The sequence below is a fragment of the Bacteroides sp. BFG-637 genome (assembly GCF_024793605.1).
Lineage (GTDB): Bacteria > Bacteroidota > Bacteroidia > Bacteroidales > Bacteroidaceae > Bacteroides > Bacteroides vicugnae.
In genome coordinates this window covers 5,709,475-5,940,160 of the sequence record NZ_JANUPD010000002.1, presented here as the reverse complement: position 1 = coordinate 5,940,160, position 230,686 = coordinate 5,709,475, and the positions used below count along the sequence as shown (strand labels likewise).

At 42.0% G+C, this 230,686-nt stretch carries 165 protein-coding genes, 2 tRNA genes, 24 pseudogenes and 1 riboswitch (2 of these 192 running past the window's edge); of the genes and pseudogenes, 124 read left to right on the top strand and 67 right to left on the bottom strand.

Annotated elements, in window-relative coordinates; translation table 11 throughout:
• A protein-coding gene (rho, locus tag NXX38_RS23510; protein WP_148364748.1) for a transcription termination factor Rho crosses the window boundary here: on the bottom strand, positions 1-815 show its 5' portion. It extends 1,483 nt beyond the left edge of the window; the window shows 815 of its 2,298 coding nt (coding positions 1-815); the start codon lies at positions 813-815; the stop codon falls past the left edge of the window.
• A gap of 236 nt (positions 816-1,051) precedes the next feature.
• On the opposite strand from rho, the gene NXX38_RS23505 reads away from it, so the two are divergent.
• A complete protein-coding gene (locus NXX38_RS23505) occupies positions 1,052-1,888 on the top strand; it encodes a 4Fe-4S binding protein (protein ID WP_167511759.1) in 837 nt (278 codons plus the stop codon).
• On the opposite strand, the gene tilS is transcribed toward NXX38_RS23505, so the two are convergent.
• The gene (gene tilS, locus NXX38_RS23500) at positions 1,873-3,153 is read right to left on the bottom strand and encodes a tRNA lysidine(34) synthetase TilS (RefSeq protein ID WP_195649501.1); all 1,281 of its coding nucleotides are present in this window, start codon (positions 3,151-3,153) and stop codon (positions 1,873-1,875) included. The two genes, NXX38_RS23505 and tilS, sit on opposite strands and share 16 nt — an antisense overlap.
• Before the next feature lie 145 nt (positions 3,154-3,298).
• On the opposite strand from tilS, the pseudogene feoB reads away from it, so the two are divergent.
• From feoB to NXX38_RS23485, 3 genes and pseudogenes are all read left to right on the top strand, one after another.
• Positions 3,299-5,786, top strand: a pseudogene (feoB, locus tag NXX38_RS23495) (ferrous iron transport protein B).
• On the top strand, positions 5,783-5,998 hold the full coding sequence (locus NXX38_RS23490; protein WP_148364751.1) for a hypothetical protein: 216 nt from the start codon (positions 5,783-5,785) through the stop codon (positions 5,996-5,998). Before feoB ends, NXX38_RS23490 begins: the two are co-directional and overlap by 4 nt.
• Positions 5,999-6,049: 51 nt before the next feature.
• Positions 6,050-6,121, top strand: a tRNA-Cys gene (locus NXX38_RS23485).
• Positions 6,122-6,337: 216 nt separating this feature from the next.
• Here the strand turns inward: NXX38_RS23485 and NXX38_RS23480 are convergent.
• Positions 6,338-6,411: transfer RNA gene (locus NXX38_RS23480), tRNA-Thr, on the bottom strand.
• A gap of 94 nt (positions 6,412-6,505) precedes the next feature.
• Between NXX38_RS23480 and NXX38_RS23475 the strand changes: the two genes are divergently transcribed.
• Positions 6,506-7,108: a TlpA disulfide reductase family protein gene (locus tag NXX38_RS23475; RefSeq protein ID WP_258981351.1), complete on the top strand. Its 603-nt coding sequence runs from the start codon at positions 6,506-6,508 to the stop codon at positions 7,106-7,108.
• 144 nt (positions 7,109-7,252) lie between these two features.
• Here NXX38_RS23475 and NXX38_RS23470 read toward each other — a convergent pair whose 3' ends face one another.
• On the bottom strand, positions 7,253-7,984 hold the full coding sequence (locus NXX38_RS23470; RefSeq protein WP_195649488.1) for a bifunctional 2-polyprenyl-6-hydroxyphenol methylase/3-demethylubiquinol 3-O-methyltransferase UbiG: 732 nt from the start codon (positions 7,982-7,984) through the stop codon (positions 7,253-7,255).
• Between the two features lie 95 nt (positions 7,985-8,079).
• On the opposite strand from NXX38_RS23470, the gene NXX38_RS23465 reads away from it, so the two are divergent.
• Positions 8,080-8,265 carry a hypothetical protein gene (locus tag NXX38_RS23465; RefSeq protein ID WP_004300779.1) on the top strand — a complete coding sequence of 62 codons (186 nt, stop codon included), beginning with the start codon at positions 8,080-8,082 and terminating at the stop codon, positions 8,263-8,265.
• A 4-nt stretch (positions 8,266-8,269) separates the two neighbouring features.
• Positions 8,270-8,734 (top strand): DUF3592 domain-containing protein, encoded by a 465-nt coding sequence (locus tag NXX38_RS23460; RefSeq protein ID WP_258981349.1) that lies wholly within the window; start codon positions 8,270-8,272, stop codon positions 8,732-8,734.
• Between the two features lie 66 nt (positions 8,735-8,800).
• Here the strand turns inward: NXX38_RS23460 and NXX38_RS23455 are convergent, their stop codons facing one another.
• The 6 genes from NXX38_RS23455 to NXX38_RS23430 form a co-directional block, all read right to left on the bottom strand.
• Positions 8,801-9,178, bottom strand: a complete 378-nt coding sequence (locus tag NXX38_RS23455; RefSeq protein WP_217721152.1) for a VOC family protein — start codon at positions 9,176-9,178, stop codon at positions 8,801-8,803.
• 14 nt (positions 9,179-9,192) lie between these two features.
• Positions 9,193-10,323: a DUF4468 domain-containing protein gene (locus tag NXX38_RS23450; protein ID WP_148364801.1), complete on the bottom strand. Its 1,131-nt coding sequence runs from the start codon at positions 10,321-10,323 to the stop codon at positions 9,193-9,195.
• Positions 10,324-10,336: 13 nt separating this feature from the next.
• Entirely contained in the window at positions 10,337-11,068 is a 732-nt protein-coding gene (locus NXX38_RS23445) for an MBL fold metallo-hydrolase (protein ID WP_217721151.1), read from the bottom strand.
• A gap of 67 nt (positions 11,069-11,135) precedes the next feature.
• Positions 11,136-11,783, bottom strand: a complete 648-nt coding sequence (gene pdxH / locus NXX38_RS23440) for a pyridoxamine 5'-phosphate oxidase (RefSeq protein WP_195649409.1) — start codon at positions 11,781-11,783, stop codon at positions 11,136-11,138.
• Positions 11,784-11,827: 44 nt separating this feature from the next.
• A complete protein-coding gene (locus tag NXX38_RS23435) occupies positions 11,828-12,532 on the bottom strand; it encodes a pirin family protein (protein ID WP_148364804.1) in 705 nt (234 codons plus the stop codon).
• Positions 12,533-12,595: 63 nt separating this feature from the next.
• Positions 12,596-13,597 carry a 2-hydroxyacid dehydrogenase gene (locus NXX38_RS23430; protein WP_195649410.1) on the bottom strand — a complete coding sequence of 334 codons (1,002 nt, stop codon included), beginning with the start codon at positions 13,595-13,597 and terminating at the stop codon, positions 12,596-12,598.
• Between the two features lie 209 nt (positions 13,598-13,806).
• Between NXX38_RS23430 and NXX38_RS23425 the strand changes: the two genes are divergently transcribed.
• Positions 13,807-15,216 carry an OmpP1/FadL family transporter gene (locus NXX38_RS23425; protein ID WP_258981344.1) on the top strand — a complete coding sequence of 470 codons (1,410 nt, stop codon included), beginning with the start codon at positions 13,807-13,809 and terminating at the stop codon, positions 15,214-15,216.
• An 83-nt stretch (positions 15,217-15,299) separates the two neighbouring features.
• On the opposite strand, the gene NXX38_RS23420 is transcribed toward NXX38_RS23425, so the two are convergent.
• Positions 15,300-16,589, bottom strand: coding sequence for a DcaP family trimeric outer membrane transporter (locus NXX38_RS23420; protein ID WP_234132801.1), 1,290 nt, complete (start codon positions 16,587-16,589; stop codon positions 15,300-15,302).
• Between the two features lie 163 nt (positions 16,590-16,752).
• Here NXX38_RS23420 and NXX38_RS23415 point away from each other — a divergent pair, with 163 nt between their 5' ends.
• On the top strand, positions 16,753-17,259 hold the full coding sequence (locus NXX38_RS23415) for an RNA polymerase sigma factor (protein WP_074559099.1): 507 nt from the start codon (positions 16,753-16,755) through the stop codon (positions 17,257-17,259).
• A 400-nt stretch (positions 17,260-17,659) separates the two neighbouring features.
• Here the strand turns inward: NXX38_RS23415 and NXX38_RS23410 are convergent, their stop codons facing one another.
• Positions 17,660-18,502: a DNA-directed RNA polymerase subunit alpha C-terminal domain-containing protein gene (locus NXX38_RS23410; RefSeq protein ID WP_217721148.1), complete on the bottom strand. Its 843-nt coding sequence runs from the start codon at positions 18,500-18,502 to the stop codon at positions 17,660-17,662.
• A 730-nt stretch (positions 18,503-19,232) separates the two neighbouring features.
• Between NXX38_RS23410 and NXX38_RS23405 the strand changes: the two genes are divergently transcribed.
• The 6 genes and pseudogenes from NXX38_RS23405 (at position 19,233) to NXX38_RS23380 (ending at position 23,224) form a co-directional block, all read left to right on the top strand.
• Positions 19,233-19,913 (top strand): queuosine precursor transporter, encoded by a 681-nt coding sequence (locus NXX38_RS23405; protein ID WP_148364806.1) that lies wholly within the window; start codon positions 19,233-19,235, stop codon positions 19,911-19,913.
• A gap of 8 nt (positions 19,914-19,921) precedes the next feature.
• Positions 19,922-20,581, top strand: a complete 660-nt coding sequence (queC, locus tag NXX38_RS23400) for a 7-cyano-7-deazaguanine synthase QueC (RefSeq protein WP_004300765.1) — start codon at positions 19,922-19,924, stop codon at positions 20,579-20,581.
• A gap of 579 nt (positions 20,582-21,160) precedes the next feature.
• Complete coding sequence (queF, locus tag NXX38_RS23395; protein ID WP_004304260.1) at positions 21,161-21,616, top strand: preQ(1) synthase; 456 nt, start codon at positions 21,161-21,163, stop codon at positions 21,614-21,616.
• A gap of 37 nt (positions 21,617-21,653) precedes the next feature.
• A pseudogene (locus NXX38_RS23390) lies at positions 21,654-22,294 on the top strand (HD domain-containing protein).
• 77 nt (positions 22,295-22,371) lie between these two features.
• A complete protein-coding gene (locus NXX38_RS23385; protein WP_004311349.1) occupies positions 22,372-22,671 on the top strand; it encodes a DUF6922 domain-containing protein in 300 nt (99 codons plus the stop codon).
• Positions 22,626-23,224: pseudogene (locus NXX38_RS23380) on the top strand (nucleotidyl transferase AbiEii/AbiGii toxin family protein). The gene NXX38_RS23385 and the pseudogene NXX38_RS23380 overlap by 46 nt, the downstream one beginning before the upstream one ends.
• Before the next feature lie 19 nt (positions 23,225-23,243).
• On the opposite strand, the gene rlmH reads toward NXX38_RS23380, so the two are convergent.
• Positions 23,244-23,717: a 23S rRNA (pseudouridine(1915)-N(3))-methyltransferase RlmH gene (gene rlmH / locus NXX38_RS23375; protein ID WP_074559125.1), complete on the bottom strand. Its 474-nt coding sequence runs from the start codon at positions 23,715-23,717 to the stop codon at positions 23,244-23,246.
• A 127-nt stretch (positions 23,718-23,844) separates the two neighbouring features.
• On the opposite strand from rlmH, the gene NXX38_RS23370 reads away from it, so the two are divergent.
• The 7 genes and pseudogenes from NXX38_RS23370 (at position 23,845) to NXX38_RS23340 (ending at position 29,341) form a co-directional block, all read left to right on the top strand.
• A complete protein-coding gene (locus NXX38_RS23370) occupies positions 23,845-24,237 on the top strand; it encodes a DUF4783 domain-containing protein (RefSeq protein WP_148364809.1) in 393 nt (130 codons plus the stop codon).
• The gene (gene nadC, locus NXX38_RS23365; protein WP_004314515.1) at positions 24,230-25,078 is read left to right on the top strand and encodes a carboxylating nicotinate-nucleotide diphosphorylase; all 849 of its coding nucleotides are present in this window, start codon (positions 24,230-24,232) and stop codon (positions 25,076-25,078) included. The genes NXX38_RS23370 and nadC overlap by 8 nt, the downstream gene beginning before the upstream one ends.
• Positions 25,079-25,297: 219 nt before the next feature.
• Complete coding sequence (locus NXX38_RS23360; protein ID WP_004300758.1) at positions 25,298-25,849, top strand: RNA polymerase sigma factor; 552 nt, start codon at positions 25,298-25,300, stop codon at positions 25,847-25,849.
• Positions 25,833-26,883: pseudogene (locus NXX38_RS23355) on the top strand (PorT family protein). Before NXX38_RS23360 ends, NXX38_RS23355 begins: the two are co-directional and overlap by 17 nt.
• 11 nt (positions 26,884-26,894) lie before the next feature.
• Entirely contained in the window at positions 26,895-27,419 is a 525-nt protein-coding gene (locus NXX38_RS23350; protein WP_074559124.1) for a DUF4943 family protein, read from the top strand.
• Positions 27,420-27,597: 178 nt separating this feature from the next.
• Positions 27,598-28,323, top strand: a complete 726-nt coding sequence (locus NXX38_RS23345; protein ID WP_008648769.1) for a DUF4858 domain-containing protein — start codon at positions 27,598-27,600, stop codon at positions 28,321-28,323.
• 73 nt (positions 28,324-28,396) lie between these two features.
• Entirely contained in the window at positions 28,397-29,341 is a 945-nt protein-coding gene (locus NXX38_RS23340) for a nitronate monooxygenase family protein (protein WP_148364812.1), read from the top strand.
• 160 nt (positions 29,342-29,501) lie between these two features.
• Here the strand turns inward: NXX38_RS23340 and ald are convergent, their stop codons facing one another.
• The 5 genes and pseudogenes from ald to NXX38_RS23315 form a co-directional block, all read right to left on the bottom strand.
• Positions 29,502-30,608: an alanine dehydrogenase gene (gene ald, locus NXX38_RS23335; protein ID WP_099147204.1), complete on the bottom strand. Its 1,107-nt coding sequence runs from the start codon at positions 30,606-30,608 to the stop codon at positions 29,502-29,504.
• Between the two features lie 129 nt (positions 30,609-30,737).
• Complete coding sequence (locus NXX38_RS23330) at positions 30,738-31,421, bottom strand: WG repeat-containing protein (protein ID WP_258981341.1); 684 nt, start codon at positions 31,419-31,421, stop codon at positions 30,738-30,740.
• A 434-nt stretch (positions 31,422-31,855) separates the two neighbouring features.
• Positions 31,856-33,194, bottom strand: a pseudogene (locus tag NXX38_RS23325) (RagB/SusD family nutrient uptake outer membrane protein).
• Positions 33,195-33,206: 12 nt separating this feature from the next.
• Positions 33,207-36,555 (bottom strand): annotated as a pseudogene (locus tag NXX38_RS23320) (SusC/RagA family TonB-linked outer membrane protein).
• Between the two features lie 32 nt (positions 36,556-36,587).
• Positions 36,588-39,222 (bottom strand): annotated as a pseudogene (locus NXX38_RS23315) (zinc-dependent metalloprotease).
• Positions 39,223-39,420: 198 nt separating this feature from the next.
• On the opposite strand from NXX38_RS23315, the gene NXX38_RS23310 reads away from it, so the two are divergent.
• The 3 genes from NXX38_RS23310 to NXX38_RS23300 all read left to right on the top strand — a co-directional run bounded on the left by NXX38_RS23310 (position 39,421) and on the right by NXX38_RS23300 (position 44,579).
• Positions 39,421-41,073: a M23 family metallopeptidase gene (locus NXX38_RS23310; RefSeq protein ID WP_234132934.1), complete on the top strand. Its 1,653-nt coding sequence runs from the start codon at positions 39,421-39,423 to the stop codon at positions 41,071-41,073.
• Positions 41,074-41,098: 25 nt separating this feature from the next.
• On the top strand, positions 41,099-42,736 hold the full coding sequence (locus NXX38_RS23305) for a C69 family dipeptidase (RefSeq protein ID WP_148364816.1): 1,638 nt from the start codon (positions 41,099-41,101) through the stop codon (positions 42,734-42,736).
• 97 nt (positions 42,737-42,833) lie between these two features.
• Positions 42,834-44,579, top strand: coding sequence for a phospho-sugar mutase (locus NXX38_RS23300; protein ID WP_195649418.1), 1,746 nt, complete (start codon positions 42,834-42,836; stop codon positions 44,577-44,579).
• 362 nt (positions 44,580-44,941) lie between these two features.
• On the opposite strand, the gene nudC is transcribed toward NXX38_RS23300, so the two are convergent.
• The 6 genes from nudC to cdd all read right to left on the bottom strand — a co-directional run bounded on the left by nudC (position 44,942) and on the right by cdd (position 51,370).
• On the bottom strand, positions 44,942-45,778 hold the full coding sequence (gene nudC, locus NXX38_RS23295; protein WP_258982028.1) for an NAD(+) diphosphatase: 837 nt from the start codon (positions 45,776-45,778) through the stop codon (positions 44,942-44,944).
• Between the two features lie 47 nt (positions 45,779-45,825).
• Positions 45,826-47,526, bottom strand: coding sequence for an ABC-F family ATP-binding cassette domain-containing protein (locus NXX38_RS23290; RefSeq protein WP_258981339.1), 1,701 nt, complete (start codon positions 47,524-47,526; stop codon positions 45,826-45,828).
• A 376-nt stretch (positions 47,527-47,902) separates the two neighbouring features.
• Complete coding sequence (locus NXX38_RS23285) at positions 47,903-49,276, bottom strand: FAD-dependent oxidoreductase (RefSeq protein ID WP_195649421.1); 1,374 nt, start codon at positions 49,274-49,276, stop codon at positions 47,903-47,905.
• Between the two features lie 99 nt (positions 49,277-49,375).
• Positions 49,376-49,957 (bottom strand): YkgB family protein, encoded by a 582-nt coding sequence (locus NXX38_RS23280; RefSeq protein WP_258981335.1) that lies wholly within the window; start codon positions 49,955-49,957, stop codon positions 49,376-49,378.
• A gap of 88 nt (positions 49,958-50,045) precedes the next feature.
• A complete protein-coding gene (locus tag NXX38_RS23275; protein WP_004300715.1) occupies positions 50,046-50,885 on the bottom strand; it encodes an AraC family transcriptional regulator in 840 nt (279 codons plus the stop codon).
• Positions 50,886-50,887: 2 nt separating this feature from the next.
• Positions 50,888-51,370, bottom strand: coding sequence for a cytidine deaminase (gene cdd / locus NXX38_RS23270; protein ID WP_148364822.1), 483 nt, complete (start codon positions 51,368-51,370; stop codon positions 50,888-50,890).
• A gap of 110 nt (positions 51,371-51,480) precedes the next feature.
• On the opposite strand from cdd, the pseudogene NXX38_RS23265 reads away from it, so the two are divergent.
• The 22 genes and pseudogenes from NXX38_RS23265 to NXX38_RS23160 all read left to right on the top strand — a co-directional run bounded on the left by NXX38_RS23265 (position 51,481) and on the right by NXX38_RS23160 (position 79,795).
• Positions 51,481-52,387, top strand: a pseudogene (locus NXX38_RS23265) (glucosaminidase domain-containing protein).
• Between the two features lie 137 nt (positions 52,388-52,524).
• Positions 52,525-53,901, top strand: a complete 1,377-nt coding sequence (locus NXX38_RS23260; RefSeq protein WP_148364824.1) for an NAD(P)/FAD-dependent oxidoreductase — start codon at positions 52,525-52,527, stop codon at positions 53,899-53,901.
• 181 nt (positions 53,902-54,082) lie between these two features.
• Positions 54,083-55,330: an efflux RND transporter periplasmic adaptor subunit gene (locus tag NXX38_RS23255; protein WP_122135840.1), complete on the top strand. Its 1,248-nt coding sequence runs from the start codon at positions 54,083-54,085 to the stop codon at positions 55,328-55,330.
• A 17-nt stretch (positions 55,331-55,347) separates the two neighbouring features.
• The gene (locus NXX38_RS23250) at positions 55,348-56,013 is read left to right on the top strand and encodes an ABC transporter ATP-binding protein (protein ID WP_008999908.1); all 666 of its coding nucleotides are present in this window, start codon (positions 55,348-55,350) and stop codon (positions 56,011-56,013) included.
• 68 nt (positions 56,014-56,081) lie between these two features.
• Positions 56,082-56,708 carry a GIN domain-containing protein gene (locus NXX38_RS23245; RefSeq protein ID WP_148364826.1) on the top strand — a complete coding sequence of 209 codons (627 nt, stop codon included), beginning with the start codon at positions 56,082-56,084 and terminating at the stop codon, positions 56,706-56,708.
• Positions 56,709-56,764: 56 nt separating this feature from the next.
• Positions 56,765-58,042 (top strand): ABC transporter permease, encoded by a 1,278-nt coding sequence (locus NXX38_RS23240; RefSeq protein ID WP_234132816.1) that lies wholly within the window; start codon positions 56,765-56,767, stop codon positions 58,040-58,042.
• A gap of 1 nt (position 58,043) precedes the next feature.
• Positions 58,044-59,312 (top strand): ABC transporter permease, encoded by a 1,269-nt coding sequence (locus NXX38_RS23235; RefSeq protein WP_258981331.1) that lies wholly within the window; start codon positions 58,044-58,046, stop codon positions 59,310-59,312.
• A gap of 31 nt (positions 59,313-59,343) precedes the next feature.
• On the top strand, positions 59,344-60,633 hold the full coding sequence (locus NXX38_RS23230; protein WP_258982025.1) for an ABC transporter permease: 1,290 nt from the start codon (positions 59,344-59,346) through the stop codon (positions 60,631-60,633).
• 34 nt (positions 60,634-60,667) lie between these two features.
• Positions 60,668-61,921 (top strand): ABC transporter permease, encoded by a 1,254-nt coding sequence (locus NXX38_RS23225; RefSeq protein WP_258981328.1) that lies wholly within the window; start codon positions 60,668-60,670, stop codon positions 61,919-61,921.
• An 84-nt stretch (positions 61,922-62,005) separates the two neighbouring features.
• A pseudogene (locus NXX38_RS23220) lies at positions 62,006-64,616 on the top strand (ATP-binding protein).
• 129 nt (positions 64,617-64,745) lie between these two features.
• Positions 64,746-66,224, top strand: a complete 1,479-nt coding sequence (locus NXX38_RS23215) for a TolC family protein (RefSeq protein ID WP_195649428.1) — start codon at positions 64,746-64,748, stop codon at positions 66,222-66,224.
• A 92-nt stretch (positions 66,225-66,316) separates the two neighbouring features.
• Positions 66,317-67,666, top strand: a complete 1,350-nt coding sequence (locus NXX38_RS23210; RefSeq protein WP_148364832.1) for a sigma-54 dependent transcriptional regulator — start codon at positions 66,317-66,319, stop codon at positions 67,664-67,666.
• Between the two features lie 26 nt (positions 67,667-67,692).
• A pseudogene (locus tag NXX38_RS23205) lies at positions 67,693-68,986 on the top strand (sensor histidine kinase).
• A gap of 122 nt (positions 68,987-69,108) precedes the next feature.
• Positions 69,109-71,637 (top strand): DUF5686 and carboxypeptidase-like regulatory domain-containing protein, encoded by a 2,529-nt coding sequence (locus NXX38_RS23200; protein ID WP_258981326.1) that lies wholly within the window; start codon positions 69,109-69,111, stop codon positions 71,635-71,637.
• A gap of 108 nt (positions 71,638-71,745) precedes the next feature.
• The gene (locus NXX38_RS23195; protein ID WP_148364834.1) at positions 71,746-73,035 is read left to right on the top strand and encodes an inositol-3-phosphate synthase; all 1,290 of its coding nucleotides are present in this window, start codon (positions 71,746-71,748) and stop codon (positions 73,033-73,035) included.
• Between the two features lie 162 nt (positions 73,036-73,197).
• A complete protein-coding gene (locus tag NXX38_RS23190) occupies positions 73,198-73,677 on the top strand; it encodes a phosphatidylglycerophosphatase A (protein ID WP_148364835.1) in 480 nt (159 codons plus the stop codon).
• 14 nt (positions 73,678-73,691) lie between these two features.
• A complete protein-coding gene (locus NXX38_RS23185) occupies positions 73,692-74,159 on the top strand; it encodes a GtrA family protein (protein ID WP_148364836.1) in 468 nt (155 codons plus the stop codon).
• An 86-nt stretch (positions 74,160-74,245) separates the two neighbouring features.
• Complete coding sequence (locus tag NXX38_RS23180) at positions 74,246-74,896, top strand: CDP-alcohol phosphatidyltransferase family protein (RefSeq protein WP_148364837.1); 651 nt, start codon at positions 74,246-74,248, stop codon at positions 74,894-74,896.
• A 123-nt stretch (positions 74,897-75,019) separates the two neighbouring features.
• Positions 75,020-75,938 (top strand): annotated as a pseudogene (locus NXX38_RS23175) (phosphatase PAP2 family protein).
• Between the two features lie 47 nt (positions 75,939-75,985).
• Positions 75,986-76,996, top strand: a complete 1,011-nt coding sequence (locus NXX38_RS23170) for a lysylphosphatidylglycerol synthase transmembrane domain-containing protein (RefSeq protein ID WP_195649431.1) — start codon at positions 75,986-75,988, stop codon at positions 76,994-76,996.
• A gap of 61 nt (positions 76,997-77,057) precedes the next feature.
• Entirely contained in the window at positions 77,058-78,230 is a 1,173-nt protein-coding gene (locus NXX38_RS23165) for an iron-containing alcohol dehydrogenase (protein ID WP_148364839.1), read from the top strand.
• A gap of 230 nt (positions 78,231-78,460) precedes the next feature.
• Positions 78,461-79,795 carry an ATP-binding protein gene (locus NXX38_RS23160; RefSeq protein ID WP_258981325.1) on the top strand — a complete coding sequence of 445 codons (1,335 nt, stop codon included), beginning with the start codon at positions 78,461-78,463 and terminating at the stop codon, positions 79,793-79,795.
• A gap of 149 nt (positions 79,796-79,944) precedes the next feature.
• Here the strand turns inward: NXX38_RS23160 and NXX38_RS23155 are convergent, their stop codons facing one another.
• From NXX38_RS23155 to NXX38_RS23130, 6 genes are all read right to left on the bottom strand, one after another.
• Positions 79,945-80,394 (bottom strand): N-acetylmuramoyl-L-alanine amidase, encoded by a 450-nt coding sequence (locus NXX38_RS23155; protein ID WP_258981324.1) that lies wholly within the window; start codon positions 80,392-80,394, stop codon positions 79,945-79,947.
• 18 nt (positions 80,395-80,412) lie between these two features.
• Entirely contained in the window at positions 80,413-80,706 is a 294-nt protein-coding gene (locus NXX38_RS23150) for a hypothetical protein (RefSeq protein ID WP_099147015.1), read from the bottom strand.
• Between the two features lie 114 nt (positions 80,707-80,820).
• The gene (locus NXX38_RS23145; protein ID WP_258981323.1) at positions 80,821-81,327 is read right to left on the bottom strand and encodes an HU family DNA-binding protein; all 507 of its coding nucleotides are present in this window, start codon (positions 81,325-81,327) and stop codon (positions 80,821-80,823) included.
• A gap of 188 nt (positions 81,328-81,515) precedes the next feature.
• A complete protein-coding gene (dnaB, locus tag NXX38_RS23140; RefSeq protein WP_258981322.1) occupies positions 81,516-82,895 on the bottom strand; it encodes a replicative DNA helicase in 1,380 nt (459 codons plus the stop codon).
• Positions 82,896-82,899: 4 nt separating this feature from the next.
• Positions 82,900-83,523 (bottom strand): hypothetical protein, encoded by a 624-nt coding sequence (locus tag NXX38_RS23135; protein ID WP_258981321.1) that lies wholly within the window; start codon positions 83,521-83,523, stop codon positions 82,900-82,902.
• 461 nt (positions 83,524-83,984) lie between these two features.
• Positions 83,985-84,254 (bottom strand): DUF4248 domain-containing protein, encoded by a 270-nt coding sequence (locus NXX38_RS23130; RefSeq protein ID WP_099147019.1) that lies wholly within the window; start codon positions 84,252-84,254, stop codon positions 83,985-83,987.
• 202 nt (positions 84,255-84,456) lie between these two features.
• Between NXX38_RS23130 and NXX38_RS23125 the strand changes: the two genes are divergently transcribed.
• From NXX38_RS23125 to NXX38_RS23110, 4 genes are all read left to right on the top strand, one after another.
• Positions 84,457-85,401, top strand: a complete 945-nt coding sequence (locus NXX38_RS23125; RefSeq protein ID WP_217721128.1) for a site-specific integrase — start codon at positions 84,457-84,459, stop codon at positions 85,399-85,401.
• 372 nt (positions 85,402-85,773) lie between these two features.
• Complete coding sequence (locus NXX38_RS23120) at positions 85,774-86,223, top strand: hypothetical protein (protein WP_258981317.1); 450 nt, start codon at positions 85,774-85,776, stop codon at positions 86,221-86,223.
• Positions 86,211-88,754 carry a hypothetical protein gene (locus NXX38_RS23115; RefSeq protein ID WP_258981316.1) on the top strand — a complete coding sequence of 848 codons (2,544 nt, stop codon included), beginning with the start codon at positions 86,211-86,213 and terminating at the stop codon, positions 88,752-88,754. The genes NXX38_RS23120 and NXX38_RS23115 overlap by 13 nt, the downstream gene beginning before the upstream one ends.
• A 771-nt stretch (positions 88,755-89,525) precedes the next feature.
• Complete coding sequence (locus tag NXX38_RS23110; RefSeq protein WP_217721126.1) at positions 89,526-90,026, top strand: GNAT family N-acetyltransferase; 501 nt, start codon at positions 89,526-89,528, stop codon at positions 90,024-90,026.
• Positions 90,027-90,104: 78 nt separating this feature from the next.
• Here the strand turns inward: NXX38_RS23110 and NXX38_RS23105 are convergent, their stop codons facing one another.
• The 3 genes and pseudogenes from NXX38_RS23105 to NXX38_RS23095 form a co-directional block, all read right to left on the bottom strand.
• Entirely contained in the window at positions 90,105-91,853 is a 1,749-nt protein-coding gene (locus tag NXX38_RS23105; RefSeq protein WP_217721125.1) for an ATP-binding protein, read from the bottom strand.
• Between the two features lie 178 nt (positions 91,854-92,031).
• Positions 92,032-93,607: pseudogene (locus NXX38_RS23100) on the bottom strand (ribonuclease E/G).
• Positions 93,608-93,888: 281 nt separating this feature from the next.
• Positions 93,889-94,164, bottom strand: coding sequence for an HU family DNA-binding protein (locus NXX38_RS23095; protein WP_004300646.1), 276 nt, complete (start codon positions 94,162-94,164; stop codon positions 93,889-93,891).
• Between the two features lie 210 nt (positions 94,165-94,374).
• On the opposite strand from NXX38_RS23095, the pseudogene mutY reads away from it, so the two are divergent.
• The 4 genes and pseudogenes from mutY (at position 94,375) to NXX38_RS23075 (ending at position 98,079) form a co-directional block, all read left to right on the top strand.
• A pseudogene (gene mutY / locus NXX38_RS23090) lies at positions 94,375-95,410 on the top strand (A/G-specific adenine glycosylase).
• A gap of 145 nt (positions 95,411-95,555) precedes the next feature.
• Positions 95,556-96,035, top strand: coding sequence for a single-stranded DNA-binding protein (locus NXX38_RS23085; protein ID WP_195649436.1), 480 nt, complete (start codon positions 95,556-95,558; stop codon positions 96,033-96,035).
• Positions 96,036-96,112: 77 nt separating this feature from the next.
• Positions 96,113-97,469: pseudogene (locus NXX38_RS23080) on the top strand (gliding motility-associated protein GldE).
• Positions 97,447-98,079 carry a 4'-phosphopantetheinyl transferase family protein gene (locus tag NXX38_RS23075; RefSeq protein WP_195649438.1) on the top strand — a complete coding sequence of 211 codons (633 nt, stop codon included), beginning with the start codon at positions 97,447-97,449 and terminating at the stop codon, positions 98,077-98,079. Before NXX38_RS23080 ends, NXX38_RS23075 begins: the two are co-directional and overlap by 23 nt.
• A gap of 38 nt (positions 98,080-98,117) precedes the next feature.
• Here the strand turns inward: NXX38_RS23075 and NXX38_RS23070 are convergent, their stop codons facing one another.
• The 6 genes from NXX38_RS23070 to NXX38_RS23045 all read right to left on the bottom strand — a co-directional run bounded on the left by NXX38_RS23070 (position 98,118) and on the right by NXX38_RS23045 (position 105,234).
• Positions 98,118-98,342 carry a (4Fe-4S)-binding protein gene (locus NXX38_RS23070; protein WP_004300640.1) on the bottom strand — a complete coding sequence of 75 codons (225 nt, stop codon included), beginning with the start codon at positions 98,340-98,342 and terminating at the stop codon, positions 98,118-98,120.
• Between the two features lie 8 nt (positions 98,343-98,350).
• Positions 98,351-98,653 carry a GNAT family N-acetyltransferase gene (locus tag NXX38_RS23065; protein ID WP_148364849.1) on the bottom strand — a complete coding sequence of 101 codons (303 nt, stop codon included), beginning with the start codon at positions 98,651-98,653 and terminating at the stop codon, positions 98,351-98,353.
• Between the two features lie 80 nt (positions 98,654-98,733).
• Positions 98,734-100,107 (bottom strand): tryptophanase, encoded by a 1,374-nt coding sequence (locus tag NXX38_RS23060; protein WP_258981314.1) that lies wholly within the window; start codon positions 100,105-100,107, stop codon positions 98,734-98,736.
• Positions 100,108-100,396: 289 nt separating this feature from the next.
• A complete protein-coding gene (locus tag NXX38_RS23055) occupies positions 100,397-101,158 on the bottom strand; it encodes a DUF4465 domain-containing protein (RefSeq protein WP_234132835.1) in 762 nt (253 codons plus the stop codon).
• A gap of 36 nt (positions 101,159-101,194) precedes the next feature.
• Positions 101,195-103,174, bottom strand: coding sequence for a YncE family protein (locus NXX38_RS23050; RefSeq protein ID WP_258981313.1), 1,980 nt, complete (start codon positions 103,172-103,174; stop codon positions 101,195-101,197).
• A 17-nt stretch (positions 103,175-103,191) separates the two neighbouring features.
• Positions 103,192-105,234: a TonB-dependent siderophore receptor gene (locus tag NXX38_RS23045; RefSeq protein WP_258981312.1), complete on the bottom strand. Its 2,043-nt coding sequence runs from the start codon at positions 105,232-105,234 to the stop codon at positions 103,192-103,194.
• A 182-nt stretch (positions 105,235-105,416) separates the two neighbouring features.
• Positions 105,417-105,617, bottom strand: a riboswitch (cobalamin riboswitch).
• On the opposite strand from NXX38_RS23045, the gene NXX38_RS23040 reads away from it, so the two are divergent.
• Positions 105,601-105,774 (top strand): hypothetical protein, encoded by a 174-nt coding sequence (locus tag NXX38_RS23040; protein ID WP_258981309.1) that lies wholly within the window; start codon positions 105,601-105,603, stop codon positions 105,772-105,774. It overlaps the preceding riboswitch by 17 nt.
• Before the next feature lie 149 nt (positions 105,775-105,923).
• On the opposite strand, the gene NXX38_RS23035 is transcribed toward NXX38_RS23040, so the two are convergent.
• On the bottom strand, positions 105,924-106,868 hold the full coding sequence (locus NXX38_RS23035; RefSeq protein WP_148364853.1) for a DUF5106 domain-containing protein: 945 nt from the start codon (positions 106,866-106,868) through the stop codon (positions 105,924-105,926).
• A 51-nt stretch (positions 106,869-106,919) separates the two neighbouring features.
• Here NXX38_RS23035 and NXX38_RS23030 point away from each other — a divergent pair, with 51 nt between their 5' ends.
• The gene (locus NXX38_RS23030; RefSeq protein WP_148364854.1) at positions 106,920-107,207 is read left to right on the top strand and encodes a hypothetical protein; all 288 of its coding nucleotides are present in this window, start codon (positions 106,920-106,922) and stop codon (positions 107,205-107,207) included.
• A 350-nt stretch (positions 107,208-107,557) separates the two neighbouring features.
• Here the strand turns inward: NXX38_RS23030 and NXX38_RS23025 are convergent.
• Positions 107,558-109,262 (bottom strand): annotated as a pseudogene (locus tag NXX38_RS23025) (DUF6377 domain-containing protein).
• A gap of 300 nt (positions 109,263-109,562) precedes the next feature.
• On the opposite strand from NXX38_RS23025, the gene NXX38_RS23015 reads away from it, so the two are divergent.
• The 5 genes and pseudogenes from NXX38_RS23015 (at position 109,563) to NXX38_RS22995 (ending at position 120,244) form a co-directional block, all read left to right on the top strand.
• Positions 109,563-112,736 carry a TonB-dependent receptor gene (locus tag NXX38_RS23015; protein WP_258981303.1) on the top strand — a complete coding sequence of 1,058 codons (3,174 nt, stop codon included), beginning with the start codon at positions 109,563-109,565 and terminating at the stop codon, positions 112,734-112,736.
• A 20-nt stretch (positions 112,737-112,756) separates the two neighbouring features.
• A complete protein-coding gene (locus tag NXX38_RS23010) occupies positions 112,757-114,382 on the top strand; it encodes a RagB/SusD family nutrient uptake outer membrane protein (protein WP_258981302.1) in 1,626 nt (541 codons plus the stop codon).
• A gap of 93 nt (positions 114,383-114,475) precedes the next feature.
• Positions 114,476-116,724 (top strand): annotated as a pseudogene (locus NXX38_RS23005) (glycoside hydrolase family 3 N-terminal domain-containing protein).
• A gap of 15 nt (positions 116,725-116,739) precedes the next feature.
• Complete coding sequence (locus tag NXX38_RS23000) at positions 116,740-117,996, top strand: glycoside hydrolase family 5 protein (protein WP_258981300.1); 1,257 nt, start codon at positions 116,740-116,742, stop codon at positions 117,994-117,996.
• A gap of 22 nt (positions 117,997-118,018) precedes the next feature.
• On the top strand, positions 118,019-120,244 hold the full coding sequence (locus NXX38_RS22995; protein ID WP_371826265.1) for a glycoside hydrolase family 3 C-terminal domain-containing protein: 2,226 nt from the start codon (positions 118,019-118,021) through the stop codon (positions 120,242-120,244).
• Positions 120,245-120,365: 121 nt separating this feature from the next.
• Here the strand turns inward: NXX38_RS22995 and NXX38_RS22990 are convergent, their stop codons facing one another.
• Both NXX38_RS22990 and NXX38_RS22985 read right to left on the bottom strand, forming a co-directional pair.
• Entirely contained in the window at positions 120,366-122,147 is a 1,782-nt protein-coding gene (locus NXX38_RS22990; RefSeq protein WP_195649448.1) for a cell wall metabolism sensor histidine kinase WalK, read from the bottom strand.
• 27 nt (positions 122,148-122,174) lie between these two features.
• Positions 122,175-122,864: a response regulator transcription factor gene (locus NXX38_RS22985; RefSeq protein WP_148364856.1), complete on the bottom strand. Its 690-nt coding sequence runs from the start codon at positions 122,862-122,864 to the stop codon at positions 122,175-122,177.
• 241 nt (positions 122,865-123,105) lie between these two features.
• Between NXX38_RS22985 and NXX38_RS22980 the strand changes: the two genes are divergently transcribed.
• From NXX38_RS22980 to NXX38_RS22965, 4 genes are all read left to right on the top strand, one after another.
• Positions 123,106-124,299, top strand: a complete 1,194-nt coding sequence (locus NXX38_RS22980) for a hypothetical protein (RefSeq protein ID WP_148364857.1) — start codon at positions 123,106-123,108, stop codon at positions 124,297-124,299.
• Positions 124,300-124,440: 141 nt separating this feature from the next.
• Positions 124,441-125,247 carry a DUF3805 domain-containing protein gene (locus NXX38_RS22975; RefSeq protein ID WP_148364858.1) on the top strand — a complete coding sequence of 269 codons (807 nt, stop codon included), beginning with the start codon at positions 124,441-124,443 and terminating at the stop codon, positions 125,245-125,247.
• A gap of 26 nt (positions 125,248-125,273) precedes the next feature.
• On the top strand, positions 125,274-127,142 hold the full coding sequence (locus NXX38_RS22970) for an ABC-F family ATP-binding cassette domain-containing protein (protein WP_148364859.1): 1,869 nt from the start codon (positions 125,274-125,276) through the stop codon (positions 127,140-127,142).
• 153 nt (positions 127,143-127,295) lie between these two features.
• Positions 127,296-128,150 carry a histidinol-phosphatase gene (locus tag NXX38_RS22965; protein WP_148364860.1) on the top strand — a complete coding sequence of 285 codons (855 nt, stop codon included), beginning with the start codon at positions 127,296-127,298 and terminating at the stop codon, positions 128,148-128,150.
• Between the two features lie 90 nt (positions 128,151-128,240).
• Here the strand turns inward: NXX38_RS22965 and NXX38_RS22960 are convergent, their stop codons facing one another.
• The 6 genes and pseudogenes from NXX38_RS22960 to NXX38_RS22935 all read right to left on the bottom strand — a co-directional run bounded on the left by NXX38_RS22960 (position 128,241) and on the right by NXX38_RS22935 (position 138,375).
• Entirely contained in the window at positions 128,241-128,834 is a 594-nt protein-coding gene (locus tag NXX38_RS22960; protein ID WP_258981292.1) for a hypothetical protein, read from the bottom strand.
• 62 nt (positions 128,835-128,896) lie between these two features.
• A complete protein-coding gene (locus NXX38_RS22955) occupies positions 128,897-130,279 on the bottom strand; it encodes a DUF4988 domain-containing protein (protein WP_258981290.1) in 1,383 nt (460 codons plus the stop codon).
• Between the two features lie 23 nt (positions 130,280-130,302).
• Entirely contained in the window at positions 130,303-130,746 is a 444-nt protein-coding gene (locus NXX38_RS27020) for a DUF4955 domain-containing protein (protein ID WP_409012876.1), read from the bottom strand.
• A gap of 435 nt (positions 130,747-131,181) precedes the next feature.
• Positions 131,182-132,819 carry a PL29 family lyase N-terminal domain-containing protein gene (locus tag NXX38_RS22945; protein WP_258981287.1) on the bottom strand — a complete coding sequence of 546 codons (1,638 nt, stop codon included), beginning with the start codon at positions 132,817-132,819 and terminating at the stop codon, positions 131,182-131,184.
• A gap of 285 nt (positions 132,820-133,104) precedes the next feature.
• A pseudogene (locus tag NXX38_RS22940) lies at positions 133,105-134,233 on the bottom strand (glycoside hydrolase family protein).
• Positions 134,234-134,340: 107 nt separating this feature from the next.
• Positions 134,341-138,375 carry a two-component regulator propeller domain-containing protein gene (locus tag NXX38_RS22935; protein WP_217721108.1) on the bottom strand — a complete coding sequence of 1,345 codons (4,035 nt, stop codon included), beginning with the start codon at positions 138,373-138,375 and terminating at the stop codon, positions 134,341-134,343.
• A 213-nt stretch (positions 138,376-138,588) separates the two neighbouring features.
• Here NXX38_RS22935 and NXX38_RS22930 point away from each other — a divergent pair, with 213 nt between their 5' ends.
• The 9 genes from NXX38_RS22930 to NXX38_RS22890 are packed head-to-tail and all read left to right on the top strand — an operon-like array spanning position 138,589 to position 150,553.
• Entirely contained in the window at positions 138,589-139,812 is a 1,224-nt protein-coding gene (locus tag NXX38_RS22930) for a glycoside hydrolase family 88 protein (RefSeq protein ID WP_148364865.1), read from the top strand.
• 54 nt (positions 139,813-139,866) lie between these two features.
• Entirely contained in the window at positions 139,867-140,757 is an 891-nt protein-coding gene (locus NXX38_RS22925) for a carboxypeptidase-like regulatory domain-containing protein (RefSeq protein WP_258981284.1), read from the top strand.
• Positions 140,758-140,770: 13 nt separating this feature from the next.
• Positions 140,771-141,334, top strand: coding sequence for a hypothetical protein (locus tag NXX38_RS22920; protein ID WP_258981282.1), 564 nt, complete (start codon positions 140,771-140,773; stop codon positions 141,332-141,334).
• Positions 141,216-143,075, top strand: coding sequence for a SusC/RagA family TonB-linked outer membrane protein (locus NXX38_RS22915; protein ID WP_258981280.1), 1,860 nt, complete (start codon positions 141,216-141,218; stop codon positions 143,073-143,075). The genes NXX38_RS22920 and NXX38_RS22915 overlap by 119 nt, the downstream gene beginning before the upstream one ends.
• A 23-nt stretch (positions 143,076-143,098) precedes the next feature.
• A complete protein-coding gene (locus tag NXX38_RS22910; RefSeq protein WP_229126990.1) occupies positions 143,099-144,724 on the top strand; it encodes a RagB/SusD family nutrient uptake outer membrane protein in 1,626 nt (541 codons plus the stop codon).
• 25 nt (positions 144,725-144,749) lie between these two features.
• A complete protein-coding gene (locus NXX38_RS22905; RefSeq protein ID WP_195649452.1) occupies positions 144,750-145,703 on the top strand; it encodes a DUF5017 domain-containing protein in 954 nt (317 codons plus the stop codon).
• A 21-nt stretch (positions 145,704-145,724) separates the two neighbouring features.
• A complete protein-coding gene (locus NXX38_RS22900; RefSeq protein ID WP_258981277.1) occupies positions 145,725-148,175 on the top strand; it encodes a polysaccharide lyase family 8 super-sandwich domain-containing protein in 2,451 nt (816 codons plus the stop codon).
• A 38-nt stretch (positions 148,176-148,213) separates the two neighbouring features.
• The gene (locus tag NXX38_RS22895) at positions 148,214-149,725 is read left to right on the top strand and encodes a fimbrillin family protein (protein WP_258981276.1); all 1,512 of its coding nucleotides are present in this window, start codon (positions 148,214-148,216) and stop codon (positions 149,723-149,725) included.
• Positions 149,726-149,737: 12 nt separating this feature from the next.
• On the top strand, positions 149,738-150,553 hold the full coding sequence (locus NXX38_RS22890) for a fimbrillin family protein (RefSeq protein WP_258981274.1): 816 nt from the start codon (positions 149,738-149,740) through the stop codon (positions 150,551-150,553).
• 99 nt (positions 150,554-150,652) lie between these two features.
• Here NXX38_RS22890 and NXX38_RS22885 read toward each other — a convergent pair whose 3' ends face one another.
• A complete protein-coding gene (locus tag NXX38_RS22885) occupies positions 150,653-152,713 on the bottom strand; it encodes a M48 family metallopeptidase (RefSeq protein WP_258981272.1) in 2,061 nt (686 codons plus the stop codon).
• Positions 152,714-152,906: 193 nt separating this feature from the next.
• Positions 152,907-154,142, bottom strand: a complete 1,236-nt coding sequence (locus tag NXX38_RS22880) for a fucose isomerase (protein ID WP_143259547.1) — start codon at positions 154,140-154,142, stop codon at positions 152,907-152,909.
• A 180-nt stretch (positions 154,143-154,322) separates the two neighbouring features.
• On the opposite strand from NXX38_RS22880, the gene NXX38_RS22875 reads away from it, so the two are divergent.
• The 4 genes from NXX38_RS22875 (at position 154,323) to rimI (ending at position 158,859) form a co-directional block, all read left to right on the top strand.
• On the top strand, positions 154,323-155,522 hold the full coding sequence (locus tag NXX38_RS22875) for a pyridoxal phosphate-dependent aminotransferase (protein ID WP_148364872.1): 1,200 nt from the start codon (positions 154,323-154,325) through the stop codon (positions 155,520-155,522).
• 40 nt (positions 155,523-155,562) lie between these two features.
• On the top strand, positions 155,563-156,807 hold the full coding sequence (locus NXX38_RS22870) for an ABC transporter permease (protein WP_167511764.1): 1,245 nt from the start codon (positions 155,563-155,565) through the stop codon (positions 156,805-156,807).
• A gap of 130 nt (positions 156,808-156,937) precedes the next feature.
• Entirely contained in the window at positions 156,938-158,404 is a 1,467-nt protein-coding gene (locus NXX38_RS22865; RefSeq protein ID WP_148364873.1) for a RimK family protein, read from the top strand.
• Between the two features lie 2 nt (positions 158,405-158,406).
• Positions 158,407-158,859 (top strand): ribosomal protein S18-alanine N-acetyltransferase, encoded by a 453-nt coding sequence (gene rimI, locus NXX38_RS22860; protein ID WP_167511765.1) that lies wholly within the window; start codon positions 158,407-158,409, stop codon positions 158,857-158,859.
• A gap of 27 nt (positions 158,860-158,886) precedes the next feature.
• On the opposite strand, the gene NXX38_RS22855 is transcribed toward rimI, so the two are convergent.
• From NXX38_RS22855 to NXX38_RS22845, 3 genes and pseudogenes are all read right to left on the bottom strand, one after another.
• Complete coding sequence (locus tag NXX38_RS22855) at positions 158,887-160,059, bottom strand: glycosyltransferase (RefSeq protein ID WP_217721103.1); 1,173 nt, start codon at positions 160,057-160,059, stop codon at positions 158,887-158,889.
• Between the two features lie 56 nt (positions 160,060-160,115).
• Positions 160,116-161,141, bottom strand: a complete 1,026-nt coding sequence (locus tag NXX38_RS22850; RefSeq protein WP_004300618.1) for an AI-2E family transporter — start codon at positions 161,139-161,141, stop codon at positions 160,116-160,118.
• A 57-nt stretch (positions 161,142-161,198) separates the two neighbouring features.
• Positions 161,199-161,360 (bottom strand): annotated as a pseudogene (locus tag NXX38_RS22845) (ATP-binding protein); the annotation flags it as partial.
• Positions 161,361-162,209: 849 nt separating this feature from the next.
• Between NXX38_RS22845 and NXX38_RS22840 the strand changes: the two are divergent.
• From NXX38_RS22840 to NXX38_RS22770, 15 genes and pseudogenes are all read left to right on the top strand, one after another.
• On the top strand, positions 162,210-162,341 hold the full coding sequence (locus NXX38_RS22840; RefSeq protein WP_255299422.1) for a hypothetical protein: 132 nt from the start codon (positions 162,210-162,212) through the stop codon (positions 162,339-162,341).
• On the top strand, positions 162,341-163,372 hold the full coding sequence (locus tag NXX38_RS22835) for a pesticidal protein Cry7Aa (RefSeq protein ID WP_148364874.1): 1,032 nt from the start codon (positions 162,341-162,343) through the stop codon (positions 163,370-163,372). The genes NXX38_RS22840 and NXX38_RS22835 overlap by 1 nt, the downstream gene beginning before the upstream one ends.
• Positions 163,369-164,097: a hypothetical protein gene (locus NXX38_RS22830; protein ID WP_258981263.1), complete on the top strand. Its 729-nt coding sequence runs from the start codon at positions 163,369-163,371 to the stop codon at positions 164,095-164,097. Before NXX38_RS22835 ends, NXX38_RS22830 begins: the two co-directional genes overlap by 4 nt.
• 4 nt (positions 164,098-164,101) lie before the next feature.
• On the top strand, positions 164,102-165,562 hold the full coding sequence (locus NXX38_RS22825) for a glycosyltransferase (protein WP_258981261.1): 1,461 nt from the start codon (positions 164,102-164,104) through the stop codon (positions 165,560-165,562).
• Between the two features lie 33 nt (positions 165,563-165,595).
• Positions 165,596-166,138, top strand: coding sequence for a DUF2500 family protein (locus NXX38_RS22820; protein ID WP_148364876.1), 543 nt, complete (start codon positions 165,596-165,598; stop codon positions 166,136-166,138).
• Between the two features lie 507 nt (positions 166,139-166,645).
• Complete coding sequence (locus NXX38_RS22815; RefSeq protein WP_258981259.1) at positions 166,646-169,123, top strand: carboxypeptidase-like regulatory domain-containing protein; 2,478 nt, start codon at positions 166,646-166,648, stop codon at positions 169,121-169,123.
• A gap of 39 nt (positions 169,124-169,162) precedes the next feature.
• Entirely contained in the window at positions 169,163-170,239 is a 1,077-nt protein-coding gene (locus tag NXX38_RS22810; RefSeq protein ID WP_258981257.1) for a sensor histidine kinase, read from the top strand.
• Positions 170,236-171,345, top strand: coding sequence for a sensor histidine kinase (locus NXX38_RS22805; RefSeq protein ID WP_370540820.1), 1,110 nt, complete (start codon positions 170,236-170,238; stop codon positions 171,343-171,345). Before NXX38_RS22810 ends, NXX38_RS22805 begins: the two co-directional genes overlap by 4 nt.
• Entirely contained in the window at positions 171,342-172,058 is a 717-nt protein-coding gene (locus NXX38_RS22800; protein WP_258981256.1) for a LytTR family DNA-binding domain-containing protein, read from the top strand. The genes NXX38_RS22805 and NXX38_RS22800 overlap by 4 nt, the downstream gene beginning before the upstream one ends.
• A 64-nt stretch (positions 172,059-172,122) precedes the next feature.
• Entirely contained in the window at positions 172,123-172,671 is a 549-nt protein-coding gene (locus NXX38_RS22795; RefSeq protein WP_148364879.1) for an RNA polymerase sigma-70 factor, read from the top strand.
• An 85-nt stretch (positions 172,672-172,756) separates the two neighbouring features.
• Positions 172,757-173,926, top strand: a complete 1,170-nt coding sequence (locus NXX38_RS22790) for a FecR family protein (RefSeq protein WP_258981254.1) — start codon at positions 172,757-172,759, stop codon at positions 173,924-173,926.
• Positions 173,927-173,936: 10 nt separating this feature from the next.
• A pseudogene (locus tag NXX38_RS22785) lies at positions 173,937-177,315 on the top strand (TonB-dependent receptor).
• A 26-nt stretch (positions 177,316-177,341) separates the two neighbouring features.
• Positions 177,342-178,799, top strand: coding sequence for a RagB/SusD family nutrient uptake outer membrane protein (locus tag NXX38_RS22780; RefSeq protein ID WP_258981252.1), 1,458 nt, complete (start codon positions 177,342-177,344; stop codon positions 178,797-178,799).
• Positions 178,800-178,823: 24 nt separating this feature from the next.
• Positions 178,824-179,990 (top strand): metallophosphoesterase, encoded by a 1,167-nt coding sequence (locus tag NXX38_RS22775; protein WP_217721084.1) that lies wholly within the window; start codon positions 178,824-178,826, stop codon positions 179,988-179,990.
• 20 nt (positions 179,991-180,010) lie between these two features.
• On the top strand, positions 180,011-181,159 hold the full coding sequence (locus tag NXX38_RS22770) for a metallophosphoesterase (protein WP_258981250.1): 1,149 nt from the start codon (positions 180,011-180,013) through the stop codon (positions 181,157-181,159).
• An 85-nt stretch (positions 181,160-181,244) separates the two neighbouring features.
• Here the strand turns inward: NXX38_RS22770 and trxA are convergent, their stop codons facing one another.
• The gene (trxA, locus tag NXX38_RS22765; RefSeq protein WP_217721082.1) at positions 181,245-181,739 is read right to left on the bottom strand and encodes a thioredoxin; all 495 of its coding nucleotides are present in this window, start codon (positions 181,737-181,739) and stop codon (positions 181,245-181,247) included.
• A 512-nt stretch (positions 181,740-182,251) separates the two neighbouring features.
• On the opposite strand from trxA, the gene NXX38_RS22760 reads away from it, so the two are divergent.
• The 3 genes and pseudogenes from NXX38_RS22760 (at position 182,252) to NXX38_RS22750 (ending at position 185,511) form a co-directional block, all read left to right on the top strand.
• Positions 182,252-183,649 (top strand): RtcB family protein, encoded by a 1,398-nt coding sequence (locus tag NXX38_RS22760; protein ID WP_217721081.1) that lies wholly within the window; start codon positions 182,252-182,254, stop codon positions 183,647-183,649.
• Between the two features lie 41 nt (positions 183,650-183,690).
• Positions 183,691-184,398 (top strand): RNA ligase family protein, encoded by a 708-nt coding sequence (locus NXX38_RS22755; RefSeq protein WP_004304139.1) that lies wholly within the window; start codon positions 183,691-183,693, stop codon positions 184,396-184,398.
• Positions 184,399-184,400: 2 nt separating this feature from the next.
• Positions 184,401-185,511 (top strand): annotated as a pseudogene (locus tag NXX38_RS22750) (AAA family ATPase).
• Between the two features lie 938 nt (positions 185,512-186,449).
• Here the strand turns inward: NXX38_RS22750 and NXX38_RS22745 are convergent.
• The 3 genes from NXX38_RS22745 to NXX38_RS22735 all read right to left on the bottom strand — a co-directional run bounded on the left by NXX38_RS22745 (position 186,450) and on the right by NXX38_RS22735 (position 190,105).
• Entirely contained in the window at positions 186,450-187,949 is a 1,500-nt protein-coding gene (locus NXX38_RS22745; RefSeq protein ID WP_074637674.1) for an L-lactate permease, read from the bottom strand.
• A 92-nt stretch (positions 187,950-188,041) separates the two neighbouring features.
• Positions 188,042-189,493: a DUF3868 domain-containing protein gene (locus tag NXX38_RS22740; protein WP_148364886.1), complete on the bottom strand. Its 1,452-nt coding sequence runs from the start codon at positions 189,491-189,493 to the stop codon at positions 188,042-188,044.
• A 24-nt stretch (positions 189,494-189,517) separates the two neighbouring features.
• Entirely contained in the window at positions 189,518-190,105 is a 588-nt protein-coding gene (locus NXX38_RS22735; protein WP_195649469.1) for a DUF3575 domain-containing protein, read from the bottom strand.
• A 248-nt stretch (positions 190,106-190,353) separates the two neighbouring features.
• Between NXX38_RS22735 and NXX38_RS22730 the strand changes: the two genes are divergently transcribed.
• The 4 genes from NXX38_RS22730 to NXX38_RS22715 all read left to right on the top strand — a co-directional run bounded on the left by NXX38_RS22730 (position 190,354) and on the right by NXX38_RS22715 (position 196,580).
• Positions 190,354-191,898: an acyl-CoA carboxylase subunit beta gene (locus tag NXX38_RS22730; protein ID WP_099147610.1), complete on the top strand. Its 1,545-nt coding sequence runs from the start codon at positions 190,354-190,356 to the stop codon at positions 191,896-191,898.
• Positions 191,899-192,053: 155 nt separating this feature from the next.
• On the top strand, positions 192,054-193,565 hold the full coding sequence (accC, locus tag NXX38_RS22725) for an acetyl-CoA carboxylase biotin carboxylase subunit (RefSeq protein WP_148364887.1): 1,512 nt from the start codon (positions 192,054-192,056) through the stop codon (positions 193,563-193,565).
• Positions 193,566-193,609: 44 nt separating this feature from the next.
• Positions 193,610-194,134, top strand: coding sequence for a biotin/lipoyl-containing protein (locus tag NXX38_RS22720; protein ID WP_004297139.1), 525 nt, complete (start codon positions 193,610-193,612; stop codon positions 194,132-194,134).
• An 88-nt stretch (positions 194,135-194,222) separates the two neighbouring features.
• The gene (locus tag NXX38_RS22715) at positions 194,223-196,580 is read left to right on the top strand and encodes a PAS domain-containing protein (protein ID WP_258981245.1); all 2,358 of its coding nucleotides are present in this window, start codon (positions 194,223-194,225) and stop codon (positions 196,578-196,580) included.
• 108 nt (positions 196,581-196,688) lie between these two features.
• Here the strand turns inward: NXX38_RS22715 and bioD are convergent, their stop codons facing one another.
• The 6 genes and pseudogenes from bioD to NXX38_RS22685 form a co-directional block, all read right to left on the bottom strand.
• Positions 196,689-197,342: a dethiobiotin synthase gene (gene bioD, locus NXX38_RS22710; protein ID WP_195649472.1), complete on the bottom strand. Its 654-nt coding sequence runs from the start codon at positions 197,340-197,342 to the stop codon at positions 196,689-196,691.
• Complete coding sequence (gene bioC, locus NXX38_RS22705; protein ID WP_234132876.1) at positions 197,339-198,181, bottom strand: malonyl-ACP O-methyltransferase BioC; 843 nt, start codon at positions 198,179-198,181, stop codon at positions 197,339-197,341. The genes bioD and bioC overlap by 4 nt, the downstream gene beginning before the upstream one ends.
• Positions 198,182-198,376: 195 nt before the next feature.
• Positions 198,377-199,027 carry a DUF452 family protein gene (locus NXX38_RS22700; protein ID WP_258981242.1) on the bottom strand — a complete coding sequence of 217 codons (651 nt, stop codon included), beginning with the start codon at positions 199,025-199,027 and terminating at the stop codon, positions 198,377-198,379.
• Complete coding sequence (locus NXX38_RS22695) at positions 199,024-200,178, bottom strand: 8-amino-7-oxononanoate synthase (protein ID WP_258981240.1); 1,155 nt, start codon at positions 200,176-200,178, stop codon at positions 199,024-199,026. The genes NXX38_RS22700 and NXX38_RS22695 overlap by 4 nt, the downstream gene beginning before the upstream one ends.
• 221 nt (positions 200,179-200,399) lie before the next feature.
• A pseudogene (bioA, locus tag NXX38_RS22690) lies at positions 200,400-202,815 on the bottom strand (adenosylmethionine--8-amino-7-oxononanoate transaminase).
• Positions 202,816-202,906: 91 nt separating this feature from the next.
• Complete coding sequence (locus NXX38_RS22685) at positions 202,907-204,016, bottom strand: DUF4421 domain-containing protein (RefSeq protein WP_148365016.1); 1,110 nt, start codon at positions 204,014-204,016, stop codon at positions 202,907-202,909.
• Positions 204,017-204,173: 157 nt separating this feature from the next.
• Between NXX38_RS22685 and NXX38_RS22680 the strand changes: the two genes are divergently transcribed.
• From NXX38_RS22680 to NXX38_RS22660, 5 genes and pseudogenes are all read left to right on the top strand, one after another.
• Positions 204,174-207,302, top strand: coding sequence for a TonB-dependent receptor (locus NXX38_RS22680; RefSeq protein WP_258981238.1), 3,129 nt, complete (start codon positions 204,174-204,176; stop codon positions 207,300-207,302).
• Between the two features lie 14 nt (positions 207,303-207,316).
• Positions 207,317-208,799: pseudogene (locus tag NXX38_RS22675) on the top strand (RagB/SusD family nutrient uptake outer membrane protein).
• A gap of 181 nt (positions 208,800-208,980) precedes the next feature.
• The gene (locus tag NXX38_RS22670) at positions 208,981-209,238 is read left to right on the top strand and encodes a hypothetical protein (RefSeq protein ID WP_122135901.1); all 258 of its coding nucleotides are present in this window, start codon (positions 208,981-208,983) and stop codon (positions 209,236-209,238) included.
• Positions 209,229-209,555 (top strand): type II toxin-antitoxin system RelE/ParE family toxin, encoded by a 327-nt coding sequence (locus NXX38_RS22665; RefSeq protein ID WP_148364897.1) that lies wholly within the window; start codon positions 209,229-209,231, stop codon positions 209,553-209,555. Before NXX38_RS22670 ends, NXX38_RS22665 begins: the two co-directional genes overlap by 10 nt.
• Before the next feature lie 105 nt (positions 209,556-209,660).
• A complete protein-coding gene (locus tag NXX38_RS22660) occupies positions 209,661-210,458 on the top strand; it encodes a hypothetical protein (RefSeq protein ID WP_258981236.1) in 798 nt (265 codons plus the stop codon).
• 92 nt (positions 210,459-210,550) lie between these two features.
• On the opposite strand, the gene NXX38_RS22655 is transcribed toward NXX38_RS22660, so the two are convergent.
• Positions 210,551-211,756 (bottom strand): MFS transporter, encoded by a 1,206-nt coding sequence (locus NXX38_RS22655; protein WP_148364899.1) that lies wholly within the window; start codon positions 211,754-211,756, stop codon positions 210,551-210,553.
• Between the two features lie 161 nt (positions 211,757-211,917).
• Here NXX38_RS22655 and NXX38_RS22650 point away from each other — a divergent pair, with 161 nt between their 5' ends.
• The 5 genes from NXX38_RS22650 (at position 211,918) to uxuA (ending at position 216,054) form a co-directional block, all read left to right on the top strand.
• Positions 211,918-212,163, top strand: a complete 246-nt coding sequence (locus tag NXX38_RS22650; RefSeq protein ID WP_005678015.1) for a GlsB/YeaQ/YmgE family stress response membrane protein — start codon at positions 211,918-211,920, stop codon at positions 212,161-212,163.
• A 40-nt stretch (positions 212,164-212,203) separates the two neighbouring features.
• Positions 212,204-212,491: a YtxH domain-containing protein gene (locus NXX38_RS22645; protein WP_148364900.1), complete on the top strand. Its 288-nt coding sequence runs from the start codon at positions 212,204-212,206 to the stop codon at positions 212,489-212,491.
• A 390-nt stretch (positions 212,492-212,881) separates the two neighbouring features.
• On the top strand, positions 212,882-213,955 hold the full coding sequence (locus NXX38_RS22640) for a substrate-binding domain-containing protein (RefSeq protein ID WP_258981233.1): 1,074 nt from the start codon (positions 212,882-212,884) through the stop codon (positions 213,953-213,955).
• A 21-nt stretch (positions 213,956-213,976) separates the two neighbouring features.
• Complete coding sequence (locus tag NXX38_RS22635; RefSeq protein WP_195649477.1) at positions 213,977-214,789, top strand: SDR family oxidoreductase; 813 nt, start codon at positions 213,977-213,979, stop codon at positions 214,787-214,789.
• Between the two features lie 95 nt (positions 214,790-214,884).
• On the top strand, positions 214,885-216,054 hold the full coding sequence (gene uxuA, locus NXX38_RS22630) for a mannonate dehydratase (protein ID WP_148364903.1): 1,170 nt from the start codon (positions 214,885-214,887) through the stop codon (positions 216,052-216,054).
• A 75-nt stretch (positions 216,055-216,129) separates the two neighbouring features.
• Here the strand turns inward: uxuA and NXX38_RS22625 are convergent, their stop codons facing one another.
• Positions 216,130-216,726, bottom strand: a complete 597-nt coding sequence (locus NXX38_RS22625; RefSeq protein ID WP_148364904.1) for a 3'-5' exonuclease — start codon at positions 216,724-216,726, stop codon at positions 216,130-216,132.
• Positions 216,727-216,801: 75 nt separating this feature from the next.
• Between NXX38_RS22625 and NXX38_RS22620 the strand changes: the two genes are divergently transcribed.
• Positions 216,802-217,626, top strand: a complete 825-nt coding sequence (locus NXX38_RS22620; RefSeq protein ID WP_258981231.1) for a helix-turn-helix domain-containing protein — start codon at positions 216,802-216,804, stop codon at positions 217,624-217,626.
• 80 nt (positions 217,627-217,706) lie between these two features.
• A pseudogene (locus NXX38_RS22615) lies at positions 217,707-218,124 on the top strand (pyridoxamine 5'-phosphate oxidase family protein).
• 179 nt (positions 218,125-218,303) lie between these two features.
• On the opposite strand, the gene NXX38_RS22610 reads toward NXX38_RS22615, so the two are convergent.
• A complete protein-coding gene (locus NXX38_RS22610) occupies positions 218,304-218,579 on the bottom strand; it encodes a putative quinol monooxygenase (RefSeq protein ID WP_148364907.1) in 276 nt (91 codons plus the stop codon).
• Between the two features lie 393 nt (positions 218,580-218,972).
• Here NXX38_RS22610 and NXX38_RS22605 point away from each other — a divergent pair, with 393 nt between their 5' ends.
• The 11 genes and pseudogenes from NXX38_RS22605 to NXX38_RS22555 form a co-directional block, all read left to right on the top strand.
• Complete coding sequence (locus NXX38_RS22605) at positions 218,973-219,812, top strand: RteC domain-containing protein (protein ID WP_258981230.1); 840 nt, start codon at positions 218,973-218,975, stop codon at positions 219,810-219,812.
• Between the two features lie 108 nt (positions 219,813-219,920).
• Positions 219,921-220,523 carry a DUF1062 domain-containing protein gene (locus tag NXX38_RS22600; protein ID WP_148364909.1) on the top strand — a complete coding sequence of 201 codons (603 nt, stop codon included), beginning with the start codon at positions 219,921-219,923 and terminating at the stop codon, positions 220,521-220,523.
• 85 nt (positions 220,524-220,608) lie between these two features.
• Positions 220,609-221,309 (top strand): annotated as a pseudogene (locus NXX38_RS22595) (SIMPL domain-containing protein).
• A 217-nt stretch (positions 221,310-221,526) separates the two neighbouring features.
• Positions 221,527-222,615 (top strand): ribosome small subunit-dependent GTPase A, encoded by a 1,089-nt coding sequence (rsgA, locus tag NXX38_RS22590; protein ID WP_258981229.1) that lies wholly within the window; start codon positions 221,527-221,529, stop codon positions 222,613-222,615.
• Between the two features lie 534 nt (positions 222,616-223,149).
• Positions 223,150-225,396 (top strand): hypothetical protein, encoded by a 2,247-nt coding sequence (locus NXX38_RS22585; protein ID WP_258981228.1) that lies wholly within the window; start codon positions 223,150-223,152, stop codon positions 225,394-225,396.
• 269 nt (positions 225,397-225,665) lie between these two features.
• Positions 225,666-226,286, top strand: a complete 621-nt coding sequence (locus NXX38_RS22580; protein WP_258981226.1) for a DNA-binding protein — start codon at positions 225,666-225,668, stop codon at positions 226,284-226,286.
• A gap of 78 nt (positions 226,287-226,364) precedes the next feature.
• Complete coding sequence (locus NXX38_RS22575) at positions 226,365-228,077, top strand: ATP-binding protein (RefSeq protein ID WP_258981225.1); 1,713 nt, start codon at positions 226,365-226,367, stop codon at positions 228,075-228,077.
• Between the two features lie 34 nt (positions 228,078-228,111).
• Positions 228,112-228,687 carry an RNA polymerase sigma-70 factor gene (locus NXX38_RS22570; RefSeq protein WP_258981224.1) on the top strand — a complete coding sequence of 192 codons (576 nt, stop codon included), beginning with the start codon at positions 228,112-228,114 and terminating at the stop codon, positions 228,685-228,687.
• Between the two features lie 145 nt (positions 228,688-228,832).
• Positions 228,833-229,831: a FecR family protein gene (locus NXX38_RS22565; protein WP_148364916.1), complete on the top strand. Its 999-nt coding sequence runs from the start codon at positions 228,833-228,835 to the stop codon at positions 229,829-229,831.
• A gap of 145 nt (positions 229,832-229,976) precedes the next feature.
• On the top strand, positions 229,977-230,213 hold the full coding sequence (locus NXX38_RS22560) for a hypothetical protein (RefSeq protein ID WP_258981223.1): 237 nt from the start codon (positions 229,977-229,979) through the stop codon (positions 230,211-230,213).
• 149 nt (positions 230,214-230,362) lie between these two features.
• Positions 230,363-230,686, top strand: the 5' end (the start) of a protein-coding gene (locus NXX38_RS22555; protein WP_258981222.1) for a TonB-dependent receptor. Its footprint extends 2,544 nt past the window's final position; 324 of the gene's 2,868 nt are visible here — the first part of the coding sequence; the start codon lies at positions 230,363-230,365; its stop codon lies off the right edge, out of view.

The following is a 230,686-nucleotide window of genomic DNA, read 5'->3' as shown; positions in this document are numbered from 1 at the left end:
GCTTCGAATTTTCCGAATAGTTCGGTAGGAAGCTCTATTTTTTCAGAAGGCAGATCTTCGATTGGAATAAAATCATCGTCGTCAACGTTGGACAGGATATTACTTTCCTCGTCGATAACGGGGGCAGCTTTCTTTTGTGGTTTATCTATAACCTTTTTCTCTACAACAGGATTGTTAGGTTCTGCAGCCGGTTTATTTGTTTCTGCAACAGGCTTATTCGCTTCTGATGCAGGTTTGTTTTTTGCTTTCTTCTCGGCTGTTTGCTGTTGTACCGGAGCCGTTTTTTCCTCAGTACCAGTAGCTTTCTCTGCAACAACAGGCTTAGACTCCACTACTTTGGGTGCTGCCGGTTTTGCATTTTCTACTTCTTTTTTCTCTTCTGCGTCAGAGTTCTTACGAGGACGGCCTACTTTACGCTTGGGAGTAGCTGTGTTTTCTGCTTTAGCTTCTACAACAACAGTTTCTTTTTCTTTGTTTGTACTCTCTTCTTTTTGGGAAGGTTGTGGTGCCGCTTTTACAGGAGTGGGCTCTTTTGTCTTGTTAGCCTCTCCACTCTTTGTTGCGGAAACCACCTTGTCTTCTTTTTTGGTAGGAGCTACCCGTGAACGCTTTTTCTTTTGTTCTTCATTTTTGCGTTCTTCTTTTAGTTTATCTGCGGCAACTTTTTTTGTAGCTCCTACAATGGCCTGTTCATCGAGTATTTTATAAACAAGGTCTTCTTTTTTGTATGAGTCTGCTTTTTTTATGCCTAACTCTTTGGCAATAACTTGAAGTTCCGACAGATTTTTGTCGTTTAATTGGATAATGTTATACATATAGTATGGTAAGTTATTAATATTTCTTTTTTTGCTGAATTATGGACAGCATTACTACAGCTCATGGCTACAGATATGCGAGCATACGTTTTGTTTTTTATTCTGAATTAGGGATGTATATGTTGAATCGTAGAATGTTTCAACGGGGCAAAGATAATAATTTTTTTTGGTTTCATGAACAATCAAACATTTTTTTCCACGTAAAAGTGTATCTTTGCTACATAAAAGAAAATAGTATGACAGTAAATGAAGCTCATTTAATTTATTTTTCGCCTACACACACATCTAAACAAGTTGCGGAGGCGATTGTTCACGGAGCGGGCATAAAAAATATTTTTCCTATCAATGTGACACAGCAGATTGCAGATGAAATTGTGATTCCTACATCTTCTTTGGCTATTATTGTAGTGCCTGTGTATGGAGGACATGTCGCTCCTCTGGCAATGGAGCGTTTGCAGTATATCCGTGGAGTGGATACTCCTACCGTTTTGGTAGTGGTTTATGGAAATCGTGCTTATGAAAAAGCTTTAATGGAACTGGATGCTTTTGCTATTCCTCATGGATTTAAAGTAATAGCCGGGGCAACTTTTATTGGAGAACATTCATATAGTACCGACAAATATCCGATTGCAATGGGACGTCCTGATGAAACGGATTTAGCCTTTGCGGTGGAGTTTGGGAAGAAAATCATGGAAAAAATACAGACAGCTGATAGCATGGATACCCTTTATCCGGTGGATGTACGTGCTATCAAGCGTCCGAGTCAGCCATTTTTTCCTTTGTTCCGTTTTTTGAGGAAAGTCATCAAGTTACGTAAAAGTGGGACACCGCTTCCCCGGGCTCCTTGGGTGGAAGATGAGAATTTGTGTACCCATTGCGGGTTGTGTGTGGTCCGTTGTCCGGCAGGGGCTATAACGAAAGGGGACGAGCTACATACGGATGAGGCTAAATGTATTAAATGTTGCGCCTGTGTAAAAGCTTGCGTTAGGAAAGCAAGGGTATATGATACCCCTTTTGCAGTTTTGTTGTCAGATTGCTTCAAGAAACAGAAGTTGCCTCAAACTATTTTGTAGATCACGACGCGCTTGGTCGTTTCATCAATACGAAAGCGGTTGTCTGTTCGTTCGCCTATCAGCCATGCGATGTGTTCTCCACAGCAGAGTACCCATTGGCGTTCTTTTTGGCTGATAGAAAATTTGCGGTCGGTCAGATAATCGCTTATTTTTTTCTTTCCTTTCATTCCAAAAGGGATAAAAGTGTCTCCCGGTTGCCATTTCCGGTAATGAATTTCTCCATTCAGTTTGTCGGCATCAAAACAGGCTATTTCCTTTTCACGTGGAATGAGAAAATCCGGGGTGTACTCTCTTTCCTCTTTGATGATTTGAAAAGGAGGAAGAACCTCATTTTCAGATTCAATGGTTTCTATTAATAAGAATTCTCTGTCTTTTATCACTCTCCATTCTTTGCTGCAGAATTGCTTGCCCGGTTGGCTATGAAGCGAATGGGCGATATCTTTGATTTGTGCGGAATTGAATCCTAGAGGATGCAGGACTTCGAATAAGATAGCTTCGGGTGCCGGTTCCTTAACCAAATCACTGATTCGGACACCTTCTGCTGTAATGATTTTCTTTTTAGTCGCCTCTATACATTTATTATATATAGTGGCTACATCATTCAGATAATTACTCGTATCTATCAGAGTGTTTTTGACTGACGGATTAATTTCCTGCATGAGGGGAAGGAGGTTGAGCCGGATTTTATTACGGGTATATTCGTCTTCCAGATTGGTGCTGTCTGTCACATAATCTTGTCCGATGTTTTGCAGGTAACGAATTATTTCTTCCCGGTTGATGCAAAGCAGAGGGCGTACGATGGCTCCATTACGGGGGCGGATTCCTAACAGACCGGTAATTCCTGTTCCCCGAATCAGGTTAAGTAGTATAGTTTCTATGCTATCATCTTGGTGATGGGCCACAGCGATAACATCTGCCTGACATTCTTTTCTAATTTTCTCGAACCATTGGTAGCGGAGTTCCCGTGCGGCCATTTCAATCGAAATATGTTTTTCCGTTGCATATTGGGTCGTGTTGAAATCAATGGTATGTAAATGGATTTCCATTCTTTCGCAAAGTTGGCGGACAAATAACTCGTCCCGGTCTGACTCTTTGCCTCGCAAGTGGAAATTACAATGTGCGGCTTCGCAATGATAACCTGCTGTATGCAGAATATATAGCAATGCTACCGAGTCGGCACCACCACTCAATGCGATCAGGATTTTATCATCCGGTGAGAACAAATGTTCCTTTTCTATATATTTTGTAACGCGTTGTTGTATCATGCCTGCAAAGATACGAGTTTATCAATAAGTTTTTTTATTTTTTCTGAATCTTTTAGAGGATGAAAAAGGCTGCTATTTAAAAACATTCTAAATAATTTGCATGCTCCGAAGTTATGAATTATCTTTGCCAAAAATTTTGAGAGTTATGCGTTTGTCCGAATTAAAAACAGGAGAAAAAGGTGTTATTGTAAAGGTATTGGGGCACGGTGGTTTTCGTAAACGTATTGTGGAGATGGGCTTTATTAAAGGTAAAACGGTTGAAGTGCTGTTGAATGCCCCGCTAAAAGATCCCATAAAATATAAAGTTTTAGGTTATGAAATTTCTCTTCGTCGTCAGGAAGCTGAAATGATCGAAGTGATCAGCGAGGAGGAAGCAAAGAAGCTGGCCGAAAAGACCGTTTATCATGAAGGATTGCCTGAAGACCTTTCAGTAAAAGAAGAAGATATGAAACGGTTGGCGTTAGGTAAACGCCGTACCATCAATGTTGCTTTGGTCGGAAACCCGAACAGTGGCAAGACTTCTCTGTTTAATCTTGCATCCGGTGCTCATGAGCATGTCGGAAACTACAGCGGTGTAACCGTGGATGCCAAAGAAGGTTATTTTGATTTCGAAGGCTATCATTTCCGTATTGTCGATTTGCCGGGAACTTATTCTTTGTCTGCTTATACGCCGGAAGAAATCTATGTCCGTCGTCATATTATCGATGAAACTCCGGACGTGATTATTAATGTGGTCGATTCCTCCAATCTGGAGCGAAACTTATATCTGACTACCCAATTGATAGATATGAATGTCCGCATGGTAGTAGCTCTGAATATTTATGATGAGTTGGAAGCCAGTGGAAATACCTTGGATTATCATCTGTTGAGCAAGTTGTTCGGGGTGCCGATGTTGCCTACTGTCAGTAAGAAAAATCGTGGATTGGACACCTTGTTTCATGTTGTTATCAATCTGTATGAAGGAGTAGACTTCTTCGACAAACAGGGAAATATGAATCCGGAAGTTCTTAAGGATTTGACTGAATGGCATGACTCCTTGGTGGATCGCAAGAAACATGAGGAAGAGCATTTGGAAGATTATGTGCGTGAACACAAAAAGACGGGACGTGTCTTCCGACATATTCATATTAATCATGGACCTGATATCGAAAAAGCGATTGAGGCTGTAAAAAGTGAAGTGTCTAAGAACGAATTTATCCGGCATAAATATTCTACCCGTTTCCTTTCCATTAAATTGTTGGAGAATGATCCTGATATTGAACGTATTGTGCGCACATTGCCAAATGCGGATGAGATATTCCATGTCCGTGACAAGATGTCGAAGCGTGTTCAGGACACAATGAATGAGGATTGTGAATCGGCTATTACGGATGCTAAATATGGATTTATCAGCGGTGCACTGAAAGAGACATTCACAGATAATCACTTGGAGCAGGCGCAGACAACGAAAGTGCTGGATTCGATCGTAACTCATCGTGTTTGGGGATTTCCCTATTTTTTTCCTTTTTATGTATCTGATGTTTGAAGGTACGTTTGTCATTGGAGAATATCCGATGATGGGGATTGAATGGGTTGTTGAGCAGATTGGTGACTTGTTGCGCAATAATATGGTAGAAGGTCCATTTAAAGATTTGCTGATTGATGGAATTATTGGTGGGGTAGGAGCGGTTATTGTCTTTTTGCCGAATATCTTGATTTTGTATTTCTGCATTTCTCTTATGGAAGATTCGGGTTATATGGCTCGTGCGGCTTTTATCATGGATAAGATCATGCATAAAATGGGATTGCACGGAAAATCATTCATACCTTTGATTATGGGATTTGGGTGCAATGTGCCTGCTATTATAGCTTCCCGTACTATTGAGAACCGGAAGAGCCGCCTTATTACAATGTTGGTGAATCCTTTGATGTCTTGTAGTGCGCGTCTGCCGATTTATTTATTGTTGGTGGGTGCTTTCTTCCCGAACAATGCAAGTCTGGTGTTGTTAAGTATTTATGTGATTGGTATTGTATTGGCTGTGGTAATGGCCCGCTTATTTAGCAAGTTTTTGGTGAAAGGTGATGATACTCCATTTGTGATGGAGCTTCCACCTTACCGGATGCCGACAGCGAAATCGATCTTCCGTCACACATGGGAAAAGGGAGCGCAGTATTTGAAAAAGATGGGAGGAATTATTATGATTGCTTCTATTATAATCTGGTTCCTGGGATATTATCCGAATCATGATGCTTATGAAACGGCTGCTGAACAGCAGGAAAATTCTTATATCGGCCAGTTGGGGCGTGGCATAGAGCCGGTTATAAAACCACTGGGATTTGATTGGAAACTAGGTATTGGCTTGCTTTCCGGTGTGGGAGCGAAAGAGTTGGTAGTAAGTACATTAGGTGTCTTATATGCAGATGATCCGGATGCTGATTCGGTAAGTTTGGCAGAACGAATTCCGATTACTCCATTGGTTGCTTTCTGTTATATGTTGTTTGTATTGATTTACTTTCCGTGTATTGCGGCGATAGCGGCTATAAAACAGGAATCGGGTAGTTGGAAATGGGCGCTCTTTGCTGCTTGTTACACAACGGGCTTGGCTTGGCTTGTATCATTTGCTGTTTATCAGATTGGAGGACTGTTTGTATGAATAATTGGCAAGATTGGGTAGTCGGAGTACTGGTTGTACTCTGTATTGCCCGCGTTATATATGGAATATTTCTTTTTTTTCGTCGTACGCGAGAAAATCAGAATCCTTGCGATAGCTGTGTAAGTGGCTGTGAACTAAAGGATATGATGGACAAGAAACGCGGAGAGTGTGATGTAAAGAAAAAAAGTACAAAGAAAAATTGCTGCGGATAGTTGGTAGTTTCAAAATTTGTACTACCTTTGCAACCGCAAACGAGAAATAATGGTTCCTTGGATGAGTGGCTTAGTCAGCGGTCTGCAAAACCGTGTACGGCGGTTCGAATCCGCCAGGAACCTCAAGCAAAGCTCCGAAACTACTTATAATAAAGGGTTTCGGAGTTTTTTGTTTTTGAAGAGGACGCAAATAGGGGCGCAAGCTTTGGATAAGTTTATTTACGATGCACCGATAAACGCTTTTTTTCAACGTGTACCCGGACTTGCTACTTGAAATGTAACGGTAATTAATAAAAAAATGCTGCTTATCTGATGTGATAAACAGCATTCATTCTGGAGAGCCTCTTGTCGGATTCGAACCAACGACCCCGAGATTACAAATCACGTGCTCTGGCCAACTGAGCTAAAGAGGCGTTTTTCTTTTGCGGGTGCAAAGGTATGAATTTCTTTTAAAAATGCAAATACATCGCATACTTTTTTTATATTTGCAAAGTTACCAATGATTAGATGAAAATGAAAATTATGAATGTATGTAGTATGGCGCTTTTAGCCATAGGTATGTGGGCTTGTTCCGGACAGAAGAAAGGAACGGCGAATGTTGAAGTTGCAACAGATAGTGTAGAAGTAGCTACGGATGCAAAATCTGTTCAGGCAGATAGTACAGGATATATTGTCCGGGTAGGAGAGATGGCTCCGGATTTCACGATTACCTTGACAGATGGGAAACAAGTGAGTTTATCTTCCCTTCGTGGTAAAGTAGTCATGTTGCAGTTCACAGCAAGCTGGTGTGGAGTTTGCCGTAAAGAAATGCCGTTTATCGAGAAGGATATTTGGTTGAAGCATAAAAATAATGCAGACTTTGCTCTGATTGGCATTGACCGTGACGAACCGCTTGACAAAGTACTGGCTTTTGCTAAATCTACCGGAGTCACTTATCCGTTAGGACTGGATCCGGGAGCTGATATTTTTGCGAAATATGCATTACGTGAATCCGGAATAACGAGAAACGTGTTGATTGATAAGGAAGGGAAAATTGTAAAGCTGACTCGTTTATATAATGAGGAAGAGTTTGCTTCTCTTGTGCAGGCAATTAATGAAATGCTGAAATAAAAGAAAACCCTCATCAGATGTTCCTAACGGAACAGGTATGAGTATATAAAAATAGTAACGCTATCCTGATGTGATGGCGTTACTATTTTGGTTATATAGTGACGCTATCCGGAGTGCATACCGTCACTATATGATGATGTATTTTCAAGCAATGCTAAGTTTGACCAGATAATCGTAATGCTTTCCTTCTTTTATCAATTCTGCCTTAAAACCACATTCGGAAGCATATAAGCTAAGAGTCTGGAAATCTACATATAACCAGTCGAATGTGTCTCCTTCTACATCTTTATACTGCATTTGGAAGTCAATCTCTCCGTAATAATCTCCGGCAAGGTCGATGACTATGCTACCGTCTTCCTCTTCAAAAAGATAACGCAAATCACTGGAATCCATAAGTATGCATCCACCAGGGCGGAGAATACGTTTCATCCGTTGGAAAAAAACGGGCATATTATTCAGCCGTCCGATAATTCCGGAACCATTCATGAGCATTAGGATCGTATCGAATGTTTCGGAAAATGTTTCATCAAAAAGGTTGATGAGGCGGGGATCGTTCACTCCGCGTTGTTTCATTACTTCGACAGATAAGGGAGAAATGTCAATGGCGCATACGTTTTTTTCCATTTCCTGAAGTGCCAGCGCATGGCAACCACTTCCGGCACCTACATCCAAAATCCGTCCGGTAGCCATTTGCAGGGCGGTACGCTCTAGTATAGGCATAGACTGTATATTACGAAACAGTTCTTTGACGGGAATTTCATCTTCTTCGAATTGAGAAGAAAATACCCGCAAACGATCAGCTCTGTGATGGTTGAAATAGTCAGAAATAGCGGCTCCCATCGGGTCCTTTTCTGCAGAAAGAATTGTTGTTGCCATTGGTGGTTACGATTGTTAACTTTGCAAAGATAAATAAATCCGCAGAAAAGGGTTATCTTTGCCATCGGAAATATTGAATACTAATAAATGATTATATGAGTATAGAAGAAGCAATCATGGGTGGCATCGTTTTTAAAGGTAAGAAAGATAAGCCCAAAGAAGAGGAAAAGGTGAAAACGAAAGCGAAAAAAGCGACGTATATTCGTGGTCAGCATGGTTCGGGTGCAGCGAAGATGAAAGCAGATATCCGGAAGAAAAGAGCTAGTCGACATAAAAAATAAAAATATGTTTATAAATATAATAGTTTGTATAGTTGCTGTTATACTTCTATTGCGAGGTGCTTTTCTTGTTCTGCAAATGGGAATCTTGTGGATAATTCATTGCAAGATAATAAAAGCGTATAGCAAGAAAACATATGGGAAGGTAGTGGATATAGAGATACTAAAGTCTGATGGTGTGAATATTACTGATGTATGTATACCAAAAATAAAATATAAATTGGAGGGAGAAAAAGAGGTATGTTGCCAATTTCTTCCTTCTGCTCCAAAGAGTGAAAGGGAAAGTCATGTTTATCTTTATCCAAAACAGTATCATGTAGGTGATAAGGTTGTCATATTGTATGATAAAAATAAGAAAGATGATATGTTTGTGTTGCCAAGCATGCAAATAATGAGGCTGTTTATTAGCCATTTTGTTCTTGGTAGTTTTTTTATAATGTCGGCAATTTTAGGGCTATCCTTTGTTTTTTAGAAACAGCGTTCTCTATATAAAAAGGTGGGGCAGGATAATTATCCTGCCCCACCTTTTTATATAAAATCACTTCTGTGGAAGTATTTCAATCCAGTAATCATCCGGGTCGTTAATAAAATAAAGCCCCATGGCAGTATTCTCAAAACATACACAATTCATTTCTTTGTGATAGGCCCTGATTGCATCGTAATCACCGGCTACACGAAAACAGAGGTGACTTTCGTTTTCCCCCAGTTCGTATGGAGCAGTATGATCTTTGAGCCATGTCAATTCCAATAGGAAACCTGTTTCATTATCTGTCAGGTAAACCAGTGTGAATGAACCGTCGGATGCTTCTTTCCGATGATGTTCTTTTAAGCCGAGTGCTTTCTCATAAAAAGCGATACTCCGCTTCAGATTTGTAACGTTGATATTAAAATGGTCAAATTTACTTTTTATTTCCATTGTTGCAATTTTCCTTATTTTTTCATTAAGAGTTTCACAATTTCTCCAACATAGGTACGGGGTTGTCCGGCTTGCGGAGTTGTCTGTGAAGGCATCTTCTTACATTCGATAACAGCTGAAGGAGTTGTTTGGTTCGGAGCATACAATTTTAGTGTATAGCTGTCTGCCTTTTCTATTGCGTCATAAGGTTGATCGGGTGAAAGTGTGCAATATGCAACAGCTTTTCCTGATTGATAACCCAATGCACCACCTGCATTTGCAGTCATATTGGTCATGTTGAACTCATCTTTTCCGATGCTGATCACTAATTTGCCACTTCCCATTAAAGCATATACTTCGCCCGGAATTTGTTTCAAATCAATTTCTGTATAACCGGATGCGTCGGATGCAACTTTGGTAGCCGGAGTGGCAGGAGTCAAAGTAGCCGCAGGAATGGTGGTTTGAGCAGATTCGGTAGTGGTAACTTTACCTCCCTGACCGATAATGATCGGACCGGCAGCGGCCACAACAGATGTTTTTTGTTGCTCTTCTTCTTTTTTCTTTTTCTCTGTCTTCGGACGAGTATCAGGTGCTCCGAAAGCTACTGCTACATCCATAAACATATCATCTGCGAAATCTACAGTTTTTCTACGCCATTTAGCTAAGCCGCGCACTAATTTGGTCTTTGCTTTATTGAGCGCATATTTATCAGTGATCCATTCTTCTGCTTTGTATTTTTCTGTTTCACGGTAAGTGAAACGGATTTTCTCAAGCTCTACCAAGCAGTTGCCGGGTTTACAGGTAACGGTAATCTGATAGTTGACCAGTGTACGGTCTAATGAAAGGGCGCTTGAACTGAAAACAATCCATTCTTCTCCAACACCGGCAATTGTCCCCTTTGCTTCGTCAGAGAAAACAATGCGGCTATCAATATTTTTATTTTCTTTCAGACGTTCGTCCATCCACTTTGTCATTGTGTCGTAGATTTGTGCCTGACTCATTCCGGGAATCTGGAATTCTTTGGAAAATACTACTTTACCATCTACTTCAGGAACAGCTCCTACAAGGTACCTGGTGTCGTCTTTCTTCTCTTTTGCAGAATCTGCCTTCATCGCCATCGGCAATGCAAGGAACAGGGTAAGAAACAGAATCGTAAATTTATTCATAATTATCATGTGTTTATTTGGTAATCTCAAAACTTTCGCCCCGATGGGTGATGCTGATAAAACGGCATCCGGCATTTTCAGCAAAACTACGAAGCGCATTTCCCCCCTCATAATCTTCACTGAAGTGCATGGGCACAAATATAGTAGTTTTTATTTGTTCGATGAACTGTTTTGCCCCTTTCATGTAATCTTTTCCCATTCTCCGATCCACCGGGAATAGTACTAAATCGATGTTTGGCGCTTTTTCTTTTAAATATTTAACTTCTGCAAGGAAATCACCATTGGCTTTTCGGATCTCTTCTTCAGTAGATTCCTCACTCCAATGCCAGTTGTTCAAGTCGCCGGCATGGAAAATACTCCAATCTTGCAGGTGAAGCAGGAACGAACTGCCGACATCCGTTGAGCCGAAAGCATCGATACGAATTGTCTCGTCTTCGTATGTTTCTCCTTTTTTAATATAGAAAGCATCTTCGGCTTTGGCACGATGGGATTTCAAGATATCTTTGGAGAAAATATATTGAATGTCGGGGCGTTGTTCTTTCCAGGTCAATATCTCACGGTTAAAGTGGTCGGGATGGAAATGGGTGGCCAATACATATAGCTTACCCGGCCTTTTCAGGAGATAATCATGTACGATTCCCCGGTTATGTTCCGTTTCGGAAGAATCTTTGTAGTAATCGATGATAACGGTTACACCTTCCATTTCGATGGCGAAACCGCTGTGATAAATATAATCCAGTGTCATAAGCTGACTATTTTATAGTTGCAATATTACGTATTCTAGTTGGAGTTGCCAAGAAAAATCGACGAAATCAAGGAGCAAGACGACTGATTTTCCATTCCCTGTCCGGTTGCAGGGTATATAGAAAACGGTCGTGCAGGCGGTTGGGACGTCCTTGCCAGAATTCAATCCTTGTGGGGGTAACGGCGTATCCGCCCCAATTATCAGGTCTTTCCACTTCTTTACCGATCCACCGGGCTGCCTCCCTGACAAAAGACCGTATTAATTGCATTCTGCTTATTATAGGTTGACTTTGGGGAGAAATTCGTGCACCGACCCGGCTTTTATAAGGACGTTTCCGGAAATATTCATCCGATTCTTCCGGAGGAACTTTCGTCGCTATTCCCTCTATATGTATTTGTCTTTCGAGGGCGTGCCACACAAAAGAGAGGGAGATATACGGATTTTGTGCCAATTGCCTGCCTTTACGGCTTTCGTAATTGGTATAAAAGACAAATTTTCCATCATGGAGCCCTTTTAATAATACGGTACGGGTAGACGGTCTCCCTTCGGGAGATACGGTTCCTACAATGACTGCAGTCGGTTCGTCCACCTCTGCCTCAATTGCTTCTTGTAGCCAACGATTGAAAAGCGAAAGCGGGTCGCCGGGAAGTTCACTTTCCCGCAACCCGCCTTTCGTATATTCCTGTCGGATATCTGCTATGTTTAATTTCGCCATAAGATTATCTGGCTGTTTTTAGTTCTTAATTTCTAATGATGGAATCACATAGGTACTTCTATTAATAGGATATGTGAATCTTTCAGTGTCTCCAGTTCGAAACTGTTGGTATCGTAAACACCCATACCATCGCGGCGTTTCAACACTTCGCCGTCTACTACAATTTCTCCCTCAATGAGGAAAATATAGACGCCTGCATGACTTTGATGCATATGATAACCTAGTTTCTTTCCGGCTTCAACTTTACCGATTGAGAACCAGGTGTCTTGTAAAAGGGAAGCAGGTGTACTGCCGTCGGGAGATACGATGACTGCCAGTTCATTCGGACGTTCCAGCTCTGCAATGCTGAAATCCTGGTAAACGGGACGGGTGTTCCGTTCTCTCGGCATAATCCAGATCTGCAGGAATTCTACCGGTTCTACAGGGCTTGCATTCACTTCACTGTGGAAGATTCCCGTTCCGGCACTCATTGTCTGAATTTCTCCAACAGTAATGATGCGGCTGTTCTTCTTGCTGTCTCCATGTTGCAGATGTCCTTTCAGAGGGATGGAGATGATTTCCATATTCTTATGCGGGTGAGTCTGAAAACCTTCTCCGGGTGCAACCTTATCATCATTCAATACGCGAAGGGCACCGAAGTTGATACGATTGGAGTCGAAGTATTCGTCAAAACTAAAAGTATGGTAACTATCCAACCAGTCATACTGGGAATGTCCTCTTGTATCTGCTTTATGTATTACTTTTTTCATAAAATCTGTCCTTTCTCTTATTTGTTTATATGTTTTGTAAACAAAGAAAGGAGCTTAAAAGTTTTATTTCTTCACTTCATTTAGCAAAGGCTTATGTTTGATAAAATCTTTTATGTTTTGCAGGGTAGTCGCAGCAATATTCTCCATCGCTTCATGTGTGAAAAAAGCTTGATGAGAAGTGACGATTACATTGTTGAATGAAAGCAAACGGGCAAGTACATCATCGTCGATAATACGGTCGGATTGATCTTCGTAGAAGTATTCACTTTCTTCCTCATATACGTCCAGTCCTGCAGAACCTATTTTTTTGTTCTTCAATCCTTCGATCAGTGCGTTGGTATGAATCAGCTGTCCACGGCCGGTATTGATAATCATTACTCCGTCTTTCATTTTGCTGATAGAGTAGTCATTAATCAGGTATTTGGTCGCTTCGGTGAGCGGGCAATGTAAGGAGATGATATCCGAATTGTGATATAGTTCGTCCAATGAAGTATAAACTATTTGTTCTTCACGGGCGAAGTTATGGTCCGGATAGAGGTCGTAAGCCAATACGTTCATTCCAAACCCTTTTAAGATGTGAATCAGTATTTTCGCTATTTTTCCTGTGCCGATGATGCCTGCTGTTTTTCCATGCATGTCGAATCCCATCAGGCCGTGCAGGGAGAAATTGCCGTCCTTGGTACGCCAGGAAGCACGGGGAATTTTCCGGTTTAGCGATAACATAAGAGCTACGGTGTACTCTGCAACGGCATAAGGAGAGTAGGCAGGAACCCGTACTACGGTAATTCCGGCAGCGGCGGCAGCATCTAAATCTACATTATTAAATCCGGCACAGCGTAGTGCCAATAGTTTTACTCCGTTGGCTGCCATCACACGGATTACTTCTGCGTCGGCAACGTCGTTCACAAAGATACAGACAGCATCCACTCCTTGTGTCAGTAGTACGTTGTTTTTATTCAGATGCCCTTTGTAGTAGCGTATCTCAAACCCGAACTCTTTGTTTTTGTCATTGAAAGAGGACTCATCATAAGGCTTTGTGCCGAAAAATGCAATTGTATAGGCCATAATATTATTCTATAAATTATATAATATTTAAACGTTGGAACAGGTGAATTTGTTTAATCAATCCATCATTCGAAAAACAGATTGTTTCATTAGAAACAGTTTAATTTTTCAATTAAAATGGTGGGTAAATGAAAATAAATGCACAAATATATGCTCCCTGTGCAATATTGTTATATCTTTGCGCCGAAATAATTTTAAAAAAGATTTAGATGAGAAAAATTTCGTTGATTGGTCTTGCAATGTTGATCGTTTCAATTCCAACTTTTGCCGGAGATTATCTAACCAATACGAATCAGAATGCTGCTTTCTTACGTATGTTAGCCCGCGGCGCTTCCATCGATGTTGATGGAGTTTATAGTAATCCTGCCGGACTGGCATTTCTTCCCAAAGATGGTCTTCAAGTAGCACTTACAATTCAAAGTGCATATCAAACCCGTGATATTGCTGCAACAAGTCCTTTATGGACCTTGGATGGACAAACTACCGTGCGTAAGTATGAAGGAAAGGCTTCTGCTCCCGTTATTCCTTCCATACATGCTGTATATAAGAAAGGTGACTGGGCGTTTTCCGGTAGCTTTGCCATTGTAGGTGGTGGCGGAAAAGCTTCATTTGATAAAGGCTTACCTATGTTTGATGCGGCTGCTATTAGTCTGGTAAATACAATAGGTCAGGGGATGTTGACTCCTAATCAATATACTATCAATTCAGCTATGGAAGGTCGTCAGTATATTTATGGTTTTCAATTAGGAGCAAGCTATAAAATTAATGAGCACTTCGCTGTTTTTGCTGGTGCACGTATGAATTATTTTACGGGTGGCTATAAAGGTTTCCTTGATATCAATTTGAAAGAGGGTGTAGCAGAACAGTTGGGTGCTGAGATCGTAAAACAACTTATGCTTGGCGGTATGTCTTTAGATGAGGCAAAACAGGCAGCATTGCAAAAATCGCAGCAGCTGAATGATGCGAAACTTAAACTGGACTGTGATCAGACAGGTTGGGGATTGACACCGATTATTGGTATTGATGCTAAGTTCGGTAAGTTGAATCTGGCTGCAAAGTATGAGTTCAAAGCCAATATGAATATTGAGAATGATACACATGAAATAATTGCTCCAGCTGCTGCCGCAGATTTTATGGCACCTTATCAGAATGGTGTGAACACTCCGAGTGATCTTCCTGCTATGCTTTCTTTAGCTGCAAGTTATGAGATCTTGCCATCATTGAGGGCTTCGGTAGAATATCACTTCTTTGATGATAAGAATGCCGGTATGGCGGATGGTAAGCAGAAAACACTGAGACATGGTACACACGAGTACTTGGCGGGTGTCGAATGGGATATCAATAAACTGTTCACAGTCAGTGGAGGTTATCAGAAAACAGACTACGGATTGAGCGATGCTTTCCAATCAGATACAAGTTTTTCTTGTGATTCTTATTCAGTTGGTTTCGGAGGCCGTATTAATTTCACGCAGGCATTGAGCCTTGATGTTGCTTATTTCTGGACTACGTATAGTGATTACACTAAAGAAAATGTACGTGGATTAGGTGCATCTATTGATAAAGACGTTTATAGCCGTACCAATAAAGTATTTGGTGTGAGTGTGAACTATAAGTTCTAGATTTCTAATCCTTTATATGTATAGAAAAGCCGTCTCGACACCATGTTCGAGACGGCTTTTTTGTTTTACTGTTCTATGTTAGTTTAGAAAGAATACTGTACCAGCATATTCAACCGGTTGGCGTGGCGGGTTGAAGAACTGAAATCAGTACGCCATCCTCTTAAATATTCTACGCCCACTTGCAGGTTATTGCTTACATTCCAGAAAGCATTAGCCACTAAATACTGTCCTTTGCGATAGGATTCCGGATTTTCACTTGGATATCCGTTTTCAGAATAAAGTCTGGATAAACTATATGTGCCGGATATAAAGATGCTCGGACAAAGGTTATATTGCAACCCTGCATACCATCCCAGCATCGGGAGAACCTGCATTTTTCCCTCATTATCAGGATCGGGAACGATATCTACGTTCAGATTACTTAAATCGTTCAGGTAAGATCCGATACCTTTTCCATAATTAAACTGTCCGAATGCCTGTAATTTCTTGGTAATATTGAATGTTGTAGATGCTTGCAACCCGAATCCGGTGGCGGAATAGGCTTTCTCATGTACGTTACTTGAGTAAGTCATACTACGGACTATAGCACCTAATTTAACGTGACTGCTACTATTCCAGTTATACTGTACGGAAGTGGCGAAGTCCGGCATCCGTTGGGTGTTGATAGACAAGTCATTGTTGGTTGTACCGTCTACTGAAGGCATTTCCATTGAAACACCGAATTTCCAGTTTTTCAACTTATCGTACATATAACTCAATTGCGTGGTGCGGTAAAATGCCGACCCGTTAGGACCTGCAAAGTCGATGGTAGGAGGCAGTGCGGAGAGGTCCATGAACGAACCGTAGCTGTATCCGATCGTGAAACCGAGGAATTGCGCATAAGCGTTCTGCAATTCAAAGGTTTTTCCGTCACCCCGGAAGTTTCCGGCTGTGTAGACAACGAAGTCTCCCAGATGTTTCGTACGTCCTACCAGTTTGAGGAATAGGGTAGAAGTGGTGATGTCCATCTGGAATTGATTCTTGGCAAAATTGCCGCTTCCGCGTTGTGGAATCAATGCCGGATAGAAATCGACATCATTTACGATACCGTTAAAGTCATACTCTGCCGTTGCACGGACATATCCTCCGATGCCCAGGGCAAATTTCCCTTTCTGGTCGGTGAGCAGGAAGCGGGGAGCATTCGGGTCGTGGAAACGCATCTGCGAACGGTCGTTCATGATTCGGATGATTTCATCTCCTGCTTTGTTCTTCGAAACAAACATGATGGAATTGGGTTCTTCATCTTCGATGATTACTTTCTTTTGTGCATGAGCACAGAGGGGAAAAATTCCTATCCCCAGTAGCATGGCTACCATTTTAAAGCTTGTTCTCATTATCAGTTAAGTTTTAGGTGAATGCCCAATGAACAACTAAAAAAAGAAATGGTTGAGAGGGGCAAAGGAAAAATAGCCAAACTAATCGGAAGAATTGCTATTTATAATGATTCTAAAAAAGCGGATCTTTGTATCGTACTAATTAGATAAAAGAAATACGATGATGGAAAAAGTGGATTTTACTAAAGGAATATTGGCGATACAACCGGATTTGCATCGCTTCGCATATAAATTGACGGCAGATCGTGACTCTGCCAATGATTTGGTTCAGGACTGTGTGTTGCAGGCACTGGATAATCGTGAAAAGTTTACATATAGTAAGAATCTGAAAGGATGGATGTATACGCTTATGCGTAATATTTTTGTCAATAACTATCGTCGTACAGTTCGCGAAATGAATCTGATTGATGACAGTTATTCTATCAATCAGCAACATTTGATCGAGGATGAAGATGCCGACAGGTTTGAGTTTACGTATGATATGAAACAACTGTATCGGGTGATACATTCCATACCGGAAGAAATGAAAGTTCCTTTTCAGATGTTTGTTGCCGGATTTAAGTATCGAGAAATTGCCGAAAAATTAGGATTGCCGATGGGAACGGTAAAGAGCCGTTTGTTTTTCATCCGTAAGCGGTTGAAAGAGGAACTGAAAGATTTTTCCTCCTGATGCAGGTGCCTGATTGAGTGATGTGTTTTAAGGTCAAAGTGATGAGCCTTCCTGTCAGAATACGACGACTGATGGGAAGGCTTGTTTATTTTCTGCTGAATGCCGTCCATCAACGTTTTAATACTATCTTCAACATAGGGATAAATCCACGGCAGTAGCATAGATATCGCCTTAGTTGTTCGGAAACTCCGAACAACTGGAGCTTGTTGAAGTTTTCTTTTTTCAGAGATAAAACAATTTTATATTTTCGCTCTCCGAAATAGTTAAAAAAACAGTCTTCCCACCGTAGTAACCGATAAGAAGACTTGATGTTCCATGATATATTTTTTGATTAAACATCCACTTAGAACAACAGAGCGACTAAAAGGATTTCGATGTTAGGGAAATTTCATGATTGTTTTCATTCATCCAAATATTTATAGAGATAGCACCCTTCTTCATCATCAAGGATATTCAACTGTTTCAGTCGGTTGATTAACTTATTTAGTGAGGTCGGACCAATGTTCGGTAGTTTATTTATTCTATTCCATCCGTATTTATAGGTGATTTTTAATAAATCCCGAAGTGTCTGTACACCGTTTTCGCCTAGCACCCGACTTGACCTTGGGTCAAACTCAAAGTCACGAATAGGAGTATTGAGCAGGTGGATGGCATTTTTCTTTTCCCGGGCTGCCGGACTTTCCTTTTCTAAACTATTCTTGCTGAATAGATTTCTGCCGAAGTTCATTTCGTATAGTCGCAGTGCCGCTTTGAGATACGTCATTTCGTCTTTGTATGTCTTTAGAAATCCGATTCGGGATTGAATATCCCGAATAAGTATCTGAAACTCTCTTCGAATATAAAAGAAATCTTGGCAGGATTCTTCTGCATATTTTTTGAAATTACCTTCCAGTGTGACAAACAGGAACATGCGTCTTCTGTTTTCATTTTGAATCATTCCGGCAAGTTCTTTTATTATCAGACGCATCATTGGGGTTAGTGGCGCTAATGATTGGAGAATAAATAGATTTTCTTCGTTTTCTCTTATGAGTTTTTCTTTGCGTCGTTCAAACTCTTCATTTGTAAGGGCAAGCTGTGTGTTTCGTTCGATACATTCCAGCAAACTGTTTTCATCCAGCATCAGGTAATGGTCAATTTCTGTGAAAGTAATTTCCTGTCTTTTGCACCACGTATTGATACGTCTGATAGATACTTGATACTTCTCTGCGGCTTCTTCAATGCCAATCCATTGTTTTGTTGTCATACCTCAATTTGTTTTTTTAGTGTATGCGCCGCCGCCGGATTATAATAAAATAAGAGGCACGGACGATACATATATTCCTTACTAGAGGCAGTCGCGCGAGCCCACAGAAATCGAATATAGTATGCCCGCACCTGTACTTATATGTCTTAATTTGGATATAAGTTCAGTGCGGACATCTAATTTTGATTTCTGTTTCGAAAACGCGACTTTTCTAATAAGATAAATTAAATGTCCTAAAACATGAAGATTGGCTGTCAATAATGGTCCAATCCTCGCTGCAAATATAAATATTTTTTCGAGAAGAAAGGATATGAAAAGGTCGTTTTTTGTCAATCTCATAGAAAATAAGTAATCGCTAAAAAATAAGTTGGGACACTTTTATATACTGTTGCAGATGAACAAGCCGGACAACTGCACCAAAAATTACTTTAAATGGTACGATAAGGAATATATTTTAGGCACGGATTACGCGGATTAACACGGTTTTTAATAGTCTATCCAATCTCTTAAAACCGTGAAATCCGTGTAATCCGTGCCTGTTTTTTTATGACTTGACTTATTTCAAAACGATTATAGTATGAGTAGAAAAAGATAGGTGTTTAAAATGTTGTTCTTTTCTTTTTGCCCTCTCGCTTTTTTCTTATACCTTTGCCCCCGAAAGATAAAAATAAAGTATGATGCCGTGAATAGCGGTCGTGTATTCTAGAACACCACGTAAAAAACAGGAATAATGAAAGAGAAAGTATCTGTACCCTTTATGCTGCTGGGCATTCTGTTTAATGTCTGTCTCATTGCAGCCAATCTTCTTGAAACAAAAGTAATCCAGGTGGGTAGTCTGACCGTGACAGCCGGATTATTAGTTTTTCCTATTTCTTATATTATTAATGATTGTATCGCCGAAGTTTGGGGATTCAAGAAAGCGCGGCTCATCATTTGGAGCGGTTTTGCCATGAACTTCTTCGTGGTTGCTCTTGGGTTGATAGCTGTTGCCATTCCGGCTGCTCCTTTCTGGGAGGGTGAAGAACATTTTGATTTTGTATTCGGCATGGCGCCTCGTATCGTGGCTGCCAGTCTGATGGCTTTTCTGGTAGGCTCATTTCTCAATGCGTATGTGATGAGTAAGATGAAAGTAGCCAGTCAGGGGCGTAACTTTTCGGCCCGTGCCATCTGGTCTACTGTAGTAGGTGAGACTGCCGATTCACTGATTTTCTTCCCGGTAGCTTTTGGCGGAATCATTGCTTGGAAAGAACTGCTTATCATGATGGGGATTCAGATTGTGCTGAAATCCATGTATGAAGTTATGATCCTTCCGGTGACAATCCGTGTAGTGAAAGCCATTAAGAAGGTAGACGGTAGTGATGTGTATGATACCGATATCTCCTATAATGTGTTGAAAATCAAAGATATTTAAGATAGAATATGAATAGAGAAGCAGCATTGGTTGTGTTTAGCGGTGGACAGGACTCTACTACTTGTTTGTTTTGGGCAAAACGCAACTTTAAGAAAGTATATGCCTTGAGCTTCCTGTATGGTCAGAAGCATCAGAAAGAGGTGGAGCTTGCACGGGAGATAGCCCGGAAAGCAGAAGTGGAATTTGATGTGATGGATGTTTCCTTTATCGGACAGTTAGGTCACAATTCATTGACCGATACTACGATGGTGATGGATCAGGAAAAACCAGCAGATAGCGTTCCCAATACCTTTGTTCCGGGACGTAATCTGTTTTTTCTAAGTATCGCGGCGGTATATGCCCGTGAACGTGGTATTAATCATTTGGTAACGGGAGTTTCTCAAACGGATTTCAGCGGTTATCCCGACTGCCGTGATGCCTTTATTAAGTCTCTTAATGTAACTCTCAATCTGGCTATGGATGAACAATTTGTGATTCATACCCCTTTGATGTGGATTGATAAGGCAGAAACATGGGCATTGGCCGACGAACTGGGAGTGCTGGAACTGATTCGCACCGAGACTCTGACTTGCTATAATGGCGTTCAGGGAGATGGTTGTGGACACTGTCCGGCTTGTACACTACGTCGGGAGGGATTGGAGAAATATTTAAAAAGTAAGAATCAATAATATCTCTACATAGAGATTAAAATGCATTTTTTGTTGTCATCTGTCACATTGTTGTAGGTAAGTACTTTATTATGAAATGTCTAGTCTGTGACGGCAAGTAGTGACAGCAGCTAATTTTGATATTTTGCTGTCACTACTTGCTGTCACCGGTACGTTCTAATTAATAAATGGTAGTAGCTTCTATCCGGAACGTATAGGCTTAGATTAGTTTCAACAGCATGAAACTGTTGTTTCATCGGTGAGAAACTAGAGTTTCAACGGTAGGAAACTAAAGTTTCTAACGCTTGAAACTATAGTTTCAAGGCTTGAAACAGTTTGTTCCAAGTAATGAAACACTTTGTTTCAGCACGGGAAACACATTGTTTCAGGCAATGAAACTCACCGTAACAAGTAAGATGAGGAGAAAGCAAACGTGGGTTAAGAGTTGATGGTGATAGGTGATAGATGCGGTGATAGGTTGTAAAATGAATCTTTCACCACTGAAACCTCGATGAATAAAGCGTTTGAGGCTGAACGGTGATAGGTGAAAGAGGAAATGCATTTTTTTGTTTAGGGTAGAGGTTGTAGTTAACGAGTGCAATGACTGAATTAAAAGACCAACTTTCCTTGTTAGGAAGAAAAACCGAGTATAAGCAAGATTATGCTCCTGAAGTACTGGAAGCCTTTGATAATAAGCATCCTGAAAATGATTACTGGGTACGTTTCAACTGCCCGGAGTTCACAAGTCTGTGTCCTATTACCGGACAGCCGGACTTTGCCGAAATACGTATCAGCTACATTCCTGATATAAAAATGGTGGAAAGCAAGAGTTTGAAACTCTATCTTTTCAGTTTCCGCAGTCATGGAGCCTTTCATGAAGATTGTGTGAATATCATCATGAAAGATCTTATCCGGTTGATGAATCCCAAATACATAGAAGTAACCGGGATATTTACTCCTCGCGGTGGTATTTCCATTTATCCGTATGCCAATTATGGTCGTCCGGGAACAAAGTTCGAACAGATGGCAGAACATCGTTTGATGAATCGGGAATAATAAAAATAAAGGAATTCACTTGCTAAAAATATCGAATATGACTCATCATGTGCCTGTTGAATTGCAAAACTATGTTCGGCAAAGTATTATCCCTCAATACGCTAACTTTGATAAAGCGCATCAAATAGACCATGTAGAAAAGGTTATGGAGGAAAGTCTGAAATTAGCGGCACATTATGAAGTCGATTATTCGATGGTTTATGTCATTGCTGCTTATCATGACCTGGGATTATACGAAGGACGTGAATTTCATCATATAACCTCCGGCAAAGTGTTGCTAGCGGACGAAACTTTGCGGCGTTGGTTTACGGATGAGCAGCTGTTGCAGATGAAAGAGGCGATAGAAGATCATCGGGCTTCTAATAAACAGGCTCCCAGAACAATCTATGGAATGATTGTTGCCGAGGCTGACCGAATTATTGATCCCGAAGTCACTTTACGTCGTACCGTACAATATGGGCTGTCTCATTATCCGGAGATGGATAAAGAAGAGCAATACGCCCGTTTTCGGAAACATCTTACTGATAAATATGCAGAAGGAGGGTATCTGAAGTTGTGGATATCCCAATCGGATAATGCCGGACGGTTGGCAGAACTTCGTCAACTAATTGCGGATGAAAAAAACTTTGTAGAGTTTTTAATAAAATCTATGAAGAAGAGAATAATACAGTTTTGTGAAATATAGCTATTAGCTTGCGTTCGATTCATTTTTTATTTTTATCTTTGTCATATTAAGGATTGCAATACGATAGATAATGGAAGAATATATTACTCGATTTTCAACATATCTTTTTTGGGATGTCAATAAAGATGATTTGGATATGGAGAAGCATTCACAATATATAATAAAGAGAGTGCTTGAATATGGTATGTTGCAAGATTGGAATATTGTAAAACAATATTATGGACTTGGGAGAATCGTCGAAATAGCTAAAGGGTTTCGTGAATTGGAGCCTCGGGCTTTAGCTTATCTTTCTGCCATTTCACAAACTCCTAAAGAACAATTTAGATGTTACACTTATCAACGGTCGAATCCACAACACTGGAACTTTTAAAACAGTTGCAACAGTTACCTGTACTTTGTAATACTCGTCTAGTCGGTGGTACTGCATTAGCTTTGCAATTAGGACATCGAAAGTCGGTCGATTTGGATTTTTTTGGTCAGATTAATGTAGATTCTCAAGATTTGAAGGAAGCTTTGCGAACACTTGGGACACTGACTATCTTAAATGATTCTAAGAATATACACATTTACGTATTGAATGAGGTTAAAATAGATATCGTGAACTATACTTATCCTTGGCTTGATGATGTCGTATATAAAGATGGGATACGTTTGGCAAGTCCTAGAGATATTGCGGCAATGAAAATTACTGCTATTGAAGGGAGAGGTACTAAAACAGATTTTTCAATGAATACTTTTTGTTGAAAAAGTATTCATTGAAAAATCTGTTGGATTTCTATTCTCAAAAATATCCTGACTCATCTTCTTTTATGGCTATGAAAAGTTTAGCTTATTTTGAAGATGCGGAGGAGGAGCCAATGCCTTATATGTTTGTGGATGTATCTTGGGACGAAATTAAAAAGTCTATTTTGTCTCGTTTATAATAGTATATGAGATAAGTTACTATTCATGATGATACGGCCCTCCATTCAATATAGTCATCGCCCGATAAATCTGCTCAACGAATATCAGCCGGATCATCTGATGTGAGAAAGTCATCTTGGACATTGAAATCTTTTCGTGTGCCACTTGATAAACTTTTTCAGAAAAGCCATAAGGCCCTCCGATAATGAATACCAGTCGTTTGTTGACCGTGTTCATTTTCCGCTTCATATATTCGGCGAACTCCAGAGAACGCATTTCTTTTCCGTGCTCATCGAGCAATACCACCACGTCGCCCGGTTGAAGAGCTTTCAGTATCAGTTCCCCTTCCTTTTCTTTCTGCACTTCCATTGAAAGGCTCTTGGTGTTTTTCAGTTCGGGGATCACTTCCATATCGAAAGTGATATAGCGTTTAGTACGCTGGATATAGTCGTTGATCGCAGTTATATAGTGTTGTTCTACGGTTCGTCCTACGACGAGCAGGGTTGTTTTCATACGTTTACAATTCTGATTATTGCACAAAAATAGGCATTTTTTATGTTATTCTGCAATTAATGCTTACCTTTGCCTATCATTAGTTGAAAGTTTAAAGCTTTAAACTTCAACTTAAAAGCTTGTATTTATGAAAAAACGAGTGCTTGCAGGAATGACCGCTTTGCTTCTTTCTCTCTCGTTGCTGATGGCGCAGGAGATACCGGCAGGAGTGATAACGGCATTTAAAAGAGGAAGCTCGCAAGAGCTGAGTAAGTATATGGGGGACAAGGTAAACTTGGTGCTCCAAGGTCGCTCGACAAACGTTGACAAACAGAAAGCAACAGCTACCATGCAGGAATTCTTTACGAAGAATAAAGTCAGCGGATTTAACGTGAACCATCAGGGAAAACGGGATGAATCAAGTTTCGTTATCGGTACGTTGGCTACTACTAATGGGAACTTTCGTGTGAACTGTTTCCTGAAGAAAGTGCAGAATCAATATTTAATACATCAAATAAGAATTGACAAGATCAATGAATAAGGAAAAAGAACTGATCGACAAGTTGATCGATCTTGCTTTTGCAGAAGATATAGGTGATGGTGATCATACCACCCTTTCATGTATTCCCGCTACGGCAATGGGAAAATCAAAATTGCTTATCAAAGAAGCCGGTGTGTTGGCTGGCATCGAAGTTGCTAAAGAAATCTTCAACCGTTTCGATCCTACCATGAAAGTGGAAGTGTTTATCAATGACGGAACAGAAGTGAAACCGGGTGACGTAGCAATGGTAGTGGAAGGAAAAGTGCAATCTTTGCTTCAAACCGAACGCCTGATGTTGAACGTGATGCAGCGTATGAGCGGTATTGCAACAATGACCCGTAAATATGCAAAGGTGTTGGAAGGTACAAATACCCGTGTGCTTGACACCCGCAAGACAACTCCCGGTATGCGTATCCTCGAAAAAATGGCTGTGAAAATCGGTGGCGGAGTAAACCATCGTATTGGTTTGTTCGACATGATTCTTCTGAAAGACAATCATGTGGACTTTGCCGGAGGTATCGACAAAGCCATCACCCGTGCCAAAGAATATTGCAAGGAAAAAGGCAAAGACCTGAAAATAGAAATAGAAGTCCGCAGCTTCGACGAACTGCAGCAAGTTCTTGATCTCGGTGGAGTAGACCGTATCATGTTTGATAACTTCACTCCCGAAATGACGAAGAAAGCAGTAGAGATGGTGGCAGGTAAATACGAAACTGAATCTTCGGGTGGTATCACCTTTGATACGCTCCGCGACTATGCCGAATGTGGCGTAGACTTCATCTCTGTAGGAGCTTTGACTCATTCAGTGAAAGGACTGGATATGAGTTTCAAAGCGTGCTGATTTTTTTTCACCACAGAGGACACAGAGTACACAGAGGATTTAAACTTATTTTATAGGAAGAATTTCCTATCATTGTTCCTCTGTGTACTCTGTGTCCTCTGTGGTGAATCGTATTCTTTAACTTCTTTTAGCAATATTCCTTGCAGCATTCCTCAAACTCTCGCGTCTAATAAGCAAACGACGCAGACATACGTTCGATTTTAAAAAAAGTAATTGACTTTGGAAAACGAGATAGAACTGATAAAGGGCTGTCGGGCAGGAAAGGATTCAGCCCGAAAGGAACTTTACACCCTCTATTCCAAACAGATGCTGGCGGTATGTTTCCGCTATACGGGCGATATGGATGCGGCGCACGATGTACTGCATGACGGTTTCATCAAGATTTTTACCAACTTCTCGTTCCGGGGTGAGTCTTCACTTTGTACATGGATCACCCGGGTGATGGTCACTCAATCACTCGATTTCCTGCGACGGGAGAAACGAGTCAGCCAGTTGGTAGTGCATGAAGAGCAGCTTCCCGATATACCGGATATATCGGATTCGGGAGGAGGGGCTGGAATATCCGAAGAGCAGTTGATGGCTTTTATTGCCGAATTGCCGGATGGTTGCCGAACCGTTTTCAACCTTTATGTGTTTGAAGAGAAATCGCACAAGGAGATAGCCAAGATGCTTCACATTAAAGAGCATTCATCTACTTCGCAGTTGCACCGGGCCAAATATTTGTTAGCAAAAAGAATTAAAGAGTATAGGAATCATGAAGAAAGAAAATGATGAAATAACCGATCTGTTTCGCACACGTCTCGCTGATGCCGGGATGAGTGTACGGGATGGCTTTTGGGAAGAGCTCTCGCAGGAAATTCCTGTGGCTTGCCAGCATCGTCGCCGGATTCTGCTCTTCCGTGTGGCGGCTGCGGCGTCTGTATTGCTCGTTTTGGCAGCCTCGTCGGCTACTTTCTTGTATTTCTCTCCAAAGGAAGATATGGAAGAAGCATTTACAAAGATAGCCGTGACGAATGGAGGACAGATGGATGGAGATGGAATACGCGTCAATCAGTTACCGCTGCCGGTAGAACCGGTGTTGCCGAAACCGGCTCCGAAATCTTACGGTATGCTGTCGCAATATACAGAGGAAGAAGATTCTCTTTCCTATCACTTTCTCCATGTCGTTTTCTTTTTCTTCCACTACTTCTACGGGAAATGGCAACCAATATGGTAATCAGGGGCATAATGGTTATTGGCAGGCAACAAACGGTAATACAGAGTCATCTGTCGCTCCGGAAGAACAGTCGAATGTCAATACGGTTCAACCCAAAGCGGTGAAAAAGCATCGCTGGGCGATGAAAGTTCAAGTGGGTACAGCACTTCCGGCAGATAATGGTACTTATAAAATGCCGGTTTCCGCAGGGGTGACGGTAGAACGTAAGTTGAACGATTTTCTCGGCATAGAAACCGGACTGCTCTATTCGAACCTCCGTTCTGCAGGGCAGCACTTGCACTATCTGGGGATCCCCGTTAAAGTGAACGTGACGTTGGTAGATACGAAGAAAATCGACTTTTATGCTACTGTGGGAGGAATAGCCGATAAATGTATTGCCGGTGCACCGGACAACAGTTTTAAAGAAGAACCTATCCAGCTGGCAGTGACTGCCGGTATTGGAATCAACTATAAGATTAATGACCGACTTGCTGTTTTTGCCGAACCCGGAGTTTCGCATCATTTCAAGACAGATTCGAAATTGGCTACGGTACGAACGAAACGGCCGACTAATTTTAATTTACTTTGCGGACTTCGCATGACGTATTAATCCTTATGAAAATGAAAAAAACACTACTAATGCTGTGGATGGCTGTTTGCCTGATTGTATCTTTTACAGGATGCACCAGCGAAGAAATGGATTATAACAATCCGGACGTTGCCCTTTTTGTGAAACAATTGAAGGCGGGTACGTATAAGATGAAGAATGATAAAGGAGTAGTGGAAGTTCCTCATTTCACGGAAGAGGACATTCCCGAACTTTTAAAATATGCGGAAGATCTGACTATTATCCCTTCTTTTCCGTCGGTTTACAATATGAACAACGGTAAGATTCGGTTGGGTGAGTGTATGCTTTGGGTGATTGAATCTATCCGTCAGGGCACACCTCCGTCATTAGGTTGCAAAATGGTATTGGCGAATGCTGAAAATTATGAAGCAATCTATTTCCTGACCGATGAGGAAGTACTCGATGCAGCCGCTTGTTATCGTAGTTGGTGGGAAGAACGCCAATATCCGAAAACGAGATGGACAATTGATCCGTGCTACGATGAGCCGCTTTGTGGATCGGGTTATCGTTGGTGGTAATAAAGGGGGAGGAGCCTTCGGAAAGTAAAAAATAGGAAACATTCATGTGGGAACATTTGTTTGTATCAGTAGTCTTTTGCTGCTGACAGGGGGATTATTACGCTCAAAAGATAGCTTCTCATACGTGCAAAATGTATATGAAGTGCTCCGAAATATAGGTAATGAAAGAGTAAAAAGGATGGATGGATTAAAACGGGTTATAACAACGATGGCACTGTGCCTGACCGCTGTATTTGCATATTCGCAAGTATGGACGGCGCAAGATTCTTTGCATTTGAAGAAATTGCTGGAGAGTGACCAGGAGTTGCATTTAAATATGGATGCTGTGAAGTCGATTGATTTCGGAAGCGCAGTGGGTACTCCCCGGATGTCGGAGGAGAAAAGCTGGATGATGCCTGACGAATCGCTTCCTGAAGCGTTGCCTAAACCGAAAGTGATGTTGACTCTGATGCCATATAAAGCAAATACCCGCTATAACTGGGATCCCATCTATCAGAAGAAGATAAAGATCGATAAAAATACCTGGCGGGGTGATCCTTTCTACGAGATACGCCATCAAAGATCTTATTCAAACTGGGCACGCAATCCGATGGCAAAGGGAATGCGTAAGTCGTTGGATGAGATACAGGCGAGTGGGGTACGTTTCCGCCAGTTGGGTGAACGTGCTAACGGAATGATGGTGAACACGGTAGTGATGGATGCACCTATTCCCTTGTTTGGTGGGAGTGGAGTGTATATCAATGGTGGAACTATTGGCGGACTTGACCTGATGGCTGTCTTTACAAAAGATTTTTGGAATAAGACGGGACGGGATAACCGTGCCCGCACATTGGAAGTGTTGAGAACTTATGGAGACTCTACCACTGTGTTGATAAATAAACCAATTGAACAGATTGCCCGTTGAAGGCGTTATAATGATGTGTTGATGTAGCAATGCGCTCATGTCAACCTATTAACACATAGATAAATTATTGGTTATGAATAGAATTACTTCTCTTCTGGGTATTCAATATCCTATTATTCAAGGTGGCATGGTGTGGTGCAGCGGTTGGCGTCTTGCTTCTGCTGTGAGCAATGCCGGTGGACTGGGATTGATCGGTGCCGGTTCCATGCATCCGGAGACTTTACGCGAGCATATCCGTAAATGTAATGCGGCCACGAAATTGCCTTTTGGTGTAAACATTCCTTTGATGTATCCTCAGATAGAAGAGATTATGAATATTGTGGTGGAAGAGGGAGTGAAGATTGTTTTTACCTCTGCCGGAAACCCGAAAACGTGGACTGGGTGGTTGAAAGAGCGTGGAATAACGGTTGTTCATGTTGTTTCTTCTTCCCGTTTTGCTGTAAAATGTGAGGAGGCCGGAGTAGATGCGGTAGTGGCAGAAGGGTTCGAAGCCGGAGGGCATAATGGACGCGAAGAGACAACGACTTTCTGTTTGATTCCCGCTGTACGTGAGGCTACAACATTGCCTTTGATAGCTGCAGGAGGTGTCGGCACAGGAGAAGGAATACTGGCTGCTATGGTATTGGGAGCCGAAGGTGTGCAGATAGGAACCCGTTTTGCTCTGACTGACGAGAGTTCAGCGAGTCCGGTATTTAAGGATTATTGCTTGAGTCTCGGTGAAGGAGATACTAAGTTGTTATTGAAAAAGCTGGCTCCGACGCGTTTGGTAAAGAATGCTTTCCGCGAAGCGGTGGAGAAGGCTGAAGATAGTGGTGCTTCTGCTGAAGAATTACGAAGCTTGCTAGGAAAAGGACGTGCAAAGAAAGGTATGTTTGAAGGAGACTTGGAAGAAGGTGAACTGGAGATAGGTCAGGTTTCGGCAATAATATCCCGTCGACAGTCGGTGGCAGAGGTGATGAACGAATTGGTTGAGTCTTATTGGCAGGCGGTGGAGAAGAAATATTTGTTTGAAAGATAAATGATAATTTCTATTTCACCACAGAGGACACGGAGGACACAGAGGTTTAATCTTTTTAGTAACACAGAGTCTCACGTATTGAGAATCGTATTTATCGCTCTGTTTTACTTACGGAAAGAGAGAGAAGAACTCTGTGTCCTCTGTGTCCTCTGTGGTGAAATTATAGGCTGACAGGTTCGTACTTCAAACCAAATACGTCGGCTACGGCCTTATAAACGATTTTTCCTTCTACGATATTTAATCCGAGTGCTAATGCTGGATTCTCTTTGCAGGCTTTTTTCCATCCCTTATTTGCTAAAGCCATTACGTAGGGGAGGGTAGCATTAGTCAGTGCAAGAGTGGAAGTGTAAGGTACAGCTCCCGGAATATTAGCCACTGCATAATGAACAATTCCATCTACAATATAAGTCGGTGCGCTGTGAGTAGTCGGGTGAGACGTTTCGAAACATCCTCCCTGATCGATTGCCACATCCACTAATACTGTGCCGGGCTGCATCATTGAAAGCATCTCTTTGGTAATCAAATGTGGTGCTTTATCACCGGGAATCAGTACAGAACCGACAACTAAATCAACATCCGGTAATTCTTTTCTGATTCTTAGTTCGGATGCGTACAATGTCTTTACATTCTTCGGCAGTGTTTCGCTCAAATAGCGCAGACGTGCCAGATTTATATCTGTAATAGTGACATCTGCCCCCATTCCTGCAGCTATTTGTGCGGCATTGCTACCTACAACTCCACCTCCTAAAATTAATACTTTAGCAGGTTTAACACCTGGCACGCCTCCCAAAAGAATACCTTTTCCACCTTGCGGTTTTTCCAGAAAACGGGCGCCTTCCTGGATAGACATACGTCCGGCAACTTCACTCATAGGAATTAATAAAGGCAATGAGTGATCTGCTTCTTCTACAGTTTCATAAGCCAGGCATATTGATTTGTTGGAGAGCATGGCAAGAGTTAACTCCCGGTCGGAAGCAAAATGGAAATAAGTGAATAGTAACTGTCCTTTTCTAATTAAGTTATATTCGGTGACTATCGGTTCTTTCACCTTTACGATCATCTCGGCAGTGGCGTAAATGTCTTCTATTGTTGGCAGGATATGCGCGCCGACAGCTTGATATGCTTCATCCGGAAAACCGCTATTTATTCCCGCTGTATGTTGGATAAATACCCGATGCCCTTGTTTTACCACTTCGGCCACCCCCGAAGGTGTCATGCCAACACGGTTCTCATTGTTTTTGATTTCCTTTGGTACTCCGATAATCATAATGTTACGTATTAAAGATTTAACATGTTCGAATGTACGAAAAATCCCCTTACGTTGTTATTCGTAAGGGGATGTTTTAGAACAGAATGCCTCGCGTGTTGAGATGAATAAATGCGTAGAGTGGTTATTTTATAGACATTCACTGCCCTGCTTGTTGATTTTCATGCTTTTTCCATAGAGACCCACTCGAGCTATGTTGTTATAAAAGGGTTCTGCAATATCGTACTTAAAAGGAAGTACTTCTTGGTTGTCTTTGTTTATATACCCCCACTTGGACGACTGACTTTCAATACAGACAGCAGCCAATCCTTCAGAGAAAGAGCATCCATTATCATATTCCAGGGGAATGACGACTTCTCCTTTCTTATTAATGAATCCTATCTTGTTGTGTAGCGAGACGAGAGCTAATCCTTCCGCGAATTGTTCTATTTGACTGTAAGTCGGTGGAAGAATGTAGTTTCCTTGTCTGTCAATCAGTCCCCATAATCCATCATGGCATACACGTGCGCATTCTTGCTCAAACGAGTGAGCGGCTGCGTACTTAAACGGAATCTGTACCTGTCCGGTATGGTCGATGAATCCGTATTGGGAATTGAGTACTACCATTCCTAATCCTTCTTTAAAAGAGAAAGCCCGTTCATACATTAGAGGGATGACAACGTCATATCCTTTATTGATGTATCCCCATTGGATTTTTCCTTTAACGGGAGCCAATCCTTCGGAGAAACGGCCAATTGCCGAAAAACGCTTTTTCTTATTAGCTACCCCATAAGCTAAAAAAGAAGCAAAGAACTTTGTAATAGTGTTGCTCATTTTTCTTATTGTTTGTGTGGTAAGCGTCCGGATACCATTATATACAAGAGAAGCGTGGACGTCGTTAGTTCATTCTATTCAAGGTTCTGGTAAACCTATTGGGAAATGAACAACAGAGTCCACGCCCTTGTATATAACAAAGACGTGAACGCTTAGTTGCCATTATCTCCCCAATTAAAGAATTTACCAGATTCTGAATAGAGATAATATTCTAAACGCTTCTACGTTATTAATCGTAATAAGTCGCTACAAAGATATGGATTTCTTGTTAAAGAACAATATATTTGAGGGATAAAGATTTTGCGATGAATGAGATATGTAGATAGAATGTGAAGTGGTTAGTAGATAGACTAAAAAAAACTCCCCTTACGTTTTAGGTAAGGAGAGCTTCTTTTAGTCTATTGTCAGACAGTTTATATGAAGGATGCCTGTTATTAGTTTAAAAGTCCTGGATTAGCATCAATTGCATCTTGTGGAATACGCAATGTGTAACGGGAATCATCTTGTACAAGTGTGTAGGTTACGTCTTCAATTACTTTTTTGATTTCCGGCCGGGTAGTTCGGCGTAAATCAAACCAGCGATGTCCTTCAAAAGCAAGCTCACGAGCACGTTCTTTCAGAATTTCTGTGATTAGCTTTTCTTGGCTCATCGCATTTATTTCATTTTTTTTCTGCTCATAGCCTTCTGATGTATAACGATTCTCCTATTAGTTTCAAGAGCCGGGTACGTGCTTCTGGTAATTTGTTTAAATGTGCAGCAGCTTCGGCTGAATTTAGATAAAGTTCTCCGGTACGGAAAGTACATTTGAATTTAGATTCACCACTTTTGCTGGAAGTATAATTCCCATTTTGATTTACTTTATAGTACTTGTTTGGGCGTAGATCTTTTCCTTCCTCATATTCTTGCAAAAATGAAGGGTAAAGTAGGAGTGATCCGGCATAATCGCTATTCGGGAAAACCTCATAGGCAGTGATCATTTCTATGGATGTAAATTCATTAGGAAGTTTGTCTCCTTCATCATTCAAGTTCACTAATGTCGATTTTCCAGCTAATACACGTTCCGAAGCTTCATAAGATTTGGCCCATTCACCCATATATAAATATACCCGTGACTCCATTGCGTCTACTGACAATGTTGAAAAACGGTATGAATATTGAACTTCCCATTCTTTTTTGTTAATCAGCTTCCGTGCTGTTTCTATATCAGACAATATAGAGGTATATATTTCCTTTACAGTGTTTCGTGATGGTATTTCTTCTAAATCAGTATTGAGTTTTAGAGGAATCGCCTTGGTTTCTAATGCTCCGGCAGCTGTATAGGGCTGTCCATAAAGATTAACCAATATAAAATGCATATATGCTCTCATAAGGTAAGCTTCTCCAACTAATTGATTAATATCTTCTTGGCTTCCTTCTGATATTTCATCTCTTTTATCAATGATTGCGTTAGCATAATAGATATTGGTATAATAGGCCGCCCAGCCAAATTGTCTCGTACTTGCATTCGGATTAACATCATTCCATTTCTCAACATCTCCTAAAGCATTTTTTGAAGTGGCGTCAGACTGTAATATGGTTGCGATATCTGTCCTGATTTCGCATATTCCTCTGTCATTGAGTACAGTATTGTAAGCTGTTGTGAATAAAGCTCTGTATTCAGCCAATGTATTAGGAATTACTTGGCCTACTGGTTGTATGTCCAAATAACTATCACAGGAAGATAATAGTAGGCTTCCTATTAATGTGAATATATAATATATTTTCTTTGTCATAATCTATTTTTTTTAAAAGTTAAGACTCAGGTTGAATGTAATAGATTTAGGAACTGGAGTAGAGTATAGGTTACCCATTGATTCCGGATCCATATAATTATCGTAGTTTGAACTGATAACAAATAGGTTACGAGCTTCTAAGCCTACAGTTGCTCCTCCGATACTTAGTTTATGTAGCCATTCGGATGGAACCCGGTAAGCAAGACGTATATTTTGTAAACGTACGAAACTTAACTTCTTCACCCAGATATCCAATGACCTGTAAATATCATTTCGAGTACTGAACAAGTAGTAGTCAGCCGGATTGTAGTTGTATGTTGCTAATGCAGGGAATTTTCCTGTTTTATTTTCCGGTGTCCATCTATCCAGTATGTCTCTATTCATATTGCGTCCTGGATCTAAGTCAGATACATTATAACTTGGAGTTGTTTTTACGTGTGCTCCAAAATTATAAGAAAAATTCAAATTCAGTTCCCAATTGCGGTAATTGAACGTATTTAGAAAACCGCCCGTATAGGGAGCATCTGACGTTCCGATATAACTGTAGAAATCTCTTTGTTCTTCACTATTCGGCCCTATTTGGTAAGTGCCAAGTCCGTCTTCATTCGATGTCATTCTGAATAATTCTTCTACAGTGACAGCTTTCCCCTCTTTATTCTCAAGATAGATTTGTCCAGTCTCGGGGTTTATACCTTTGGTTTTCAATGCAAAGATTGCACCTACGGGGTATCCTTCCAAGCTAGGAGTCACTTGGTTTTTATCTGTAAGTACTTTTAGTACTTTATTTTGGTTATATGCGAAGTTGAAAGTTGTGTACCAAGAGAAGTCTTTAGTGGTGATATTACGGGTTTGCAGGTTTATTTCGACACCTTTGTTTTCCATACTAGCCCAGTTTATAGACATATTAGTGAATCCATTTTCCAAAGCTAATGCTTTAGAACCAATTAAGTCTGTTCCTTTTCTATAGTAGTAATCTACACTAAGATTGATGGCTTGATTGAGTACAGAAAAATCTATTCCTAGATTGTAAGATGCTGTTTTTTCCCAGCGTAATTTACTGTTGGGAGCACTATTGATAATAATGTTTTCTTCACTGTAGCCAGGTAAAATGCTCACATTATCATATTTTCCGACTAGGAATGGAGAGGTTCCCTTATCAATATTTCCTTGTAAGCCATAAGAAAGACGAAGGGCTAAATTATCGATCCATTTGTATTGTCTAATGAACGATTCATTAGATAAACGCCATAAGCCACTTACCGAATAGATTGGCAAGAAACGATATTTCTTATCTACTCCGAATAAATCAGAACCATCCATGCGTACACTTCCTCCCAATGTATAACGATTCATTAAAGTATATGAACCATTGGCAAAGAAAGAAGCAAAAGCGTTTTCCTTGTATGACTTGGTTTTTAGATTCCAATCATTAGCCTGTGTTTCATCTTTAAATATGAGATTTTGGAATGTCAGTTTCTTGGGATCATATCCGTATCCGGTTGAGGCTTGATTGTCTACCCAGTTTTTACGGATTTCCGAGCCGGCCATTATTTGTATATCATGTATATCACCGAATGTATTTTTGTATTCTCCCTGGATTTTCCATGTGAGTTGTGAGGTTGTGCTATTAGTTGTTTTAAGCATACCTCCTTCCGGTATAAGATAGGTTTGTACGCCATTTTTCCAATATTTATTGTTTTCACGTATATTCCTGATATTATATGAGTTTATCCCGGCATATTCTTCTTGAGACAATTGATCCCATTGCACACCAATCTGTGAATAAACTTTCCACTGATCGTTAAAACGTAGTTGAACGTCAAAGATAGAATTGATGGCTGTGGTGACAGATTCTTTATTTGTGTTTGCTCGTTCTTCGAATATATTAAAGCCTTGCTTTTCATCTGTTTCACTACTTTTGACTACGTCGTAATCGTAAAGGTAGTTTCCTTGTTCGTCAAATGGATCAAAGTAAGGATTAGCGATACGTGAATAATATACTGGGTTGATGAGTCCGTAAGTGTCAGTCATAAATGTGTTATTCTTGCGTCTGTTGGCAAAAATAGACATTCCAATTTTTAACATTTTGTTGACTTGATAAGAGGTTTTACTGGTCAGGTTAAAACGACTCATGCTTACGCCAGGTACATTTCCGTTTTCTTTTACATAACCGAGGGAATTGTAATAAGTAACCTTTTCGCTACCACCGGAAATACTAAAGTTATATTCTTGTGTGAAAGCATCTCTGAATAATATATCATTCCAGTCTGTATTGATTGTTTTCAGTTTGTTTATAGCATTTTGGGCTTCAGGTGTCAGTCCGTTCCAGCCCTGTTCTTTATAGATGTCTATTAAGTTATATTGCTTCATGATCGCGGCAACTTTTCCTTTTTCAGGAAATACTGCTATCGGATCTGTTAACCCCCATAATATGTCAAATCGTGCTTCTTTCAATAATTGAAGTTCCAAATCGACTTTCTCTTCCGAGTTTAGTAAGTTGAGTCGTGAAGTGTTGAGGTTAGGGGTATAAGTCAATTTAGTATTGAAGTTAATAACAGGTTTTCCAGTTTTTCCTCTTTTGGTTGTTACCACAATTACGCCATTTGCAGCACGTGCGCCATAGATGGCAGTAGCAGCTGCATCTTTTAATATCGTAATGCTTTCAATGTCGTTTGGACTCAACCCTGCGATAGAAGATTGCGACATATTTACGATGTCATTATCGTTGTCTTTGTTGATTTCAGGAATATCAGTCCCCTCCAAAGGTATTCCATCCAATACCCATAACGGGTCTTGTGTTCCATTCAATGAAGCTGTACCACGAATACGAATACGTGCAGGAGCTCCCGGTGCGCCGGAAGTTGTCGTAACGGCTACCCCCGCAACTTGTCCGGCTAATGCCTGGTCGATACTTTTTGCTGCGCCTACCATTCCGTCTGTAACGTCTACTTTAGCAATAGCAGCAGTCAGTTTACGACGTTCCAGTTCTTGATAACCAGTTACTACTACGTCTCCTAGTGTGTGTGATGGAAGCTTGAAGGACAATACGATAAGTATCTTTTCCAGCTTGCAACACGATATTTTGTTCTTCAAAACCTATATAACTACAATGTAGTCTGGTCACCTTTTCCGGAATGGAAATGGAGAATTTGCCATCCATATCAGTGATAGTACCTAGAGAAGTCTGTGATACTCCAGCTTTTTTCAAATCGTCTGCATTAACATATACAGAAGCACCGATTAGAGGTTCATTGTCTTCACCGGATATAACGACTCCGGTGATTGTGCGGTTAACAGCGTTGGCTGTAGCCAACGTGCTAACAAGAAAACATATAAGAACGTATAAGTATTTTTTTCTCATCAATATAGATAATTAAAGTGATTGATTTTGTTTTATTTGATTCCCAAAGCTGTATTAATACGTAGGATCATGTCTTCATAATGATAGCGTGCAGCAGTATCAGAAGTGCCGAGGCGGTTTTGCAACAATTTCTTGATACGTAATAACTCTCCGCGTTTCACCGAGATAGCATCAGAAATACGGTTGAGCTGACTGCCGTAGAAGTTGAGCACACGTGGAGCACCCATTCGGTCTTCCTGACGAAGTGCCCGTTGTTCGGCGGCATAACAACTACAGAAAGGAGTAGCATGGTCAAGCAGGAAATGCTCGCTTGCAATCTTCTTGTTGATTTTTACAGCTTCGGGTTCTGCGGCTGCTGTAAGTAATGCATCGAGGAAGTTTTTCTGCAAAGAACGTTCCATAACATTGGGGATGCCACCACGTTCGGTAATACCGAAAATGTTTTTATGAAGTCCGTCCATAAGCTCCACTACTGTAAATGCTTTCTTTCCGTTGACAGATTCATTCTCTATCATACGCATCAAACGAGTGTTGCCTAGTAAATCCCAAAGGATATAGGCTTGGGCGTTCTTTAAGATTTGCGTAGGAGCATTCTCCTGTTTTCCGATTGGAGTGTTGCGGAGCAGATAGGTATATTGTCCTACTTCCGTGTCAAACAGCCATTTAGGATAGGTCAATACTTCATCCATCAAGAATTTCAATGGAAGCTTCTTGTTTCTCTTTCTCAACGAATGTATAAGTCTTGACACCGTCTCCTACAATTGTATTTTCAATATATATACCGCCGATGTTGGCAAGTACATGATATAAGTAGTTGTTCCACTGGTTGATAACTGCATAGTAGAGACGCGACGCTTCTTCGTAAGTTTGTCCTTTTTCTCCGGTGGTAGTCCATTGAAGAATTTGTGGAACGATACGTTTCAGGTTTTCGATGCCATATAAAGAAGAACGGACCGGATCATCACCTAGGTCTTCGTTCTGTGCGCGTGGATCTACTGCGTCACGTACATCCTGCGCTTCACTATACTTATAAAGACGATCGGTATGCTTACTCAAGAAATCGAATAAAATATCCTTTTCTTCTTCCGGAGTATTCTTTCCGTACCAACGATAACCATATTCGATAGCAAACATATCATAAGGACCGATATGCGGAGAAAGAACTTTTACCCCATCTCCAGGCTGTGCAATATAATTGAATCGTGCATAATCCATGATAGATGGAAGCGGTAGAATTCATTCTGGAAGTAAATGCTTCGGAACGTAACGAATCCGTCGGGAAAGCCCATGAACCCATCATATTGTGACGGAGTCCCAATGAGTGGCCTACCTCATGGCAAGCAACGAACCGGATGGCATCTCCCATTAAAGCATCGGGTAATTGCACATTGCGTGCTTCCGGACACACAGTTCCAGTCTGCACAGTGATCCATTCGCGTACCATAGAAAGCACATTGTGCCACCACATAATATCAGCTTCCAGAATTTCTCCGGAACGTGGGTCTAACAGGGAAGGTCCCATTGCATTTTTCTTTTCTGAAGCAGCGTAAGTCAGTACGGAGTAATTGACATCGTCCATGTCTATATGCATACTGTCTGTGATTTCCTTGGCGATAATCGCGTTCTTGAAACCTGCTTTTTCGAAAGCAATCTGCCAGTCCTCGATACCTTTTTTAATGTACGTACGCCATTGGTAAGGTGTTGAATTATCAATGTAGAATACGATTGGTTTGGCAGGCTCCACAAGCTGTCCTTTCAGATAAGCCTCCCGGTCTTCCGGTTTGGGTTCCATGCGCCAGCGAGTGATATATTGTGTTTTATCCGTACCTTGTTGTGCATCACTAAAACTTAATAACGGATTAGTGAAATAACCGACTTTCTGATTGTCGAATCGTCCCATCATCGGCTTTTCAGGCAACAAGAGAATAGAAGAACTGACTTCCACCGTCACATAAACAGTGGTAGTTCCTTCTGTAACTCTGGTAGTCAATTCGGAAGTTGCCACGACATTGTTTGAAAAGGATTTGATGGATAAAATACGTGATAAGTTCTTGATAGCCGAAGTACCCAGATTGATATTAGTAAATACATTATTAATACTGGTTTCAGTACCGTCATAAATATCATTCACCTTGATTACTAATGCAGTAGAATCTGCATTAATTGCTTCAATTTTGAATGCGGCAATCAATGGAGAGATAAAATTATCCTTTACCGAACGGAAGATGGCATCCGTTTGGGGGCCAGAGGTAATGGGCGTTGTTGTCGTAGCATTAATTTGCCCGTAGCTTTATCCCATTCCATGCAAACCATCTGATTCTCGTAGTTTACTCCACGGTTTACACCTGCATCATTAAGTTCGGCAGGAACTCGTTGCAGTTTGTTGACAACTAATAAATCACGTCCCAAAAGTGAGGTGGGAATTTCAAAATAATAGTCATTCTTTTTTTGGTGTACAGCAAACATTCCTTTCGTTGTTTTACTGTCTTCCACTAATTTTTCGTAGTCGCTTTTACTCTTCTCTTCTTTCTCTTCTGGTTTCTTCTTTTTCTTTTTAAACCAACTCAGATTTTCTGTAGCGGGGGTAGTTGCAAATGCCGAGAGCGTTTCTCCACTCAGCAATATACATGCAATGACCGCTGCCATTACTTTTACATACATTCTCATTGAGTTTCTAACTTTTAATTATAATTAAAAAACAGCCACAAAAGTACTAATATTAATAACATAATAACTACTGATTTGCAATGAATATAACATTTAAAAGAAATATTAACTAGAATCTAAGACCATCATTCCTCCCAGATATTTCATAGTTTAGTGGGAATAGTGTACATTTGCGGGAGTAAAAAAGTGAATGGAATGATGAGACGATATATCACTGCTTTGATGCTGGCTTGCTGCATCGGAGGGTATGGACAAGAGAAAAAGCAAGCAACCTTTGTGCCTCCTTTTGACTTTCCTCTTACATTGAGTGGAAACTTTGGAGAAATCCGCTCCAATCACTTCCATGGCGGGCTGGATTTTAAAACAGGCGGAGTGATCGGTAAACCCGTTCTTGCTCTCGCTGATGGTTATATTTCGCGTATTCGCGTAACGAATGGATCGGGGTATGTACTTGATGTCTGCTACCATAATGGTTATTCAACTATCAACCGCCATTTGAGCGGTTTTGTTTCTCCCATTGCCGAAAGGGTGGAGAAACTTCAATATGAAGAAGAGAACTGGGAAGTGGAGATTGTGCCTGAACCGGGAGAATATCCGGTAAAAGGAGGGCAACAGATTGCATGGAGCGGCAATACCGGATATTCGTTCGGCCCACATCTTCATCTGGATGTGTTTGAAACGGAATCGGGGGATTATATTGACCCTATGCCTTTCTTCCAGTCGAAAATAAAAGATACACGTGCTCCGAAAGCTGATGGCATCCTCTTTTTCCCGCAACCGGGCAAAGGAGTGGTGGATGGAAAACAGGAGAATAAAACGATTCTTCCCAATAGCGAACGCCCTGTGGAAGCATGGGGAGTGATAGGGCTGGGTATCAAGGCATACGATTACATGGATGGCGTAAGTAACCATTACGGAGTTTATTCTGTTGTGCTCACGGTAGATGGGAATGAAATATTTCGCAGTACCGTAGATCGTTTCTCGCAAGAAGAGAACCGGATGATTAACTCTTGGACGTATGGACAATATATGAAATCTTTTATTGATCCGGGAAATACGTTGCGTCTGCTGAAAGCGTCGAATGATCATCGTGGTCTGGTGACGATTGACGAGGAACGGGATTATCAGTTCTTATATACATTGAAAGATGCTTTCGGAAACACTTCCAACTATCGTTTTACCGTGCGGGGCCGGAAGCAGCCGATTGAACCGTTGAATCATCGGGAGAAATATTATTTCATCTGGAATAAGACTAATTATTTGCAAGAGCCGGGATTGAGCCTGGTTATTCCGAAAGGAATGTTGTATGACGATGTCCCCCTCAATTATCAGATGAAGGCGGATAGTGGTGCCGTTGCTTTTACTTATCAACTGAATGATAAGACGGTTCCATTGCATGCAGCTTGCGAACTTCGTATCGGATTGCGTAGAAAGCCGGTTGCCGATACGACCAAATATTATGTGGCCCGCATCACTCCGAAGGGAGGAAAGTACAGCGTAGGCGGAAAGTATGAAGACGGATATATGAAAGCTGCCATCAAGGAGTTAGGAACTTATACTGTTGCCATCGACACCATTCCGCCGGAGATTATTCCTGTTAATAAGAACCAGTGGGGAAGAAACGGAAAGATTGTCTATCGGCTGAAAGATCAGGGGACGGGAATTGCTTCCTATCGCGGGACGATTGACGGTAAGTATGCACTTTTCGGACGCCCCAATATGGTGAAATCGTACTGGGAATGTGTACTTGATCCGAAACACGTGAAGAAGGGCGGAAAGCATACGGTCGAGTTTACAGTGACCGATGGTTGCGGAAATGAAACGGTAGCTCGTGAAAGTTTTGTTTGGTAAATTATTAAAAGTGAATCATATATTTATGAAGAAAAGAATTATTTTTTGTGCTGCTGTATTTATGGCGGCTGTGGCGAACACTTTCGCTTGCACTAACCTGATTGTCGGAAAGAATGCGTCTGCCGATGGCTCGACAATCGTTTCCTATTCTGCCGACTCGTATGGCCTGTTCGGAGAACTTTATCATTATCCGGCTGCTACCTACCCGAAGGGAACGATGTTGAAAGTATATGAATGGGATACCGGCAAGTATCTGGGGGAAATAGAGCAGGCACGTCAGACTTACAATGTAGTCGGTAATATGAATGAATATCAGGTTACGATTGGTGAGACTACTTTCGGTGGACGTCCGGAACTGGCGGATTCTACAGGGATTATTGATTACGGAAGTTTGATTTATATTGGTTTGCAACGTTCGCGTACTGCCCGTGAAGCAATTAAAATCATGACCGATTTAGTGCAGCAATACGGTTATTATAGCGAAGGAGAGTCTTTTACTATTGCCGATCCCAATGAAATCTGGATCATGGAAATGATTGGTAAAGGTCCCGGAATCCGTGGAGCTGTTTGGGTAGCTGTACGTGTACCCGACGACTGCATCTCGGCTCATGCCAATCAGTCACGTATTCACCAGTTTGATATGAATGACAAGGAGAACTGTATGTACTCTCCGGATGTTGTTTCTTTTGCCCGCGAGAAGGGATATTTTAATGGAGTAAACAAAGATTTTAGCTTTTCGCTAGCCTACGCACCTCTTGATTTTGGTGCCCGCCGTTTCTGTGAGGCACGTGTGTGGAGCTATTTTAATAAGTTCACGGATAACGGAAAAGATTATCTTCCTTATATTGAGGGAAAGACCGATACTCCGATGCCTCTTTTTGTGAAACCGAAACAAAAACTGTCTGTACAGGATGTGAAAGATATGATGCGTGACCACTATGAAGGTACGCCTCTTGATATTTCCAATGATTTCGGAGCAGGTCCTTATAAGACGCCATATCGCCTCTCTCCTCTGAACTTCAAGGTAGACGACAAGGAATATTTCAACGAACGTCCCATTTCCACTCAACAAAGCGGATTTGTATTTGTTGCACAAATGCGTGCTCATAAGCCGGACCCGATAGGTGGTGTACTTTGGTTTGGCGTGGATGATGCCAACATGGCGGTATTTACTCCGGTCTATTGCTGTGCAACGAAAGCTCCGGTATGCTATACCCGTGTGGGCGGAGCCGATTATATTACATTCTCCTGGAATTCAGCTTTCTGGATTTTTAACTGGGTATCTAATATGGTCTATCCGCGTTATGATTTGATGATCGGTGATGTACGGGAAGCGCAGAAAGAAATGGAAACGACTTTCAACAATGCTCAGGAAGGCATTGAAGAGATGGCTGCCAAACTGTTGGCTAAAGATAAGAACGCAGCAGTTGATTTTTTGACAAATTATACAAACATGACTGCACAGAGCACTTTCGATACTTGGAAACAATTAGGTACATTCTTGATTGTGAAGTATAATGATGGAGTAGTGAAGCGTGTTAAAGATGGTAAGTTTGAGCGTAATTCTATCGGACAACCTGCCGGTGTGATCCGTCCCGGATATCCGAAAGAATTCTTGCAAGAATATGTCAAACAGACCGGTGATAGATATTTGGTGAAATAAGAATTGAATAACTAGGATTTGTAAACTTATTATTTTATATTTGTGTGCTCAAGAAATTGATAATAAATAATTCATTAACCAATAAATAACAATCGAAATGGAAAATCAGGAACTTATTAAACAGGTCACTGAAAAAGCCGAAAAATGGCTGACCCCGGCTTATGATGCTGAAACCCAAGCTGAAGTGAAACGCATGTTGGAAAACGATGATAAAACCGAACTTATTGAAGCTTTCTACAAAGACCTTGAATTTGGTACTGGTGGTCTGCGTGGTATCATGGGAGTTGGTAGTAATCGTATGAATATCTATACGGTAGGTGCTGCCACTCAAGGACTTTCCAACTATCTGAAGAAGAACTTCAAGGATCTGCCGCAGATTTCTGTAGTAGTAGGTCACGACTGCCGTAACAACAGCCGTTTGTTTGCAGAGACTTCCGCTAATATTTTCTCTGCCAACGGCATTAAAGTATATCTGTTTGATGATATGCGTCCGACTCCGGAAATGTCTTTTGCTATCCGTCACCTCGGTTGCCAGAGCGGTATCATTCTGACTGCTTCTCACAATCCGAAAGAATACAACGGTTACAAGGCATATTGGGATGACGGTGCACAAGTGTTGGCCCCGCATGATAAAGGTATCATTGACGAAGTGAACGCCATTGCTTCTGCTGCTGACATTAAATTCCAGGGAAATCCTGATTTGATTCAGATTATCGGTGAGGACATTGATAAGATTTATCTGGATATGGTGAAAACAGTTTCTATTGATCCGGCAGCTATCGCCCGTCACAAAGATATGAAGATTGTCTATACTCCGATTCACGGTACAGGTATGATGTTGATTCCGCGTGCATTGAAGATGTGGGGATTCGAAAACGTATTTACTGTGCCCGAACAGATGATTAAGGATGGTAATTTCCCGACTGTCGTATCTCCGAACCCGGAAAATGCGGAAGCTCTTTCCATGGCTGTAAACCTTGCCAAAGAAATTGATGCTGACCTCGTTATGGCTTCCGATCCGGATGCCGACCGTGTGGGTATCGCTTGTAAGGATGACAAGGGCGAATGGGTACTGATTAATGGTAACCAGACTTGTATGATGTACCTTTATTATATTCTGACACAGTACAAACAACTGGGTAAGATTAAAGGGGGCGAGTTCTGTGTGAAGACAATCGTTACTACCGAACTTATCAAGAAAATCGCTGATAAGAACAACATCGAAATGCTTGACTGCTACACCGGATTTAAGTGGATTGCCCGTGAAATCCGTCTGCGTGAAGGTAAACAGAAATATATCGGTGGTGGTGAAGAAAGCTACGGATTCCTTGCTGAAGACTTCGTGCGCGATAAAGATGCTGTATCCGCTTGCTGTCTGATTGCTGAAGTTGCTGCATGGGCAAAAGATAATGGCAAATCTTTGTATCAGTTGTTGCTTGATATCTACGTAGAATATGGATTCTCTAAAGAGTTTACTGTAAACGTAGTGAAACCGGGTAAGAGCGGTGCTGAAGAAATCAAAGCAATGATGGAAAACTTCCGTGCTAATCCTCCGAAAGAATTGGGTGGCTCTAAAGTGATTTTGAGCAAAGATTATAAGACTCTGAAACAGACAGACGATAAAGGTAACGTAACTGTAATTGATATGCCGGAACCCTCTAACGTTCTTCAATATTTCACAGAAGACGGTAGCAAAGTTTCCGTTCGTCCTTCAGGTACAGAACCGAAGATTAAGTTCTATATGGAAGTTCAGGGTGAAATGGGATGCCGCAACTGTTATGCTTCTGCCGAGTCTGCCGCCATGGAAAAGATTGAAGCAGTGAAGAAATCATTGGGTATCTGATTTTGTCTCTTCTGAAATTGCAGACATAGATCATAAAAAGATAAAGATTAAAATAGCGCCTCCATCGTCTTTTGAAGATTGTGGAGGCGCTTCTTTTTCTCTGTACATAGCCCTGATTCTGCCTATTTTCGGGCATTTTCCCTCATTTGGCACAGTTCTTTCATTTCCTTTGCATTCTTTAAGCTCACTTGCTAATCCTTCTTGCGAGAATCTTGTTGTATTGGCATCATCTCAATTTCAACAGGCAGGCTGCGGATATACACATGTTTTGTTGATGCTTTAGAGTGATACGTTCAGTTTCATATTCGTAAGTTGTTCGTTTGTAGTTGTGTGTATTTCGTAGCCTGCTTTTCTACTCGCTATTAGTTTAGTATATCTTCATTTGGATGTTCAATCCACCAATCGATCATCTTTCGTGCAAGGCTAAGTTTTCTGGGAAGTTCGGGTAGATTATCTCTTGTGTAAAAGTCTCCCGAACTCAATTCTTCATCTTGGAGTGTGATTTCCCCTCCGGCATAATCCGCAATAAATCCGACCATTAGACCGCTGGGATAAGGCCAGGGCTGGTTGCCGAAATAAGTGATATTCTTTACGTCCAGTCCGGTTTCTTCTTTCACTTCACGTGCTACACATTCTTCTAATGTTTCTCCGGTTTCCAGGAATCCGGCAACGAGGCTATTGAATGTTCCTTTAAAATTGCGGGCATGCACTAAGAGTAGTGAGTCTTTTTTTCTCACTAATACCAGAATCGCTGTGGATATGGAAGGATATACTTCCCGACCGCATTTCGGGCAACGTTTCATAATAGATTCTTTCTGTTCCGTCAGCGTGCCGCAGGCGGAACAGAAGCGGCTGTTTCTATCCCAATGCAGAATCTCATGCGCTTTTCCTGCAGTCTGATAATGAGACAAAGGGAGATATTCATAAGAGGCGCGAAGTCCTATCATTGTCCATTGCTCCGATTCTTCAATGGGAGAGGAGAGGGAGAAAGCTTTGCAGTTTCTACCTTCCAATGTGGTGATATTATGTACTGTTGTTTTTTCTTTCATAATGATAGGAGAACTTTCTCCATATGGGACGGCATACTTACCATCCCCTTTTTTCTCAAGAAGCAGTTGATCTTTATAAAAGATAAACCACCATGATTGTGCTGTCTGAACCATTTTATTCCAATTCTTTTCTTTGCGCTGCGAAGTTATAAAAAACTAGGTTGATATGTAGACTTACCGGATAAAATATCAATAGACTAGCTTAATAAAATACGTTGCTCGATACCGATTTCCTGAATGAAATAATCGTCGTGTGAGATTACAATTACAGTACCCGTATAGTTCTTGATGGTAGCAGTAATGATTTCAATACTCTGTATATCCAGATTGTTGGTCGGTTCATCCAGAATAAACATATCGGGAGTATTATTGCTAATCATCAGGCAGCAGAAAGCAAGACGCATTTTCTCACCGCCGCTAAGTTTCCGGCAGGATTTATCCCATTCGGAAGCAGGGAATAAATAACGGTTCAGAATGGTCTTTATTTCATGCTCCGGCAGGTTCCGGTTATTGAAAGCGTAAGCCTGTTCCAGAATACTGTTCCGGTTGTCGATGATAGAATATTCCTGATTCAGATAAACATAGGTAAATTCCATTCGCGTCAGGTTTCCTTCCTGTGCCCGGAGTTGTCCGGTGATTAGCTTCAAAAGAGTTGTTTTCCCACTGCCGTTGGCCCCTTCTATACGGAGGCGGTCCCCACTCTTTAGTTGGAAGCTGATAGGGGTTTGCCAGAGTTGCTGTTTGAAGTCGCTATTATCTTGAATATCATTACTGTCCGGACTGGGATGATTACCTGTATCAGCAAGATTTGCTTCATTATTCATCTGAATATGACTGTTGATTGAATTGGGATGATAACCGAAGTTAACCTCTTTTGCTGTCACCAATATTTTTCCGGTGTGGAACGAGGAACTATTAAAATCGGTTTTTAATGTAGCGGTTGGGGAGAGCGAACTTCGAAGCTGGTTGCGTTCGTCTGTTAACTTCTCGGCTTTCTCCTGATGGGTACTGTTAAGTTTGCTGGTACTCTTTTCTGATTTTCCTTGAAGCGCATTGAGCACAATACGAGGAACTCCTTTTTTAATATGATTTTTTTCTCCACGTACATTTTGTTTGTCCCTGCGTTCGGCCGTTTCGCGTGCCACTTTGCGGGCAATGCGCAGTGCCTTCTCTTTTTCTTCGATACGTTGCTGCAATGCTTCCTGCATCAGCGTTTTTTGTTCTTTATAGAATTCATAATTTCCTCCATAGTAATTGATTTGATGCTTTTCCAGTTCGCATATTTCGGGGAGAAGATTAAGCAGAGTGCGGTCATGACTTACAACTAACAGTGTGGAGCGGCATTTCTCTACCCAGTCGTATAAACGTTGTCTGCCGGAAGAATCGAGGTGATTGGTCGGTTCATCCATAAGTATGACAGGTGGGTGATGGATGTCCATACCTGCCAGAAATACACGGGTCTTTTCACCTCCGCTAAGCAAATTCATCGGGTAAGATAGAGTAAACTGTCCTAGCCCCCATAAATCGAGAGCGGCAATGGAACGTTCTTCAATATTCCAGTCATCATCCAGGACGACGAAATTTTCGTTTGAGGCATCTCCTGACAAGATAGCATGTAGGGCTTGTTGCTTACGCTCTATCCGGAGTGCCTGGGCGATGGTTAATGAATCATATTGCCCGAAATGTTGCGGGATATAATATAGCTCATCCGGGCGGACAATGACACCGGAAGAGGGTGAAAGTTGACCGGCAATAATTTGCAGCAAAGTAGATTTGCCGCAGCCATTGTTACCGACTAATCCCAGTTTTTGGCCTTTGCTGATGGCGAAATTGAGATCACTGAATAATACTTCTTTATCCGGATGGATATAGCTGATTTGTTGAATACTTATAGACATAATGATCTATTGGGTTTGAGGTTGGAAATAGCGTGAAGGAAAATCACAGGATAGGGGAACGACAAACACAATACTGGCTAAACAACACGGATTTCGTGATGCTTAACAAAATAGAAAAAGCATATAAGAAAAGTGATGTTTACTTAGAAGTGTTGTCTTACTTACTAATTCTCATTGCGGTAGGTATATAGTTTAACTTGGTTGCAAAGATAACACTTTCTGTTAGATTTCACTCTGTTGAGGTGGAAAAAGAATAAGATTCATTTATTTGAGGCTCTGTTTGCCTCATTCAGAGCCTCTGATTACTCCAAATACAGTCTCTGTTTGTCTTGTTCAGAGGCTGTATTTTAGGAGTGATTTATATTCTGCCTTATTCTTATACATCAAATAGTTGATTTAATCCCTCACTCATACTGGGATGTGTGAAGATAAAATCACGTAAGAATGTAGACGGTTGTCCCGTTTTCATAGCCATAGCTACGGTATTGATGATTTCCGAAGCATCGGCACAAAATAGTGTGCAGCCCATAATTTTCCCGTTATGATTATTGATGATGGCTTTTAACATACCATCTGTCTGCTGTAGTGTACGGGTACGGACGATGGAAGTAGCCGGTAGCCGGGAAACCTTAAATGAGTATCCTCTTTTTAACGCCTCTTCTTCACTGATTCCGATATGTGCCAACGGTGGATCAATAAATACTGCATACTGAACTGGATCACGGTCTCCGATATCACGTTTCTTATCACCGAAGAGCTGGTCACGGATAATCCGGAAATCATCCAGTGAGACATAAGTAAATTGCGACCCGCCTTTCACATCTCCCATTGCCCATATATGAGGAACAGTGGTACGCAACTGATCGTTTACTATAATAGCTCCGTGCGCATCGACTCCTACGCCTGCTGCTTGCAAATTTAATCCTTCAATCATCGGTTTACGTCCCGTTGCGATGAGAATGGCATCTCCGTCCACATAATAAGGAGTACCGTCGGATACGTCCGAGTAAGTCAGTGTCACTCCGTCACTGGTATCATGGACGGACTGTGCGCGGGTGTTCAGGTGGATTTCAATACCTTTTTTATCCATAACTTCTTTGACGCTGTTTGCAATGTCCCGATCTTCACGAGGCATAAATTTGTTTCCTCCTTCGAGTATCGTCACTTTGCTACCGAATCCGGCATACATAGAAGCAAATTCCAGTCCGATATATCCTCCGCCTATGATAATCAAGTGATGGGGAAGGACGTTTAAATCCAGAAGCGTACTACTGGTATATACATGCTGGCTGTGCTGAATACCGTCTATTGCCGGAATGATAGGAGTAGAGCCAGTATTGATAAATATCTCTTTACCTTGCAGTTCGATGTCCCCTTCCGGAAGCGCTACTTTTATGGTATTGGAAGATACGAAAGAGCCCGTTCCGGTGTAAATAGTTACATTGGGACGCTTGTTTAGTCTTTCGTAATTATCATTTCTAAGAAAAGAGGTGAGACGGTTCTTCCGGCCGATGGCTTGTTTGTACATATTCGCCTGTTTGGGAAAATCGTCATGGTAGAGCAAGGCGGAAACCTCGGCTTCATGCACCAGCATTTTGGTTGGAATACAGGCTATGTTCGGACAGGTTCCTCCATACATCATGTTGGAACGTTCCACGATGGCAACTTGCCATCCGCGGTTGGAAAGTTCGGCAGCCAGGGTCTTTCCTGCCTTGCCGAATCCTATTATTATTGCATCATATTGTTTCATAACTTCTTTTTATTAACGATTCGTATGAGACTATATAACAGTCTGAAAATACGATTTGTTCCGTAATCTCAAGAAGTTAGCACTTTCTGCAAAAGGGGATTAGCTCTTTTTAAGTGTTTTGAGTACGCGTTGTGACGAGTCGGATAATAACACTACGGCACTGGCTAAAATCACAATGTCTTTAATCACCAATCGCCCTGCGCCGGATAGTAATGGGAAGCCGAATTCTCCGCTTCCCAGATCGGGAACCCAGACTTCCGGGGTGGTGACGAGAAAAGAAAGTGTTCCCAGCGTCATGATAATAGCAAGAGCGTCACCTACCAGTCCCACTTTCGGGAAAAAGATGCCTAGGAATATCAGTATGCCGATGCTCATAATAAGAGCTCCCAGTCCGTAGGAGAAAGTATAAGTACGGTTTGCTTCGTGCCATGCACGATTCTCCGGGACGAAAGCGCCTTCCGCATTTTTATGTTCTTTGTATTCAGGCGCATCTTTAGCATAGAAGAAGCTCATGAAAGGGCTGTTGGCTACGAACGGAACAATCCCGTCGGCTTCATAATGGAAATACTTCAATCCGCCTATCCATACAAATACTACCAGAATGGCCACGCGGATAAATTGGATACCGAAACCTTTTAGACTTGAAGTGAAGGTCAGTAAAGCGATAAATTTCTCTTTCATTTTGTTGGGGTTTTAATGAGTTTATCTAACGTTGCAAAGATCGTTCATTCCCCATACTCCTCAAATAGCAATACTTCCGTATGCCTTATCAATTTTTCCCTTCCTGTGTATTTCTGAATTGTACGGCGCTCTGTCCGGTCATATTTTTGAAGAAACGGCTGAAAGAAGCCTGGTCTTCAAATCCCAGAATATCGGCAATTTCTTTGGCACTTTTGTTGCTGTAAAGCAAAAGGCGTTTGGCTTCCGCTTCCACCCGTTCGTGGATTACCCGGAGCGGTGATGGCAGTTTGCAGGTTGAAAAGATGTTCGATAGTGTCTTGGGAGATTTGTGCAGCATATCGGCATAATCCTGTACTTGCTTCTTCGTCCGGTAATGCTCGTCAACCAAGTTATAGTATTGGCGGACAATCTCGAAACCGGATTCTTTTTCACGGGTGATATTCATGCGATGACGTGCAATGCGGGTACATTGAATGATGAAGCGTTTCAGCAGAATGCGTAGCATCTCTTCCTGCAGGCTGTCGGAAACGGTAAATTCGTTTTCCAGTGCTTCGGTAATGGTGTCGAGCTCTTTGCGTTCTTTTTCATTCAGGGTAAAACGGATCAGGTGAGAAGAACCGTTGAACAGGAAACCGCTGCACGACACTTCATGGTCGTTGCCATAGATGCAATAGAAGTTACTGTTGAACAGCAAAGTCAGATATTCACCGTCAATCGATTTAAATTCGAGGTGTTGCAGATGAGTGAGTGAAATCACTTCATCTTTGGTAAGCATCATTTCCTGATGGTCGATTTCTACTGTGATGCTTCCGCTGCGTACCCATATAAATTTATAAAGCCCCTTTTCTTTTTGCAGTGCTTTTTCTGTCAGATAAGAGTCTGTAAGTGCGAGTGTCCCTTTTAGTTTCGTGTGATATTGTTGTAACATAGTTAGTCCTCCATTGCTGATGCGTCAAATGATAGCGGTAGTAGGTCGCTTATACTTTTTACTTCGTAGATACATTCTTTGCCATACAATAGGATACGGATGGGTTGTTTGTAACGCTTTTCCGTTTCCAGAATCACTTGCCGGCAAGCGCCGCAGGGGGGAATCGGTTGGTCGATGAAATCTTTTTCCGTTCGTGCCGCAATGGCAAGAGTGACAACCGGCTGGTCGGGATATTGGGAATTGGCATAGAATAAGGTAGTGCGTTCCGCACAAAGTCCCGATGGATAGGCGGCATTCTCCTGATTGGTTCCTGTCACAACAGTTCCGTTGCCCAATAGCGCAGCGGCACCTACGGAGAAATGGGAATACGGAGAATAACTACGAGCTGTTGCCTCCATGGCAGTCTGCATAAGTGCCCGATCGGCCTCATTCAACTCATCATATTGATATACTTTAATAATAGCGGTAATTGTGAGGTCTCTCATATACGTCAGGGTATTGGTTTCTACAATTAATGTTACAAAGTTAGGAAAGAGATTGATAATCCCAATTATTTTTCGGATTTTTGTGCCATCTAATCCACATCTGAACTAAAATGGAGAATAAACTGTATAGACTTATCTTTTTAACTGTTGTTTTCTTCTTTGCCGTAGGAGTGCAGGCACAGAAACGGAATGCCCGTTACATCGAATATATAAATAAGTATAGTGATCTGGCTGTTGAACAGATGGAAGCTTCATAAAATTCCGGCCAGTATCACGTTGGCGCAGGGATTGCTGGAAAGCGGTGCCGGATACAGTCAGTTGGCACGAAAGAGCAACAATCATTTTGGTATTAAGTGTGGAAGTAGTTGGCGGGGGCGTACCGTTCGTCACGATGATGATGCACGCAACGAATGTTTCCGTGCCTATAGCCATCCTCGTGATTCTTACGAAGATCATTCTGACTTCCTTAGAAGAGGTGCCCGTTATGCCTTTCTTTTCAAACTGGATATCACAGACTATAAAGGATGGGCCCGTGGACTGAAAAAAGCTGGATACGCCACAGATCCGTCCTATGCTAACCGTCTGATTACGATTATCGAAGATTATGATCTGTATAAATATGACCGTAAAGGTGTATACTCGGAACGGAAACTGAGAAAGAATCCTTGGTTGATGAGTCCGCATCAGGTATATATTGCTAATGATATAGCCTATGTTGTAGCCCGCAACGGTGATACCTTTAAAGATTTAGGTAACGAATTTGACATTAGTTGGAAGAAACTGGTGAAGTATAACGATCTGCAGCGCGATTATACGTTAGTAGAGGGAGATATCATCTATCTGAAGAGCAAGAAGAAAAAGGCTTCCAAACCTTATACCGTATACATTGTGAAAGATGGAGATTCTATGCATGGTATCTCTCAAAAATATGGTATCCGCCTCAAAAATCTTTATAAGATGAATCGTAAGGACGGCGAATATGTTCCTGAAATCGGAGATAGATTGCGCCTGCGGTAGGGACACATATAGAGTGTTTTTTTGTTCGCCACCGATGAATAAATCCGGCTTTTTTTCTTTCTTCGTAAAAGTTTTGCCTTTCGAAAACTTAATGGTTCATTCATGTGTTATTATTCTTGATAAAACATGATTGTAATATGAGTCTTAACATTGCAAAAAATAATAAGAAACGTGTCGTTATAGTAGGCGGTGGTTTCGGTGGCTTGAAATTGGCTAACAAGCTGAAAAAGTCAGGCTTCCAAGTTGTATTGATAGATAAGAACAACTATCATCAGTTTCCCCCTTTGATTTATCAGGTGGCTTCGGCCGGTATGGAACCAACTTCCATATCTTTCCCTTTTCGTAAAATATTCCAGCGCCGGAAAGATTTCTATTTCCGTATGGCAGAAGTACGTGCCATTTTCCCGGAAAAGAATATGATACAGACTTCCATCGGAAAAGCAGAATATGATTATCTGGTGTTGGCTGCAGGAACTACAACCAACTTTTTCGGTAATAAACATATTGAAGAAGAAGCCATGCCGATGAAAAACGTTTCGGAAGCAATGGGGTTGAGAAATGCTCTTCTTGCGAATCTGGAACGTGCCTTAACTTGCTCAACCAAACAGGAGCAACAGGAGTTGATGAATATCGTTATTGTAGGAGGTGGAGCAACCGGAATAGAGGTAGCCGGAATACTTTCCGAAATGAAGAAATTTGTCCTGCCAAAAGATTATCCTGATATGCCGAGTAGCTTGATGCATATATATCTGATTGAGGCCGGGCCGCGACTGCTTGCCGGAATGTCGGAAGAATCTTCCGCTCATGCCGAACAGTTTCTCCGTGAAATGGGGGTAAATATCCTGTTGAATAAACGTGTTGTGGACTATCGTGACCATAAAGTGGTACTCGAAGATGGTACGGAGATTGCTACGCGCACTTTTATTTGGGTAAGTGGTGTTACCGGAGTGACTATCGGCAACATGGATCCTTCGTTGATAGGACGTGGCGGACGTATTAAAGTTGATTCGTTCAACCGTGTGGAGGGAATGAGCAATGTGTTTGCTATTGGTGACCAATGTATTCAGGTTGCTGATGAAGATTATCCGAACGGACATCCTCAATTGGCGCAAGTCGCTATTCAGCAAGGAGAACTGCTGGCAAAGAATCTGATTCGTATGGAGAAAGGACGGGAAATGAAACCTTTCCATTATCGTAATCTGGGGTCGATGGCGACTGTAGGACGTAATCGTGCCGTGGCAGAGTTTAGTAAAGTAAAAATGCAGGGATGGTTTGCCTGGGTGATGTGGCTGGTTGTTCATCTGCGCTCTATTCTTGGGGTACGTAATAAGGTTATTGTACTCTTGAATTGGGTATGGAATTATTTCACTTACGATCAGTCTATGCGTATGATTGTCTACGCCCGTAAAGCAAAAGAAATTCGTGATCGTGAAAAGCTGGAAGAGACTACGCATTGGGGAAAAGAACAAGTACAAGAGGAAAAGAACCCTTCTATTACATCATCATCCAAGTAGACAGACCTCCTGTCGGCAGGATGATAGATTTTATTCTGAACGGTAAATTCGTACAGGGTGTCCGATATCGGACACCCTTTGTTTTTTGTTATCTTCTATTTATCAATCATTTACGGTTTTGGCACAGATTTGGTATATAAAGTACCGAATTGATACATCATAAAATAGTAAATGATCAGATATGGACAGAGAAATTCCTAAAGAAGTACGTCAAAAAGAACGTAATAAGAAGATAATTCGTTATTCATCCATTGGAGTGGCAAGTATGATTGCCATCGGTGTACTTATATCTGTACTAAGGGCAGGAGTGGAAGCAAAGGATCTTGTCTTTTCCACAGTCGATAAAGGAGTGATCGAGGTAAGTGTCAGTGCTTCCGGTAAGGTTGTCCCTGCCTTTGAGGAAATTATCAATTCTCCGATCAACAGTCGTATTATTGAAGTCTATAAAAAAGGGGGAGATAGCGTAGACGTAGGTACTCCGATTCTGAAACTGGACCTTCAGAGTACGGAAATTGAATATAAAAAGTTGCTGGACGAGGAACAGATGCGTCAGTATAAGCTCGATCAGCTTCGCGTCAATAATCAGACGAAACTTTCCGATATGGCAATGCAGATAAAAGTTTCGGCAATGAAATTGAGCCGGATGAAAGTGGAGTTGAGAAATGAACACTATCTGGACAGTCTCGGTGCAGGAACAACAGACAAGGTACGTCAAGCTGAATTGAGCTATAATGTAGCTCAATTAGAGTACGAACAACTTCAGCAACAATATAAAAATGAGAAGGAAGTAGCTGCTGCCGAACTGAAAGTTCAGGAGCTTGACTTTAATATCTTCCGCAAGAGCCTTTCCGAAAAGAAACGTACGTTGGATGATGCACAAATCCGTTCCCCGCGTAAAGCTATTCTTACTTATATTAATAACCAGATCGGTGCACAGATTTCCGAAGGCGGACAGGTGGCTATCATTTCTGATTTGAGCCATTTTAAAGTGGAAGGTGAGATTGCGGATACGTACGGTGACCGTGTAGCAGCCGGAGGAAAAGCAATTGTTAAGATAGGGAGTGACAAACTGGAAGGGACGGTTAGCAGTGTTACACCACTATCCAAGAATGGTGTGATATCATTTACCGTTCAGTTGAAAGAGGACAATCACCGCCGCTTGCGTTCCGGATTGAAGACAGATGTTTATGTGATGAATGCAGTGAAGGAAGATGTGATGCGTGTAGCTAATGGCTCTTTCTATGTAGGACGCGGTGAATATGAACTTTTTGTTTGTAATTCTGATAATGAACTGGTAAAACGTAAAATACAGTTAGGCGATTCTAATTTTGAATATGTAGAAGTGTTGAGCGGATTGCAGCCGGGTGATAAGGTAGTGGTAAGCGATATGAGTGCTTATAAGAACAAGAATAAGTTGAAAATTAAATAAACTAAATACTAGAAGTTATGATAACATTGAACTCTCTTTCTAAGATTTATCGTACGGACGAGATTGAAACGGTAGCATTGGAGAATGTGAATCTGACGGTAGAACGTGGAGAATTTCTAAGTATAATGGGACCTTCCGGATGTGGAAAATCCACCTTACTGAACATTATGGGGTTGCTTGATGCACCTACAATGGGGATGGTGGAAATCAACGGAATACGTACTGAAGGAATGAAAGACAAGGAACTGGCGGTTTTTCGTAATAAAACGCTCGGTTTTGTATTTCAGTCTTTTCACTTGATTAATTCGTTGAACGTGATGGATAATGTAGAACTTCCTTTGCTTTATCGACGTATGGCTGGCAGTGAACGAAAACGGTTGGCACAAGAAGTATTAGAGAAGGTTGGATTGAGCCATCGCATGAATCATTTTCCTACACAACTTTCCGGTGGGCAATGCCAGCGTGTAGCCATTGCCCGTGCTATTATCGGTAATCCCGAAATAATCCTTGCCGATGAGCCGACTGGTAATCTGGATTCAAAGATGGGAGCTGAAGTAATGGAACTGCTTCACCGGTTGAATAAGGAAGACGGACGCACCATCGTGATGGTCACCCATAATGAAGAACAGGCGAAGCAGACTTCACGCACTATTCGTTTTTTCGATGGACGCCAGGTGCAATAGAAATGGCCTCTTACAATTAGAACTAAATAGGAAAAATAGATTAATGTATCTCTAAATTAAAAATCATCATGACAAAGAATATTTTTATCGTTGCAATAGCTGCCCTGTTAAGTGTTGCTTTTTGTTCACTATCGGCACAAAATGTGAGTAAAGATTATAATGTGGACGAGTTTTCTGCCATAAACCTGCAATCTGTCGGGAATATTATTTTTACTCAATCGTCAGGATGTGCCTGCCGTCTGGAAGGTCCTTCTGAATTTGTAGAGAAGACAAAGGTAACAGTGAAAAATGGAACTCTGGTTATCTCTTATAAAGATAAAAATGCCAAGAATGTCAAGAATCTGACTTTCTATATCACTGCTCCCGATTTGAGCAAAGTGAAAATAGACGGAGTAGGAAACTTCGATGCAAAAGAAGAACTAAAACTTAAAAATATAGCTTTCGAACTTGATGGAGTAGGTAACTGCAACGTGAAAAGTCTTTATTGCGATGAATTGAAACTTGATGTTGACGGAGTAGGCAATATGAAGCTGAATGTTGATTGCACCACTATCAAGGCCAAAGTGGATGGAGTAGGAAATATCACCGTGTCCGGTAAAGCGGATGCAGCTTTCTTTAAACGGGATGGCGTTGGCAAAATCAATTCCAAAAACCTGAAATGTAAAGACGTAACAAAGAAAGGTTGGAATTTCTAATGTAGAACATTCTTCTGTGAACTCCTGTAAAATCAAATCAAAAAAAGAATAAGAAGATGTGGAAGCAATACATAAAGCAAGCTCTTTACCAGTTGAAGGAGAACCGGCTTATTAGTATTGTCTGTATGGTAGGTACAGCTTTGGCTATTTGCATGATAATGGTGATCGTGCTGACATTGCAGATACGGATAAAAGACTGCGTGCCGGAGGTTAACCGTTCACGATCATTGTATGTCAAGGCAATGACATCCCGGCATAAAGAGCAACACAATAATGCTGCCAGCAGTCAGATGTCTGTCACGACTGCCCGTGAATGCTTTAAGACATTGACAATACCTGAAGCGATTACCATTACTTCCGTTAATAATAAGATGCGCGCTTCTCTTCCCGGAGGAGGCAGGATGAGTGTAGATGAAATGGAGACGGATGAAGCGTTCTGGCAAGTCTTTAGCTTTGAATTCTTGTGTGGCAAACCATACACGAAAGCCGATTTTGAGAGTGGGCTGTCCAAGGCTGTCGTTTCTGCCAGTGTGGCACGTCGTCTGTTCGGTACAACTGACGTGGCAGGACGTACCATCCAATTAAACAAAGCCGATTATGCCATTACAGGAGTAGTGAAAGACGTATCAAAGTTGGCGACAGCTTCTTATGCACAAGTCTGGATTCCCTATACTTCGACAGATTTGGCTTCTTTCTCGTGGAGAGAAAATCTGATGGGGCCTATGCGGGCGGTCATCCTTGCACGTTCGTCCGACGATTTCCCGGCTATCCGTGCTGAAGTAGAAAAATACCGTCAAGTCTACAATAGTAAGTTGAAGGATATGGAATTGGTTTATCGTGGTCAGCCGGATACTCAATTTGCTTACCTTTATCGTCATTGGGGGACAGACCTGGATATGAAACACATTGTCAGGCGATTCGTTCTTATCATTGTAATTCTACTTTTGGTTCCGGCTATCAACTTAAGTAGCATGACTTTATCCCGTATGCGAAAACGTATGACAGAAATCGGTGTCCGGAAAGCATTCGGTGCTACTGCCAACGAACTGTTGCGACAGGTATTCTGGGAGAATCTGATATTGACACTGCTTGCAGGAGTACTGGGACTGATATTGAGCTATTCAGCTACTTTTCTGTTAAACTCATTCCTTTTCGGTAACAGTGAGAATGCAGGTCTTGCCGGGGAAACTTCTCTTTCCACTGATATGCTATTCAGTCCGCTGACATTCCTTGTAGCATTCTGTTTCTGTCTGTTATTAAACCTGTTGAGTGCCGGTATTCCGGCCTGGAGAGTATCGAGAATGAACATTGTAGATGCAATAAACCAAAGATAAAATGATGAAACAGTTATTGAAACAAATATATAATGAGCGCCGGAGCAATGCTTTTCTATGGATTGAGCTATTGTTGGTGTTTGTCGTTTTGTGGTATATCGTTGATCTGGTTTATGTCACTTTGCATATTTATTATCAGCCAATGGGCTTTAATATAGAAAATACGTATGTATTACGCATGAATCGTCTTACCGATAAATCTACCGATTTCAATCCGGAGCTGACTGTTAAAGATGATATGGCTGCTTTAAGGGAAATAGCCGGACGTTTGTCCCGTCATCCGGAGGTCGAATCTGTCTGTATCTCTCAAAACAGTATTCCATATAATGAAGGGTGCAGTGGAGCGAGTTTCCGCTTCCCGGATAATGACACGGTTTGGATAAGTACGATGGATCGTTGGGCAACTCCTGAATATTATAAAGTGTTCCGTTTTCGGAATATCGATGGTTCCGGTTATGAAAGTCTGGTGAAAGCTTTGGAGAAAAATACGATAATCGTTCCTGTCGATGTTGCAGACTATTATCCGGATGCCACTTTCCATGGAAAAGACCTTTTGGCTAAAGAAGTTCGCACGAGTGATACTAACCTTCGTATTGCAGCTTTAACGGAGCCTGTTCGCTACGATCATTATAATATGGCCGGAAAACCTTTTACCGGGACCTATATCGGCACTTATCTTTCTGACGAACAAATGGAAACGGTCGAAAATGTAGCCTATCTTGAGTTGAGCCTGCGTGTTCGAGAAGGCGTAGACAATGGGTTTGTAGAACGTCTTATGAATGATGCCGACCGTATCTATCAAGTAGGGAATATTTATATACTTGATGTCACCCCATTAAGCAAAGTCCGGACCGCCAGTGAGATAGACAATGATAATGAATTGCGCACCCAGTTCTGTATTCTCTTTTTCCTGTTGTTGAATATCTTTCTGGGAGTGATCGGTACTTTCTGGTTCCGTACTCAGCAACGCCGGGGAGAAGTCGCTTTACACATGGCGATGGGAGCTAACCGGAAAAACATATTCTATCGTTTGATTACGGAAGGTTTGTTACTGTTAAGCATGTCGGCTCTTCCTGCCGTATTGATTGCATTCAACATTGGATATAGTGAGCTGGTAGATATATCACAAATGGCATTTACAGTATCCCGTTTCCTGATAGCCATTTTACTGACATCTCTCTTGATGGCAATAATGATTATTCTTGGCGTGTCGTATCCGGCTCTGCAATCAATGAAAGTGCAACCGGCCGAAGCACTGAGAGATGAGTAAGAAATATACTGAACTTTATACTGAAATGATAATGATAAAACTCTACTTTAAACAAGCGTTCCATCTGTTGAGGGAAAATAAACTGCTTTCTTCTATTTCTATTATAGGTACAGCTTTGGCTATTGCTATGATTATGGTAATTGTCATCACTTTACGTGCAACAATCGCTCCTTTTGCACCGGAGACCCATCGTGACCGGATGCTCATTTTCCGGTATGCCGGACTTCAGAACAAATCCAATGTGAACTGGCAGAGTAACGGTCCTATCGGATACAATACAGCGAAAGCCTGTTTCAAAGAAATGAAAACTCCCGAAGCGGTTTCCATCACTAGTTTTTTTCGGGAAACAATGTTGGCAGCCAAACCGGCAGGCGAAATGGAGAGTTGTAGTGTGTTGCAAACAGACGATGCTTTCTGGAAAGTGTTCGAGTTTGATTTTATATCCGGTAAACCGTATGATAATGCCGATTTTGATGCGGGTGCGGCAAAAGCCGTAATCTCCGAAGACATGGCACGCCGCTTGTTCGGAACATCAGAAGTAGTTGGAAAAACCTTTCTTCTGAATCATTCAGCTTATGTTATTTGTGGAGTAGTGCACTCGGTGTCTAAATTGGCAAATTATGCTTATGCACAGGTCTGGATTCCTTTAAGTTCGACAAATGCTTTCACAACCACTTGGGGGGATGAAAATATCATGGGAATGACTGCTGTCTACATTCTGGCCAAATCAAAAGAAGATTTTCCGGCGATTCACCAGGAGGCGGATTGGCTAAGAGCCATTTTCATGGCTGGGCATCCCAACTTCGATCTGCTTTATCGTGGACAACCCGATACCTATTTTGTAGCCGCGCAACGGTACTCCGCCAATAATCCTCCGGCTGTAAAAGAAGCTGTCCGGCAATATATCTTGACGCTGCTTGTTCTGTTACTTGTTCCTGCTGTCAACTTGTCCGGACTTACCTTGTCGCGTATGCGTAAGCGTATCTCTGAAATAGGCGTGCGAAAAGCCTTTGGTGCACCCAGACGTGAACTTATGATGCAAGTGCTTTCCGAAAATATGCTTTATTCTCTCTTCGGAGGTATTCTCGGATTGGTATTAAGTTATGTTGCCGCTTTCCTTTTGGGAGGAATGCTTTTCTCTGTAGATTTCGTATCTAATGGCGTGGAAGATTGGCGGACTATGTGCATCGACTTATTATTCGATCCTGTCGTATTCCTGTTGGCATTCTTTGCCTGCTTCTTGCTCAATCTGTTAAGTGCGGCTATTCCGGCATGGAAAGTAACCCGCACCAATATTGTTGACGCCATAAACGAAAGATAATCCAATCACATTCAACTCATTAATTCTAAAGAAAATGCAACTATTAAAACAAATATGGAATGAACGCCGGTCAAACGGATGGTTATGGTCGGAACTGTTAATTGTTTTTGTGGTCTTGTGGTATGTGGTCGACTGGACATATGTGACGGCTCGTACCTATTACGAACCGGTAGGATTTGATATAACCGATACTTACTATCTGGAACTTAGTCTGAAAAACAACAAGAGCGACTCGTATCTTTCGAAAGAGCAAAAGAATACCACGCTGGGACAGGATATCACCGAATTAACCAATCGTCTCCGTCGGTTGCCGGAGGTGGAAGCTGTTTCCATATCCAATAATGCACGTCCCTATATTGGTAGTAATTCCGGCATGATGGTACGTCTTGACACATTGGTTAGTAATCCGCTGAACCGTGCGATGACTCCTGATTTCTTTCAGGTATTCCGTTATCAGAGTGCCGATGGACGTGGATATGAACCATTGGTACAGGCTTTGAAGAATGGTAATGTCGTAGTGGGTGAAAACTTCTGGCGGCCTGATTATAAGGGAGACCGTACACTATTGGGTAAGAATCTGGTAAGTGTGGATGATTCTACAGAAGTGTACAAGATAGGAGGTGTATCGGCAAAAGTGCGTTACAATGATTTCTGGGCTAATTATAGCGACCGGTATGTAGCTGTTGCCATTACAGAAAAAGAAATGGCCGAACTTGATGATGAGTTTTATCCTTCCAATGTGGAAGTTTGTTTGCGGGTGAAACCGGGAACTTCCACAGACTTTCCGGAACGTTTGATGAAATTATCCGCCAGTCAGTTGAGTGTCGGTAACCTATTCATCCTGAAAGTGCATGATTACGAAGATATACGCAATGATTTCCAGCAAGGGAGTTACAATCAGGTACAAGTACGTTTCTGGATGATGGGATTCTTACTGCTTAATATCCTGTTGGGTATTGTCGGCACATTCTGGTTTCGTACACAGCACCGTCGTGCTGAGTCGGCGCTTCGTATAGCAGTTGGGTCCAGCCGGATGCAGCTTTGGCAACGGCTGAATAAAGAAGGATTATTACTGTTGACGCTGGCCGCTTTGCCTGCTGCTGTGATATGCTATAATATCGGCTATTTGGATTTGACGGGAGGGTATTTGGAATGGGGAGTGGTACGTTTTCTTATCACATTTGCCATTACCTATTTCTTGATGACTTTAATGATTCTCATAGGCATTTGGTTCCCTGCTCGTCAGGCCATTCGCATACACCCTGCCGAGGCGTTGCGCGAAGAATAAAAAACTTGGGCTATCTGTTTGTTTTCAATATAATTAACGTATCTTTGTCGACATAATATTGAAAACACCGCAGGCTTTAATTATATGAATCGACGCTACTATTGTTTGCTTATCGTTCTGTTTTTTGCTGTTCTTATTCAGGCGGCAGCAGCGGAACGTACATACAATATCCTGTTTATACAGTCATACACCTCACAAACTCCTTGGCATAGTGATCTTAATCAGGGGTTGGTCAAAGGATTTAAAGAAAGTGGCCTGAAGGTGAATATAACAACGGAGTATCTTGATGCCGATTTTTGGGCATTCAACTCCGGAAAAAGTAATTATGCGTCGTTTTTGTCAGCGTGCCCGTGACAGGCAGACCGATTTGATTATAACAGCAAGTGATGAAGCTTTCTATACTCTTTTTGCCTGTGGAGATTCGTTGCCTTTGCAGATACCGGTCGTGTTTTTCGGCATTAAGTATCCTGATACGAAGCTGCTTGCTACTCATCCCAATGTTTGCGGGTTCACAGCCAATCCGGATTTTGATGTCATATTGCGTCAGGCGCAAAAGATATTTCCCCGGCGGAAAGAAGTGGTCTGTGTGATAGATAACAGCTTTTTGAGTAACAAAGGCCTTGAAGATTTTGAAGAAGAGTGGAAAATCTTTCAAAAAGATAATCCGGATTATAGAATGAAAGTCTATAATACTCAAAATTATACAACGAGTCATATTATTGCCGCTATTTGTTATCCTCGTAACAGTTATGAACGTCTGGTAGTTGCTCCTAAATGGTCGCCTTTCCTTTCATTTGTTGGCAAAAACTCAAAAGCTCCTGTCTTTTCGAGCCAGAATGTGGGATTGACCAATGGAGTTTTTGGCGCTTATGATGCCGACAGCTATACTTCGGCATTATCGGCAGCTCAAAGGGCTGCTTTAGTCTTAAAAGGTACATCCCCTCAAGACATAGGAGTGACAGAAATCACACAGGGATTCATCTATGACTATAAACAGTTGGATTATTTTCATATTGACCCCGATAAAGTAGCCTCTAGCGGAACCATCGTTAACGAACCGTATTGGGAGAAATATAAATACCTTTTTATACTGCTCTATCCGTCTATCCTGGCATTGCTGATAGCTTCTATTGTGTGGTTGATGCGTGCCAACCGACGTGAATCCAAACGACGGATTCAGGCACAGACCCGTCTGCTCGTGCAGAACAAACTTGTGGAACAGCGTAATGAGTTTGATAATGTATTTCATTCCATCCGCGATGGTGTGATAACGTATGATACCGATTTGCACATCCATTTCACAAATCGTTCCTTATTACAAATGCTTCATTTGCCGTATGAGTCGGGAGGTCGTTTTTATGAAGGAATGATGGCAGGCAGCATCTTCAAGATATATTATGACGGTCAGGATATTCTTCATTCCATGTTGAAGCAGGTAGCTGTTAAAGGAGAAAGTGTGGAGATACCGCAGGGAGCTTTCATGAAAGAAGTGCATAGTGATAAATACTTTCCGGTGTCGGGGGAGATTGTCCCGATCCGTTCAAAGAATACGATTACCGGTATGGCACTTTCCGCACGGAATATTTCGAATGAAGAAATGCAGAAGCGTTTCTTTGATATGGCAGTAGATGAGAGTTCCATCTATCCGTGGCAGTTTGATATGGAAACAAACTGTTTTATTTTCCCGCAAGGTTTCCTGAAACGTCTTGGATATGATGAAACGGTTACTACGATTTCCCGTGATGAAATGGATCGTACCATCCATCCTGAAGATTTGAAAGAAATTAGTCCACTGTTTGATAGGGCATTGACGGGTGAAGATTCAAATACCCGCCTGAACTTCCGTCAGCGGAATGTTAGTGGAGAGTATGAATGGTGGGAATACCGTTCTTCTGTAATCACAGGGCTGACACAAGATTCATTGTACAATATATTAGGTGTTTGTCAGAGTATCCAACGATATAAGACTGCCGAGCAAGAGATGAGAGAGGCGCGTGATAAAGCTCTCCAGGCTGACAAACTGAAATCAGCCTTCCTTGCAAACATGAGCCATGAGATTCGGACTCCGTTGAATGCAATTGTAGGTTTCTCTGATTTGTTAAGCGACACGAGCGGCTTTACGGGAGAAGAGATTACCCAGTTTATTGGAACCATCAATAAGAATTGTGGTCTGTTGCTGGCTTTGATTAATGATATTCTTGATTTGTCACGTATCGAATCGGGAACCATGGAATTTATGTTTGCAGAGCATAACCTGTCTTTGTTGTTAAAGACCGTCCACGATTCTCAACGGCTGAATATGCCTCCGGGAGTAGAACTGGTGTTGCGTATGCCCGAAAGCGATAAGAAATATCTGACAACGGACAACGTCCGCTTGCAGCAAGTGGTGAATAACCTGATTAATAACGCTGCTAAGTTTACGAGTAGCGGTTTCATTACCTTCGGCTATGAAAATGATGAAGATCCCGGATACATCCGTATCTTTGTAGAAGATACCGGAGTAGGTATTTCGGAAGAAGGTATTCGTCATATATTCGAACGATTCTATAAAGTCGATAACTTCACACAAGGAGCGGGTTTGGGATTAAGTATTTGCCAAACCATTATCGAACGGCTGAATGGCGTTATCTCCGTCACTTCCGAAGTAGGTAAAGGTACCCGGTTCACTGTGCGCCTTCCTAACTACTGCGAATAATCGAACGTTCATTTGTGGGCATAGTGTCCGAAAATGAACACTTTTCTTATTCTGTAATCTATTGAAAATAAAAACATTACTTTTTTGGCACATCGTTTGATCCTCTGTTGGAGGAAAATACTGTGCATAATGAAAAAGAAACGTATATTGTTTGCTCTTGTTGCCGCTTGTCTGCCATTGGCATTGTCGGCGCAGAAAGAAAGGGAGATCACCTTAAGTGAAGCCATTGCGATGGCACGTGCTCAATCTGTGGATGCTGCCGTTGCTTTAAACGAGTTGAAAACAGCCTATTGGGAATATCGCACTTTTCGTGCCGATCTGCTGCCGGAAGTCAACCTGACCGGAACTCTGCCCAATTATAATAAATCATATAGTTCTTATCAAAATTCGGACGGCTCTTACGGCTTCGTCCGTAACAACACCTTAGGACTGACCGGTGATCTTTCCATCGATCAGAACATATGGCTCACCGGTGGTAAACTTTCGTTGACCTCTTCTCTCGACTATATCAAACAATTGGGAGCCGGAGGTGACCGTCACTTTATGTCCGTCCCTGTCACCTTACAACTCACGCAACCCATCTTTGGAGTGAATAATATAAAATGGAACAGGCGCATTGAACCGGTGCGTTATGCCGAAGCAAAAGCTGCTTTTATCACCGCTACCGAAGAAGTGACAATGCGTGCTATCACTTACTACTTCAATCTCTTGCTGGCAAGAGAAAATCTCGGCACAGCGAAACAGAACCTGACAAATGCTGATCACCTTTATGAAGTGGCTCTTGCCAAACGTAAAATGGGACAGATTTCCGAGAATGAACTCTTACAGCTCAAACTTTCCGCCTTGAATGCGAAAGCAGCATTAACAGAGGCAGAGAGTGACCTCAATGCCAAAATGTTCCAGCTCCGTGCTTTTTTGGGAGTAGGTGAAGATGAAATACTAAATCCTGTTCTCCCCGAGGCGGTGGACCGTCCGAAGATGGAGTACAATCTGGTTTTAAATAAAGCATTGGAACGTAACTCGTTTGCACAGAATATCCGTCGTCGCCAGTTGGAAGCCGATTATGAAGTAGCCACCGCACGCGGAAATCTGCGTAGTGTCGATTTATTTGCAAGCGTGGGGTATACTGGCGAGAACCGGAACTTCCCTGCCGTTTACCGGAACTTGCAGGATAATCAGATTGTTCAGGTAGGCGTTAAGATTCCGATTCTCGATTGGGGAAAACGTCGTGGAAAAGTCCGGGTAGCCAAGAGTAACCGGGATGTAGTGCTTTCAAAGATCCGCCAAGAACAGATCAACTTCAATCAGGATATCTTTCTGTTGGTGGAGCATTTTAATAATCAGGCGCAGCAGTTGGACATAGCGAAGGAAGCTGATGCAATTGCACAGCAACGTTATAAAACCAGTATTGAAACTTTCCTGATAGGCAAAATCAATACCTTAGATCTGAATGATGCGCAGAACTCTAAAGATGAGGCAAGACAGAAACATATTTCCGAACTCTATTATTATTGGTATTACTATTATCAGATTCGCAGTCTGACGCTATGGGATTTTCGTTCGAACTCCGAACTTGAAGCTGATTTTGATGAAATTATCCGGCAATAAAAAAGAGAAGAGTGATGCCGGTTGCTATTTTTTTGTAGCTTTGTACAGTCATAGCAGTAAAACAATACCTATGATTAAAAAGAACATAAACTATGATTCTGATAATTGACGACGACAGCGCAGTGCGTTCTTCGCTTAGCTTCATGTTGAAACGGGCAGGATACGAAGCACAGACCGTTCCCGGTCCGCGGGAAGCAATGGAAGTAGTACGTTCCGTAGCACCGGATTTGATTCTGATGGATATGAACTTCACTCTTTCCACAACGGGTGAGGAAGGTTTAACCCTGCTCAAACAAGTAAAAATATTCCGTCCCGAAGTACCGGTGATTTTAATGACCGCTTGGGGAAGTATCCAACTTGCCGTGCAAGGAATGCAGGCAGGAGCCTTTGATTTCATTACGAAGCCATGGAATAATGCCGCCTTGTTACAACGCATCGAAACGGCACTCGAACTTTCCGCCACCTCACAGGAGACAACCCAGGAACAGAGCGAGTCTTTCGACCGCAGCCACATCATCGGGCGTAGCCAGGGATTGATGGATGTGTTGAATACCATTGCCCGCATAGCAAAGACCAATGCTTCTGTATTGATAACAGGAGAAAGCGGAACAGGTAAGGAGCTGATAGCCGAAGCCATTCATATCAACAGTCAGCGTGCCAAATATCCTTTTGTGAAAGTGAATCTCGGAGGAATTTCCCAAAGCCTGTTTGAAAGTGAGATGTTCGGGCACAAGAAAGGAGCTTTTACCGATGCTTCCGCAGATCGTATCGGACGTTTCGAGATGGCAAACAAAGGAACGATTTTTCTGGATGAGATCGGTGATCTTGATCTTTCGTGCCAGGTGAAGTTGTTACGCGTATTGCAGGATCAAACATTTGAAGTGCTTGGTGACAGCCGCGCCCGCAAGACGGATATTCGGGTGGTATCAGCCACCAATGCCGATTTGCGTAAGATGGTGGGCGAGCGTACTTTCCGTGAAGACCTGTTCTACCGTATCAATCTGATAACGGTGAAACTGCCGGCTCTGCGCGAACGTCGTGAGGATATTCCTTTGCTGGCACGTCATTTTGCTGACCGCCAGGCTGTAACCAATGGATTGCCCCGTACGGAGTTTTCTGCCGATGCCCTGCAATTCTTGAGCCGTTTGCCTTATCCGGGGAATATCCGTGAATTGAAGAATTTGGTGGAACGCACTATTTTGGTAAGTGGCAAACCGCTTCTCGATGCTTCCGATTTTGACGCCCAGTACATCCGTCACGATGATGCAAAAGTAGCCGAAGGCGCAGCACTGGCCGGAATGACTTTAGACGAAATAGAACGTCAGACCATTCTTCAGGCTTTGGAACGCTGCAAAGGAAATCTTAGTCAGGTAGCTACGGCATTAGGCATCAGTCGTGCCGCCCTTTACCGACGCCTCGAAAAATATAATATTACAGTATAAAAACAAACTGTTAATTACAGATAAACGTGCGTATAAAAGGACTTTTTTACATACTTGTCATTCTGTTGCTGGCATTGGGCAGTATATTGCTCTATCTCTCCAGTCAGATAAACGCGCTCTTTTTCTACATAGGAGAGGGGCTGGTGCTTTTTATCCTGCTTTATCTGACATTCTTCTATCGTAAGATAGTGAAACCGTTGAATACCATCGGAAGCGGTATGGAACTGCTGCGTGAGCAGGATTTCAGTAGCCGTCTTAGTCCTGTAGGACAATATGGAAGCCGACCGTGTGGTGAATATATTCAACCGTATGATGGAACAGCTCAAGAATGAACGTCTCCGTCTGCGTGAGCAGAATAACTTTCTCGATCTGCTGATTAAGGCTTCTCCGATGGGAGTTATCATAACCTCCCTTGATGAAGACCTTGCGGAACTGAATCCGATGGCTTTGAAGATGCTGGGCGTTCGTCTGGAAGATGTACAAGGCAAGAAGATGAAAGAAATTGATTCTCCGTTGGCGGTGGAACTGTCCAGCCTTCCGAAAGGAGAGACGGTTACTGTCCGTCTGAACGACTCGAATATCTACCGGTGCACTCATTCCTCTTTCATCGACCGTGGATTTCAGCACCCTTTCTACTTGGTGGAAACCCTTACTGACGAAGTGATGAAAGCGGAAAAGAAAGCCTATGAGAAAGTGATCCGCATGATTGCTCACGAAGTGAACAACACAACTGCCGGCATCACTTCTACACTGGATACGGTAGAACAAGCCCTTTCCTGTGAAGAAGGTATGGACGACATCTGCGACGTGATGCGTGTGTGTACCGACCGTTGTTTCTCGATGAGTCGTTTCATTACCCGTTTTGCTGACGTTGTGAAAATCCCTGAACCGACACTTTCTTCTATCAATCTGAATGATTTGGTTTTCACCTGCAAACGCTTTATGGAAGGAATGTGTAATGACCGTCATATTGTCCTCCGCATGGAAATAGATGAAAGTATGAAAGACGTTATGCTGGATGCCGCTTTGTTTGAACAAGTACTCGTAAACATCATCAAAAATGCGGTGGAAAGCATTGAAGCCGATGGAGAAATAATAGTCCGTACTATGTCTCCCGCCACTGTTGAAGTGATAGATAACGGTAAGGGGATCAGCAAGGAAACAGAAGCTAAACTGTTCAGCCCCTTCTTCTCCACCAAACCGAACGGTCAGGGAATCGGGCTTATCTTTATTCGTGAAGTCCTGATGCGTCACGGATGCACATTCTCTTTGCGAACCTACGCCGATGGCCTGACCCGGTTCCGCATTATTTTCCCCTAATTGTGTCAAATAAGAACATTTCTTCCATCAAATAGACCTTTTTTTGTCTTAAAATCACTCATACCTTTGCCCCGCTCAATTCAATAGGATTTAAGGTATGAGATTAATGAAAAAAAGGCACATTGACGCTCTTTCTTTTATTGGCTATCAGTATTCCGCTAAGTGCGCAGTATGTGGTGCAAGGTGTGGTGACTGATTCTCTGACGAAAGAACCTCTGCCTTATGCATCTGTACGCTTAAAAGACACGACAGAAGGAACTACTACCGGAAGCGACGGACGTTTCTACTTCAAAACCAACCGTTCCGAAGCAGTGCTTGTTATCTCTGTAATCGGTTATAATGACTATATCCATTCCATTCGTCCTGCCCATAACGCATCGTATAAAGTGGCGCTTTCGCCTACCGAATATGCCCTCGGTGAAGTAGTGGTAAAACCCAAACGCGAGCACTATCGGAAGAAAGATAATCCGGCCGTAGAATTTGTGCGCCGCATGATTGAAAGCCGTGACAACCATTCCCCCTACGAAAAAGACTTTTGGCAACGCGAACGTTATGAAAAGACCACTTTCGCATTGAACAATTTCGATGAAGAGAAACAGAAGAAATGGCTGTATCGTAAATTTGATTTCCTTACCGAATACGTAGACACTTCCACCGTCACCGGTAAACCGATTCTGACAGTATCGGCTCGCGAACTGCTTGCCACAGACTATTACCGGAAATCTCCCCGTTCCGAGAAGCAGTGGGTGAAAGGGCGTAAACAGGCCGGGGTCGATGAGTTTCTCTCCAAACAAGGAATGCAGGCTGCCATCAATGAAGTCTTTAAAGACGTAGACATTTATGAAAATAATATCTCCCTGTTCACGAACAAGTTTGTCAGTCCTTTGTCTCGTATCGGCACAGGTTTCTATAAATATTACCTGATGGATACTTTACAGATTGCCGGAGAACCCTGTGTAGACCTTGCTTTTACACCATTCAATTCCGAGTCTTTCGGTTTCAACGGACATCTGTATGTGGTGCTCGACTCTACTTATTTTGTCAAACGTGCCGTATTTAATTTCCCCAAAAGGATAAACCTGAACTTTGTGGATTATATGTTGCTTGAGCAGGAATTCAAGCGTGCCGAAGATGGTACACGCTTGCTCGACCACGAAAGCATCACTGTTGAGTTTAAACTGACCGAAGGGCAGGACGGTATTTTTGCCCGCCGTGTGGCAGATTACAGCAACTACACCTTTATCCCGACTGCTGAAGCTGGCAAAGCTTTCACCAAGCCCGAACGCATTATTGAAGAAACCGAAGCCCTGTCTCGTCCCGAAACATTCTGGGCGGAGAACCGCCCGCAAGCCGCTATCTCCCAACAGGAAAACTCGGTAGACCGCCTGATGACGCAATTACGCAGCTATCCGGTATATTACTGGACCGAAAAAGTGCTTTCCATTCTCTTTACGGGATATATCCCTACCTCTAAAGAAGCCCCTCTTTTTTATATCGGCCCGATGAATGCCACCATCAGCGGTAATACATTGGAGGGTCCCCGCATTCGTGCCGGAGGTATGACAACCGCCTGGCTCAATCCGCACCTGTTTGGCAAAGGATATGTGGCCTACGGTTTTAAAGATGAAAGAGTGAAAGGATTGGCGGAACTGGAATATTCATTCAAGAAGAAAAAAGAATATGCTAATGAATTTCCGATCCATTCTCTGAAATTGCGTTACGAATCCGATGTAAACCAGTACGGGCAAAACTACCTGTATACAAGTAAAGACAACGTGTTTCTGGCTTTGAAACGTGAGAAAGACGACCGTATCGGCTACTTCCGGCAAGCAGAGATGACCTATACCAATGAGTTTTATTCCGGTTTTTCTTTCCAGTTGACGGCACGTACACGAAAAGATGAGTCCTCCTATCTGATTCCTTTCTTAAAAAAAGAAGGAGATGCGTACACTCCGGTCAAAGATTTCTCTATCACTGCGGCAGAGTTGAAACTGCGTTATGCTCCGAACGAGAAATTCTTCCAGACTCAATGGAACCGTTTCCCTGTATCGTTGGATGCACCGGTGTTTACCCTGTCGCATACCTTTGCCGGAAAAGACGTGTTGGGTAGTGATTATACCTACAATCATACCGAGGCCGGTATTCAGAAACGCTTCTGGTTTTCCGCATTCGGCTATACAGACATTATCCTGAAAGCCGGAAAAGTGTGGGACAAAGTTCCTTTTCCGTTGCTAATCATGCCTAATGCCAACCTTTCTTATACCATCCAACCCGAATCCTACTCGTTGATGAATGCGATGGAGTTTATGAACGATGAATATTTCTCGTGGGATGTTACTTATTTCCTCAACGGATGGCTGTTCAACCGCGTCCCGTTGTTGAAAAAACTTAAATGGAGGGAAATAGTTTCCTGTCGGGGTCTATATGGACATTTGAGCGATAAAAACAACCCTGCTTTGAGTGACGGTTTGTTCGCTTTTCCGATAGAACACACACAAACAATGGGAAAAACACCTTACGTGGAGGCGGGTGTCGGTATCGAAAACATTTTCAAGGTGTTACGTTTAGACTATGTCTGGAGGCTCACTTATCGTGATTCTCCCGGGATTGACAAATCCGGCTTGAGAATAAGTCTCCACATGACCTTTTAAAAGTTAAATCCTGCTAATTGCAATGTTTATATGACAAATAAAGACCGTATTAGTAATTAATTAATCTTATTTTTGCATCAATTTTAGTTTAATTTTAATAGAATAGAAATGAAACAAGAAATTAAACCCGCTACCGGGCGTCTTGGCGTACTGGTAGTCGGAGTGGGTGGTGCGGTAGCTACCACGATGATTGTAGGTACACTAGCCTCTCGTAAGGGACTGGCAAAACCGATAGGATCTATTACACAGTTAGCCACAATGCGCATGGAGAACAACGAAGAAAAACTCATCAAGGACGTTGTGCCTTTGACGAATTTGGAAGACATTGTTTTCGGAGGATGGGATATTTTCCCGGACAACGCATACGAAGCTGCTATGTACGCCGAGGTTTTGAAAGAAAAAGACCTGAACGGAGTGAAAGAAGAGTTGGAAGCTATCAAGCCGATGCCGGCTGCTTTCGATCATAACTGGGCAAAACGTCTGAACGGTACGCACGTTAAGAAAGCTGCTACCCGTTGGGAAATGGTAGAACAACTTCGTCAGGATATCCGCGACTTCAAGGCAGCTAACAACTGCGAACGTGTCGTTGTGCTTTGGGCTGCAAGTACTGAAATCTACATTCCGTTGTCTGACGAACACATGTCACTCGCTGCTTTAGAGAAAGCAATGAAGGAAAACAACACAGAAGTGATTTCTCCGAGTATGTGTTATGCGTATGCTGCGATTGCAGAAGACGCTCCGTTCGTAATGGGTGCTCCTAACTTATGTGTAGATACTCCTGCTATGTGGGAATTCTCTAAACAAAAGAATGTACCTATCTCCGGTAAAGACTTCAAGAGTGGTCAGACACTGATGAAAACTGTATTAGCTCCGATGTTCAAAACCCGTATGCTGGGTGTGAACGGTTGGTTCTCTACCAATATCCTCGGTAACCGTGACGGTGAAGTACTCGATGATCCGGATAACTTCAAGACGAAAGAAGTCAGCAAGCTGTCTGTAATCGATACGATCTTTGAACCCGAAAAATTCCCGGATCTCTATGGAGATGTTTATCATAAAGTACGTATCAACTACTATCCTCCTCGCAAAGACAACAAAGAAGCATGGGACAACATCGACATCTTCGGATGGATGGGTTATCCGATGGAAATCAAGGTGAACTTCCTTTGCCGCGACTCTATCCTTGCAGCTCCTATCGCTCTTGACCTTGTGTTGTTCAGTGACTTGGCTATGCGTGCAGGCATGTGCGGCATCCAGACTTGGTTGTCATTCTTCTGCAAGAGCCCGATGCACGATTTCGAACATCAGCCCGAACACGACTTGTTTACACAATGGAGAATGGTAAAACAGACATTGCGTAACATGATTGGTGAAAAAGAACCTGATTATTTAGCTTAATCAGTAACCCCGAATAATAAGTTGAGATTGAGATTTACCATCCTATAAAGACTGGTGGATGCTCAACCTCAACTTTTACTTTTGTATTGTACAAATTCCCGATCACGTTTGGGAACTTATGGCACAACCGACTCGTAGTTTGTAATTAGTAATAAGTAATAAATGAAGCGTCCTCCCTTTCTACCTGTTTTTATAGGCACGGGCTTTGGCTCCGGTTTTTCTCCTTTTGCTCCCGGCACGGCTGGGGCGTTACTGGCTTCTATCATTTGGATTGCATTTTATTTCCTTCTTCCTTTCCCTGTTGTATTATGGCTGACCGCCGTTTTGGTGATTGTATTTACATTCGCTGGTATTTGGGCTGCCGATAAGTTGGAAACTTATTGGGGGGAAGATCCTTCGCGCGTGGTAGTGGACGAGATGGTAGGAGTGTGGATACCGTTATTGGCTGTCCCCAATGACGACTGTTGGTTCTGGTACGTGATTGCGGCTTTTGCCTTGTTCCGTATCTTTGATATAGCCAAGCCGTTGGGCATACGCCGTATGGAAAGCCTGAAAGGTGGAGTTGGTGTGATGATGGACGATGTTTTGGCGGGAGTGTATAGTTTTATTTTGTTAGTGGGAGCAAGATGGGTGATTGGCTGAAAAGAGTTGCACGGATGATTTCCCAGAAGGGTGGTTTCTTCATGTTCTTGAGGGCGCAGCTTTCTGCTCAAATGGCAACTATTGCAGACTTTCTTGTTACGATTCTTCTGGTCAGGCTCTTCGAAGTCTACTACGTATATGCCACCTTGGCGGGGGCTATCTATGGAGGAATCATCAATTGTGTAATCAACTATAAATGGACCTTTAAATCGAAAGGAAAGAAAACGAATGTGGCTGTAAAATTTATCCTTGTATGGATTTGCAGCGTTTGGCTGAACACGTGGGGCACGTATGCACTGACGGAATCATTAGCGAGGATTCCTTGGGTACGTGATACGCTTAGCCTGTATTTCGGAGATTTCTTTATTATTCCTAAAGTGGTAGTGGCAATCATCGTAGCATTGTTCTGGAATTATAATATGCAACGCTTTTTTGTCTACCGGAATATAGATATAAGAAGTTTATTCGGAAAAAGAAACTGAAAAAACAGATTGAAAAGATCGATTGAAAGAACTGATTGAGAAAACAGAAGATTTAGATAAAAATAGATATAAACAGATTTAAACAGATGAATTACAGAGATTATTTACAACAGTTGATTTATAAGATTATCAATCCCCTGATACGCGGAATGATTAAAATAGGGATCACTCCTAACTTTATCACCACTACCGGATTTATCCTGAATGTAGTAGCGGCAGGAATGTTTGTATATGCCGGCATTTATGGCGGTCAAAATGATTTGGCCATTATCGGCTGGGCAGGCGGTGTGATTTTGTTTGCCGGATTGTTTGATATGATGGACGGACGTGTAGCTCGCCTGGGTAACATGAGTTCCAAGTTCGGTGCGCTTTACGATTCAGTGCTCGACCGTTACAGTGAATTGATGACCTTCTTCGGTATCTGTTACTATTTGTCAATGAAAGACTATTTCCTCTATGCACTTATTGCCTTCATAGCGTTAATCGGCTCACTGATGGTAAGCTACGTGCGTGCTCGTGCCGAAGGGTTGGGAATCGAATGTAAAGTAGGATTCATGCAACGTCCGGAGCGTGTAGTGCTGACCAGTCTCGGAGCTTTGTTCTGTGGCGTTTTCAAAGACATCACCGCTTTCGAACCGATTCTGATTATGATTGTTCCTCTCGCTTTTGTTGCTGTGTTTGCCAATATCACGGCTTTTGCACGTGTGAGACATTGCTACAAAGCGATGAAAGAATGAATTAATTTACTATTGGACTATTTACTATTTACATCGTACATCCTAAATAGTACATCGTAAATAGTCCAATAGTAAATAGTCTAGTTGTCTAATCAAAACGTTATGATGATAAAGAATATTCAAATGCCGTCGAAGAGAGAAGCCCTGACTGTGACAGTCATTATGGCTCTTTTCCTTTTGCTGACAGGTATCTTCATCGGACTTCGTTCCGAGCACCTGTTAATGGCGGTACTCTATTTAGTTTTATTTTTTGCCGGATTGCCTACTCGTAAGTTGGCGGTAGCTCTGTTGCCTTTCGCTATTTTTGGAATTTCGTATGACTGGATGCGTATTTGCCCCAACTACGAAGTGAACCCGATTGACGTAGCCGGACTGTATAATCTCGAAAAGTCCCTCTTCGGAGTGATGGATAATGGCCTTTTGGTTACCCCTTGCGAATACTTCGCTGCACACAACTGGCCGATAGCAGACGTCTTTGCCGGAATTTTCTACCTTTGCTGGGTTCCTGTTCCCTATCCTGTTCGGGCTTTGCCTGTATTTCAAGAAGGAAAGAAAAACCTACCTTCGCTTTGCATTGGTATTCTTATTCGTCAACCTGATCGGCTTTGCCGGTTATTATATCCATCCGGCAGCTCCGCCCTGGTATGCTATCAACTACGGTTTCGAACCGATACTTAACACACCCGGCAATGTAGCAGGATTGGGACGCTTTGATGCTTTCTTCGGAGTGACCATCTTCGATTCGATCTATGGACGCAATGCAAACGTCTTTGCGGCAGTACCTTCACTGCACGCGGCCTATATGGTAGTTGCATTAGTGTACGCCATTATCGGTAAATGCAGATGGTATGTGATTACCCTTTTCTCTATTATTATGGTAGGTATTTGGGGAACAGCCATTTATTCATGCCATCATTATATCATTGATGTATTACTCGGTATCTCTTGCGCGTTGATCGGCTGGCTGGTATTCGAATATGTATTGATGAAAATTCCGGCATTCAAAAGATTCTTCGAAAGATATTATGCATATATAAAGTAGATCTATCTCCGTATTGGAATAAATCGTACTAAGTCATACAAGAAACAGTGAAGAACAAATATCGTAATATATTCCTCGCCTTTGGTATTATTGCCGTCCTGATTATGATATTCACTTTCGATATGGATTATCAGGAGCTTTGGATGAATCTGAAACGTGCGGGGATATATTTACCTTTGGTCTTGTTGCTGTGGCTGTTCGTCTACCTGATTAATACGGTATCGTGGTATATAATAATTCGTAGCAGCGGTAAAACCGGCTTTTCATTTGCCCGGCTCTACAAATTCACCGTGACGGGATTTGCACTCAATTACGTGACTCCCGTCGGACTGATGGGCGGTGAGCCATACCGCATTATGGAACTGAAACCCTATATAGGAATCGAACGCGCCACCTCTTCCGTGATTCTTTACGTGATGATGCACATCTTTTCCCACTTTTGCTTTTGGTTGAGTTCAGTCTTGCTTTATGTCTGCCTGTACCCGGTGGGGTGGGTGATGGGAATGATCCTGGGAGCTATAACCCTCTTTTGCCTACTGATCGTTATTCTTTTCATCAAAGGCTACCGGCATGGGATGGCAGTAGCTTTTGTCCGCATGGGTAGCCGTATTCCTTTCCTGAAAAAGAAAGTCGTTCATTTTGCAAGTGCACATAAAGAGAAACTGGAGAATATAGACAAACAAATCGCACTTCTCCATCAGCAAAAGAAACAAACATTTTATAGTGCCCTCTTATTGGAATATACCGCCCGTGTAGTCAGCTGTCTTGAAATCTGGCTGATACTGAATGTGCTGACCACTAACGTCAGCTTTGCCGACTGCTGCCTGATTGCAGCTTTCTCTTCTCTTCTTGCCAACCTGCTGTTTTTCCTGCCCATGCAACTGGGAGGTCGTGAAGGCGGCTTTGCCCTTGCCGTAGGTGGACTTTCCCTTTCCGGAGCCTACGGTGTCTATGCCGCTTTGATTACCCGGGTGCGTGAAATGGTCTGGATTGTTATCGGACTTGCACTGATGAAAGTAGGAAACTTTAAACAATCAAAAGAAAAATATTCTGCTTAAATTTATAACTTTGTCTGACTTATAAAGGATCTATATAAAAAGGCCTATAAAGAAAGCGACAATGAATAATTTTATCTTTTACAGCCCTACCGAATTTGTATTCGGACGGGACACGGAAGCGCAAACCGGAGCATTAGTGCAGAAATACGGCGCACGCAAAATAATGATTGTCTATGGCGGTGGCTCTGTGATACGCAGCGGATTATTGGCTCGTGTTGAGAAATCATTGCAGGAAGCAGGGATTCCCTATTGTATGCTGGGCGGTGTACAGCCTAACCCGATAGACACGAAAGTATATGAAGGAATCGACCTCTGCCGGAAAGAGAACGTAGATATGATGCTCGCCGTTGGTGGCGGCTCTGTGATTGATACGGCGAAAGCTATTGCAGCCGGAGTTCCTTATGACGGAGATTTCTGGGACTTCTACATCGGAAAAGCCATTGTGACGAAAGCATTGAAAGTAGCCGTTGTGTTAACGATTCCTGCTGCCGGAAGCGAGGGTTCCGGTAACACCGTCATCACGAAAGTCGATGGCTTACAGAAATTAAGCCTCCGTGCTCCCGGTGTACTGCGTCCTGTTTTCGCCGTAATGAACCCCGAACTGACCTACACACTTCCTCCTTTCCAAACCGCCTGCGGCATTGCCGATATGATGGCACACATCATGGAACGCTATTTCACCAACACGAAAGATGTAGAGATAGGCGACCGTCTGTGCGAAGGCACACTGCTTGCCATCATCAAAGAAGCAACCACCGTCATGAAAGAACCTGAAAACTACGGAGCCCGTGCCAATCTGATGTGGAGTGGAACCATTGCCCATAACGGAACCTGTGGTGTAGGTTGTGAAGAGGACTGGGCTTCCCACTTCCTTGAACATGAAATCAGTGCTATTTACAATGTAACTCATGGCGCCGGACTTTCCGTAATCTTCCCTGCCTGGATGACATGGATGACAGAACACAATGTGGATAAGATAGCCCAATACGCTATCCGGGTGTGGGGAGTGGCAGAATCTGACGATAAAAAGGCGGTGGCCCTTGAAGGAATTTCCCGCCTGAAATCCTTCTTTACTTCCATCGGCCTGCCTGTGACCTTCAAAGAACTTGGCATTGAGAATCCCGACATCGACCGCCTTGTAGATAGTCTGCACCGGAATAAAGGCGAATTGGTAGGCAATTATGTCAAATTAGCGAAACAGGACAGCAAAGAGATTTATCGTCTGGCATTATAAGAAAAACAGATATAACCAACAACTGCATCATTTGTCTTCTGATAGAGGGGTGCAGTTGTTGGTTTGTTTCTTTTGCCCCATCTTTGGAACAGTATTATAAATGCTTCCCCTCTTTATGCAACAAAAACAGTATAGTTATGCCCCATTTTTAGAACAAAATTCGAGTATTTTACCCCATCTTTGAAAACTTTTTATAACTTTGTTGTTGATAACCAATAAGTTTGTGATTCATGTTTAAAAGAGATATATTGCTTCATTTGGAAAGATGGAAAGTCGATGCGCACAGAAAGCCTTTAATATTACGTGGAGCGAGACAAGTAGGTAAAACAACGGTAGTTAACGAATTTGGGAAACAGTTTGAAAATTACCTTTATTTGAATTTGGAGAAACGGGAGGCAGCATCCTTATTTGAGTTGAATGTGCCTCTAAAAGATTTGATGCCTTTGTTCTTTGCACATTGTGGAAAGGTAAAGAAAGAGGGACAAATCTTGCTTTTTATTGATGAAATTCAAAATTCGGCAAAGGCGATGGCATTGTTGCGCTATTTTTATGAAGAATTACCTGATATTTATGTGATTGCTGCCGGTTCATTATTAGAAAACCTGATAGATGTGCATGTTTCATTTCCAGTGGGAAGGGTGCAATATATGGCATTGCGTCCTTGTTCATTTCGCGAGTTTCTGGGTGCTGTCGGCGAAGAAGCTTTAGTGACTGTTTTAGATCAACCGGAAGTCACTTTCGCTTTTCATGACCGTTTGATGTTATTGTTTAATATCTATACGCTGATTGGAGGCATGCCGGAAGTTGTGCAGCTTTATGCAGAGAGCAGGGATATTCTAGTTTTGGAGTCCACTTATGAAACCCTTTTGCAAGGATACCGGGATGATGTGGAAAAGTACGCTCAAGGGAAACGACTTCCGGAAGTGATTCGTTTTATCTTAAAGGAGGGATGGCATAAAGCCGGGCAAGCAGTAACTTTAGGGGGATTTGCCGGTTCGTCTTATAATGCCCGGGAAGTAGGAGAGGCTTTTCGTCTGTTGGAGAAAGCAATGCTATTGGAACTAGTTTATCCGACTACGGCAACGGAAGTTCCGGCCACTCCTGAAATAAAGCGTATGCCCAAGCTGGTCTGGTTGGATACAGGATTGGTGAATTATGCGGCACAGGTGCAGAGGGAAGTTTTGGGAGCAAAAGATATAATGGATGCTTGGCGTGGTATGATAGCGGAGCAGATTGTGGCGCAAGAACTGTTGACACTGACAGATAAAGTCAGTCAGAAACGTTGTTTCTGGGTACGTAATAAGAGCGGTTCAAATGCAGAAGTCGATTATGTCTGGGTACAGGATTCCATGGTTTATCCCATTGAAGTTAAGTCAGGACATAACGCCCATCTGCGTTCCTTGCATTCTTTTATGAATCGCTCTGTGCAGACAGTTGCAGTCAGAATATGGTCGCAGCCCTATGCGGTGGATGAGGTGAAGACGGCAGACGGAAAAGAATTCAAATTGATTAATCTTCCCTTTTACCTCGTTGGAAAATTAGACAGCATATTGCGTCGGTTTTAAACGACCTTTGATAACGAGTAGTCTTGTAAAATCATAAAATAAAGATTAGGCACGGATTACACAGATTACACGGTTAGTGCTATGCTTATACAAAGCAACCGTGAAATCCGTGTTATCCGTGCCTAAATTATAATAAAGCTAATCTTTTTTTAGACTTTATCCCAATCCTTTTCAGCATTGAAGCAAGGACAGGCTTTGATCCATTCTTCCGGTTCAATCTCGCCGTTTCCGTTCAGGTCGGGGCTAAGATCCCGGTGTCCACATATCCGGCAATCGGGATACTCTTTCAATAAAGCGAGAATCAATACGCGCAGAGAGTGTTTTTGCCAACAGGTGCGTGTGTCCTTCGGTTGTCCCATGTAGTCGAGTCCTCCTTCGTAGCAGATACCTATACTTTCCTTGTTGAAACCGCGACAATGCGCACCGACCTTTTCTATCGGACGGGTAGACTTTATATCACCGTTCTTGCGGATATAAAAATGATACCCCGTTCCGTTGAATCCGCGCCTGCGGTGACAGATATCCAGATCATATTCCGTGAAGCTCTTGTCCTCGCGCGTGGCGGAGCAATGGATTACTATTAGATTGATAGTTCTCATGGATAAGACCGTTCATTGTCAGGCTTCTGCCACACTACGTTGCGAGCACTCTTTATGGATGCATTGCAAGGTGGCAGCCTGCGCCAGCTGACCTCTAAGCGAGAATATCTCCGTATGCATCTCTTTCACTTTCGAGCTAAGGTCGAAATAATCCTTCAACACTTTTTCCAACTGCTGCATCAGAAAAGTATATTGGTCTTTCACCAGTTCGCTGAACTCTTTTACTTCTTGCGCCATTACTTTGCGCTTTTTGCGGTTACTGCCCAGAAAGGGCAGGATTGTCATAATGATCTCTATGATTTTATCAAGCATTTTAATAAATTGAGAATTGAGAATTAAAAAATAAATGTAGAAGGAAACAGAAACCGCATGGAGAGTAACTGTAGAAATCACTCCGTAATATCCATGCGGCACTGTTTTTTAAGATTAAGCTGCCGGGTCCGGAGCTTCGCCACTTCCGCCGCCATCACCGCTTCCGCCGTCTTTTCCGTCGTCGGTGCTTTCTCCGTCGCCCTTTGCTGCCAGGATGAAATCGACATTATTCTCGCCTCGGGTAGTGGCATGACTCGTATTCACCAGCTGAAGCGCCTTATCTGCTACGAAACGGACATTTACTTTGCGGATGCTGCGCACCGTGCAATCTTTCTCCTTTTCCGCCCCTTCGCTGCTCAACGTGATATGGAACGTACCCAATCCGTCAATCTTCACCTTGTCGCCCTGGGTAAGCGACAGGCGTAATTGCTCGACAAAAGCCTCAATGGCATGCTTCACGTCTCCTGCAGTGAGCGAAGAGTTCGCTTCGATGGCATCCGCCAGCTTGTTGATGTCCATCACTCTCACTGTACCCGATTTCTGGCGTACATAATACAACATCTGTGAATCGGATTGATTCACATACTTTCTGCGCTGATAGCGCTCCACTAATACATTCATACAATTAAAAAGTTAAGGTTTAAGTAATAAAATTTTCTCTGTCATTACGACATTACAAATATACGAAATATGAAAGGGAAAGTCAAGTATTTTGCTATATATTTTGTGTGTATAATGAAATAAAATAAGAAAATGATTTCTGCTATATATTGTAATATAAAATTGTATGTTATTAGTGTAATTGTTTCTTATTTAGCATGTTTCAGCATATACTCTAACGGAGGGACATATTCGGTGATCTTGGTCATTTCCGGATTATGTCTGAAATAGACGTTTCCTGTCTCTCCGTTGCGTTGCTTGGCTATGATGACTACTCCCAGGCCTTCGGTGGGATAACCACTTTCCCGGTCGGTCGTTACCCTTGCAAGGGCGGGACGGTAGAGCAGCATGACGACGTCTGCATCCTGTTCAATGGCTCCGCTCTCGCGGAGATGGGCCAGTTCGGGCCGGCCGGCAGGGCGGTTTTCCGATTCGCGGTTTAGCTGGCTAAGCAGTACGACCGGTACATTCAGTTCTTTGGCTAGCAATTTTGCCTTGCGGGTGGCTTGTGCCACTTCCTGTTCGCGGTTGCGGTTGTTTTGACCGGTCGTCATGTCGCAGAGTTGCAGGTAGTCGATAATAATAGCATCGCACGCATGTTGGCTTTGCAGCAGTCGCGCGCTGGAACGTATATGTTCCATGTTGACCGATGTGCTGTCGTCTACGTGTATCGGTAGGCGTTTGAGGTCAGCGGCTGTTGTGCGTGCCTCTACGAGTTCCTGTTGGCTGACGGTTCCCGATCGCCAATGGCGGGCACTGATTTCGCTGGTCGCTGTCAGCCATCGGTCTGCTAGTCGTTCTCCTTGCATCTCGAGGCTGTAGACAGCTACGGCATACCCTGCCATTGCTGCGCTTCGTGCCATGTGTAGTGCGAATGCCGTTTTTCCTACGCTGGGACGGGCGGCGACCACCACCAACTCGCCTTTCTGTAGTCCGGACGTCATGCGGTCCAGATCCGCCAGTCCGGTAGGGAGGCCGGTTACTCCGTTTTTGTTGTTGGCGATACGTCCTTCGGCTTCTACCATGGTGGCGGTCATTAGTTCATCCATGTCGCGCATGTGGTTGTTATGGCCGAATTCGCCTTCCAGACGGTCGAGCAGGTTATGTGCGTCTACCAGTGAGTCGTCGATATCCATCGTTTCGTCTAGCGAACAGGCGAGGAGTTTGTTGAACCCCAGAATCATTTCGCGTCGCAGATATTTCTCGTGTACGATCTGCGCATGATATTCAAGATGGGCGGAGGTTGCCACCTTGCTGCTCAATTGGGTGATGCCGAACGGTCCGCCCGCCTCTTCGAGCTTTCCACGGTGGGAAAGCTCTTCTTTTACGGTGAGGATGTCTATCTTTATTCCTGCATGATACATGGCCAGTATGGCGGCATAGATAACCTGATGGCGCAGGACGTAGAACATTTCGGGACGCAGCTTGTCGGCTACCAGTGGTATGGCTCCCTGCTCTATCAGGCAGGCGCCGATGATGGCTTCTTCTATTTCGGGAGCCTGTGGTGAAACTCTGTTTTCGGTATTCATAGGATCAGTATTCGTTAAGAAAAGCTTTGTTGGATAAATAGCTGGCGGCATGGAGAAGGAAATTGATGTTCGTTTGGTGGAAATAATATTCCTCTATCCTGTCGATGGCGAGTTGTTGTTCCTTGTCGCTCAACTTTTTCCATTCGCGTTGTGCTTTGGCGATATTCTCTTTGGGGAGCTGCGTGATGCTGTGGAATTCATTCCAGAACAGGTGGAACTTTTCGTTGACGGTTTTCTTTTTCTGCTTGTCGCTGTCGGGAACTCCCACCCACTTGTCGTATTCGGTGACACGGATATGCAGGGAGGAATTGTTGGGGTGGGGGATGATTTCTATAATTCCCAGCGTGGCAAGCTCGTGTATGAACCGGAAGGCTTTTCCGACAGACCAGTGGAAGATGTGGCTCCAGTCACGATAACTAAATAGGCTTTCGCCTCTTTTGCACAAGCAGTCTTTGTTCTGTCGGTCGTTATAGAGTGTATCCGAATAGTTGACTTTCATCAGGATTTTCAGGAGTGCTTCTAGTTCTCCTTCTTGCATGTGCAGGTCTTCTATCTGCTGCTGTACTAAGGCTTTAGGGATAATGAGAAAACCTTGTTTCAGCATGGCTTGGAAATTGATTTTTTTCATTGGGTATTATTTAAATTTTCTGTAAAAGTACGCTGTTTCCGTGCGGTTTGCAAGGGGTGTGCCTGTTTGTGGACGGGTGTGGACGAAGAAGAATAGTTGTGGTACGTAAGTTGTTGTATTTTTGTTTTCTTTCATGGGGCGAAGAAGTGATCGGGAGATGAAATGGATGCTCTGTTTGTGTTTGATAGAGCTTCTGCCGGAGATAGACAGAGCCTTCGTTAGGGGGATTCGGAGGCTCTGTTTGGAATGAAAAAAACGGTCATTTTGCCGAACGCTTTGTGGAACGCTTTTTTCTTTCGGTAAATAGCTGTATAAATGATAGTTATCTTCTTATCTGAAAAAAGTGGTGAACGCAAAGTGGAATACATAATAAACAATAAAAAGATAAATGATATATTTAAAAATATATAGTTCGATTTTCCTTTTATTCCTTGTCGATGTTTTCGTTTTCTACTACGTAATTAAACGTTTGTCGGCAGGTCGATGTGGGGAGGTCCCCAATGACGGTAAAGGATTAGTTGCATTTCGGGACTGATGTCGATTGTTTGGCAGGTGTAATACGCGGCAGCCAGTTGTTCATTCAACGTCTTGTCTGCTTTGATGCGTTTGCGCATTTTTTTGCTGGCGGAAGAGGCGTTTGCCAGATCAGGAAAATATTCTTTCGCCAACTCGGAGAAATACTTGAATCCATTGATGCTGTAGTGTTCGACAGCTGGTTCATTGTTGTTCATAACTTTGTTGTTTTTTAGTAATTAAAAGAGTTATTTGTTTAAAAAACTGCGCAAATGTATGAAAATAAATTTGATAGATAATGTGAATATTTCAGTTTTTAACTTTATAATTTTATGTATGTAAATTTTTGTATATATATTTTCGTATTTTACTAAAGTAAATTGTGGGAATAGTAAATATTAATTATTAAATTATTTTTTAATGAAGAAGGAAAGTTTTACTTCGTTTATGAAGCAAGTGGCTGTTGATTTGCAGCAGAGTGGGAATTTAGGGACTGCTCATGTATATAGAAGTAGTTTGAATGCGATTCTTACTTTTCAGGGTTCCGGTTGTTTGTCGTTCCGGGAAATAACTCCGGAGTGGCTGAAGCATTTTGAGGGTAGCCTTCGGGCTCGTGGGTGTAGCTGGAACACGGTGTCTACATATCTTCGCACGTTGCGTGCGGTTTACAATCGTGCTGTCGATCTTCGGAAGGCGCCTTATGTGCCACATTTGTTTCGCTCCGTATATACAGGTACGCGGGCGGACCGTCGCCGGGCATTGGATGCGGAGGATATGAAGAAGGTATTTGCCCGTCTGTTGCAGTCGGATGCGGTTACTTCTGCCATGAGGAGTGCGCAGGAGTTGTTCATTCTTATGTTCCTGCTCCGGGGATTGCCTTTTGTCGATTTGGCTTATCTGCGTAAGAGTGATCTCCGGGGGAATGTGATTAGTTATCGTCGTCGTAAAACGGGGCGTCCGCTGTCTGTGACGTTGACCTCGGAAGCGATGTTTCTTTTACGGAAGTATAGGAGCCGCGAGGAGCAGTCGCCCTATTTATTCCCGATTCTTCACAGTGACGAAGGTTCGCCAATGGCGTATAAGGAATATCAACTGGCTCTGCGCAATTTTAACTATCAGTTGGAACTGGTGGGAAAGCTGCTTGGACTCAAAGATCGGTTGAGCTCATATACCGCACGTCATACTTGGGCGACCACTGCGTATTATTGCGAAATTCATCCGGGCATTATTTCCGAAGCAATGGGACATTCGTCTATCACTGTAACAGAAACTTATTTGAAACCTTTCCGGAGTAGGAAAATTGATGAAGCAAATAAACAGGTGATCGACTTTGTAAAACGCTCGGTGATAGGTACAAGTGCTTGATTTTTACTCTGTTACTTCGTAGGTAACGGGTTGAAATATCGGTGCAAATATGAGCATATTTCTTAAAACAACCAAACGAAATCATACATTTTTTCTAATAAACTACTCAAAAGAGGAATTAAACAAATAAAACACACGGATTCTTTGTATTAGGACTTTGTTAACTTCTAAATTTTGCAAAAGATTTCCCTCCCTCTACTGCCTTTCAGAAGCAGGGGTAAAAATGTTTCATTGCTTATCGTCTCATTTTTCAGTATTGACTACTCCAAAAGAGCAGGTACAAAGGTTTATCCGTTACCTACGAAGTAACGGGCGGCTATTATTGAAACTTAGTGTTTAATAATATATTATTAATGTAATTTTTAAGTAGTTATGAAGAAAAAATTTGTTAGGGTAATGCTTTTTGGGGCATTGACGCTTACAGTCAGTACAGCAGTAACGAGCTGTAAGGATTATGATGATGACATTAAAGGCTTGCAGGAGCAGGTTGATAAGATCACATCTGCTAGTCCTGTAAGCACGGAAGACATGAATGCAGCTGTTGATAAGGCGAGCAAGGAATTGAAAGAACAATTGGCCAAACTGGAAAAACTGGTGAATGATCCTTCGTCTGAAACTTCGTTGACACAGCAGATTGCTGATTTGCAGGAAGCTCTGAAAACAGCAGTAGGTGAGAATGCAAAAGATTTGGCTGGTAAACTGGCTACAGCTCAAAATGATTTGGCCGCTTTGAAGAAGGCTTTAGGAGGTGATGATTACATCAATGGACTGAAAAAAAGATCACCGACCTCGAAACTGCTAAATCTACTTTGCAGACTTTGATCGATGCCGAAGCTGCTTATCAGAATAATAAGGATATTAGTGGCTATAAAAATACCGGTTTTGATGCTTATCTGAATCAGGAGATTTTGAATGCTATCGGCAAAGAGGGTAGTATTGCTCTTTATGTGGATAAAGTTGTGAAAACGGCTGTCGGTACAGTGCTTGCAGACGTCAATAAGTATCTTTCTGAAAACTTTAAGGAAAATGCGGATCTTGCTGCTTTTGTGAAAGAAGTAAATGAAACGCTTTTCTCTAAAGAGTATAAAGCTCAAATGGATAAGCTGAATCTGTTGTTGGCAGCTATCGATAAAGCTGTAGGAGATGGCTCAACTTATGAGGATTATGCAGCTGTCATCAAACAGATTGATGAAACAAAACAACAATTGGCAGGATTGGAATTGCCTTCGGGTGAGGGGGTTACCTTTAATTCAGCTGTTAAAGATATTATCCAAAGAGAATCTGAAGGTAATGCCGGTATTATAAAAGGTCTGGAAGAAAAACTACAGAAAGAAATTGATGCTATCAAAGGCATGATTCAGAGCATTGTGTATGTACCGGAATATGCAGATGGACAGGTGTTGTTTAATACTTACTATATGCAGTTTGATGATAAGAAAGAAGATTGGAAACCTGTAGTCAATGTGGACGAAGTAACAGTGAAATTCCGTGTATCACCTTCTGCTGTGGTAGCTGATTTGGTTGCTAACTTCGGCGAGGAAAACGCAAAATATGATATTGCCGTAGATTGCCAGAAAGTGAAAACACGTGCTTTAAACGATCCGTTCAAGATAAAAGGAATCAAAACTGTAGAAGGAGAATCTAACTTGATTGAAGTGACGTTGGATGCCAGTGCGGTAAGTCATAGTTATGCTGTAGCTCTGACTGTAAAAGACAAGGTTGCTACAGATAAGAAAACGTTGAATGATGTTTCTTCAAACTATTTTGCTGCTGTGAAGAGTGATTTGTATATCAGCAAGGTAGAATGGGCATCTGCAAATGGTGCAGTAGCAACAGTGAAGAAAGGTGCTGCTATTGACTATATGGAAAACGATGGAGATACAAAGGTTTCTGATTACGAGTTAACTGTGAATACATCAATAGATGGTAGTGGAAAGGTTAGCGGTACTTCTTCCACAAAGACTTTGGCTGAACTAGGCATCTCGGATAAATATTTCAAGGTGGCATTTGCATTTACAGACAAGGCTACAGCTGAAAAATCCTTTGAATTAAAAGAAGCAACTGGTGTTCTGACAGCTAAAGGAGATGCAGGAAGCAAAGCTATTGTGAAATCTACCGTAACAGTGACGGATCCTGCAACAGCCGGAGATAAAAAACCTGTGACAAAAGAATATACAGCTAAGGAATATACGGAAGTTAAAATCGTCAGCGAAGGAGAGGCACAAGTTATTACACTTAAATCAACAGAGTCTATTTTGTGGAATGCTATAGAAAAGCCTTATGATATTACTACTATTGGTGCCGACGGTGTAGATAAGGTTATAGCTGCAATAAAGAATGCGTTGAATATGAAAGTAACGGATAAATTCAGCTCTTGTACCTTTGATGCTGTTGCGCAAGACCAGACAATTAAGTTGGGGTCTAATAGCGGTGGTGAACTTGCTTTAATTATTCCTAAAGAAACAACTTGTGCGCCTACTGATATTACTACGAAGATTACTAATGGTGATTATACAGTAGATGTAACAGTGAAGGGCGTAACCGTAACTCTTCCTGATGCAGAAAATAAAGCATTTAAATTGGTAGCTAATATTTATACAGACGGAACATTGCTTATTAATTTAGGTAAAGATGTTAATGGTAAGGTAAATGCAGTAACAGCCTCCAGAAGCTTGAAAGAACTTTATACAAACTACGATAAAGTATATGAAAATTTGGTTACGACTGTCGGTGGTACAATGGAGTTTGCTCTTGCTGATGATGTTCAAAAAGATGCTGCTCCGGAAGAACGTAAAGGTGTAGAAGTTACTAAAGACGGTACTGTTACAGTGTCTAACGATTACGATGGCAAACCTATCAAAGTCACACTGGAGGGAAAATGTGGTAAGGAGAAAATATTCGCCATAACTATTCCAGTTGTAATTCCTGCTAATGAGTTGAACGGAACATTCGGCTATAAAGATGCAAAAAATACCAAATTTGAGTATGACGTGAAAAACGCGACTGCAAGAACAAATGGTCTTGATTTGACAACTGCATTTGTTTGGAAAGATGGAGATAAGAAAAACGTATGGCCTACAGCTGATAATGATACCTATGGCAGCAATAACGCTATGGATATCTATAATTTCTCTATCGTGTATTCTCTTTCAGGAAAAGATGCATCCTCTTTTGAAGTGCCTACTATTTCTGACAGTAAACTCAAATTGATTAAATCAATAGCTGAAACAAGTACGATCAAGAGTACGATGGAAGTTGTTGTGACAGCTACTCCTACCTCTCCTTGGGGTAGCATGGTTGGTCAGGCTAAGTCGATAACAGTCACTGTTCCGACTTGGGTAGACAAACAATAATAACCTGCTAATTAATCAGATAACAATATCTCCCGTAACTTATAGGTTCTTCTAATAAAAGGAACGGGAGATATTAATCTCTGGTGATAGATAAACCCTTCTTCACCACGCTGGTGAAGAATACGTCAAGAAGTAACAGATGGAAGGCATTAGCTTGTGAAAGTCAGTCCTCCCCTTTCTGTACTTCTTTTAGAAAGGGATGCCGCCCTAATTTCCCACTGGCATCCCTTTTATCTTTACTCTGAATGTATCTCCCTATATTATGCTAGTACGTTATTTTTTTAATACTAGTACCCCATTTCCCTATAGATTAAGGAGATGCTTTGAGAGAATACGGAAAGCCCGGGCTTGCGAAAGTCCGGGCTTTTCAATCTTTAAGAAGAAATCTTAGTTGTAGATTATCGCACGATAATTACCAAACACCCATTCTTGCTATTTTACGTCCTCACATACCACCATGAAAATATCGGCATATCCTTCCTGAAGAAGAAAATGTATGATGATTTGCTATAGGAGAAATTGTGTTACCTTTGTATCTACAATTAATGAAAGGAGGTAATGAGATGGCAAGACCAATAAGAGAAACCCCAATATTGTTTGGAGAGGATGCTCGTCGGTTTGAAGAAAAGATGAAAAGTCCACGTAAAGTGTCGAAAGAGGAGCGGGAACGTAGACGCAAAAATTATGAGCTCGTTATGAAAGCGGCAACCAATTTTAAATGATTGGATAATAGGTGTACAAATAGACTTTTCTAAATTCCGCATTAGTCGGATGGAAGAAGGTGAAAAAATAGAAGAATCGTTCAATTGCGGTGATGCCGACTTGAACGATTTTATTTTGCATGAGGCTTCGTTTTATCGGGAGGCATTACTGGCAGTGTCTTACATCGCTAAAGTTGATGATAGGATAATAGCATATTTCAGTTTGGCTAATGACCGTGTTTCGTTAGGGGATTTTGAGAATAAGACAGAATTTAATAGGTTTCGTAAGCATCGTTTTGTTAATGATAAGCGTTTGAAAAGTTGTCCCGCTGTGAAAATATGCCGTTTTGCTGTTGATGTTGCTTATTCTGGTACAGGTATCGGTACAGTATTGATGGATTTTATAAAAGACTATTTTATCGAGAACAATAAAACTGGATGTCATTTCATTACTGTGGATGCATATTTAAACGCTATTCCATTTTATGAGAAAAATAATTTTAGTCTGCTGCTTCCAAATGATGATGATAAACATACTCGTTTGTTGTATTATGATTTGAAAGAAGAATAGACAATAATCAAACAAAAAAGGCGACCCGTACCTAACGAGTCGCCTTTTCTGTATAGTGCATTTGAATATATATGAACTTTAAACTTCTTCGCACACCGCCATTTTCATGCCTTGATAGACAACAATAATTTTGTGCAGCGTCGTTGTTCCGATTGCTTTTTGCACCGTTTCGCTGGCGGCATAGCGGTTGGCTTGTGTGATGGCTTCCTGGCGGAGTTGCTCTACTTTTTCATCGTTATCCTTTCCTTTGGCATATTTCAGTTCTATAATGTATGAATGAAGCATATCTTTGTAAATATCCAATAAAGGAAACATGAAGATATCGGCATATCCTTCCTGATTTTCCTGCTCGGAAATAGGACGATAGAAACGGTTTTGTACAGTCATAGCCAGTGTAAATCCATGTACGTATGCTTCGCCCTTTTGTTTGTCACGTTGGGAAGAGTAGCGGTGCAGGCATTCGGCGATATAGTTGAAATAGGCTTTCCAGTCGCCACGATAAGCCATGGCAGATGCCAGTTTTCCTTTTTCCCAATTATCGAAACGGAGATCTGCTTCGTTGTATGTATCTAATAAGTAACTGTACAACTGTTCACGTACTACTTGGTTGGGAATGGTCAACTTCGTTTCTCCTTCTAACGTTCCGCTGATAGTCAACATGCCGAAATAGAACAGTAGGCTGACAAAATTATCCGGTTCTGCAACAGTCTCGGCTGGGAAGCCCGTTTTTAGCTCACCAGTGATATATCCCTGTTTTATTAATGTTTGAATAGTCGAGGCATCATGGGTGAATTCTTTATCCTTGCGGATGAGCATTCGTAGTTTGTTATAATCTACGCGGATATTCTCTTCTACCATATTGCGAGGCATATATCCTTCATTACGAATGTAGTTATCTACAAAGTAAAGCACCATATTGGAATTGTACATGGTGGTATTTCCGTAACTTTGCTCTGAAAAGCAGTAATTGTCATACCAAGGCTTCATTGCTTCTATCAGCTCGTCGATAGAGTGATGGAACTCGCAGGTAGTGGCGTAATAATCCAGCATTGCGCGCACTTCTTCTTCGTTAAATCCGGTCATTTCATTAAATTCCGGGGAAAGTGAATAGTTGGTGCCGATATTGAATCCGCTAGTCAGATCGTCCATCGTGACGGGGCTGACACCTGTTACGAAACAACGTTTGATCGTGGAGTCTGTACCGGCTTTCACTGTATCGAAGAAACTGCGTAAATAACCGGTCCCATGTGTTTCGCTCTTATAATCTTCCAGGCAGGAAGGTTCGGATAAGATTTTGTTTGTAAAGTGATCGTATTCATCAATGAACAGATAAATCTGTTGATTGGTCTTGACGCATTCTTTATATAAATAGTCCAGTTGCTCTACGGCTCCCTTTTTCTTATTCATCTCTTCTTTTATCCCTTCGGGAAGATATTGGGCGTAAACATCGCAGAAGAAGTTGAATTCTGTGTTGCAATGCGCGTCTAATGATTCACGGTAACTTTTCAATTCCGCATTAACTACGGCAAAGTTGAGGTAAATGATGAGATATGAATTGCGTTCGGGAGTGGGATGCTTGCCTATATATAAGTCGCCATACCATTTCTCGAACTTATCAGCTTCGAGTATATTATAATAATGTCGGAGCATGGAAATCGTTAAACTCTTCCCGAATCTGCGTGGACGAATGTAAAAGAAATACTTATTCGCATTCTCTATGAGCGGGATATAATGTGTCTTGTCCACGTAGTAACAGTCGTCTTCGCGGACATCGATGAAGTTCATCATTCCATAAGGAATACGTTTGCGCTTTACTGGTTGATTCATACCTCTTTCATTTTCTCACAAAAGTAACAATAAAAAATGAATCTTGATGGATGGACGGAAGCTTTTTAAAATAGGAATCAATTTCAGTGCGGAAATCCGTAATCTTGAAAAATGGATAGTTGAAGAAAAATAGAATAAACAAAAAGGCGACCCGTACCTAACGAGCCGCCTTTTCTGTCTATTTGATTTCGATTTCTTCCTTCATATCGATTTCCTCTCCATGTGTATCATAGAACACATATTGCAGGAATGCGAGTTTCTGACTTGGAATAATCTTAATACCGAATCCATATTTCATTTGCCACTTCCGTTTCAGGGAAACGAGTCCCTGATTGATGTAGGCGGCAACATACGGATGGACGTGTAACGAGAATTTCTTAACCTTCAGTTTATTGACCAGGTAATCAATTTTACTCTCCAAAGTGTCCGTAAAGAGAATGGACGATTTGATGGTGCCTTTGCCGAAGCAAGTAGGACAGATTTCGGTCGTGTTGACGTCCATTGCCGGACGCACACGTTGGCGTGTAATCTGCATTAGCCCGAATTTGCTAAGCGGCAGAATATTATGCCGTGCCCTGTCTTTCTGCATATTGGCACACATTCGTTCATAAAGCTTTTGACGGTTTTCGGCTTCATTCATATCAATGAAGTCGACGACAATGATACCACCCATATCTCTTAATCGCAGTTGGCGGGCCAGCTCGTCGGCGGCTCCCAGATTTACTTCGAGTGCGTTACCTTCCTGCCCGTTGGCATTCTTGGTGCGGTTGCCGCTGTTCACGTCTACTACGTGAAGCGCCTCAGTGTGCTCAATAATCAGATAGGCACCACTCTTGTAAGAGATTGTTTTACCAAACGATGATTTAATCTGCTTGGTGATACCGAAATTGTCGTAAATGGGAAGTTGGCCTTTGTACAGTTTCACGATATTAGCCCGGTCGGGCGCAATCAGTGATACGTAATCTTTAATTTCATTGTACACAGCCTCGTCGTTGACGTGAATATTCTCAAATGATGGGTTGAAGAGGTCGCGCAACAAACCTACGGCGCGGCTGGTTTCTTCATAAATCAACGTCGGGTACTTGGTGGCTTTTTGTACTTTTACCATCGCATCTTCCCAATGCTTAACCAAGACTTTAAGCTCTCCGTCGAGTTCGGCTACGCGTTTGCCTTCGGCTACCGTGCGGACAATGACACCGAAGTTTTTCGGCTTGATGCTCATCAGCAGCTGTTTCAGGCGGGCGCGTTCTTCGCTCGATTTAATTTTTTGCGATACCGAAACCTTATCATTGAAAGGGATCAGTACGAGATAGCGTCCGGCAAACGAAATTTCGGACGTCAGTCGCGGCCCCTTAGTGGAGATCGGTTCCTTAACGATTTGCACCACTACTTCTTGTCCTACCTTGAGTGTGTTGGATACAGTTCCATCCTTGTCAAGGTCGGGAAGCAGGGTTGCTTTGCTGATGGAGGTCAGCTTCTTTTTTGTCGCTTAAAGTCTGCTTTACAAACTTTTCGAGTGAGTTAAATTGAGGACCCAAGTCCAGATAATGAAGGAAAGCGTCTTTCTCGTAACCGACGTCTACAAAGCATGCATTGAGTCCGGGCATCAATTTCTTGATACGTCCCAAATACATATTGCCCACAGAGAAAGAAATATTTCTTCCTTCGCTTTGAAGTTCCACCAGGCTCTTATCTTCGAGAAGGGCGATGGAGACCTCTTTGGGCTGTACGTCAACTACTAGTTCACTTGTCACTGTTTGTTTCCTTATTATTGATTGAATCTCATTTATATGAACAACTTTTTTTACAAAATGTTCATTTTGGGTTAGCTACTTAAACAAAGAACAAACTTGAAAGACATTGGCTTCGCAAGTTTGTTCTTTATTTCTGTGTGATCCAGACTTAAAAATTATTTTTTGCTTTTATGTCTGTTCTTTCTTAGTCTTTTTTACGCTTGTGCGTAGACATTTTATGTCTTTTTTTCTTTTTTCCGCTTGGCATAGCTTCACATTTTATGGGTTAATACTCTTGTTTATTATTTCTTTACTGAAATTGTAAATGTCTTAGCCGGTTTGAAAGCCGGAATGTTGTGCTCCGGAATAATAATCGTAGTATTTTTAGAAATGTTGCGAGCAGTCTTCTGTGCTCTTTTCTTTACTACGAAACTACCAAACCCACGCAGGTATACATTCTCATCATTAGACAGCGAATCCTTTACTGCATCCATAAATGCTTCAACTGTTGTAAGAACTGTCTGCTTGTCAATCCCAGTTTTCTTTGTAATCTCGTTTACAATATCTGCTTTAGTCATTTTTCCTTAAAAAAAATATTATTACTATGTTATTGCTAATTTTTTGGACTGCAAATATATAGCTTTTTAAGCTCCTAAAAAATATATTCTGCACATTTTTCTAAAAAAATAGTGGCATAGGGTTTTCTTAGAGCTAAAAGAGTTACTTTTGTGTGCCTTTTGAGTAGGATATACAAGATAAATGTTAGATAATACATTAGTAGAGAGGATATGAACGAGTTTACGAAAACGATTGTAGAGTGGTATGAAGAGAATAAACGTGAATTGCCTTGGAGGGAGTCTGCCGATCCGTATTTGATCTGGATTTCGGAGATTATTCTTCAACAGACGCGGGTGGCGCAGGGGTATGATTATTTTCTTCGCTTTATCAAGCGTTTTCCCGATGTACAGACTTTGGCCGCTGCGGATGAGGATGAGGTGATGAAGTATTGGCAGGGGTTGGGGTATTATTCGCGTGCCCGCAATCTTCATGCCGCCGCCAAAAGCATGAATGGTGTTTTCCCGAAAACATATCCGGAAGTGCTGGCTCTGAAAGGAGTGGGGGAGTACACGGCGGCGGCTATCTGTTCGTTTGCTTACGGCATGCCCTATGCGGTGGTGGATGGCAATGTGTATCGGGTGCTTTCACGTTATTTCGGTATAGATACTCCGATTGATTCGACGGAGGGAAAGAAACTTTTTGCAGCATTGGCAGACGAGATGTTGGATAAAAAGCATCCGGCTGTTTATAATCAGGGGATAATGGATTTCGGAGCAATTCAGTGTACTCCGCAGTCGCCCAACTGTTTGTTCTGTCCGTTGGCAGGCGGTTGTTCGGCACTTTCGAAGGGGTTGGTGACAAAGCTTCCGGTGAAACAGCACAAAACAAAGACTACCAACCGTTACTTCAATTATATTTATGTACGTGCGGGCGCGTATACCTTTATAAATAAACGAACAGGAAATGATATTTGGAAGAATTTGTTCGAATTGCCATTGATAGAAACTCCGACGGCTCTTTCGGAGGAAGAGTTTCTTGCTTTGCCGGAATTCCGTGCATTCTTTGCGTCGGGGGAAGTGCCGGTGGTGCGTTCTGTTTGCAGGGAAGTGAAGCATGTGTTGTCTCACCGGGTGATTTATGCTAATCTGTATGGAAGTAACAATCTCTGAAAATTTGACTTCTTTCGGTAATTTCCAGAAAATAAAAGTAGAGGAACTGGAGCAGTACGCTATTTCAAAGCTGGTACAAAACTTAATCAAGTATTAAGTATTAGGTATTAAGTATTAACCATCCAGTTTATGGCACAGCCTAATACTTAAAACTTTAATACTTAAAATTCTTGCATCCTATTGTTATTCTGTTTAATTTTGGCAGCGGATTTAATTTAAAGAATCATAAACTTGATACAGATATGTCAGTAAATAGAGTGATATTGATAGGAAACGTAGGACAAGATCCTCGGGTGAAATACTTCGATACAGGTTCGGCAGTGGCAACTTTCCCATTGGCTACGACGGATCGTGGATATACGTTGGCTAATGGAACCCAGATTCCCGAAAGAACAGAATGGCATAATATCGTTGCATCTAACCGTTTGGCGGAGATTGTAGATAAATATGTGCACAAAGGTGACAAACTATATCTGGAAGGGAAGATAAGAACGCGTTCTTACAGCGACCAGTCGGGTGCTATGCGCTATATCACTGAAATTTATGTGGATAATATGGAAATGTTGTCTCCGAAAGGAGCCAATCCGGGTGCGGGAGCTTCTGCTTCCGGACAGCCTGCTACGGGACAGCAGCAACAACCGGTTGCCGGCCAGCCGCAACAAACGCAGCAGTCGCAGGCGCAACCTGTACAAGATAATCCGGCAGATGATTTGCCGTTCTAAATAATGTGATAGTGTGCCAATCGATTTTTTCTAACTCATTGGCACATTATCTTTTGTTTAACTAAAATATAAACTCTTTGGACTCAGATGGTTATTTAAGCCAGTTGGCTGACATTTTCAACGGTATTACCGTAAACACTCCTTCTATCTCTGCTATTATTGCCATAGTGCTGGCAGGTGTGCTCCTGCTTGCTTCCGGCTTTGCTTCGGCTTCCGAAATAGCTTTTTTCTCACTTACTCCTTCCGACCGGAATGATATTGATGAACACAATCATCCTTCCGATGAAAAAAATAAGTGCCCTGTTGGGTGATTCAGAACGCCTCTTGGCAACGATATTGATTACGAACAATTTTGTGAATGTGACCATTATCATGCTCTGCAACTTCTTCTTTATGAATGTGTTTGTCTTCCATTCTCCATTGGCAGAGTTCCTGATACTGACCGTCATCCTGACTTTCCTGCTGTTGTTGTTCGGTGAAATTATGCCAAAGATCTATTCGGCACAGAAAACATTAGCCTTTTGCCGTTTTTCGGCACCGGGAATTTACTTTCTGGAGAAGGTATTCCGTCCGATAGCTACTGTGCTTGTGCGTTCGACAATTTTTCTGAATAAGCATTTTGCTAAGAAGAGTCACAATATTTCTGTGGATGAACTGTCGCACGCGTTGGAACTGACGGATAAAGCGGAGCTTTCTGAAGAGAATAATATTCTGGAGGGCATTATCCGTTTCGGTGGGGAAACCGTGAAGGAGGTGATGACATCACGCCTGGATATGGTCGATTTGGATATCCGTACGTCTTTCAAGGAGGTGATGCTGTGTATCATTGAAAATGCTTATTCACGTATTCCTATCTATTCCGGTTCACGGGATAATATCAAGGGGGTGCTGTATATTAAAGATCTTCTGCCTCATGTCAATAAGGGGGATAATTTCCGTTGGCAGTCATTGATTCGCCCGGCTTATTTTGTGCCGGAGACGAAGATGATTGATGATTTGCTACGTGACTTCCAGGCGAATAAGATTCATATTGCTATCGTTGTGGATGAGTTTGGAGGAACTTCCGGACTGGTAACGATGGAGGATATTATCGAAGAGATTGTAGGGGAAATTCACGACGAATACGATGATGAAGAGCGTACATACGTTGTTTTGAATGACCATACTTGGATATTTGAAGCGAAAACGCAGTTGACGGATTTCTATAAGATTGCAAAAGTAGACGAAGACGAATTTGAAAAGGTGGTGGGTGATGCAGATACATTGGCAGGTATGTTGCTCGAAATTAAAGGTGAATTCCCGGTGCTGCATGAGAAAGTGACGTATCACAATTATGAGTTTGAAGTGCTCGAAATGGATAGTCGCCGTATATTGAAAGTTAAGTTCACAATTCTGCCGAAGGAAGTGGAAGATGGCGTTGTTTCTGCAGTATAAGACGAATGGCATACAGTGGGCTGTCTGGAAGATGGAAGAGTCTTTGGATGCTTTATTGCTTCTTTTGCCCGGTGCGCGAAGAGCTTTCTGTGAGCAGGAATTGAATCGCTTTGTCTCCGAACGTCGTAAGATGGAATGGTTGTCGGTTCGTGTTCTGTTGTATTCCATGTTGCAGGAGGATAAGGAAATCGGTTATTCTTCGGAGGGGAAACCTTATCTCACAGATCATTCTTTTTTTATCAGTATTTCTCATACGAAAGGTTATGTGGCGGTGATGCTTGCTTCTTCGGTTCCGGTAGGCATTGACATTGAACAATATGCTCAACGGGTTCACAAGGTATCCGACCGTTATATCCGTCCTGACGAGCAAGTAGAATCTTATCTGGGAGATATAACCTGGGGGCTGTTATTGCATTGGTCGGCAAAGGAAGCTGTTTTCAAGCGGATGGAAAATGCGGATGCTGATCTTCGTAAACTCCGGTTGACGCATTTTATTCCTCAAGCGGAGGGGACGTTTCAGGTTCAGGAGTTGGCTACGGAGCAGCAAGAACTTTATTCTGTCGGTTATCGTATCTGTCCGGACTTTGTATTGACGTGGACATTGAATTGAACGAATGAAGAAGTGTGTGAAGCTCTTTTCTCGGTGTGTTATTTCTCTTTTTTATTAAGTCGATAGCTCAATGCTCCTGACGGACATTTGCCGATTTGTGCAATTAATTCTTCTGTTGTCGCATTTTCGATTTGTACCCAGGGTCTTTCTTTTGGATGATAAACATTGGGTAGCATCTTTACACATATTCCGGCATGCTGACATAATTCAGGCTGCCACACAATGGTCAGTTCACCATTGGTATATTCAATTTTTTTTCCCATATATGTATTTATTTAATATGAATACCACGCATTACAATTCGCTTCCATTCCGGATGTTTGTGAATGTAACCGGCTACAAACGGGCAAAGCGGTACCAAGCGTAGACCTTGTCGCTCGATGTCTGCCAATGCTTTTTCTGCAAGTTGTGAGCCTACTCCCTTGCCGCCTAATGAAGCGGGTACTTCGGTATGTACAAGGTATATTTCTCCATTGTTTGATTTGATATAGTCTATTTCAGCTATTTTGCCATCGATCTGAAACTCATACCGATGTTTTTCTTCGTTGTCTATTAATTTATGATCTTCTGCCATAATTTTTACGTATTAAGTTCGATTATAACATAAACACTTGGAGAACACTTTTGTTTTACGCGAACAAATATTCTCCAAGTTTATAATCTTTCCAATTGGACTGTGAAGTGTCTCATTAAGGGAGCTTCCCAGGCGATACGTACTCCATGAGTGATGCTTTCTCTGCGTTCATATACATTTTTGAGGGCGGCAGCTATTACATTCATGTGATTGTCGGTATATACTCTGCGGGGAATGGCGAGGCGGAGTAGGTCAAGACCGTTGAAGCGGTTTTCATGGGTCACCGGATCACGGTCGGCAAGGATATAGCCGATTTCGCATCCACGGATACCGGCTTCCAGGTAAAGTTCTATGGTTAGCGTCTGCGCTGGGAATTCTTCTCGAGGAACATGTGTCAGCACTTTAGGCGCATCAATGAAGATGGCGTGTCCTCCGGCCGGGCGTTGGTAAGGGATTCCGTATTCATCCAGTTTCTTTGCCAGGTATTCCACTTGTTTGATACGTGTTTCGAGGTTGTCGAATTCGGTGTTTTCGTCCAGTCCGATGGCGAGGGCGTTCATATCCCGTCCGTTCATGCCTCCGTAGGTGAGATAGCCTTCGTATTGTACACAGAAACCTTTTGCACCTTCATACCAGTCTGCACACCGCGTGGCAATAAATCCGCCCATATTGACGATTCCGTCTTTCTTGGCGCTCATTGTCATGCCATCGGCAAGAGAGAACATTTCCCGTGTGATTTCTTTGATAGTTTTGTCTCGGTAACCTTCTTCGCGCATTTTGATGAAGTAGGCGTTCTCGGCAAAACGTGCAGAGTCGAAAAGTACGGGTTTGCCATATTTGTCGGCAATGGCACGTATTTCGTACAAGTTTTGCATGGAGACGGGTTGTCCTCCGGCTGTATTGTTGGTGATGGTGACGATGATAAAAGGAATCCGTTCTGCGTATTCTGTGAGGGCTTTCTGTAATTTATCAGGGTCTACATTTCCTTTAAACGGTATTTCTAGTTGGGTTTGTTTGGCTGCATCGATGGTGCAGTCTAATGCGATGGCATGACGTCCCTCAATGTGTCCTTTGGTGGTGTCAAAATGCGAGTTTCCGGGCACAATGTCTCCTTCATGTACCAAATAAGAGAAAAGGACATTTTCAGCGGCACGTCCCTGATGGGTTGGTATGATGTATTCAAATCCTGTTAGTTTCGTAATCATCTCTTTCAACTTGAAGAATGAGGTCGCTCCGGCATAGCTTTCATCACCTAGCATCATTCCTGCCCATTGGCGGTCGCTCATCGCTCCGGTTCCCGAGTCGGTGATGAGATCTATATAAACTTGTTCTGATTTGAGTTGAAAGACATTATAATGTGCTTCTTTAATCCATTGCTCGCGCTCTTCACGTGTGCTTTTCCGGATGGGTTCTACCATCTTTATTTTCCATGATTCAGCAAAAGGTAATTCCATTGTCGTAGATTTAATAGTTTTGAACGACGAATGTAGCTAAAATTTGCGTGATTAGCAAATATGTGATGACTTTTTGTAAGTTGTAACTATTGGAATTACTTCTCCATGGGCTAGTAATATATCAATTTGTAATAGGTAGATATAAAGAGAGCCGGATTCCTTAAAAGAATATCCGGCTCTTTAAAATTATGCATTCGATTGAATATGATTATAAATTTGATTATTGGTAATCAATAGGCTGATTAGAAATAAGTATATAACCGATTGATATCAATTGAACAGTGGTTGTTTAGTCCTCGATAAGTGTAATACCGTCAAGGCAGAAATAAGAAGGAGTGTTCATATAAGATACTCCTTCATATTCTGAATTATCAGTGGAACTCATTTCAAATTTAATATAATCAGCATTTTTAATACTGCTCCAATCAAACCATTGCCATGTGTTTACAATTTCGGTTTTTCCGTTTCTGAAATCGGCAAGATAGAAATCGACTCTTCCTATTTCATTGTCATTGGCTCTGTAACCAACAGCTGTTATTTTATACCAGTCACCATTGGCGAATTTCTTTACCATAGATGGATCTTGTCCATCGTCTCCGTTTTTGATGGCTAGATATGCATAAGTTGTATTAGTAACCCATGCTCCTTTAAATGCATATTCTCCTTTGAGATTAGTAATCTTTGCAGTGTTAAAGCTACTGGTATATGCAGTGAGATAGGTTGTCCCATTTTTACCTTTTCCTGTAATAGCACTGCTATTAGCAGATCCGGGAGTGGTAATGTCAGTTTTATTGGTGTAAGTAAATCCTCCAGCAAGTCCCCATGCTGCATAATAATGATTACATTCAATTAGATTCTGATTATCTTTGATACTTGTCTCGAGAATATCATAGCCTGTTGGTTGATCACCTGTGGGAGTAAATTCACTCTCTGCTTTTGTTAATTTATTTTCAAAACTGGCAACCACTTCGTTTTTTACATCATCGTCATCATCGCTACAGCCGCAAAATACAAATACTGATAACAGTAATAATAAGGATAATTTCTTCATGTTCTTTTCTGATTTTAATTATTAATTAATTGTTGATTATTTTTTGAAATGTAAGTTTTCAACGGTTGTGACTTCGGTGGATATTTCACCCATTTGTCCTGCATCCTGGTTGACTGCAGTCGTAATCTTTACGAAGTCGATTTGATCCAAGTCGGCTGGTGTGCCGTTACCATCCACAGCCCAATCTATCTTGAAATTACTTTCTTCCTTGGTGTTGGGATGGTTGTCTGCATATCCCCATGGATAACAATATCCTACCCATAATCCATTTTCCGGAACGGCATTGTCTTTTAGGCGTGTTCCCCGGAATGTGATTTCATTATCTTCTATCCAAAGTGGATAATAGGATTCCTGATTGTGGAAACTATTGCGGAGAATATATCCTTCATTGCCTTGATTGTCCTTCCAGAGCACCTTTTGGTTGGCTGGGTTTGGACGGTAATAGGTTATTTCATATCCTCGGGTTTCTGTGTCTTTCCCATATTCGCTGCCTTTCAGTTCATACCATTCGTCATCAGGTTTTCCATTACCGTTTGCATCTTTGGATACGAATACAATTCCCGGTTCTGCACTTCCTCCCAGTTTTCCTGTTCCGGTTTTGGAATTGTAGTAAGCATTACCTCTTACCTTGAAGTCATATTCTCCCGTTACATTTGGAATGGGCTGTGGGAATCCTAAAACAATGTAGCCACCGAATCCTCCTAATGTAATAAGCGATTTTTGCCGGATTCTGCGGGTTGCTTCTTCCAATATTTCATCGTAGGTAAATCCATCCTTGTATGCTGATGTGGTAGTATTGATAAATTGTCCGGGAGCAGGACGGTATTCCCATACTTTATTGGCGAAAGCTAGAGGGTTTTCCGTGTCATCGTCATTATCGTCAATATTGCTTTGTGAGGCTTTGTCACTGAATGCGATGGTATTCGGGTTAAGTCCGATGTTGTTCAGGCGGAACATGAGTTGTCCTTGTTGGTTGAAACAAAGTAAGTCGCCGTAAGTGGTGTAATCGCGTGCTTCGGTGATATATACATTGTTGCTGTACGGGTTGATATTGATACCGTAAGGTGTTTTTATCACAGTTCCATCGGTTATGAAATTCTCACGGATTGTTTCTTCTGTTTTCAGATTGAACATCTTGATAGAAGAAGTCTGTGTGGTATAGTTGTAATTGTATAGATAGGCTATATCTCCGTCGATGGCGAAGTTTTGCACTTTCTCGTTAGATTGAGTGACTTTGTTTGTCCGGCAGTCTATCTTGACGAAATTATAATCTCCGGCTTCTATATCTTCGCCACGGGTGGCTACATAGACGGTTTCATCCGGACCTGCTATTATTTTACCGGGATTCGGGCCTACTGTAATTTTGCTACTTTCTTTGAATGTGGCAATATCGACAACGGATACTGTATTATCTACACCCAGCCCTGATGAATAATCCAATCCGCCGGAATTGGAAATATATAGCTTTTCGTTTTGTACACAAATGCCGTCAGGGTTACGTCCCACTGATGTGATGGCATCTATGGAAAGGGAGGTTGTATCTATACGTGCAACGGTTCCGTCATAGGAACATACGTATGCTTTATCTTTATGAAAAGCGATATAGCGTGGTTGGCGGGAACTCCCATTTTCTGCCTGCATCTGAATTTGTTTCAATGAGGTTCCTGTACGAAAATCTATCACTTCTACTGTACTGGAGATGTTGACTACGACATACACCTTGCTTCCATAAATAGCCATATCGTTGGCTGTATCTCCTAATCCCCGGTGGTTGACTGCTTTGAAGTAATCACGAACCATTTGTTGATTGCCGAAAGAGAAACGTGCCAATGAGCTGTTATTCTGGTTGAACAGTCCTTCACATAATACATATAATTCAGCGGTACCCGTTTCTGTCGGATCACCTATAATGCCTGATGTGAAAGGTTTGTCTTCCATGTCATCACATGCCATGAATAACAAGATCAATGACAGCCAGCACCAGAATATATATATTAATTTCCTTTTCACGACCATATCCTATTTTATAATATTTAATATCTTATTTTTATTGTCGCTCTTACAGATCGTCCGGGCATTGGGAAGTATTTCACAATTTCGTAATTCTTGTCCATCAGGTTCAGTACTTCCACGCTGAAAGAGGTGGTGACTTTTCTTATCTGGAAATCGCGGCTTGCAGAAATACTGTGGTCGCTATAACTATCCAATCTGTTTTCGGCAATGTTTTGTCCCAACGCGTAGCGCTTTCCTGAAAATAGGAATGAGTAAGACAGATTGATCCATGGTGTTTCAATGCCTGCCTGCCCCGAAGCGGAGACACGGGGAGTGTAGGCTATCTGGTGTTTGTATGTCGATTCATACGTGTTTGGATCGGGTGGGGTAACGTCTAATGCTCGTTGGTATGTATAGTTACCCGAGAGGTTGATGCGGATTTTTTCCCAGGGTTGGAGGGAGAGACTTCCTGTAGCATCAATGCCTTTGATGTCAACTTGTCCCAGGTTTTTCATGCTCCATACTGCAAGGTTCTTGGTAGGGTAAGCGATGATTTTATCTGTTACCTTATTATAATAAGCATCGACGGTTGCTGACAAATAGGGTAGGAATGGGCATACATTCTTGCTGTATGTCAGTCCGATGTTGTATTGTTTGGCTTTTTCCGGCTTTAGTTGTGTGTTTCCTACTTCTTCGTAATATAAGTCGTTGAAACTTGCCAGGCGGAAAATATCTTTATAGAAGAAGCGTACACGGAATTCTTCATGATGAAAAGGTTTGAATGCGGCACTTACATAAGGGGTTAGTTTACGGTGATTGCCGGCACTGCCGCCTTTCTTTACATCTTCATTGATAACGGTTGCCAATGCGGATGCGGAGATTGTTAACCAGTCATTCACGTATTTGCCGGCGAATGCCGTTAGCCATGAATAGCGCGTGGGATGTACAAAGTTGTTTAGATCGGCGTTCATGGTGTTGATGCTTCCGTCGGTGGAAAGAGAGAATGAGAGGTTGCTCAACAGTCTGTATAGTACAGAAGCGGAAAGGTAATATTCTTGCTGGTAGTAGCTGTTTTCTGTTTTCTTTAATGAGTTCTTTGTATCGGGGTCCAGGTACCGTTGATAGCTCCAATTCCACTTGGCAGAGGTTTGGAATACCCATTGTTGGCTGAATTCTTTCTTGTATTGACTTTGTATGAAAGTGTTTTTATCCCACAGGTGTTGGGTAGAATGGTCGTTGTAGAAAGTGGTAGCTTTGGGTAGTCCCCGGGAGGACTGGAAGTAGTAGGCTTTCAACCGCCATTGTTCTTTATCGGAGAAGTTGCCGTAAAGTCCGGCTTCAGCACGGAATGTCTGTACGTCTGTATTTTTCCGTTTCTCGCGTGAGGACAGATCTCCTTCTGCACTTCCATAGCGCAGTGTATATGGATAATGTCCGTCAGAGGACATCCATTCGCCACTGACTGATATGCTCCATGTTTTATTGAATTGTTGTTCCAGCAGGAGGGAGGGATTGACTAATCCCCAGGAACCTGTTTTGAAAGCTCCTGCTATGTTGGTCTTTTTGTCCTTCGTGAATAGTGGGGTAAGTGTTTGTATATTCAGTATGCCTGCTGCTGCAAAGAAGCGGGCAGGTTGGAAGATATTATCGCTTTGTCCGTTGTTTAGAGAAAGTCGGTCTACGTTATCGAGTGAGAAACGCCCGATGTCGATTTGCCCGGTTTGGCAATCGGTCAGGGTAATTCCGTCATAGCCGACAGCAGTATGTTGTGCTCCCAGGCTTCGTATAGATACAGTTTTCAGTCCGCCGATACCTCCGTAGTCTTTTACGGTCACTCCCGCAAAGTGTTTCACTGCGTCGGAGACTTGCAGGGCGTGCAGGTTTTTCAGGGCGTCTTTGGAGAATACTTGCAGGGGAGCGGTTGAACGTACTTCGCGAGTCTGGTAGATATCTGATACTGTTATTTCAGGAATAGAATATGTATGTGTCGTATCTACCTTTTGCTGTTGTGCAAAAAGTGATATGGATAAGAATTGGCAGCAGAATACTGCAAAGATCATTTTCTTAAATGTTCTCTCTTTCATTTATTCCTTTTTCAGTCTATTGCTATTTAAAAGTGTCCGGGCGAAATCCCTTCGACCGGACACGCATAAATAAACTTGGCAGAGTTTATTCGTTTTAACACACTTTCTCTGAATCAGAGTGATGAATGAAATGATGGACGACTTGTCCCGTTCATTAGACTCAACGCTTTTTCCTCGAAAGCAGTGAAACATATTTGCATGGTAGGTCTTCTGACTTGTTCCTGCTACAAACGCCTTCCCGGATTAGTCTCCAGTGGCAATGAGTGAATTGCTTGTAACATACATGGAACTTACAGCAGCGGGACTGTTCAGGATTTGCACCTGATTCCCTTTTAATCGCTTCCCCCGCATGGGAGTCGCGAACCAATGCGTGACAAAGATAGGGAGTTTATTTCGCTTTTGCAAGGGGGAGTGTTCTTTTTCTTTCGTCTTGATACGAAAGAGAAAGAACCAAAAAAGAAAATACCTGCGCTTGACGCTGAAAAACGAGGCCGGGAAACCATGCGGTGTGTTCGTGAGGTGGGTGTGGGGGAGGGGTAAGCGTTGGTGGGACTTTGGAAAAATGGTGACGCTATCCGATATAAATAGTGACGGTATATGCTCAAGATACTAACGGTATCCTTGCCATATACCGTCACTATTTTTTCTATGTTAATCAAGTGTCCTATGTTAGTTCGTATAGTGTATGTTTACTGTTCGCTTTTCATTAGTAGGTATTCTTCGATGGCTTGTGCGGGGGCGTCTTTTAAGAGCACAGTTTTTTCCTTATTCAAAAGGTAGAGGGTGGGGATTGCTTTCAAGTCGTATAGTTGTTGTTCTTTGATGGCGAATTTCTTGTCGTATCCGTTGATCCATTCTTTGGGGAATTCGTTCAGATGTTTGCGCCATTCGTCCAGTTCTTCGTCAGGATAGACGGAGAGGACTGTTAGTTTCTTTTGTTCCAGAAGTTGGTTGATGATAGGGGCGTTTTTCAGGGCATCTATCGTTTCTGTGCAGGCATGGCAACCTGGGTTGTTGATGAATAGCAGGATGTAATCCGTTTGTTGTTGGTAGAGGGAACCTTGCGCGCCGGAAGCCAGCGTGTAGTTGAAGTTCAGGGCTTTGGTGCCGATGCGGTTTTTCTGGGCTAATTCCCGGCGGGCTTTGGGACGTACTTTTTCTATTTCCTCTAGCAGGGGGGAAGTTAACATAGCATCTAATACGGGGATGTAGAATTCTTCGTTACGCATGGGGGAGTTGGGGTCGTAGAGATATTTATCGGCCAGATCGGTGATGTAGGTGAATACCTTTTTGTCTGCGTTCGTTTGCTCGATTGTTTTCCGCATGGCTTCTTGTGCGGTTTTCAACGGGACGTGATTCAGTATGTCACAATAGTCCGCCCAGGCTTGTTCGGTTATTTCGGGGTGGTGGATGTAATTGGTGTCGGCGAAGTTGACATGATCCCAATAGTGCTTCACGAGGAATTCTGCACGTTGCTCCGGAGCTGTCATCATTTGCGGGATGGCGGGCAGGGTGAAGGTTGTAATAGTATCCCGGGGAGCTTCGTTTTCACATTGATTGGAAGCGTTTCCACTTTTGCAGGCACAAAGAAGGAGAATACACAAAGTAAATAGGATATTTATATTCGTTTTCATGACTTGCTATTTTTCGTTTAACTTATGTATGTGCATTGAAGTATACATGTATTGAAGACAAAGATAACTTTCTTTTTATTTTTATCAAAAAAATCATCTTTTTTTCAGTTACCGGAGTTTCAAATGGTGAATTTGCGAAGTTCGGGAAAGGATGAGCTGGAAAGAGGATCATGTTCTGTTTTTAAGATTTCCATCGAAAAAGAATACTTCAACATGATTAAACCAGAAGACAAATTGCATAAACAAATGCAAGAATATGCAGAAACTCCGGCTTATTTTGTATGTTTTAGCGAGGAATATGCACTTTTGGGGGTAAGTAAAGCCTCCATTTCTTACTGATATAGCTTTGGTTTCTCACCGATGAACCTTCTGTTTCTCACCGACAAACCTTTGGTTTCTCGGTGAGGAAGCTGCGAAGGCATAAAAAGGGACTTTTTTGAGCTGGTTGGTCTTCGCCGGGTGATAAAAGGAAAATGGCAAAAAGACCGTATACCGATGATTTGTCTTTCCAAAAGAGTCATATAGTGGTAAATTACTTTTGTGTTGAAAGAAAAACGTTCTAAAATGTAAAATATAGGATTCCGCTGAAGGAAAATGCTACGCATTTAGTTAATCTTCCGCACGGTGATCCAATCTATTGCATTCTCGTGTGTTTTAATATTCCTTTTTTAAGGAAGTATGCACAGTGGTCATTCTTGCATTTTGCCCAGACTTTTCACTGTATTGGCGAACTCATCTTTCGGTACAATGGCTTTGTTGCGTGTCTTCAGTCGGTTGTTGTAGACCGTCTGCGGAGAGCAATGTAAGAATTCGGCTATCTTCACGCTATCGTTAATTCCCAGACGTACCAGCGCATATATGCGTAGTTCGGTATTCAGTAATTCTCCATCTTTTAGTAAAATCTGCTCGTCGGGATGCAGCAGGGCGTTGAAGTCTTCGACAAAATTGGGATAGACATGTAGAAAGATGGCGTCGAAGTTATGGTAAAGCTCTTTCAACTCATTCTGTGCCATAATCGGAGAGTCTGTCAATTCTTTTATGTCATCAAATTGTTTGGCTTTCATTTTCCTGTTAATACTTTTACGGAATTCGTCCAACTTGCTGATATAGTTGGAACAGATGGAAAATACGTAACCTATATATTCTTCCTTTACATAATTGGATTCGCGAAGTTGGGCGTTTGTTTCTTTCAACTGTTCATTTAACGACTGTAACTGGCCGTTTGCTTTTTCCAACAGTTGATGGGTTTCCGACAGTTCGTCCACATGTTTGTTCAGCAACTGATTGCTTTCATTCAGTTGGGAGCGTGAATATGCCAGTCGCTTCATTTGCATATAGATATAGAGAATGGCAATCAATAAGATGATTGAAAGAACACTGACCAGAAACAAGAATGTATGCAAACGGGCTTCCTGTCGGATATTTCTTTCCTGATAGGCCCGATGAATGGCGTCTTGTGTTTCCGAAATGCCGATAACACGTACCCGGTTGCGATAAAGTTGGGCGTTTTGGAGGCAGTAATTAATATAGGTATAGGCACGGTCTATATCATTCAGTTCATACAATGTTTTTGACAGCTCTTCCAGCGAAGCAATGTCCTTGTTTGCTGTTTTCACATCCGCCATTGCCGAATAAATCATATATTTCAAATACTCGTTTTGTTGATTGCTATCCTGATAAAGGCAGGCTAGGATATAGGCATTCATTGCATCACGTCGAGTTTCCAGGGATGACCTCTCTACTTCATTCAAGAGTTCTTTCTTTATGGATTCCGTTTCAGTGGTTCCCAGAAATTTCCACCCTTTGTACCATAAATAGAAAGGGTCTTGAGGAGTGATGTAGGCATAGATAGAGTCTTTATACGCTTTTTTCTTTCTCATAATATCCTTCACGGATATTTGTATTGTTATCTCCTGAATACTGTCTGAAATGAGAGTACAGATACATCAACTGTCCGTAATATTCCACTTTCAGTTCAGGGGTGAGTAATTGGCTCGAAACATTGCGTAATTCATCTAATGCCTCCTTCAACAAACCGGTAGCAGCCAGAAGAAAAGACTTCTTGATTTTCCATTCCGCTTTCCATTCTTTTTTATTTAGCTTGTCGGCGATGTCCAGATTCTGGTCTACATAAATCATGGCGGAATCGGAATTGTAAACGGAATATTCATCGTAATACATCTTGTTCAGCCAATAGCGTTCTTCTGATGTACGGATATTCCGTCCCTGGTTATGGAGTTGGTTTATTTTGGCCTCTTTAGCAGCGACGAAATCATCCTTTCGCGCGATTAAAGAATCTAATTTTGATAGAAGAGACTCAATTTCCATACTATGGGAGTCAGCAGACAAAAAGGTAGAAGTAAATAAAAGTAATAAGGTAAGCAGATGTTTCATTGTACTATATTTGGTTAGACGTACAAATATAAGTCAATCCTTTTAAATATGGCGGATGTTCTTTAGGAAAAAGTTAGGTTATATAATCGTTTGATGATGAATACCTCTTCCCGTTTTATTTATTAAAGTTTACTTTTTGCTCTCTTCTTTTTATAGTAATATGTTAATAATTAGATTTTTATCAAAAACGGTGGTTTACTTTTGCGCTTTACCTGCTCATACAGGCTATATGCACTTGTTTTATCTTTGCGTTGACAAAAGTCATAAGAAATTTGAGTGTTAACTTTAATATTTTGTGTTATGAGAAATGATTTAAAAAAGACGCAAGCGTTCAGATATATGTTATCTGTCGGATGCTTGCTGTTTTTCTTTTCTATCGGTATGTTTGCCCAGCAGCAGACTGTGAAAGGAGTAGTAAAAGATGTAACCGGTGAGCCCATTATCGGTGCGAGTGTATTGGTAAAAGGTACTAATAACGGTACTATTACTAATCTTGATGGTGCTTTTTCTCTCTCCAATGTAGAAGAGGGGGTAGAGATTGAAATAACCTACGTAGGTTATCTTCCGCAAATTGTGAAAGCTACTATCGCTCCGCTCAACATTATTTTACGGGAAGATACGAAAACTTTGGATGAAATAGTAGTGATTGGTTATGGTACTCAGAAGAAGAGTGTGGTAACGGCCTCTATTGCCAAGGTCTCTTCCGAAGATTTGAGCAGAACATCTCCCACACGTGTGGACAATGCGTTGAAAGGTCTGGCAGCCGGTGTTCAAGTTACTACCCTCAATGGTCAGCCGGGAGCGAGCTCAAGAGTACGTGTGCGTGGTATTGGTACTATCAACAACTCCGACCCGCTTTACATTATTGATGGTATGCCGGTAGACGGTGGTATTGATAATATCAATCCCGCTGATATTGCCAGTATCGAAGTATTGAAAGATGCAGCTTCCGGAGCCGTTTATGGGGCTCGTGCGGCAAATGGTGTTGTTCTCGTTACTACAAAGAAAGGTAGTATCGGCAAAACTAAAGTGAGTTATGACTTCTCTTATGGATGGCAAAGTGCATGGAAGAAGCGGGATATGCTGAATGCTACCCAATATGCTACATTGATGAATGAGGCTGCCGATTATGCAGGCGAGGCTCCCCGTTACGAACAGGTTGCTTCTTTAGGTTCGGGTACCAATTGGCAGGACGCCTTGTTCTATGATAATGCTCCGGTCCAGAATCACCAGTTAAGTATCAGCGGTGCTTCCGAGAAGGTAAATTACTATTTTTCATTAGGATATTATGATCAGGACGGTATCATTGGGGGAAACTACGATGCTTCCAACTACCAACGTCTGTCACTGCGTAGCAACACAATGTATACGCTGTTTGACGAATCGGAACAACGTAATTGGCTGAAAAAGATGACATTCTCTATGAACATAGCTTATTCTCGTGTGAATAGTGTGGGTGTCACTGCCGGCAGTCTGACCGGATCTCCGCTCGGCGACGCTTTGTTCATGGATCCTACCATGTCCGTTTACGCTAAAGATGAAAGCGAACTTCAGAATTATGACCGGAATACTTATGGTGACCCTATCTACGACAAACGTAGCGGACAGTTGCTTTCCATGCCGAGCAGTGATTTCAATGAACTTGCTAATCCGCTTGCAAGACTTTCCTTACCCTATGAAAAGAATAATTCTGATAAGATTATCGCTACTTTGGCTGCCGAACTAAGTGTTTGGGATCATTTGAAATATAAATTCTCTTGGGGTTCCGACCTCGCATTCTGGGGAAAAGACGGATGGAATCATCCTTACTATCTGAATAAAAATGCTACGAATGACAAATCGAAAGTGTGGTCTGAAATGAATCGTGGCTATACGTGGCAGATTGAGAATGTGTTGACGTATGACAAAACGTTTGGTGTTCATTCGTTTGCGGTTGTGTTGGGGCAGTCGGCCAAGAAGTATACAGGACGCGGATTAAAGGGCGATGCAATGGATATGATTGAATATATTGGGGACAAGGCAAACTTGGATTTCACAACCGGTTTGCAGTCTGCAGGTAAACGTAATGCCACCGGTGGGGCATTTGACCCGACAACGTTGGCTTCCTACTTCGGTCGTTTGAGCTATAACTATGATGAACGCTATATGTTACAGGTTACTGTGCGTCGTGACGGTTCGTCTAACTTCGGTCCTAATAACAAATGGGCTACCTTCCCTTCCGTATCTTTAGGATGGAACATAACAAATGAAAAGTGGATGGATCAACGTCCATCTTGGTTGACTAATACAAAACTGCGCCTCTCTTGGGGTAAGAACGGTAACGAAAATATCGGAGCTTTCCGTTATATGGCCAATGTAGCTATCGGTAACAACTATGTGTTCGGCACTCCGGGATACCAGAGCATCGTCATGGGTAGTAAGCCGTCCGGTACTCCCAATAAGGACTTGAAATGGGAAGAATCGGAACAATATGATGCCGGTCTGGATTTCGGCTTCTTCAACAATGCTTTGACTTTCACGGTGGATTATTTCTACAAGAAGACGAATGGCATGCTGAAGGAAATGAGTATTCCTTCTTACTTGGGTGAGTCCAAGCCTTGGGGTAACGTTGGTTCGATGAAGAATGAGGGAGTTGAATTGGAGCTGGGGTATAAGTTCAATAAAGGTGACTGGAACTTCGGAATATCCGCTAATGCCAGCTATCTGAAAAATGAATTGATTAATCTGGGGAATGCCGATGGCTTTGAGATGTATGACAATGTTCACCAGATTGGTAACGTATCCCGTGCGGAAAACGGAATGCCATATCCTTATTTCTATGGTTATAAAACAAACGGTATCTTCCAGAACAAGGAGCAGATTGATGCTTATGTGAATGATAAAGGGCAGAAGCTGCAGCCCAACGCAGTGCCGGGTGACGTAATCTTTGTAGACTTTGACAAGAACGGAGAGATCAATGATAAGGATAAGACAATGATTGGTAAGGGAACTCCTGATTGGACATTCGGTTTGAACCTCAATGCTTCCTGGAAAAATATCGACTTCAGCATGTTGCTGTCAGGTGCTATGGGGCAGGAAATCATGGATGTAACCCGTCGTCTGGACTGCCGCTATGTGAATCTTCCCGCAGAGTTTATGAATCGTTGGCATGGTGAAGGAACTTCCAATACAATGCCTCGTTTTTCTTGGGCAAACAACAATGATAACTGGCGTGTTTCTGATCTTTATGTCCATAATGGTTCTTACGCACGTATCAAGAACATTCAGTTGGGTTATACATTGCCGTCCTACCTGACTCAGAAGATCTTTATTCAGAAGCTTCGTTTCTATGTGGCTGCCGAGAACCTGCTGACAATGACTTCTTATAAAGGTCTTGATCCGGAACTCAATGGTGACGAACGTTCCAATGGTATCGACCGTGGTTACTATCCTCAGGCGCGTACCTTTACCGTAGGTGTTAATCTTAATTTTTAATGAATATAAAGCATACAGATATGAAAAAGTTTACATTATATAGCTTCGCCGCTCTGGCTTTGATGCTGGGTACAGCATCTTGCGGCGACGACTTCCTGTCAGTTGAGCCTTCAAGCAGCTTGCCCATTGACGGATATTATACTACAGAATCCCGAATGATGGAGTCAGCAGTGGCTGCTTACGATCCGATGCAATGGTATGACTACTTTGGTGGATGGGCACCCTTGAGCTTGGTATGGGACGCTATGGCTGATGATATGTATGTCGGTGGCGGCAACACATCCGACCAGTCACAGATTCACCTGATTTCCCAGTACAAGTCCGATCCCCGTAATAATATCGATGGAGCGTGGACAACAAGTTATTCAGGTATCAATCGGTCTATCCGGTTGATTGATAATGCAAAGGCTTCCGATCTATCCGATGATAAAAAGGCTCTTTTTATAGCCGAAGGCCGTGCGATGCGTGCCTGGTATTATCTCGTTCTCTGGAAAACATGGGGCAATATTCCTTTTTATGAAGAGAATTTGACCAGCCTTCCTTATCTGGCAGATCAATTAACTGTAGATCAGGTTTATGAAAAGGTGGTTGTCGATTTGGAGAGCGTGCTGGACAGTGAAGTACTTCCGATGAAACAACCCGACGAATGGGCCGGACGTATGACGCAAGCTGCTGCTTCCATGATTTACGCTGATTATGTGATGTACCAGAAAGACCAGTCCCGTTACGGAAAGGCTTTGGGATATATGAAAGCAATCATCAATTCGCACAAGTATGACTTGGTTAAAAATTATAATGATCTTTATGCGCTTGATAAGGAATGGAACGAAGAAATCATATTCGATGTAAATTATATAGCTAAAGGAGGTAAACGTACTTGGGGGGATGCCAATTTTACAGGTGGTACTGTATATCCTGAAATGATTGGTATTGATGGCTTGACTATCAAATGTGCAGAGGGGCATACTCCTGAATTTACAAGCGGCTGGGGGTTCGGCTCTGTTTCTAAAGAAGTGTATGATGCCTTTGAAGACAATGACCGTCGTCGCGATGTTGCCATTCTTAATCTGGATAAATATGCAAGGGCGAAATTCGCTGAAGGGGATACCGTCACTTATGGTGGTCGTTATCAGAACACCGGTTACTTCCTGCGCAAATATCTGCCCCGTCCGGGTGATACGGAAGGTAGTGTAGGTGATGCCGGTTTGAACCATGATGAAAATCTTCATCTTTACCGTTATGCCGAGACATTGCTCAATGCGGCTGAACTGGCTTTGGCTACGGGTGACGGTCTTGCGCAAGATTATTTCGATCTTGTCCGTGAGCGTGCCGGTGTAGCTTCTATCCCTGTTACCGTGGATAATATCATTAATGAACGTCGACTTGAATTTGTGGGTGAGGGAAAACGTTATTTCGACCTTGTCCGCTCCGGAAAGGCTGCTACCGTACTCAAAGCTGGAGCCGGTGTGGTTCTACGGACTAAGCGTACCTATAATTTTGACAAGAATCAGTGGGAAGGTGAAAATACTTGGGGTGGACAGGCTATCCCGGAACGTGTTGACTGGACAGAAAACAAGAAATACATTCCTATTCCTCAGAGTGAAATAGAAGCTGCACAAGGCTCGATTACGCAGAATCCATACTAATTTAATAAGTATATTTCCTTAGAATGCCTTGCTTGTGCCACGCCTTTGACGCGATATGAGCAAGGCATAATCAAATTAGAAGAATAACATATGATGAAACATTTCAAACTGTCTTCTGCCTGTTTGCTTATGCTTTCTTTCTTTGCCTGCACACCGCAAGCAGGTAGTGAGAAGGATAGGGACATAGATAATAAGGTCGAGGAACTGCTGGGTAAGATGACTTTGCAGGAAAAAATAGGGCAGATGAATCAGCTGAGTCCGAATGGAAGCATTGATCAGATAGCCGGGGTGATAAAAGAAGGGAAAGTGGGTTCTCTGTTGAATCTGACTGACCCTGAATTGGTGAATAAAGTGCAGGAAATAGCTGTGAAGGAATCCCGGTTGGGGATTCCTGTCCTGATGTCGCGTGATGTGATTCATGGATACAAAACTATATTTCCTATTCCATTGGGACAAGCGGCAACCTTTAATCCCCGAATTGCAGAGGATGGAGCCCGCATAGCCGCTGTTGAGGCATCTGCCGATGGTATTCGCTGGACTTTTGCTCCGATGATTGATATTTCCCGTGATCCGCGATGGGGACGTATGGCGGAAAGTTGTGGCGAAGATCCTTATCTGTCTGCTGTGATGGGAGCGGCGATGGTTAAGGGGTTTCAGGGGGATTCTTTGGACGATCCGACAGCCATAGCGGCATGTGCCAAGCATTTTGTGGGTTATGGTGCCGCTGAAGGTGGCAAGGATTATAATTCGACATTCATACCGGAACGTGAATTGCGCAATGTCTATTTCCCTCCTTTCGAGGCGGCTGCCAAGGCAGGGTGTGCCACGTTCATGACTTCTTTTAATGATAATGACGGAGTGCCTTCTACCGGTAATTCCTTTATATTAAAAGAGGTGCTGCGTGGAGAATGGAATTATGACGGCGTAGTTGTGACGGATTGGGCGTCGGCTACCGAGATGATTGCGCACGGTTTCTGCAAAGATGCGAAGGAAGCGGCTGAAAAGTCGGTCAATGCAGGTATAGATATGGAGATGGTAAGCGGTTCCTTTATGGAAAATCTGGAGACTTTGGTAAAAGAAAAAAAGGTTTCGGTAGCTACTATTGATAATGCAGTTCGTAATATCTTACGTTTAAAGTTCCGCTTAGGGTTGTTCGATAATCCTTATGTGGTATCAGATCAAACAGTAAAATATGCGGAAAGTCATTTGGCGAAAGCGAAAGAAGCAGTAGAGCAGTCGGTCATCTTATTGAAGAATGATAACGAGGTTCTTCCTTTGGGAGAGATGGTGCGTACGGTTGCTGTAGTCGGTCCGATGGCGGATGCCCCTCATGACCAGATGGGGACGTGGGTGTTTGATGGTGAAAAGGAACATACACAGACTCCGCTGAAGGCATTGCGGGAAATGTATGGAGACAAGGTTCAGATTATTTATGAACCGGGATTGGCCTATAGCCGCGACAAACAGACTTCGGGTATAGCAAAGGCGGTGGCAGCAGCCCGGCGGGCGGATGTGGTACTGGCTTTTGTCGGTGAAGAATCTATTCTGTCGGGCGAAGCTCACTCCTTGGCTGATTTGAACTTGCGTGGAGCGCAATCGGAATTGATTGAAGCGTTGGCAAAAGCCGGTAAACCGCTGGTGACGGTGGTTATGGCAGGTCGTCCGCTCACTATTGGTAAAGAAGTGGATGAATCGGCTGCCGTGCTTTATTCCTTTCATCCGGGAACGATGGGTGGTCCGGCTATTGCAGATTTACTGTTCGGCAAGGTTGTTCCGAGTGGGAAGACTCCGGTTACTTTTCCGAAGATGGTGGGACAGGTCCCTGTTTATTATGCGCATCATCACACGGGACGTGCTCCCAGCGGCAAGGAAACATTGATTGATGATATTCCATTGGAAGCCGGGCAGACCTCGTTGGGTTGCACTTCTTTTATATGGATGCAGGTTTTGGTCCTTTGTTCCCCTTTGGTTACGGATTGTCGTATGCTACTTTTGCCTATGATGTGTTGGAATTATCGGCTGATAAGTTGGCGGCAAATGCTACATTGACGGCGAGAGTGAATGTGACGAATACCGGAAAGTATGCCGGAACAGAAGTTGTCCAGCTCTATGTGCAGGATAAGGTGGCTTCTGTAGCCCGTCCGGTGAAGGAGTTAAAAGGTTTCCAGCGTGTCACTTTACAGCCGGGAGAGACCAAGACTGTAACTTTCTCATTGCCCGTCAGTGAATTGGCTTTCTGGAACATTGATATGAAGAAGGTGGTGGAGCCCGGAGAATTTAAGTTGTGGTTGGGTACAAACAGTGAGGAAGGACTTTCCGCTGATTTTGAAGTAATAAATTAATCGTTAGAAATAGGTATGAAATATATAATTTATGTATTATTGTTTGTGGGGGGATTTGCTTCATGTCAGCAAAAACAGGCGCAGCAACAGGAAATTGCGCCTGCTCCTGAAGCATTCGTGCGTGTGTCCGGACAGGACTTGATTCAGCCGGACGGCAGCAAATTATTTATTAAAGGTACGAATCTGGGTAACTGGTTGAATCCCGAAGGATATATGTTCGGCTTCAATAAAACTAATTCCGGACGTTTCATCAATGAGATGTTTTGTCAGATGGTAGGTCCGGACTTTGTGGCAGAATTTTGGAAACAGTTTAAAGACAACTATATCACCCGCAAGGATGTGGAATTTATCGCTTCTACGGGGGCAAATACCATTCGTCTTCCTTTCCATTATAAACTCTTCACTGATGAGGACTATATGGGGGTGACAGGGGTTCAGGACGGATTTGCCCGTGTAGACAGTGTCGTGAACTGGTGTCGTGATAATAATCTTTACCTGATTCTGGATATGCACGATGCTCCGGGCGGACAGACAGGTGATAATATTGATGACAGTTACGGTTATCCCTGGCTGTTTGAAAGCGAGGTAAGTCAACAGTTGTTCTGTGATATTTGGAAGGAGATTGCCGATTATTATAAGAATGAGCCTGTAATATTGGGATATGAGTTAATCAACGAGCCTATCGCTCCCTATTTTGAAAATATGGAAGAACTGAACGCAAAGCTGGAACCTCTGCACAAGCGTGCGTTGAAAGCTATTCGTGAGGTGGATAACAATCATATTGTCCTGATCGGAGGAGCACAGTGGAATGGTAACTTCAAGCCGTTCAAGGATGCTGCTTATGACGATAAACTGATGTACACTTGCCATCGTTACGGAGGTGATCCTACAAAGGAAGCTATCCGGACTCTTATCAATTTCCGTGACAGTGTGAACCTGCCGATGTATATGGGTGAAATCGGTCACAATACTGATGAATGGCAGGAGGCTTTTTGTAAGGTGATGGAAGAAAACAACATCGGGTACACTTTCTGGCCGTATAAAAAGATAGATGGCTCTTCGTTTATGGGTATCAAGGTGCCGGAAGGTTGGGAGCAAGTAGTTGCTTTCTCTGAAGCACCTCGCGCTACTTACAAAGAGATACGGGATGCACGCCCTGATCAGGAGGTGGCAAAGAAAGCGATGTCGGCGTTTATAGAGAATAGTAAATGTGAAAATTGTATGCCGCAAACGGGTTATATCCGTTCGCTGGGCTTGTGGGTTAATAAATAAAAAATGGATGACCATGAAAAGTATGATTATTTCGGGCATGTTGGCCCTATTGTTGGGTAGTGCGGTTCAGGCACAAACGATTCCCGTTTATTTGGATAATACAAAACCTGTAGAGGAAAGAATAGAAGATGCGCTCAACCGTATGACTTTGGAAGAGAAAGTGGCGATGACACATGCCCAGTCCAAGTTTTGCTCACCGGGTGTGGCACGTTTGGGAATTCCCGAATTCTGGATGACAGACGGTCCTCATGGTATTCGTCCCGAAGTGCTTTGGGATGAGTGGGAACAGGCCGGATGGTCTAATGATTCTTGTGTGGCTTTTCCTGCACTGACTTGTCTGGCGGCAACATGGAACCCCGAAATGTCTATGCTTTATGGAAAGAGTATCGGTGAAGAGGCGCGTTATCGTAATAAGTCCGTGTTGTTAGGTCCCGGAGTGAATATTTACCGTACTCCGCTGAACGGGCGTAATTTCGAATATATGGGTGAAGACCCTTATCTGGCCGGACAAATGGTAGTTCCTTATATACAGGGTGTACAACAGAATGGCGTTGCCGCTTGCGTAAAACACTATGCGCTGAATAATCAGGAAGTGAACCGCCATACCACCAATGTTATTGTGGATGACCGTGCTTTGTATGAAATTTATCTGCCTGCTTTCAAGGCTGCTGTCCGGCAGGGGAAGGCTTGGGCCATCATGGGATCTTACAACTTGTATAAAGGTCAGCACGGTTGTCATAACCAATATTTGCTGAATGATATCCTGAAAGGTGAATGGGGATTTGACGGAGTGGTTGTTTCCGACTGGGGAGGTACCCACGACACGGAAGAAGCTATTCATAATGGCTTGGATATGGAGTTCGGTAGTTGGACAAACGGACTTTCCAATGGGGCAAGCAATGCTTATGATAACTACTATCTGGCACATCCGTATCTTACATTGATAAAGGAAGGCAAAGTAGGAACAAAAGAGTTAGATGATAAAGTGAGGCGCATTCTTCGTCTGGCTTATCGTACAACAATGGATAGGGAGCGTCCTTGGGGTGCTTTGTGCTCGGAAGCTCATTTTGCTGCCGCCCGTCATATCGGTGAGGAGGGTATTGTGTTGCTGCAGAACAATAACAATGTATTGCCTATTGATTTGGATAAGGTGAAAAAGATTGCTGTGATTGGTGAGAATGCTGTGAAGATGATGACAGTGGGCGGTGGTAGTTCTTCACTGAAAGTGAAACATGAGTTTTCTCCGTTGGATGGGATCAGAACTAGATTCGGAAATAGGGCGGAAGTTGTTTATGCCCGTGGATATGTGGGTGATCCTACAGGTGAGTATAACGGTGTGAAGTCTGGTCAGGACTTGAAAGACGACCGTTCGCCGGAAGAACTTATTGCTGAAGCTGTGGAAGTTGCCAAAGAGGCTGATTATGTGATCTTTGTCGGTGGGTTGAACAAGAGTGCGCATCAGGATTGCGAAGATGCAGACCGCAAGGAACTTGGTCTGCCTTATGGACAAGACGAGGTGATAAAAGCTTTGGCACAGGCTAACAAAAATCTGGTTGTCGTCAATATCTCGGGTAATGCAGTATCTATGCCGTGGATCAAGGATGTTCCGGCTGTGCTTCAGGCATGGTATTTAGGTTCGGAAGCCGGCAGTGCGATAGCGGCAATTTTGGCAGGTGATGTGAACCCGTCGGGGAAATTGCCGTTTACTTTCCCTGCTGCTCTGGAGGATGTAGGTGCTCATAAATTAGGCGATTATCCGGGTGTTCTTAGAGCGGATGGCAGTAATATTGTGGATGAGAAATATAATGAAGGAATTTTCGTAGGCTATCGTTGGGCGGATAAACAGAAAACAAAACCTTTGTTTCCTTTCGGACATGGTTTGAGTTATACTACTTTTAAATATGGAAAGGCTGTAGCTGATAAGAAGGTAATGGGAGCGGATGAAACGCTTACTATTACTGTACCGGTAACAAATACAGGTAGTCGTGAGGGGAGCGAAGTAGTACAATTGTATATCAGTGACTTGAAATCATCTTTGCCTCGTCCTGTAAAGGAGCTGAAAGGATTCAGTAAAGTGAGGCTGGCTCCGGGTGAGACAAAGGAGATTACTTTTACTGTCAATGAAGATGCTTTGAAATTCTTTGATGACACCCGTCATCAGTGGGTGTCAGAGGCGGGTAAGTTCGAGGCAGTCATAGCATCTTCTGCTACAGATGTCAAGTCCAGAGTTCCTTTTGAGCTAAAATAGAGTTGTAATTCTTGTTTCTTTATGGTTCTTCGTCAAGTTTCGTGTTGGCAAATCTCATTGAAAGACCAATGTGTAAGGGTCTTTAGCCTAAATTAAGTAACACGGAATTTGACTAAGAACCTTATTTTTCCTTAGCCAACGTAAATACAAATTCCAATCCGCCACCCTGATTGTTTTTGGCGGAGATGTTGCCGCCGTGGATGATGACGGCGTTCTTCACGATAGCCAGTCCCAACCCTGTTCCGCCCAGTTTGCGTGAGCGGCCTTTGTCTACCCGGTAGAAACGTTCGAAGAGGCGGTTCAGATGTTCGGGAGATACTCCTATACCTGTGTCGGCAAAGCTGAAATAGTAGAATTTCTCATCTTCGCGGAAACAGTTGATATTTATTTGAATATTGGTTCCGGCGTATGCAATGGCATTGTCCATCAGGTTGCGGAAGATGGAATAGAGCAGTGAGTAATTACCTTTGATTTGTATGCTCTTTTTCAGGGAGTTGATTACTGTTATATGCTTTTCGTCCAGTTCCAGTGACACTTCATTGATAATGTTTCCTACCAGTACACTGATGTCCACCCGTTCCATATCGATCATGTTGGCGGCTTCATCCATGCGGGTGAGTACGGAGATGTCGCGTAATAGTCGGCTTAACCGGTTGCTTTGTGCATAACAACGTTCGAGGAATACGTTGATCTTCTCACGTGGAATATTTTCATTGCTGACAATGGTTTCCAAATACCCCTGAATACTGCTGACGGGAGTTTTCAACTCGTGGGCGATATTTTGGGTCAGTTGGCGTTTGAGTCTTACTTGCTCTTCTTCCTGGGTGACGTCATTGATGGAGATTTCAAAGCTGGCATCCTGGAAGATGATACATTCTACGATAAATGTCCGTCCGTTCTTGTTGATGGTGACTGACATTCGTTTCTCACCTTTTCCTCTTGAACGTTCTTGCTGGTTCTTGTTGATAAAATGAATAATTTCTTTCAGTTCATTGATGGCAAAGACTTCTTCTGTTGTTTCCAGGTTTGAATCCGAGATCAGGTTACTGTATTGGGTAAAGAGGTTGTTGACTAGAATTTCTTTCTTGTCTTTTGTGAATATACCCAGTCCTTCGTGTGAAATCTGAAGATGGGTAATCAGTTTTTCGCGCTCAATGTAGAGAGCCTCTTTGGTTTCGTGCAGTCGTTTGTAGATTTGAATGATATGTTGGGAGATTTCTCCCAGTTCATTGTGCGGGAAAGCCGATTGCATAGCCATTTCGATAGGCTCGTTCCGGTCGGCGCGCATGGCAAATTCACGGAGCTGGTTGATGGAAGTCCCCAGTTTATTGGTGAATTTGTAGAAGATAACCATTAATAATAAGGTTACGATTACGGTAAACCATAAATAGTGCGGGTCTGCTTGCAGGTTGTTGATGAGGCTGACATTATAAGGCAAAGCCGAGCGCACGATATAATCTTTATAGCGGGTGGCTGAATAGAAATAGGGAAGTCCGGTTGTTTCGGAAGTACGGCGTACGTCATACCCGTTGCCATGCTTTATTGCCTTTTGTACTTCCGGACGGTTCTGATGGTTCTCTATCTGGCTGTTATGGCTCGGATAACTGTCGTAAACCACATTTCCTTCCATATCGATAAGGGTTACGCGTAAATCCTCCAGAATATGGTTGTTGACATATCCATTGATTATTTCACTGTCAATGGCTTGTTCGTCCAACTGTTCGTAGAGTCTGCTGTTGTAATCTTGCAATTTTGTATTCAGCAGTTCTATTTTGTATTCCCGTTCTCGTTGATACTGGTAAGCAATGAAACAAATGGCAAATACCAGAAACAGTGAGATAACCGAAAGGAAAAGCTTCCGGCTGAAAGAAAGAAAATGCTTTTGAGTTACAGGCAGGTTCATAATAACTATTTAATTCGGCATAATTATTTATTCAGCTTCAAAACAGTATCCGTATCCGAGACGGGTGACAATGCATTTGCCGTATACACCAATCTTTTTACGCAGACGGGTGATGTTTACGTCGATGGTACGGTCGAGCACGTACACTTCGTCACTCCAGATGCGGGCCAGGATGTCTTCACGCGAAAATACACGTCCCTTATTCTGTACCAGCAGAAGCAATATCTCAAATTCTTTTTTGGTCAATGGCACTTCTTCATCGTCGATACTTACTTTCTTCTTGGTGATGTCAATGACGAGCGATTGATAAGTAAGACGTTCGGGAGCTCTTTCCGTTTCCGTTGTTGCCGTGCGTCTTAGTACAGCCTTCACACGGGCAATGACCTCACGCAGAGAGAAAGGTTTCGAAATATAATCGTCCGCTCCCAGATTGAATCCGGTCACGGTATCGTTTTCAGTATCTTTTGCCGTGATAAAGATGATAGGCACTTTCGCTGTTTTCTTGTCTTTCTTCAAGATATTCGCCATTTTGAATCCGGAGATTTCTCCCATCATCACATCGAGGAGAATTAAATGATAGCTGCTGATGTCCATCTTCATTGCTTCTTCGGCAGAGTTTGCAGTGTCAACCTCATAGCCTTCGTTTTCAAGATTGAATTTCAGTATCTCACAGAGGTCTTCTTCATCGTCGACAACTAGAATACGGTAATCGTTCATAAGATATATGTATTAATGTGATATGACAAAGTTACGTTTTTATTTTATCCTTTGCAAAGATGGGGAGACTTTGTTACGGGCAGATGAAACAGACGTTACAATCATGTTACATTCCGGGAATCGAGAGGGCTGATATAAAATATAAAAGTTTTTGCTGATTGTAAGAGGAAAAAACGAACGCTATTTGTTATCTTTGTTAGCGAGATACAATAGAAATGTTTGACCATAGAAACTACAAATAATGATAAAAATTGACCTGAAAAGACATCGGCGGGAAATAATAGGCTCTGTTGTGGTGCTGTTAATTCTCCTTGGCGGTATGTCTGTGTTTAAATATACCTCATTCAATTCCGGTTTTGAGATTGTAGACGACTTGGGAGGGAATATATTCCCTTCGGCGATTCTGTCTGTTGCCACCACTGATGCGCAGGTGATTGTTCCGTCAGATTCAACGTATTTGGGGAATCCGAAATCGTGTATTGCTATTCGGGTGAAGTCGAAGACAGCCTATAGCCGGGTACGGATTGAAGTGGCTGAAACACCTTTTTTCTCCCGTTCGGTGTCGGAATTTGTACTAAACAAGCCCAGAACGGAATATACGATTTATCCTGATATCATCTGGAACTATGAAGCCTTGAAAAATGAGGCGCAGGCAGAACCGGTAAGTGTGGCTATTACTGTTGAGATGAATGGAAAGGATCTGGGGCAACGGGTGCGCACATTCTCTGTGCGTAGTATCAATGAATGTCTGTTGGGGTATGTATCGAATGGAACCAAATTCCATGATACAAGTATTTTCTTTGCTGCCTATGTCAATGAAGAGAATCCGATGATCGACCAGTTGCTTCGCGAGGCATTGAATACCCGTATTGTGAATCGTTTCCTTGGCTATCAGAGCAAAGCTAAAGGAGCGGTGGACAAGCAAGTGTACGCCCTTTGGAACATATTGCAGAAACGCAAATTCCGTTACAGTTCTGTTTCCAACACCAGCCTTTCGAGCAATGTTGTTTTCTCGCAGCGTGTCCGTACGTTTGATGATGCGCTGGAATCTTCACAGATTAATTGTGTGGACGGTAGTGTACTGTTCGCTTCATTGCTCCGTGCCATCAATATCGATCCGATCTTGGTACGTACACCGGGGCATATGTTTGTGGGGTATTATACGGATAATTCACATACGGACAAGAACTTTCTGGAAACAACCATGATTGGTGACGTCGATCTGGATGATTTCTTTCCGGATGAACAGCTGGACTCTACGATGGTAGGCAAATCGCAGAATGAAATGTCATTGCTGACTTTCGAGAAATCAAAGCAATATGCTAATAAAAAGTATAAGGAGAATGAGGAAGGAATCCACTCCGGAAAGTTGAACTATATGTTTCTGGAGATTTCAAAAGATGTGCGTAGGAAAATACAGCCTATAGGGAAATGATGTTTTTCAGGCACGGATTACACGGATTACGCTGTTGCTTTATGTTATCATCTTTCCGAAAACTGTGAAAACCGTGTAATCCGTGCCTGAAATTCGTATTTAATTCGTACTTTTGCCAAGTAATCATTTTAAAGTAAAAGGATGCAAGGCAAGAAATTTATCTCTCCCGGAGCATGGTTTTCTATGAGCTATCCGTCAGACTGGAACGAGTTTGAAGATGGCGAAGGCTCTTTTCTTTTCTATAATCCCGATGTATGGACGGGAAATTTTCGTATATCCGCATTTAAAGGAAAAGCCGGTTATGGTAAAGATGCTATCCGGCAGGAACTGAAAGAGAACGATTCGGCTTCGTTGGTGCAAGTCGGAGCGTGGGAATGTGCGTATAGCAAAGAAATGTTTCAGGAGGAGGGAACTTATTATACTTCCCATTTGTGGATTACAGGTGTTGATGATATAGCTTTCGAATGTTCCTTTACCGTACCTAAAGGCGGAGTTGTGAAGGAGGCGGAAGAAGTGATCGCTACTTTGGAGATACGCAAAGAAGGACAGAAGTATCCTGCTGAACTGATTCCTGTCCGTCTTTCTGAAATCTATTTGATTAATGAAGGGTACGAATGGGTGGTATCTACCGTGAAGCAGGAACTGAAGAAAGATTTTCAGGGAATAGAAGAGGACTTGGAGAAACTTCAGCAAGTGATTGACAGCGGTAAGATAGGTGCGAAGAAAAAAGAGGAATGGCTGGCTATCGGTATTACTGTCTGTGCGATTCTGACGAATGAAGTGGAAGGTATGGAGTGGAAGACGTTGATTGACGGTAACCGGGAAGCTCCTGTTGTTCAATATAATGACCGGATCATTGACCCGATGAAAATTGCATGGAGTAAAGTAAAGGCAGGTGAACCTTGCAATGTCATTGAAGAGTATAAATCGGTGATTATTAATCACTAATCACTAACCAACTAATCATTATTTACGTGGCAGTACCTTATTTACAGATAGATAACCTGACCAAGTCTTTCGGTGACTTGGTTCTTTTTGAAAATATATCTTTGGGCATTGCCGAAGGTCAGCGTGTAGGATTGATCGCAAAGAACGGTAGCGGAAAAACGACCTTACTGAATATCATTGCCGGAAAGGAAGGTTATGATAGCGGTAATATTGTCTTCCGTCGTGACCTTCGGGTGGATTATCTGGAACAAGACCCGCAATATCCCGAAGAACTGACAGTGCTGGAAGCTTGTTTTCATCATGGCAACAGCACAGTGGAGTTGATAAAGGAGTACGAACGTTGTATGGAAACCGAAGGGCATCCGGGACTGGCAGACCTTTTGGTACGTATGGATCAGGAGAAAGCCTGGGAATATGAACAGAAAGCCAAACAAATTCTTTCGCAACTCAAAATCCGTAACTTCGACCAGAAAGTGAAACAACTGTCCGGCGGACAGTTGAAGCGCGTCGCTTTGGCAAACGCCTTGATTACCGAACCGGATTTATTGATTCTCGATGAGCCTACCAATCATCTTGACTTGGACATGACTGAATGGCTGGAAGATTATCTGCGTCGTACCAACCTTAGCCTGCTGATGGTGACGCACGACCGTTATTTCCTCGACCGTGTTTGTTCGGAGATTATCGAAATAGACAATCAGCAAGTTTATCAATATAAGGGAAATTACAGTTATTACCTCGAAAAACGTCAGGAACGTATCGAAGCTAAAAGTGTAGAAATTGAACGGGCTAATAATCTTTATCGTACGGAACTCGACTGGATGCGCCGGATGCCGCAGGCACGCGGACATAAAGCCCGTTATCGGGAAGATGCTTTCTATGAATTGGAAAAGGTGGCGAAGCAACGTTTTAATAACGATAACGTCAAACTGGAAGTAAAAGCATCCTATATCGGCAGCAAGATATTCGAAGCCGACCATTTGTACAAGAGCTTCGGTGACCTGAAGATTCTGGAAGACTTTTCTTATATCTTTGCCCGTTATGAGAAGATGGGAATTGTAGGAAACAACGGAACCGGAAAATCTACTTTCATCAAGATATTAATGGGGCAAGTACAGCCCGATAGCGGTATGGTAGATATTGGCGAAACGGTGCGTTTCGGCTATTACTCGCAGGATGGTCTTCAGTTTGATGAACAAATGAAGGTCATTGATGTAGTGCAGGATATTGCCGAAGTAATTGAATTGGGTAATGGAAAGAAACTGACAGCTTCACAATTCTTGCAGCATTTCTTGTTTACTCCCGAAACGCAGCATAGTTATGTCTATAAGTTGAGTGGGGGAGAGCGCCGTCGTCTTTACTTGTGCACTATCCTGATGCGTAACCCTAACTTCCTCGTGCTGGATGAGCCTACCAACGACCTCGATATTATCACATTGAATGTGCTTGAGGAATATCTTCAGAATTTCAAAGGTTGTGTGATTGTCGTTTCCCACGACCGTTACTTTATGGATAAGGTAGTAGATCACCTGATGGTATTCAACGGACAGGGTGACATCCGTGACTTCCCCGGCAATTATAGTGATTATCGCGACTGGAAGGAGGCGAAAGCGCAAAAGGAGAAAGAAGCAGAGAAGCCGCAGGAAGAAAAGACTGCCCGCGTCCGCCTGAACGACAAGCGGAAAATGAGTTTCAAGGAAAAGCGTGAATTCGAACAACTGGAAAAGGAAATTGCCGACCTGGAAACCGAAAAGGCACAGATTGAAGAACTTCTTTGCAGCGGTACACTCTCCGTTGACGAACTGACCGAGAAATCGAAACGCTTGCCTGAAGTCAATGACTTGATTGATGAAAAGACGATGCGCTGGTTGGAACTCAGCGAAATAGAAGGTTGAACTGTGCCGCTGTATTGGCACACCTGTGCCAATGCGGTGGCATTGCAGTGCCAATACGGTGGCACAGTTGTGCCACTATGTTGGCACAAGTATAGTTCAGCCTATTGCTGTGATGACCTGATGATGATAATAACCCTGATAACGTAACCTTGTATGACAAACCTTACCAATTATCATAGCCACTGCCTTTATTGTGACGGGCGTGCCAATATGGAAGATTTTATCCGTTTTGCTATTAGTGAAGGCTTTACTTCCTATGGCATCTCTTCTCATGCCCCGTTGCCGTTTTCTACCGCATGGACTATGGAATGGGACAGAATGGAAGATTACCTTTCCGAATTTGCCCGTCTCAAAGAAAAGTTTGCAGATAAAATAGAACTTGCTGTCGGTCTTGAGATTGATTACCTGAACGAAGATAGCAATCCCGCTTTCTTCCGATTTCAAGAATTGCCGCTTGATTATCGGATAGGTTCTGTGCATATGCTCTATTCTCCGGAAGGGAAAATCGTGGATATTGATACTCCGGCAGATACTTTCCGTCAATTAGTGGACAAGCATTTTGGCGGTGATTTGGATTATGTAGTCCACCTTTATTATAAGAATCTGCTTCGCATGGTAGAACTGGGAGGATTTGATATTGTCGGTCATGCGGACAAGATGCATTATAATGCTTCTTGCTACCGTCCGGGATTGCTAGATGAACCGTGGTATGATACATTCGTTCGCAGCTATTTCACGGCAATTGCCGAACGTGGATACATTGTTGAAGTCAATACCAAATCTTATTATGAATTAGGAACATTCTATCCCAATGAACGGTATTTTTCTTTCTTGAAAGAGCTGGGTGTCCGGGTACAGGTGAACAGTGATGCACATTATCCGGAGCGGATCAATAATGGGCGTGCCGAAGCATTGGCAGCCTTGAAGAAAGCAGGCTTTGAGACAGTCGTGGAGTGGCATCATGGAAGGTGGGAAGATATGAGAATCGGTTCTGTTTCATTTGTATGAGAAAACGTGCTTTCCGTTGAGCGTCATTAGCTTACTGGGAAAACACGTTCTGGAATCTGTGAGATACTTGAAATTCTCTGTATATATATGTTATTTCAGGTTAGCTCCTTTTCCGGCAAGTTCAGGGATTGGTGTGAAGTTTCCACTATCAAATCCTCCGGGAATTGCAAACGGGTTCTTTGAATAACGGGTGATAATACCATTTGTTTCCCCTTCTTGGTTTACTTTGGTTGAGGCATTCGTTTTCCATCCATAGGTATTCCATTTCCATTTATTGGTCAGGTCGGGATTCAGTCCGTAAACAATGTTGTCAGCTATTGATATGGATGGCATGGGGTCGATGTTTGCGATGATATAGAAGCTTGAACCACTATTGCTGAATCCATCCGTCACATTATCGTCAGAATAACCAATGTTGTTTTTTATACTTACATTTTCTACATTAGTCATAACCAAATAGGCGGCAGCAAGGGAATTACTGCTGTTACCGGCATAATTGATAATCGTATTGTTGGAGAAAGAAATGTTTTTGGTAGTTCCTTTGGCATTGGAAGTATAGATACTTCCTTGCAGCAGAGTTCCTTTCTTGTACCAGATATTGTTTTCTATAGAGACATTAGTGACATCTGTGGTTATCAATGAACCAATGTTGAATATTGAACTTTTATCCGGAAATTTACTCATGTCGATATAGTTGTTTTTAAAGTATAGGCTGTTGATACCACCCAATGGTGCGTTAGTACCTGTCAGTGCGAGAATTGATTTGGCCGGTGCGTTGATGTTGCAGTCTCCGATCCAGACATTATGGGCGTTGCCTTGCTGTAGTTGCCCATAGACAAGTTTTCTATAGTGACATTCTTGAATACGATGGAACTGTTTTGTTGTAAACGTATGCCACCGGTACCGCTAAAATTAAGATTCGGTTTTTCTGTTGCCGACTTACTGATGAATACCACCTTTTTACCATTCATGGCTTGATCTCCATCCATGGTAATATTAAGAATGTGCTCTCCCGATAAGAAATAAATCGTTGGTTGAGACGGGGCGAGTATTGTTTTTTCCAGTGTCTGGTCCGTTTCGCTCAAATCTATTTCTTGTGATACAGGGAAATTCGTACTGTTAATTTCAATAGCGCTGTCTCCGTCTCCGATAGTGAAGAGAGTTTCTCCTTTCTGATAGATACTTAGATAGTCAATAGCCGGTTCAACCGGTTCTTCGGCAATAACTTCCACCTGCAACTTCAGGATTGTGCTGAATTTACCGGAATTAGCCAGAATTGAAATATCCGTGCTGTTAGATGCCGTGGCACGTGTCAATGTTGTCAAAGCTTCGGGTGCGGTTACGGTTAAGATAGCTTCATTGTCAAGAGGTTCGGATAATGTTGCATTCCAGCCGGCAGGACACGCCATTAATGCAATGTCATCTACACCGTTCAGCAATATTTTAAAGTTCTTACTTTCTTTAGAAGTGAATTTTTGAATTCCTGTCACTGACTCCTCAAATGTACATGAGAATGAACCAACGATGGGTACCGTTATTTCCGTATCATCTTTCAAGATCAGGTGGAACGATTTCCCGTCATCACTGATATTGACTGATTTAAAGAAACCCGTGTCTGTTGTTCCCTCTGCTTTTACCGGATGACCGTTGGAGTCTTCAACCGGCTTAAATTGTTCGCTGGTTTTATAACGTATTTCCCAATACCCCGTATCTTCGTTGATACGGAATTCCGGAGTAAGTCCGTCTTCGCCTGTTGCTTTTACCGGACTGTTGCCAACGAGTATGCGTTCAGGTGTTTCATTTCCATAACGTACGGTCCAATAACCTTCGCTGTCAATTCCCACCATGGGATAGATTGTTTCCTCCATCTTCTGAACAACTCTCAATATTTTACCATTGCTAAGAGTGATGGTATAGGCACCGTTTTCTTCATTCACCGTGGTAATGGTAGCCCCATTTCTATAAAGCTCTTGGAGAGCCGTAATATTTCCGTTCAGATTATTGGCCTGAATTTCCAATTTGGTCAGACGTTTTTGTAAATCGTGTACTTCATCCCAAAGATCATCAGTCTTGTTGCATCCTGCGAACACTACGGTCAGCATGATTAGAAGATTCCATAATTTCTTCATAATAATTCTATTTAAAGTTGTTTTTATTTTAATGAGTTAATCCAAGCGGGTACATATCCCAAACGTTTACGAAGCTGTGCCTCATAGAGTGAATAAGGTTCTACGGCAGTGTTGTAAGATTCGTTTAATTTGACTTCGTTATCTGAGAAAGTTAACTGACTGGCAGCGGGACCGTGGAATCCTACGATTGTAGGAGGTAGGAAACAAGTCCAGTTTCCGTCCCACCATGTGAAAGAACCTTGAGACACACTGTTTGTATTAGTTGCGTTGAAATTCCATAAGGTAAGATCGTCCAGATGATTGGGTAGCTCACTTTTGGCACCGCCCTGATGTAATTTGATAAATGCTCCATTGCAGCAATCGAATAAAGTAGCCCGTGGTTGTGTGGCATGCGCTTCGAAGCATGCGTCTTCCCCCAAGTGACATTCCAGATAACGGTACCCATACTTTGCTTGGATACCCCGCAACCATGAAACTGTCCGGCATTATCAAGATAAGTACCGGTTGTGTTCTCATCAATGGCGATGTATCCGTTGCTATGGTCGTGAACTTTTCCGATGAATATTCTGGATGATCCTCCCGAGCGAATGGCGGAGTGACCACGATGGCCGTTTATCTCAATGTCATATGCTGAAATATTAGCAGATGATGATATGCTAAGTGCTTCACTTATATTAGTGAAGTCGACACGGCGTATCCAGGAGTTTACCAGACGCATCATGCCAATCGGCTTATAGTCATTGTCATCTCCTCCATTATTACCATGGTGAAGAAATCCGGGTTGTGTGTTTCCTGCAAACGTAAGGTCTTCTATGCCTATATTCTCGTAATAATTGAATTTGCATAGCTCCCATTTCCATTGAGGGTCTACCTCATGCATCAATGGTTCTGCAAATGTAATTTCATTTCCTTTTTTTATTGACTATCTGATGATAGTCATATACCTGTACACCGGAATTAGTAAGGTTAGTCCATTGTGAGTTGGCTGTTTTGTTCCACACATTCCCGTCGGCTGTAATAGACGTCAGTTCCTTGTTGATAAGAGATGGGCTGGTATCAATCAATCTTAAGCATACCCATTGTCCTGCACTAAAAGAACTGGCATCTGCCACATTGATGACAAATGTTCCTTTGGGAGCAACATCACCGGTCAGTCTGACCGGATTCTGAAGATCTACCGTATGTTTGATATTAATCATGGCAGGAGGAGTGGAATTAGCTACGTTTACATTGCGGTCAGCCATTCTGATAATGGTTTTATCACGTCCGGCTCCTTTGAGTACAAATCCTCCGAAATTTATCTCAATTGGCTTTGAAACTCCGTTTTCATCATCGGCAGCGGTGTGCAGCACATAATCTCCTTCCGGGAAGTAAATGATGGCTTTTGCATTGGCCTGATACTTGAATAATTGGGTGATACTTAACAACGCTTCCCGGTCTGACGTTTTGCCGTCGCCTTTGGCACCATAGTCCTTTACGTTATAAACGGTGTAGTCATTACTTTTTAAATGAACGGCGGGAGGAGCTTCTGTACCGTGTTTGTAACCTGCATATGAAAAATCGAGCAGAATATTTTCCGGAGAGTTGGTGGCAAAACGATTCCATGCCAAGGTGGCGTTCGCATCAAAACCGGTGGTCAGCAATTTTACGGAAATAGTCGTCATACGAAGATAACCTTGTATGGAAGTATATATAATTTTAATATTCTCTTCTTTCTCGACTGATGTGTTTGACGGAGCAATAATTGTAAGTTGCTGTTCTTCGAGATCTGCCTGCCAGTCATCCGGTGCAAGGATAGTGACGGCGGACACTTCGTTTTGTTCCACTTCATATACGCGTTTTTCACCCAATGGGAATACTTGTTGTTTACTTGTCCCCGGTATTCTTAGATAGAAACTTTCCGTACAAGGTATTTTATATACTTGACCGTCTGTCAGGGTGACGGTTAGTATTTTCTTTTCAGAGTCGTAAACAACTTCTTTGAATACTCCGTCTTCACTTACACCGTTTTTTCCTATGGCTGTACATTCCTTACCACCCAAGAGGCTATATGTGGCGCCCCCATTCGTGCTGATTTCCCAGAATCCATCTAAGTTGACTCTTAATAGTGGAGTAACAGCGGTTTTGTCTGCGCTTTCTGCCGTAGCCGGAATTTTGTTTCCCTTTTCGTCAGTCAAAGAATTGAATGTAACTCCGTTGTCTGTACTGAAAACCCAGAATCCTTCTTTACTGATAGAGAGTAGGGGAATGGATAGATTTACTTTAGAAGCTTGTACCACTTCAATAGTAGAACCATCATTTAGTTCAATCCGGTACTTGTCGCCTACATAAGTGACTCCTACGATTATATCAGCTTTCAGTAAAGCCTGTAGGCTTTCGAGAGAAGTGTTAAGACTCTTTGTCGCAGTCTCCAAAGCGACTGCACGGTCTTTTAGCAGGTTGATTTCTTTGCTCAATTCGTCAGTGTCTTGACACGAGAACAGGAAGAACAAGCAGAAGAAACCTCCCCAAAGGTACTTAATGCTTTTGTTGTTTTTCATACGTTTTTATTTTTGTGGGTAATTTTGCTGGGGGCAAATGTATTTGATCTGGGTAAAAAACAGGTGCGTGCAGCGTACTTAAGAACATACGTTAGAGTACAAAATAAGATCAATGTACGTTGACCGCATAAAAACGGAACATTGGGAACTCGTTATGAACGGAATGGAAACCGGATAAAAAAAGCGACATAGAGTTTTTATCTACATCGCAAATTTACTGCATGGCTTCAAGTGCTAAGTTACATCTCTTTTCAGATCTGTTGACTGTATCGAAAGGGGGAGTCTTTATTTTATCGGGATAACCATGTTCCATGATTGGGTTGCATTGTCAAATCCGCCGGCACCATTCATTGTTGCAAAGAAAGCATGAGTCGCTTTCCCATTTTCGAATAACAGGAACGGGCGTTCCAGTTGTCCTTGCATTTCCACTTTTCCATCTTCCCATTCTACAGTACGTGAGTAGGCTTTGGGATCTTTGTCTATCGTCCACTGAATACCATTTGGGGAGTGAGCCATTACACCTCCGCCTTTTTCTCCGGTAAATTTAGCAACATGGTCTTTAAAGATTGCATGGTATCCTCTGCTGTCTTTCCAAAGGAACGGGTCTTCCGCTTCTCCTTGTCCGTCCACTTGAAAGATGGGCTGGCCATTGTTGAGTACTGTGTAAGGTCCTTCGATGGACGGAGCATATGCCATGCCAAGCGCCATGTCCGAGAACTTATCGTCTCCGACATACGTTCTTCCTTTGAAGATCATCATTACCGAACCGTCTTCCTGTATGATAGGAGAAGGGTTGGATACAAGAAAACTATAGGAAAGTATTGGGTTTTGTTTTTAATATAGGTTCGTCGAAACGTTTCCAAGGACCATATGGGCTGTCGGCAATAGCCAGTCCGATGCGTTTATTGGAGCGTCCGACAGTACACCATGGGCTGTCCAGTGTCAATTGGTCATAGGTAGGATTGGCGAAAGGATGTGTAGATCCCATATATATCAGGTAATATTTATTCTGGTATTCCAGAATACGCGGATTATGTGTCGAGCGTCCGTCCCAATACTGTGCTCCACGGGCGGGTAGTGCGATGTCACTGAATTTGTAAGGTCCTTCGGGGGTATCGGATATTGCGTGAACTATTTCTGAAGCTACCATCCAGCCGGGATGAAAAGGAAGAGATTTCGGAAAACGGGAAACAAACATATGGTATTTTCCGTCATTTCCTTTTATAACAGAACTTCCCCATACCCAATATCCTTCGGATTCAAACGCCGGTGTGCGTGGAGCCTGTCCCAGATGATGGAATAGCTCATTCTCCGATTGCCGTTTCAACTTTGTCAGGTTTTCTATTTTCTGCGCAAATACAGTGCTTCCCAATATAGTGAAGCATAATAAGACATATAAATGTTGCTTTCTCATGTTTTTTTACTTAAATTATAGACTATCTTTATTATTGCAAATAAAGTCTGTTTTAATGAGAATCAAGTGTGTCATCTGTACATGAATAGTGTTGTCTGCGTACAGGCCTATCCGTTTTCGCTTTCCTGTTCTTCTTTATTATCCCCTTTCCGGTATGCTTGAGGTATCATGTGATATTTTTCCTTAAAACATTTGCTGAATTGTCTGGGAGAAGAGAATCCTAAACGGTCGGAGATTTCGGAGATGTTGAATTCAGGGTTTTCCTTGAGCATGATGGCCGCACGCTTTAGCCGTACGGTCAGGATAAAATCGTATGGGGTCTGTCCTGTAATAGCTTTTAGCTTGGTAAACAATTTGGTACGCGCTATACCTGTCTCACGGGCTAGGATATCTACATTAAACTCAACATCATCTATATGTTTCTCAATGACTTGCATGGCCTGATCAACCAATTCCTTATCTAATGGGTTGGTTGCCAATATTTGTGGAACCGTTTGCGGGTGTTTGCTGAATTTTTCTTGCAGCATAAGGCGGTTATTCACGAGATTGTTGCATCGTGAAAGCAGGATATTAATGTTGAATGGTTTAGTAATATAATCATCTGCTCCCAAACGTAACCCTTCCAGATTGTGCTCGATGGCTGTACGTGCCGTGAGCAATACTACTGGAATGTGACATGTGTCTATGTTATTCTTTACTAGTTTACAAAGCTCCGTACCGGACATTTCAGGCATAACAATGTCACTAAGTATGATATTGGGCTGTCCTGCCTGCACCTTTTCCCAGCCTTCCTGTCCATTAGCCGCTGTATCGACCGTATAGAATACCTCGAATATTTTAACAAGCATTTCCCGCAGCGATTCATTGTCTTCTACAATCAGAATTTTAACCTCTCTGCTTTGTACGATAGACTCTTTATTCATGACTTCCTGATCCGATAAAAGTTGTTGTACGGTTTCCGGAGAGTGAGGTCCTTCTTCAACTGCTTGTTGCGGTTCTTCCTGATGTTTGCTGATTTGTTCAGGACTGAAATGCTCGTTACCACTTTTGAGATGCACGCAGAAGGTAGTTCCTTCTCCTTGTTCGCTGTATACTTCGATACTGCCGTGATGCAATTCTATAATACCTTTGGTAAGAGCCAGACCAATACCTGTTCCGGCATGGATGGGAGAATCCATTTGTTCCGTTTGATAGAAGCGGTTGAATATCTTGTCAATATCCTGTGGAGAAATACCTGCTCCATTATCGGTAACTTCAATGATGACTTCCCGGTTGCCCTTCCGTACCGATACGGAAATCTCTCCTTCCTCTTTCGTATATTTAAAGGCATTGGACAGAAGATTATTCATGACCTTCTGCAACTGTTTAGCATCGTACCATACGTTTATTATATCGTTTGTTTTCTGGAATCTGAACGTTATTTTTCTTTGTACGGCATATTCCTGGAAGAGTAGATAATTCTCATAAATAAAATCGACAATGTTATGTTCGCTTACTTTGATAGTCATATATCCTTGCTCCTGTTTTCGGAAGTCAAGAAGCTCTGTTATCAGCTCACGCAGTTGCAGGCTGCTTTTATATACTCCGAGAATTTTAGTATAGATGGTCGGTGCAAACGAACGGACTTGCAGTAACATTTCCATTTGCCCGATAATTAGCGTGAGCGGTGTACGGAATTCATGCGAGATATTAGTGAAGAACCGCAGCTTGGCCTGATTGAGCTGTTCGATGTCTTCAGTACGTTTTTGTTCATACTTTAATGATTCCTGCAATTTGATCCGGTTATTGTAAGTGCGTATAAGGAAATAAAGAATTGCGCCAATAATCAGAATATATGATAAATAGGCCCAAACAGTCTTATAGAACGGCGGAAGAATAACGATCTTCAATTGATGTGCCGGTATATGCGCATGGTTGTTTTTAAGGCGTACGTATAGTGTGTATTCACCGGGATTCAGGTTTGTATATGTAATTGTATGTTGTCCGCGTGTACTGGTCCATGTATTTGAGAATCCATCCAGAAAATATTCCAGTTGGTCTTTATTGGCCGGAATATAATTGGATATGGCATATTCGATACTAAACATGGACTGGTTGGCTTTGAGTATGAGCTTTCGGGTGGAACCTAAATCTTCTTTCAGTATATGGCTTTGGTCTCCCGCATTAATTTCCTGTCCGTTTACTAAAAGACGGAATGGAGATATCGTGTAATCTCCGGGAGCATAATCAATGTCTTTTTCCTCAAAAGAGATCATTCCGTCAATGCCTCCTATGAAGATTTCTCCTTGGCGGGTTCTGTATAAAGAACGTTCGTTAGGGGCGGATAGGGGTACACCATTCTCTTGATTGTAATTCGTGAATTTTTGGGTAGGGTAGTCCAGAATTGAAAAACCTAAATCTGTGGTGAACAGTAATTTATCCGGAGACAACTCACATACGTCATACACACAGTTGCTTGCTAACTCATTATTTTCTTCATCAAAGTTAATGAAATCATCCGTTTCATACCGGTAGAGATCAATGCCATTATCATTACTGCATATCCATATACGGTGGCGGCTGTCTTCATAGATTCGGTTGATACTATTACTGCTGATACTATGTTCCAAAGCATGGTTATGCTTATAGTTTGTCATTTTATGACTATCTGGCTGGTAGGTAAATATCCCGTCACCTCCTCCGTATATCCATAGTGTCTTGCGGTGATCAATGAAGAGACCTCCGGCATATGTTATCTTGTCTGGTTCTTCTTGAAACAGGCGTTCCACTTTTTCCGATTCGGGATGGAATAGGCAAACCCCTATATTGGTTGCAATGAGCAGCTGGTCTTTATAAGGAACAATATCCCTGATAATATTAGAAGGAAGTGAATTTTTGTCACCCTCTTTAGATTTGTATCGGGTGAACCGTTTGGTCTTTAAATCCATTTTGTTCAGTCCTCCCATGTGCGTACCTATCCATAACACTTCGCGATGAGCGTCATAATAGAGTGATTTTATATTATTGTGCGAAAGGCTGTTGGCATTATTGTCGTGTTTATACCATTCGAATTGATGGCTTGTCAAATTGTACTTGTTCAGTCCTCCGCCTTCAGTTCCTATCCATAAGTTATTCTGGCCGTCCTCTATGATACATCCTACGATAGGAGAACTCAATCCTTCATTTGCTACGTCCGATGTCCGATATTGATGGTAAATCTGACTTTCCGGATTGAAATAATTGACTCCGCCAAAATAGGTCCCTGCCCAGATACTACCCTGATGGTCACACAAAAGGCTCCAGATGGAGGAATGGCTAAGCCCTTTTTCGTGTTTCAAATAATAAGTGAATGTTTGAGTAGCCGGATGAAACATGTTTAATCCGTCGAAAGTGCCTATCCATATATTCCCCTGTTTATCTTCGATACAGCAACGGATAAAATTAGAACTGATAGTTGAGAGGTCATTTTCCTGATGACGGAAGTTTTTGATTGTAGTTCCGTTCATTGTGAAAAGTCCATGTTCCCAGCTTCCTATCCAGTATTGTCCGGATGAATCCTGAAAGATTGTAGAGATATTCCCTTTGGGAATGAGGTGTGACAGGTTGCCTTTTTCTAAACTGAACAGCCCTTGGGTTTCGGTACCAATGAGTACACGTTCTTCACTTATATGAAGGGAAGTAATTTGAGTCCGCTTTTCTGGTAATTCATAATATGTATTAAATTGTTTCCCATCGTATTTATAGACACAGTTGTTGTAAGCAATATATAATTGTTTATGGAAAAACATGGCCCGTATTTCTTTTTGTATCAGTGTGGTGAATTTATTAAGCCTGATATTGAAAGCAGATACCCCTTTGGGAGTCATGAAATAAATCTCCCCGTTGCCATTACCTGTTATCTGTCTGATGTTGTTGTAGATCAGACTGTTTGGATTGTTTTTCTGGGATTTGTATATTTTGAATTCATGCCCGTTATATAAATTAGCCCCGTTTCGTGTACCTATCCAAATGAATCCTCGTTCGTCCTGATACATCGTCATGACTGCATTATGAGAGAGTCCGTCACTATTTGTGAGATGTCTGAAAGAGATATCCTGTGCTTGTCCTTTGATAATATGGATAAGCAGGAAACAAATGAGACATAGATGTTTCTTGATAGTCATAGGTATTAGAATTCTAGAATTTGCTATGCAAATATACGTTCTTTTTGCAGATATGCAACTGTTGTATGAGTACATAAAATGTGTAATATAAGTACATTTGCAGTTTGCAGGGATGATGTACGTACAGAGTATGATTCTTGTATGCATAGCTAACGGCCTCTTTTTTATGAATACCTACATTTGCGATATCATTCATTTAAATCTTTACAGCATATGAACAGCATAGTCTTGACTTTGGCGGGAATTTCCATCTTTATGATGGCCGGATGTAACTTGAAAAAGGCTGCAACGGAAGATATGGTAACAGAAAATATATCAAACGCCGTTTCCCAATATTCTTTGATGACCAACCGGATAGAAGCAAGTGACTGCATAATGAATCCGAAGACTTTGGACGAAAAGCAACAAGTGGTTTATGCTTCTTATGATGATTGGACCAGTGGGTTCTTCCCTGGCAGTATGTGGTATTTGTATCAGCTTACAGGAGATGAAAAGTGGGAGAAACTGGCTGTGAAATATACGGAATCACTCGATTCCGTGCAGTATCTTACATGGCATCATGATGTGGGTTTTATGGTAGGATGCAGTTATCTTAATGGAATGCGTTTGGGACAGAAAGATTATAAGTCGGTTGTGTTGCAAACAGCGCGTTCGCTTTCTACACGTTTCCGGTCCGGAGCTGGAATTATACAGTCTTGGGATGCGGATAAGGGCTGGCAGGCACAACGAGGATGGAAATGTCCCGTTATTATAGACAATATGATGAATCTCGAACTTCTTTTCGAGGCGACCCGCTTGTCGGGTGATTCCACCTATTATAATATGGCAGTCAGTCATGCCGACCGGACACTTAAAGAACATTTCCGCTCTGATGGCAGCTGTTATCATGTAGTAGACTATGATCCGGAAACTGGTACTGTACGCAGTAGGCAGACAGCCCAGGGATATGCTGATGAGTCTGCCTGGGCAAGAGGGCAGGCATGGGCTATTTATGGTTATACGGTTTGTTACCGTTATACACATAAACCGGAGTATTGGGAGCAGGCTTGTAGAATATATGATTTCATATTTACGAATAAGCATTTGGCTTCCGACTTGATACCATATTGGGACTATGATGCATTGAATATTCCTAATGAGCCACGGGATGTCTCAGCAGCGGCTATCACTGCTGCAGCTCTTTATGAGCTGAGCATGTATTTGCCTAATCCGCGTTATAAAAAGACAGCCGACAAAATACTGGCCTCATTAAGCACTCCTGCCTACCGTGCTAAAGTAGGAGAAAACGGGAATTTTATTTTAATGCATTCGGTAGGCAGCATACCTCATAATGCGGAGGTAGATGTTCCATTGAATTATGCGGATTATTATTTTCTGGAAGCCTTGAGTCGTAAGCGGGAGATGGAAAAACAAGTAGTTTGCAAGAAAGTACTGTAATTTTCCGTTTGCTTTCTTGAGAAACCGGCATATTAAATCAATAGAATACTAAGAATGAAAAATAGATTAATAACCAATTTGAATTATATTATGGAGAATCGACAAATCACAAGACGCGTCTGTCTGTTGCTGATGACGCTTTGTTCTTTCACCGTTGTCTTTGCACAGATTGCAATCAGTGGAAGGGTGATGGATGAATCGAAAGAGCCCATTATAGGGGCGAATATTAAAGTGAAAGGAGGAACGACCGGTACCATCTCCGATATGGATGGACGGTTCAAACTTTCTGTTCCTAAATCATCTTCAGTATTAGTCATCTCGTTTATAGGCTATGCGACTAAAGAAGTGACGGTAGGAAATCAAAAGGTACTGAATGTGACATTGAAAGAAGATGGTGTTGCCTTGGATGAAGTTGTTGCTGTAGGGTACGCAACAGTGAAAAAAAGTGATTTAACCGGATCGGTGGCAAAGGTGGATATGAATGATTTAACGAAAGCGCAGGTACTTTCCATCGACCAGGCATTGGGTGGACGTGTTGCCGGTGTGCAAGTTGTTTCCTCTGACGGGCAACCCGGAGCCGAGGCTAATATTGTGATTCGTGGTAGTAATACAATTTCGGACTCCAGTGATGGCGCACCTTTATATGTGATTGACGGTTTTGCTACGGAAGATGGAAATCTGGCTTCACTGAATTCAAATGACATTGAATCGATTGATGTATTGAAGGATGCTTCTGCTACGGCTATTTATGGAGCACGTGGGGCAAACGGAGTCATTATTATTACAACGAAACGTGGTTCGGAAAGTGCTCCGAAAGTAACGTATGATGGATATGTGACTTACCAATTGAAACCGCAGGGCATGGAGCTGCTTCAGGGGAGAGACTATGTTGCCATGCAGGAGGAGGTATTGACTGTTTCTGAAATGAATAGGAACATATTATAGTTATGATGAAGCGTTGGGACGTAACCGTATTTTGAGCGATTATGATAAAGTGCCTTCGTACAACTGGCAAGATCAGGTTTTCCGTAATGCGCCCATGACCAGTCATCATATCTCATTGACGGGCGGTACTAAAAATACGAAATATAGTTCCAGTTTGTCTTATTATAACCAGCAGGGGATTATCATTAACTCTTCTTATGAGAGCTTGAAAGCACGTCTGACACTAGACCAGCAGATTACCAGGAAAGTGAAATTCGGCGGTAGCTTGAATTTTGCTAATAATATTTCAAAAGGTACGGCGCCTTCACAGGGTTCTGACGCAGGTGGTACGCAGTATTTTCTATATCAGGTACTGGCTTATCGTCCGGTGTTTTATGCCGATTCGGAAGAATCGGAGGACGCTTTGTTAGCTGAAAATCCGAACTATCCGTATAATCCTTTGAAAACAATAGGAAAATATGTATCAGAAAGTGCGCAGCCGTCAGTTGAATCTGAATGCCTATTTATCATGGGATATTCTAAAGGATCTGGCATTCAAAGCTACTTTTGCTTATACTTGGCGTCAGGACCGGAATGAGGCATTTAATAATGCGGATACCTATTGGGGAGATCCGCGTTATTCTGCCAAACATTCAAATGGTAATTTTAGTTTTAGGGAGTGGGATGGATGGTCTAATGAATATACGTTGACTTATAAAAAGAGAGTCAAGAGTCATAATATCACTGCCATGCTCGGAGCCTCGATGAATAGCAAAACAATCTCTACATTAGGTGCCAGTTCGACGATGGTGCCGTGGGATGGACTCGGCTTTTGGGGAATTTCGAATGGAACACCTGACAAGGTTACTTCGACTAATTTTGAAGACCGTATGATGTCTTATTTCGCCCGTTTCAACTATGACTGGAAATCCCGTTATCTGATGACGGCAACGATGCGTGCGGATGGAAGTTCCCGTTTTCCTTATCATAAGTGGGGATATTTCCCCTCGGCTTCTTTCGGATGGCGTGTTTCAGAAGAAGCGTTCATGCAGGGAAGTCGCAAGTGGCTGTCGAATTTAAAGTTCAGAGTGGGTTGGGGAACTACCGGTAATAACAATACGAAGAATTATTATCCTTCCCAGTTGCTTTATTTAGGCGATCAGAATTATGCTTTTAATAACTCTATAGATAATCCGGCAATTTATATTTCTCAAATGCCGAACAAAGACCTGAAGTGGGAAACCACTTATCAGACAAACATAGGATTGGACTTTGGATTATTTAATAACCGTATTAACGGTGTAGTAGATATTTACGATAAACAAACAAAGGACTTGTTGTTGTATGCGGAAGTCCCGTTGTCTATCGGCTTTGATAAAATACAGCAGAATATAGGTAGTGTGCGCAATCGTGGATTGGAAATATCAATCAATACGGTCAACTTAGTAGGTGGCAGGGGGCGTTTCAAGTGGACAACAAATTTTAATATCTCCTTCAATAGAAATGAGATTACCGGACTGTCGGGCGATCAGGATTATCAGGTTTCAGGGCTGGATTCTCCCAAGTTGTCTAATCTTTATATTGCCCGTATAGGGCATCCTCTTTCGGAGATGTTCGGATATGTATATGATGGTGTTTATCAATATGAGGATTTTAATGAAGTTTCTCCCAATGTATTTGTGCTGAAAGATGGAATACCCAACAATACAAAGGAACGTAATACCATTCAACCGGGGGATATGAAACTGAAAGATATTAATGGAGACGGAAAGGTGACGCCTGAAGATATGACAGTGATTGGTCACGGGCTGCCGGTTCATACGGGTGGTTTTACTAATAATTTCGAATACAAAGGCTTTGACTTGAGTGTATTCTTTCAATGGTCTTATGGTAATGATGTGATCAATTATAATCGTGCCAAACTGGAGAATATGAATGGTGTCCGCCATACCAATATGCTTGCTTCTGCAAAAGATCATTGGACACCTCGTATAGACAATGGTGACGGAACTTATGCAGCTGGAAATTATACGAATTATTTATGGAGGGTAGATGGCGGACTGTCCGACATCAACACAAGTCGTGTCGTAGAAGATGCATCCTTCCTGCGATTGAAAAATGTGCAGTTAGGTTATAATTTTCCTGTAAAGCTGATTCGCAAGTTTAAATTGAGTTCCTTGCGGTTGTATCTTAGCGGACAGAATTTGTGGACATGGACCAAATATACCGGATATGATCCGGAAGTGTCAACCAGGAATTCGGCAATGACTCGTGGATTTGACTATTCGGCTTATCCGAGAACGACTTCTTTTACATTCGGTGTGAAGTTAGGATTATAGTTTAACAGGTATAAAAACAGAATATGATGAAAAAAATAGTATATATTATAGGAGTAACCTTGGCATTTTCCTCTTGTAGTTTTTTGGATACGGAGGTATATGGCAATCTGGATGAAAAGAACCTGTATCATGATGAGAATAGTTGCATGGCAGGTTTGGCCGGGATTTATGACCGTTTGGGAGCAGAAGGTGTTTATGGACTGAATATCTGGGGAGAGTTGGACGCCGGAACAGATCTTACCGTATATCGCGCCGATTATAATAAAAGCAAGGCATTGCCTTCACTCAATAATTATAATAATACGGATCCCTATTTACAGCTTACCTGGCAACATTTGTATGAGGGTATTAATCGTGCGAATGATTATATTGCTTCTATTACCGGACGCACGGATTCAGATTGTGGCGGTGCACGAAAGAAAACAATGTTTCTGGCAGAAGCAAAAGCATTAAGAGCATTATTCTATATGAATCTGGTTGCTTATTGGGGAGAGGTTCCTTTGAGACTGGAAGTTGTTCGTGATTTGGCACAACAACAACTGAAGAAATCTTCCCAGCCGGAAATTTATAGGCAGATTATAAAGGACTTGGAAGAAGCGGAACCGGGTTGCCTTCCGGCTGATGAACTGAATGCACCGGGACGCATTGCGAAAACTACCGTGCAGGCATTGTTGGCACGTGCATATATGTGGCAGGCGGGATATCCAGTTGAGGCTGATACTTGGGAGGACGCACTTATCTGGGCGCGTAAAGTGAGAGACAGCGGTTTGCATACTCTATATAAGACGACCGAGGACGGGGTGAATGGTTATCGTGCTTTATTTATTAATATGTGTTCCAATAAGTATGACCTGACTTACCGTGAAAGTATGTTCGAGGTCGAATTTTATGGTAACGGTTTGGATAAGACCAATGAAAGCGGTAAAGTGGGACTTTATATGGGCATTAGCCAGCAGACGACTACTGATCCCGATGTACCGAGAGCATATGCCTGGTATCATGGCACCAAATTGTTTTTTAAGATGTTCGAAGATGCAGATGCCCGTAAATGGTGGAACTTTGCGGATTATAAATATGTGACGACGGATGGTAAAGTTAAAAAAGTGATGTTGTCAGACAGTGATAAAGCCAGTTATGTAGATGGTGATCCCGGAAAATGGAGAGCTGAATATGATCCGGTTCGTCCGTGGTCTTTGAATAGTTCCTCTATCAACTTTCCTGTAATGCGCTACTCGGATGTGTTATTGATGATTGCCGAGTGTGCTAATGAGGTGGCTGGTTCGCCGACAAAAGAAGCTGTGGATGCGATAAACGAAGTACGTAAAAGAGCGGGAATATCGGAGATCGGATTGACAGACTGTACTCAAAGTTCTTTCCGCGATTCCATCAAAGTAGAACGTACAAGGGAGCTATGCTTTGAAGTGCCTCGTCATATGGAGCTTCGCCGTTGGGGAAAACAATATTTCTTTGACCGTATCAATTTGTTGAAGGATCAGTCTATGGATAGTCAGAATAAAAAAATCGGATATGATCTGACCACTGTGAAAGCATTGCCTGCTATTAACCTGGCAGAAAAACATATCTATTATCCTATACCCCAGGCAGAACTGAATACTAATCCGACCTGTGGACAAAATGTGAATTGGTGATCTTAACTTTTAATGTAACGAAATTATGAAAAAGATATATTTTTATTCTTTCCTGATAATGACAGGCGTATGGCTTTCTTCTTGTGATGCTGACGAAGTGGATTGTGTTGATTTTGGCGTGACTTTATCCAATGATATACAGGAAATATTTGCAGGTGAGCCTGTTACCTTTGATTTTAGTGGAAATCCGGATTATATTGTTTTTTATTCCGGTGAGGATGGGAGTAAATATGCAAATAAAGACCGTTTGCGGGTGGAGATAGAATCGGCTGAATTGTCATATGAAATATTGCAGCAGTATACACGGGTACCTTATCGTAATAAAGAGACAATGTCTATTTTCATCTCAGAGAGTTTTAATGGAGATTATTCCACAATAAAAGAGGAGGACTGGCAATGTTTATCCGGAGCAAACGGACAGCTGCATCTGAAAGTTCCGCTTTGTGCAGATGCCAGTGGCAGGGAAACGGTTGCTGACGGAATGGATCTTACTGCTTATAAAGATAAGAAATTTTATCTGGCTTTCCATTATAATGCTGTTGCTGCGTCAGATGCGGATACATATCCTCGTGTGGATGTCACCTCTTTAGTTGTGTCGAAGAAACTGAAAGATGGTTCTACCTCAACAATGAATGATCCGAAATCGCAATTCGGTTTTAATTATGCTTTTGAAGCAATTACGAAAAAGACTAATTTTAGTGCTAGCAATACTACGTTGTTGTTTCAGCCTACAACAGACAATTTGAAGTCGGATGTCGATGTCTGGGCGATTAGTCAGGCTATAGATCTGACTGCGGTATCACCGGATATGGGAACTCCTATCAAGTCTTTAAATATGAAAACACAGTCTTATACCTATACGTATAACGAACCGGGTGAATATACTGCTACATTCGTAGGCTCTAATTCGAATGCTTGGAACTCAAAGAGCATGGTAAAGGAGATTAAGATATTAGTGAAAGAAAATCCCGTGAATTGATCAGTAAATAGAGGATTAGTTATGAAAAAGAATTGTATATATGCGATTGTCCTTCTTTGGATAGGAGCTCTGGCTGTTCAGGCTCAGAATGAGGAGCGTCGGTTATCGTTTGATAATTTGTATCGGTATTCCAAGGATGCGCAACAAGTGAAAGATGATAAAAAAGAAAAGGCAATCAAGACATTTCGGAATCAGTATGCTACAGTTCCTTATCGTGCATATGATTTAACAAAGATAAAAATATCAGTACCTGAAATTCTTGCATTCCTGAACGATGATGGTACATTTACAGATTGGACAGGCAGGGAAAAAAAGGTGATTGAAGGGAAAGATGCACAAGAGATGGGATTGTTTATTACAGATGCAATGAATCGTCTATGGAAACTTTCGGAAGAGTTCCGCAACGACCGGATGGGAGTTTCATTGGATAAAGATGTGTTTCGTAAACTTCAGAAGTCTATACTTTATTATGGTAATCTTGAGGTGAGCCGCAGTAATAAGGTGAACCGCTTTCATGCTTCCTGTTTTGCTATTCCTACAGCTGCGGTGAATATATACTATTGTTTCCTGAAACAGATGGATGCGGTGGAAAACGGGAAAACAAAAGACCAACAGTTGGTTGATATGTGTGAAATGCTGAAAGCACTGGCACTTCAGTCGTGGACACAGCCCCTGCGGAATGACGAGACGGATAAAAATGTAGTACAGATAGAACGTTTTCGTAACCATGTATGGTGGGTAGGCGGTAATGCGCTGGCATATCGTCCGTTATTGCCGGTAGCTATGATGTATAGATCTATCCCGATGGTCGATCTGCTGGTTCAGGTAGCCCAGGGAGGGATAAGTTATACTTCACAGAATACATATAATACCGCTTTCTGGACAGAAGGTTGTACGGCGGATGGCGCAGGTTGGGGACACGGGATGCAGTGTCTTGTCTGGGGATATCCTATTGATGGAGGAATTAATGCGTTAAATATTTTGGGTGCGTTAAAGAACTCCCCGTGGGATAAGAAGTTGACCGATGAGAATATAGAAACCTTGCTTAATTTTATCCGGGGAAGTAACTGGTATTACTACAAAGGAAATATAACTCCTTATATTGACCGGTTTACGGCCCGTTACACTCCGGCTAAAGTTGATATTCGTACATTGGCCATTGTTGATAAGTTGCTTAAAGATTGGTCGGATTCTTTCACGCCAGTGCAGAAAAATGAACTTCGTTGTTTTCTGCATGATGCCCGCAAACGGTTAATCAGTATGAATGGCTATTCCGACGGGATGTATAATGGTACGCGTTGGTTTTTCAATAATGATGACCTGATAAAGAAGAATGATCGTTATCATATGATTGTCAATATGGCATCTGTTCGTTGTGACGGACTGGAAAGCGCAGTGGCGGCCGCTGATGAGTATAATTTTTACCCTGCGGATGGCATGACTTTATTTCAGAAAAGTGGAAATGAATATCGTAAAGCTATTGGAGCGTGGGATATAACTATGACTCCGGGAGTAACCGCCCGTGAGGGAGTGGAAAAATTAATTCCGGTTACTAACTGGAGAGGATATTGCAGTAAACATAATTATGCGGCTGCTTCGACAAATGGCGGAGAGAATGCTGTTGCCGGATATATCTTTGAGAAAATGGATGCCACGGATAAGATTGAATCTGAAAGAAAGAAAAATATTCCGCTTAAGAATGAGATACTTTATGGAGTGAAAGCATACAAGTCTTATTTTATGTTGAAGGACTATATGGTAGCCTTGGGTGCCGGAATAACGAATCTGACTCCTCAGATGCAGGGAACTATCCGGACTACCATTGACCAGCCTGAAAAGGAATCGGAAGTTGTTGTTTGGAGCAATGGTAAAATATTGCCGGTGGGTGCCGGCATGCAAAGTTTTCCTAAAGACGGTACATCTTTCTGGGTGGTGCAGAAAGGTAAGTTTGCATATAGCATATTGCCTCAGTATACCAAGAATGCATCTTTTATATGCGAGACTCTGAAAACGGACTGGGTAAAACGTAATTCAGCCAATAAAAGCATAAAAGATCTTCCATCGCAAGTTGACATACTTCGTTTATGGATTGACCATACACAAAATCCGGTGAATGATACTTATGGGTATGTTGTATATGCGGGTGATGGAATGCCGGAAGCGGAATTACCCTTTGAAGTATTGCGTAATGATACATTAGTGCAGGCTGTAAAGTCTAAAGACGGCAAAGTGATCGAAGCTGTCTTCTATCAATCGGGGGAGGTATTAGATAAGGGTGATGTAAGATTGGAAGTTTCAGCCCCTTGTACGGTACTGATTGAGGATATTAACGGGAAAATTACCATTTCCGTGACAGATGCTGCCATGAATGCAGGGCTGAAAGAGATTGTGCTTCAGTGGAACGGCAGACATATTCCGGTGGCAATGCCGCAGGGTGCATTCTGTGGTAAGCCTGCAAATATTACGTTATGAGAAGATTTATAATGATTAATAATAAAATAAGATACAATATGAAAAACAATCTGTTTTATTCGATTCTAGTGATATTGTCGGCTGGCATCTTTTCGGGGTGTAGCGATGATGAGAAAGTGGAAGCGATCATAACTCCCGCAGTCATACAGGGCACAGTGTATACATTTGATGTGGATGAGTCGGGTGTACAATGGGAAAATAATCAGATGATCGGTGTTTCTATGCTGAAAGCCAATTCAACGGAGATCATCATGCCCTATCATAATATAAAGCATAAAGCTACTGTTTATCCTGTTGGATATTTTTCTCCTGTTTCCACAGATGAAGTACTGTATTATCCTGAAGATGGAAGTAAAGTCGATATAGTGGCTTACTACCCGTATAAAGATAATCTAAAGGATGACTTATACCCTTTGAATATTGCGGATCAGACAGTAGCGGATAATTTCAGCTTTGTGTATGCCAATAATAGTAAAGGGTTGAATAGGGATAATAAGAAAACAATGATGGAACTTCGTCCGGTAGTTGCAGAGTTGAATGTAGAGTTGGAAGCCGGAGATGGAGTAAAGGATGAGTATTTGGTAAATGCTACCATTAAGTTGACGGGGCTGCCTACCAAAGCAAATTTTAATCTGTTGACAGGAAGTATTCAGGATATAACAAATGTGCAGGACATCCTGCTTCCTGCGTATGAGGAAAGTGAGGGAAATGGAGCGTCCGGACGTATCTTACCGTCGACAGCCACTAATGGATATTACGTCGAAATTGTTCTTCCCGGAATGGGGGGACGAACAGAAAAGATCAGTTTGGCGAGCTGGTTATCGGAGATTAAGAGTGGAATTCGTTATAGTGGAGTGGTTAAAGTCAGCTTGGATAAGATTGAATTTATCAGTATGGATGAAGAGCCTGTTAAGGACTGGGAAGAAGATGATAATGTGATTCAAGGAAATGGCTCTAGTTTTTTGGTGAGACCTATCTCCAGTCTGTTATTGGGTGATTTGAAAGCCTCTGCTGGGAATAATCCGTTTGCTGCTAATAGTGGCATTCCTATGGATAGTTGGTTCAAAACGGTAAATGCTACATCTGTATGGTGGAATTCGACGATACAATTAGATGAGCAATTGAATCATAATGTGTTATATCTGTCTCACACCGGAGGTACGGCCGGATGGTATCAGTCTTTTGTTGGGTATCGAATGAGTAAGGCAGAGCTAGGCGAATATATTCTGAAGTTCAGAGTAAAGGGAACCGGAAAAATTAATTGCTTTGTGAGAACGTCAACAAGCAAATGTCCATTATTGACTGTACTTGTAGGCGGTAAATATCCGACTTACAAGGAAGTAACTGCAACATCAGAGTACGTGGAATATTCCGTCACTTATAATTTTGCGAGAATGGGAGTAAGCGGAAGAGCTTCTTATGCGGATGCTGACGCCACGGATGCTTCTGTAGCCGATTATGATGATTTCTACATTGGTTTCTATCCAACGGCTACCAATTCGAATTTCTATTTGGATCATGTATCTTTGACAAAGGTAAAAGAGAATTAAACAGTGAATAATATGAAAAGATTTAATATACTATTGGTAATGTCTGCATTTATAGGGAGTTTTACTTCTTGTAGTCAGGATGCAGAGAATGAATTGGTTCCATCTGCTAAGGTAGTCAACTTCGATGTGAATATATCAAAGACGCGAACCGTTACAGAGGGAAAAGTCACTTCTTTCGTTGAGGATGACCAGATAGGAGTTTTTGGTGTAAAACGCGGAGCATCAGAGGTGTTGAACCAGAATGTGATGTATGCTTACACTGGCAACGGAAAGTGGCTCGCGGATAAATCAATCACTTATCCATTGGATAATTCGCCTATCAATTTTTATGCTTATTATCCTTATGGGGATCATTCGACCACAAATTTTGATTTTACAGTTTTGTCTGATCAGTCAAAGGATAATGGTTACGCACAGAGTGATTTGTTAGTAGCTAAGAATGAAAAGGCTCTTCCGGGAGAGGGAGCTGTCAGTTTACAGTTTGGGCATATGATGGCGCGGATTGAAGTAAAACCGGCTTTGCCGGATGGTGTTACGTTGACTTCGGTTGCTCTGCTTAATGTGCTAACTGGTTCATCTGTAGATTTAATCAACCAGACTGCAACAACTAAAACCGACGCATCCGCTTCATTATCTACTATCACATTAATGAAAGCGGGAGATGTATATAGGGGAGTTCTTCCTAAACAGACTTTGGCTGGTAGAATCTTTGAATTTGTGGGAATAAATGAGGCCGGACAAAAGGTGATGTTTGATTATACATTGGAGAATGCTACTGCTCTGACTGCAAATAAGATAACTCTATTTGAAATTAACTTGCAATATTAGTTTTCGGAGTAGATAAAAGATAATACGGAATGAATCCTAAAAGCTGATTGTCTAGCTTTTAGGATTCATTTTTATCAGTATGTCAGCAGGATAATACATTTATTTTTGTTGAACGATATTATCAATGATATTCCCAAGCTTTATTTTCGCATCCTTATCTACTTTATCTAATAAATAAGAATAGAAAACTTTAGATTGGATCATTGTGTTGACATATTCAATATTAATCTCGGAGAGCTCTGACTCATCATTGGGACTTTCAACGAATGATTTCAACTGATTGATAGTTTCCGGTACAGTAACTTCTGACAGTATTTTCCAATCACACATACTCATCGTTTGTTTTATATCTTTTTCGAGAGCATTAACTGTCTTTTTGAGTTGCTTGATATTTTCTTCATCGCGGTTTATAGGCCGATTAAATTCTGCAATGAGTGCATTGATTTGATCGGTTAAAGGAATGTCGTATTGGTCTTTAAATTCTTTCACAAAGAAAATAGCATTATACAATGAATTGACTTTTTCTTTTAATGAAACATCGTCCATTACGCGGTATAATATATACTTATAAATATCATGGTCTATTTGTTTTATTTTCTCGAATAAGGAAAGTATATATGTCCGGTGCTTATCCATGGGAAGTTTGTCAATGGAGCATTTTTCTCCGAGATAAGAAATACTCTCTATTTCCAATTCTTTGTTGTAGACACTGCATAGTGTATTCCAATCGTCTGTGGCTATTGAGTATTCTTTTATTATCTCACTATTGGATAGAGAAAATGGATTTTCTGTTTCTTCGATGGTAACCAGACTTCTGTCAAATGTAGCTATATCCCTTTGCAGAAAGGTCTGATATTCTTCGGGGATTGTGTTTTTGCGATAATACTCCTTATACCATTGCGTAAAGTCTTTGTTGGAGATAATTTTCATTTCATCTTCCGGGGTTTGTGTGTTTTCTGCAATTTGTGCTTCTATGATTTGGGATATTTCTTCTTTATACTTGTCAGGTAATAAAGTCCAGGAAGATGATAAGTCATTTTCGGATATTTCTCCGCTCTGTATCGGTAAATGTGATATTCTGCTGCTTAATGATGGGTGGGTATCCCATACATTTTCAACAACAATCCTCGATTCCGGATATTGTGATGGAATATCTTTGTTCATTAAGCTTTGAGAGCGGAGGGGTATTTGATTTTTATAAGTAATGAAATCTGTGATAATCTGGTGCGATTCAAAAATGTTGCTGACTTTCTTTTTCTCTTCGGAAAGGTCAGTCAGTCCGTTTCGGGTGATTTCAAAAGTAGTTCCCAAAACCTCGATTTTTCGTAATGCGGATGCAAAAACCTGGTTGCCTACATAGCTGCATGCGATGGCATCTGCGTCATATTCCATCTGCCGGGACAAACGGAAATAGGAACGGTTGACCACTTTGTACATATTCTGTAGAATCTTTCTCACCAGATTAGTGAACCGTCTGGTTAACATTCCGAAAACGGCAAGAAGCTGAACCGGTAGCATACACCATTTATCTACCCATTGATCCCACTTGTCTTCTTGAAAAGCAAGATTGTATAAAACAGTATTCGTAATATAAACGCTGGAACCTATTTTCATACTTTTCTGTGAGAAATGTCCGAATTCATGAGCCAGAATGCCTTTCAGTTCCGAAGTATTGGTGGAAGTGAATAATCCCAAGCCAATTTCCAGATTCTTTTTTACAGGGAAAAAGATACTCCAGAAACTTGTGTCATAAAAGACACATGCATTGACGTCCGGTGATAAATATACCTTTTTAGGCATCGGACATTGGGTTGCAGAAGCCACCTCACGAATAGCATTGAACAATGCAGGGCACTCTGCTTCGGTAACGAGTCTTCTATTTGCATTGATATTCTGGGTTTTGGAGAATATGAACTTAACCAGATAAATACCGAACATGACAGAAAAACCGATTCCGCCTATCATTGCTCCTATCAATATCAAAATCAGCCTGAAACTGGAGATGGCTGTAAAATGCAGAAATCCCCAGACGGCAAACCGGTATGCTATCCATAACAGGAACACTCCCAATGCAATGAGTCCGATGTATACTAAGATAAATAAAGCTATTCTGAAAAGAACACTAATAGAATGTTTGCGGATGACGTCTTCAGATTCCATGATATTAGATATGAGATTGTTTTGATATACAAAAGTATCATTTAGTTTTCATATCTTCTATTATAAATGGTGGTTTTATTTGGTAAATTTTATTTTGTATGGATATACCTGTATAAAAAGCACTTTCTTAATAAGCGGATGAATTGTTTTGCTTATCAGTAAAGTGCCTTCTTTGAGAAAATAATAGAGAGTGCTATTCTGTCCGCTTACAAGCATTCGCCTGGAAAAACTCATTCAACGTATCTTCATAATTTCCATGAACCATAATATGATGATTTCCCAACGGATTTTTCAGGAAATACTCTGTTGGAGTATTCATGCGGATGCGTATTTGTGTACGGCACATATTAATATAATTGGTATTTTCAGTTAATGTTCCTGTAGATAAGTAATATTCATCCAGACATTCACCGCCGCATTTTATGATCGTTACATCCCCCGTCGGAAGTAACCCTTGTATGGCAATTCCTTTTTCTGTTTCAAAATGATTTCGGATAATATATCTCTCCGTTTGTTTGAGACCTACGGTGCAATGTGCCAATATCAGTTCATTAGTACGGGTATTGATCATGGAAGGATTTGCCATAAATCCGTCTTTACCCGTAAGTGCTTTAACTGCTAATAGCGTAAAAACAGACTGGAGATCTCCTTCACAACCTGCTATTATCCCGTCATCATTCAATAAAGATAATGCCACGCATCCGGTAGTGTCGATTTGTTCAATCAGTTTAAAACAGCTTAATGTCAGTGCTTCCAGATTTTCTTCCTGACATACCTTTTTTATCGCCCGGTATAGTCGCATTGATTTGATTAAATCTTCGGGAGTCCCTTCGCGACAGGCAAGAGCTTGAGATGCTACAGCCGCGCATGACGCTCCTACCTGGTCATCTGTGATTTGTTGAAAATGATCATAAATCCGTTCCAATGGAATATCTACATATTCAATTCCCCAACGGCGCTTAGCCAGCAAGTAGTCCACGTTACTGGCCACTAACCAGGAAGAAGGACTTCCGATGACTCCGATACGTTTGCCGAATAAGGAACGTTGTGCCCGGAAATTATTATAAAGTGTATGGATACGCAGGATAATGGCTGGTAGTTCACCGTGTAGAATCTCACTTTTCATTCCGCGTCCCCGCAGCCAGGTAGAGATTTCCAATGCAGCTGCAAGGGAGTTCTGCATGCCGTCCGCCAGTAAAATGGCAGGGCGGGGAAGGTTTTCGAAATGCTGTATGACCAGTCTTTCCACCCCGCCGGTAGCGATGAAAATGATTTTGAAATCATCACTATTAAGCTTGTCCATATCTTGATAGTCGACCAGCTTTACAGTATAATATTTTTCAATCTCGCTTAAAATAGCTTCGTGCGAGCCTCTTAGCGAGGATTGTTTGTGAAGGATTGAGGCGAATGAGATAAGGTGTATGGTCATTATGATATTGTTTTAAGTTTTCTGTATGACAAATGTATAGCTTTCTTTTCAAATTACCATAACGATTTTAACCTTGCTAAGGTTTTTAAAGTTTTTATGTCTCTGTATTCAAATTATTGCGTACATTTGCAGCTCCAAGTTAAATAGTAAATAGTAAATTGTAAAATAGTCAATAAAATTATGCCAACCATATCCATTCGCGGAAACGAGATGCCTGCATCTCCTATCAGAAAGCTGGCTCCTTTGGCAGATGCTGCCAAGCAACGCGGAGTCCATGTGTTTCACCTGAACATCGGACAGCCTGATCTGCCCACTCCTCAGGCCGCGATTGACGCGATACGCAATATTGATCGTAAAGTACTGGAATATAGTCCCAGTGCCGGTTATCGTAGCTATCGCGAGAAATTAGTGGGATATTATGCAAAGTTTAATATCAATCTGACTGCAGACGATATAATCATTACATCGGGAGGTTCGGAAGCCGTACTTTTTTCCTTTCTTTCTTGTCTGAATCCGGGAGATGAAATTATCGTTCCAGAACCTGCATACGCTAACTATATGGCATTTGCCATCTCTGCCGGAGCAAAGATTCGCACTATTGCTACGACCATTGAAGAAGGCTTTTCCCTTCCGAAAGTAGAGAAGTTTGAAGAACTGATTAATGAACGTACCAAAGCAATCCTGATTTGTAATCCGAATAATCCGACCGGTTATTTGTATACTCGTCGTGAAATGAATCAGATTCGTGACTTGGTGAAGAAGTATGATTTGTTTCTTTTCTCCGATGAAGTATATCGTGAGTTTATATATACAGGATCTCCTTATATCTCTGCCTGCCATCTGGAAGGAATTGAGAATAATGTCGTACTGATTGACTCCGTATCCAAACGTTATTCAGAATGTGGTATCCGCATCGGTGCGTTGATTACCAAAAACAAAGAAATACGTGATGCTGTCATGAAGTTCTGCCAGGCACGCCTAAGTCCTCCATTGATTGGACAGATTGCCGCAGAGGCTTCTTTAGACGCTCCGGAAGAATATTATCGTGAGACGTATGATGAATACGTTGAGCGTCGTAAATGCCTGATTGACGGTTTAAACCGTATTCCCGGTGTTTATTCACCCATTCCGATGGGAGCTTTCTATACAGTGGCCAAACTTCCGGTAGATGACTCCGATAAGTTCTGTGCGTGGTGTCTTTCTGATTTTGAGTATGAAGGTCAGACTGTATTCATGGCTCCGGCTTCCGGTTTTTATACCACCCCGGGTTCCGGAATCAATCAGGTTCGTATTGCTTACGTATTGAAGAAAGAAGATTTAACCCGTGCACTTTTTGTCTTGCAGAAGGCTTTGGAAGTGTATCCGGGAAGAACGGAATAAATTTAAGTATTAAGTATCAGGTATTAAGTATTTATACAAATTGTCTCTATCACTTTTCATAGCCCGGCGTATCTATCGTGAAAGCGATGGCGGAAAGCAGGTGTCACGTCCTGCGGTCCTCATTGCTATGGCGGGTATTGCTATTGGTTTGGCTGTAATGATTATTGCAGTGGCGGTAGTCATCGGGTTTAAAAGTGAAGTGAGAAATAAAGTTATAGGGTTCGGATCGCATATCCAGATTACCAATCTGGATGCGGTCAGTTCTTACGAAACTCATCCGATTGTGGTAGGAGACAGTATGATGACTGCTCTTGCTGATTATCCGGAAATAAGTCATGTACAGCGTTTTTCTACTAAACCGGGAATGATTAAGACGGATGATGCTTTTCAGGGAATGGTATTAAAAGGCGTAGGTCCGGAATTTGACCCTCATTTTATAAAGGAATATTTGGTGGAAGGCGAGATACCTGTTTTCAGTGATTCTGTTTCTTCCAATCAGGTGCTTATTTCCAAGGCGTTGGCCACTAAGATGAAGTTGAAACTGGGAGACAAGATATACACCTATTATATACAGGACGATATCCGTGCCCGGCGTCTGACAATTGCCGGAATTTATCAAACGAACTTTTCCGAATACGACAATCTCTTTTTATTGACGGATCTTAATCTGGTGAATCGGTTGAACGGCTGGCAACCGGAGCAGGTGACCGGTGTAGAGTTACAGGTGAAAGATTACGATAAACTGGAGGACATAACGTATGAAATCGCAACTGATATAGATAACCGGATGGATAAACTGGGCGGTGTGTATTATGTGCGTAATATCGAACAGTTGAATCCGCAGATATTTGCTTGGCTCGACTTATTGGATTTGAATGTATGGGTCATCCTGTTTCTGATGATAGGGGTGGCCGGTTTTACTATGATTTCCGGCCTGTTGATAATCATCATCGAACGTACCAATATGATTGGTATTTTAAAAGCATTGGGAGCCAACAATTTCACGATTCGTAGAACCTTTCTTTGGTTTGCAGTCTTTTTGATTGGTAAAGGCATGCTTTGGGGCAATGCCATTGGTTTGGCTTTCTGTATTCTTCAGTCACAGTTCGGACTGTTTAAACTTGATCCGGAGACTTACTATGTGGATACTGTTCCGGTTTCCTTTAATGTATTACTTTTCGTTTTGATTAATCTCGGCACTTTGTTTGCATCTGTATTGATGCTGATTGGTCCTTCATTTCTGATCACTAAGATCAATCCGGCAAGCTCCATGAGATACGAATAATCCTCTTTTTTCCTATCTGATTTTTACTGCAAAAATAATTTGGTCCATTGCGTGATGTGGAGTGAATAATATGTCTATATTTGCGCCCAATTTACTTAATATCCTCTTGTAGGTTTAATTTTTAACCATTATGAATAATGTGTTAATTCTGTTGGATAATCTGGATGACTGGAAACCGTATTATGAGACAAGTAGTGTCCTGACTGTTTCCGACTATCTGAAAAACAAGCCGGTGGAGAAAGACCGGAAGTTAGTTATTAATCTTAGCAATGATTACAGTTATAACTCTGAAGGGTATTACTGTTCGCTGCTAGCCCAAACGAGAGGACAGAAAGTCATTCCGGATGTTGATATCATCAACAAAATGGAGGCCGGAACGGGGGTGCGGATGGATCGTAGTCTGCAAGCCCTTTGCTATCAATGGATACAGAAGAATGACATCAAGGATGATATCTGGTATCTGAATATCTACTTTGGCAAATGCCGGGAAAAAGGTCTGGAACGGATTGCACGTTTTATTTTCGAGAATTACCCTTGTCCATTGTTGAGAGTGGCTTTGAATACTCATCCCAAAAATCAGATTGAGGGTATTCATTTTCTTTCCCTGAATCAGCTCAATGATGAAGAGCAGGATTTTTTTGCCAATACGCTGGATAACTTTAACAAGAAAATATGGCGTGCACCGAAGTCGGCAAAGGCTTCCCGCTATAGTCTGGCTGTATTGGTCGATCCACAGGAGAAATTTCCTCCCAGCAATAAAGGCGCTCTGCACAAATTGACGGAGGTAGCTAGGAAAATGAATATCCATGTGGAGATGATTACCGAAGATGACGCTATTCGTTTGCTCGAATTTGATGCCTTGTTTATTCGTACTACAACGTCGCTCAATCATTATACATTCCATTTGTCACAGTTGGCTGCACAAAACGGAATGGCTGTCATTGACGATCCGCTGTCTATCATCCGGTGCACGAATAAAGTGTATCTGAAAGAACTTTTTGAGAAAGAAAAGATACCTGCTCCCAAGTCTACATTGATTTTTCAATCCAACCATCATTCGTTCGAACAGATAAGCGAACAGGTAGGCGCTCCTTTTATCCTGAAGATACCAGATGGCTCTTATTCCATTGGTATGAAAAAAGTGTCGAACGAAGAAGAGTTGCAAGCCAGTCTGAAGATACTGTTTGAAAAATCGGCTATCTTGCTGGCACAGGCATTTACTCCAACGGAGTTTGACTGGCGTGTCGGTTTATTGAACGGTGTACCGCTCTATGCTTGCAAATATTATATGGCAAAAGGACACTGGCAGATTTACTGTCATTATGATTCGGGCAGAAGCCGTTGTGGATTGGTAGATACGATTCCTATTTATCAGGTGCCTCGTGTGGTATTGGATACAGCTGTTAAGGCTGCCAATCTGATAGGAAAAGGGTTGTATGGAGTCGATCTGAAAATGGTGGATGATAAGGCTTATGTAATTGAAATCAATGATAATCCGAGCATTGATCATGGACTGGAAGATGCCATTATCGGTGATGAAATGTATTACCGTTTGTTGAATCACTTTGAACAAGCGTTAGAAACGAAACATTATTGATTATGGAGCCGATAGTCGTCCGTAAAGCACAGCAGGCAGACATTCCCGCTATTTTGGAAATAGAGTGGGAGTGTTTTCGGGAAGACAGTTTCTCAAAGGAGCAGTTTGCCTATCTGATAAGTCGTTCGAAAGGAACTTTCTATGTGATGATGGAGGGAGATAGGGTGATTGCTTATGTTTCCCTGTTATTTCATGGGGGAACTCGCTATTTAAGAATCTATTCGATAGCTGTTCATCCGGATTATAGAGGAAGAGGGCTGGGGCAGGTATTGATGGATCAGACGATTCAGACGGCCGGCGAATGTAAGGCTGCAAAGATTACGCTTGAAGTGAAAGTGACCAATACTTCCGCTATCGGACTATATATGAAAAATGGCTTTATTCCTGCAGGAATAAAGCCATGCTATTATCACGATGGTTCGGATGCTATTTATATGCAGCGATTGATTCAATAATAAGTCTGCTTTCTCACGAAATTCGGTTTATCTTCTCATGAAATCCCCTTTTCCCCGGAAGAAACGGCAGAGTTTGAATTTCAATGACTGTACAGGTTGGATAAGGTCGAAAACAGGTAACGAGAAATAGTATTTCCGTCCTCCACCCATTTCTTTGGCCGTGCGGTTGATAACGACAGCTTGTATTGTAAAGCGCAGTAACCAGATCAGGAATGCGATGCCTGCTACCAGCCAGTGGAAATTAAGAATCCCGAATACGATACCTGCTATACAGGCAGCATAGAATAACAAACGGGAGAATGTCTCAAATCCCAGAAGGTAACGCTGTATTCCATGGTAGAATCTGGCAGTAGCCATATAACTAACCTTTTCTTCTTTCCAATCTTTGTAGCGATATACGGGCTGTATTCGTGTGGTAGCGTTGAAGTCTGTTTCAACACGGGTGTTGGAGGAGGTAGCTAGCTCATTAATGAATAAATCATCTTCTCCACGTTGCAGATTCAGGTATTTGGAGAAACCTTTCTGTTGAAAGAATAGTTCTTTCCGGTAAGCCAGATTGCGTCCGATACCGATATAAGGTTTTCCGGCTAGCGCGAATCCCAGATAGCGCAAAGACTGGAATAAAGCGTCGAATGCAGTACGTTTGTGCAACCATCCTTTTGTGCGGTCATATCCGCTATATCCCAACACAATTTGAGTCTGTGGAGTGAAATTACGTGCCATCAGTTTTAGCCATTGGTTGCTGGCGGGCATACAGTTTGTTTCCGTAAATACCAGCCAGTCATGTTTGCTGGCTTTGATGCCTAACGTCAGAGCCAGTTTCTTATGACTGATATAACGTGCACTTTCGGGTGTAAAACTATGGTAAAGATGAGGATATTTTTCTTCCATCACTCCCAGTATATCCTCGGTATCATCTGTGGAAGCATCATTGATGACAATCACTTCAAATTGTGGATAGTCCTGTTCCAGAATGGCAGGTAGAATTTTACGAAGATTTTCAGCCTCATTGCGTGCGCAGAGAATCACGGAAAGTGGAGGCTGTTCTCGTGTGAAATGCGCCTCTTCTTTGTCCACAGCCTTATTATGGACATGTATTCGATTGTACAGGCCGAAATAATAAATGAGCTGAATGATAAAAAGAATACCTGCCGCTGATAAAAGAATCAGTTCGACAGTATTGAATGTAAATGTTTCCATCAAATTTTAGTGTCGTTTTTACAGCCGCAAAAGTACACAATTTTTCGGTAGTTCCGTCATCTCGATGGGAGGTTATTTCGCAAGTCGAGATATTCTTTCTTGAACATATCCACAAAAAGAAAGAATAATGAAAGAAGCAACGGACCGAAGATGACTCCCATAAACCCGAATATCGGCAGGCCGATGACTACTCCGAAAATAGTGATAAGCGGATGCGTATCCGCCATCTTCTTTTGGAGGATGAACCGGATAAGGTTGTCCGATTGCGATACGACGATAGCCCCATAGCCAAAAAGCCCGATGGCGTTGAACCAGTCTCCGCTGATGGCAAGATAAGCGGCTACAGGAAACCATACCAATGCCGTACCTACCATCGGAATGATGGTTGCAAAGCAGGTCAGGAATCCCAGCATCAGTATGTTGGGTGCTCCGAAAAGCAGATAGCCTATCATAGCCACGCCTCCTTGGATGATAGCCAGTAAGGGAATACCGATAGCATTGGAACGGACAATCATATTGATTTCGTGAATGACTTCCTGCGTATTGGTTTCATTAAATGGCAGAATGTCATTGACATAAGCTTCCATCTTTTTTCCTCCAATCAGCATGAAATAAAGCACAAAGATCATGACGAACAGGTTGATGGCAAGGCTGCTGATGCTTTCCATTATAATTTGTCCGATACGGGGAAGTATGGACATGATGAATGACAGCGTATCTTTTCCCAATACATCGTATCCTGTTTTCTCTTTGATGAATTCTGCTACCTGTTGAATAGGTGCAATATAGGTCTGTGGATCCAGATTGATATCCTGTAACTTGTTTGCCACCATCCAGACAGTCAACCCCAAAGGGATAAGAAAGACGAAAATCGTTTCTGCGGTAATCAACAGTGCGCTGATGCTTCGTTTCAGCTTTCGTTTTTCTACCAGATGATTCATCTGTCCGCGTACAAGAATGTAGATGGTGAGTGCTCCCAGCAATCCCCCCAGAAAAGGAGTGATTTGGCGGAAGATGATGACTCCCATAAACAGGATGATGACAATGAGGGAATATTTCCAGTATTGTTCTTTGGTACTCATATCGTGTAAAATTCGTTTATATGATAATAAACACTCGAAGACCGTGAAAGGTTTGTTTTACAGTGAAATGTCGATATGAAAAACTGTTTTACCGGGACGGCTTTCCAAAATAGACAGATGACCGTTGTGGTTACGGATGATTTGTCGGCAGAGACTTAACCCGATACCGGTTCCTTCAGATTTGGTGGTGAAGAACGGTATGAATACTTTTTCCTGCAGGATAGGTTTCAGCTGGTCGTATTGGGCTAATTGCTGGCACCCCAACAAGGTCAGTGCGGCACTGCGATCTCAAAGCATGGTTCTTTATAGTACCTGTATTGCTGATGCTGTTTATCTCATTTGTGACAGTGGCTTTCCAGACAATGAAAATAATAATGAGCAAACCTGCTCGTTCATTACGATATGAGTAATCTCAGAATCTACTCCATCGGATATTCGTTAATATCCGATGGATTTATGTTAAATGTTAACGAAACTATTACTTCTATTAAACCATGTTATAAGATACGCTGCTTGAGCCTGAGAATTTGGAGATATGCAGAAAGTCCGTATCTTTGCAATGTGTTTTTCATAGTATTAGATTTAAGGTTAACAAAAGATTGGCTGTCTGGGATAGATAGCCTTTTTTTATGCTCTTTTCCAAGCAGAAAGATAGCGTCACTATCCGGTCGGGATGGTTACCCTATCCCATGAATATACCGTCACTATCATAAGTGGATACCGTCACCATGTTTAAAATGAGTTTTTTTCTGTCTTTTCTATTATTCTATCATTCTCATCCTATCGTGAGTTGTCAATAAAATTCCAATATGCTTATTGGTTGGAATGGTAATTTGGTAAAGTGTTGATATTTAACGGCATTTATTGTTTGGATCTTATATGCTATGTTTTTGTACTTATAAGTATTCGTTGGCTACTCATTTGCTACCTTAAATGTACTTTACTGTTATAAAAGGATAATAATCAGAAGTTTATCGTATTACCGAAAATTAATACCGTAACTTGCAGAAAAGGAAATCCCGTCTATTTTATCCCCGAATATAAACTATCCTAAAAAAGAAATGAATTATGAAAGGTCAAGAGAAAAAAAGAGAAGCAAAGAAAGAAAAGTCGGACAAGAAGATTAAAGTACTGACTGATTATCAGAGAGAGAAGCAGAGTAAGAGTGACAAAGGAATGAGTATAATACCAAGGACATAATGGTACATGTAAAAAGGGAAGGTGTTATATTGGAAAGAACTTCGCTTGAGTTTGAGAACGAAGGTGTGATGAATCCGGCAGTGATTGCCGAAGGAAATACGGTGCATATGTTTTATCGTGCAGTCAAAAAAGGAAACTATTCATCCATCGGTTATTGCCGGCTTGAAGGTCCTTTGACGGTGGTAGAGAGGGATGTGGCTCCATTGCTGTTTTCCGAGTTTGAGTATGAGTGCCAAGGAGTGGAAGATCCCCGGATCGTAAAGATAGAGGATCTCTATTATCTCACTTATACAGCCTATGACGGATACAGTGCTGTCGGTGCTCTCGCCGTTTCTTCGGATTTGAGACATTTTGAGAAGAAAGGCATCATTACTTCCCAGATAACCTATCCGCAATTCCGGGAACAGCTTCGTACCCAGCAGGCCATTATCAGTAAATATTTCCGCTCCGGCAATAAACGTGAGGCAACTAACGAGAAAGGGCATCCGCTTTATATGATGGATAAGAACGTAGTATTCTTTCCCCGGAAAATCAACGGGAAGTTTTATTTTATGCATCGTATTCGTCCTGACATCCAGTATGTGGCGGTAGAGCGTTTTGATATGCTGACGAAAGAGTTCTGGAAAAGATACTATCAGAATTTCGCCAAACGCATCCTGCTGGCGCCTTATCACGATCATGAATCAAGTTACATCGGAGCCGGATGTCCCCCGATAGAGACAAAGGCCGGTTGGCTGTTGATTTATCATAGTGTATATGATACTCCTTCCGGCTATGTTTATTCCGCCTGTGCGGCTTTGTTGGATATAGACAATCCGGCTATTGAAATAGCCCGTTTGCCTTATCCGTTGTTCACTCCCGAGGCAGAATATGAACTGTCCGGTGTAGTCAATAGAGTTTGTTTTCCAACGGGCACAGCCCTGTTTGGCGACACTCTCTATATCTATTATGGAGCAGCCGACAAATATGTGGCTTGCGTGTCAGTGCAACTGACAGAGTTGTTAGATGAATTAATAAAACAAATCAAATGAGAAAAATAATATGTATTACTACTTATCCTCCTCGTGAATGTGGCATAGCCACTTTTGCCCAGGACTTGATCCGGGCTATCCTTTCAAAGTTTGGAGAATCTTACTCCATAAAGATATGTGCAGTGGAGTCCGATACGGAAAAACAGACTTGTACGGAAGACGTCGAGTATGTTCTTGATACGTCGGATATTTCTGCATATGCTACTTTAACCAGACAGTTGAATGAAAATTCTGAAGTTAAAATGGTGCTGGTGCAGCATGAATTCGGATTATATGCAGCGCAGGAAGAAGCTTTTCTGCAAATGTTGCAACAACTTCTCAAACCCGTGATTCTTGTCTTTCATACAGTACTTGCGCAACCTTCACCCGCCCTTTACCGGAGTGTGGGAAGAATGATGGCTACCTGTGCGAATCTGGTAGTCATGACACAAAACTCCCGGGAGATTCTCCTGCGGGATTATCAGGCAGATGGAGATAAAATTACGGTGATTCCTCACGGTACCCATTTAGTATCGTTCAGAGATAAGAGCAAATTAAAAGATTTTTATCAGCTTTCGGGCAGGCGTGTGCTTTCTACCTTCGGGCTGCTCAGTCCCGGCAAAAGTATCGAAACCACATTGGATGCCTTACCGGCCATTGTGAAGACGAATCCTTCTGTGATATTCCTTATTATCGGCAAAACGCATCCGGGGGGTACTGAAAGTAGAAGGAGAGAAATATCGTAATCTGTTGGAAGCGAAAATAAAGGAGTTGCATCTGGAAGAACATGTGCTCTTTATCAATCAATATCTTGAACTTCCCGTCTTATTGGAATATTTGCAGTTGACAGATGTGTATCTTTTTACTTCAAGTGACCCGAATCAGGCAGTGAGCGGGACATTTGTTTATGCGTTAAGCTGCGGATGCCCGATTATAGCTACCCCTATTCCCCATGCATTGGAATTGTTGAGTGATGATTCCGGTATCATCTTCGACTTTAAGAATTCGGAGCAGTTGTCCGAAGCTGCCAATCATCTGCTTGCTGATGAAAAGTTGCGGACTCAGATGAAACTGGTCGGTCTGCAGAAGACAGCGGCTACAGCTTGGGAAAATGTGGCTATTGCCTATGCGTCTCTTTTCCAGAAAACGGGCAGGGGGGAAGAGGAACTGATTTACTCTCTGCCTCCCATAGACACTTACCATATCCGGCGCATGAGCCGCCAGTGGGGAATTATCCAGTTTTCGAAAGGAAATCGTCCGGACAGTTCCACCGGCTATACATTGGATGATACGGCACGTGCGTTAATGGCGATGTGTCAGGTGGTTGCTACGGGACAGGGAAAAGTGAAAGAGCGGTATGTCAAGACCTACTTGAATTTTATCCGTTACTGTCAGCAGCCGGACGGCTCTTTTTTGAATTACGTGGATAAAGATGGAATATTCACTTCGCAAAATGAGGAAGTGGGACTGGACGATAGTAATGGACGGGCTGTTTGCGCTTTGGGATATTTTATTTCTTGTGCCGGGCATTTTCCCGCTCCGTGGAAAGAGGAGGCGGAAGCTATTCTCAAGCGTACCTTCCAACGGTTCGACCGGATAGAGTCTCCCCGTAGCATTGCTTTTATGCTCAAGGGATTCTACTATTATAGCCGTGAATGTCCTTCGGCGCAGACCGATGCGTGCATCTGGCTGTTGGCCAATAAACTGGCGCAGATATATCGTCGAACGGCAGAAGTGCATTGGCGATGGTTTGAGGCATATCTCACTTATGATAATGCCATTTTGCCGGAAGCAATGTTGTTGGCCCATCTGGCTGTTGGCAGAGAGGAGTATAAAGAAATAGCCCATGAATCTTTCGAATTCTTATTGAAAAAAGTATTTGTAGGCAATCGTATTCAGGTGGTTTCCAATCAGGGATGGATGCACAAAGGGAAGAGCAGTCATGGATTTGGAGAACAGCCCGTAGACGTGGCGGGCATGGTGATTGCTCTGAAGACCTTTTATCAAGTATTTAAGGACGAAAAATATCTTCGTATGCAAAAAGATGCTTTCAACTGGTTTCTGGGCAATAACCATTTACATCAGATTGTTTACAATCCTGCTACCGGTGGTTGCTATGACGGACTGGAAGAAAATAACATCAATTTGAATCAGGGGGCGGAATCTACCGTTTGCTATTTGATGGCACGACTGTCTCTTTTATCTGACTAATTCTGTATATTTGCAGGCATAAACTGCAATGTTATGAAATCGGTATTTATTAAGGTGCTTCGTGTACTGATGCTTTTTATAGTTATTATTTCGTGTGCTGTCGGTTACGTTGTTTATGAAGATACGTTGGCCAGTTGGTGGATACCTGTCGGAGTGGCTTTAGTGATTGCTATTCTTACACTTCCTCTTTATAAAAAGTGGACATGGTTGACGGCAGGAAGTGATAAAACCCTCAATCTGCTTTGCCATGTGGTTTGTGTGGGAGCTGTCAGCTATGCATTGTTTCTGGTGGGAAACTATTGTCTGGCGGATCCTGCTTCCACGCAGGATGAAAAAGTTATCGTGCAGAAGAAACTTCAGAAGACGTATAAGAAGACACGCCGGGTAGGTAAGCGGCGTTATGTGTCGGATGGTGTGCGTAAGGAATACTATCTACAGGTGGCCTTTGAGAATGGAACTGTGGAAACGTTGCACGTATCACTCTCTACCTATAATAAGACCCGGCAAGGCAAAACAAAGACACTGACTTTGCAGAAAGGATTCTTCGGGCTTCCAGTGATAACGAAAGGACTTTAAAATATAATTGCTGCAAGGACTTCCGGAACTGTTCTCTCTTGCAGTCTGTGAAGGGGAAAAGGGATTCCAGTGTGGAAACCGGATCGGAAAGGCTAGACAATAATATAATATATACTATAAATCTTTTCATTTATAGATATATTTTAAAAAGAGATCTATCATACTTATTCCTTTGATAATTAGAATAATATTAAAATGAATGGTGGTATGATAGATCTTTTTTTACTATGTAATATTTAGCTCATCCATACGGAAATGAACTGTTTAGGATACGCTTGTATTGGGTAGCTCATTCTTTTCAAACCAATAGTTTTTTATATCATATTAAAAATAGAACATTCAGATTGAAAAAGGTGTATGACTTTTCTGGTTGATTTTTATTCTTCATGTCAATAAAGTCTTGCTAATCCCGTATTTTGTCTACAAACAAGCTGTGTTCGTCTCATTGGAAAAATAAGTGATGTCCTATCCTTTATCTTCGTGTCGAAATAGAAAACAGAATATGTCATGAAGATGAATAAAACTATGTTGCTGGAAGAAGTAGCACTCCGTTCGGGAGTATCAGTAGATGAATGCGGAGTAGTACTTAAAACCTTAGAAAGAGTTTTAAGTGAGGAGCTCACGTGGAAAATGTATCGTTATGGAGGATGGATATTGTTATTAATTGCTTTATTTGTGTCCGTAGCTGCTTTCGGGCAGACGGCAGAGCGTAAAGGACGTCCGGTGCAGACGATTCGCGGGATTGTAGTAGACGGAGATTCGAAATATCCTATACCGTATGCGACTGTGAAATTGTCAGATAAGGAAGGGGTAGGGACGACAACGGACAGTCTCGGACGTTTCACCCTTCCGCAGGTCCCTGTCGGAAGACATACGGTAGAAGCAGCGTTCATGGGGTATGAACCCGGCATTTTCAGAGAAATATTGGTGACTTCCGCTAAAGAAGTCTATCTGGAAATCCCTCTGAAAGAGAGCGTGAACGAACTGAATGAAGTAGTGATCCGGGCACGGACAAACAAAGAGGAAGCGATGAATAAAATGGCTACCACCGGGGCGCGTATGTTGAGCGTGGAAGAAGCGAGCCGTTACGCAGGCGGGTTTGACGACCCTGCACGTCTGGTTTCCGCTTTTGCCGGAGTGGCACCCAGTGTTTCATCCAATGGCATTTCCATTCATGGCAATGCGCCCCATCTGCTGCAATGGAGACTGGAAGATGTTGAAATCCCCAATCCGAATCATTTTGCCGATATCGCTACGTTGGGCGGAGGAATCCTTTCTTCCCTTAGTTCGCAAGTGCTCGGAAATTCCGATTTCTTCACCGGAGCTTTTCCGGCTGAATATGGAAATGCCGTATCCGGCGTGTTCGATATGAAGCTGCGCAACGGTAACAATCAAAAGAATGAAAACACGATTCAGGTGGGAATCATGGGGATTGATGTTGCTTCCGAAGGCCCGTTGAGCAAGAAGCATAAGGCATCTTATATCTTCAATTACCGTTACTCTACCACCGGACTGCTGAATCTTGACGGAGGGACAATGGATTATCAGGACTTGAACTTCAAGCTGAACTTCCCGACAAGGAAAGCCGGAACATTCTCCGTCTGGGGAACCAGCCTGATAGATAAGTTCAAAAGCGACATGGAACGTGACACAGAGAAATGGGAGTATCTGGGTGACCGTAGCGAATCGAAAGACAAACAGTATATGGCAGCCGGAGGTATCAGCCACCGTTATTTCTTCAATAATGACGCATCATTGAGAACGACCGTTGCCGCCACCTATTCGCAACTGGACGGAGGGGCATCTTTGTTCAATCATGCTTTGGAGTCCACTCCCTATATGGATCTCGAGTCGAAACATACGAACCTGATACTGACGACCACTTTCAACCGTAAATTCAGCAACCGGTTTACCAATAAGACAGGATTTACCTACACCGCTATGTTTTATGATATGAATCTGTCCATTGCTCCTTATGAAGCCCAATCACTGGAAACCGTATCTCAAGGCAACGGCAACACCAGCCTGATTTCCGCCTACAACAGCTCTTCCGTAGGATTGGGCGAACGGTGGACACTGAATGCCGGTATCTACGGGCAGTTGCTGACGTTGAACAGCAAATGGTCTGTCGAACCCCGTGTGGGACTGAAATGGCAGACTGCTCCGAAAGCTACCTTTGCGCTTGCTTACGGTATGTACAGCCGCATGGAGAAAATGGATGTCTATTTCGTGAAAATGAAAGGGACGGAAAATAAGTCCGTCAACAAAGACTTGGATTTTACTAAGGCACAGCACCTCATGTTGTCCTTCGGTTACAAGATTTCCGACCGCATGAATCTGAAAATAGAACCTTATATCCAGTTACTTCACGACGTACCTGTAATGGCAGACAGTTCGTACTCCGTACTCAACCGCTCCGACTTCTACGTAGAAGATGCATTGGTCAATAAAGGAAGAGGGCGTAATGTGGGAATTGACATCACCCTTGAACGTTTTTTGGAGAAAGGACTTTATTACATGATTTCGGGCTCTTGGTTCGACTCCCGTTACCGCGGTGGAGACGGTGTATGGTATAACACGAAGTTCAACCGTAATTATGTCATCAACGGACTGATTGGCAAGGAATGGATGCTGGGACGCAACAAGCAGAATATCCTTAGTGTCAACCTGAAACTGACTCTGCAAGGAGGCGACCGCTATTCTCCTTTCGATAGGGAAGCAACGATGAATCATCCGGACAAGGAAGTGCAGTATGATGAAACGAAAGCATTCTCCAAACAGTATTCGCCCATGTTTATCGGTAATTATACAGTCAGTTATCGCATTAACAAACGGAAAGTATCTCATGAATTTGCCGTGAAGGGACTAAACTTTACCGGAGCAAAAGAACACTACGGGCATGAATATAATGTGAAAACCGGGAAAATAGATGCGACTGATGGTTCTACGGTATTGACAAATGTGAGTTATAAACTTGAATTCTAACTGGAAAAGTTCTATCTTCGTCTTTTAAATATAAAATGAATGATAACTGAAACTGCTACGGCAAGTAAAGAATCCACCTTATTGTACCGATTTCTCACAAGCCCGGAGCTTCGATGGGGGCGTTATCTGCTGCTTGTTGCCATATTAAGTGTGATTTCCTTAAATCAGGTCTTTATTATTTTTATAGACTACCGGGAGGTATTGGGGGGATGGGTTTATGTGTTTACCTTTTTGTACCTGCTCGCCTATCTTGCCGTGATCTATCTGAATCTTTTTCACTTATTTCCGCAATATTTGCTGAAAAGACGTTATCTGGCTTATCTGTCACTGCTCTCTGCGGCCATGATAGCCGCACTCGTAATGCAGATGGTAACGGAATATACTGTTTTCTCAAATTGGCCGGAGCTTCAGGTGCGGAAATATTACTTCTCGCTACCTATGATAATGGATTATATTTCTTCCTTCTTGCTGACCACGCTCTGCATGATAGGAGGGGCGGTGACGTTGCTTTTGAAAGAGTGGATGGTAGACCATCAGCGTGTCTCGCAAATGGAAAAAGCCCATGTGCTGTCGGAAGTGGAGCAGTTGAAGGAACAGGTGAGTCCCGAACTCCTTTTCAAGACACTGCATCGTGCGGGACAACTCACGCAGGACGATCCGGAAACGGCCTCGAAGATATTGATGAAATTAAGCCAGTTGCTCCGTTATCAACTTTATGATTGCAGTAGGGCCAAAGTTTTGCTTGGCAGTGAAATTACTTTCCTTACCAACTACCTGACATTGGAACAGAATTTTCAGCCCCGGTTCAGCTACTTGTTTACTTCGGAAGGAGACGTGAACCGGATGTTGGTTCCGCCCTTGCTTTTCGTTCCTTTTGTGAAACATATAGTGGAGCAGATAAGTGAACAGCAGGTATCGGCTCCTGTTTCTTTGAATATCCATCTGAAAGCGGAACAGGGCACGATACGGTTTACTTGCCTTTGTCCGGAAGTCAATCTGTCGGCGGATAGAGGGCTGGAACAAATCAGGCAGAGATTGAACTTGCTGTATGGCAATCGTTACGGGCTATTATTGACGGAATGTAGTATACAACTGGAACTGAAAGGAGGCGAATGATGGGATGGAAAGAAGATGATAAAGGCAGGACGGGCAGAAACCGGAATGATAAAAGCATAAAAGAGTTGACAGTCCCCTCTTTTCTGTTGAGTCCTCATTACAGGATATACAGGCATTTGCTGTTACAGGCGGTGCTCTTGTTGATTGCCATCAATGTTTTTGGGTATGAGCCTTTGCAGGGTGTTTCCCTCTGGCGTCGTTTGGGAGGATGCTTTGTGTATTTTGCATCAATGAACATAGTGATATATGTCAATTTATATTTATTGGTTCCCTGTCTTTTGCTGAAGAATCGTTGGGGGAGGTATGTGCTGGCGGCTTTAGCTACAAATATAGCAGTGATTATCTTTCTTTCGGTTACTCAAGGATTGCTTTTCGAGGTGATTCTGCCGGGTAATCCTGATCCGTATACAACTGCTATCAATGTGATTTCCGGGTTGCTCACTATCGGATTTCTCACGGCAGGTTCCACGACAATATCTCTGTTTACCCATTGGCTTCGCTACAATCTGCGCATTGACGAACTCGAGTCCACTACTTTGCAATCCGAACTGACATTTCTCAAGAATCAAATCAATCCGCATTTCCTTTTCAATATGCTGAATAATGCCAATGTCCTGATAAAGAAAAGTCCGGAAGAAGCTTCCAAAGTACTTTTCAAACTGGAAGATTTGCTACGGTATCAGATTAATGACAGTTCGCGTGAAAGAGTTTCGTTGGCTTCGGATATCCGTTTCCTGAATGACTATCTGAATTTGGAAAAGATACGCCGTGACAATTTCCAGTTTACGTTGAGGCAGGAGGGAGAAGTGGATTCCATTTGGATTCAGCCTTTATTATTCATTCCTTTTGTGGAAAATGCGGTGAAACATAGTTTTGATAGTGAGCATTCTTCGTATGTCCATGTCTTTTTTAAGGTGGATGCTCACCGGTTGGAATTCCGGTGTGAGAATTCTAAACCGGCTGTTGCAGTCCGGCAGGGTAAAGTCGGTGGAATCGGACTTGCCAATATTCAGCGTAGGTTAGGATTACTGTATCCTGAACATTATAAGTTGGAGCAAAAAGAAGATGAAAATCTCTATTCTGTAATTTTAAGTATAACATTATGAATTGTATCATTGTAGATGATGAACCCTTGGCACGTGAGGCCATGAAGTTATTGATAGACGAACTCGATAGCCTCCAGTTGATAGGCAGTTTTAACAGTGCTGCAACTGCTTCCGACTTTATGGAGCAACAGGCAGTCGATCTGGTTTTTCTGGATATTCAGATGCCCGGGATTACAGGAATAGAGTTTGCCCGTACGATTTCCAAAAAGACACTGGTTATTTTCACCACAGCTTATACAGAATATGCGTTGGATAGCTATGAAGTAGATGCAATCGACTATCTGATCAAGCCTGTCGAAGCGGAACGTTTTCAAAAGGCAGTGGATAAAGCGTTATCCTACCATTCTCTATTATTGAAAGAAGAGAAAGAAGCTATCGAAACGATTGTTGCCGCTGAATATTTCTTCGTAAAGGCAGAACGCCGGTATTTCAAAGTGAATTTCTCCGATATCCTTTTTATTGAGGGATTGAAAGATTACGTCATTCTTCAACTGAACGACCAGCGTATCATTACTCGCATGAGTCTGAAAGCTATATTCGATTTATTACCCAAATCTATTTTTTTGCGGGTGAATAAATCCTATATAGTCAATACCGATCACATCGAATCATTTGACAATAATGATATATTTATAAAATTGTATGAAATTGCTATTGGTAATAGTTACCGGGACGACTTTTTTGAGGGTTTTGTAATGAAACAAAGATTGTGATTTTTCATTTTTGTTTGGTTACATAATTTTCAAATGGTATATTTGTAACCAAAATAAAGAATACGTGATTGGCACAACAGACTATATTAGTATTAAGTTAACTGATGAGACGCAGTTTCGTTCTATATTCGACAAATATTACATATCTCTATGTATGTTTGCTAATCAGTATGTCGAAAATGATGCATTAGCGGCTGATATTGTTCAGGAGTGCTTTGTGAAGTTGTGGCAGTTGCGCGATGATTTCATGTATGTGCATCAGATTAAATCATTCCTCTATACGTCAGTACGCAATAAATCTTTGAATGAATTGGAGCATACCAAGGTAATGAACGAGTATGCACAGAAAGTTTTGGAAATGAGTAAAGATTCTTTTTTTCAAGACAAGGTCATAGCAGAAGAAAGTTACCGGATATTGGTGGAGGCCATTGAAAAACTGCCACCACAAATGAAAAGCATTATGCAACTGGCGCTTGAAGGAAAAAGCAATCCGGAAATTGCTGAAACACTGAATATTTCCGGCGAAACGGTACACTCCCAGAAAAAGATTGCCTACCGTAAATTACGTGTATATTTGAAAGACTATTATTACTTGGTTTTTTACTTTTTATAGTTTCTTTTTAAAAAAAACATTTTCAATACACCCTGATTTTCAATTCACCTGTTTTAGTATAAACAACGATTAAAACATGTGAATTATGATAAACCAACATTTCTATATTGCAAAACTCATTGCCAGATACTTATCTGATGAAATTGGGGAAGAGGAACAGGCGGTATTGACCCGGTGGAGAAATGAATCACCCGAAAACGAACGCCTTTTTCAGGAAATCTGCAAAGAAGAGAACATAAAGCAGAATATGCAGAAGCGGCAAACTTTCCATGCAGAGGACGGATGGGAGGGAGTGCAAAGAAAAATCCAACGCCATCGGTTCAGAAACCGGATATTGAATATATGTAAATATGCTGCCATTTTCATCTTTCCGGTGGCTATTGCTACTGTTGCAATATATAAGAGCGGTAATGAACCCCAGCCGTTATCTCAAGCAACGGAGCAAATTGTTCCGGGTGGTAAGAAAGCCGTTCTTATTCTGGATAATGGAGAAGCAATTGATTTGAAGTCCACCTCCGGTGTGGAATTGAAAGAAAAAGACGGTACAGTCATTCAGGTGGATTCTATAGCATTGAATTATCAGCAGGCTCCCGCCCGGACATCCGAGAAACTTGCATATAATAAGGTAAATGTTCCTCGTGGTGGTGAATATCAGCTGACGTTGAGCGATGGAAGTAAAGTACAGTTGAATTCCATGAGTTCCATTCGGTTCCCTGTTCAGTTTGCACAGGATCGCCGTTTGGTAGAACTGGAAGGAGAGGCCTATTTTGAAGTAAGCAAAACCGGACAGCCTTTTATCGTGCAAACCAAAGGGATGAAAATAGAAGTATTAGGAACTACTTTTAATATATCAGCTTACCCAGACGAAGAATATCAGACTACACTTGTCAGCGGTTCTGTAAAAGTACAGACTGAAAATGGAAGTAACCGGATTTTGAAACCATCGGAACAGGCTTGTATTACTCCGGGCAGCAACCAGATCAATGTACGCAATGTAGATACTGCATTTTATACTTCATGGATACATGGAAAGATCAATTTCAAAGATCAGCGGTTGGACGACATCATGAAAACTCTTGCCAGATGGTATGATATGGATGTAGTCTATGAGAATGAGGCGACCAAGGAGTTACGCTTCGGTTGCTATGTTAACCGCTATAATGAGATTACCCCATTGGTGAAATTGTTGGAGCAAACGGGTAGAGTAACTGTCACAGTAGAAGGAAAAACTATCAAAATATTCACTAATCATTAATCCCTGTTTTATGGAAAAACTACGTAATGTTGCCAGATTTGGGAAATATGGAAAACGTCTTTGTATGATGTTCCTTTTTCTCTGTATTACGACTTCAGGGCTGATGCGCGCATCTGTATTCGCACAGACCACGGTTACAGCCAAATTCAGAAATGTAACACTGAATGAGGTTCTTTGGGAAATTCAGAAACAAACGGACTTTACCTTTATCTACAGCACAAATGATGCGAAGAAAGTCAGAGTGGAAAATCTGGATGTGAAGAATGAGCTGATTTCTGAAGTGCTAAACAAATGCCTGCGAAATAGCGGACTGACTTATACAGTTCATGATGGAGTAATTGCCATCCGTAAGGCTGAACCCGTTAGGACGGAAACTGTTGCACGTGAGAAATATACGATTACAGGGAAAGTAATTGAAGATAGTGGAGAGCCGATAATCGGAGCTAATGTCATCGTGAAAGGTACAACTAACGGTATGATGACTGATATGGACGGTAATTTTCATCTGGAAGTTACAGACAAGAAAGTGACTCTGATGGTTTCTTATATCGGTTATACGTCACAGGAAGTCGTTGCAACTCCCGGCAAGCCGATGAGTATAATCCTGAAAGTGGATAATAACCTGTTGGACGAAGTGATTGTAACGGGATATGGTACTTTCAAGAAATCGGCTTATGCAGGTTCTGCCAGTATCGTAAAGACAGATGCTGTGAAAGATGTGCCTAATGTATCTTTCCAACAGATGTTGGAGGGTGCGGCTCCCGGTGTTAGCGTGAATACCGGTTCGGGTATACCGGGTTCGTCAACGTCCATCCGTATCCGTGGTATGGGGTCGTTCAATGCCTCCAATTCTCCGCTGTATGTGGTGGATGGTATTCCCGTATTGTCAGGTAATATTGGTGCATCCGGTAGTGATTCCGGTTTGGATGTAATGTCTACCTTGAATACATCGGATATTGAGAGCATCACTGTTATCAAGGATGCCGCTGCTGCTTCACTTTATGGTTCGCGTGCAGCGAATGGTGTTGTCATTATTACCACGAAACAAGGAAAAGCAGGTAAACCGGTCTTTAAATTGAAATCGGATTGGGGCTTCTCTAATTTTGCCATGCCTTTCCGCGAATTGATGGGCGGACAGGAACGTCGTAACCTGATTCACGAGGGGCTTCGGAATTATGCTTTAACTTATAGCGGTAAGACCGATGATGAGGTAGGACTTCATCAGGGAATGACCGAGAATGAAGCATGGGCTTATGCCGATTCGAATATTGACCAGTATGCACCGATTCCTTGGTGTGGTTTTGTGAACTGGGATGATTATTTGTTCCGTAATGGTAGCCACCAGAATTACGAGTTTTCAGCTTCCGGCGGACAGGAAAAGATTAAATACTATACGTCCATTGGTTATATGGAAGCAGGATGGTGTTACGATAAACTCCGGTTTGGAACGTATTTCTGCACGTTTGAATGTAGACTATCAGATGGCTAAATGGATGAATATCGGTGCAAAGATACAGTTCTCCAAAGTGAATCAGGATACTTATTCGGAGGGTACATCGTATACTTCTCCAATTTACGGTACACGTAATGGAGCCACACCGTCTGACCCTATATGGAATGAAGACGGCACTTGGAACCGTGCATTAATCAAATTGGATGACCGTAACCCGATGTTATCAAATTCTTATAATTTTAAGAGAGAATATGCGACTCGTTCTTTCAATACTGTATATGCATCATTCGATATTTGGAAAGGAATCAAGTTTGCGTCTACATTCAGCTATGATTTTGTGATGAATAAGTCTCGTGCATGGAAAGACCCGCGCACCAGTGACGGTGACGATGATAACGGACGTTTCAGCAAGGATTACAATGATATTACCAATATGACATGGTCTAATATCCTGACTTATCAGACAAAGATCAAGAAAAAACATAATCTGGACCTTTTGGCTGGTTATGAAATCAACAGTAAGGAGTCGGATGGGCTGGGAACTACTATCTCTAATTTTGCACGCTGGGATAAACCGGAAGTGAACAATGGTGTAGTGTATCAGAGTATGGGAGGTTCTAACAGTACGACGCGTATTGTTTCTTATATCACACGTGCCAACTATGACTATGACAACAAATACTATCTGGGAGCGAGTTGGAGAACAGACGGAAGTTCGCGATTGGCAAGAGAGAATCGTTGGGGAAATTTCTGGTCATTGTCCGGTGCATGGAGAGTGAGTAGCGAGAGTTTTATGAAACCTCTTCAGAACTGGTTAAGTGACCTGAAACTTAGAGTCTCTTACGGTGTGAACGGAACATTGCCGTCTTCTTATTATGGCTATATGGGATTGAGCAGTCTGACCAGTAATTATAATGACAATCCGGGTATCACGCAGTCGCAACTGGAAAACAAGGAACTGACTTGGGAAACCAACTACAACTTCAACTCCGGTATCGACTTGGGATTCTTCGACAACAGGCTGAATGTTACATTTGAATATTATGTCCGTACAACGAAAAACCTGCTTTACAGCCGTCCATTATCTCTTGCAACAGGTTTCTCCAGTTATCTTGCCAATATTGGTAAATTACAAAACAAGGGATATGAATTGGAAATTCGTTCAACTAATATCGAGACAAAAGATTTTCGTTGGAGCACCAGTTTGAATCTGGGACATAATGCCAATAAAATCCTGAAGTTGGACGGAGATTTGAAACAAGTAACCAGCGGGACATCTATTCATAAGGTCGGTTTGCCCTATTCTACCTATTACATGATTGAATTTGCAGGCATCGACCCGGCAGACGGCGAACCGATGTTTTATAAGAATACGACGGATGAAAATGGAAACCTGAACAAAGAAACTACTAAAGATCCTCGTAGTGCGGAAAAAGTGATACTGCAATGTGCCGATCCTACTATCACCGGTGGACTGGGTAACAGCATCTCTTATAAGTGGTTTGATCTGAATTTTAACGTGAATTTCTCTTTTGGAGCATGGAACTATGACGGCTCGGCAAGCAAACTGGAACATGGTGGCAACGGAACACTGAACATTCCTATTTATTACCGGAAACGCTGGCAGAAGGAGGGCGATGAAACTAACATTGAACGTTTTGTGATCGGTAGATCTATATCAATGACAGACTATGCTACGACACGCCGTTTATATAGTGGAGATTATGTTCGTCTGAAGAATCTGACTTTCGGCTTTACACTGCCGAAGACATGGACCCGGAAAGTGGGTATAGACAATATACGTCTGTATGCATCGGGCAATAACCTGCTAACTTGGGCGGCATACGATTATATTGACCCCGAATCGGGTTCATCACCTAGTTGGGATACTCCTCCGATGAGAACCTATACATTCGGTTTGGAAGTGAAATTCTAAGTGCATTAATCTATAAATGAATAAGTATGAAAAAGATAAAATATATAGCTTTAGGTGTCTTTGCAACCTTATTGAGTAGTTGCGGAAATGACTGGTTAGATTTGCAATCTTCCACAGCTATAGAAACCGACGGTTCATTGACCGAATTAAGGGATTTTGAATTTGTGCTGAACGGTGCATACAGCAGTATGCAGTCATCCAGTTATTATGGAGCGGATATGTTCTGCTATGGTGATTTGAGGGGAGATGACATGAAATCTTATAAGTCTTCCAGCACCAATGTCAGTTTCTATACATTCAAGTATAATAAGACGAATGGACCTAGTGGCTTCTGGGGAATGTACTACGGTATTGGTAAGAACCTGAACATTTTATTCAGGGATATTGAAAAGATAAAGCTTGTTCCCGATCGGGAAATTACAACTCCGAAACTGGAGAAACTGACAGAGCAGGAGTATTATAATGATTTGAAAGGAGAGGCTTTGGCAATACGTGCTTTGTTGCTGTTCGATATGACACGTATTTACGGGTATCCTTATCTGAAAGATAACGGGGCATCATTGGCTGTGCCCATTATTGATAAAGTGGTAGAAGATAAGAATATCAAACCTTCCCGCAATACGACTGCCCAATGTTATAAGGCCATCACAGACGACCTGACAGATGCGGTGAAACTGCTTCGTCCGGTAAAGAAAGAGGGTAAAATCAATAAATGGGCGGCTATGACATTATTGAGCCGGGTTTACCTCTACATGGGTAATGACGGTGAGGCGTATAATGTGGCTGCTGAAGCTGTCAAAGGTGCCGAAAAACAAGGCTATAAGTTGTGGACCAATGATGAATATGCCGAGATATGGGCTACTCCGTTCAATAGTGAACTGTTGTTCGAAATTGTGAATCTGACAACTGATAGTCCGGGAAAATCATCCATCGGTTATCTTAGCACGAAATATAATCTGATAGCTACCGAAAAGTATTGGAAAAACTACATGAAAGATAATTCCGATGACGTCCGTAGTCAGATGGTTTCTACGGCAAGTAGCAGTAAACCTTATTGTTTGAAATATCCGGCACAAGGTTCTAAATCGTATGAAGATGCCAATATCCCGGTTTTCCGTTTGTCGGAACTCTATCTGAATGCGGCTGAAGCTGCGGTTAAGAAGAATGATATACCTAATACGCGCAAGTATCTGAAACCGATTTATGCACGTACGGGCAAGGACCTGGATGCTGTGGCGGACGAAGACATAAATTTGGATCTGGTGCTTGAACAGCGTCGCATTGAATTCTGGGGCGAGGGACAACGTTTCTTTGATCTGCTTAGAAACAACAAGAAAGTGATACGTGAAGACTATTTGAGCGAAGTTCCCAATGAAGCAGTTGAGTTTGATTGGAGTTATTATAAAATCGTTCTTCCTGTTCCTAACCACGAAATGGAGTACAATGAGAATATGGTTCAGAATCCGGAATATGAATTGCATTAATTAACGCATTAACGTATAGAAATTATGAAAAAGATATATAGCATCTATTTCCTTTTGGGTTTGTTCATCACGGCCTTTTATTCGTGCGGGGAAGATCTGACTCCCGTGGGACCGGATATAGCTGAAATCACTCATTTCCGTAATGATGGTCCTTACCTTTTCTATGAAAACGGTAAACTTAAAATTCTGGAAGTGACTAAAGATAATGCATTGAACATTCGTGAAGAGTCCGGATTACCGGCCGGATTGAAACTGGATGTGTATTCGGATGATAATCAACTCCTTTTTCAGGTACCCATTAATAAGATTGAGAATTTTGAACGTCCGGCATGGGAAGACCGTACAGAGTATGCTAAAACATTTGCCGTATCCGACCTTCACGGGCGTTTCGACTTGTTTGCCGCTATTCTGAAAACAGGGGAAGTGATTAATGATAAATATGAATGGATATATGGCAGTAACCATTTGGTGATTGATGGTGATATTTTCGATCGTGGGGCAGACGTGCTTCCTATTTTATGGCTCATATACAAATTGGAATTTGAGGCGAAAGCCGTTGGTGGCAGAGTGACAACCATCTTGGGGGATCACGAAGAAATGATAATGCGTGATAATCTGAAATATACGTATGCCAAGTACAACACTCTTTCGCAAAGAGCGATGAACATGACCTATGGAAAGATGTGGGGACTGACGAATGTGATGGGTAACTGGCTGCGTTCTAAAAACACCATTCAGATTGTAGGTGAAAACCTTTATGTTCATGCAGGATTGAGTAAGGCGTTTATGGAACGCGAAGAGACGATTCCCGAAATCAATGAACTGGTGAGCAAGAGCATTTACCTTTCAAAAGAGGAACGGAAAAAACAATATCCGGAGATTGCCGATTTCCTTTATAGTGATAGTTATAACGGTCCGTTGTGGTATCGCGGAATGGTTAAGACTGGCAGTGAGTACAGTCCGATAAAAGAAGCGGATGTAGATAAACTTCTGGCTCAATATGATGTCAAACGTATTATTATCGGTCATACGGAAAATAGTCGTGTGAAGTATACCTATGATAAAAAGGTATATGATATTTGTGTCAATCATCCCAAGGCTTTTGAAAAAGAAACTCGTGCCGTAGTTATTGAAGGGGATGATATTAAAGCCATCAATGACGAAGGAGAATTAGTAACGATTAAAAAATAAACTTCAAGAAAGAAAAGAATATGAGCACTCGTTTTTTGAGATTATTTCTTTCCACTCTTGTTCTCGTTTTAATAAGTTCCGGCATTCAGGCCGGAACTTATCATTCAGGAGATAAGAAGAAAGAGAAAAAAGAGAAATTGTCTGGTGACGGACCCTATATACTCTATCAGGCAGACGGTAGTACACGGGTTATTAATGTCAATAAGAAAGGACGGATTACAGATAAGACTTATGCGACATTACCTAAAGATTTCAGTTTCCGTGTGACGGATCATGAGGGACGGTATCCGTTTGATGTAAAACTCCATCCATTAAAAAGACCGGAGTGGCAATATACCCGTCCGGAAAAAGTTTTTGTGATGTCCGATCCTCATGGGCGGCTGGATTGTGTGATTAGTCTGTTGCAAGGAAATGGAGTGATTAATGATAACTATCAATGGAATTTCGGTAGCAATCATTTGGTGATTATCGGAGATATTTTTGACCGTGGCAAGGATGTACTGCAGATTTTTTGGCTGTTCTATAAATTGGAAGACGAAGCGGCTAAAGCAGGAGGTCATGTCTCTTTCCTTTTGGGAAACCATGAGGCTCTGGTGTTGTCCAACGATCTTCGCTATACAAAAGATAAATATAAATTGCTGGCAGAAAAACTGGGAGTGGAATATCCTTCATTATTCGGCACAAATACCGAATTGGGGCGTTGGCTTGCAACACGTAATACAATGCAAATCATTGGAACCGATTTATATGTACATGCCGGATTAGGAAAATTATTCTATGATAAGGAATTGAATATCCCCACTGTAAATGAGGAAATGAGCCGGGCACTTTTCATGAGCAAAAAAGAGCGTAAGGCACTTTCTCCATTGACTGATTTTCTGTATGGCAATGACGGTCCGATCTGGTATCGCGGCCTGGTGAGAGAAGATCCCAAGTATAAACCGTTGGTACAGGACTCTTTACAAATGATGTTGGATCGTTATATGGTAAAACACATCCTTGTGGGGCACACTATCTTCAAGGATATTTCAACCTTTTATAATGGTAAAGTCATCGCTGTCAATGTTGACAATAAGGAGAATTGGAAGAAAAAACGTGGACGGGCTGTATTGATAGACAATGGGGTTTATTACGTTGTTGGTGACGACGGTGTTCAGAGAAAACTATAATGAGCCTAATTAGAACTAGCCCTCTATCCATCTTCAAAAGACGAATAGAGGGCAGTCACCATGACGAGAAAAAAGTCGAAGTCTATTACTTTGCTTCGTTATTTTGTTTCAGAAGAAATTCATCAATTGCTTTTTTAAGCTGGTCTTTGGGCATAGCTCCCTGCATGATTCTAGGTTCCTCTTTCATCGGAATCATCAATAGGGTAGGGATGCTGCGGATACCGAATGCCGCTGCCAGATCTTGTTCTTTGTCCACATCAATCTGATAGATATCTACTTTACCGCTATATTCTTTACTCAGTTCTTCCAGAATCGGGTGCATCACCTTACATGGACCACACCAGGTAGCATAGAAATCTACGATCGCAGGACGGCTGCCCTCAAATTTCCAATCGTTCGGATTGGCTTCATAATTATATACTTTCTTTAAAAAATCTGCTTTATTTAATGCTACTACTTCCATTTTATTGTCCTCCTTAGTTGATTCATTACTCTTTTTATTTTCTCCGCTGTTGCCTGCGCAAGCTGTGGTTGCCAATACAACGGCAAAAGCACTCAATAAACCTTTCATTAGTTTCATATACTATTCTTTCTTTTTGTTTTCTCTGTTGCAAAGATAGGGGATATAAAGGGAGTAAAAAATAGCAATTTGACAGAAACTCTTGGCAAAACTTCCCTCGGATAGTTACTGAACGCTAAAATTTGTCTATTATTCTTTGGAGGAAATAAAAATAAGCACTACTTTTGCCGCGATAAAATGAGTATTCACCCTTTAAAAACAGATGGAAAGGGTATTAATTATGTTGGAGCTATAATATTTTCAAATTAGGACTAAGTTGTCTCGTCGGGAGGATGAGGCTTTGCAACTTATTGTTTTTACACTGAACCTATGGTTCTTATATTGACCGCAATTCTACAAATAAGCGGCAATCGTTGATTAGTCCTGCAATCACTTTTTATATTTTAAATTAATCACTTCAATGCGATGGTGGGGTATTTCATATCCATATCCAAAGCATTGGTATCACGTGTATTGCATTGTTGTCTGCCGGTGAGGCCGACAGGGAATGCTGTATGCGAACGAAAAAGAGTATGGGAATACGATTAAAAGATTTAAGCAAACTGGGATACCGGGATAATGTTGCCCGTAGTCTGGTAGTGAACATTGTGAGCAAACATTGCAAATACGACACTAAAGAACAGATTGAAATGACATTGAGCGATATACTCGAGCATCCCGAATCTTACAAAAATAATGAAATTTGGAATAAGCTGGCCGAACGCCTTTCGCCTACTATCATAGCGAAAGAGTTTATAGCTTATGATTTATTGGATGAGCCGCTGATGTATAAAACCTATGGAGGTAAATTTATCGAAACGCTTGCCAAACAACAGATGAACCTGGCTATGCGCTTACCTGTAACGGTGGCCGGAGCATTGATGCCTGACGCTCATGCTGGATACGGGTTACCTATCGGTGGAGTGCTTGCTACGGATAATGTAGTGATTCCGTATGCCGTAGGTGTTGATATCGGTTGTCGGATGAGCCTGACGATATTTGATGCCAGCGCCGACTTCCTGAAACGATATACCTATCAGATGAAAGAAGCCTTGAAAGATTTCACCCATTTCGGTATGGATGGCGGATTGGTTTTTGAGCAGGAACATGAGGTGTTGGATAGGGAAGAATTTCGTTTGACGCCTTTGTTGAGAGATTTGCATGGAAAGGCAGTACGTCAACTGGGGAGTTCCGGTGGTGGCAATCATTTTGTGGAGTTCGGCGAGATCGCTCTGCAAGAAAATAACGTGTTGAATCTTCCGGAAGGAAATTATCTGGCATTGTTGTCACATTCCGGTTCACGAGGATTGGGAGCTGCCATTGCCAAACATTACAGCCTGTTGGCACGTGAAGTGTGCAGGCTTCCCCGTGAAGCACAGCATTTTGCCTGGCTGGATTTAAACACTGAAGCGGGGCAGGAGTATTGGATGAGTATGAATCTGGCAGGCGATTATGCCCGTGCCTGTCATGAGCGGATTCATTTGAATTTGGCGAAAGCATTAGGGTTGAAGCCGCTCGCTAATGTCAACAACCATCATAACTTCGCTTGGAGAGAGGAAATAGCACCGGGGCGTATGGCAATCGTGCATCGCAAAGGAGCTACTCCGGCACAGAAAGGACAAGCGGGATTGATTCCCGGTAGCATGGCTACTGCAGGTTATCTGGTTTGTGGCAAAGGGATGGAAGCTGCTTTAAATTCGGCTTCTCATGGAGCCGGCAGGGCGATGTCCCGCCAGAAGGCAAAAGATAGTTTTACGCAATCGTCTTTGAAGAAACTACTGTCGCAGGCGGGAGTGACTTTGATTGGTGGGAGCGTGGAAGAAATGCCGTTGGCATATAAGGATATTGACAGAGTGATGTATACGCAGGAAACGCTGGTGGAAGTGCAGGGTAAATTTATGCCTCGCATCGTTCGAATGAATAAGGAGTGATACGATGAAAGAAATTAGTATTTAATTAAAAAAAGAAAGAAATGATATCAGAGAAATATGGTCGCACTTATCACTATCCGTTCTCTCCCGGAACGACTAGTGACGATCGGATTAACCATACGTATTGGGAGGACATCCAACGGATTCGGACATTGGTGCATACCGAGAAGCTGGATGGAGAGAATAATTGTTTAAGTCAGTGGGGTGTTTTTGCCCGTTCGCATGCTGCTCCTACTACTTCACCTTGGACGAGGCAACTGCGTGAGCGTTGGGAATTGATAAAGAATGATTTGGGTGATATAGAAATCTTTGGAGAGAATCTATATGCCGTACATTCCATAGAATATCAGCGATTAGAAACGCATTTTTATGTCTTTGCAGTCCGTTGTATGGATCAGTGGCTGTCATGGGAAGAAGTAAAGTTTTATGCAGCTTTATTCGACTTTCCTACTGTTCCGGAGTTGAAGATAGAGTCTGTTTCCGGTTTGACACCGGAACTATTAAAACAGGAAATCATCCGTATGTCACAAGAACCGGCTATCTTCGGCTCTTGTGATCCGTGGACGAAAGAGGTTTGTACCCGTGAGGGAGTAGTCAGCCGCAATGTCGGAGAATATCCGGTAAGCGAATTTGCACATAATGTATTTAAGTATGTGCGGAAAGGACATGTTAAAACAGACGAGCATTGGACACGTAACTGGAAGCGTGCCCCGCTTGTTTGGGAATTTAATAATGAAAAGGAGGAATAAAGATGAATTGGAAATTGATAGGAAGATAAATCGTGGTGCTCACTCGAACAACAGTTCGAGTGGGTGTACGAAATGAATACTGTTCAGCAGGATATTCGTTATCATGCCGAGGGAAGTGTAGCCGAACATACCCGTATGGTGTTGGAGGCATTGCAACAGTCTTCCGCTTATCATTCTCTTTCTACTTTGGAGAAAGAACTTATTTGGACATCTGCCTTGTTGCATGATGTTGAAAAACGTTCAACTTCCGTGGATGAAGGAGAGGGGCGGGTATCTGCTAAAGGACATGCCAGAAAAGGAGAGTACACTGTACGCACTATATTATACCGGGATTGTCCTGCTCCATTCCATATCCGGGAACAGATTGCATCTTTAGTCCGGTACCATGGATTACCTGTTTGGCTGATGGAGAAGCCTGACTCTGTGAAGAAACTCTGTGAAGCTTCTTTACGGGTAGATACTTCATTGCTAAAGATGTTGGCCGATGCTGATATCAGAGGACGCATTTGTGAAGATAAGAATGAACTGCTGGAAGCACTGGAACTGTTTGAGATTTTCTGCCGTGAACAGGATTGTTGGAAGAAACCAAGAGAATTTGCCACTGATTATGCACGTTTTCATTACTTCCATACTGAAGACAGTTATATTGATTATGTCCCTCACGAACAGTTTAAATGTGAAGTGACGATGTTGTCAGGACTTCCGGGAATGGGGAAGGATTATTATATTCAATCTGCTGGCATAGATGTTCCGGTGGTGAGTTTGGACGTCATTCGTCGAAAACACAAATTGAGTCCCACGGATAAGTCTGCGAATGGATGGGTAGTGCAAACAGCGAAAGAGGAAGCCAGAACGTATCTCCGCAAAGGTCAGGACTTTGTTTGGAATGCTACTAACATAACTCGTCAGATGCGTACTCAATTGATTGATTTGTTTGTTGATTATGGTGCAAAAGTAAAGATAGTCTATCTGGAACAACCATACCACATTTGGCGTCAACAAAATAAAAGCAGGGAATATGCACTTCCTGAATCTGTTTTAGATAAAATGTTGGATAAACTGGAGGTTCCTCAACTGGCGGAAGCGCATGAAGTGGTATATCATGTGGTATAAGCAACTAGAAGAATGGGACAAACATAAAAAAGCCTGCCACATTGATACAGCAGGTTCTCCTACTGTGGACTTTGATAAAGAGCAAGAATATAAATCAAAAAGAAGAAAGAAAATCTGGATAATTTAGAGCTTATAGCAATAAACTCAACACTAAACTTCTGAAAATGTCTTTCATATAGATTATTGGATATATATATCCAATATATAGGGGATATATGCGCAGCGTGTTGGATATATATGTCCAATGTGTTGGGTATATATACCCAACAATTCAGGTATTAATATCCTAGCGATAGAGTATTAATACTTTTCCACCTTTGCAACTTATCACGAACGACTAGATGTTTTAGTTATATTATGCAGAAGATATAATAAGTTCTATTGCATCTATTACTAATTTCTCCTTGTCTTTTAGCTAATTCATCCGCATAAGTTAATCTGTTGCACTTGAGTAACTACTCATCTACACTTGTGTAACAGTTACGTAGCACTTGTCCATTCGGTAAATTACTCAACTGCAAGCAAACAGTGATTATCTAAAAGATATCTTTACCGACAACAAAGAAATAGATGCGTTGAGGCCGAAGTGTGATGAAAAGGATAAAAACAAGACATCCAAAATATTAAAACTCAAATGATTAAAAAGAAAGTGCATTTTATCTTCTCCCAAAAGCAAAAACTCTATATACGTTTTCTGTAAACTTCTCTTATTTCTACGCTTTTTTAGAACCAAGTCATTGATTATAAGCACTGCCACATTTTTGTTTTCCCCCGTATAATACTTGAATAAAAGACAAAAATGTGGCAGAGAGTTATAGTTTTTATTGGTGTTCAAATCAGTACGAAAATGAGCTGAATGCTTTGCCATCTAATGGCTAAGCGGAAATATTTATCGCGCTTTGTTAACGGTACTATTATCTTCTTCTATTTTTGGGGAATTAACTGAAAATATAAACAATAATTCCGGTAATCGCTACATATACTAATGCATACGGAATAGCCGCTTTCAGTATTTCACCTTCTTTTCCCTGTTGGTTTCCGGCAGAAGTGGCAATAGCAATACTTTGCGGAGAGATAATCTTACCACCTGTAGCGCCTACTGTATTTGCCGCAGACAGCCAATCCGGACTAACATGAATCTGTCCTGCCACACTTGCTTGCAACTTTCCGAAGAGGATGTTGGAAGACGTATCGCTTCCGGTGATAAATGTTCCCAGACAACCGATAACCGGAGCAAATAACGGATACAAACTTCCGGTAGCCGTAGCCAGTGCTGTGGCAATCACAGCGATCATTCCGGAACTATCCATAATAGTAGATAACCCCACGAGGCAGATAACCGTAATGAATGTTTTCTTCAACTGCTTCACGGTATTCCAAAGAACGATGAACAGATCTTTTACTTTAGCCCCCTGAATCAATCCACCGATAAAAGTACCGATGAAAAGCAATACTCCGGCATGAGTCAGCCAGGAAATAGTATAATTGACGGTGGACGCATTGATAGGCAGACTGATTCTCGTAATCCAATTGTTCTCTAAAGTATGACGCAATCCCGGAAAGAGCGGACTGGTCAGGATAATCAGAAACAGAATCAGTAAATAAATGCTCCATGCATTTAATATATCTTTCGTTTTCAGATGGCTTTTTCGTGCTTTCTCTTCTTTGGATGCAGTCAGTTTTCCATAAACAACGATTACGATAATAGAAAGAATACTGCCGATTATGGCCGGAGATTCAGCACCCATATATTTTGCTGCCAGATATTGACTGACTAAAGAAACTCCGCCTACCAATAAAGCCAGGAATATATTTTTCGGGAGCGATTTAAGTTTGGAGTCAGTAAGGAAAAGTAGAACCAGCGGAATCAGGAACATTAAAACGGATAATTGCAATACGACATTTGTACTAAGATGCAATACGTCCAAATTCGTTTCTTTGGCCAATACCAATACCGGAGTTCCGATTGCTCCGAAAGCAGTGGCTACACTATTGGCAATCAGACTCACCGTTGCCGAAAAGATAGGCTTGAATCCCAGACTGATAAGAATTGCCGCCGGAATAGCTACTGCTGTTCCGAAACCGGCCATAGCTTCCAATAGACCTCCGAATCCCCAAGTCAGTAATAACACCTGAATACTTTTATCGGTAGAAATAGAAGCGAATTGCTGTTTAATAATCTCCATCTTTTCAGTTTTCAACAATACATTATAACTGAAAATAGCCATCAGAATAATGATTAAGATAGGAGAGACCGCTTTTAATGCTCCATATAAAAAGGAGTAAAACAGATTGTCTACCGAGAAAGCGAAGCCGAAAAGAGCAATCAGCATCGTCACAATCAGAGAAATGATACTACTTTTATCACCTGACATTTTAAAAAATGCCATCAGTATAATCAACAGTAACACAGGAATAACGGCAAGGATCAAGGTCATAATTATCAGATTTAAAAAGTGGAACGTCGTTTATTATTGATATAACAAACGAACGCCCCACTTTGGTCGGTTGAATAAATAGATTTTTCTGTTTATTTCATCTTCACACTTAAAATTTGTTGTAATTGTTTTAAGTTGGCAAGGGCAGCTTCGTTACCTAGCTTTGCTGCTTGCTCAAATGCAGCCATGGCACGGTTGATGTCTCCGTTAAGGAAATTGTAGACTCCGGTATTGTTTATAAACTCGGCAGTATTATGATCGGCTTTCTCCATAAACTTCACTGCTGCATTCAAATCCTTTTGTGATAATGCGACGGCTCCTGCGTTCAGGTTAGCTACGGCGTCAGTAGGATACATACGTACGGCAATATCGAATACATTCACAAAATCTTTGCTGCCTTTCGGATAACTGTTGGCCACCTGATACATTTCGTTCAGACTAAGATATTTCGGATTTTCCCGGATAATGATACGCCCTTGTTCAACATCGAAATTGACAACGGTATAGTCGATCTTGCAGTTCACTTTACGCAATCCCGGATAAATCTCTTTCAGCATGCTACGGTAAGGAGCTCCGCCACCTACACGCATGATTTCCTGTTTACGTTTGGCATCGTCAGTCGTATTCTTGATGATGTTCAGGAATGTTTCCTTCTCCTTCATCGAAGAAGATTGGAGTGCTTTTACCAATCCGTCCCAGTTTTCTCCACCGAAAGTCACTTTATATAGTTTGGAAGACACTTTTTCGTTCTTGACCAGATAATCCTTCAAAGCTTCCGCACGTTTTTTGGAAAGCTGTTCATTGAAGGCAAGAGGTCCTTCCGGCGAGGCGAAACCTTCGATACTGATACCTTTCACAGTCAGGTTCCGGTCATTCTGTATTTTGTCAAACATGGCATGGATATTCACCAATTCAGCATGATTGTTCATGAAGTCGGTCTGAATTACCGATTTGTTGACCGGGAAATCCAGATGAGCTTCATATTGTTCGCTACGGTTTTTGACCACTTCTACGGTTGGCTGGATATAGGCAATGATAGGAGACATGGCACTTAAGCGTTTGGCTTCGGTAGATACATCATTGGTAATCAGTTCCTGTGCATTCATTTCCTGATAATTGCCGCATCCGCATAAATTCTCTACAAGTTGCAAACTGGCATTAGCCATCCAGGGTTTGTAAGGAATCACCTGCGTATAATTAAAAGTTTCCCTTTTATTATAAGGAACGATAATGGCGGTTGGTTCTTGCTTGGTTATTGCCAGACCGCGGATATATGCTTTTTCGCGTCTTTTACCATTGACGATGATTTCTTGCAAAGGTACATTATGCTGTCCGTCCGTCAGCAGGGGGATAAGGCTTAAACTTCGGGCGGAACCTATTGTCAGATTCTTCATGTCGAAAGTCATGCCGACATAAAGAGAGTTACCTTGTTGCCATAAAGATACGTTTGAGAGAGTGAGCGCATCGTTCAGGAATTTTTGTGCATGAGCCGGCAGAATAGTGGCTGCAAGAGCTATAAATAGATAAATAAGTTTTCTTTTCATCATTATAAGTTTTAGAAAGTTCGATTATTTGATGACATAAATGAAGCTAAGACCGATTTTAGTCGGGCCGAAATAATTACGGGTGTTGTGTCCCAGCTTTTCACATTTACAATCACGGGCATATTTATCATATTCCAGACGGGCATATCCCACGCCGATGGTTGCTTCCATACTCCAGCGCTTGCTTATGAGCCATTGGTATCCATAGGAAATGCCGGCTCCGTACAGATTGCCGTCGTAACGGTCATGTCCCATTCCGAATATATTCAGATTGCTGACATTCATTTCTCCGTAATGTCCGTGCAAGCCGAAGAAACTTCCGTTGAAACGTTCGCAGAGCCAATAGCGTAATTCCGGCTGAACGAGCCAATGCTTGATTTGACGGTCGTCACCAAACTTCCACGGATTGTAATTACCGGATATGTCGAGAGTCAGTTTCTTTGCCAGTCCCACTTCGATTCCTAAGTTGGGTGTAGTAGTGGCCCAATAGAGAGCATTGGTCTTGATGGCAAATTTGGGTAGATAGGTTTCATTCCGTTGTACCTGTGCATGAATACTTGTACCGAACACGAGCAGGAAACCGGCTGCTAATAAGATTTTAATTGTTCTCATTTTGTTAGGGTATAGGTTTTATTAAAAATGATAAGCGATAAACAGAAAAGCATGGACATTTGTTGTCGCAACCTGCAAAAAAAGCTTCCTGAATAAATAGAAAAAGATGTTTTAAGGCATAAATGCTAACAATTTCCGTACACGATGCGTTCATTATATAAAAGCACCTTTGTGTAATCAATATGACAATGATTTCATTTATTACTGTTTATTTTTACACACACATACAACTTTAATAACTACAGCCTATGAAAGAGCTTATTAACAACTTGGAAGAACTGAACAGGAAAGCAGAAAAAGGCGGCGGAGACGCTCGCATTGAAAAACAACATTCTGTGGGCAAACTGACCGCCCGTGAACGCATCGATTTATTATTAGAGAAAGGTTCGTTTATCGAACTGGATAAGTTGGTAACCCATCGGTGTACCGATTTCGGTATGGAAAAGCAGAAATTTGCCGGAGACGGGGTGGTGACGGGATATGGTATGATTGGCAAGCGCTTGGTTTATGTATTCGCACAGGATTTCACCGTATTTGGAGGAGCTCTTTCAGAAACGCACGCTAAGAAGATCTGCAAAGTGATGGACATGGCTATGCAGATGGGAGCGCCTATCATCGGATTGAATGATTCGGGAGGCGCGCGAATTCAGGAAGGGGTACGTTCTTTGGCCGGATATGCCGAGATATTCCTGCGTAATTCTATGGCATCCGGAGTGATTCCACAGATTAGCGCGATCATGGGACCTTGTGCCGGTGGTGCGGTTTATTCTCCTGCATTGACCGATTTTATTCTGATGGTGAAAAACTCCGGTTATATGTTTATTACAGGACCGGATGTGGTGAGAAGTGTGACACAGGAAGAAGTGACAAAAGAAGAACTCGGTGGAGTGGGCGTGCACATGACAAAGTCCGGTGTAGCCCATCTTTCTGCGGAGAATGATATTGAGTGCATCAATTATATTCGTGAATTGATCTCCTATCTGCCGGGGAATAATATGGAAGAGCCTCCGTTTGTAGCGACCAGCGATTCGCCGACTCGCCTGACTCCGGAACTGGCAGATTTGATTCCGGCCAATCCGAATCAGCCATATAATATAAAAGAGATGATAGAAGCGGTGGCTGATGATAATAGTTTCTTCGAACTTCAGGCAGAATATGCTGCGAATATTGTGACGGGTTATATCCGCCTGAATGGAAAAACAGTGGGAGTGGTAGCTAATCAGCCATTGGTGCTTGCTGGTACGCTGGATATCAATGCGTCTGTCAAAGCCGCTCGTTTTGTCCGCTTCTGTGATGCTTTTAATATTCCTTTACTGACACTGGTAGATGTGCCGGGATTCCTTCCGGGAGTCGATCAGGAATATGGTGGAATTATCCGTAACGGGGCAAAACTGCTTTATGCTTATTGCGAGGCTACGGTGCCGAAAGTGACGGTTATTACCCGCAAGGCATACGGTGGTGCTTACGATGTGATGAGTTCCAAGCATATCCGTGGAGATGTAAATCTTGCTTTCCCTACTGCCGAAATCGCGGTGATGGGACCGGATGGAGCTGTGAATATCCTTTTCCGTAAGGAAATAGATAAAGCCGAGAAACCCGAAGAGAAACGGAAAGAACTTCAGGATGATTATCGCGGAAAGTTTGCCAATCCTTACCGGGCGGCGGAACTGGGATATGTGGATGAAGTGATCGATCCGGCGGTAACCCGTTTGAGATTGATTCGAAGTTTCGAGATGCTTGCCAACAAACGGCAATCGAATCCGCCTAAGAAACATTCTAACCTACCGCTTTAGGCTTGTTTATGGATTGAATTTAGGCACGGATTACGCGGATTACACTGCTTGCAGAATAAAGGTTACCACATAAAGCAACCGTGAAATCCGCGTAATCCGTGCCTAATATTATTTGATTGCTCTTTTAAGTTTTTATTTCTAAAAAGAAAAAGATTATGATAAAGAAAATATTAGTAGCCAACCGGGGTGAGATAGCGATGCGTATCTTCCGCACTTGCCGGGTGATGAATATCTCGACAGTGGCTGTTTATACCCATGTAGATCGCGGGGCTTTGCACGTCCGTTATGCAGAAGAAGCCTATTGCATTTCCAATTCGCCGGAAGATACCTCTTACTTGAAGCCGGAATTGATATTGTCCATTGCCAAAAAGACCGGAGCCGCTATTCATCCGGGATACGGTTTCCTGTCAGAGAATGCGGATTTTGCCCGTCGTTGTGAAGAAGAGGGAGTGATTTTTATCGGACCGAGTGCGGATATTATTTCCAAAATGGGAATCAAGACGGAAGCCCGTAAGATTATGCGTGAAGCAGGATTACCCATTGTGCCCGGAACCGAAACGCCCGTACAGGGCATTGATGAGGTGAAGAAGGTCGCTAATGAAGTCGGCTACCCCATTATGTTGAAAGCACTTGCGGGAGGTGGAGGCAAGGGGATGCGTCTGGTACGTACGGAAGAAGAGGTGGAAACAGCTCTCCGTTTGTCACAATCCGAAGCAGGGACCTCCTTTGGCAATGATGCGGTTTATATTGAAAAATATATTGAGAATCCGCATCATATCGAAGTTCAGATCATGGGAGACAAGTATGGAAATGTCGTTCATCTGTATGAACGTGAATGTTCCATCCAGCGTCGTAACCAAAAGGTGATAGAAGAAAGTCCTTCTCCTTTTGTGAAAGAAGAGACGAGAAAGAAGATGTTGAAGGTAGCTGTGGAAGCCTGTAAGAAAATAGGTTATTACAGTGCCGGGACATTGGAGTTTATGATGGATAAAGATCAGAATTTCTACTTCCTTGAGATGAATACCCGTTTGCAGGTGGAGCATCCTGTGACGGAGGAGTGCACAGGCGTTGACCTGGTACGGGATATGATTACTGTTGCTGCCGGAAATCCGTTGCCTTATAAGCAGGATGATATACAGTTTAGCGGAGCAGCGATCGAATGTCGTATTTACGCCGAAGATCCGGAGAATAACTTCATGCCTTCTCCCGGTGTGATTACTGTCCGTGAAGCTCCCGAAGGCCGTAACCTGCGTCTTGACAGTGCCGCTTATGCGGGATTTGAGGTCTCTTTGCATTATGACCCGATGATTGCAAAGCTTTGTTGTTGGGGACGTACCCGTGCTTCGGCCATTTCCAATATGGCACGTGCTTTACGAGAGTATAAGATTCTGGGAATTAAAACGACAATTCCTTTCCATCAACGTGTATTGAAGAATGCGGCTTTCCTGAAAGGTGAATACGATACGACATTTATCGATACGCGTTTTGATAAGGAAGATCTGAAACGTCGTCAGAATACTGATCCGACTGTGGCTGTCATTGCTGCCGCAGTGAGACACTACGAAAGGGAGAAAGAAGCGGCTTCCCGTGCCACTACACTTCCCGTAGTGGGCGAATCGCTCTGGAAGTATTACGGTAAATTGCAGATGACTGCTAATAATTATTAAATTAAAAATTGAGAATTGAAAATTAAAAAATAACGGAATTGGTTATGGGTACAACATTAGCTACATATTACGCCAAGCTTCAGGATATGCCGGACAGTGAATATAAGGTAGAAATTCTGGAGGACGGGCCAATCAAGAAGATTGCGGTCAATGGTAAGATATATGAGGTCGATTATAATATGGGTGGTGACTCCATTCATTCGATCATCATCGATCATCACTCGCATGGAGTGCAGATTTCTCCTTCTTCCAATAATTCATATACGATTATGAATAAAGGGGAGCTTTATCAGATTGAATTGCAGGGAGAAATGGAGAAGATACATAATGCCCGCACTGCTGCTGAATCCGTAGGGCGTCAGGTGGTACAGGCACCGATGCCGGGAGTTATCTTGAAGACGTATGTAAAGAAGGGAGATCTCGTGAAGCGGGGTGATCCGCTTTGTGTATTGGTGGCGATGAAAATGGAGAATGAGATACGTTCGGTGACGGATGGAGTTGTGAAAGAAGTATTCGTGGAAGATGGCATGAAGGTGGGATTGAACGACCGGATTATGGTTATTGAGTAATTCTTTGAAAAAAACAGGGTAAATACGTGCTTTTATTCAAAAAAATATTTACTTTTGGCAGATAAGTACGTATTTACCCCGTTACATCATGAGCATCGAACAAAGCAAAGAAGCATTAGTAGAACAGTTAGAAGCACTTAAAAAAGAAAATGAGCAGCTTAGAAAAGAGCTTTCTGTTCTTAGGGATGAGAAGCGTAGCAATCATCCTGTTAGTTTTAAAGAGAAATACGCTGTTAGGATACTAGATTCTCTTCCCGATATGCTGACTGTCTTCAATCAGAGTGAGGTAGGCATTGAAGTTGTTTCTAATGAAGAAACCAACCATGTAGGAATATCAAACAAGGATTTTAAAGGGATGCGCATGCAGGATATGGTTCCACCGAAAGCGTATCAGAATGTTCACTCCAATATGCAGCAGGCTGTTACTACCGGAACTGTTTCAACTGCACATCACGAACTGGATTTTAATGGTGAACGCCATTATTACGAGAACCGTATTTTTCCGCTGGATGAGGAATACGTGCTGATTATGTGTCGTGATATAACGGAACGGGTAGCTACCCAAAGGCAACTGGAAGTTTTTAAAAGTGTGCTTGATAAGGTGAGTGACAGTATTCTTGCTGTGGCGGAAGATGGAACGCTGGTTTATGCGAATAAGCAATTTATAGAAGAATACGGTGTAACGCAGGAGTTGGGTACACAAAAAATATATGATTTGCGTGTCTCTATGACAACAAAGGAAGCATGGGAACAAAAGCTGCAGGATATTCGTGATAATGATGGTAGCTTTGCTTATCGTGCTGCTTATGTACGTCAGGGAGAAACTAAGGAGAGAGTACATCAGGTATCAACTTTCCTGATTCGTGAGAATAATCAGGAACTCACATGGTTCTTTACGCAGGATATCACTGATGTTATCAAGAAACGGGATGAACTCCGCGAACTGAATCTGTTGTTGGATGGTATTTTGAATAATATTCCGGTCTATCTGTTTGTGAAGGACCCGGAAGATGATCTTAGATATTTATATTGGAATAAGGCATTTGCCGATCATTCAGGCATTCCGGCGTCTAAAGCTATCGGGCATACGGATTATGAGATATTTCCGGTGCACGGAGACGCGGAGAAATTCCGTAAGGATGATTTGGAATTACTCCAAACTCATAAGCGTATTGATATGCAGGAAACTTATCTGTCGGCTAATGGAGAAGCGCGTATTGTGCAGACTTTGAAAGCGCTTGTACCGATGGAGGGACGTAAACCGTTGCTGATTGGCATTTCGTGGGATATTACTAATCTTCAGAATATTGAGCAGGAACTGATCAAGGCAAGGATTAAAGCGGAGCAATCCGACAGATTGAAAAGTGCTTTCCTCGCTAACATGAGCCATGAGATCCGGACTCCGCTGAATGCTATTGTAGGATTCTCCCAATTATTGCCTTCTGCCGAAACTGCTGAAGAGAAAAATCTTTATTCGGGTATTATCAATCAGAACTCGGATATTTTGTTGCAATTGATTAATGATATTCTGGATTTATCGAAGATAGAGGCCGGAACACTCGAATATATCAAGCGTCCAATGAATCTGGGAGAGGTCTGCCGGACAATTTATACAGTTCATAAAGAACGTGTGAAAGAAGGGGTAACTCTCGTTTTGGACAATGAAGAGGAGGATTTGCTCATTGAGGGAGACCAGAACCGCATTATGCAAGTGATAACGAATTTCCTGACTAATGCAAGTAAGTTTACCTATGAAGGAGAGATCCGTTTTGGTTTTGAGCGAATGGATAAAGATATCCGTGTGTACGTGAAAGATACAGGAATAGGGATAGAGCCGGAAAAGGTGGATCATATCTTCGAGCGTTTTGTCAAACTGAACTCTTTTGCGCAAGGGACGGGATTAGGACTCTCTATCTGTCAGATGATTATCGAAAAGATCGGTGGAGAAATCGGGGTAACTTCCGAATTGGGTAAAGGCTCTACCTTCTACTTCACAATTCCTTATGAAGAAACCGGAGAACTCGGTAATTTCTTCAAAGAGACAAAGGTGGAATCTAAAGGGAATACTGTCAATCGTGTACAACAAATTAAGAAGATTCTGGTGGCAGAAGATGTGGAGAGTAATTTCATCCTATTGAAGAATCTGATTGGCAGGGAATATACATTGCTTTGGGCTAAAGACGGAGTGGAAGCTGTCGAAATGTATAAGCAGTACCAACCGGACTTAATCCTGATGGATGTGAAAATGCCGCGTATGGATGGACTGGAAGCAACCCACATTATCCGCTCTTATTCTAAAGAGATTCCTATCATTGCCTTGACGGCTTATGCTTTCGGGACTGATAAGGAACAGGCCTTAGAGATGGGGTGTAACGATTATGTGACTAAACCAATTTCGGAAAGATCATTGAGAAAGGCTTTGGATAAATATTCGACTACTGTTTAAAAAATAAAGGATTATGGCTATATGTATCCGGTGAAAGTTACTTATGATAGCCATAATCCACAAAAGAGTACGATTGTTGTCGAGTGAAAGTAGTCGGTGATTGCTTTTCTATAGATTCTTTTTTATTTCCGGAACCAGTATAAATTTCGTTTCCGGAAAATACTTTTTCAGCCAGGTCCGGATAAATTCCATAGTATCATTCTGAATTGTCTTGTCTTCTACCGTAGGATATAAATTATATAATACGGTATCTAGTACAATGCCGCGTTTTTGTATTGCTTCGAGACTAAGCAGGGTGTGATTGATGCTTCCTAGTTTGCCCGAAGTGACAAAGATTAGCGGATATTTCTCTTGAGCGATGTAGTCAATGGTCAAAAGTTCGGTAGTGAGGGGAACCATAAGGCCGCCTGCTCCTTCGAGTAAAACAGAGTCATACCGTTCACTCAATTCTTCAGTTGCACGTTTTATTTTATCAAAGTCGATGGGACGGTTATCCAGTTGGGAAGCAAGATGCGGAGAGGCGGGATAAGAGAAAATCTCCGGCATGGTTAGTCCCTCTTGGTCTTCTTTGGTGAAAGGGATTCCCATGATTTGCCGGTGTAGGTCAATATCTTCGGAATGACCTACATTTCCCGTTTGAATAAATTTCTGGGTGATGGTGCGATGGCCGTTCTTGTTCCATTCACGAGCTAGAAAGCCGGTGGCATAACTCTTTCCGGCATCTGTATCGATACCGCTTACGAAATATACATTCTGTTTCATACTTTTTTCTTTTTTGCGATGATATATATAGGGTGATATGTTAAGGACACGGAAGTGCCCTGAGTAAATTCCTGCGTGTAACGTTCACAGAAGAGTTGCAAGTCACGACGAGTCCACTGCTGTTGGGGAAGATTGTTCTTAGATTTATTTTTTGAATTGTCGTCTGATGAACACAAATCGTTCTCTTGTTTTCCGGCAGTAGAGGATTGCGTTGATAAACCATTGACTCCGGTTTGCTTCAAATGATATAGTACTTTTATCGGGTCTTCGAACGAAAGGGGGATAAGCTCTTCTTCTGAATACAGGATGTCAAAATGGGGTGATAAAGCTGCTTCAAGCTCTTCCCGTGAACGATAAGGAAGTCCGTTGCCGGTAAGTTCGCGTATTTCTTTCATGTTTTCTTTTCCGAAAGTGCTAAAAGCGAAATAACCCTGATTATTGAGCAAGGTATTACACCTTTCGAAGAAGTTTTCCGGTGACTCGAACCATTGCAGGGCCGAACAGGAAGTTATCAGTGTGCTTTCGGCGGGGAAAGAGACTGTCTCGGCATCTCCCGGAAGAAAAGAAACTTGCTTTTTCTTTAATAAGTCTTCGCAGCAATATTTCATATCGGGGCAAAGGTCATTGAGTAATAACTCTTCCGGACGGAGGGTTTGGAGCAGCATACGGGAGTAAATACCGGTTCCGCAGCCAAATTCAATCACCTTCGAGCAGGGAGAAGATATATGTTCTGTAAGCAGATGGATCATTTTATCTGCTATTTGCCGTTGCACGTTTGCTTCCCTCGGATAGGTAGTGATAGCTTTTGAAAAACGTTCTGCGATTAGTTGTTTATTCATAATCAATATTTATTTAATAGGCTGATTTCCTGATGGTAATTGTACGTCACTAATTAATTGCTAGCATCTTTTAGGCACGGATTACACGGATTTCACGGTTGCTTTGCAGCAACGACAACACTAAAATCCGTGTTAATCCGTGTCATCCGTGCCTAAATTATTATATGAACCAATAATGAACACATCAGTATCCGGCTACATGAGTATTGTATTAAAAAGCTCCTGTTGGTAATGTGCCGCTTCCACTTGTTCAAGAGAGTCCACTTGGTTTTCCCATGCCAAATATTGGTTATCCGGGAGGAAAATGCGGTCGCCTTTTCCTATGATAGCTTTTTGCCATTTAAAATCAGAGGGAGACAATGATAAATACTGTTGTTGTATGGTGGCAAGCTCTTCTTTGAGTTCTTCAACCGGACGCTGGGGGGATATGGTTTGAAAAGCTTTATAGTCAGCTATTGAACCACACATCCTTCTTTGAAATTTCTGCAAGGTTTGTTTGTTCAATCCTTGGAGTGTACCATCGAAAATAGAGGGAGCAATACCTTTGGTTTCGTGTATGGGATAGAGGGTACCGTTGATGGCGATACTTTGGGAAACAGGCAAATGTGGATACTGCTTTATGAGTTGAGAAGCTGCCCAGACTCCCATCGACCAGGCGATGAGTGTAATCTGGGAATAGGTTTCCAATAAACCGACATCAAATGTTAATGAACGGTAGTCATAGCAAATCATCCAGTCCTTGTCAACAGGATGAATGGTCAGGAAAGGAGTTTCGTCCATCCCCCAACCGGCGAAGAAAAGCAATAGATGCTTCTGATTATTCTTTATGATAAAATGCTGTTTCATTCGTTTATCAGTTTGATGAGTTGGTCAATTTCATGTTCTGTGATGTCCGCTGTCAGTGAGAAGCGGATCCGTGAGGTTCCGTCGGGTACGGTAGGCGGACGGACGGGCAATGCATAGAATCCTTTGCGTTGGAGTTCTTCTGCTTTCATTATGGTATCTTCACTGGCTCCTATAATCATAGGTACAATATGGCTCACCGATGGGCAATTATATCCTTTGGCTGTAAGGGCTACCTTTAGCTTTTCGCTGATTTGTAGCAGGTGAGCCCTCTTATGTTGTAAAGCTGAAAGGTGTTCTAACACCCATGAAGTCCATTGAATATTAATAGGAGGAAGTGCAGTGGTGAATATAAACGTACGCATTTTATTGATAAGATATTCCCGAATGAGTTGTCGGCAGACGATATAAGCTCCTGCCGAAGCAATGGCTTTTCCAAATGTTCCTACCAGAAAGTCTATATCGTTGATACAGTCCTGTTCTTCAGCACATCCTAATCCCTTTTCCCCTCGTACACCAAAAGCATGAGCCTCATCTACATAAAGAAGAACATTGGAATAACTCTTTTTGAGCAGAATGAGAGCGCGAAGATCAGCTTCATCGCCATCCATGCTGAAGATACTTTCGGTAACAATGATAATCTGCTCATAAGCGTTATGATTTTCAGCAATCAGTCGTTGCAACTGGGAAATATCATTGTGACGATACCGGATACATTTAGCTGATGATAATTTAATTCCGTCTATCAGGCTTGCATGTACCAGCTTGTCAGCAAGAATCAGTGTATGAGTATTGCAAATGGCAGGAAGTATTCCTGTATTGGCATGATAACCACTATTGAATATGAGTGCACTTTCCGTTCCGAACATGGTGGCTAGCTGTTGTTCCAGCTTCTGATAGTCACTAAAATTACCGGTCAATAACCGGGAAGAAGAGGAGGTAGGCAGGAATGTTTCGGGAGTGAGTGTCTTTAAGAATTCCTCCCTCAATGAGATGTCATTGGCCAGTCCGAGATAATCATTAGAAGATAGGTTCAACATTCGTTGTCCGTTCAGCAGAACATCTCGACCCTCGTGGATTAGCGGTGGGAGAGAACGGTAGTTCTTTTTCTCTTTCAAGGTCTGTAGTTCCTGGTTTATATACTCTAATGTCATGAATTGTTATTTTAAGTAATCAGTATTCGATATATGAATGATTGAAAGTGTAATTAGTTGCCTATAAGATGTTTATCATCAGAAGAACTATTCTGAAAGTTTCTCACCGACCAAGGCATCCTTCCTCGGTGAGGAAAGGCCCGTTCCTCACCGAGGAACACTCTTTTGCTCACCGAGGAACAGATTCTTGGGTGAAAATCCGGTAATATTCTTCTTGTCTGTCATCTTTTTTGGATAACTTTAAGTAACCCGGAAGTCAGTTTACTTAATTGTTCCGAAGTGATGATGAAAGGTGGCATCAGATATACCAGTTTGCCAAAGGGACGTACCCAGATTTTTTCTTCCACAAATCGTCGTTGCATATAGCCCATATTTACCGGACGCTTCATCTCAATGACTCCGATAGCTCCGAGTATTCGTACATCAGCCACTTCCGGAAATCCCCGTGCAGGTGCCAGTTCTTCTTTCAGTTGGGTTTCGATTCGCTTCACATTCTCTTGCCAACCGGATTCGAGTAATAGGCGGACGGAGGCGCAAGCCACTGCACACGCGAGTGGATTCCCCATAAATGTAGGTCCGTGCATAAAAGCTCCCGGCGCGTGGTTGGAGATGGTATCTGCTATCCGGTTACTGGTCAATACAGCAGAAAGTGTCATATATCCTCCGGTCAGTGCTTTGCCGATGCACATGATATCCGGTTCTACTCCGGCGTGTTCCCACGCAAAAAGTTTGCCGGTACGTCCGAATCCCGTTGCTATTTCATCGAAGATAAGAAGAATATCGTGTTTCCGGCAAAGCTTTTCAGCTTCACGCAGGTACTGCGGATGATAAAACCACATCCCGCCTGCTCCCTGTACCACGGGTTCCAGGATAAGTGCCGCCAACTCTTTTGAATGTTTTTCAATCATCTCTTGTAGAGGTAGTATATCTTCCGGATTCCATTCTCCGTCAAACCGGGAAGTGGGGGACGGAACAAAATAACGTACAGGCAATGCTGAACCGAAAAGACTGTGCATACCCGTCACCGGATCACATACAGACATGGCATTCCACGTATCACCGTGATAGCCGGAACGGATGGTCACGAAATTGTTCTTTTCCGGTTTTCCTGCTGCATACCAATATTGTACAGCCATTTTCAGTGCCACTTCTACGGCTACTGAACCGGAGTCTGCATAGAATATTTTCTGCATGGAGGAAGGAACCAAAGGCAATAACAGTTTCCCTAGTTCAATAGCCGGATCGTGCGTCAATCCCCCCGAACATGACATGGGACATTTGATCTAATTGTTCTTTTGCCGCCTGATTCAATACCGGATGATTATATCCATGCACTGCACACCACCAGGAAGACATTCCGTCAATGAGCGTTCGTCCGTCTTCGAGGGTAATGGTAACACCGTCTGCCCGTTTCACTTTGTAGACAGGGAGCGGATCGGTAGTCGATGTGTACGGATGCCAGATATGTTCGCGATCAAATTGGGAACCGGCGAAATGATAGCCTTCTTCCTGAATCATCTTTTTATCTTCCGATACTTTGGAGCCGAGTGTTGTCAATAGGTCGCCTACAATAGCCGAGTTAATTCCGATATATAATGCCTTGTGCATCGCTTCGGAAGAAAGTTGTGAACGTCCTCCGGCAAAACGCAGAAAAGCGGTCGGATTGATGAAACGAAAGAGTGCGATGGTTTTAAGTATTTCTTCTTCGCTTAAAGGTTGCTCGTTTTCCAGTGGAGTGCCCGGAATCGGGCTAAGCAGGTTGATAGGTATGGATTGAACATTCAGTTCTGCCAGTGTGAAAGCAAATTCAATCCGTTGTTCCATTGTTTCTCCCATGCCGATGATACCTCCGCAACAAATATCCATACCTACACGACGGGCTGCATCGAGGGTAGCCAGTTTCTGTTCTTGCGTATGCGTAGAGCAGAGTTTGGAAAAATGAGACGGGGCAGTTTCCAGATTACAGTGATAACGGGTGATCCCGGCTTCATGCAGGGAGCGCAATTCCTCTTCATTGAGCAGTCCTAGAGAAGCACAAAGTTGAATCGACGAATGTCGACGCATATAGTGGACTGTATCGCAAAGTTGGGTAATCTGTTTGGGAGATGGTTTTCGTCCGCTGGTAACGAGGGAAAATCGGTTGACGTCCTGGGCTTCATTGTATTGGGCCTGTCGAAGACATTCTTCAGCGGGAAGGAGATCGTAAATCTCGGCTTTGGTTTGGTAGTGGGAGGATTGTGCACACCATTTACAGTTTTCCGGACATCGGCCGGACTTGGCGTTGATGATGGAACACATGTCGAACTCGTGCGAAGCACGTGCGACGGTAATCTCATGTGCGGCGGCATAAAGCGCCTCGCTGTTAGCCATATTGGCTAGCCAAGCAGCTTGGTCGGGTGATATGTCGATACCCGCCAACACTTGGTCTTTGATTTCTTGAAGTGTCATAAATGTATGATAAGGGATAGTTTGTGCAGCATTCTGCTTACGAAGAGCAACGTCCACTACATTGGTATGCAGATGACCGATCTGGAATTCGCGTCCCATACTTGCAAAGGCAGCATAGTTCTTTCTTCCCCAGTAGCGAAAGCGGGAAAGAAGAGTGCGTGTGGTCTGTATGTGGCGTTGTTGCTTCATTGATTTTTTACTTTTGCTCGTTAGAACGTGGCAAATGTACAAAGATTCTTTGGATTAGCAAACAAGTTGATGATTTCTAGTTTCTGTGGTATTATTTCTTTTTCCTGTATTCTTTGCGGGTGTTGAAGTTGAATCCGGCATATATTTGGAGAGTACCGAATCCATTGTCTACAGAGAAATTGTTACGATGATAATTGTAGTTTTTTCCAACAAAGGAAGTACCTATGTAATATTTCCCGGTGTTGTAGACAATCCCTGCGCGAAGCAGAAAATCCAGATTGAATTTACCGTACCACGCTTTTGCCTCATTCGTTTCTGCGTCCACATCGGAAGCTTTGTAGGCAATGGCAGGAGTGAGAGACAGACACGCCAGGCAGTTGCGGGCAAAGACCCAATTGTAGGCATAGCCGAAACTGATGTTGGCATTGGTGTATTTAATATCTTTGACTTTCATGGCAGGATTCATCGCCTCCTGGATAAATCCCGGAAGTGCTGTATAATCGAAGTCGAGATGATGCTTTGAAATGGAAAAACCTGCAATAAATGTACCTGCATTGCGCCGTTGATTGGTGGACTGACTGAATGCGGCAGGGTAGGAGAATTTACGGTTATTGAAGATATAATATAGGTTCAGTCCTTTGATATCTACCTTTATTCCGCTGAAATCTTCGGAATAGTTGGAGGGTATATCGTCTGAAAATCCTCTGATTTTGTGTATCTTGTAATTATTACCGGTGCGGCGATAGAAGATATCCACGCCTAATTTGGAACTGTATAAGCTAAGATCGAACTCTGTTCCCCTGTTCTTTCGGGTGCCTTTTTTGAAAATATCGTTCACATCTACAGACCATCCCAGGAAAATCCATCGCCAGCCGAAATACAATCCTATCTTGTTGTGCGGGTTGGGAGAAAAACTAAGTTTCTGTGGCTGCGGTAATTCACTGGTGATAGAATAATACTCAAAGTTACTGAAATGAGTAACCATCAGCGCATAGTTATAACGGTTAGGACTGATATAGAGTGTATCGAAATCACTGAAGTTCATAAACTTCTTGATCGCTCTTTTAAAAGCACTTGGCTTGGCGGTTGCTGTGGAATCTACTTCTGTACTATCGTTGCCCAAAGAGACTTTCTCTTCAGTCTGTGCCTGTAAGGACAGTGAAAATAACAGAAAAAGATATAGAATAACCCGTTTCCCCATGTGGTTCTTTGTTGGTATAGATATTTTTTGTTTCACGAATGTACTACCTTTCGTTGATTTATACTAGCAATCCTCTAAAAAATGTTTCGTTTCCTAAACAAAAAAGTTCAATGTACTGTTAGTTACAACAAGCAAATAAATCTTAAGCCACAAAATTATGAGAATCTATTTACGTTTATTAGTCGTGTCTCTTCTGCTTTTTGCAGGAAATATAGTATATGCGGAAGCACAGCAGGAGAAACGCGTGACAGGCACGGTGACTTCTGAAGGAGAACCTTTGCCTGGTGTCTCCGTACAATTGAAAGGAGCATCTTCCGGCACCATTACCGATATGGATGGAAAGTATTCGATTGAGATTCCTGCTACCGGCACTTTAGTGTTCCGTTTTGTAGGAATGAGAACGGTAGAACAACCGGTGAATAACCGGAGTGTGATTAATGTTACGCTGGAATCGGAAAGTAAGGAACTGGAAGAAGTAATGGTAGTAGCTTATGCTACCGCTAAAAAGTATAGTTTTACCGGAGCAGCTTCGACGATGAAAGCAGGTGAGATTGAAAAGTTACAGACTTCCAGCATATCACGTGTATTGGAGGGTACGGTATCCGGAGTACAGGCGAGTGCGGCAAGCGGCCAGCCGGGTACGGATGCGGAAATCCGTATTCGTGGTATCGGATCTATCAACGCTTCCAGCGCTCCGCTTTATGTAGTGGACGGTGTCCCGTTCGATGGTAGTGTGAACTCTATCAATCCGGATGACATATCTTCGATGACAGTATTGAAAGATGCGGCCTCTGCTGCTTTGTATGGTTCCCGTGGTGCAAACGGTGTGATTATTATCACCACCAAACAGGGAGATCAGAATACCAAAGCAACAGTAAAGGTAAAAGCTTCGTTAGGAGGTTCCAACCGTGCCGTACGCGATTATGATCGTGTCAGTACCGACCAATACTTCGAATTATATTGGGAAGCACTTCGCAATCAGTACGCTAAGAGTGCGGATTATACTCCGGCAACTGCCGCGACGCAAGCATCCAAAGACTTGGTAACGAAATTGATGGGAGGTGGTCCGAACCCCTATGGCCCTCAATATGCGCAACCGGTCGGTACAGATGGAAAGCTGGTGGCAGGCGCCCGTCCGTTATGGAATTCTGACTGGAGTGACGCCATGGAGCAACAGGCACTTCGCACAGAGTTAAATCTAAGTGTTTCCGGAGGTGGAAAAGCGAATCAGTATTTTTTTTCTGCCGGATACCTGAATGATAAAGGTATTGCACTCGAATCCGGTTACCAGCGTTTCAATCTTCGTTCCAATATCACCAGCGAGATGACTTCCTGGTTGAAGGGAGGCGTCAACTTGAGTTTTGCACATTCTATGCAGAACTATCCGGTTTCTTCCGACTCGAAGACCAGTAATGTGATTACCGCAGGACGTACCATGCCGGGATTTTATCCCATTTATGAAATGAATACGGATGGTAGCTACAAATTGGATGAGAGTGGAGACCGTATTTATGACTTCGGTTCCTATCGTCCTTCCGGTTCGATGGCAAACTGGAACCTTCCGGCTACTTTGCCTTTGGATAAATCGGAACGAATGAAAGATGAAGTCTCCGGCCGTACTTTTCTGGAAGCTACGATTATTGAAGGACTGAAATTCAAGACAAGTTTCAACTTCGACTTGATCAATTATAATACGTTGGATTATACGAACCCGAAGTTAGGTCCGGCTAAAGAGAACGGAGGCGGCGTCAGCAGGATGAATACCCGTACTTTCTCCTGGACGTGGAATAATATCGCTACGTATGACAAGACAATCGGTGAACATCATTTTAATGTCCTTGCCGGTGTGGAAGCCTATTCTTACCGTTACGATGAACTGACAGCATCACGTTCTAAGATGGCACAGCCTGATATGCCGGAATTGGTAGTCGGCTCACAGCTGACCGGAGGTTCGGGATATCGTATCGACTATGCATTGGTGGGTTATCTGACTCAAGCGTTATATGATTATCAGAATAAATATTTCTTCTCGGCATCTTATCGTCGCGACGGTTCTTCACGTTTTGCACCCGAAACCCGCTGGGGAAATTTCTGGTCGCTGGGTACTTCCTGGCGTATCGACCGGGAAGAGTTTATGGCAAGCACTTCCGACTGGTTGTCTGCCTTAACTTTGAAAATGAGCTATGGTGCACAAGGAAACGATAACCTGGGTACGTATTATGCGAGTAAAGGACTTTATACCATTGTTTCCAATCTGGGAGAAAATGCGTTAGTGTCCGACCGTATGGCGACCCCGAACCTGAAATGGGAAACGAACCTCAACTTTAATGTAGGTATCGACTTCTCCCTGTTCAATAACCGTTTTTCCGGTTCGTTTGACTTCTTTACCCGTCGTTCGAAAGATTTGCTTTACTCACGTCCGATAGCTCCTTCCCTGGGATATGGTTCTATTGACGAGAATGTAGGAGCCTTGAAGAATACAGGTATAGAAATGGTGTTGAACGGAACGATTATCAATCAGAATGGTTGGGTATGGAAACTGGGGATGAATCTGACACATTATAAGAATAAGGTGACGGATCTTCCTTTGAAAGATATGCCGCAAAGTGGTGTGAACAAGTTGCAGGTAGGCCGTTCTGTTTATGATTTCTATATGATAGAGTGGGCGGGAGTAGATCCGGAGAACGGAGATCCGTTGTGGTATATGGATGAAGAAGATGAAAATCACAATCCGACCGGAAAACGTGTCACAACAAACGATTACGGTTCGGCTGACTATTATTACGTCAATAAATCGTCTCTTCCGAAGGTGTATGGTGGATTCAATACCTCTCTTTCCTGGAAAGGATTTGATCTTTCTGCCATCTTTGCTTATAGTATCGGTGGATATATCTACAATCGTGATATTACAATGATTTTGCACAACGGAAGTCTGGAAGGACGCGACTGGTCAACGGAGATTCTAAAAAGATGGACTCCCGACAATCGTAATACAGATGTTCCTGCTTTGAGTACTACCACTAATAACTGGAACTCGGCTTCTACCCGTTTCTTGCAGAATAATTCGTATATGCGATTGAAAAACCTGACTCTTTCCTATAACTTACCCAAACAATGGATTAGTAAGTTGGCATTGAGCAGTGTGCAGGTATATGTACAAGGAGATAATCTGTTTACCATTCACCGGAATCAGGGACTAGACCCTGAACAGGGAATTACCGGTATCACTTATTACCGCTATCCGGCTATGCGAACGATCTCCGGAGGTATCAACGTTTCTTTCTAAATTCAGACTAAATTATGAGAAAAATAAAAATTAAATCCATTCTTGCCGCAGTTGCCGGACTTTTCCTGGCAACGAGTTGTAGCAGCAGTTTTTTGGATACGGACCCAACGGATGCGGTAAGTTCAGAAAAAGTACCTGTGCCCGAAAATGCGGAGGCACTTGTGAATGGTGCCTGGTATAATCTGTTTGATTATTCAAGTACCTATGCCAATATCGGTTATCGGGCACTTCAGTGTCTGGACGACATGATGGCAAGTGATGTTGTTTCCCGTCCGAAATACGGTTTCAACTCTTCGTATCAGTTTAACGATATAGCGTTGCCTTCAAACAATAGAACAGAGTTTGCTTGGTATCTGATATATAAAACGATCGATAACTGTAATACTGCCATTTCCATCCAGGGAGATTCGGAGGAACTACGGCAAGCGCAGGGACAGGCATTGGCATTACGTGCTTTCTGTTATTTACACTTGGTACAGCATTATCAATTTACTTACTTGAAAGATAAAGATGCTCCGTGCGTTCCTATATATACCGAACCGAGTAATAGTTCGACAGTTCCGAAAGGAAAATCAACGGTGGCACAGGTCTATCAGCGTATTTTTGATGATCTGAATCTGGCACAGGATTATTTGAAGAACTATGTCCGGAGTGGTGATAATCAGAAATTCAAACCGAATGTTGCCGTAGTGGATGGCCTCTTGGCTCGTGCTTATCTGTTGACAGGGCAGTGGGAAGAAGCAGCGAAAGCAGCTGAAGCTGCACGTACAGGATATGCGTTGATGACAACTACGGCCGAGTATGAAGGCTTTAATAATATTTCCAATAAAGAATGGATATGGGGATTCCCTCAAATACCTTCCCAGTCGGATGCCAGCTACAACTTTTATTATCTGGATGCAACATACGTCGGAGCTTATAGTAGTTTTATGGCCGATCCTCATCTAAAAGATACCTTTACCGAAGGTGACATTCGTCTGCCTTTGTTTCAGTGGATGCGTGAAGGGTATCTGGGATATAAGAAATTCCACATGCGTGCAGACGACACAGCTGATCTGGTCTTGATGCGTGCTTCTGAAATGTATTTGATAGAAGCGGAGGCGAAAGTTCGTGATGGAGTGGCTTTGAATCAGGCTGTCATTCCGTTGAATACGTTGCGCAATGCCCGTGGAGTGGGAGATTATGACGTGACAGGGAAATCGCAGGAAGATGTTCTTAATGAGATTCTGATGGAACGCCGCCGCGAACTTTGGGGAGAGGGATTCGGTATTACAGATGTACTCCGTACACAGGGTTCCGTAGTACGTACTGCTTTATCTGATGAAATGCAGAAGACAGAAGTCGATTGCTGGCAGGAGGGTGGTAGCTTTGAAAAACGAAATCCTTTGGGACATTGGTTCCTTAACTTCCCGAACGGTAAACCGTTTACAGTAAATAGCACCTATTATTTGTATGCTATCCCCCCAGAAAGAAATAAACGCTAACCCTAACATATAAATAGCTCTCTTAATTTTTTGACTTTGACCTTAACTTGTAGACCGGTATACGTCGTGACGATGCATACCGGTCGTTTTCTTTCTTCTGTTAAGTATGTTAATAGAATAGAGTTTCGTAGGTTATGTAACTGTTTTATTGTAACTTTGTATCATAAAGAAAGGAGATAATTAATATGTCTACAATGGAACTTAGGGCTTCACTTCTTAAAGAGGTGGCTGCTATTATTGCTGATGATGATCTAACGGCTGAAGCTTTAAAAGCCTTAAAAGCTTTGCGTCGCAAATCGCGTGTTGCGCGTAAAGAGCAGGAAGCGGAATCTCCCTGCAAAGATGAAATAGAATGTATAAAGAAACGTGCAGAAAGTGCTTTAGTACGCTATAAACAAGGAGAATATGCTTCGCAGGATGAGATGTTGAAGCGTACGGAACGATGGAAATAGTATGGGATTACGAGGCATTGGATGACTTAGAGGTCATCCTTTGTTATATTGAAACCCAGTTTTCGATGAAAGAGGCTCGCCTTTTCAGACAACAAGTTGTACATGTTATTCGGAATTTATGTGAGTTTCCATTTCTTGGAAAAGTAGAGCCTTTGCTGGAGGATTTTGAAGAGATGGAATTACGCTCTATTCCTGTTGATAGACTATGCAAACTTGTGTATGCAGTTATGAGTGATCGTGTTTTTATTATCGCCCTTTGGGATACTCGTCGTAATCCCAAAACTTTAGAACATGAGGCTAAAGGAAGACTTCGTTAATAATTAGAATAAATAATATAGTGACTTATTGGAATACCGTATGGTGAATATTAGTATTTTTGTAGGATAATTATTACTCACACTCACAAATTAACAAATTAAAGTATGAAAACTAGACTTTTATTTTTATTGTTGTTCGTTGGCTTAGGATTAGTATCCTGTGATAACGATGATGAACGTTTCTTTCTTTATGAAATAGATGATATTTATTTCCCAGATCAACCTATTAGTGATATAGTAATGGAGATAACTGATGGTGCTGCTGTAGGAATGACAGGTGGGGTAGCTCCTTATACTGTAGAAACTGGTGATGAAGAGATAGCAAAAGCTAAGATTCAGGAAGAATATGGTTATGTGATGATAGCTCCCGTTCAATTGGGAACAACATTTCTTGTAGTGAAAGATGCGAATGGACTGACTGCTAAAATTGATGTAAAGATAATCAAAGGTACGAAATCGTTTACTACAAAGAAAGTAAGTGTAAAAGTCGAAGGACTTGAGGGTGATGAGAAAGTAGATTTAGAAAATCAAGTTATTGCAAGCTCGGATATGCATGTAACTGGCGGAATTAAATTTATTTATGATACAAAAGATAGTGGTACGCTTACTGTAATTCCTTCAAAGGATGATATATCTAACATTATTACTGCTTCTTTTACCAGAGAGATAAGGCAAACGGATGAAAAGACATTTACTTCTTTTATTTATGTGAATTATAATGATATAGACCATGTGCTTTATTTCACCTCTCCGGAAAAAACTCCATCAGAAGATGATGCTACTCGCGCTCTTGGCCCACTGTATTGTTGGTTAGTAGAAGATGTAACGAAAATATATAATAAAACATATCCCAATGTCACTTCTGTGAAACGTATCTATGAAGGGCAATCAAGTAGATATTGAAGCTAAAAATGTGAAGACGAGTTCAGATTATAAATAATATAAATCGCCCCACTATAATCATTATAGCAGGGCGATTTTATTTATATAGATTTCTATCCAATCTTTTTCTTCTTCAAATTAGGCAAAAAGAACGTGACTAATCCCAGTAGCGGCATATAAGCGCAGATGTTATATACATATTCAATGCTCGTTTTATCCGCTAAATTGCCAAGTACGGCAGATGCTACACCGGCCACTCCGAAAGCAAATCCAAAGAACAAACCGGATATCAATCCAAGTTTGGTAGGAAGCAACTCCTGTGCATAAAGCAATATGGCAGGAAAAGCGGAAGAAAGCATCAATCCCACACAGAAGCTAAGGATAATAGTCCACAGCAGATTGGCATGTGGCATTAGTAAACTGAATGGGGCAGCTCCTAAAATAGAAGCCCAAATCACGTATTTACGTCCAATTCGGTCACCTACCGGTCCGCCAATTAATGTTCCGATAGCAGTAGCTACCAGGAAGATAAATAAATATAGCTGCGAATCTTGTACGCTTACATTGAATTTATGAATCAAGTAGAAAGTATAATAACTCGTGAGACTCGCCATATAGATATATTTGGAGAAAATCAGGATCAGCAATATCGCGATTGAAAGGGCCGTTTTATCCATAGGCAAAGGAAGATGAACAGGTTTTCTGATACTGACAGTCTGTGCTTTCATCCGGTTTAGATATGATTTATACCATTTGCAAATGGGGTACATCACTCCGATAGCAGCTAAAGCCACAAATGCAAAAACGATGAGATGTTGCCTGCCATAAGGAGCCACCAACAGGGCAACCAGCAAAGGGCCTAATGAACCTCCGAAGTTACCACCTACCTGAAAGAGTGATTGTGCCAGTCCACGTTTTCCGCCGGAGGCAAGGAACGTGATACGGGAGGCTTCCGGATGCAGTACGGAAGAGCCAATTCCGATTAAGAATACGGAGGCTAATATCCAGTATAGATTATCAGAGAATGCTAAGTTTATCAAACCAATCAGTGTAAAGCTCATTCCGATAGGCAATGACCATGCGACGGGATGCTTATCAAAGAAAATTCCGGTAATCGGTTGAAAAACTGAAGCGGAAAGTTGATAAACTAGTGTGATAAGTCCGATTTGCGCGAAACTAAGTCCTAAATCATCTTTGAATAAAGGATAAGATGCTGATAGCACCGACTGTAAGAGATCGTTGAGGCAATGCGAAAGACTCAATGCGATTAAAATGGAAAATGTAATTTTTCCTACGGGTTGTTCCTGATTCTGTACCATAATACCTATTTACTTTTGAAGTGTTCCTGAAAAATTGGCTGCAAAGGTACGTAAACTTCCCGTTTCTCTAAGACTAAGGATTGTAAATAGTCGTTAATTCGGTTTTGTGTTATTGAACTATTCTTCATACCCACTGTTGTTAAATAAAAAAGGAGGATTATATGAGCTTTATTTGGTATATCATTATTGGTATTGTGGCTGGATTCCTCGCAGGTAAAATAATGCGCGGCGGAGGTTTTGGTCTTGTTATAAACTTATTACTTGGTATTCTTGGAGGTGTACTGGGCGGTTGGGTATTTGCCCTTTTCGGACTGGCAGCTTCAGGGCTGATCGGAAGTTTGATAACTTCCACCGTAGGAGCTATCCTTGTATTGTGGATTGCTTCCTTATTCTCGAAATCTAAATAGATATATAATTTATTTTTAATCCTAAAAACAGAACTTAATTATGGAATGTAGACATGGGAATTTCTGGATTGGACTTGGAATTGGGTCAATCCTCGGCGCAGTAGCTTATCGTCTTTCACGTACAGCAAAAGCAAAACAATTAGAAAGTGAAATTTATAATGCTATCCATCGCATAGGTCGTGATGCTGAAATAGCTGCTGCTCATGCTGAAAGAAAAGCAGTGGATCTTGGACTTAAAGCAGTAGAAACCGGTGCGGAAATTGCTGATAAAGTAGCGGAAGAAGCCGATAAAGTGGCCGGAAAAGCAAAAGATAAGTGGGGGAAATAAGCCCTCCAAAACGGGTAATCGTTTTAAATAGAATCGGTTACCTGTTTTGTTTTATATATGTATAATCTTTTATTTCTAGTCTCATCAGTCATTATCTGAATAATGTGTGCTCGAACACATATTGGTGTATATTCCCCATTATTTTCACTTCCTTCAAGAATAAAAAGCTACTTTTTTTCTGATTTCTCATCTGATAAGTGCTTTTTTCTCTATACTATCTTTACTTTTTCTTATGTTTAACAACATGTATACTTCCTGAATGTTGTAGTTAAATTATTGATTATTAATAATATATTCTTTATTGTGTATTATGTGTGTGCGCACACACTGTTGCTTAATTCAATAATTCATTTTACTTTTGCCGATGAAAAACAAGATACTTATCAATAGATGGATAAAGAGTTTTCAAATATTCGGATTGTAGACATTGCCAAGATGGCAGGTGTCTCTGTTGGCACGGTAGATCGTGTCATCCATAATCGTGGAAGGGTATCTGAAGAAAATAGGAAAAAGGTACAGGCGATTCTGGAAATGGTACATTACCAGCCCAATCTAATGGCACGTTCATTGGCAGCCTCCAAAAAGCAATATCATCTCCTTGCAATTACTCCTTCTTTTGTTCAGGGAGAGTATTGGGAAGCTATTTCCGAAGGTATAGATAAAGCGGCGTCGGAAATGGAATCGTATAACATCACCATTACCAAACTCTTTTTCGATCAATATAATAACAAGACTTTTGATGATATCATCCGCAATCTGCTGCATGAGAAAGTGGATGGGGTACTGATTGCGACTCTGTTTACGGATTCTGTTATCCGGCTTTCGCAGGAACTTGACAGGAATGAAATACCTTATGTATATGTTGACTCCAACATTGGAGGGCAACATCAACTGGCTTATTTCGGAACGGAGTCTTATGATGCCGGAGTGATTGCTGCCAGATTATTGATGGACCGGCTTTCTTCGTCTTCCGATATATTGATGGCGCGAATTATTCATAGTGGGAAGAATGACTCTAATCAGGGAAAGAACAGGCGGGAAGGTTTTTGCCATTATCTCACGCAAACAGGATTCAATGGAAATCTGCACGAAGTGGAACTGAAAATAAATGATTCAGTGTATAACTTCATGAAGCTGGATGAAATCTTTGAAGCTAATCCAAACATAAATGGGGCTGTTATTTTTAATTCAACTTGCTATATCTTAGGGAATTATCTGAAAGCGAGAGGAATGCAGTCTGTCAAACTGGTTGGTTATGACCTTATCGGGAGAAATACACAGTTACTTTCCGAAGGTGTGATAACCGCATTGATTGCACAGCGTCCGGAGCGTCAGGGATATGAGGGTGTTAAATCATTGTGCAATCATCTGTTATTTAAACAGAACAGTGAAAAGGTGAATTTGATGCCTATCGATATTCTCCTTAAAGAGAATCTGAAATATTATCTGAACAATAAATTATAAACATATAAATTTGTAAGAACCATGAATGAATTATTTAACGTAAAAGGCAAAGTAGTTGTTATTACCGGTGGAGCTGGTATTTTAGGTAAGGGTATTGCTGCGTATCTCGCAAAGGAAGGTGCAAAAGTGGTTGTGCTCGACAGGAGTGAAGAGGCAGGAAAAGCATTGGTAGACAGTATCAAAGCCGAAGGAAATGAAGCCATGTTCCTTTACACGGATGTGATGGATAAGGAAGTGCTGGAAGGTAACAAGATAGAAATCATGAAGGCTTATGGCCGTATTGATGTATTATTGAACGCTGCCGGAGGTAACATGGCAGGTGCAACTATCGCTCCGGATAAGACTTTCTTCGATTTGCAGATTGATGCATTCAAGAAAGTGGTGGATCTGAACCTTTTCGGTACAGTATTGCCTACAATGGTATTTGCAGAAATTATGGTGGAACAGAAGAAAGGTTCTATTGTAAACTTCTGTTCAGAATCGGCTCTTCGTCCATTGACCCGTGTGGTAGGTTATGGTGCGGCAAAAGCAGCCATTGCCAACTTTACTAAATATATGGCCGGTGAACTGGCTTTGAAATTCGGTAACGGTCTGCGTGTAAATGCCATCGCTCCGGGATTCTTCCTGACCGATCAGAACCGTACGCTATTGACTAATCCGGATGGTTCTCTGACTGACCGTTCAAAGACCATTCTCGCTCATACTCCATTCAACCGTTTCGGTGAACCGGAAGACCTTTATGGAACAATCCATTATCTGATTAGCGATGCTTCTAACTTCGTAACAGGTACAGTAGCTGTTATCGACGGTGGATTTGATGCATTCTCAATTTAATAAATTGAAAATTAGCTGTGCAGTGTCTGCATACTGGCTATCAACTCTTGGCTTTCAGCTTTTAATTTTTAACTTTTAATTTTTAATTTAATAATATGTATTTATGTGAACAAACTTGGCGCTGGTATGGTCCTAACGACCCGGTTAGCTTGTGGGATATTAAGCAGGCAGGCGCTACAGGTATAGTAAATGCTCTTCATCACATTCCAAATGGTGAAGTGTGGACAGTAGAAGAGATCATGAAGCGTAAGCAAATGATTGAGGAAGTGGGTCTGACATGGTCTGTGGTAGAAAGTGTACCTGTACACGAACATATCAAGACGCAGACGGGTGACTTCATGAAATATATTGAAAACTATAAGGAAAGCATCCGTAATCTGGCGAAGTGTGGCGTAATGGTAGTTACTTATAACTTCATGCCTGTATTGGACTGGACCCGTACAGACCTTGCCTATACAATGCCGGATGGCTCTAAAGCACTCCGTTTTGAAAAGGCAGCTTTTGTAGCTTTCGACCTTTTCATCTTGAAACGTCCGAATGCTGAAAAAGACTACACTCCGGAAGAAATTGCCAAAGCGAAAGCCCGTTTCGAGCAAATGAGCGAAGACGACAAGAAATTGTTGGTTCGTAACATGATTGCCGGACTTCCGGGATCGGAAGAAAGCTTTACTGTAGAACAATTCCAGGAGGCATTGGACCGTTATAATGATATCGATGCCGAGAAGCTTCGTTCCAACTTGATTTTCTTCTTGAAAGAAATAGCTCCTGTTGCCGATGAAGTAGGAGTAAAACTAGTGATTCATCCGGACGATCCTCCTTATACTATCTTGGGCTTGCCACGCATTTTGAGTACGGAAGAAGATTTCAGAAAATTGATTGAAGCCGTACCTAATGAATCTAACGGCCTTTGCTTGTGTACAGGCTCTTTCGGTGTACGTGCTGACAATGACCTTGCCGGTATGATGGAACGTTTCGGCGACCGTGTCAACTTCGTACATTTGCGTAGTACGCAGCGTGACGAAGAAGGAAACTTCTACGAAGCCAATCATCTGGAAGGGAATGTAGATATGTACAGTGTAATGAAAGCTCTTATTCTTTTGCAACAACGTCGCAAATGCTCTATCGCTATGCGTCCTGACCACGGTCATCAGATGATTGATGACTTGAAGAAGAAAACCAATCCGGGATATTCTTGTCTGGGCCGTCTTCGCGGATTGGCAGAACTTCGTGGATTGGAAATGGGTATTGCAAAATCTATTCTATAAGTAGAAATATATAATTAGTATTTTATCATAAAACACTACGGCTATTATTGATTGAAATAGTAGTTGTAGTGTTTTTTATTTGTTTTTTTTCATCGGTTGAGGAATGAGTGAAGCAAATAAATCTCTCACATGTGTATCTTTGTCGGTTTTCTTCGCTTTTTTTGCTTTTTGGGGTTCGGGAATAATAAGTAAAGCTATTTGTGCACAAGCTTCGGCGTCTGCTAATGCGTGATGATGGTTCGTTAAGTCATATCCGCACCGGGCAGCTACCGTATGTAATTGATGATTGGGTAATTCTTTTCCGAATACCTTTCTCGAAGCGCGGCATGTGCAGTGAAATTTGTAATTAGGGTAAGTCATCTCCCACAGTTCGTGAACTGCCCGAAGGCAACCTTCGTCAAAAGGACTGTTGTGCGCTACAAGTGGCAGACCGTCTATCAACGGTTTGATTTCCGCCCATACTTCCGGAAATTCATCAGCTTCCATCGTGTCGTCATAAGTTAAGCCATGGACAGCTGTTGTCCATTGAGTATAATAATTAGGGCGGGGACGGATCAGGCGATAGATTTTATTCGTTATTTTCCCTTCCCTTACAATGACAACTCCCACACTGCATACACTGGTACGTTTGCCGTTGGCTGTTTCAAAGTCTATAGCTGCAAAATTCCTCATTTTATTTTATTGTTTTGGAATACAAATGTATGAATTAGAATTTATTCTCTTTATATTTGTCTGTAAAATATATCCATGTATACAGAATATCAGCCTTCTCATTTACTTGTTCCCTACATTGATAACTATTGGGAGTTTAAGGGCAATCCGGATTATGGTATGCGCATCCATATTCTGCCGGACGGTTGTACCGATTTTATATTTACGCTGGGAGAGGTGGCTAATGCTGTTGAAGAAGGAAGTCTGATTATGCAACCTTATCGTTCCTATTTCGTAGGACCCATGACGAAGTACTCCGAACTTGTCACTTATGCTGAATCCGTTCATATGTTTGGCGTTCGTTTTTTACCTTGTGGTCTGTCTTGCTTTACAAACCTGCCTTTGCACGAGTTTGTGAATAGCAGAATCAGTGTTAATGAGATGAAGGCTGTTTTTGATGACACTTTTATTGAAAAATTAGGTGAGCAGAAGCATGTGGCAGATCGAATACGAGTAGTGGAGGAATATTTGCTGGCATATTTGGCGCGCCATTATCAGCCTGCTGATTCGCACGTCGCTATGGCAGTGAACATGATTAATCATTCCGGAGGAAAACGTTCAGTTCGCAGCTTGATGGATGACGTCTGTTTGTGTCAGCGTCATTTTGAGAGGAAGTTCAGGCATTATACCGGATTTACTCCTAAAGAATACAGCCGTATTGTCAAATTTAAGAATGCTGTGGAATTATTGAGAACCACGACATCAGCCAACCTGTTGACTACGGCGGTTGATGCAGGATATTATGATTTAGCGCATTTTTCAAAAGAGATTAAGTCGATGTCCGGCAATACTCCTGCGTCTTTTCTTTCCCTTACAGTTCCGCAAGAAACCACACTTACTTATATCGAGCCACAGAGATAGATTGGTAAAAGTCGCTTTTTTACAATAGAATGTGAAGATATGCCGTTACCTTTGCAAGGTTAATAAAAAACAATCAGTTTATGACCACAAAAACAATGAAAGAGAAAGCAGCAGAATTGTTGCAAAGATGTGAAGTAGTTACCCTTGCTTCTGTGAATAAAGAAGGTTATCCCCGTCCTGTACCGATGAGTAAAATCCTGGCAGAAGGAATTGCCACTATCTGGATGTCTACCGGGGCAGATTCACTAAAAACAATAGACTTCTTATCGAATCCGAAAGCAGGATTATGCTTTCAGGATAAAGGAGACAGCGTGGCGTTAACGGGGAAAGTGGAAGTTGTAACCGACGAAAAGATGGAAGCAGGAACTTTGGCAGGACTGGTTTATCGATCATTTTCCCGGTGGCCCCGCTGATCCCGGCTATGTCTTGTTGAAATTTGAATCGAATCACGCAACTTATTGGATTGAAGGAACATTTATCCATAAGAAACTCGACTAATTTTACTCGGAAAGATAAGGAATACCGGATTGATTTAATGAGAGTGTGTCAAAACGCAGATTATCGCAGATTATTTCAATTGTATTGATGTATTAATCGACGACTTATAAAATTATTTCTGCGATAATTTGCGTTAATCTGCGTTTTATTATTCATTATGACACACCTTCGTAATTCATTTAGAATTCGAATCTCTCTAATTTCATTTCAGCCAATTTCTGAATGATACCTACATATTGAGCGAAATGAGGAGATTTTTCGTGTGCTGCCAATACTTCGGCATTCTGCCAAGTTTCGCAAATCATGAAAACGTCAGGACGCGTGCTGCTTTCGAAAGTATCATAAGCAATGCATCCTTCTTCTTTTAAAGAACAGGCAGTCAGTTCTTTTGCCGCTTTTATCGCTTCTTCGCGGTTGGATTCGTTTACACGAACAAAAACATTTAATCTGATCATAGTCTTTTTTATTTATATGATTAAAAGAATCACTTTCTCACAGTATCTGTGAAAAGCCGAAGGCAAAGATACTATTTTTCTATACTTCTGGTGAGCTTATTTCAAAATTTCATATAAACTTCATGCCATCCTGAAAAAACTATTATATTTGCATCTGAATTCTAAAAGCAATGATTTTGGGCACAATTCTTAAATTTGTTATCGCTTACTATTAGCCTCATAAACCACAGGCTAATTTCTTTCGTTTGAGTAGTTCTATACTTGAACAGGTTTTTCATTTTATCATTTTTATTATTCACTGCATCGTTTTTCAAGACTGATGCAATTTAGCTATTCAAGCTTTCAGTCCGGTTCATAGTAATCAGATGGGAGTGGTGGATGCGTTGAGAATGAATGGAAAATTTCGTAAGAAATAGTAAGCTGAACATAGAAGAAGAAATAAAAAGGATCGAGCTACAGTCGGTTGATCCTTTGGATAGAATCAGGCAGATCATTGGTGTCCTACAGGTTTCACTGACTTCGCTGAAAACAGCAGTTGCCGGATATCAGTTTCGAAATGCTGAAGAAGAGATTCTTTTCTTTAAAGTATCGAAACCGCAGATTTCCGGTCTGTTGATGTTTTATGTCCGTTTGTATCAGATTGAAAAGAATCGTATCGGCAAATCTCTGTCCTCCCAATGCAGATATCTGAAGATTGAATTGGAGAACCTGCAAAAAACATTTTCGAATAATAGCTTTTATGAATATTATCGTGCCGGTCGGACAGAGTTTGATAACCACTATTTTATTCGGGAGAATTATGATATTCTTTCTGATATACATTGCCATCTACTGGATAGAGATATTTCTTTTACCACCTTGCATGATTCGAGTGTTGCAGAAATTCTGGCGAATAATCGTTTGATAGAATATGTATCGGAGGAAATAGAGCAACTGACAGAGAAACTTCATCTTAAATTTACTTTCATTGTAGACAGTAAGCTGTTGCAATGGACGGACAGTAAAGTGGCTTTGGTTGAGTTTATCTACGCTTTGTATGCAGGTAAATGCTTTAATAATGGAAATACGAGTTTGAAAGACATTGCTTTTTGTTGCGAAACACTGTTTAATATCGAGATAGGTGACTTTTATCGTATATTCTTGGAAATCAGGAATAGAAAGAAAAGCAGGACCCAATTTCTGGATAAGTTGAAAGAACAGATTATAAAGATGATGGATGAGCTTGACAGATAAATTTCAGGGCGTCTTGTGACATCTTGTGAATTATACAAATGGCTAATCTCCAACTTTGCGGAGAAATATAATTGATTCACAAAGAAAGATAATCGCTTTTGTATAGTTATGGAAACAACATTTACATGGGAAATAAGGGTGAAGAATTGCCCCTTATTAATTAAGAAATGCAGTCACTGTGATAGTGACCGCTTTTATTGCAGTGATAAGTTCAGGATGAATGCACAGAAGAAAAACATTGATGTCTGGCTGATTTATAGATGTGTGAAATGTGATAACACTTGTAATATGACTCTGTTATCACGAACAAAAACCGACTTGATTGATAAGAAGCTCTTTCACAGCTTTTCTATGAATGACAGGGAAGTTGCCTGGCAATATGCTTTTTCTGCCGGAGTGGCAAGCAGGAATAATCTTCAATTAGATTATGACAGTGTTGAATATGAAGTGATAAATACCGTCTCTTTAGAAGATATCCTGAATATGAGTAGTGAGATCATAAGTATCCGAGTCAAATGTGATTTCGACTTGAACCTTAAATTATCTTCGTTGATAAAAAGATGTCTTCCTCTTTCCAGTACCCGCTTGAAGCTGCTGTTTGAAAAAGGGTATATTTCTTTACTTTCCGGCAAAACATCTTCCAAGTGTAAGGTAAAGAATGGCGATACTATTTTGATAGATCGAAAAAGCCTGATTGATTTCTTGGGATAAAATCGGTTTTACAGTTTTTTTTAATAGCTTTGTGAAATGATCATTCGCATTCTGTAAAAGAGGTTGTACTATTAAGATTGAAGATATGAAAAAGGTATGTTTATTCGCTTTTATTTTGTTTGCTTGGAGTATCGTTGTGAATGCACAGGAAAGTGATGGACGATACGTTGAAGTGACCGGTTCTTCTGAAATAGAAGTCGTTCCGGATGAGATTCATTTTCTGATTCAGATTAAGGAGTATTGGCAAGAAGAATACACCGGTAAATCAAAAAAGAAGAAGATTTCCGGACGAAAGTGCCATTGGCAATGATAGAGAAAGATTTGCGTAAAAGTTTGCGCAAAATTGGAATAACGGATGATGCTATCCGCACACAGGAAATAGGAGATTATTGGCGCCAGAGAGGAAAGGAATTTCTGATAGGTAAGCAATTGGATATCCGGCTTACGGATTTTGAGCAGATTAACTCTATTATTCGTTCGGTCAATACGTGGGGAATTGAGTCCATGCGCATCGGAGAACTCAAACATAAGGATTTGCCAATGTATCGGAAACAGGGTAAGATTGAAGCACTGAAGGCTGCCCGTGAGAAAGCATCTTATCTGGTGGAAGCGATGGGGCAGCAGTTGGGTGAAGTGATTCGTATCATCGAGCCTGCCGATAATAACATAAGCCGTTATCTTCCTTTCGAGGCGCAGAGCAATGTAAGCATGGGTACGGCAGCTACCGAGCAGTACCGGGTTATCAAGCTACGGTATGAAATGACGGCTCGTTTTGCCATTAAATAAAAATAGTCTATCTTTGTCGCATGACAAGAAATAATAAATCGGATTTGGTTTAGTAAACAATCTGTGTTGCTGATACAGATTGTCCTTTCGTTTGCTCTCGGATGATTCCTTTCGGGAGTACTCTTTATGTCTTTATAATTTCAATTTTTAACTTGCGTACAAGGGTGCTAAAAGCATCGTGGTGCTTTGTAACGTGTGCGCTGTATACATTAAGATCATGAATAACGAAAATCAAACAATTCACAAATTCGACGTTAATTTAAACTGGTATGGCTGGAATGATAAACTAAGCCGACTAAAACAAGAATCACTCTACAGCACTCTTTCTCATGGACGTATATCCATAGTACACCGTACCTGCTACGAGGTCGTTTCCGAAAACGGATTGTTTCAGTGTGAACTCACGGGAAACATGATGTATGGGAAATCTGATGCTGAATTACCCTGTACGGGTGATTGGGTGCTTTTTCAACCATTTGATGAGAATAAAGGGATTATTGTCGATATGCTGCCTCGTGAGCGGACATTGTATCGCAAGAAAAGCGGTACAGTTGCCGATAAGCAGGCCATTGCTTCTTACGTCGATAAAGCATTTATTGTGCAGAGCCTTGACGATAATTTCAATGTCCGCAGAGTAGAACGTTTTATGGTTCAGGTATTGGAAGAAAATATCAAGCCTGTATTGGTACTTAATAAATCCGATTTAGATTTTGACAGGCAGAGTGTTGAAGAACAAATAAAGCATATCTCCAATCAGATACCCGTATTTTTTACGAGTATTCATCAACCCCAAACGATTCTCCGGCTGCGGGAATCCATATCAGAAGGAGAAACTGTTGTATTTGTCGGTTCTTCGGGTGTCGGGAAAAGTTCTCTGGTAAATGCACTCTGTGAAAAATCTGTGTTGCTTACCTCCGATATAAGCCTGTCCACAGGAAAAGGCCGGCATACATCAACCCGTCGGGAAATGGTATTGATGAATGATTCGGGTGTTTTAATCGATACTCCGGGTGTGCGTGAATTTGGCTTGGTTATCGACAATCCGGATTCACTGGCCGAAGTACTTGAAATCTCTGACTATGCAGAATCGTGCCGTTTCAAAGATTGTAAGCATATCAACGAACCGGGTTGTGCTGTTTTAGAAGCAGTCAATAGCGGTGTATTAGACTATAAAGTTTATGCAAGCTATCTGAAACTTCGCCGGGAAGCGTGGTACTTTTCTGCTTCCGAACATGAGAAACGTAAAAAGGAGAAGTCCTTTACAAAACTTGTAGAAGAAGTAAAGAATCGTAAGGCAAATCGCTGATTTCTATTTAAACGATGCAGGTATTGGAATTTATTTTTTTCTTCAAAAGAGCAAAAAAGTTTTAGCTGCGCAAAAAGGCTGCGCACCACTGCATCTATCTTTGTCGAAGAAACAAGAAAACAGGTCAAGTACGGGTTACTTCAACAACTCATTTAAGGTATGGAAATCACTCATACGATTATCCGTTTTCCTGTTTCGCAAAGGGGCAGTAGCTCAGTGGGTAGAGCATCATCTTTAATCTTGAGATTATCCTGATGAAAAAGGTCAATTAAGATTTACTCCTATCCCGTGACCGTCGTCGGTTCGACTCCGACCTGCTCCACAAAAAAATATATAGAGGTAGGACAGCAGCTTCGGGATTATCTGAAATGAGGTCAACCGGGGCTTACTTCTTAACGGTGGATAACGCTGGTTCGAATCCGGCCTGTTCTACCTCTTTTTATCAACTAAGGTCAAGGAAGACTTACTTCAAAACCGCAGGAATGCTCCATTGATTCACAGTCTTCCGATTACCTTACTTAAAAAAACAAAGTTATGAATAAAGATTTGTTGAAAGTGTCTATCAGGCAGAATGCCATCTATTTGCCTTTGATAGAAGAAGAGAAAAAGCAGGAAGAGTTGACTTCGACTACCATTGCATTGGTAGCCCAACTCCGTAAAGTAGGATATAGCTTGTCCGAAGAACTGCTGCATGCCGTTAATCAGTTATATCCGGCTCAACAGATGATGATTCTTCAGGTGATGAAAGAAGCATTGGGTGTGACGCTAAACTGGGCTCCATTGGTGAAAGGGTGGGATGTACCTACCGGAGAAACGCGTTTGGATCATCTGGTTACATGGATCGCTAACCTGTTTAATAGCCAGAAAGGCGTTAAACTACCTTGCGGACACGTGATCCCTGATAATACATTCCCTATGGAACGATACAATGGTTGTCCGTTCTGCGGAACCCCGTTCCAAACGGCTACTACGGAATACTTCGGACAGGGAAGTAAACTGAAAGTGCTGGAACTTTGGCAGGACAAGGAGCTGAATGCTTTTTTCTGTGACTTGCTTGAATCGCGTACGGCTCTTGATGCCACACAAGCAGATAGCTTGAAAATAATGCTTGGCGAACTTCCGTTACCGGCAGTCGGAATCAAAATGAAGGAGACATTGATGTTGGTGATAGATACATTGGTGGAGCAGGATAGAGCGCAGGAAGCGCAAATCTATTTCTCTACTCCGAATGATATATTGCGTTATCTGTGGTATAAGAAAACCGGATTCCTGCAAATCATAGAACCTAAGACTATTATCCGTAAAACTGGTAGAAACAACACACATATATGTGGAGTTTTGGATAAAAGTCGTTCGGCAGCCCAAGCGAAGCGTGAGGAGTTGAAGTTGAAATATACGCGTCGTGAATGTAAAATGGTAGCTCTTTGGTTGAACAACTTGACAATGGCTCCGGAGAAGGCTTGCGAAATCATGCATCCGAAAAGAGAGATGTGGGTACGTATGATACGTGCGTTGCGTCTGGCGGAATATGCCCGTAAGCCGGAATTCGGAAATTTGAAGGAATTGATGGATATATTCTACCGCCAGGCATATACCGTTTGGCAGGGAGAAGTGGAGCGCAACCGTTTGAAAGCGGATGCGGAACAGACATTTGCTTTGTTAAAGCAGCGACCGGGTATGTTTGCACGTTCTTTATTTGCGAATATGCTTTGGTTCGGAGCGGAAGAGACGTTGGCTGCATTTAAAGAAGTGGTTCATTTGTTGCCGGCACGTTTGGTCGTTACTTTGGGTATGTATGCGGAGAGCTACTTTGAACCGGGACGTAAGAGAATGGTGAAACCTTTAGGGGGGAATGCTCTTTTGATAGAACCACACTATTTGGTGGGTCTGTATATGGAGGATCAGCTAAAAGCGATGGTGAAGGATGTACAGGATTTGTGTAAGGAAGTCGTAGCTGCCCGTTTCGCCGGTGTAGCTGCCGGAAGTGAAAACAAAAGTATGTATATTGACCCTATGTTGTTCCATATCCCGTTGTCTATCGGCGATCGTAGCGAAACAATTCAGGATACTTCCTGTGCTTTGCAGGGAACACGTTTTCCGGTAGAGGGGGATAAAGTGCGGTTGTTTATGCAGTGGGGAAAAGGGCTTCCGGCACAGCATCTTGATATGGACTTGAGTTGTCATATTGCTTTGCCTTCCACAACAGAAGTTTGTTCTTACTTCAACTTGCAGGCTATTGGTGCTAAACATAGCGGGGATATCCGAAGTATTCCTAATAAGAAAGGTACTGCCGAATATATCGAGCTGGATTTGAATGAACTGAACCGTGTAGGTGCAGAATATGTCGCTTTCACTTGCAATGCATATAGCAACGGGACTATCTCTCCTAATCTGGTGGTAGGTTGGATGAACTCTGCCTATCCAATGAAGATATCGGAAAGAACAGGAGTAGCTTACGATCCTTCTTGCGTGCAACATCAGGTACGTATTTCCAAAAGTTTGCAGAAAGGACTTGTTTTCGGAGTTCTGAAAGTGAAAGAACGGGAAATCGTTTGGCTGGAAATACCTTTTGGTGGACAGACGATTCTTTCTTTGGATACACAGACCATCGAAAAGTATCTGGATAAACTGGAAGCGAAAACAACTGTCGGTGAACTGTTGACTGTCAAAGCGCAGGCACAGGGATTGAAGTTAGTTGATATTCCGGAAGCGGACGAGATATATACTCGTGAATGGGCATTGAATACTGCCGCTGTGACTAAATTACTGTTAGGTGATTAAATTCTTGGGAGGAATTGTCTTTTTCCTCCTAAGATTTAAAGGTCGTATCGCATAAAGTTATACCTTTGCATGCGATAGATTAATCGTCTGACAGCTGTTGAACTTTCGTCTGACAACTGTTATCTTTCCGTCTGACAACTGTCAGACGAAAAAGATACAGCTGTCAGACGATTATTTTTATATGAACTGAAGATTAAAGTTCAATGAACAGACGATTAAATATACGCAGTGAAAGTAATAAATGTATGAACTAATAAAAAGATATACTTATGAGTGCTCAATATGATTTGTATGAAACACCGGATCCTGATAGTACCGGAGAACAAAAGCCTTTGCATGCCCGTATCGTTCCAAATGGAACTTACTCGAAAAAAGAATTCCTGGAACGTGTATCTCGTTCTTCCCAGACTTTTAACTATAACGTGATAGATGCGGTAGTAGGAGTTGTATTGGATGAACTTGCCGAAACGTTAGCAGAGGGATATATCGTAGAACTTGGCGAACTCGGGCATTTCAGCATCTCTTTGAAATGTACGCATAAAGTAATGACTAAACGGGAGATTCGTGCCGAATCAATCTGTTTTGATAACGTGCATTTGCGCACTTCCAAAGAGTTCAAAAGGAAGATTAAACGTGAGATAGAGTTGGAACGTGTGGATAAATCCAGACACTCTTCTCAAAAAGTGGAATTTCCTATGGAGCAACGCCAGCAGCTTTTACAGGAATTTCTAAAGAAAAATGGTGGTATTACCCGATTGGAATATAGTAGCCTGACCGGACTTTCCCGGCTGAAAGCAATAGATGATTTGAATACTTTCATTGAGAAAGGGATTCTTCGTAAACGTGGAGCTGGAAGAACCGTGTTTTATGTCTGGCAACAAGAGCAATAATAATCAATTCAAAGATTTCTTCTTGTTATTGCTAACAATTTTGTACCTTTGTTTGTCTATAGAAAAAACAGTAGGATTATGGCAAGAATAACAATTCCTTATGCAGTAGCAGATTTCATAGAAATGCGTGAACGTGGTTTCTATTACGTAGATAAGACCCAATATATAACTAAGCTTGAAGATTATAAGGCTCCTGTATTTCTGCGTCCCCGTCGCTTTGGGAAAAGTTTGTTAGTCTCTACTCTAGCTTGCTATTATGACCGTACGAAAGCGCATCGGTTTGACGAACTGTTTGGAGGAACTTGGATTGGTAATCATCCGACAAAAGAACATAACCGTTATATGATTATTCGCTACGATTTTTCAAAAATGGTGATGGCGGATACTATTGAAGGATTGGCTCAAAATTTTAATGATTTGAACTGTGGTCCGGTAGATGTGATGGTAGAGCATAACAGAGATTTGTTCGGTGACTTTCAGTTTACCACTCGGGGAGACGCTTCTAAAATGTTGGAAGAAGTACTAAGTTATGCCCGTTCTCATGAATTTCCCAAAGTTTATATATTGATTGATGAATATGATAACTTCACTAATCAACTGCTTACAGCCTACAATGACCCGCTTTATGAGAAAGTGACCACGAATGACAGTTTTTTGCGCACTTTCTTCAAGGTGATAAAAGCTGGTATCGGGGAAGGAAGTATCCGTACTTGTTTTTGTACAGGTGTGCTGCCCGTCACTATGGATGATTTGACCAGTGGATATAATATTGCAGAGATATTGACTCTTGAGCCTAATTTCCTGAATATGCTTGGGTTTACATACGAAGAAACAGAAACATATCTACGTTATGTACTGGATAAATACTCTACGGGACAGGAGCGTTTTGACGAAATCTGGCAACTAATTGTAAGCAACTACGATGGCTACCGTTTCCGTCCCAATGGAGATCGGTTATTCAATGCCACTATCCTTACTTACTTCTTCAAGAAATTTGCAGCCAATGCCGGCAGTATTCCGGACGAGTTGGTAGATGAAAATCTACGTACTGACATTCATTGGATTCGTCGGTTGACTCTTTCGCTGGATAATGCGAAAGCGATGTTGGATGCATTGGTAATTGACGATGAACTGCCTTATAATGTGGCTGATCTTGCCAGTAAGTTTAATAAGAAAAAGTTTTTTGATAAAGAGTTTTATCCCATTAGTTTGTTTTATTTGGGAATGACAACGTTGAGGGATAAATTTGTGACAACATTGCCCAATATGACGATGCGTAGTGTATACATGGACTACTATAATCAACTGAACAAAATAGAAGGTAATGCACAACGTTATGTCCCTGTGTATCGGCACTATGATTCCAATCGAAGCCTGGAACCACTCGTTCAGAATTATTTCGAACAATATTTGGGACAATTTCCAGCACAAGTTTTTGATAAGATCAATGAAAACTTTATCCGGTGTTCTTTCTACGAACTAGTGTCACGTTATTTAAGTAGTTGTTATACCTTTGCCATCGAACAGAATAATTCAGTAGGCCGATCAGACTTTGAAATGACCGGTATTCCCGGTACGGATTACTATATGGATGATCGTGTGGTTGAATTTAAATACTATCGTATGAAGGAAGCTGAAAAGATGCTTGCACTTTCCGAGCCTCTTCCCGAGCATGTGGAACAGGTGAAAAGATACGGTGAAGACACTAAGAAAAAGTTTCCCAATTATAATGTGCGGACATATGTGGTGTACATTTGTGCTAATAAGGGATGGAAATGTTGGGAAGTATGAGACAATAAAATCTGCAATATTGCACTAACTGTTTATGAAAAATGAGAGTCATATTATCTCTCGAATGATTTCCGGAGATATAAATGCTTTTAAACTTCTTTTCGATCGTTACTATTCTCAAGTGCGTTTCTTCACATTGGGGATAGTGAAAGATTCTTTTGTTGCCGACGATATAGCCCAAAATGTATTTATCAAGGTCTGGACAAAAAGAGAACTGATTGATTGCGAGCGGAAGTTTAACAACTATTTGTATTCCATCACAAAGAATGAGATAACAGATTATTTCCGTTCTTTAGTTATTTCAGAACCCTTGGAAAGCATCTCTTATCTGAAGGATAGCGATCATACAGATGAAATGATAGAAAGTATTTATGATCTGTCTCATATTAAAGAACTGGTAATGAAAGAGGTGGATAATATGCCGCCGCAGCGTCGTGCAGTATTTGTAATGAGTCGTTTGCAAGGATTGTCTAATGATGAGATAGCCTCTGAACTAGGAATATCCAAACGCACGGTAGAACGCCATCTGAATATAGCATTGCACATACTTCGTGAAAAACTGGGAGGGTTTCTTTATTGGATTGCTGCTTTGTTTATTCTTTCACTTTGATTTTAATTTTTCCGCTCTGCCATACTACTTTCTGTTACACCTCTATCCTTCAATTAATGGTTTATAAATGTTAAAGTCGAAAAAGCATTGGGTGTACTTTTCATAGCTTCCGTATATCAGATATAACCAGATAATACGAAGAAAAATGAAACTCTTACCTCCCGGAATATTGAAAGACTATTTCTATAACTTGAAGAAGGATATCACTTCAAGTGCATTTGGACGATGGTTCATAGAGAATGAGTCTAAACCGGAATTCGATCAGGAATTGCAAGAAATTTGGAAAGAATCGTCTCAAGTAGCCTGTGACCGGGAAATGACCTCTTCTGCTTTTGTGAAGGTCTGTGAAGCTATTGGCGGAGTAGCTCCGTCTCCTCAAAAAAGTACATTCACGAGAACAATACATTATCTGATACGTGTTGCAGCTATTCTGTTTATTCCTTTATTGGGAGCTACTCTTTATCTATATCTGGATAATAAGGAATCACAAGTCAACTGGATAGAAGTCTATGCCGAATATGGGCAAAAGAAAGAAGTTGTTTTGCCCGACCAGAGTAAAGTCTGGCTGAATTCCGGTACACATATTATCTATCCCGAACGGTTTACCCAAGTTCGCCAGATATTTGTTAGCGGAGAAACCTTTCTGGAAGTGACAAAAGATCCGGAACGTCCTTTTATTGTAGATACAAAAGATTTAAGCATCAAAGTACATGGAACAAGATTTAATGTACGTTCTTATACGGAAGATAAAGGCACGGAAGCCACACTGCTTGAAGGAAGTATTTCTTTGTTGGTAAAAGGAGATTTAAATCAGCATGATATTTTCCTTGTTCCGGGTGAGAAAGCCATACTGGATAAAAAACAAGTTAAACTTGAAAAGTTTGACGTCGATGGGTATCAATCCTGGCGAAACGGACAGTATACATTCAGAGACAAGACACTGCAAGAGATTATAACGGAACTTCAACGTCTGTTCAATGTTCAGATTGTGATAAGGGATAAAGCGCTACTCAAAGAAATTTTCTTTGTCACATTTGCCCAGGGACTTTCTTTGGATGAGATGCTCGAAGCATTGAATATAGACAATGAATTATGTATCAAGCGAGATCAGGATATTATTGAAATTTCAAGAAAGACGAGATAGACAACCTAGTTATTAACCTTAAAATACATGTGCGGAATGGATGGATAAACAAATAAAAAAATAAACGAGAAAGTGGTTGCGACACTTTCCCGTTTTGGAAATCAGTTAACAAAATTAATTATTAACTTAGATCATTGCCAAAGGTATGAAATATCATGAAAAACCGGCTCATTTTAGAGAGCTATTTAGCAATCTTTTACCAATTCTATTGGCGCTATTTATCTGGACGAATCCGGTATTGGCGCAGAATAATGGAGAACTTATCACGCTTAGTCTCAAAAATAAGACAATTGGTGAGGCGTTGGAAACAATCAATAAGCGATACAACTACACGTTTGTTCTTCGAACACCGGATATTGATACAAAAGAAAAGTTTCAATAGACGCCAAACAACAAAAGATCGAAGATGTACTGAATAATCTGTTTCGGGGGCAGGATGTCTCTTTCGATATCAATAACAAAACTGTCCGTATCTCCAAGAATATCAGGCAGAAAGACGCAGAATCTACACAGGGGGCTACTGCCAGAAACGTGACAGGACAAGTTACGGATAGTTCCGGCGAACCGATGATAGGTGTCAGTGTGATGGTGAAAGGAAGTAATAATGGAGTGGTGACCAATATGGATGGTAAGTACGAAATCAAAATCGATCATCCTAATCAAGTACTTCAATACTCTTTTCTCGGTTATCTGTCCCAGGAGAAAAGAATCGGAGACAACCGGATGCTGAATGTAACTTTAGAGGAAGATGTGAAGAAACTGGATGAGGTAGTTGTAGTAGGCTATAGCGTACAGAAGAAGAAAGATATAACGGGAGCTGTATCTACTGTTCTGGCAAAAGATATAGAAAATATT

Bases quoted from the DNA above. Each gene is read 5' to 3' on its own strand.
- NXX38_RS23110 (WP_217721126.1), top strand. From the start codon at position 89,526: ATGGAAGAAGGTGAAAAAATAGAAGAATCGTTCAATTGCGGTGATGCC.
- uxuA (WP_148364903.1), top strand. From the start codon at position 214,885: ATGTATTTATGTGAACAAACTTGGCGCTGGTATGGTCCTAACGACCCG.
- NXX38_RS22780 (WP_258981252.1), top strand. From the start codon at position 177,342: ATGAAAAAGATAAAATATATAGCTTTAGGTGTCTTTGCAACCTTATTG.
- NXX38_RS22995 (WP_371826265.1), top strand. From the start codon at position 118,019: ATGATTATTTCGGGCATGTTGGCCCTATTGTTGGGTAGTGCGGTTCAG.
- nadC (WP_004314515.1), top strand. From the start codon at position 24,230: ATGAATAAGGAAAAAGAACTGATCGACAAGTTGATCGATCTTGCTTTT.
- NXX38_RS23415 (WP_074559099.1), top strand. From the start codon at position 16,753: ATGGAAAAAGTGGATTTTACTAAAGGAATATTGGCGATACAACCGGAT.
- NXX38_RS22830 (WP_258981263.1), top strand. From the start codon at position 163,369: ATGAGAAAAATAATATGTATTACTACTTATCCTCCTCGTGAATGTGGC.
- NXX38_RS23370 (WP_148364809.1), top strand. From the start codon at position 23,845: ATGAAAAAACGAGTGCTTGCAGGAATGACCGCTTTGCTTCTTTCTCTC.
- NXX38_RS23210 (WP_148364832.1), top strand. From the start codon at position 66,317: ATGATTCTGATAATTGACGACGACAGCGCAGTGCGTTCTTCGCTTAGC.
- rlmH (WP_074559125.1), bottom strand. From the start codon at position 23,717: ATGAAAACAACCCTGCTCGTCGTAGGACGAACCGTAGAACAACACTAT.
- NXX38_RS22885 (WP_258981272.1), bottom strand. From the start codon at position 152,713: ATGGAATCTGAAGACGTCATCCGCAAACATTCTATTAGTGTTCTTTTC.
- NXX38_RS23305 (WP_148364816.1), top strand. From the start codon at position 41,099: ATGAAGAAAAGAATTATTTTTTGTGCTGCTGTATTTATGGCGGCTGTG.
- NXX38_RS22900 (WP_258981277.1), top strand. From the start codon at position 145,725: ATGAAAAAGAATTGTATATATGCGATTGTCCTTCTTTGGATAGGAGCT.
- NXX38_RS23010 (WP_258981302.1), top strand. From the start codon at position 112,757: ATGAAAAAGTTTACATTATATAGCTTCGCCGCTCTGGCTTTGATGCTG.
- NXX38_RS23460 (WP_258981349.1), top strand. From the start codon at position 8,270: ATGTTTATAAATATAATAGTTTGTATAGTTGCTGTTATACTTCTATTG.
- NXX38_RS22925 (WP_258981284.1), top strand. From the start codon at position 139,867: ATGAAAAATAGATTAATAACCAATTTGAATTATATTATGGAGAATCGA.
- NXX38_RS23385 (WP_004311349.1), top strand. From the start codon at position 22,372: ATGGAAGAATATATTACTCGATTTTCAACATATCTTTTTTGGGATGTC.
- NXX38_RS23190 (WP_148364835.1), top strand. From the start codon at position 73,198: ATGAAGCGTCCTCCCTTTCTACCTGTTTTTATAGGCACGGGCTTTGGC.
- NXX38_RS22740 (WP_148364886.1), bottom strand. From the start codon at position 189,493: ATGAAAAGAAAACTTATTTATCTATTTATAGCTCTTGCAGCCACTATT.
- NXX38_RS23470 (WP_195649488.1), bottom strand. From the start codon at position 7,984: ATGGCAACAACAATTCTTTCTGCAGAAAAGGACCCGATGGGAGCCGCT.
- NXX38_RS23445 (WP_217721151.1), bottom strand. From the start codon at position 11,068: ATGACACTGGATTATATTTATCACAGCGGTTTCGCCATCGAAATGGAA.
- queC (WP_004300765.1), top strand. From the start codon at position 19,922: ATGAATAGAGAAGCAGCATTGGTTGTGTTTAGCGGTGGACAGGACTCT.
- NXX38_RS23345 (WP_008648769.1), top strand. From the start codon at position 27,598: ATGGATGGATTAAAACGGGTTATAACAACGATGGCACTGTGCCTGACC.
- NXX38_RS23240 (WP_234132816.1), top strand. From the start codon at position 56,765: ATGTGGAAGCAATACATAAAGCAAGCTCTTTACCAGTTGAAGGAGAAC.
- NXX38_RS23230 (WP_258982025.1), top strand. From the start codon at position 59,344: ATGATAAAACTCTACTTTAAACAAGCGTTCCATCTGTTGAGGGAAAAT.
- NXX38_RS22720 (WP_004297139.1), top strand. From the start codon at position 193,610: ATGGGTACAACATTAGCTACATATTACGCCAAGCTTCAGGATATGCCG.
- NXX38_RS22660 (WP_258981236.1), top strand. From the start codon at position 209,661: ATGAAAACTAGACTTTTATTTTTATTGTTGTTCGTTGGCTTAGGATTA.
- NXX38_RS22735 (WP_195649469.1), bottom strand. From the start codon at position 190,105: ATGAGAACAATTAAAATCTTATTAGCAGCCGGTTTCCTGCTCGTGTTC.
- NXX38_RS23185 (WP_148364836.1), top strand. From the start codon at position 73,692: ATGATTTCCCAGAAGGGTGGTTTCTTCATGTTCTTGAGGGCGCAGCTT.
- NXX38_RS22585 (WP_258981228.1), top strand. From the start codon at position 223,150: ATGAATAAAGATTTGTTGAAAGTGTCTATCAGGCAGAATGCCATCTAT.
- NXX38_RS22695 (WP_258981240.1), bottom strand. From the start codon at position 200,178: ATGACATTAGAGTATATAAACCAGGAACTACAGACCTTGAAAGAGAAA.
- trxA (WP_217721082.1), bottom strand. From the start codon at position 181,739: ATGAAACTAATGAAAGGTTTATTGAGTGCTTTTGCCGTTGTATTGGCA.
- NXX38_RS23085 (WP_195649436.1), top strand. From the start codon at position 95,556: ATGTCAGTAAATAGAGTGATATTGATAGGAAACGTAGGACAAGATCCT.
- NXX38_RS22685 (WP_148365016.1), bottom strand. From the start codon at position 204,016: ATGGGGAAACGGGTTATTCTATATCTTTTTCTGTTATTTTCACTGTCC.
- ald (WP_099147204.1), bottom strand. From the start codon at position 30,608: ATGATTATCGGAGTACCAAAGGAAATCAAAAACAATGAGAACCGTGTT.
- NXX38_RS23155 (WP_258981324.1), bottom strand. From the start codon at position 80,394: ATGAGAACTATCAATCTAATAGTAATCCATTGCTCCGCCACGCGCGAG.
- bioD (WP_195649472.1), bottom strand. From the start codon at position 197,342: ATGAAACAGAATGTATATTTCGTAAGCGGTATCGATACAGATGCCGGA.
- NXX38_RS22930 (WP_148364865.1), top strand. From the start codon at position 138,589: ATGAACAGCATAGTCTTGACTTTGGCGGGAATTTCCATCTTTATGATG.
- NXX38_RS22645 (WP_148364900.1), top strand. From the start codon at position 212,204: ATGGAATGTAGACATGGGAATTTCTGGATTGGACTTGGAATTGGGTCA.
- NXX38_RS22610 (WP_148364907.1), bottom strand. From the start codon at position 218,579: ATGATCAGATTAAATGTTTTTGTTCGTGTAAACGAATCCAACCGCGAA.
- NXX38_RS23225 (WP_258981328.1), top strand. From the start codon at position 60,668: ATGCAACTATTAAAACAAATATGGAATGAACGCCGGTCAAACGGATGG.
- NXX38_RS22850 (WP_004300618.1), bottom strand. From the start codon at position 161,141: ATGAGTACCAAAGAACAATACTGGAAATATTCCCTCATTGTCATCATC.
- NXX38_RS23180 (WP_148364837.1), top strand. From the start codon at position 74,246: ATGAATTACAGAGATTATTTACAACAGTTGATTTATAAGATTATCAAT.
- NXX38_RS22715 (WP_258981245.1), top strand. From the start codon at position 194,223: ATGAGCATCGAACAAAGCAAAGAAGCATTAGTAGAACAGTTAGAAGCA.
- NXX38_RS22975 (WP_148364858.1), top strand. From the start codon at position 124,441: ATGCAAGGCAAGAAATTTATCTCTCCCGGAGCATGGTTTTCTATGAGC.
- NXX38_RS22565 (WP_148364916.1), top strand. From the start codon at position 228,833: ATGAAACTCTTACCTCCCGGAATATTGAAAGACTATTTCTATAACTTG.
- NXX38_RS22770 (WP_258981250.1), top strand. From the start codon at position 180,011: ATGAGCACTCGTTTTTTGAGATTATTTCTTTCCACTCTTGTTCTCGTT.
- dnaB (WP_258981322.1), bottom strand. From the start codon at position 82,895: ATGAATACCGAAAACAGAGTTTCACCACAGGCTCCCGAAATAGAAGAA.
- NXX38_RS22890 (WP_258981274.1), top strand. From the start codon at position 149,738: ATGAAAAGATTTAATATACTATTGGTAATGTCTGCATTTATAGGGAGT.
- NXX38_RS22640 (WP_258981233.1), top strand. From the start codon at position 212,882: ATGGATAAAGAGTTTTCAAATATTCGGATTGTAGACATTGCCAAGATG.
- NXX38_RS23165 (WP_148364839.1), top strand. From the start codon at position 77,058: ATGAATAATTTTATCTTTTACAGCCCTACCGAATTTGTATTCGGACGG.
- NXX38_RS23150 (WP_099147015.1), bottom strand. From the start codon at position 80,706: ATGCTTGATAAAATCATAGAGATCATTATGACAATCCTGCCCTTTCTG.
- NXX38_RS23450 (WP_148364801.1), bottom strand. From the start codon at position 10,323: ATGAATAAATTTACGATTCTGTTTCTTACCCTGTTCCTTGCATTGCCG.
- NXX38_RS22895 (WP_258981276.1), top strand. From the start codon at position 148,214: ATGAAAAACAATCTGTTTTATTCGATTCTAGTGATATTGTCGGCTGGC.
- NXX38_RS23040 (WP_258981309.1), top strand. From the start codon at position 105,601: ATGCGTGACAAAGATAGGGAGTTTATTTCGCTTTTGCAAGGGGGAGTG.
- NXX38_RS22580 (WP_258981226.1), top strand. From the start codon at position 225,666: ATGAGTGCTCAATATGATTTGTATGAAACACCGGATCCTGATAGTACC.
- NXX38_RS22910 (WP_229126990.1), top strand. From the start codon at position 143,099: ATGATGAAAAAAATAGTATATATTATAGGAGTAACCTTGGCATTTTCC.
- NXX38_RS22945 (WP_258981287.1), bottom strand. From the start codon at position 132,819: ATGAAAAACAACAAAAGCATTAAGTACCTTTGGGGAGGTTTCTTCTGC.
- queF (WP_004304260.1), top strand. From the start codon at position 21,161: ATGACTGAATTAAAAGACCAACTTTCCTTGTTAGGAAGAAAAACCGAG.
- NXX38_RS22570 (WP_258981224.1), top strand. From the start codon at position 228,112: ATGAAAAATGAGAGTCATATTATCTCTCGAATGATTTCCGGAGATATA.
- NXX38_RS22815 (WP_258981259.1), top strand. From the start codon at position 166,646: ATGAAGATGAATAAAACTATGTTGCTGGAAGAAGTAGCACTCCGTTCG.
- NXX38_RS22820 (WP_148364876.1), top strand. From the start codon at position 165,596: ATGAAATCGGTATTTATTAAGGTGCTTCGTGTACTGATGCTTTTTATA.
- NXX38_RS22810 (WP_258981257.1), top strand. From the start codon at position 169,163: ATGATAACTGAAACTGCTACGGCAAGTAAAGAATCCACCTTATTGTAC.
- NXX38_RS22935 (WP_217721108.1), bottom strand. From the start codon at position 138,375: ATGACTATCAAGAAACATCTATGTCTCATTTGTTTCCTGCTTATCCAT.
- NXX38_RS23095 (WP_004300646.1), bottom strand. From the start codon at position 94,164: ATGACTAAAGCAGATATTGTAAACGAGATTACAAAGAAAACTGGGATT.
- NXX38_RS23105 (WP_217721125.1), bottom strand. From the start codon at position 91,853: ATGAATCAACCAGTAAAGCGCAAACGTATTCCTTATGGAATGATGAAC.
- NXX38_RS22655 (WP_148364899.1), bottom strand. From the start codon at position 211,756: ATGGTACAGAATCAGGAACAACCCGTAGGAAAAATTACATTTTCCATT.
- NXX38_RS23405 (WP_148364806.1), top strand. From the start codon at position 19,233: ATGAAAGAGAAAGTATCTGTACCCTTTATGCTGCTGGGCATTCTGTTT.
- pdxH (WP_195649409.1), bottom strand. From the start codon at position 11,783: ATGGCGAAATTAAACATAGCAGATATCCGACAGGAATATACGAAAGGC.
- NXX38_RS23070 (WP_004300640.1), bottom strand. From the start codon at position 98,342: ATGGGAAAAAAAATTGAATATACCAATGGTGAACTGACCATTGTGTGG.
- NXX38_RS22760 (WP_217721081.1), top strand. From the start codon at position 182,252: ATGGGAATACGATTAAAAGATTTAAGCAAACTGGGATACCGGGATAAT.
- NXX38_RS23255 (WP_122135840.1), top strand. From the start codon at position 54,083: ATGGACAGAGAAATTCCTAAAGAAGTACGTCAAAAAGAACGTAATAAG.
- NXX38_RS23475 (WP_258981351.1), top strand. From the start codon at position 6,506: ATGAAAATGAAAATTATGAATGTATGTAGTATGGCGCTTTTAGCCATA.
- NXX38_RS22985 (WP_148364856.1), bottom strand. From the start codon at position 122,864: ATGAACGATTACCGTATTCTAGTTGTCGACGATGAAGAAGACCTCTGT.
- NXX38_RS23075 (WP_195649438.1), top strand. From the start codon at position 97,447: ATGGCGTTGTTTCTGCAGTATAAGACGAATGGCATACAGTGGGCTGTC.
- cdd (WP_148364822.1), bottom strand. From the start codon at position 51,370: ATGAGAGACCTCACAATTACCGCTATTATTAAAGTATATCAATATGAT.
- NXX38_RS23195 (WP_148364834.1), top strand. From the start codon at position 71,746: ATGAAACAAGAAATTAAACCCGCTACCGGGCGTCTTGGCGTACTGGTA.
- NXX38_RS23060 (WP_258981314.1), bottom strand. From the start codon at position 100,107: ATGGAATTACCTTTTGCTGAATCATGGAAAATAAAGATGGTAGAACCC.
- NXX38_RS22805 (WP_370540820.1), top strand. From the start codon at position 170,236: ATGATGGGATGGAAAGAAGATGATAAAGGCAGGACGGGCAGAAACCGG.
- NXX38_RS22905 (WP_195649452.1), top strand. From the start codon at position 144,750: ATGAAAAAGATATATTTTTATTCTTTCCTGATAATGACAGGCGTATGG.
- NXX38_RS23160 (WP_258981325.1), top strand. From the start codon at position 78,461: ATGTTTAAAAGAGATATATTGCTTCATTTGGAAAGATGGAAAGTCGAT.
- NXX38_RS23300 (WP_195649418.1), top strand. From the start codon at position 42,834: ATGGAAAATCAGGAACTTATTAAACAGGTCACTGAAAAAGCCGAAAAA.
- NXX38_RS22915 (WP_258981280.1), top strand. From the start codon at position 141,216: ATGTATCAGAAAGTGCGCAGCCGTCAGTTGAATCTGAATGCCTATTTA.
- NXX38_RS22680 (WP_258981238.1), top strand. From the start codon at position 204,174: ATGAGAATCTATTTACGTTTATTAGTCGTGTCTCTTCTGCTTTTTGCA.
- NXX38_RS22560 (WP_258981223.1), top strand. From the start codon at position 229,977: ATGAAATATCATGAAAAACCGGCTCATTTTAGAGAGCTATTTAGCAAT.
- NXX38_RS23435 (WP_148364804.1), bottom strand. From the start codon at position 12,532: ATGAAAAAAGTAATACATAAAGCAGATACAAGAGGACATTCCCAGTAT.
- NXX38_RS23455 (WP_217721152.1), bottom strand. From the start codon at position 9,178: ATGGAAATAAAAAGTAAATTTGACCATTTTAATATCAACGTTACAAAT.
- NXX38_RS22665 (WP_148364897.1), top strand. From the start codon at position 209,229: ATGGAAATAGTATGGGATTACGAGGCATTGGATGACTTAGAGGTCATC.
- NXX38_RS22880 (WP_143259547.1), bottom strand. From the start codon at position 154,142: ATGACCATACACCTTATCTCATTCGCCTCAATCCTTCACAAACAATCC.
- NXX38_RS23310 (WP_234132934.1), top strand. From the start codon at position 39,421: ATGAGACGATATATCACTGCTTTGATGCTGGCTTGCTGCATCGGAGGG.
- NXX38_RS23290 (WP_258981339.1), bottom strand. From the start codon at position 47,526: ATGTCTATAAGTATTCAACAAATCAGCTATATCCATCCGGATAAAGAA.
- NXX38_RS22730 (WP_099147610.1), top strand. From the start codon at position 190,354: ATGAAAGAGCTTATTAACAACTTGGAAGAACTGAACAGGAAAGCAGAA.
- NXX38_RS22835 (WP_148364874.1), top strand. From the start codon at position 162,341: ATGGTACATGTAAAAAGGGAAGGTGTTATATTGGAAAGAACTTCGCTT.
- NXX38_RS22620 (WP_258981231.1), top strand. From the start codon at position 216,802: ATGTATACAGAATATCAGCCTTCTCATTTACTTGTTCCCTACATTGAT.
- NXX38_RS23065 (WP_148364849.1), bottom strand. From the start codon at position 98,653: ATGGCAGAAGATCATAAATTAATAGACAACGAAGAAAAACATCGGTAT.
- NXX38_RS23330 (WP_258981341.1), bottom strand. From the start codon at position 31,421: ATGAGCAACACTATTACAAAGTTCTTTGCTTCTTTTTTAGCTTATGGG.
- NXX38_RS22745 (WP_074637674.1), bottom strand. From the start codon at position 187,949: ATGACCTTGATCCTTGCCGTTATTCCTGTGTTACTGTTGATTATACTG.
- NXX38_RS22955 (WP_258981290.1), bottom strand. From the start codon at position 130,279: ATGAAGAAATTATGGAATCTTCTAATCATGCTGACCGTAGTGTTCGCA.
- NXX38_RS22575 (WP_258981225.1), top strand. From the start codon at position 226,365: ATGGCAAGAATAACAATTCCTTATGCAGTAGCAGATTTCATAGAAATG.
- NXX38_RS23260 (WP_148364824.1), top strand. From the start codon at position 52,525: ATGAGTCTTAACATTGCAAAAAATAATAAGAAACGTGTCGTTATAGTA.
- NXX38_RS22840 (WP_255299422.1), top strand. From the start codon at position 162,210: ATGAAAGGTCAAGAGAAAAAAAGAGAAGCAAAGAAAGAAAAGTCGGAC.
- rsgA (WP_258981229.1), top strand. From the start codon at position 221,527: ATGAATAACGAAAATCAAACAATTCACAAATTCGACGTTAATTTAAAC.
- NXX38_RS22775 (WP_217721084.1), top strand. From the start codon at position 178,824: ATGAAAAAGATATATAGCATCTATTTCCTTTTGGGTTTGTTCATCACG.
- NXX38_RS23135 (WP_258981321.1), bottom strand. From the start codon at position 83,523: ATGAAAAAAATCAATTTCCAAGCCATGCTGAAACAAGGTTTTCTCATT.
- NXX38_RS22855 (WP_217721103.1), bottom strand. From the start codon at position 160,059: ATGGAAACATTTACATTCAATACTGTCGAACTGATTCTTTTATCAGCG.
- NXX38_RS23045 (WP_258981312.1), bottom strand. From the start codon at position 105,234: ATGAAAGAGAGAACATTTAAGAAAATGATCTTTGCAGTATTCTGCTGC.
- NXX38_RS23490 (WP_148364751.1), top strand. From the start codon at position 5,783: ATGAATAATTGGCAAGATTGGGTAGTCGGAGTACTGGTTGTACTCTGT.
- NXX38_RS23055 (WP_234132835.1), bottom strand. From the start codon at position 101,158: ATGAAGAAATTATCCTTATTATTACTGTTATCAGTATTTGTATTTTGC.
- NXX38_RS23125 (WP_217721128.1), top strand. From the start codon at position 84,457: ATGAAGAAGGAAAGTTTTACTTCGTTTATGAAGCAAGTGGCTGTTGAT.
- NXX38_RS23215 (WP_195649428.1), top strand. From the start codon at position 64,746: ATGAAAAAGAAACGTATATTGTTTGCTCTTGTTGCCGCTTGTCTGCCA.
- NXX38_RS23275 (WP_004300715.1), bottom strand. From the start codon at position 50,885: ATGTTACAACAATATCACACGAAACTAAAAGGGACACTCGCACTTACA.
- NXX38_RS22800 (WP_258981256.1), top strand. From the start codon at position 171,342: ATGAATTGTATCATTGTAGATGATGAACCCTTGGCACGTGAGGCCATG.
- NXX38_RS23145 (WP_258981323.1), bottom strand. From the start codon at position 81,327: ATGAATGTATTAGTGGAGCGCTATCAGCGCAGAAAGTATGTGAATCAA.
- NXX38_RS22960 (WP_258981292.1), bottom strand. From the start codon at position 128,834: ATGAGTAAATTTCCGGATAAAAGTTCAATATTCAACATTGGTTCATTG.
- NXX38_RS22965 (WP_148364860.1), top strand. From the start codon at position 127,296: ATGACAAACCTTACCAATTATCATAGCCACTGCCTTTATTGTGACGGG.
- NXX38_RS23245 (WP_148364826.1), top strand. From the start codon at position 56,082: ATGACAAAGAATATTTTTATCGTTGCAATAGCTGCCCTGTTAAGTGTT.
- NXX38_RS23425 (WP_258981344.1), top strand. From the start codon at position 13,807: ATGAGAAAAATTTCGTTGATTGGTCTTGCAATGTTGATCGTTTCAATT.
- NXX38_RS22625 (WP_148364904.1), bottom strand. From the start codon at position 216,726: ATGAGGAATTTTGCAGCTATAGACTTTGAAACAGCCAACGGCAAACGT.
- NXX38_RS23015 (WP_258981303.1), top strand. From the start codon at position 109,563: ATGAGAAATGATTTAAAAAAGACGCAAGCGTTCAGATATATGTTATCT.
- NXX38_RS23235 (WP_258981331.1), top strand. From the start codon at position 58,044: ATGATGAAACAGTTATTGAAACAAATATATAATGAGCGCCGGAGCAAT.
- NXX38_RS22980 (WP_148364857.1), top strand. From the start codon at position 123,106: ATGATAAAAATTGACCTGAAAAGACATCGGCGGGAAATAATAGGCTCT.
- NXX38_RS22605 (WP_258981230.1), top strand. From the start codon at position 218,973: ATGGAAAATTTCGTAAGAAATAGTAAGCTGAACATAGAAGAAGAAATA.
- NXX38_RS23000 (WP_258981300.1), top strand. From the start codon at position 116,740: ATGAAATATATAATTTATGTATTATTGTTTGTGGGGGGATTTGCTTCA.
- NXX38_RS23035 (WP_148364853.1), bottom strand. From the start codon at position 106,868: ATGAAAACGAATATAAATATCCTATTTACTTTGTGTATTCTCCTTCTT.
- NXX38_RS22755 (WP_004304139.1), top strand. From the start codon at position 183,691: ATGATATCAGAGAAATATGGTCGCACTTATCACTATCCGTTCTCTCCC.
- rimI (WP_167511765.1), top strand. From the start codon at position 158,407: ATGGAGCCGATAGTCGTCCGTAAAGCACAGCAGGCAGACATTCCCGCT.
- NXX38_RS22600 (WP_148364909.1), top strand. From the start codon at position 219,921: ATGGAAACAACATTTACATGGGAAATAAGGGTGAAGAATTGCCCCTTA.
- NXX38_RS23410 (WP_217721148.1), bottom strand. From the start codon at position 18,502: ATGACAACAAAACAATGGATTGGCATTGAAGAAGCCGCAGAGAAGTAT.
- NXX38_RS23280 (WP_258981335.1), bottom strand. From the start codon at position 49,957: ATGAAAGAGAAATTTATCGCTTTACTGACCTTCACTTCAAGTCTAAAA.
- bioC (WP_234132876.1), bottom strand. From the start codon at position 198,181: ATGAATAAACAACTAATCGCAGAACGTTTTTCAAAAGCTATCACTACC.
- NXX38_RS23285 (WP_195649421.1), bottom strand. From the start codon at position 49,276: ATGAAACAATATGATGCAATAATAATAGGATTCGGCAAGGCAGGAAAG.
- NXX38_RS23340 (WP_148364812.1), top strand. From the start codon at position 28,397: ATGAATAGAATTACTTCTCTTCTGGGTATTCAATATCCTATTATTCAA.
- NXX38_RS23250 (WP_008999908.1), top strand. From the start codon at position 55,348: ATGATAACATTGAACTCTCTTTCTAAGATTTATCGTACGGACGAGATT.
- NXX38_RS22990 (WP_195649448.1), bottom strand. From the start codon at position 122,147: ATGAACCTGCCTGTAACTCAAAAGCATTTTCTTTCTTTCAGCCGGAAG.
- NXX38_RS22670 (WP_122135901.1), top strand. From the start codon at position 208,981: ATGGAACTTAGGGCTTCACTTCTTAAAGAGGTGGCTGCTATTATTGCT.
- NXX38_RS22700 (WP_258981242.1), bottom strand. From the start codon at position 199,027: ATGAAACAGCATTTTATCATAAAGAATAATCAGAAGCATCTATTGCTT.
- NXX38_RS23050 (WP_258981313.1), bottom strand. From the start codon at position 103,174: ATGGTCGTGAAAAGGAAATTAATATATATATTCTGGTGCTGGCTGTCA.
- tilS (WP_195649501.1), bottom strand. From the start codon at position 3,153: ATGATACAACAACGCGTTACAAAATATATAGAAAAGGAACATTTGTTC.
- NXX38_RS22865 (WP_148364873.1), top strand. From the start codon at position 156,938: ATGAATAATGTGTTAATTCTGTTGGATAATCTGGATGACTGGAAACCG.
- NXX38_RS22875 (WP_148364872.1), top strand. From the start codon at position 154,323: ATGCCAACCATATCCATTCGCGGAAACGAGATGCCTGCATCTCCTATC.
- NXX38_RS22650 (WP_005678015.1), top strand. From the start codon at position 211,918: ATGAGCTTTATTTGGTATATCATTATTGGTATTGTGGCTGGATTCCTC.
- NXX38_RS23350 (WP_074559124.1), top strand. From the start codon at position 26,895: ATGAAAAAAACACTACTAATGCTGTGGATGGCTGTTTGCCTGATTGTA.
- NXX38_RS23130 (WP_099147019.1), bottom strand. From the start codon at position 84,254: ATGAACAACAATGAACCAGCTGTCGAACACTACAGCATCAATGGATTC.
- NXX38_RS22635 (WP_195649477.1), top strand. From the start codon at position 213,977: ATGAATGAATTATTTAACGTAAAAGGCAAAGTAGTTGTTATTACCGGT.
- NXX38_RS23465 (WP_004300779.1), top strand. From the start codon at position 8,080: ATGAGTATAGAAGAAGCAATCATGGGTGGCATCGTTTTTAAAGGTAAG.
- NXX38_RS23120 (WP_258981317.1), top strand. From the start codon at position 85,774: ATGAAGAAAAAATTTGTTAGGGTAATGCTTTTTGGGGCATTGACGCTT.
- NXX38_RS22790 (WP_258981254.1), top strand. From the start codon at position 172,757: ATGATAAACCAACATTTCTATATTGCAAAACTCATTGCCAGATACTTA.
- NXX38_RS23430 (WP_195649410.1), bottom strand. From the start codon at position 13,597: ATGGCCTATACAATTGCATTTTTCGGCACAAAGCCTTATGATGAGTCC.
- accC (WP_148364887.1), top strand. From the start codon at position 192,054: ATGATAAAGAAAATATTAGTAGCCAACCGGGGTGAGATAGCGATGCGT.
- NXX38_RS23420 (WP_234132801.1), bottom strand. From the start codon at position 16,589: ATGAGAACAAGCTTTAAAATGGTAGCCATGCTACTGGGGATAGGAATT.
- NXX38_RS23505 (WP_167511759.1), top strand. From the start codon at position 1,052: ATGACAGTAAATGAAGCTCATTTAATTTATTTTTCGCCTACACACACA.